Annotated in this window: 210 protein-coding genes, 5 tRNA genes, 2 pseudogenes, 1 riboswitch and 1 other annotated feature (2 of these 219 only partly in view); of the genes and pseudogenes, 117 read left to right on the top strand and 100 right to left on the bottom strand. The window is 61.9% G+C overall.

Annotation, left to right across the window (positions count from 1 at the left end; genetic code table 11):
- Both ettA and OC537_RS12155 read right to left on the bottom strand, forming a co-directional pair.
- Positions 1-603 carry the start of an energy-dependent translational throttle protein EttA gene (gene ettA / locus OC537_RS12160; protein WP_106885939.1) on the bottom strand. Its footprint begins 1065 nt before the window's first position, so only the first 603 of its 1668 coding nucleotides appear in the window; its start codon is at positions 601-603; its stop codon lies beyond the left edge, outside the window.
- A 319-nt stretch (positions 604-922) separates the two neighbouring features.
- Positions 923-1765, bottom strand: a complete 843-nt coding sequence (locus OC537_RS12155) for a lytic transglycosylase domain-containing protein (RefSeq protein ID WP_267965447.1) — start codon at positions 1763-1765, stop codon at positions 923-925.
- 359 nt (positions 1766-2124) lie between these two features.
- On the opposite strand from OC537_RS12155, the gene OC537_RS12150 reads away from it, so the two are divergent.
- From OC537_RS12150 to OC537_RS12140, 3 genes are all read left to right on the top strand, one after another.
- Entirely contained in the window at positions 2125-2865 is a 741-nt protein-coding gene (locus OC537_RS12150) for a glycosyltransferase family 2 protein (RefSeq protein ID WP_262111572.1), read from the top strand.
- The gene (locus tag OC537_RS12145) at positions 2862-3227 is read left to right on the top strand and encodes a lipid-A-disaccharide synthase N-terminal domain-containing protein (protein ID WP_262111570.1); all 366 of its coding nucleotides are present in this window, start codon (positions 2862-2864) and stop codon (positions 3225-3227) included. The genes OC537_RS12150 and OC537_RS12145 overlap by 4 nt, the downstream gene beginning before the upstream one ends.
- Before the next feature lie 86 nt (positions 3228-3313).
- Entirely contained in the window at positions 3314-5002 is a 1689-nt protein-coding gene (locus tag OC537_RS12140; RefSeq protein ID WP_262111567.1) for an ArnT family glycosyltransferase, read from the top strand.
- Positions 5003-5062: 60 nt separating this feature from the next.
- On the opposite strand, the gene OC537_RS12135 is transcribed toward OC537_RS12140, so the two are convergent.
- Both OC537_RS12135 and OC537_RS12130 read right to left on the bottom strand, forming a co-directional pair.
- The gene (locus tag OC537_RS12135) at positions 5063-6061 is read right to left on the bottom strand and encodes an NAD-dependent epimerase (protein ID WP_262111565.1); all 999 of its coding nucleotides are present in this window, start codon (positions 6059-6061) and stop codon (positions 5063-5065) included.
- A complete protein-coding gene (locus OC537_RS12130) occupies positions 6058-7419 on the bottom strand; it encodes a UDP-glucose dehydrogenase family protein (protein ID WP_262111563.1) in 1362 nt (453 codons plus the stop codon). Before OC537_RS12130 ends, OC537_RS12135 begins: the two co-directional genes overlap by 4 nt.
- 313 nt (positions 7420-7732) lie before the next feature.
- Between OC537_RS12130 and OC537_RS12125 the strand changes: the two genes are divergently transcribed.
- The gene (locus OC537_RS12125; RefSeq protein WP_163155752.1) at positions 7733-8341 is read left to right on the top strand and encodes a YitT family protein; all 609 of its coding nucleotides are present in this window, start codon (positions 7733-7735) and stop codon (positions 8339-8341) included.
- A 241-nt stretch (positions 8342-8582) separates the two neighbouring features.
- Here OC537_RS12125 and OC537_RS12120 read toward each other — a convergent pair whose 3' ends face one another.
- From OC537_RS12120 to OC537_RS12110, 3 genes are read right to left on the bottom strand one after another with little or no spacing between them, the layout of a single operon-like run.
- A complete protein-coding gene (locus OC537_RS12120; RefSeq protein ID WP_262111560.1) occupies positions 8583-9389 on the bottom strand; it encodes a heme ABC transporter ATP-binding protein in 807 nt (268 codons plus the stop codon).
- 15 nt (positions 9390-9404) lie between these two features.
- The gene (locus OC537_RS12115; protein WP_262111558.1) at positions 9405-10436 is read right to left on the bottom strand and encodes a FecCD family ABC transporter permease; all 1032 of its coding nucleotides are present in this window, start codon (positions 10434-10436) and stop codon (positions 9405-9407) included.
- Complete coding sequence (locus OC537_RS12110) at positions 10433-11272, bottom strand: hemin ABC transporter substrate-binding protein (protein ID WP_262111556.1); 840 nt, start codon at positions 11270-11272, stop codon at positions 10433-10435. Before OC537_RS12110 ends, OC537_RS12115 begins: the two co-directional genes overlap by 4 nt.
- Before the next feature lie 168 nt (positions 11273-11440).
- On the opposite strand from OC537_RS12110, the gene hutX reads away from it, so the two are divergent.
- Both hutX and hutZ read left to right on the top strand, forming a co-directional pair.
- Entirely contained in the window at positions 11441-11953 is a 513-nt protein-coding gene (gene hutX / locus OC537_RS12105) for a heme utilization cystosolic carrier protein HutX (protein WP_262111554.1), read from the top strand.
- Complete coding sequence (hutZ, locus tag OC537_RS12100) at positions 11950-12507, top strand: heme utilization protein HutZ (protein ID WP_005329149.1); 558 nt, start codon at positions 11950-11952, stop codon at positions 12505-12507. The genes hutX and hutZ overlap by 4 nt, the downstream gene beginning before the upstream one ends.
- A gap of 70 nt (positions 12508-12577) precedes the next feature.
- On the opposite strand, the gene OC537_RS12095 is transcribed toward hutZ, so the two are convergent.
- Genes OC537_RS12095 through OC537_RS12085 form a run of 3 tightly spaced genes read right to left on the bottom strand, consistent with a single transcriptional unit; the run spans position 12578 to position 14576 of the window.
- A complete protein-coding gene (locus tag OC537_RS12095) occupies positions 12578-12982 on the bottom strand; it encodes a hypothetical protein (protein WP_025328092.1) in 405 nt (134 codons plus the stop codon).
- 39 nt (positions 12983-13021) lie between these two features.
- On the bottom strand, positions 13022-13576 hold the full coding sequence (locus tag OC537_RS12090; protein WP_106885948.1) for a cysteine hydrolase family protein: 555 nt from the start codon (positions 13574-13576) through the stop codon (positions 13022-13024).
- 25 nt (positions 13577-13601) lie between these two features.
- Positions 13602-14576 (bottom strand): ChaN family lipoprotein, encoded by a 975-nt coding sequence (locus OC537_RS12085; protein ID WP_262111547.1) that lies wholly within the window; start codon positions 14574-14576, stop codon positions 13602-13604.
- 201 nt (positions 14577-14777) lie between these two features.
- Between OC537_RS12085 and OC537_RS12080 the strand changes: the two genes are divergently transcribed.
- The 5 genes from OC537_RS12080 to OC537_RS12060 all read left to right on the top strand — a co-directional run bounded on the left by OC537_RS12080 (position 14778) and on the right by OC537_RS12060 (position 27395).
- Complete coding sequence (locus OC537_RS12080; RefSeq protein WP_106885950.1) at positions 14778-16871, top strand: TonB-dependent hemoglobin/transferrin/lactoferrin family receptor; 2094 nt, start codon at positions 14778-14780, stop codon at positions 16869-16871.
- A 265-nt stretch (positions 16872-17136) separates the two neighbouring features.
- Positions 17137-18279, top strand: a complete 1143-nt coding sequence (locus OC537_RS12075; protein ID WP_262111545.1) for a 3-phenylpropionate MFS transporter — start codon at positions 17137-17139, stop codon at positions 18277-18279.
- Between the two features lie 82 nt (positions 18280-18361).
- The gene (locus OC537_RS12070; protein ID WP_213345142.1) at positions 18362-21847 is read left to right on the top strand and encodes a PAS domain-containing hybrid sensor histidine kinase/response regulator; all 3486 of its coding nucleotides are present in this window, start codon (positions 18362-18364) and stop codon (positions 21845-21847) included.
- A gap of 200 nt (positions 21848-22047) precedes the next feature.
- Positions 22048-22134, top strand: a riboswitch (cyclic di-GMP riboswitch).
- A 111-nt stretch (positions 22135-22245) separates the two neighbouring features.
- Positions 22246-24843 (top strand): glycosyl hydrolase family 18 protein, encoded by a 2598-nt coding sequence (locus tag OC537_RS12065; RefSeq protein WP_262111538.1) that lies wholly within the window; start codon positions 22246-22248, stop codon positions 24841-24843.
- 185 nt (positions 24844-25028) lie between these two features.
- A complete protein-coding gene (locus OC537_RS12060; RefSeq protein WP_410050476.1) occupies positions 25029-27395 on the top strand; it encodes a M66 family metalloprotease in 2367 nt (788 codons plus the stop codon).
- 93 nt (positions 27396-27488) lie between these two features.
- On the opposite strand, the gene OC537_RS12055 is transcribed toward OC537_RS12060, so the two are convergent.
- Both OC537_RS12055 and crp read right to left on the bottom strand, forming a co-directional pair.
- Positions 27489-28289, bottom strand: a complete 801-nt coding sequence (locus OC537_RS12055) for a putative RNA methyltransferase (RefSeq protein WP_262111536.1) — start codon at positions 28287-28289, stop codon at positions 27489-27491.
- Between the two features lie 122 nt (positions 28290-28411).
- Positions 28412-29050 carry a cAMP-activated global transcriptional regulator CRP gene (crp, locus tag OC537_RS12050; RefSeq protein WP_025328082.1) on the bottom strand — a complete coding sequence of 213 codons (639 nt, stop codon included), beginning with the start codon at positions 29048-29050 and terminating at the stop codon, positions 28412-28414.
- 373 nt (positions 29051-29423) lie between these two features.
- Between crp and OC537_RS12045 the strand changes: the two genes are divergently transcribed.
- Both OC537_RS12045 and OC537_RS12040 read left to right on the top strand, forming a co-directional pair.
- Positions 29424-29828, top strand: a complete 405-nt coding sequence (locus OC537_RS12045) for an OsmC family protein (RefSeq protein ID WP_106885955.1) — start codon at positions 29424-29426, stop codon at positions 29826-29828.
- 48 nt (positions 29829-29876) lie between these two features.
- Positions 29877-30176, top strand: coding sequence for a hypothetical protein (locus OC537_RS12040; RefSeq protein ID WP_025328080.1), 300 nt, complete (start codon positions 29877-29879; stop codon positions 30174-30176).
- Between the two features lie 69 nt (positions 30177-30245).
- Here OC537_RS12040 and OC537_RS12035 read toward each other — a convergent pair whose 3' ends face one another.
- From OC537_RS12035 to OC537_RS12025, 3 genes are all read right to left on the bottom strand, one after another.
- On the bottom strand, positions 30246-30779 hold the full coding sequence (locus tag OC537_RS12035; RefSeq protein WP_106885956.1) for a DUF4136 domain-containing protein: 534 nt from the start codon (positions 30777-30779) through the stop codon (positions 30246-30248).
- A 15-nt stretch (positions 30780-30794) separates the two neighbouring features.
- Positions 30795-31664 (bottom strand): phosphoribulokinase, encoded by an 870-nt coding sequence (locus OC537_RS12030; RefSeq protein ID WP_005330514.1) that lies wholly within the window; start codon positions 31662-31664, stop codon positions 30795-30797.
- Between the two features lie 277 nt (positions 31665-31941).
- A complete protein-coding gene (locus OC537_RS12025; RefSeq protein ID WP_111909821.1) occupies positions 31942-32187 on the bottom strand; it encodes a YheU family protein in 246 nt (81 codons plus the stop codon).
- Positions 32188-32276: 89 nt separating this feature from the next.
- Here OC537_RS12025 and OC537_RS12020 point away from each other — a divergent pair, with 89 nt between their 5' ends.
- On the top strand, positions 32277-33428 hold the full coding sequence (locus tag OC537_RS12020; RefSeq protein ID WP_139745962.1) for a diguanylate cyclase: 1152 nt from the start codon (positions 32277-32279) through the stop codon (positions 33426-33428).
- On the opposite strand, the gene OC537_RS12015 is transcribed toward OC537_RS12020, so the two are convergent.
- The 3 genes from OC537_RS12015 to OC537_RS12005 form a co-directional block, all read right to left on the bottom strand.
- Complete coding sequence (locus tag OC537_RS12015; RefSeq protein WP_139745961.1) at positions 33410-34387, bottom strand: hydrolase; 978 nt, start codon at positions 34385-34387, stop codon at positions 33410-33412. The two genes, OC537_RS12020 and OC537_RS12015, sit on opposite strands and share 19 nt — an antisense overlap.
- 59 nt (positions 34388-34446) lie before the next feature.
- Positions 34447-35346 (bottom strand): chemotaxis protein CheV, encoded by a 900-nt coding sequence (locus OC537_RS12010; RefSeq protein WP_025328075.1) that lies wholly within the window; start codon positions 35344-35346, stop codon positions 34447-34449.
- Between the two features lie 142 nt (positions 35347-35488).
- Positions 35489-36178 (bottom strand): hypothetical protein, encoded by a 690-nt coding sequence (locus tag OC537_RS12005; protein ID WP_262111524.1) that lies wholly within the window; start codon positions 36176-36178, stop codon positions 35489-35491.
- Positions 36179-36217: 39 nt separating this feature from the next.
- Here OC537_RS12005 and OC537_RS12000 point away from each other — a divergent pair, with 39 nt between their 5' ends.
- Both OC537_RS12000 and slyD read left to right on the top strand, forming a co-directional pair.
- Positions 36218-36424, top strand: a complete 207-nt coding sequence (locus OC537_RS12000) for a YheV family putative zinc ribbon protein (RefSeq protein ID WP_033130616.1) — start codon at positions 36218-36220, stop codon at positions 36422-36424.
- A gap of 223 nt (positions 36425-36647) precedes the next feature.
- Positions 36648-37280: a peptidylprolyl isomerase gene (slyD, locus tag OC537_RS11995; protein WP_139745959.1), complete on the top strand. Its 633-nt coding sequence runs from the start codon at positions 36648-36650 to the stop codon at positions 37278-37280.
- Between the two features lie 59 nt (positions 37281-37339).
- Here slyD and OC537_RS11990 read toward each other — a convergent pair whose 3' ends face one another.
- Positions 37340-37555 carry a SlyX family protein gene (locus OC537_RS11990; RefSeq protein ID WP_005330500.1) on the bottom strand — a complete coding sequence of 72 codons (216 nt, stop codon included), beginning with the start codon at positions 37553-37555 and terminating at the stop codon, positions 37340-37342.
- A gap of 14 nt (positions 37556-37569) precedes the next feature.
- A complete protein-coding gene (locus OC537_RS11985; protein ID WP_262111518.1) occupies positions 37570-38538 on the bottom strand; it encodes a WD40 repeat domain-containing protein in 969 nt (322 codons plus the stop codon).
- 119 nt (positions 38539-38657) lie between these two features.
- On the opposite strand from OC537_RS11985, the gene fkpA reads away from it, so the two are divergent.
- Positions 38658-39464: an FKBP-type peptidyl-prolyl cis-trans isomerase gene (fkpA, locus tag OC537_RS11980; RefSeq protein ID WP_106885964.1), complete on the top strand. Its 807-nt coding sequence runs from the start codon at positions 38658-38660 to the stop codon at positions 39462-39464.
- A 147-nt stretch (positions 39465-39611) separates the two neighbouring features.
- On the top strand, positions 39612-41018 hold the full coding sequence (locus OC537_RS11975) for a sigma-54-dependent transcriptional regulator (protein ID WP_139745957.1): 1407 nt from the start codon (positions 39612-39614) through the stop codon (positions 41016-41018).
- A 226-nt stretch (positions 41019-41244) separates the two neighbouring features.
- On the opposite strand, the gene OC537_RS11970 is transcribed toward OC537_RS11975, so the two are convergent.
- From OC537_RS11970 to OC537_RS11960, 3 genes are all read right to left on the bottom strand, one after another.
- Positions 41245-42108 (bottom strand): tetratricopeptide repeat protein, encoded by an 864-nt coding sequence (locus OC537_RS11970; RefSeq protein ID WP_262111512.1) that lies wholly within the window; start codon positions 42106-42108, stop codon positions 41245-41247.
- 113 nt (positions 42109-42221) lie between these two features.
- The gene (locus tag OC537_RS11965; RefSeq protein ID WP_025328067.1) at positions 42222-42557 is read right to left on the bottom strand and encodes a hypothetical protein; all 336 of its coding nucleotides are present in this window, start codon (positions 42555-42557) and stop codon (positions 42222-42224) included.
- A gap of 117 nt (positions 42558-42674) precedes the next feature.
- Entirely contained in the window at positions 42675-43016 is a 342-nt protein-coding gene (locus tag OC537_RS11960; RefSeq protein ID WP_139745955.1) for a DUF2956 domain-containing protein, read from the bottom strand.
- Positions 43017-43270: 254 nt separating this feature from the next.
- Here OC537_RS11960 and ushA point away from each other — a divergent pair, with 254 nt between their 5' ends.
- Positions 43271-44941, top strand: a complete 1671-nt coding sequence (gene ushA / locus OC537_RS11955; protein ID WP_262111508.1) for a bifunctional UDP-sugar hydrolase/5'-nucleotidase UshA — start codon at positions 43271-43273, stop codon at positions 44939-44941.
- Positions 44942-45149: 208 nt separating this feature from the next.
- Here ushA and OC537_RS11950 read toward each other — a convergent pair whose 3' ends face one another.
- Positions 45150-46001: a Tim44 domain-containing protein gene (locus OC537_RS11950; RefSeq protein ID WP_106885968.1), complete on the bottom strand. Its 852-nt coding sequence runs from the start codon at positions 45999-46001 to the stop codon at positions 45150-45152.
- Between the two features lie 426 nt (positions 46002-46427).
- On the opposite strand from OC537_RS11950, the gene dnaB reads away from it, so the two are divergent.
- Positions 46428-47822, top strand: coding sequence for a replicative DNA helicase (dnaB, locus tag OC537_RS11945; protein WP_262111505.1), 1395 nt, complete (start codon positions 46428-46430; stop codon positions 47820-47822).
- 200 nt (positions 47823-48022) lie between these two features.
- Positions 48023-49096, top strand: coding sequence for an alanine racemase (alr, locus tag OC537_RS11940; protein WP_106885970.1), 1074 nt, complete (start codon positions 48023-48025; stop codon positions 49094-49096).
- Positions 49097-49348: 252 nt separating this feature from the next.
- On the opposite strand, the gene putA is transcribed toward alr, so the two are convergent.
- Complete coding sequence (gene putA, locus OC537_RS11935; RefSeq protein WP_262111503.1) at positions 49349-53302, bottom strand: trifunctional transcriptional regulator/proline dehydrogenase/L-glutamate gamma-semialdehyde dehydrogenase; 3954 nt, start codon at positions 53300-53302, stop codon at positions 49349-49351.
- A 408-nt stretch (positions 53303-53710) separates the two neighbouring features.
- On the opposite strand from putA, the gene OC537_RS11930 reads away from it, so the two are divergent.
- Positions 53711-54148 (top strand): VOC family protein, encoded by a 438-nt coding sequence (locus OC537_RS11930; protein WP_111909834.1) that lies wholly within the window; start codon positions 53711-53713, stop codon positions 54146-54148.
- Between the two features lie 64 nt (positions 54149-54212).
- On the opposite strand, the gene fumC is transcribed toward OC537_RS11930, so the two are convergent.
- Positions 54213-55604 carry a class II fumarate hydratase gene (fumC, locus tag OC537_RS11925; RefSeq protein ID WP_262111499.1) on the bottom strand — a complete coding sequence of 464 codons (1392 nt, stop codon included), beginning with the start codon at positions 55602-55604 and terminating at the stop codon, positions 54213-54215.
- 122 nt (positions 55605-55726) lie between these two features.
- On the opposite strand from fumC, the gene OC537_RS11920 reads away from it, so the two are divergent.
- Genes OC537_RS11920 through OC537_RS11910 form a run of 3 tightly spaced genes read left to right on the top strand, consistent with a single transcriptional unit; the run spans position 55727 to position 58800 of the window.
- Positions 55727-56155: a MarR family winged helix-turn-helix transcriptional regulator gene (locus tag OC537_RS11920; protein ID WP_106885974.1), complete on the top strand. Its 429-nt coding sequence runs from the start codon at positions 55727-55729 to the stop codon at positions 56153-56155.
- A 37-nt stretch (positions 56156-56192) separates the two neighbouring features.
- Positions 56193-57260: an HlyD family secretion protein gene (locus OC537_RS11915; RefSeq protein ID WP_262111495.1), complete on the top strand. Its 1068-nt coding sequence runs from the start codon at positions 56193-56195 to the stop codon at positions 57258-57260.
- Position 57261: 1 nt separating this feature from the next.
- On the top strand, positions 57262-58800 hold the full coding sequence (locus OC537_RS11910; protein ID WP_262111493.1) for a DHA2 family efflux MFS transporter permease subunit: 1539 nt from the start codon (positions 57262-57264) through the stop codon (positions 58798-58800).
- A gap of 90 nt (positions 58801-58890) precedes the next feature.
- Here OC537_RS11910 and pepE read toward each other — a convergent pair whose 3' ends face one another.
- The 3 genes from pepE to OC537_RS11895 form a co-directional block, all read right to left on the bottom strand.
- On the bottom strand, positions 58891-59631 hold the full coding sequence (gene pepE, locus OC537_RS11905) for a dipeptidase PepE (RefSeq protein ID WP_106885977.1): 741 nt from the start codon (positions 59629-59631) through the stop codon (positions 58891-58893).
- Positions 59632-59773: 142 nt separating this feature from the next.
- Positions 59774-60385, bottom strand: coding sequence for a response regulator transcription factor (locus tag OC537_RS11900; RefSeq protein ID WP_106885978.1), 612 nt, complete (start codon positions 60383-60385; stop codon positions 59774-59776).
- Between the two features lies 1 nt (position 60386).
- On the bottom strand, positions 60387-62315 hold the full coding sequence (locus OC537_RS11895) for a PhnD/SsuA/transferrin family substrate-binding protein (RefSeq protein WP_410050478.1): 1929 nt from the start codon (positions 62313-62315) through the stop codon (positions 60387-60389).
- Positions 62316-62574: 259 nt separating this feature from the next.
- Here OC537_RS11895 and dsrO point away from each other — a divergent pair, with 259 nt between their 5' ends.
- Genes dsrO through OC537_RS11880 form a run of 3 tightly spaced genes read left to right on the top strand, consistent with a single transcriptional unit; the run spans position 62575 to position 67593 of the window.
- Positions 62575-63369 (top strand): sulfate reduction electron transfer complex DsrMKJOP subunit DsrO, encoded by a 795-nt coding sequence (dsrO, locus tag OC537_RS11890; RefSeq protein WP_262111488.1) that lies wholly within the window; start codon positions 62575-62577, stop codon positions 63367-63369.
- The gene (gene nrfD, locus OC537_RS11885) at positions 63359-64486 is read left to right on the top strand and encodes an NrfD/PsrC family molybdoenzyme membrane anchor subunit (RefSeq protein WP_262111486.1); all 1128 of its coding nucleotides are present in this window, start codon (positions 63359-63361) and stop codon (positions 64484-64486) included. Before dsrO ends, nrfD begins: the two co-directional genes overlap by 11 nt.
- Positions 64486-67593: a tetrathionate reductase subunit A gene (locus OC537_RS11880; protein WP_262111484.1), complete on the top strand. Its 3108-nt coding sequence runs from the start codon at positions 64486-64488 to the stop codon at positions 67591-67593. Before nrfD ends, OC537_RS11880 begins: the two co-directional genes overlap by 1 nt.
- Positions 67594-67654: 61 nt before the next feature.
- Here OC537_RS11880 and OC537_RS11875 read toward each other — a convergent pair whose 3' ends face one another.
- A complete protein-coding gene (locus tag OC537_RS11875; protein WP_262111482.1) occupies positions 67655-69028 on the bottom strand; it encodes an endonuclease/exonuclease/phosphatase family protein in 1374 nt (457 codons plus the stop codon).
- Between the two features lie 229 nt (positions 69029-69257).
- Positions 69258-69995, bottom strand: a complete 738-nt coding sequence (locus OC537_RS11870) for an EAL domain-containing protein (RefSeq protein WP_262111479.1) — start codon at positions 69993-69995, stop codon at positions 69258-69260.
- A 213-nt stretch (positions 69996-70208) separates the two neighbouring features.
- Here OC537_RS11870 and OC537_RS11865 point away from each other — a divergent pair, with 213 nt between their 5' ends.
- The 4 genes from OC537_RS11865 (at position 70209) to OC537_RS11850 (ending at position 75158) form a co-directional block, all read left to right on the top strand.
- Positions 70209-70928 (top strand): hypothetical protein, encoded by a 720-nt coding sequence (locus OC537_RS11865; protein ID WP_262111477.1) that lies wholly within the window; start codon positions 70209-70211, stop codon positions 70926-70928.
- Between the two features lie 30 nt (positions 70929-70958).
- Complete coding sequence (locus OC537_RS11860) at positions 70959-71447, top strand: CS1 type fimbrial major subunit (RefSeq protein WP_111909846.1); 489 nt, start codon at positions 70959-70961, stop codon at positions 71445-71447.
- A gap of 81 nt (positions 71448-71528) precedes the next feature.
- Positions 71529-73967 (top strand): CS1-pili formation C-terminal domain-containing protein, encoded by a 2439-nt coding sequence (locus tag OC537_RS11855; RefSeq protein ID WP_262111475.1) that lies wholly within the window; start codon positions 71529-71531, stop codon positions 73965-73967.
- 21 nt (positions 73968-73988) lie between these two features.
- Positions 73989-75158: a hypothetical protein gene (locus OC537_RS11850; RefSeq protein ID WP_262111474.1), complete on the top strand. Its 1170-nt coding sequence runs from the start codon at positions 73989-73991 to the stop codon at positions 75156-75158.
- A 6-nt stretch (positions 75159-75164) separates the two neighbouring features.
- Here the strand turns inward: OC537_RS11850 and OC537_RS11845 are convergent, their stop codons facing one another.
- Positions 75165-75800, bottom strand: a complete 636-nt coding sequence (locus OC537_RS11845) for a response regulator (protein WP_262111473.1) — start codon at positions 75798-75800, stop codon at positions 75165-75167.
- Positions 75801-75894: 94 nt separating this feature from the next.
- Here OC537_RS11845 and OC537_RS11840 point away from each other — a divergent pair, with 94 nt between their 5' ends.
- On the top strand, positions 75895-79344 hold the full coding sequence (locus OC537_RS11840) for a transporter substrate-binding domain-containing protein (protein WP_262111471.1): 3450 nt from the start codon (positions 75895-75897) through the stop codon (positions 79342-79344).
- Between the two features lie 7 nt (positions 79345-79351).
- On the opposite strand, the gene OC537_RS11835 is transcribed toward OC537_RS11840, so the two are convergent.
- From OC537_RS11835 to OC537_RS11815, 5 genes are all read right to left on the bottom strand, one after another.
- Complete coding sequence (locus OC537_RS11835) at positions 79352-79618, bottom strand: hypothetical protein (protein ID WP_262111469.1); 267 nt, start codon at positions 79616-79618, stop codon at positions 79352-79354.
- 137 nt (positions 79619-79755) lie between these two features.
- A tRNA-Tyr gene (locus OC537_RS11830) sits at positions 79756-79840 on the bottom strand.
- A gap of 45 nt (positions 79841-79885) precedes the next feature.
- A tRNA-Tyr gene (locus tag OC537_RS11825) sits at positions 79886-79970 on the bottom strand.
- A 32-nt stretch (positions 79971-80002) separates the two neighbouring features.
- Positions 80003-80087: transfer RNA gene (locus OC537_RS11820), tRNA-Tyr, on the bottom strand.
- A gap of 230 nt (positions 80088-80317) precedes the next feature.
- Positions 80318-81406, bottom strand: coding sequence for a ketoacyl-ACP synthase III (locus tag OC537_RS11815; RefSeq protein WP_262111466.1), 1089 nt, complete (start codon positions 81404-81406; stop codon positions 80318-80320).
- A gap of 202 nt (positions 81407-81608) precedes the next feature.
- Between OC537_RS11815 and OC537_RS11810 the strand changes: the two genes are divergently transcribed.
- From OC537_RS11810 to OC537_RS11775, 8 genes are all read left to right on the top strand, one after another.
- Positions 81609-82568: a LysR family transcriptional regulator gene (locus OC537_RS11810; RefSeq protein ID WP_025328044.1), complete on the top strand. Its 960-nt coding sequence runs from the start codon at positions 81609-81611 to the stop codon at positions 82566-82568.
- 123 nt (positions 82569-82691) lie between these two features.
- Positions 82692-83303, top strand: coding sequence for a LysE family translocator (locus tag OC537_RS11805; protein ID WP_262111461.1), 612 nt, complete (start codon positions 82692-82694; stop codon positions 83301-83303).
- A 19-nt stretch (positions 83304-83322) separates the two neighbouring features.
- A complete protein-coding gene (locus tag OC537_RS20680; RefSeq protein ID WP_410050475.1) occupies positions 83323-83523 on the top strand; it encodes a hypothetical protein in 201 nt (66 codons plus the stop codon).
- Positions 83524-83769: 246 nt separating this feature from the next.
- The gene (locus OC537_RS11795; RefSeq protein ID WP_262111459.1) at positions 83770-85617 is read left to right on the top strand and encodes a peptidase U32 family protein; all 1848 of its coding nucleotides are present in this window, start codon (positions 83770-83772) and stop codon (positions 85615-85617) included.
- A gap of 164 nt (positions 85618-85781) precedes the next feature.
- Positions 85782-86201 carry a hypothetical protein gene (locus OC537_RS11790; RefSeq protein WP_262111457.1) on the top strand — a complete coding sequence of 140 codons (420 nt, stop codon included), beginning with the start codon at positions 85782-85784 and terminating at the stop codon, positions 86199-86201.
- Positions 86202-86245: 44 nt separating this feature from the next.
- Positions 86246-86416: a hypothetical protein gene (locus tag OC537_RS11785; RefSeq protein ID WP_262111455.1), complete on the top strand. Its 171-nt coding sequence runs from the start codon at positions 86246-86248 to the stop codon at positions 86414-86416.
- A gap of 123 nt (positions 86417-86539) precedes the next feature.
- A complete protein-coding gene (locus OC537_RS11780) occupies positions 86540-86869 on the top strand; it encodes a DHCW motif cupin fold protein (protein WP_234676906.1) in 330 nt (109 codons plus the stop codon).
- A gap of 44 nt (positions 86870-86913) precedes the next feature.
- The gene (locus tag OC537_RS11775) at positions 86914-87171 is read left to right on the top strand and encodes a DUF1272 domain-containing protein (protein ID WP_262111452.1); all 258 of its coding nucleotides are present in this window, start codon (positions 86914-86916) and stop codon (positions 87169-87171) included.
- A gap of 159 nt (positions 87172-87330) precedes the next feature.
- Here OC537_RS11775 and OC537_RS11770 read toward each other — a convergent pair whose 3' ends face one another.
- The 7 genes from OC537_RS11770 to OC537_RS11740 form a co-directional block, all read right to left on the bottom strand.
- Positions 87331-87747 carry a cupin domain-containing protein gene (locus OC537_RS11770; RefSeq protein ID WP_262111450.1) on the bottom strand — a complete coding sequence of 139 codons (417 nt, stop codon included), beginning with the start codon at positions 87745-87747 and terminating at the stop codon, positions 87331-87333.
- 117 nt (positions 87748-87864) lie between these two features.
- Positions 87865-88341 carry a methylated-DNA--[protein]-cysteine S-methyltransferase gene (locus OC537_RS11765; RefSeq protein WP_262111448.1) on the bottom strand — a complete coding sequence of 159 codons (477 nt, stop codon included), beginning with the start codon at positions 88339-88341 and terminating at the stop codon, positions 87865-87867.
- The gene (locus OC537_RS11760; RefSeq protein WP_262111446.1) at positions 88338-89858 is read right to left on the bottom strand and encodes a DNA-3-methyladenine glycosylase 2; all 1521 of its coding nucleotides are present in this window, start codon (positions 89856-89858) and stop codon (positions 88338-88340) included. The genes OC537_RS11765 and OC537_RS11760 overlap by 4 nt, the downstream gene beginning before the upstream one ends.
- 152 nt (positions 89859-90010) lie before the next feature.
- Entirely contained in the window at positions 90011-91489 is a 1479-nt protein-coding gene (locus OC537_RS11755; RefSeq protein WP_262111444.1) for a carboxypeptidase M32, read from the bottom strand.
- A gap of 106 nt (positions 91490-91595) precedes the next feature.
- A complete protein-coding gene (gene smrA, locus OC537_RS11750) occupies positions 91596-92177 on the bottom strand; it encodes a DNA endonuclease SmrA (protein ID WP_262111442.1) in 582 nt (193 codons plus the stop codon).
- A 109-nt stretch (positions 92178-92286) separates the two neighbouring features.
- On the bottom strand, positions 92287-92436 hold the full coding sequence (locus tag OC537_RS11745) for a DUF3149 domain-containing protein (protein ID WP_081805766.1): 150 nt from the start codon (positions 92434-92436) through the stop codon (positions 92287-92289).
- A gap of 167 nt (positions 92437-92603) precedes the next feature.
- Positions 92604-93485 carry a TraB/GumN family protein gene (locus tag OC537_RS11740; protein ID WP_262111437.1) on the bottom strand — a complete coding sequence of 294 codons (882 nt, stop codon included), beginning with the start codon at positions 93483-93485 and terminating at the stop codon, positions 92604-92606.
- A gap of 70 nt (positions 93486-93555) precedes the next feature.
- On the opposite strand from OC537_RS11740, the gene OC537_RS11735 reads away from it, so the two are divergent.
- Positions 93556-93888, top strand: coding sequence for a DUF1904 domain-containing protein (locus OC537_RS11735; RefSeq protein WP_262111435.1), 333 nt, complete (start codon positions 93556-93558; stop codon positions 93886-93888).
- Between the two features lie 117 nt (positions 93889-94005).
- Here the strand turns inward: OC537_RS11735 and OC537_RS11730 are convergent, their stop codons facing one another.
- The 10 genes from OC537_RS11730 to ltnD all read right to left on the bottom strand — a co-directional run bounded on the left by OC537_RS11730 (position 94006) and on the right by ltnD (position 106057).
- Positions 94006-94836 carry an SDR family oxidoreductase gene (locus OC537_RS11730; protein ID WP_262111434.1) on the bottom strand — a complete coding sequence of 277 codons (831 nt, stop codon included), beginning with the start codon at positions 94834-94836 and terminating at the stop codon, positions 94006-94008.
- A gap of 115 nt (positions 94837-94951) precedes the next feature.
- On the bottom strand, positions 94952-96352 hold the full coding sequence (locus tag OC537_RS11725) for an OprD family outer membrane porin (RefSeq protein ID WP_106885999.1): 1401 nt from the start codon (positions 96350-96352) through the stop codon (positions 94952-94954).
- Positions 96353-96975: 623 nt separating this feature from the next.
- Complete coding sequence (locus OC537_RS11720) at positions 96976-98907, bottom strand: methyl-accepting chemotaxis protein (RefSeq protein ID WP_262111432.1); 1932 nt, start codon at positions 98905-98907, stop codon at positions 96976-96978.
- 59 nt (positions 98908-98966) lie between these two features.
- Positions 98967-99857, bottom strand: coding sequence for a DMT family transporter (locus tag OC537_RS11715; protein WP_234570823.1), 891 nt, complete (start codon positions 99855-99857; stop codon positions 98967-98969).
- An 83-nt stretch (positions 99858-99940) separates the two neighbouring features.
- Positions 99941-101446, bottom strand: coding sequence for a GntP family permease (locus OC537_RS11710; RefSeq protein ID WP_106886001.1), 1506 nt, complete (start codon positions 101444-101446; stop codon positions 99941-99943).
- Positions 101443-102393, bottom strand: coding sequence for a D-erythronate dehydrogenase (denD, locus tag OC537_RS11705; RefSeq protein ID WP_262111427.1), 951 nt, complete (start codon positions 102391-102393; stop codon positions 101443-101445). The genes OC537_RS11710 and denD overlap by 4 nt, the downstream gene beginning before the upstream one ends.
- Before the next feature lie 45 nt (positions 102394-102438).
- Entirely contained in the window at positions 102439-103212 is a 774-nt protein-coding gene (gene otnI, locus OC537_RS11700) for a 2-oxo-tetronate isomerase (RefSeq protein WP_262111426.1), read from the bottom strand.
- A 61-nt stretch (positions 103213-103273) separates the two neighbouring features.
- On the bottom strand, positions 103274-103906 hold the full coding sequence (locus OC537_RS11695) for an aldolase (RefSeq protein WP_111909869.1): 633 nt from the start codon (positions 103904-103906) through the stop codon (positions 103274-103276).
- A complete protein-coding gene (otnK, locus tag OC537_RS11690; RefSeq protein WP_262111423.1) occupies positions 103899-105152 on the bottom strand; it encodes a 3-oxo-tetronate kinase in 1254 nt (417 codons plus the stop codon). Before otnK ends, OC537_RS11695 begins: the two co-directional genes overlap by 8 nt.
- The gene (gene ltnD, locus OC537_RS11685) at positions 105149-106057 is read right to left on the bottom strand and encodes an L-threonate dehydrogenase (protein ID WP_262111421.1); all 909 of its coding nucleotides are present in this window, start codon (positions 106055-106057) and stop codon (positions 105149-105151) included. Before ltnD ends, otnK begins: the two co-directional genes overlap by 4 nt.
- Positions 106058-106312: 255 nt before the next feature.
- Between ltnD and OC537_RS11680 the strand changes: the two genes are divergently transcribed.
- On the top strand, positions 106313-107101 hold the full coding sequence (locus OC537_RS11680) for a DeoR/GlpR family DNA-binding transcription regulator (RefSeq protein ID WP_106886006.1): 789 nt from the start codon (positions 106313-106315) through the stop codon (positions 107099-107101).
- A gap of 19 nt (positions 107102-107120) precedes the next feature.
- On the opposite strand, the gene OC537_RS11675 is transcribed toward OC537_RS11680, so the two are convergent.
- Together OC537_RS11675 and OC537_RS11670 are read right to left on the bottom strand one after the other, a co-directional pair.
- Positions 107121-107276 carry an entericidin A/B family lipoprotein gene (locus OC537_RS11675; RefSeq protein WP_106886007.1) on the bottom strand — a complete coding sequence of 52 codons (156 nt, stop codon included), beginning with the start codon at positions 107274-107276 and terminating at the stop codon, positions 107121-107123.
- A gap of 42 nt (positions 107277-107318) precedes the next feature.
- Positions 107319-108380, bottom strand: a complete 1062-nt coding sequence (locus OC537_RS11670; RefSeq protein WP_262111418.1) for a PQQ-dependent sugar dehydrogenase — start codon at positions 108378-108380, stop codon at positions 107319-107321.
- Positions 108381-108659: 279 nt separating this feature from the next.
- Between OC537_RS11670 and OC537_RS11665 the strand changes: the two genes are divergently transcribed.
- Complete coding sequence (locus tag OC537_RS11665) at positions 108660-110300, top strand: SulP family inorganic anion transporter (RefSeq protein WP_262111417.1); 1641 nt, start codon at positions 108660-108662, stop codon at positions 110298-110300.
- 376 nt (positions 110301-110676) lie between these two features.
- Here OC537_RS11665 and ppk2 read toward each other — a convergent pair whose 3' ends face one another.
- Positions 110677-111501: a polyphosphate kinase 2 gene (gene ppk2 / locus OC537_RS11660; protein WP_106887873.1), complete on the bottom strand. Its 825-nt coding sequence runs from the start codon at positions 111499-111501 to the stop codon at positions 110677-110679.
- A gap of 313 nt (positions 111502-111814) precedes the next feature.
- Between ppk2 and OC537_RS11655 the strand changes: the two genes are divergently transcribed.
- On the top strand, positions 111815-112054 hold the full coding sequence (locus OC537_RS11655; RefSeq protein ID WP_262111414.1) for a hypothetical protein: 240 nt from the start codon (positions 111815-111817) through the stop codon (positions 112052-112054).
- A 344-nt stretch (positions 112055-112398) separates the two neighbouring features.
- Here the strand turns inward: OC537_RS11655 and OC537_RS11650 are convergent.
- Together OC537_RS11650 and OC537_RS11645 are read right to left on the bottom strand one after the other, a co-directional pair.
- A pseudogene (locus OC537_RS11650) lies at positions 112399-112713 on the bottom strand (transposase); the annotation flags it as partial.
- Positions 112714-113078: 365 nt separating this feature from the next.
- A complete protein-coding gene (locus tag OC537_RS11645; RefSeq protein ID WP_262111412.1) occupies positions 113079-114005 on the bottom strand; it encodes a WYL domain-containing protein in 927 nt (308 codons plus the stop codon).
- A 399-nt stretch (positions 114006-114404) separates the two neighbouring features.
- Between OC537_RS11645 and OC537_RS11640 the strand changes: the two genes are divergently transcribed.
- Entirely contained in the window at positions 114405-115073 is a 669-nt protein-coding gene (locus OC537_RS11640) for an ADP-ribosylglycohydrolase (protein WP_226043849.1), read from the top strand.
- A gap of 155 nt (positions 115074-115228) precedes the next feature.
- On the opposite strand, the gene OC537_RS11635 is transcribed toward OC537_RS11640, so the two are convergent.
- The 5 genes from OC537_RS11635 to OC537_RS11615 all read right to left on the bottom strand — a co-directional run bounded on the left by OC537_RS11635 (position 115229) and on the right by OC537_RS11615 (position 120334).
- Positions 115229-116974 (bottom strand): LeoA/HP0731 family dynamin-like GTPase, encoded by a 1746-nt coding sequence (locus tag OC537_RS11635; RefSeq protein ID WP_039040968.1) that lies wholly within the window; start codon positions 116972-116974, stop codon positions 115229-115231.
- Complete coding sequence (locus OC537_RS11630; RefSeq protein WP_262111409.1) at positions 116946-118694, bottom strand: hypothetical protein; 1749 nt, start codon at positions 118692-118694, stop codon at positions 116946-116948. Before OC537_RS11630 ends, OC537_RS11635 begins: the two co-directional genes overlap by 29 nt.
- 1 nt (position 118695) lies before the next feature.
- On the bottom strand, positions 118696-119301 hold the full coding sequence (locus OC537_RS11625) for a hypothetical protein (protein WP_052258890.1): 606 nt from the start codon (positions 119299-119301) through the stop codon (positions 118696-118698).
- A gap of 82 nt (positions 119302-119383) precedes the next feature.
- The gene (locus OC537_RS11620) at positions 119384-120040 is read right to left on the bottom strand and encodes a HEPN domain-containing protein (RefSeq protein ID WP_262111407.1); all 657 of its coding nucleotides are present in this window, start codon (positions 120038-120040) and stop codon (positions 119384-119386) included.
- 90 nt (positions 120041-120130) lie between these two features.
- Positions 120131-120334 carry a hypothetical protein gene (locus tag OC537_RS11615; protein WP_080770084.1) on the bottom strand — a complete coding sequence of 68 codons (204 nt, stop codon included), beginning with the start codon at positions 120332-120334 and terminating at the stop codon, positions 120131-120133.
- 238 nt (positions 120335-120572) lie between these two features.
- On the opposite strand from OC537_RS11615, the gene OC537_RS11610 reads away from it, so the two are divergent.
- The 6 genes and pseudogenes from OC537_RS11610 to OC537_RS11585 form a co-directional block, all read left to right on the top strand.
- Complete coding sequence (locus tag OC537_RS11610) at positions 120573-120971, top strand: hypothetical protein (RefSeq protein ID WP_226043853.1); 399 nt, start codon at positions 120573-120575, stop codon at positions 120969-120971.
- 94 nt (positions 120972-121065) lie between these two features.
- The gene (locus tag OC537_RS11605) at positions 121066-122235 is read left to right on the top strand and encodes a hypothetical protein (protein WP_039040970.1); all 1170 of its coding nucleotides are present in this window, start codon (positions 121066-121068) and stop codon (positions 122233-122235) included.
- Positions 122236-122575: 340 nt separating this feature from the next.
- Positions 122576-124501 (top strand): AAA family ATPase, encoded by a 1926-nt coding sequence (locus OC537_RS11600; RefSeq protein WP_262111404.1) that lies wholly within the window; start codon positions 122576-122578, stop codon positions 124499-124501.
- A gap of 99 nt (positions 124502-124600) precedes the next feature.
- Positions 124601-124903 (top strand): hypothetical protein, encoded by a 303-nt coding sequence (locus OC537_RS11595; protein WP_139127859.1) that lies wholly within the window; start codon positions 124601-124603, stop codon positions 124901-124903.
- A gap of 449 nt (positions 124904-125352) precedes the next feature.
- Positions 125353-126426 (top strand): hypothetical protein, encoded by a 1074-nt coding sequence (locus OC537_RS11590; RefSeq protein WP_262111401.1) that lies wholly within the window; start codon positions 125353-125355, stop codon positions 126424-126426.
- A gap of 328 nt (positions 126427-126754) precedes the next feature.
- Positions 126755-126939, top strand: a pseudogene (locus tag OC537_RS11585) (integrase core domain-containing protein); the annotation flags it as partial.
- Between the two features lie 102 nt (positions 126940-127041).
- Here the strand turns inward: OC537_RS11585 and OC537_RS11580 are convergent.
- The gene (locus tag OC537_RS11580) at positions 127042-128145 is read right to left on the bottom strand and encodes a hypothetical protein (protein ID WP_262111399.1); all 1104 of its coding nucleotides are present in this window, start codon (positions 128143-128145) and stop codon (positions 127042-127044) included.
- Positions 128146-128604: 459 nt separating this feature from the next.
- Here OC537_RS11580 and OC537_RS11575 point away from each other — a divergent pair, with 459 nt between their 5' ends.
- On the top strand, positions 128605-128733 hold the full coding sequence (locus OC537_RS11575; RefSeq protein WP_316044154.1) for an AlpA family phage regulatory protein: 129 nt from the start codon (positions 128605-128607) through the stop codon (positions 128731-128733).
- Here the strand turns inward: OC537_RS11575 and OC537_RS11570 are convergent.
- The 3 genes from OC537_RS11570 to OC537_RS11560 all read right to left on the bottom strand — a co-directional run bounded on the left by OC537_RS11570 (position 128726) and on the right by OC537_RS11560 (position 131967).
- Positions 128726-129888, bottom strand: a protein-coding gene (locus OC537_RS11570; RefSeq protein ID WP_262110434.1) for an IS3 family transposase whose coding sequence is annotated in 2 segments (ribosomal slippage) — positions 128726-129633 and positions 129633-129888 — 1164 coding nt in all. Because the reading frame shifts where the segments join, the coding sequence is not laid out codon by codon here. The genes OC537_RS11575 and OC537_RS11570 overlap by 8 nt on opposite strands.
- Before the next feature lie 797 nt (positions 129889-130685).
- A tRNA-Arg gene (locus tag OC537_RS11565) sits at positions 130686-130762 on the bottom strand.
- Between the two features lie 50 nt (positions 130763-130812).
- Positions 130813-131967 (bottom strand): flagellar assembly protein FlgT, encoded by a 1155-nt coding sequence (locus OC537_RS11560; protein WP_106886010.1) that lies wholly within the window; start codon positions 131965-131967, stop codon positions 130813-130815.
- A 285-nt stretch (positions 131968-132252) separates the two neighbouring features.
- On the opposite strand from OC537_RS11560, the gene OC537_RS11555 reads away from it, so the two are divergent.
- Together OC537_RS11555 and OC537_RS11550 are read left to right on the top strand one after the other, a co-directional pair.
- Positions 132253-132873 carry a FlgO family outer membrane protein gene (locus OC537_RS11555; RefSeq protein WP_106886012.1) on the top strand — a complete coding sequence of 207 codons (621 nt, stop codon included), beginning with the start codon at positions 132253-132255 and terminating at the stop codon, positions 132871-132873.
- Positions 132874-132886: 13 nt separating this feature from the next.
- Positions 132887-133312: an LPP20 family lipoprotein gene (locus OC537_RS11550; RefSeq protein WP_163137166.1), complete on the top strand. Its 426-nt coding sequence runs from the start codon at positions 132887-132889 to the stop codon at positions 133310-133312.
- 337 nt (positions 133313-133649) lie between these two features.
- Here the strand turns inward: OC537_RS11550 and pheA are convergent, their stop codons facing one another.
- A complete protein-coding gene (gene pheA / locus OC537_RS11545; RefSeq protein ID WP_234567745.1) occupies positions 133650-134822 on the bottom strand; it encodes a prephenate dehydratase in 1173 nt (390 codons plus the stop codon).
- Between the two features lie 38 nt (positions 134823-134860).
- Positions 134861-134983: a sequence feature (Phe leader region), on the bottom strand.
- A gap of 164 nt (positions 134984-135147) precedes the next feature.
- On the opposite strand from pheA, the gene OC537_RS11540 reads away from it, so the two are divergent.
- From OC537_RS11540 to galE, 20 genes are all read left to right on the top strand, one after another.
- Positions 135148-135744, top strand: a complete 597-nt coding sequence (locus OC537_RS11540; RefSeq protein WP_139745390.1) for an HAD family hydrolase — start codon at positions 135148-135150, stop codon at positions 135742-135744.
- 151 nt (positions 135745-135895) lie between these two features.
- Positions 135896-136726, top strand: a complete 831-nt coding sequence (locus OC537_RS11535; RefSeq protein WP_262111387.1) for a hypothetical protein — start codon at positions 135896-135898, stop codon at positions 136724-136726.
- A gap of 95 nt (positions 136727-136821) precedes the next feature.
- Complete coding sequence (locus OC537_RS11530; RefSeq protein WP_262111384.1) at positions 136822-137376, top strand: DUF3157 family protein; 555 nt, start codon at positions 136822-136824, stop codon at positions 137374-137376.
- A 182-nt stretch (positions 137377-137558) separates the two neighbouring features.
- Complete coding sequence (locus OC537_RS11525; protein WP_106886018.1) at positions 137559-138188, top strand: autotransporter; 630 nt, start codon at positions 137559-137561, stop codon at positions 138186-138188.
- A 173-nt stretch (positions 138189-138361) separates the two neighbouring features.
- The gene (locus OC537_RS11520; RefSeq protein WP_262111382.1) at positions 138362-139306 is read left to right on the top strand and encodes a YbgA family protein; all 945 of its coding nucleotides are present in this window, start codon (positions 138362-138364) and stop codon (positions 139304-139306) included.
- Between the two features lie 67 nt (positions 139307-139373).
- The gene (locus tag OC537_RS11515) at positions 139374-140261 is read left to right on the top strand and encodes a MerR family transcriptional regulator (RefSeq protein ID WP_262111380.1); all 888 of its coding nucleotides are present in this window, start codon (positions 139374-139376) and stop codon (positions 140259-140261) included.
- Complete coding sequence (phrB, locus tag OC537_RS11510; protein WP_262111378.1) at positions 140258-141694, top strand: deoxyribodipyrimidine photo-lyase; 1437 nt, start codon at positions 140258-140260, stop codon at positions 141692-141694. Before OC537_RS11515 ends, phrB begins: the two co-directional genes overlap by 4 nt.
- A gap of 1 nt (position 141695) precedes the next feature.
- Positions 141696-142124: a nuclear transport factor 2 family protein gene (locus OC537_RS11505; RefSeq protein ID WP_111909883.1), complete on the top strand. Its 429-nt coding sequence runs from the start codon at positions 141696-141698 to the stop codon at positions 142122-142124.
- Positions 142121-142855, top strand: a complete 735-nt coding sequence (locus OC537_RS11500; RefSeq protein WP_262111374.1) for an SDR family NAD(P)-dependent oxidoreductase — start codon at positions 142121-142123, stop codon at positions 142853-142855. The genes OC537_RS11505 and OC537_RS11500 overlap by 4 nt, the downstream gene beginning before the upstream one ends.
- Entirely contained in the window at positions 142852-144111 is a 1260-nt protein-coding gene (locus OC537_RS11495) for an NAD(P)/FAD-dependent oxidoreductase (RefSeq protein ID WP_262111372.1), read from the top strand. The genes OC537_RS11500 and OC537_RS11495 overlap by 4 nt, the downstream gene beginning before the upstream one ends.
- A 17-nt stretch (positions 144112-144128) precedes the next feature.
- On the top strand, positions 144129-144863 hold the full coding sequence (locus OC537_RS11490) for a DUF1365 domain-containing protein (RefSeq protein WP_262112212.1): 735 nt from the start codon (positions 144129-144131) through the stop codon (positions 144861-144863).
- Positions 144863-146119 carry an SAM-dependent methyltransferase gene (locus tag OC537_RS11485; RefSeq protein ID WP_262111371.1) on the top strand — a complete coding sequence of 419 codons (1257 nt, stop codon included), beginning with the start codon at positions 144863-144865 and terminating at the stop codon, positions 146117-146119. The genes OC537_RS11490 and OC537_RS11485 overlap by 1 nt, the downstream gene beginning before the upstream one ends.
- A gap of 2 nt (positions 146120-146121) precedes the next feature.
- Positions 146122-146601, top strand: a complete 480-nt coding sequence (locus OC537_RS11480; RefSeq protein ID WP_262111370.1) for a DUF2878 domain-containing protein — start codon at positions 146122-146124, stop codon at positions 146599-146601.
- Entirely contained in the window at positions 146598-146816 is a 219-nt protein-coding gene (locus OC537_RS11475) for a TIGR02450 family Trp-rich protein (protein WP_025327995.1), read from the top strand. Before OC537_RS11480 ends, OC537_RS11475 begins: the two co-directional genes overlap by 4 nt.
- Complete coding sequence (locus OC537_RS11470) at positions 146773-147315, top strand: chalcone isomerase family protein (RefSeq protein WP_262111367.1); 543 nt, start codon at positions 146773-146775, stop codon at positions 147313-147315. The genes OC537_RS11475 and OC537_RS11470 overlap by 44 nt, the downstream gene beginning before the upstream one ends.
- A 14-nt stretch (positions 147316-147329) precedes the next feature.
- Entirely contained in the window at positions 147330-147872 is a 543-nt protein-coding gene (locus OC537_RS11465; protein WP_262111365.1) for a DUF3833 domain-containing protein, read from the top strand.
- A 130-nt stretch (positions 147873-148002) separates the two neighbouring features.
- Positions 148003-148470, top strand: a complete 468-nt coding sequence (locus tag OC537_RS11460) for a Dps family protein (protein WP_106886029.1) — start codon at positions 148003-148005, stop codon at positions 148468-148470.
- A 244-nt stretch (positions 148471-148714) separates the two neighbouring features.
- Positions 148715-150364 (top strand): hydroxylamine reductase, encoded by a 1650-nt coding sequence (gene hcp, locus OC537_RS11455; protein ID WP_262112210.1) that lies wholly within the window; start codon positions 148715-148717, stop codon positions 150362-150364.
- A 172-nt stretch (positions 150365-150536) separates the two neighbouring features.
- Positions 150537-151556: a hybrid-cluster NAD(P)-dependent oxidoreductase gene (locus tag OC537_RS11450; RefSeq protein WP_262111363.1), complete on the top strand. Its 1020-nt coding sequence runs from the start codon at positions 150537-150539 to the stop codon at positions 151554-151556.
- 84 nt (positions 151557-151640) lie between these two features.
- Positions 151641-152666, top strand: coding sequence for a UDP-glucose 4-epimerase GalE (gene galE, locus OC537_RS11445; protein WP_262111361.1), 1026 nt, complete (start codon positions 151641-151643; stop codon positions 152664-152666).
- Between the two features lie 181 nt (positions 152667-152847).
- Here galE and OC537_RS11440 read toward each other — a convergent pair whose 3' ends face one another.
- Positions 152848-153597: a DsbA family protein gene (locus OC537_RS11440; protein WP_106886032.1), complete on the bottom strand. Its 750-nt coding sequence runs from the start codon at positions 153595-153597 to the stop codon at positions 152848-152850.
- A 198-nt stretch (positions 153598-153795) separates the two neighbouring features.
- On the opposite strand from OC537_RS11440, the gene OC537_RS11435 reads away from it, so the two are divergent.
- Positions 153796-153883, top strand: a tRNA-Ser gene (locus OC537_RS11435).
- 15 nt (positions 153884-153898) lie between these two features.
- On the opposite strand, the gene OC537_RS11430 is transcribed toward OC537_RS11435, so the two are convergent.
- From OC537_RS11430 to OC537_RS11420, 3 genes are all read right to left on the bottom strand, one after another.
- Entirely contained in the window at positions 153899-154357 is a 459-nt protein-coding gene (locus OC537_RS11430; protein WP_262111359.1) for an MFS transporter, read from the bottom strand.
- Between the two features lie 117 nt (positions 154358-154474).
- Positions 154475-157600 carry a multidrug efflux RND transporter permease subunit gene (locus OC537_RS11425; protein WP_262111357.1) on the bottom strand — a complete coding sequence of 1042 codons (3126 nt, stop codon included), beginning with the start codon at positions 157598-157600 and terminating at the stop codon, positions 154475-154477.
- A gap of 15 nt (positions 157601-157615) precedes the next feature.
- Positions 157616-158773 carry an efflux RND transporter periplasmic adaptor subunit gene (locus tag OC537_RS11420; protein ID WP_262111355.1) on the bottom strand — a complete coding sequence of 386 codons (1158 nt, stop codon included), beginning with the start codon at positions 158771-158773 and terminating at the stop codon, positions 157616-157618.
- A 155-nt stretch (positions 158774-158928) separates the two neighbouring features.
- Here OC537_RS11420 and OC537_RS11415 point away from each other — a divergent pair, with 155 nt between their 5' ends.
- On the top strand, positions 158929-159657 hold the full coding sequence (locus OC537_RS11415) for a response regulator (protein WP_262111353.1): 729 nt from the start codon (positions 158929-158931) through the stop codon (positions 159655-159657).
- On the top strand, positions 159654-160733 hold the full coding sequence (locus OC537_RS11410) for an ATP-binding protein (RefSeq protein WP_262111351.1): 1080 nt from the start codon (positions 159654-159656) through the stop codon (positions 160731-160733). The genes OC537_RS11415 and OC537_RS11410 overlap by 4 nt, the downstream gene beginning before the upstream one ends.
- A 208-nt stretch (positions 160734-160941) precedes the next feature.
- On the opposite strand, the gene OC537_RS11405 is transcribed toward OC537_RS11410, so the two are convergent.
- Positions 160942-162024: a permease gene (locus OC537_RS11405; RefSeq protein WP_262111348.1), complete on the bottom strand. Its 1083-nt coding sequence runs from the start codon at positions 162022-162024 to the stop codon at positions 160942-160944.
- 107 nt (positions 162025-162131) lie between these two features.
- On the opposite strand from OC537_RS11405, the gene OC537_RS11400 reads away from it, so the two are divergent.
- The 9 genes from OC537_RS11400 (at position 162132) to arsC (ending at position 169558) form a co-directional block, all read left to right on the top strand.
- Positions 162132-162428, top strand: a complete 297-nt coding sequence (locus OC537_RS11400; RefSeq protein WP_025327982.1) for an ArsR/SmtB family transcription factor — start codon at positions 162132-162134, stop codon at positions 162426-162428.
- Positions 162429-162515: 87 nt separating this feature from the next.
- The gene (locus OC537_RS11395) at positions 162516-162884 is read left to right on the top strand and encodes an ArsR/SmtB family transcription factor (RefSeq protein WP_025327981.1); all 369 of its coding nucleotides are present in this window, start codon (positions 162516-162518) and stop codon (positions 162882-162884) included.
- A 3-nt stretch (positions 162885-162887) separates the two neighbouring features.
- Complete coding sequence (gene arsD / locus OC537_RS11390) at positions 162888-163316, top strand: arsenite efflux transporter metallochaperone ArsD (protein WP_262111344.1); 429 nt, start codon at positions 162888-162890, stop codon at positions 163314-163316.
- Between the two features lie 68 nt (positions 163317-163384).
- The gene (arsA, locus tag OC537_RS11385; protein WP_262111342.1) at positions 163385-165172 is read left to right on the top strand and encodes an arsenical pump-driving ATPase; all 1788 of its coding nucleotides are present in this window, start codon (positions 163385-163387) and stop codon (positions 165170-165172) included.
- A 108-nt stretch (positions 165173-165280) separates the two neighbouring features.
- Positions 165281-165778, top strand: a complete 498-nt coding sequence (locus tag OC537_RS11380; RefSeq protein WP_262111340.1) for a protein phosphatase — start codon at positions 165281-165283, stop codon at positions 165776-165778.
- Between the two features lie 10 nt (positions 165779-165788).
- Entirely contained in the window at positions 165789-166805 is a 1017-nt protein-coding gene (locus tag OC537_RS11375) for an ArsJ-associated glyceraldehyde-3-phosphate dehydrogenase (protein ID WP_262111337.1), read from the top strand.
- A 7-nt stretch (positions 166806-166812) separates the two neighbouring features.
- Positions 166813-168054, top strand: coding sequence for an organoarsenical effux MFS transporter ArsJ (arsJ, locus tag OC537_RS11370; RefSeq protein ID WP_262111335.1), 1242 nt, complete (start codon positions 166813-166815; stop codon positions 168052-168054).
- Positions 168054-169130, top strand: coding sequence for an ACR3 family arsenite efflux transporter (gene arsB, locus OC537_RS11365; RefSeq protein WP_262111331.1), 1077 nt, complete (start codon positions 168054-168056; stop codon positions 169128-169130). The genes arsJ and arsB overlap by 1 nt, the downstream gene beginning before the upstream one ends.
- Positions 169127-169558, top strand: coding sequence for a glutaredoxin-dependent arsenate reductase (arsC, locus tag OC537_RS11360; RefSeq protein ID WP_262111329.1), 432 nt, complete (start codon positions 169127-169129; stop codon positions 169556-169558). Before arsB ends, arsC begins: the two co-directional genes overlap by 4 nt.
- Before the next feature lie 173 nt (positions 169559-169731).
- Here the strand turns inward: arsC and OC537_RS11355 are convergent, their stop codons facing one another.
- From OC537_RS11355 to OC537_RS11345, 3 genes are all read right to left on the bottom strand, one after another.
- Complete coding sequence (locus OC537_RS11355) at positions 169732-171222, bottom strand: SulP family inorganic anion transporter (protein ID WP_262111327.1); 1491 nt, start codon at positions 171220-171222, stop codon at positions 169732-169734.
- Positions 171223-171569: 347 nt separating this feature from the next.
- Positions 171570-172130, bottom strand: a complete 561-nt coding sequence (locus OC537_RS11350) for a DJ-1 family glyoxalase III (RefSeq protein ID WP_262111326.1) — start codon at positions 172128-172130, stop codon at positions 171570-171572.
- Positions 172131-172165: 35 nt separating this feature from the next.
- Entirely contained in the window at positions 172166-173113 is a 948-nt protein-coding gene (locus OC537_RS11345) for a ketopantoate reductase family protein (protein WP_163136486.1), read from the bottom strand.
- A 214-nt stretch (positions 173114-173327) separates the two neighbouring features.
- On the opposite strand from OC537_RS11345, the gene OC537_RS11340 reads away from it, so the two are divergent.
- Complete coding sequence (locus tag OC537_RS11340; RefSeq protein WP_106886048.1) at positions 173328-173810, top strand: YajQ family cyclic di-GMP-binding protein; 483 nt, start codon at positions 173328-173330, stop codon at positions 173808-173810.
- A gap of 101 nt (positions 173811-173911) precedes the next feature.
- Here OC537_RS11340 and OC537_RS11335 read toward each other — a convergent pair whose 3' ends face one another.
- The 6 genes from OC537_RS11335 to OC537_RS11310 form a co-directional block, all read right to left on the bottom strand.
- Positions 173912-174718, bottom strand: a complete 807-nt coding sequence (locus OC537_RS11335) for an outer membrane protein OmpK (RefSeq protein ID WP_025327958.1) — start codon at positions 174716-174718, stop codon at positions 173912-173914.
- A gap of 156 nt (positions 174719-174874) precedes the next feature.
- A complete protein-coding gene (locus OC537_RS11330) occupies positions 174875-176278 on the bottom strand; it encodes an AmpG family muropeptide MFS transporter (RefSeq protein WP_111909906.1) in 1404 nt (467 codons plus the stop codon).
- An 85-nt stretch (positions 176279-176363) separates the two neighbouring features.
- The gene (locus OC537_RS11325; protein WP_106886049.1) at positions 176364-176693 is read right to left on the bottom strand and encodes a hypothetical protein; all 330 of its coding nucleotides are present in this window, start codon (positions 176691-176693) and stop codon (positions 176364-176366) included.
- 114 nt (positions 176694-176807) lie between these two features.
- Positions 176808-177359: a peptidylprolyl isomerase gene (locus tag OC537_RS11320; RefSeq protein WP_262111320.1), complete on the bottom strand. Its 552-nt coding sequence runs from the start codon at positions 177357-177359 to the stop codon at positions 176808-176810.
- A 15-nt stretch (positions 177360-177374) separates the two neighbouring features.
- A complete protein-coding gene (locus tag OC537_RS11315; protein WP_106886051.1) occupies positions 177375-177947 on the bottom strand; it encodes a YajG family lipoprotein in 573 nt (190 codons plus the stop codon).
- Between the two features lie 24 nt (positions 177948-177971).
- Positions 177972-179105 carry a methyltransferase gene (locus OC537_RS11310; RefSeq protein ID WP_262111313.1) on the bottom strand — a complete coding sequence of 378 codons (1134 nt, stop codon included), beginning with the start codon at positions 179103-179105 and terminating at the stop codon, positions 177972-177974.
- A 218-nt stretch (positions 179106-179323) separates the two neighbouring features.
- On the opposite strand from OC537_RS11310, the gene OC537_RS11305 reads away from it, so the two are divergent.
- The 9 genes from OC537_RS11305 (at position 179324) to nqrM (ending at position 187265) form a co-directional block, all read left to right on the top strand.
- Positions 179324-179632: a BolA family protein gene (locus tag OC537_RS11305; RefSeq protein WP_041204526.1), complete on the top strand. Its 309-nt coding sequence runs from the start codon at positions 179324-179326 to the stop codon at positions 179630-179632.
- Between the two features lie 438 nt (positions 179633-180070).
- Positions 180071-181414, top strand: coding sequence for a Na(+)-translocating NADH-quinone reductase subunit A (locus tag OC537_RS11300; protein ID WP_262111312.1), 1344 nt, complete (start codon positions 180071-180073; stop codon positions 181412-181414).
- 3 nt (positions 181415-181417) lie between these two features.
- A complete protein-coding gene (locus OC537_RS11295) occupies positions 181418-182647 on the top strand; it encodes an NADH:ubiquinone reductase (Na(+)-transporting) subunit B (protein ID WP_042649549.1) in 1230 nt (409 codons plus the stop codon).
- Positions 182637-183425, top strand: a complete 789-nt coding sequence (locus tag OC537_RS11290; protein WP_106886054.1) for a Na(+)-translocating NADH-quinone reductase subunit C — start codon at positions 182637-182639, stop codon at positions 183423-183425. Before OC537_RS11295 ends, OC537_RS11290 begins: the two co-directional genes overlap by 11 nt.
- Entirely contained in the window at positions 183418-184050 is a 633-nt protein-coding gene (locus tag OC537_RS11285) for an NADH:ubiquinone reductase (Na(+)-transporting) subunit D (protein WP_042654098.1), read from the top strand. Before OC537_RS11290 ends, OC537_RS11285 begins: the two co-directional genes overlap by 8 nt.
- Positions 184051-184053: 3 nt before the next feature.
- Complete coding sequence (gene nqrE, locus OC537_RS11280) at positions 184054-184650, top strand: NADH:ubiquinone reductase (Na(+)-transporting) subunit E (protein ID WP_005330713.1); 597 nt, start codon at positions 184054-184056, stop codon at positions 184648-184650.
- Between the two features lie 17 nt (positions 184651-184667).
- Entirely contained in the window at positions 184668-185891 is a 1224-nt protein-coding gene (nqrF, locus tag OC537_RS11275; protein WP_103244418.1) for an NADH:ubiquinone reductase (Na(+)-transporting) subunit F, read from the top strand.
- A 3-nt stretch (positions 185892-185894) separates the two neighbouring features.
- Complete coding sequence (locus tag OC537_RS11270) at positions 185895-186938, top strand: FAD:protein FMN transferase (RefSeq protein WP_262111303.1); 1044 nt, start codon at positions 185895-185897, stop codon at positions 186936-186938.
- A gap of 102 nt (positions 186939-187040) precedes the next feature.
- Complete coding sequence (gene nqrM, locus OC537_RS11265; protein WP_005330718.1) at positions 187041-187265, top strand: (Na+)-NQR maturation NqrM; 225 nt, start codon at positions 187041-187043, stop codon at positions 187263-187265.
- A gap of 73 nt (positions 187266-187338) precedes the next feature.
- On the opposite strand, the gene OC537_RS11260 is transcribed toward nqrM, so the two are convergent.
- A complete protein-coding gene (locus OC537_RS11260; RefSeq protein WP_005330720.1) occupies positions 187339-187551 on the bottom strand; it encodes a hypothetical protein in 213 nt (70 codons plus the stop codon).
- Positions 187552-187752: 201 nt separating this feature from the next.
- Between OC537_RS11260 and dinB the strand changes: the two genes are divergently transcribed.
- The 6 genes from dinB to rlmM all read left to right on the top strand — a co-directional run bounded on the left by dinB (position 187753) and on the right by rlmM (position 194362).
- Entirely contained in the window at positions 187753-188805 is a 1053-nt protein-coding gene (dinB, locus tag OC537_RS11255; RefSeq protein WP_106886056.1) for a DNA polymerase IV, read from the top strand.
- A gap of 67 nt (positions 188806-188872) precedes the next feature.
- Complete coding sequence (locus OC537_RS11250) at positions 188873-191008, top strand: methyl-accepting chemotaxis protein (RefSeq protein WP_262111296.1); 2136 nt, start codon at positions 188873-188875, stop codon at positions 191006-191008.
- A gap of 282 nt (positions 191009-191290) precedes the next feature.
- Positions 191291-192211, top strand: coding sequence for a transcriptional regulator GcvA (locus OC537_RS11245; RefSeq protein ID WP_262111294.1), 921 nt, complete (start codon positions 191291-191293; stop codon positions 192209-192211).
- Between the two features lie 4 nt (positions 192212-192215).
- Positions 192216-192854: an alpha/beta family hydrolase gene (locus tag OC537_RS11240; protein ID WP_262111291.1), complete on the top strand. Its 639-nt coding sequence runs from the start codon at positions 192216-192218 to the stop codon at positions 192852-192854.
- Between the two features lie 34 nt (positions 192855-192888).
- Entirely contained in the window at positions 192889-193275 is a 387-nt protein-coding gene (locus OC537_RS11235; protein ID WP_043130931.1) for a DUF423 domain-containing protein, read from the top strand.
- Complete coding sequence (gene rlmM, locus OC537_RS11230) at positions 193268-194362, top strand: 23S rRNA (cytidine(2498)-2'-O)-methyltransferase RlmM (RefSeq protein ID WP_041206267.1); 1095 nt, start codon at positions 193268-193270, stop codon at positions 194360-194362. The genes OC537_RS11235 and rlmM overlap by 8 nt, the downstream gene beginning before the upstream one ends.
- 82 nt (positions 194363-194444) lie before the next feature.
- On the opposite strand, the gene OC537_RS11225 is transcribed toward rlmM, so the two are convergent.
- The 7 genes from OC537_RS11225 to queF form a co-directional block, all read right to left on the bottom strand.
- A complete protein-coding gene (locus OC537_RS11225; protein WP_005330733.1) occupies positions 194445-194888 on the bottom strand; it encodes a hypothetical protein in 444 nt (147 codons plus the stop codon).
- A 119-nt stretch (positions 194889-195007) separates the two neighbouring features.
- Positions 195008-196015 (bottom strand): isocitrate dehydrogenase, encoded by a 1008-nt coding sequence (locus OC537_RS11220; RefSeq protein ID WP_025327939.1) that lies wholly within the window; start codon positions 196013-196015, stop codon positions 195008-195010.
- A 142-nt stretch (positions 196016-196157) separates the two neighbouring features.
- Positions 196158-196967 carry a flap endonuclease Xni gene (gene xni / locus OC537_RS11215; RefSeq protein WP_262111284.1) on the bottom strand — a complete coding sequence of 270 codons (810 nt, stop codon included), beginning with the start codon at positions 196965-196967 and terminating at the stop codon, positions 196158-196160.
- Between the two features lie 132 nt (positions 196968-197099).
- On the bottom strand, positions 197100-198455 hold the full coding sequence (gene ppnN / locus OC537_RS11210) for a nucleotide 5'-monophosphate nucleosidase PpnN (protein WP_106886059.1): 1356 nt from the start codon (positions 198453-198455) through the stop codon (positions 197100-197102).
- Between the two features lie 158 nt (positions 198456-198613).
- On the bottom strand, positions 198614-200209 hold the full coding sequence (locus tag OC537_RS11205) for a sensor domain-containing diguanylate cyclase (protein ID WP_262111281.1): 1596 nt from the start codon (positions 200207-200209) through the stop codon (positions 198614-198616).
- An 85-nt stretch (positions 200210-200294) separates the two neighbouring features.
- Positions 200295-202565: a hypothetical protein gene (locus OC537_RS11200; protein ID WP_262111279.1), complete on the bottom strand. Its 2271-nt coding sequence runs from the start codon at positions 202563-202565 to the stop codon at positions 200295-200297.
- Between the two features lie 114 nt (positions 202566-202679).
- Complete coding sequence (queF, locus tag OC537_RS11195; RefSeq protein ID WP_262111277.1) at positions 202680-203528, bottom strand: NADPH-dependent 7-cyano-7-deazaguanine reductase QueF; 849 nt, start codon at positions 203526-203528, stop codon at positions 202680-202682.
- A gap of 105 nt (positions 203529-203633) precedes the next feature.
- On the opposite strand from queF, the gene syd reads away from it, so the two are divergent.
- A complete protein-coding gene (gene syd, locus OC537_RS11190; RefSeq protein ID WP_262111274.1) occupies positions 203634-204182 on the top strand; it encodes a SecY-interacting protein in 549 nt (182 codons plus the stop codon).
- A gap of 87 nt (positions 204183-204269) precedes the next feature.
- Here syd and OC537_RS11185 read toward each other — a convergent pair whose 3' ends face one another.
- The 5 genes from OC537_RS11185 to OC537_RS11165 all read right to left on the bottom strand — a co-directional run bounded on the left by OC537_RS11185 (position 204270) and on the right by OC537_RS11165 (position 207254).
- On the bottom strand, positions 204270-205055 hold the full coding sequence (locus tag OC537_RS11185; protein WP_234677239.1) for a Zn-ribbon-containing protein: 786 nt from the start codon (positions 205053-205055) through the stop codon (positions 204270-204272).
- Between the two features lie 9 nt (positions 205056-205064).
- A complete protein-coding gene (locus OC537_RS11180) occupies positions 205065-205361 on the bottom strand; it encodes a hypothetical protein (RefSeq protein ID WP_262111270.1) in 297 nt (98 codons plus the stop codon).
- Between the two features lie 193 nt (positions 205362-205554).
- Positions 205555-205791 carry a DUF2789 domain-containing protein gene (locus OC537_RS11175; RefSeq protein WP_025327930.1) on the bottom strand — a complete coding sequence of 79 codons (237 nt, stop codon included), beginning with the start codon at positions 205789-205791 and terminating at the stop codon, positions 205555-205557.
- A gap of 66 nt (positions 205792-205857) precedes the next feature.
- The gene (locus OC537_RS11170) at positions 205858-206154 is read right to left on the bottom strand and encodes a DUF3301 domain-containing protein (RefSeq protein WP_025327929.1); all 297 of its coding nucleotides are present in this window, start codon (positions 206152-206154) and stop codon (positions 205858-205860) included.
- A gap of 71 nt (positions 206155-206225) precedes the next feature.
- The gene (locus OC537_RS11165; RefSeq protein WP_163147691.1) at positions 206226-207254 is read right to left on the bottom strand and encodes a DUF3549 family protein; all 1029 of its coding nucleotides are present in this window, start codon (positions 207252-207254) and stop codon (positions 206226-206228) included.
- A gap of 212 nt (positions 207255-207466) precedes the next feature.
- On the opposite strand from OC537_RS11165, the gene OC537_RS11160 reads away from it, so the two are divergent.
- The 6 genes from OC537_RS11160 (at position 207467) to ptsG (ending at position 213996) form a co-directional block, all read left to right on the top strand.
- Positions 207467-207802, top strand: a complete 336-nt coding sequence (locus tag OC537_RS11160) for a YqcC family protein (RefSeq protein WP_025327927.1) — start codon at positions 207467-207469, stop codon at positions 207800-207802.
- Between the two features lie 58 nt (positions 207803-207860).
- Complete coding sequence (truC, locus tag OC537_RS11155) at positions 207861-208607, top strand: tRNA pseudouridine(65) synthase TruC (RefSeq protein WP_262111264.1); 747 nt, start codon at positions 207861-207863, stop codon at positions 208605-208607.
- Positions 208608-208774: 167 nt separating this feature from the next.
- Positions 208775-209215: a flavodoxin gene (locus OC537_RS11150; RefSeq protein WP_262111262.1), complete on the top strand. Its 441-nt coding sequence runs from the start codon at positions 208775-208777 to the stop codon at positions 209213-209215.
- A 519-nt stretch (positions 209216-209734) separates the two neighbouring features.
- Positions 209735-211072 carry a maltoporin gene (locus OC537_RS11145; RefSeq protein WP_025327924.1) on the top strand — a complete coding sequence of 446 codons (1338 nt, stop codon included), beginning with the start codon at positions 209735-209737 and terminating at the stop codon, positions 211070-211072.
- 90 nt (positions 211073-211162) lie between these two features.
- On the top strand, positions 211163-212137 hold the full coding sequence (locus OC537_RS11140; RefSeq protein ID WP_162627145.1) for a MalM family protein: 975 nt from the start codon (positions 211163-211165) through the stop codon (positions 212135-212137).
- 428 nt (positions 212138-212565) lie between these two features.
- Entirely contained in the window at positions 212566-213996 is a 1431-nt protein-coding gene (gene ptsG / locus OC537_RS11135) for a PTS glucose transporter subunit IIBC (RefSeq protein WP_005330791.1), read from the top strand.
- A 179-nt stretch (positions 213997-214175) separates the two neighbouring features.
- Here ptsG and OC537_RS11130 read toward each other — a convergent pair whose 3' ends face one another.
- The 4 genes from OC537_RS11130 to map form a co-directional block, all read right to left on the bottom strand.
- Positions 214176-214559, bottom strand: coding sequence for a DUF3461 family protein (locus OC537_RS11130; RefSeq protein WP_005330793.1), 384 nt, complete (start codon positions 214557-214559; stop codon positions 214176-214178).
- Between the two features lie 127 nt (positions 214560-214686).
- Positions 214687-215514, bottom strand: a complete 828-nt coding sequence (gene dapD, locus OC537_RS11125) for a 2,3,4,5-tetrahydropyridine-2,6-dicarboxylate N-succinyltransferase (protein ID WP_163136506.1) — start codon at positions 215512-215514, stop codon at positions 214687-214689.
- 176 nt (positions 215515-215690) lie between these two features.
- A complete protein-coding gene (gene glnD / locus OC537_RS11120; protein WP_234677241.1) occupies positions 215691-218348 on the bottom strand; it encodes a bifunctional uridylyltransferase/uridylyl-removing protein GlnD in 2658 nt (885 codons plus the stop codon).
- Between the two features lie 85 nt (positions 218349-218433).
- Positions 218434-219222, bottom strand: a complete 789-nt coding sequence (gene map / locus OC537_RS11115) for a type I methionyl aminopeptidase (protein WP_262111247.1) — start codon at positions 219220-219222, stop codon at positions 218434-218436.
- 359 nt (positions 219223-219581) lie between these two features.
- Here map and rpsB point away from each other — a divergent pair, with 359 nt between their 5' ends.
- The 7 genes from rpsB to ispC form a co-directional block, all read left to right on the top strand.
- Positions 219582-220310, top strand: coding sequence for a 30S ribosomal protein S2 (rpsB, locus tag OC537_RS11110; RefSeq protein ID WP_025327917.1), 729 nt, complete (start codon positions 219582-219584; stop codon positions 220308-220310).
- A 104-nt stretch (positions 220311-220414) separates the two neighbouring features.
- A complete protein-coding gene (gene tsf / locus OC537_RS11105; RefSeq protein WP_025327916.1) occupies positions 220415-221296 on the top strand; it encodes a translation elongation factor Ts in 882 nt (293 codons plus the stop codon).
- Positions 221297-221367: 71 nt separating this feature from the next.
- Positions 221368-222102 carry a UMP kinase gene (gene pyrH / locus OC537_RS11100; protein ID WP_025327915.1) on the top strand — a complete coding sequence of 245 codons (735 nt, stop codon included), beginning with the start codon at positions 221368-221370 and terminating at the stop codon, positions 222100-222102.
- 96 nt (positions 222103-222198) lie between these two features.
- Complete coding sequence (gene frr / locus OC537_RS11095) at positions 222199-222756, top strand: ribosome recycling factor (RefSeq protein WP_106886072.1); 558 nt, start codon at positions 222199-222201, stop codon at positions 222754-222756.
- Between the two features lie 72 nt (positions 222757-222828).
- On the top strand, positions 222829-223605 hold the full coding sequence (gene uppS / locus OC537_RS11090) for a polyprenyl diphosphate synthase (protein WP_025327913.1): 777 nt from the start codon (positions 222829-222831) through the stop codon (positions 223603-223605).
- A 27-nt stretch (positions 223606-223632) separates the two neighbouring features.
- Entirely contained in the window at positions 223633-224490 is an 858-nt protein-coding gene (locus tag OC537_RS11085; protein WP_041206258.1) for a phosphatidate cytidylyltransferase, read from the top strand.
- Positions 224490-225563: the 5' portion of a 1-deoxy-D-xylulose-5-phosphate reductoisomerase gene (gene ispC / locus OC537_RS11080; protein WP_111909926.1), read on the top strand. The gene runs 123 nt beyond the window's last position; 1074 of the gene's 1197 nt are visible here — the first part of the coding sequence; its start codon is at positions 224490-224492; the stop codon falls past the right edge of the window. Before OC537_RS11085 ends, ispC begins: the two co-directional genes overlap by 1 nt.

Genomic DNA, 225563 nt, shown 5'->3' with positions numbered 1-225563 from the left:
CAGCCAGGCCACGGATTCCGCATCCAGGTGGTTGGTCGGCTCGTCCAGCAGCAGCATGTCCGGCTTTTCCAGCAGCAGACGGCACAGGGCTACCCGGCGGCGCTCACCCCCGGAGAGGTGCTTGATCTGGGCGTCCCAGGCCGGCAGGCGCAGGGCGTCGGCCGCGCGCTCCAGCTGGTTCTCCATGTTGTGACCACCCTGGGCGGCTATGATGGCTTCCAGCTCGCCCTGTTCGCGGGCCAGCTTGTCAAAATCCGCATCCGGGTCGGCATAGGCCGCATAGACCTCATCCAGGCGAGCCATGGCGCGTTTCACCTCGCCGACCGCCTCTTCCACCGCCTCGCGGACTGTCTGCTCCGGATCCAGCTTCGGCTCCTGGGGCAGGTAGCCGATCTTGATGCCGGGCTGCGGACGGGCTTCCCCTTCGATCTCGGTGTCTATTCCCGCCATGATGCGCAGCAGGGTGGATTTACCGGCGCCGTTCAGACCCAGCACACCGATCTTGGCACCCGGGAAGAAGGAGAGGGAGATGTTCTTGAGGATATGACGCTTGGGCGGCACTACCTTGCCGACCCTGTTCATGGTGTAAATAAATTGAGCCATTGGCTAATTCTCTTCCTTTTCAGCAGTTTAATGTCTTTGCATCAACAAACTGACGTCGTGGTGGGGCCTGGTCGGCAGGGGCCGACCCGGTTCCAAAAAACCCGTCGATTGTAAACCAATGGGAAGAGGGCGGCAAAGTGGACAACCGGGGGGCATTGAGTGTCGGGATCCTCTCCGGCAGAGGGAGGAAAAGAGGCGGGCATCTGGCTGGTGGCCGATCAAGGTTCCGGGTTGGGCTGGCTTAAGACTTCCTTAACTCTGGCTCGATAGGATTCATCAGCTGACCTTGAGAAGCCATGGGATCAGCTTATGCCTGGGGTCAGCGGGGCTGCCTGGTGCTCTTGGCCGGGTCCTGTCCCGAGTAGTAGAGCACCCGCTGCACATACTCCTGGGTCTCCTGGTAGGGCGGTACGCCGCCATGGCGGATCACGGCCTGTTCGCCGGCGTTGTAGGCGGCGCTGATCCTGACCCAGTCGGGGCCAAACTGCTTCTCCAGCCACTTCAGGTAGATCATGGCGCCGCGGATGTTCTGCTGGGCGTCGAAGGGGCGGGTCACGCCGAAGCGCACCTGGGTCTCGGGAATGAGCTGCATGACCCCTTGCGCCTGCTTGGGGGAGACGGCTGTGCTGTTGAGATTGGACTCGGCGATGGCGATGGCGAGCGCCAGCTGGGGGTCGACCTTGTGACGGTGGGCGGCCTGGCGGATCATGACGGCCAGCTTCTGTTTGGTGAGGGATTGCCGGGCCAGATAGCTATCCTGATCGAAGGGGGTGCTGGGGCGTACCCAGGGGGCGCCTCCTCCGCCCCCGCCGATACCGCAGGTGCCCAGGGGGGCATTGCCCACCCGCTCGTTGTAGTAACGAGCCGCTTGCTGATTGCCAAGGCGCATGGCCATGGCGAGGTAGGCGTTGGCGTGGCGGGGGCTGCGGATCCCCTGGGGCCCGCGAGCCAGCAGGCGGCCGATGCGATAGTAGGCCTCCGGGTTGCCCATGCTGGCCGCGGTGCAGTAGTGGGCTATGGCTCGCCGCGGGTTGCTCTGTTCCATGGCGGCGCCCTGGCGCAAGGCGCTCATCGCCTTGGGGGCCTGACGAAAGGCGTCGGCATGGGTGTAAGTGGCAAGCAGTAGCAGGACTCCCCAGCCCCAGGTGCAGAGTCTCTGCATGATGGATACCTCGAATTTCGTATCCGCAAGATATAGGCCCGATATGGGGGGGACGCCAGCCAGGGGATGGAACATCTGGTTATGTGTCAGGCCATCAGAGATGAAAACGGTCTGGAACTTTTGGCAGAGAAAAAAAGGCGCTCTTGGTGAGTGTGAAGGGGAGCCTGGGGCTTGTGCGACCAGGCCCTCTGAACGCGGCACAACTCAAATTGATAGATTTATTACTTTTGGGGCAATAAACTGCCGCGCTTGCTGTCTAACGCCTTGTATTTGCATGATGTTAGTCAGCTTGTCGAGAGAATGTTAATGAGGAAAGCGGTCGAGGCGACTGCGTTCCTCGTCATGGTCGGGAACTTCATATGCTTGATTCAATCGATGTCTCTGTCGTCGTGCCCGCCAAGGATGAGCGGGACAATCTGGCCCCCCTCATCGGCGAGATAGATGCCGCGCTGGCGGGGAAATACAGCTACGAGCTGATCTATGTGGACGATGGCAGCGAGGATGACAGCTATGCCATCCTGTGCGATCTGAAGAGGCGTTATGCCGGGCTGCGCGTGATCCGCCATGCCAGGGCCGTCGGCCAGAGCATGGCGGTGCTCAGTGGCGTGCGTCACGGTCGCGGCGACTGGCTGGTGGTGCTGGATGGTGACGGTCAGAACGATCCGGCCGACATTCCCGCCATGCTGGAGGAGGCCAAGCGCCGCTTCGCGCAGGATCCCGCGCAAGTGGGACTTATCGGTCACCGGGTCAACCGCCGGGATGATTGGGTCAAGCGACTCTCCTCCAGGCTGGCCAACGGTTTTCGCGATCTGCTGCTGCGGGACGGCATCCCGGATACCGGCTGCGGTCTCAAGGTGGTGCGGCGCGACTGGTATCTGCGCCTGCCCAGCTTCAACCACATGCACCGCTACATTCCGGCCCTGATCCAGGCCCAGGGGGGCCGCATGTCCCCCTGGCCGGTCAACCACAGGCCACGTCAGGCGGGTGTCTCCAAATACGGGGTCTGGAACCGGCTCTGGGTCGGGCTGGTGGACGTGGTCGGTGTCTGCTGGCTGCAACGCCGCTCCAAGGTGGTCGAAGTCAGGGAGACACTCGAGTGATCGACTCTCTGCTCTCCATGGAGCTGACCTGGTTCGACTGGACCGGCCTGCATGTCACCGGCTGGAAGCTTATCGGTTACACCGGGGCGTTGATGTTCGGCGGCCGCTGGCTGGTGCAGTTCCTGGCCTCCAAACGTGCCGGCAAACCCGTCATACCCCGGATGTTCTGGTACATGAGCGTGCTCGGCAGCCTGATGACCCTGAGCTATTTCGTCTTCTCCCCCAAGCAGGACTCCGTCGGCGTGCTGCAGAATCTCTTCCCCACCTTCACCGCCCTCTACAGCCTCTACCTGGATATCCAGCACAGAGGCTGGAAGCGGGACAAGCTCGTCGATGAGAACGAGATCCACCATGGCAAATGAGCATGTCCAGTTCAGCCGTTTCCCTCTGGTCATCCCGCTCCAAGGCTGGAGACGTGGCAAGTTCGTCGATATCAATGAGGTCCGCCATGGTAAATGACCGCTTCCTGCTCAATCAGAGCTCCCTCGGCTGGCTGCTGCTGATCGCCCTGATAGTGCTGGCTGCCGGCCTCGGGCTGCGGGATCCCTGGCCCGCCGACGAGCCGCGCTTCGCCCTGATCGCCAAGGAGATGGTGGAGAGCGGGCAATGGCTCTTCCCCATGCGTGGCGGCGAGATCTACCCGGACAAGCCCCCCCTGTTCATGTGGGGCATCGCCATCGGCTATCTGCTGACCGGCTCCATCAAGGTGGCGTTTTTGCTGCCCTCCCTGCTGGCGGGTCTGCTGACCATAGTGTTGGTGTGGGACCTGGGCCGCCGCCTGTGGAACCCGGCGACGGGCTTCATGGCCGGGCTGCTGCTGCTGTTCACCGTCCAGTTCACCCTGCAGGCCAAGACGGCCCAGATCGATGCGCTGGTGACCTGCTTCATCACCCTCGGGGTCTACGGTTTCATGCGCTTCCTGCTCTGCGGGGGAGGCTGGCGCTGGTACTGGCTCGGCTGGTTTGCCGCCGGGCTCGGCATCATCACCAAGGGGGTCGGGCTGCTGGCCCTGCTGATCCTGATCCCGGCAATCTGGACCCACAGGGAGCAGATCCGCGCCGCCTCCCGTGTCGACTGGTTGAAGGCGCTGGCGGGGCCGCTCTTCATGCTGCTGGCCATCGGCCTGTGGCTGGTGCCCATGCTGAGCGCCGTGGCCCAGAGCGGAGACCCAGTGCTGCAGGCCTATAGAGACAACATACTGCTGCGCCAGACGGTGACCCGCTATGCGAACGCCTGGCATCACGTCAAACCCTTCTGGTACTACCTCACTTCAGTGATCCCGCCGTTCTGGTTGCCGCTCTCCCTGTTGTTGCCCTGGCTGGTGCTGGCGTGGCGCAAGGCGGTGCTGGGGCAGGACAAGCGCGTCATACTGCTGCTCGGCTACCTGATGCTGGTGGTGCTCTTCTTCTCCCTGTCGCCGGGCAAACGCGGCGTCTATGTCACGCCGGGCACGCCGGCCCTGGCCCTGCTGACCGCTCCCTACATGGGGGCACTGTTGGCGCGGGTCTGGCCCGGCCGCCTGCTGGGGGGGCTCGGCTGGCTGCTGGGGATCCTCTGCGTGGGTGGCGCCGGTGCCCTGGCCGTCAGCGACAAGCTGGCGAACCGGTTGGGGGATCTGGGACCGGCCCCCTGGCTGCCCCTGCTGGTGCTGGGGGCGGCGCTGCTGCTGGTCAATGTGCTGCTGCGCCGGGCGCCGCTCAGCGCCATCCTCTGTTCGCTGGCGGTGGGTTGGCTGCTCTACTCCTGCTGGATCTGCGTGCGCCTCAACGACATGCGCACGCCGCAAGGGGTGATGGCGCGGGCACAGCAGCAGGTGCCCGCGGGGGAGGAACTGCTGCTTGCCGGTTTCAAGGAGCAGCACCTGCTGTTCGCCCGGCAACCCGTGCAACATTACCCCTACCTGCTGGGGGATGGGGAGCAGGCTCGCGAGGCGGCGGCCTGGGTGGCGGCCGCGCCGAATCGCCATGTGCTGGGCAGCGCGGATCTGATGGTGCTGTGTTTCGAGCCCGAGAAGACGGAAAACCTCGGCAACCGCCATCGCACCGACTGGCTGCTGGCGGGGGCTGAGGCTCTCAAGCCCGCATGCCAGGGGCTGACTCCCAGGCTCGAACCCTTCCGCTATACCCCGGGCCTCTGAGGCAGGGACCCAGCAAAAGGGGCTGCCACTGGCAACCCCTTTTCATCTCGGGCGATGGGGTCAGACCCCGTAGTAGGCCCTGTACCAGTCGACGAAGCTGGCAACTCCCTCTTCAAGCCCGACTCCGGCTCTGTAGCCGGTGGCATCGAACAGCGCCTGGGTATCGGCCCAGGTTGCCTGCACGTCTCCGGCCTGCATGGGCAGCAGGTTGCGGATGGCTCGTTTGCCGAGCGCCGCCTCTATGGCCTCCACGAAATCCATGAGTCGCACCGGGCTGCCATGGCCGATGTTGAAGAGGCGGTAGGGGGCCGGGCTGGCGTCGGCCGCCCCCTGCCAGGTCGGGTCGCCTTGCGGGGGCCTGTCTGCGACCCGGATCACCCCCTCCACTATGTCGTCTATGTGGGTGAAGTCCCGGCTGAGCTGGCCCTGGTTGTAGATGTCGATGGGCTCGTCGCTCAGGATGGCGCGCACGAACTTGAACAGCGCCATGTCCGGTCGCCCCCAGGGGCCGTAGACGGTGAAGAAGCGCAAGCCCGTGGTGGGCAACCCGTAGAGGTGGGAGTAGGAGTGGGCCATCAATTCGTTGGCCTTCTTGCTCGCGGCATAGAGGGAGACGGGGTGATCCACCCCGTCCGAGGTCTTGAACGGCATCTGCTCGTTGAGGCCGTACACCGAGCTGGAGGAGGCGTAGACCAGGTGCTGCACCCCGTGATGGCGGCAGCCCTCGAGGATGGTGAGGGTGCCGTTGAGATTGCTGTCGGCGTAGGCGAAGGGGTTGTCCAGCGAATAGCGTACCCCGGCCTGGGCCCCCAGGTGGATCACCCGATCGAACCGCTCGCGGGCAAAGAGCGCCGCCATGGTTGCGCGATCGGCGAGATCCATCCGCTCGAAACGAAAACCGGGCAGTGGCAGCAGCAAGGCCAGCCGCGCCTCCTTCAGGCTCACCTCGTAGTAGTCGTTGAGGTTGTCCAGGCCAACCACCTGATGGCCGTCGCGACAGAGCCTCTGCGCCACATGGAAGCCGATGAAGCCGGCGGCGCCGGTGACCAGATATTTCATTGTTGTTGCTCCTCGCACAGCCCCGCGGCCAGGCTGTCGCCCCGGCCTATGGCGTAGTAGGTGAAGCCGCGTTGGCGCAGGCGGGCCGGGTCATAGAGGTTGCGGCCATCGATGATGACGGCCTGCTTCAGGGTCTGCCGCACCAGATCGAAGTCCGGTGCGCGGAACTGCTGCCACTCGGTGCAGATGAGCAGGGCATCGGCCCCCTTGAGGGCGGCCTCCTGGGTACCGCACAGGGTCAGATCGTCCCGCAGGCCATAGAGGCGCTGGGCCTCGCTCATGGCCTCGGGATCGAACGCCTGCACCTTGCCACCGGCGGCCCAGATCGCCTCCATCAGCACCCGGCTCGGGGCTTCGCGCATGTCGTCGGTATTGGGCTTGAAGGCCAGGCCCCAGAGGGCGAAGGTCCGCCCTGTCAGATCGCTTCCGAAGTGCTGCCGCAGGCGGGCCATGAGCTTGTGCTTCTGGCCGTCGTTGACCCGCTCCACCGCGTGGAGCAAAGGGGCATCGCAGCCAATCTCGCCCGCGGTGTGGATCAGCGCCTTGACGTCCTTGGGGAAGCAGGAGCCGCCATAGCCGCAGCCGGGATAGATGAAGTGATGGCCGATGCGGGGGTCGGCACCTATGCCCTTGCGCACGGCTTCGATGTCGGCCCCGAGCTTCTCCGCCAGGGTGGCCATCTCGTTCATGAAGGAGATCTTGGTGGCCAGCATGGCGTTGGCGGCGTACTTGGTCAGCTCGGCGCTGCGGGTATCCATCTGTATGATGCGATCCCGATTGCGGTTGAAGGGGGCATAGAGCTCTTCGAGCAGGGAGAGGGCGTGGGCCGAGTCTGTGCCTATGATGATGCGATCCGGCCGCAGGCAGTCGGCCACCGCGGCCCCCTCCTTAAGAAACTCCGGGTTGGAGACCACCTCAAGGGGCAAGTCGACCCCGCGATCGCGCAGGATGGCGGCGATATGCTGGTGCACCCGGTTGGCGGTGCCGACCGGCACTGTGCTCTTGTTGACCACCACCTTGCCGCCCTGCATCAGCCGCCCTATGGTGCCGGCCACCGCCAGCACGTGCTGCAGATCGGCCGAGCCGTCTTCATCCGGCGGGGTGCCGACCGCGATGAAGATGAGCTCGGCGAACGCCACCCCCTGGGCGACATCTGTGGTGAATTGCAGGCGACCGGCTTGATGGTTGGCCTGCACCAGGGGGGCGAGACCGGGCTCGAAGATGGGGATCATGCCCTCTTTGAGGCGCTCGACCTTGGCGGCGTCCACGTCCACGCAGGTTACCCTGTGGCCCATCTCGGCGAGCACGGCGGCCTGAACCAGCCCCACATAACCTATTCCGAATACGCTGACTCTCATCTGCTGTTGCTCCGCAGCCTGTGGCAAGGGGTTCATTTTAGAACGATTCCCGCCTGCTGGCAGCGAGATAGCCCGGGTTTTTCAGGCGCGCTTCAGGCTGGCTTCAGCTTGAGAGGGGGAGGGCGTGACATATTTTGGTGCAAGGGTTGTAACGCGGCGCTGACGCGCACCATTTCGGCGCATTCGATCCCGTACTTGTGATCTGGGTCACTCAAAATGGACACTGTGACCATAACGAAGTCCCGACTCACGGGGCTCGCGCCCGTCACCGGGCCTCAGACACTCTTTTCACTTCGCTACTGGACATAAGGTTATGGACAACACCCCCCGTTCGGCCCATCCGCTCTATGAGGATGTGCTCGCCCTGCTGACCGCGGCAGGCTTCGTTTCCCTCGGCATCTTCCTGTTTCATCAGGTCGGTCTGCTCACCGGCGGCACCGCAGGCCTGGCGCTGCTGCTGCAGCAGGTCACTGGCCTGAGCTTCGGTCTGCTCTTCTTCGCCATGAACCTGCCCTTCTATGCCCTGGCCTGGCTCAGGATGGGGCCGCGCTTCACCCTCAACACCTTCGCCGCCGTGGCGACCGTCTCCTTCATGACGGATCACCTCAATGCCGTTCTGCAGATAGGCAAGATAGAGCCCGTCTATGCGGCCCTGATCGGCGGCACCCTGATCGGCATGGGGCTGCTCATCATGTTCCGCCACAAGGCAAGCCTGGGCGGTTTCAATATCCTGGCGCTCTTCATTCAGGACAAATGGGGGATACGGGCAGGAAAGCTGCAAATGGGGCTGGATTGCGCCATCGTCATCGCCTCCTTCTTTGTGGTCTCCCCCTGGCTGCTAGCGCTCTCAGTGGTCGCGGCCATCATCTGTAACCTGGTGTTGACACTCAATCACAAGCCGGGCCGCTATCAGATAGCCTGAGTCAGAACTTCTCTCATAATCAAAAAGAGCGCCTGATGGCGCTCTTTTGCTATCCAGGATCCCGAACCCTCTCACACCACCATGGGCTGCCCTGTCTCGGGGTGATGGATGTCTTGGACGGGGTAGTCGTGGACAGGGAGGGCGATGCGCCCGCCATCACACCACCATGGGCTGCCCCGTCTCTGGGTGGTGGATGTCTTGGACGGGGTAGTCGTGGACAGGGAGGGCGATGCGCCCGCCATCACACCACCATGGGTTGCCCCGTCTCGGGGTGGTGGATCACCTGGGCGGGATAATCGTAGAGGCGGGCGATCAGTTCGGGGGTGAGTACCTCTGCCGGGGAGCCGTCCGCCATCAGCCTGCCCTGCTCCAGCATCACCAGCCGGTCGGCGTAGCGCGCCGCCAGGTTGAGGTCGTGCAGCACCACCAGCACGGCGGTGTTGCGGGCGGCCAGGGCGCGGGCCATGGTGAGCAGCTGATGCTGGTACTTGAGATCGAGGGCCGAGGTGGGCTCGTCCAGCAGCAGCAGTCGCGGCTGCTCGGGATCCGACAGCCGTTTCGGTAATGGCTCCTGCCAGATCTGGGCCAGTACCCGGGCGAACTGCACCCGCTGGCGCTCCCCTCCGGAGAGACCGGGGTAGAGGCGGCCTGCCAGGTGCTCGACCCCGGCATGGATCATGGCGGCCTGCACTATCTCGTCGCGACGGGCGCCGGGTTCGGCGTGGGGCAGTCGCCCCATGGCCACCACCTCCTCGCACAGGAAGGGGAAGCTGAGGGACGAGCTCTGGGGCAGCACCCCGACTCTGTGGGCCAGGGCATCGCCGGCCCACTCTTGCCGCTCGCGACCGAACAGGGAGATGGTGCCCTCATAGGCCATCTCGCCGGTCAGGCACTTGAGCAGCGAGCTCTTGCCCGCCCCGTTCGGGCCGAGCAGGGCGGTCAGGCTGCCCCCATGCAGGTCGAGATCCAGGCTGTCCAGGATGAGGCGATTGCCCCGGGTGAGGCTGACGCTCTGGCAAGTGAGCAGGGGGGAGGGGGATCCGGGCAAGATGGCGTTCTCCTGTTATAGCGTCCGGCGACTCTTGACCAAGAGCCAGATGAAGAAGGGGGCTCCCAGCAGGGCCGTGATGATGCCCACCGGCATCTCGGCCGGCGCCAGCAGGGTGCGGGCCAGCATGTCGGCACCCAGCAGCAGGGCGGCGCCGAGCAGGGCGCTGAGCGGCAGTAGCCTGACGTGATTGGGGCCGGCCAGCAGCCGCACCAGGTGGGGCACCACCAGACCGACGAAGCCGATCATGCCGGCCACCGCCACCGCGACGCCGACACCGGCTGCGGTGAGCAGGATCAGGCGTCGCTTCAGAGCCTGCACATTCACTCCCAGATGCCGGGCCTCACCTTCCCCCAGCAGCAGGGCGTTGAGGGGATTGGCATCGCGCATGAAGAGCCACAGCAGGGCGACCAGGGTCGCCAGCGCCAGCCCCACATCCACCGGCTTGCCGGCGGCCAGGGAGCCCATCTGCCACAGGCTCAGGTTGCGCAGCATCTGGTCGTCCGCCAGGTAGGTGAGCAGCCCTATCACGGCCCCTGACAGCGCCGTGATGGCGACGCCCGCCAGCAGCATGACGGTGACCGAGGTGCCCCCCTCACGGGTGCCCAGCAAATACACAAGCGTGGTGGTGAGCGCCCCGCCGAGGAAGGCGAGCAGGGGCAGCAGACCGAGGCCGAGCAGGCTCTGCAACTGCTGGCCGAGGGGGGCCAGCAGCACTATGGCCAGGGCGGCGCCCAGCGCCGCGCCGCCGGAGACCCCTATGATGCCGGGGTCGGCGAGGGGGTTGCGAAACAGCCCCTGCATCACGGCGCCGCAGAGGCCGAGAATGCCTCCCACGGCGATGCAGAGCAGGGTACGTGGCAGGCGGATCTCCTGCACTATCAGCAGCTTGTGTGCCTCTATCCCGCTCTCTTTGCCGGCAAACAGGGCCTGCAGGCTCTCGGCCAAGGAGAGCGACATGGGGCCGGTGGCGAGGGAGCCGACCAGCAGCAGGGCGAGCGTGCAGCCGGTGAGCGCGAGCAGCCAGGGCAGCGGCAGACGCATCATGAACCCTGCTTGATCCACTGGGCTATCTGGTTGGCCTGCTGCAAGGATCTCAGGCTGAGACCCCCTTGCAGGGCGTGACCGTCGATAGCGTGGATGGCCCTGTTCTTGCCTGCCGGCGTGGCGGCCAGGGCCGGCACCTGGGCCAGCACGCTGTCGACGCTCTGGTATTGTTGCCAGTCACGGCCGCTCACCAGCACCAGATCCGGCTGCAGTTCGATCAGGGATTCGGTGGAGACGGGCTTGTAGTCGTGCAAGCGGGCGACCGGGTTGACGCCGCCGGCCAGGGTCACCAGGGCGCTGGCGGTGGTATTGCCACCGGCTATGCTGGTGGGCTGGCCCTTGTGCAGCAGCAGGAAGGCGACCTTGAGGGGTTTGTTCTGTTTCGCCTGGGCCGCCAGCTGGTCGCTCTGGACGGCGATCTCGGCCTTCAGCCTGGTGCCGGCAGCTTCATTTCCCAGCAAGCCTGCCAGGGCGTCGATCCGCTCGTTGAGGTTGGCCAGGGTGGGGGCCGTCGGCAGCACTGTCACCTCGACGCCAGCTCGGCGCAGCTGTTCCAGAGCCGGTGGCGGCCCCATCTCGTCGCTGCCGACCAGCCGGGTCGGGGCCAGACTCAATATCCCTTCGGCAGCCAGGGCGCGGTGGTAGCCGACTCTCGGCAGCCCCTTGGGTTCAGGGCTGCTGACGTCGGTGGCAATCAGGCTCTGCTCGCCCCCCAGGGCCATGATGAGCTCTGTGGTGGCCGGGCCTATGCTGACGATGCGTTCCTGCGCGACAGCAGGCAGAGAAAGGGCTGAACAGCCGAGCAGGCTGAGTGCGAGGGCAAAACGACGGCCCATGCGAACCTCCGAAGGGTGTATGAGAGTGGGATTGCCGCCGAGAATATCAAGCTCGTGAAAAAAATGCACTGATAATGAAAGCGATTATCAATTGCGTTAAGGGGGCCGCTTTATTACAGTATCCGCCGCGAGACCGAGTACCATCGCCAGATCATCCAGGGAGAACCGATGAGCATTGCACAACGCATTCATGCGCTGCTGGAACAAGATCCCAGCGCCCATCCTTCCAGCATCGCCACCGAGTTGGCCGTCAGCGAGTGGGAGGTGGTGCGCCACCTGCCCGCCGAGCTGATGACGCTGGTGCCGAGCGATCATGCCGAAGCCCTGCTGGCGGATCTGGCCAGTTGGGGTCAGGTGACCACCATTGTGGAGTCCGACGGCTCCATCTTCGAGGTGAAGGCTCCCTTCCCCAAGGGCAAGACGGCCCGTGGCTACTACAACCTGATGGGTCGGGACGGCGAGATGCATGGCCACCTCAAGCTCGACAACGTGGTCGGCATTGCCCTGGTCAGCAAGCTGTTCATGGGCAAGGAGGGGCACTCCTTCCAGTTCTTCGGCCACAGCGGTCGCTGCATTTTCAAGATCTACCTGGGCCGTGACGAGCAGCGTCAGCTGCTGCCTGACCAGGTGGAGCGTTTCAAGGCCCTGCGCCACCAGTATCAAGAGGAAGTGAAAGCATGAGTGAACGTCAGGAGCGTCTGCAGAACCGCCTGCAACCGGAGATCCGCGAATTTCGTGACGGTTGCCGCACCCTGCAGCTCGCGACCGTGGATGGCGAAGGGAACCCCAATGCCAGCTACGCCCCCTTCGTGCTGCAGGAAGATGGCTACTATGTGCTGATCTCCGAGATAGCCCGCCATGCCCGCAACCTGCAGCAGGTGCCCAAGGTCTCCCTGATGCTGATCGAGGACGAGACAGGCGCCCGCGAACTGTTCGCCCGCAAGCGGCTCACCTTTGACGCCGTGGCCGAGGTGGTGGCGCGGGATGACGAGCGCTGGGGCAAGGCAATAGCGGCGCTGGAAGGGCGTTTTGGCGACATCGTCAAAGGGCTCTCCAACCTCAAGGACTTCGTGCTGTTTCGTCTCAAGCCCGAGCAGGGGCTGTTCGTCAAGGGCTTCGGCCAGGCGTTCCGGGTCTCCGGTGACGAGCTGGTGGACTTCGTCCATCTGGTGGAGGGGCACAAGCGCGTCGACAACGGCGCCGAGTTGACCAGCGAGACGGATGCACCAGTCTGAGGATCGAAGTCATCAGATGAAAAACGGGCAGCCTGGGCTGCCCGTTTTGTTACCTGTCCCCAAATCGGGATCACTCCTGCCAGGAGGCCTTGTTGGGGAAGGCGTCGCGATCGGCCTGGGTGGCGGTCTCGTTGCACTCCCCCCGGATCTTCCAGGAGGTCTGGCTGAGGACTATGTAGCCGGTGCGGCAATAGTTGCGCGCCGCCAGCGTCTCGGTCAGTTGCTCGTCCTGCAGGGCCTCGCGGCGCTCCAGCAGGCTCTTGCTGTTGCGGCTCAGCCGACTGTCATCCTCCTGCAACCGACTCGGCAGGACGTCGAGGGGAGCGGCTTCGAAGGTGAAGCGCTTGCTCCCCTCTTCGTTGATGTTGGTATGAAACAGGGGGGCCGGGCCGTCGGGCGTGGTGCCCGGCATGCCGGAGCAGGCCGTGATCGCCGGTAACAACAGCACAAGGGCAACGGCAGAGAATAGACGCACGCAAGACTCCAATCAGGTGATCACTTCAAGGCGGGCAGATTAGCACGCCAGCGCGGGTTGAGCCGCCTCGAGCAGCTGATCCGTGGTGAGCAGGGTTATGCTTCTGCCCTCTGGCAGGCTCAGGTGCTGCCACATCCAGTTGTGGTGCTCGATGATCTTCTCGGCGCTCAGGTGGGGACGATCGGCTGTGGTGTGACCATCTTTCAACACCAGCACCTCAAAGCCATGAGCCGCGGCACTGCGTACCGTGGTATCGACGCAAAAATCGGTGTTGCTGCCACAGAGGATCAGCCTGTCGACGGATTGCTCGGCCAACAGGAAGGCCAACTCGGTCTCGAGGAAGCTGTCGCACGCCGTCTTGCGCACCCGGCTGTCCCCCTTGGCGGGTTGCAGCGCCGGGTGAAGTTGCCAGCCCGGGGTACCGGGCTCCAGCTCGTCCCCTGGCAGGTCGTCATGCTGGATGTAGATGACCCGGCCATGATGCTGTCTGACATGGGCCGCGGCCCGGTTGATGTTGGCCAGAACTTGTGGCTGTTGGTGATGGGTCGCTTTCATGACCCCTTGCTGCACATCGATGATCAGTAACACGTCCATATTTTACCCGCCGTATCCTGGAAGATTAGGGTTGCAGCCACTGGCTGCAGTCACGGCTGCGGGATTGATGCAGCGCGCCCATATCTTGCTTCATTTCCTCTGCATTTAGCCAGCGTTCCGGCAGGGGGGCTATGTGCAACCGCACGTCGGCGCTCCGTCCGAGAGCTGCCTTGCCATCCTGGGAGCCAGTCTCAGGCACCACAAGGGCGACTTTCAGCGCCGGATTGCGGCTGGCGATGCGGCTCGCGATACCCAGCCCCCCCTCCACGTGGAAGTTGCCGGCGATGTGCATGATGCGCCGGCCGGGATGCTGCTCGAGATAATCGACCATGCTCTCGGCCATGGTGTCGTCCCAGCTGGTCTGGGCGGCGAAGCGGCGGGCATTGCCGTCCGCATCCCCATGATGCATGGAGGCCATGAACTTCTGGCGATAGGGATCCTCTCCCAGGGTGAGTTCGCGGGCGAGTTGGTTGCGGCGGCTGGCGGGCAGTTTGTCGAGCCACTCGGGGCCTTCCTGACCGACACAGCTCACCAGCGGCTTGGGGGCATTGGCGGCGATCACTGTCAGCTGCTGCGCCTTGGCAAATTCCACCAGGGGGCGGTAGTCGCTCGGGTAGTTGGGCCAGGCATGGCCCTCGCGGATCAGCGTGGATTCGCCGATGCGACCGGCCAGGTAGGCATCCAGCACGGGTTGATCGGCGCGGGTGAACTGCTCCATGGAGAGCACCAGCCCCCGGCCATCGGCGCGCGACATGCTGGCAAGCTCTGCCAGCAGGTTTGCCTGCAACAGGTGCACGGCCGGGTGGCTGTGGAGCTCGCCCACCAGCACTATGTCGGCATCCCTGACCTTGTCCACCGCCTGGGCGAGGCTGAGGGGCCTGTCGTCCGCCCCCTCGCCAAGCTGGTAGTGATAGAGGGTCTGGGGAGGCTGGCTCTGCGGCGGGGTGGCGCAGGCGGCCAGCAGCAGGGGCAGGGCGAGCAGGGGGAGTCGTCGAGTCATGGCATCTCACTCACAGAGGCAGAGATTGGCAAAGGCACTGCACCATACGATGGCAGCATGGCGAGCAGGAAAAAAGAGGCGCTAGTGTAAAACCGTTTAGAAGCAAAAGAAAATGAGAATGATTCACTTTATTATTGATCTTTGTCGCGGGCTGGGTAAGATGCCGTTCGGTTGATAATGATTCTCAATAAGGACTTTGCAGTGGCGCACAACAACACCCCCTCTCTGATTGCCCTCGCCGTGGCGGCCGGGCTGGTATCCCCTGCTTTCGCCGCAGACAAGAAAACGGATGAAGTCATGGTCGTCAGCGGCTCCCGCATGGAGCAGAAGCTGGAAGACGTCTCCGGCCCCATCGCCGTCATCACCTCGGAGCAGATCGAGGAGCAGGTCGTCAGCAATGTCGCCGATCTGTTCCGTTATGAGCCGGGCGTGAGCGTGCAAGGGGGGGCGGGGGATGCCCAGACCTTCACCATTCGCGGCATGAGCGAGAACCGGGTCAAGGTGGTGCAGGACGGGGTGCGCCAGAACGACGCCTACAAGAACGGCGGTGTGGGCCAGACCTACTTCGACACCGACATGATCAAGCAGGTGGAAGTGGCCAAGGGGCCGGCGTCCGCGGCCTACGGCTCCGATGCCCTGGGGGGCGTCATCGCCATCACCACCAAGGATGCCGGCGACTTCCTCAAGGGGAAGGACAGCTACCTGGATGCGACCACTGGGTATGCCTCCAGCAGCCACCAGAAGATGGCCGGCATCACAGGCGCGCTGCGCACCGGCGAGTTCGAGAACCTGTTGCGCTACACCTGGCGTGACGGTGGGGTGACCCAGAACTACGACAGCGACAAGGACGAGTTCGACATCGTCAGCCAGGCGGTGCTGCTCAAGAGCAAGTGGAACCTCTCCGATGATCAGTTCCTGAAGCTGACGGTCGACTACTTCACCGAGGGGCAGGATCCGGATGCCATCGATCTGACCAAGGCGGGCTCCGTCTTCAATCAGCCGATCACCGACAAGGAGACCGACAACCTCTCCCTGGTGCTGGATCACGGCCTCGCCCTGAATGCCCCCTGGGCGGATCGGGTGGACAGCAAGATTTACTACACCCGCACCAAGCAGACCCTGGATCAGTACGCCTCCTCCAAGTATCCGGTCAATCCGGGCAACCCCTATGTGACCAAGAACTCCCTGGATCACAACGGCTTCGAGCAGGAGAGCCTGGGGGCCCAGGTGAAGTTCAGCAAGGCGCTCGCCAATCAGCGTCTGGCCTGGGGTGTCGAGTATGAACACACCGACAACGAGCGTACCCGCTTCAAGGGGCCGACCACTCCGGGTGACTTCGTCGGTTACAGCGAGCTGAGCTTCCCCTCCACCACCAGCGAGCGCAGCGCGCTCTGGGCCTTTGACGAGATCAAGTTTGGCGAGCGCTGGGTGCTGACCCCGGGTGCCCGTTACGACTACTACAAGATGACCCCGGACCAGGATCCCGCCTACACCGGCGAGAACATGCAGAAGATCTCCGAAGGGGAGTTCTCGCCCAAGCTGGGGCTGGTGTTCAAGGCACACGAGGCGGCCAACCTGTTCGCCCAGTACAGCCACGGCTTCAAGGCGCCCATGTATGACAACGCCTTCTCCACCCTGAACCATCAGGCCTACGGCTATCGCATCGAGCCGAACCCTAACCTCAAGCCCGAGAGCAGCGACGGCATCGATCTGGGGGTGCGCGGCAGCAGTGGCGGCTTCAGCTATGAAGTGGCGACCTTCTACAACCAGTTTGATGACTTCATCGAGCTGACGGCCGTGGGGACCGAAGGGCGCACCGCCATCTATCAGTACCAGAACCTGGACAAGGCGACCACCAAGGGGGCCGAGGTCAAGGCGGACTACTGGCTGAACGAGCTGGTGAACGTCTGGGGCAACCTGGCCTACATAGAGGGCAAGGACGGTGACGGCAACTACATCAACAGCCTGAGCCCGTTCAACGGCAGCCTGGGGGTGCGCCTGGAGCAGCCGAACTGGAACATCAACACCGCACTGCGCTTCGCCGACGACATGGACAAGGTGGGCAAGGATGCCAGAGGCAACGACAACATCAAGAGCGCCGGCTGGGGCGTGGTGGATATCTACGCCCAGTTCAAGCCGATGCAGGATCTGCAGCTCAACGTCGGTGTGTTCAACCTGTTTGACAAGGAGTACGTCAGCTACGAGAGCATCACGGGCCTCGCCGCCACCACGGACACCAGCAACCAGACCGAGCCGGGCCGCAACCTGAGCGCAAGGGTCAAGTACGTGTTCTGATATGTGCCAATGACGATGATGATGAAGGGGCCCCAGGGCCCCTTCTCTGTTTCTGGCGGCCCAAACCGGCCCCAAAAAGAAACCCGCCAGGGGCGGGTGTAAGGATTGCAACACTCATCAGGAAGCGGTGTTAACCAATAGACAGGGGGATGTGACAAAGGTTCAACTTTATTGATATTTATCGTTTTTATCTCTTCTTGCACCTGGGGATCCCCGCGCCAAAATCGGTTATCATTTGTGCCCCTTGTCCCGCTGCCGAGCCCCTATGCCCGCCTTCTCCTGGTTAGCCCTGTTCTTTGGCGCCTTCTACTTCGTCTACGGCGCCTATCTGCCGTTCTGGTCCCTGTGGCTCGAGGGCAAAGGGGTGAGCGCCGAGCAGATAGGCCTGCTGCTGGGGGTCGGCATGGCCATCCGCTTTGCCGGCAACCTGATGGTGATGGGACGGGTCAAGGGGGCCGGTCAGTTGCTGCCCGTCACCCGGCTGCTCTGCCTGCTGAGCCTGCTGGCGTTTCTGGGCTTCTACCTCAGCCACAGCCTCTGGTGGCTGGTGCTGCTGACCCTGGTGGCGAACTTCATCTACCCGACTCTGATGCCCATGGGGGAGGCGCTCGCCACCCGCATGGTGGTGCAGACGCACCTCGACTATGGCAAGGTGAGGCTGTGCGGCTCCTTCGCCTTTATCGTCGCCTCCACCCTGGTCGGCGCCCTGGTGAGCAACTTCGGCAGCGACTGGGTGCTGCACACCATGGTGGCGGGACTGCTGGCCATGCTGGCGCTGAGCGTGCTGCCGCTGCGGCCGGTGCCCCAGGAGCTCACAGGGGAGCGGGCCCGGGCCTCCCTGCTCGTTACTCTCAAGTCGGCGCCGGTGCGCCGCTTCCTGCTCATCACCGCCCTGTTGCAGGGCAGTCATGCCGCCTACTACGGCTTCAGCGCCATGTACTGGAAGGGGGCGGGCTACAGCGGCACCCTGATCGGCTACCTGTGGGCCCTGGGGGTGGTGGCGGAGATCGCCGTGTTTGCCGCGGACAAGCGCTTCTTCCACCGCTTCGGGGCCCAGACCCTGTTTCTGGTGGGGGCCGTCGGCTGCGTGGTGCGCTGGGTGTTGCTCGGCGCCTCCACCGAACTGGCGGTGCTGGTGCTGGGTCAGCTGCTGCACGGGGTCACCTTCTGCATCAGCCACCTCGGTGCCGTGCGCTTCATGACCCGGCAACTGCCTGCCGAGCAGCAGATCCCCACCCAGGCGCTCTATGCGGCGCTGGGCCTTGGCATGACGGTGGCGGCCCTGATGGCGATCTGCGGTGTGCTGTTCGAGCCGCTCGGTGGGGGCATCTTCTTCATCATGGTGCTGGTGGTGCTGCCGGTCTTCGTCCTGCGGTTGCGCGGGGAGCATGAGGGCGCCGCCGCCTGAGCGGGCACACTTAATGACAGTTGCCCGTCGGCACGCTGAGCCGGCGTGGCGCTCAACACATCTGAACAAGGGAAGAATGTAGATGCACCAAGGATGGCTGCTGATCGGGTTGTCGCTCGCCTATCTGGGCTTGCTGTTCCTCATCGCCTACGTGGCGGACAAGAGCAAGCGCCGCCGGCTCAAGGGCCAGCCCCTGCTCTACAGCCTGTCGCTCGCCGTCTATTGCACCTCCTGGACCTTCTTCGGCACAGTGGGCCAGGCCAGCGAATCCCCCTGGTCGCCTGTGCCCATCTATCTTGGCCCCATGCTGGTGTTCCTGTTTGGCTGGCGCCTGCTGGCCCGCCTCATCCTGGTGGCCAAGCGCGAGCACATCACCTCCATCGCCGACTTCATCGCCGCCCGCTATGGCAAGTCCCAGCGTCTGGCCATGGTGATCAGCCTGATCGCCGTCATGGGGATACTTCCCTACCTGGTGCTGCAGCTCAAGGCCATAGTCACAGGGCTGGATCTGCTGATGGCCAACTCGGTGCCGGCGGGGCCCACGGGCAACACGGCCGAACTGGCCCTCGGCGTCGCCCTGTTGCTGGCGCTGTTCAGCATACTGTTCGGCACCCGCAACCTGGATGCCACCGAGCACCATCGCGGCATGGTGGTGGCCATCGCCTTCGAGTCCGTGGTCAAGCTGCTCGCCTTCATGGCGGTGGGGGGCTTCGCGCTCTGGCTCATCATCGCCAGGCCGAGCGAGGCCCGCACCCTGGTGGCCACCGACTTTCTCGATGCGGTGGTGGCGGTGTCGCCGGGCAGCCTGCTGGAGCTCGCCATCTATACCCTGGTGGCCATGTGCGCCGTCATCTGCCTGCCGCGCCAGTTCCACGTGACTGTGGTGGAGAACAACCAGGGCCAGGATCTGCACTGGGCGCGCTGGCTGTTCCCGCTCTACCTGTTCCTGATGGGGCTCTTCATCTGGCCGCTGGCGCTGGCGGGCAAGCAGTGGGTGGGGGCCGACATGGCCTCGGATACCTATGTGATCAGCCTGCCCATGTCGCTCGGCTTCGACGGCATGGCGATGCTGGCGTTTCTCGGCGGCACCTCGGCGGCCACCGGCATGGTGATCGTCTGCACCATCGCCCTGGCCATCATGGTCAGCAACGATCTGGTGCTGCCCGTGCTGCTGCGCCGTTTCTGGCAGCAGGGGCGGGATGAGCGCCTGATGCGGCTGCTGCTGCAGGTGCGCCGGGGCGCCATTTTGCTGATCCTGCTGGCGGCCTGGGTGCTCTATCTCTGGCTCGGGGACCTCACCAGCCTGTCGCGTATCGGCTACCTGTCGTTCGGCGCCGTGGCCCAGTTCGCGCCTGCCCTGCTGCTCGGCCTCTACTGGCGGCACGGCAATCGCAAGGGGGTCTACCTCGGGCTGGCGCTGGGGGTCAGCCTCTGGTTCCTCACCCTGCTGGCTGAAAGCGGCCTGCTGGCGGGCTCGCCCCTGGAGGCGCTGCTGGCGCCCCCTGACTGGCCCGCATTCCGGGAGCTGAGCCTGGGGGCCTGGTGCATCTTCCTGAGCCTGTTGCTCAATCTGCTCGGCTACGTGGCGGGCTCCTTGCTGTCACGGGCGGCGGTGAGCGAGCGGTTGCAGGCCGCCAACTTCGTCGGCAAGCCGAGCCGGGACACCACGGCGCTCTACCAGGCGCGGGTCTCGGTCAAGGAGCTGGAGATGCTGGCGGCCCGCTTCGTCGGCTCGAGCCGGGTCAAGCGTGCCTTCGGCCGCTTCGCCGGCGAGCACGGCGGCACCCTTGCGCCCCAGATGCAGGCGTCGGCCGATCTGATTGCCCACACCGAGCGGTTGCTGGCCGGGGTGTTTGGCACCTCGTCTGCACGGCTGGTGCTGGCCTCTGCCCTGCAGGGGCGCAACATGCAGCTCGAGGAGATAGCCACCATAGTGGACGAGGCCTCGGACGTGTTCCGCTTCAACCGCGGCCTGCTGCAGGGGGCCATAGAGCACATGGGGCAGGGGATCTCTGTGGTGGACAGGGAGCTCAAGCTGGTGGCCTGGAACCGGCGCTACATAGAGCTGTTCCACTATCCGCACGGGCTCATCCAGGTGGGGCGCTCCATCGAGGAGATCATTCGCTACAACGCCGAGCAGGGGCTCTGCGGCCCGGGCGATATCGAGGCCCAGGTGGCGCGCCGGGTCGCCTTCATGAAGCGGGGCAGCCCACATGTCTCGGCGCGGGAGCGGCCGGACGGCCGGGTGATCGAGATGCAGGGCAATCCCATGCCGGCGGGGGGCTTCGTGATGACCTTCACCGACATCACCCCCTTCCGGGCGGCGGAGCGGGTGCTGCGCGAAGCCAACGAGCACCTGGAGGCGCGGGTGGCCGAGCGTACCCACGAACTCTCCGAGCTCAACCGCCAGCTGCTGCTGGTGAACCAGCAGGTGGAGCGGGCTAACCACTCCAAGAGCCGCTTCCTGGCGGCGGTGAGCCACGATCTGACCCAGCCGCTGAACGCCGCCAAGCTGTTTACCTCCTCCCTGCTGGAGATGCTGCCGCAGGGGGGAGGGCAAGGGGAGGAACAGCGAGCGGAGCAGGTCCGCATCGCCCGCCACATCGACGATGCCCTGGGGGCGACCGAGGATCTCATCACGGATCTGCTGGACATCTCACGACTCGAGGCGGGCAAGTTCAAGGCCAGGAAGCTCGACTTCGCCCTGAGCGACGTGCTGGGCAACCTCAAGGCGGAATTCGGGGTGCTGGCCCAGGCGGGGGAGATCCAGTTCTCCGTGGTGGAGAGCCGCCTCGCCGTTTACAGCGACGTGCGCCTGCTGCGCCGGGTGTTGCAGAACTTCCTCACCAATGCGTTTCGCTACAACCCGGGCGGCCGGGTGCTGCTCGGCTGCCGCCGACTGGGGGACAAGGTGCGCATCGAGGTGTGGGACAATGGCCCCGGCATACCGCTGGACAAGCAGGAGGCGATCTTTGACGAGTTCTCCCGCCTCGATCACTCCCGCACCGCCAGGGAGCAGGGGCTTGGCCTCGGGCTCGCCATCGCCCGCGGCATCTCTCAGGTGCTGGGCCATCAGCTCTCCCTGCGCAGCTGGCCCGGGGCGGGTTCCGTGTTTGCCATCACCCTCAACCTCGCGACCCGGCCCGTGATGCCGAGTCCGGTGGCGGCGCCCGCCGTGCGGGACAGCCAGCTGGAAGGGGTCAGGATCCTCTGCATCGACAACGAGGAGGAGATCCTCATCGCCATGGCCTCCCTGCTGGGACGCTGGGGCTGCGAGGTGCGCTGCGCCCAGAGCCTGGAGCAGGCAGAGGAGATCATAGGGGCTGGTTTCCTGCCCCGGCTGGTGCTCTCCGACTACCACCTGGATGACGGCAAGACGGGGCTGCAGGCGCTGCACATGATCCGGCTGGCCCATGGCAACGGCATAGGCGGCATCATCATCAGCGCGGATCGCAAGAGCGAGCTGCAGACCCAGATCCGCGAGCATGGGTTTGGCTACGTCAGCAAGCCGGTCAAACCCCTCAAGCTGCGAGCATTGATGAACAGCCTGCTGCTGCCAATAGAGTGAGGCAGTTCACAGAACCAGCAAGTGGAATGCAGATGGTGAATCTGGGTTTTAAGTAGCGTATCGCCACCAATGCCCTCGCATTCGCGTAATATGGCGGCAACTTGTATGAATCGCCGTCCATCGATGTCATTTCTGCCAGGTGGTGGTGCCCGAAGGCTCATCTATAGTCATTCGGCGATTATTTTTGTCGCAAATCAAGTTGTGCAAAAAGGCAAACCGGACGAAAGTCCGGGACGCAAAGCCTCCGGTCTAAGGGTCAAAGTACCTAGGATAGCGGGGTCACCACAGGTTGTATCGTCCATGGGCCAAGCCATGGTGGCGATGATGTCTGCGTTACCTGGCAGGTTGCGTTGCCTTTTTCGTTGTTAATTCCAATAACGAAATAAGGAAGTTCAAATATGTTAAGTCCAAAACTTTCCCTGCTGGCGCTCCTGGTCGGGGGACTCTGCGCTACCTCCGCCTTCGCCGCTGCCCCGGGCAAACCCACCATAGGTTCGGGCCCCACCAAGTTCGCCATCGTCGAAGTCAATCAGGCTGCCTCTGCCTACAACCAGCTGGTGACAGTCCACAAGGATGGCGCCCCCGTCAGCGTGACCTGGAACCTCTGGTCCGGTGATGTCGGCCAGATCGCCAAGGTGCTGCTCGATGGCCAGGAGGTATGGTCAGGCCCGGCTTCCGCCGCGGGCACCGCCAACTTCAAGGTGACCAAGGGGGGCCGCTATCAGATGCAGGTCGCCCTGTGCAACGCCGATGGCTGCACCCTCTCCGACAAGAAGGAGCTGATGGTCGCCGATACCGACGGCAGCCACCTGGCACCGCTCAATGCGCCCCTCAAGGAGAACAACAAGCCCTATGCCAACAAGTCCGGCAAGGTGGTGGGGGCCTATTACGTGGAGTGGGGCGTCTATGGCCGCAAGTTCACCGTGGACAAGATCCCGGCCCAGAACCTGACCCATATCCTCTACGGCTTCACCCCCATCTGCGGCGGCAATGGCATCAACGACAGCCTCAAAGAGATCTCCGGCAGCTTCGAGGCGCTGCAGCGCTCCTGTGCCGGTCGTGAGGACTTCAAGGTCTCCATCCACGATCCCTGGGCGGCTGTTCAGATGTCCCAGGGCAACCTCAGCGCCTGGGATGAACCCTACAAGGGCAACTTCGGCAACCTGATGGCCCTCAAGCAAGCCCATCCGGACCTCAAGATCCTGCCGTCGGTCGGGGGATGGACCCTCTCCGATCCCTTCTACTTCCTGGGGGACAAGACCAAGCGCGACACCTTCGTCGCCTCGGTCAAAGAGTTCCTGCAGACCTGGAAATTCTTCGACGGGGTGGACATCGACTGGGAATTCCCGGGCGGTCAGGGGGCCAACCCCAGCCTGGGCGGCCCGAGCGATGGCGCCACCTATGTGGTGCTGATGAAGGAGCTGCGGGCCATGCTCGACGAGCTGGAAGCCGAGACCGGCCGCCAGTATGAGCTCACTTCGGCCATCAGCGCCGGCGGTGACAAGATCGCCAAGGTCGATTATCAGGCGGCCCAGCAGTACATGGACCACATCTTCCTGATGAGCTACGACTTCAGCGGCGCCTTCGACCTGACGAATCTGGCCCATCAGACCAACCTCTTCGCCTCCAGTTGGGATCCGGCTACCAAGTACACCACCGACAAGGGCGTCAAGGCGCTGCTGGGTCAGGGGGTGACACCGGGCAAGATAGTGGTGGGGGCGGCCATGTATGGCCGTGGCTGGACCGGAGTGAAGAACTACCAGGCCGGCAATCCCTTCACAGGTACCGCCACGGGACCTGTGACCGGCACCTGGGAAAATGGTGTGGTGGATTACCGCGACATCGTCAACAACCGCATGGGCGCAGGCTGGGAGCAGGGCTATGACGAGTCGGCCGAAGCCCCTTATGTGTTCAAGGCCAGCAGCGGCGATCTCATCAGCTTCGACAACGATCGCTCGGTCAAGGCCAAGGGGCAGTACGTGCTGGCGAACCAGCTCGGTGGCCTGTTCGCCTGGGAGATAGATGCGGACAACGGCGACATCCTCAACGCCATGCACGAGGGGCTGGGCCACGGCGAGGGCACACTGCCGCCGGTCAACAAGCCGCCGGTAGCCAATGCCGGCAGCGATCTGAGCGTCACAGGCCCGGCCGAGGTGACCCTCAACGGCGCCGCCTCCCACGATCCGGAAAGCGGCGTGCTGACCTACAGCTGGAAGCAGGTCTCGGGTCCGCAGGCTGGCTTGCTCGATGCCACCCAGGCCAAGGCCCGGGTAGTGCTGGACGCCGTCAGTGCCGACGTCAATCTGGTGTTCGAGCTGACGGTGACAGACGATCAGGGGCTCTCGGCCAAGGATCAGGTGGTGGTGACCAACAAGGCGCCGCAGCCGAATCTGCCCCCGGTGGTCAGCGTACCGGCCAGTGCGACCGTCGAGTCCGGCAAGCAGGTGACCATCAAGGCCACGGCGTCCGATCCGAACGGTGATGCCCTGAGCTACCAGTGGAGCCTGCCAGCGGGTCTCACCGCCACCGGCCAGGACAGCGCCACCCTGGTGGTCACAGGCCCGAGCGTCACCAGCGACACTGTCTATGACCTGACCCTGATGGTGACTGACGGGGCACTGGACGCCAGCGCCGGCACCCGCCTGACCGTCAAGCCAGCGAGTACAGGTGGCGGCTGCGAGGCAACCGATCCGGATGCGGCCAACTGGCCGGCCTGGAGTGCCGGCACCGTCTACAACACCAATGACAAGGTGAGCCACCAGCAACTGGTGTGGCAGGCCAAGTACTGGACCCAGGGCAACGAGCCAAGCCAGAGCGCCGATCAGTGGAAGCTGGTGAGCCAGGTGCAGCTCGGCTGGAATGCCGCTGTGGCCTACAACGCCGGGGATCTCACCAACCACAACGGACGCAAGTGGAAGGCCCAGTACTGGACCAAGGGCGATGAGCCCGGCAAGGCCGCCGTCTGGGTAGATCAGGGTGCTGCCAGCTGCAACTGATAGTCATAAGGAATGGGGCCTGGGCCCCACTCCTTTATCCACGCCGGTGTCAGTCTGCGGTCATGGCGCCGCAGGGCAAGCTGAACCGAATTCGCCGGGTGCAGGACCCGGCAGCCGGCGTCCATGCTGTCACGCTTCCTGCAACAGGGCATGTGGACATGCCCATCACAATGAGAACCATAACAATGAAAAAAACACAGTTAGCCAGCCTCATCATGGCCGCCCTGGCGAGCGGCCCTCTGTTGGCTGCCGTTCAGGCTCCCACCTCCTTGCCCTTCAATACCCAGCCACCGACCAACGATCTGCAAGGATCCTTGGCGGCGCAGGTTCAATTCGCCCAGAGCCAGATCCTGCCGGCCCATGCCGCAGAAGGGGACAGCCAGCCCAGGCTGACCGCCCTGCGCAAGAGCCTGCTGCTGGTCAGGCCCTTGCAAGCCGAGACCGGCGTGCCTATGACGGTGACGGCGCGAGATGGCGCCGGACAGACCCTAGGGACGCTCAACCTCAACCCGCCCGAGCAGTTACCGAAGACGGCCTATTACCTCGATGGTTCGCCGGAAGAGGGGGTCGACTTCACCCCGGCGGCGGGGACCACCAATGTCATCAGCAGCAGTGCCGAGTTGGCCCGGCTGGGTGATGCCACTGCGACCTTGCTGCGGGATCGCCTGGGACAGCATGCCCTGGTGGAGGTGAAGACCGCCGATGGCCGATGGGTCAGGGATATCTATCTGCCAGAGGGGGCCGCCCTGGAAGGCAAGATGGTGCGGCTGGTCTCCAGCGCTGGCTACAATTCGACCGTTTATTACAGTGGTCGGCAGGTGATCCTCTCCCGCGGTCAGGTTCTGCAGCTCAAGTTCGTGGGCGGTCAGTGGATCCGTGACGGGGAGCTCGAGAACAATGGCATCCGCTATGCGACCGACACCTGGAGCGCCGTGCTGCCAGCGGACTGGATCCGCCCAGGCCTGAGCCTGCAGTTCAATCAGGGAAGCCTCGGCGGCGAGCTGACGGGTCTCGCCATCGGTGCCCCGAGCGAGCTGCTCATCCACACCATAGACCTTGGCATGCTGACTACTCCCCGAGATCAGTTTGCCTTCGCCAGGGATCCCGAAGCCCATCGCGAGTACTTCCAGACGGTGCCGACCAGCCGGCTGATTGTCAGCCAGTATGCTCCCCTGTCGCTGCCGGAGGTGATGCTGCCAAACGGCACCCTGCTCACCGACTTCGATCCCGGCCAGGGCGGCTGGCACGAGGGCACCATGCGCCAGCGCATCGGCAAGGAGCTGATCTCCCACGGGATAGACAATGCGAACTACGGTATCAACAGCACCGCCGGTGAGGGGGAGAGCAGCCATCCCTATGTGGTGGCCCAGCTGGCGGCCCATAACAGCCGTGGCAAGTACGCCAACGGCGTGCAGGTGCACGGTGGTTCGGGCGGAGGCGGCATAGTCACGCTCGACGCCTCTCTGGGCAACGAATTCAGCCATGAGGTGGGCCACAACTATGGCCTGGGCCACTATGTCGGCGGCTTCCAGGGCTCGGTGCACCGCAGCGCCGAGGCAGTCAATTCGAGCTGGGGCTGGGATGGGGATCGCAATCGCTTCATTCCCAACTTCGGCGTCGCCCGCAGCGGCCAGAGCGCCTGCCTCGACGGTCAGTGCCAGCCGCCTTTCGAGGGGCACTCGTTCGGTTTCGATGCCATGGCGGGTGGATCGCCCTTCTCCGGCTTCAACCGCTTTACCCTCTACACCCCGAATTCGGCCGCCATCATCCAGCGCTTCCTCGAGAGCAAGGCGGTGTTCGATGCCGCTTCCCCGACCGGATTTCGCAAGTGGGATGCTGCCACCGCCACCATGGTGCCCTATCAGCACAGGGTCGAGCAGCTGGAGCAGATCAGCGCACCTATCAAGGATCTGAGCGAGGTGAAGCTGGCGGCCCTGCTGGCGGAGTATGATCTGGTCAAGGTAGCCATGTGGGACGGCAACTGGACGCGCAACATCCAGGTGCCCCCTGCTGCTGCCGGGAATGCGGGGCGTATCCTGACCCTGGAGCACGGTGCCGGCTACAACAGCATCCTCTTCATCAACGGTCAGCAGATCACCCTCTCCCGCGGTTTCAAGAAGAGCTACACCTCGGACGGCAGCCGCTGGAACGAAGGGCCGGTGGCGGATGCACGGGTATCGCGTAAGCCACAGGCATTCGGGGTGCCGGTGACGACCCTGGTGGGCTACTACGATCCTCGCGGGCTCTTGCCGAGCTACCTCTATCCGGCCCTGCATGGCGCTTACGGCTTCAGCTATGGGGATGACGGCGAGCGGATCGGGGCGGGAGATTGCCAGCTGCAGGTGGAGACCCGGGAGGGCTTGCTGCACTTCCGGCTGGCCAATCACCGGCTAAATGCCAACCTGATGAACAAGTTCCATGTCAATGTGCCCACGGCCAGCGAGCCACGGGGCGCCGCCGTGATCTGCGCCGCCGGGACCCTGGATCAGAGGTCCATATCGGCGCCGGAAGTGGATCTCTCCTTCACCGTCAACGGGCGCCCGCTCGAGTAAGGGGGTCGCTCCTTCATTGCCGTGAGAGAACGCATTGCCACTGGCTGAGACGCCAAATAAAAAAAGGCCCGTACGGGCCTTTTTTCATGGGATTCAGAGCGGTTTTTGCCACAGGCTCAGCAGCAGATCCTGTTCAAGCTCGTCCGGCCCTTGCTGGGTGAAGGCGTGACGCTGTTCACCGCCAGCACGCCAGCCAAGGCGGCTGGTTTCCAGCACATGGGCGCGCAGACTCTGATCCATGGTCATGGAGAACTGGCAGCGTTGCCGCTCAACGGGGACTAGCCCGGCCAGGGCTGGCCAGCTGAGGGGGTGCTCCATGCTCACCGGGTTGAGGCTGACCCTCAGCTGCCACTGGTGGCGCGGGCCGGGTTGCAGGTGAAGCAGGTAGCCGCCCGGGGTCAGCAGGCTGACCAGCAGCTCTGTCTTGATCTTGAGGTCGTTGACCAGCAGCACCTGGGCTGAGCCAGCCAGCAGCGGCGCCTTGGCCGGATCGGCGATGACGAAATGGCCGTCGGGTTGCGCCTTGTTGGCGGCGAAGATGGCGTTCTTGGCCAGATCGAGGCCGCCAAATTGCCAGCCCGGCAGGCGCTCAGCCAGGGCGCGGCAGTAGTACCCCTCACCACAGCCGAGATGGATCAGTTCGCGCTCGCCGAGCGGAGCCAGCAGGGCCGCCATGGCCTCCACCAGGGGCAACTGGTGTCCCTGCTCCAGGAAGCGGCGCTTGGCGCGCAGCAGGGCACGGCTGTCGCTGTCCTTGGGATCCTTCTTGCCCGGGATGAGATCCAGATAACCTTCCGGGGCCGGATCGAAATGGTGCTTGTTGTCGCAATAGACCCCGCGGGAGGCTTCATGAAGATGCAGGGGGCTGCGGCACAGGGGACATTGAAGATGCATACACACTCGCTTGGTTGAGGCCGGGGAAGGGCGTGCGGGATTATAGGGGAGGAGATCAGAAAAGGCTGCCGTGGCAGCCTTTTTTATCCAACGGCCCTATGCTGAGCCGTCGGGGAACCCGGTCAGCGGGTGCCAAACACCACTATGGTCTTGCCGTGGGCCGAGATGAGCTCCTGCTCTTCCAGCATCTTGAGGATGCGGCCGACGGTTTCGCGAGAGCAGCCGACGATCTGGCCTATCTCCTGGCGGGTGATCTTGATCTGCATGCCATCCGGGTGGGTCATGGCGTCCGGCTGCTTGGCCAGGTTCAGCAGGGTCTGGGCAATCCGGCCGGTCACGTCCAGGAAGGCGAGGTTGCCGACCTTCTGGCTGGTGTGCTGCAGGCGCTTGGCCATCTGGCCGGAGAGGCGCAACAGGATGTCCGGGTTGACCTGGATCAGCTGGCGGAACTTCTTGTAGGAGATCTCGGCGACTTCACAGGCGCCTTTGGCACGTACCCAGGCGGAACGCTCCGGATTCTCGTTCTCTTCGAACATCCCCATCTCGCCCAGGAAATCCCCCTGATTCAGGTAGGAGAGGATCATCTCCTTGCCCTCGTCATCCTTGATCAGGACGGCGACTGTACCCTTGACGATGTAGTAGAGGGTTTCCGCTTTTTCACCGGCGTGAATAAGGGTGCTCTTGGCGGGATACTTATGAATGTGGCAATGCGACAAGAACCACTCGAGGGTGGGATCGCTTTGCGGTTTGCCAATGATCATGAGACTTCCTCTGTAGTGTCATTTTTATGGACTGTGCGTCCAGGCAAGTTGCCAAGCTTGCCATTCCTTAGTCTTTGGTCGCAGTAGAATAAGAGCCTTTGTCTGTGCTGACAAGGCTTTGGGACTTTGGTGTCCATCTGTGTGCATCGATCTGCTGCGCCGTCCGGGCCATTCTAGGCAAGAAGGGGGGGAGATATGTTGATTTCGATCTATTTCCTTCAGGGTCTGCCGCGGTTTCGGAACAAGTCGCGGCGCCGGGACTCGGCGGTCATGAAACCGGGAGTGGCGCAACGTGACGGGGCATGTGCCACTCGACCCCTGCTTGAGGTATGCTATGGGCGTCAGAACCGTCGTCATTGAGAGGAAATGTGAGATGAAAGCCAAGGTCAGCTGGGTGGAAGGCATGAAGTTTGTGGGCGAGAGCGAGTCCGGTCATCAGGTGACGCTGGACGGCGCCAACCCGGGCGAAGGTGCCAGCCCGATGGAGATGATCCTGCTGGCTGTCGGTGGCTGCAGCTCCATCGACGTGGTCTCCATTCTGGAGAAGGCGCGCCAGAGCGTGACCGCCTGTCATGTGGAGCTGGAAGGGGCCCGTGCTGACTCAGTGCCCCGGGTGTTCGAGAAGATCCACCTCAAGTTCGTCGTGACCGGCAAGGGGCTGGCCGAGAAACAGGTTGCCCGCGCGGTCGACTTGTCGATGGAGAAGTATTGTTCCGTTTCCCTGATGTTGGAAAAAGCGGTAGAAATTACCCATAGTTATCAAATCGTTGAAGCTTGATAGTTGTAGTTTGTCCCGTCGATAACGCCATGACATAAGGAAAGTGCGATGAAAAAGATAATGATGTTGCTTCCCCTGTTCGGGCTGGCTGCCTGCAGCATGCCGCAGCCCACCCAGTATCAATACAGCCAGTATCAGTGCGGGGAAGAGTTGTTGGCCATCACCTATGATGCCCAGGCCGACATGGTGCAGTTCCCTTATGCCGGGGTCTATCACAAGCTGGGTCGCATCGAGTCACCCAAAGAGACCGCCAGCTATTCCGATGGGGTGACCACCTTCTCCCATCAGGAAAAACAGGCCACTCTGGTCAAGAACGGCGTGACTCTGCTGACCTGCGAACTGAAGTAATCGTCATGCCGTGCAACGGCGTGTATCCACAACGGCCTGCTTGAAGCAGGCCGTTGTGTTATGGGGCGCTCATTGAGCGGGCAGGGAGTCCAGGAGTTGAGCGGCGAGCTGCTGGCTAAGCTGGCTGCGCTCGTCCTCGGCGACGGGCACGTCGCTGGCGAGCTGGATGGCGCTGCTCCAGACGCTTTGCTGGGTGCGCCTGTCGATCAGCAGTATGGCCAGGGTACCCTTGCGGGCATCGGCGGCGGCATTCAGGCCAGGGGTCATGCCGATTCGGGAGAATATCTCCCCATCGCTCATGTCCTGGCTACCCGCCACCCCGATGGCGACCCAGACGTCGGCCTCATCGAGGGGCACGCTGCGCCAGCCCTTGCCATCGAGCGCCTGGGTGACGGCCTGCTGCACCGGCTCCAGCCAGGGCGCGGCGCTGTTGCCCGCGTACTGGAACTGCTCCGCCAGCGCATAGCGTGGCGTCGCCCCGTAGGCCCAGTTTTCTGCCGGGCGGACCACCATGGTGCCCGTCTCGACCGTGGGGGCGGCGGGGCCAGTGCTGCAACCGCCCAGCAGGGCTGCCAGTGTGAATGAGAGAAGTGCACCGCGCATCATAAGCTCCTTGGCTCAGGTGATCTTGCCGGTTTCTAACAGTTGCTGGATCAGGGGGCGCAGGATCAGCTCCATCGCGAAACCCATCTTGCCCCCCGGCACCACTATGGTATTCATTCTGGACATGAAGGCCCCGTCTATCATCGACAGCAGGTAGGGGAAGTCCACCTGCTTGATGCCCCGAAACCGGATCACCAGCATACTCTCGTCCAGGCTGGGTATCACCTTGGCGCTGAAGGGGTTGGAGGTGTCCACCGTCGGCACCCGCTGGAAGTTGATGTGGGTGCGGGAGAACTGCGGCGTGATGAAGTTGATGTAGTCATCCATGGAGCGGACTATGGAGTCGGTCACCGCCTCGCGCGAATGCCCGCGCTCCGAGGTGTCGCGAATGAGCTTCTGGATCCACTCCAGGTTGACGATGGGCACCACGCCGATGAGAAAGTCCACGTGACGGGCCACATTGTGTTCGCCGGTCACCACGCCGCCATGCAGCCCTTCGTAGAACAGCAGATCCGTCTCCCCCGGCAACGCCTGCCAGGGGGTGAAGGTGCCAGGCATCTGGTTGAAGGGCACCGCCTCGTCGAAGCTGTGCAGGTAGCGTCTGTACTGGCCGCTGCCGCTCTGACCGTACTCCTGGAAAAAGGATTCCAGCAGGCCGAAGTCGTTGGCCTCGGGGCCGAAGTAGCTGATGTGGCGCCCTTGCTCGCGCGCCTTGCGGATCGCCACGTCCATCTCGGGCCGGGTATAGCGGTGAAAACTGTCCCCCTCGACCACGGCCGCCTTGTATCCGAGCTGATGGAACATGGAGCGGAAGGCGTTGGTGGAGGTGGAGGTGCCGGCACCGGACGAACCGGTAACCGCAATGATGGGATGCTTGGCCGACATAGAATTCTCTCTTCCTTGGGAGTTCCGTTATAAAGGCAGGTTCAAAGTGCGGTCAAGTGCAGCCTTGCTGCGTGGGCGCCATCATGAGCCCCCATGCCCCTCGGCGGCTGGTCTCCATCGGCGCCGAGACAGTCGGCGACGGAGGCAAAAAATAAGCCGATTTGAAACGCCAACCTCATCGGGCGAGCCGCCCCTCTTCCCCCTGAACTGAGCGCCGCACCGCCGTGCTTGGCGGGGCCAGTGCGGACGTTGTTCAGCTTGCGTTCCTTCTCTTGTGTCATTCTGCCGGAAAGTCGTCGCTCGGCGCATTGCTCAAATGCGTCTTGGGCACGACGTTGACACTCTCGTGCAACTCGCTGTAGACGAGCACGGCACTACCTTGTAGTAATTGTTGTCTGACCTCTTCAACCTTGTCGGCCAGGCTGACATCCTGTTCGCCGTATTCGGTGCCTTCTTGCAGGACGAAATGCTCGAGCAGGTTGTTGAGGGTATCTGGATCCAGTTCTTGCCAAGGGATAATCATGATTTCATCTTCAGTCATAGCGATACGGATATTGTCGGTGTCTGACCGGCAAGCGCAAGGAGTTTATCTGGACCTGAGCGAGGGTTCCCATGGCATCAGCTGAACAGCGCCGCCCCACCAGTCAGTTCGACCAGCACCTTAATGATACGCGTCGGCGTGCCCTGAGCGCGGGGCTGCGCTGGTTCTGGGTCATCAACCAGTTGGCGATCCTCTATCTGCTGGCTCGCTTCTATCTCTATCAGGATGCCCGGCTGGTGGCGATCGATGGGCTGCCCTGGCGCTATGAGTATCAGATTGCCCTGGTGCTGCTGGCGAGCGTGCTGCCGCCCCTGGGCTGGCGCTGGTTCTCTCGCCAGGGAACACAGAGATGGCAGCCCTGGCTCTGGGGCTGCGCCATGTTGTGGGGACTGGCCTGGGCGATGACGGCCTATGCCATTGCCACCATAGAGCTCAGAGGGGGGTTCAGCCTGGCATTCAACATGGTCAGCCTGTTGCTGCTGACGGCCCTGATCGCCTTCTATTACGAGTGGCGCGTCTTCTATAGCCTGAGTGCTCCGCCCCTGATCTTCCTGCTGTTCGAGGAGCACTGGGTGATGGTGCCGTCCGTCACTGTGCACTGGCTGGCGGCCGGTGGCTTGTTGATCATCCTGGAGACGGGGCGGCGGATGCTCAACGGCTGGTTCGAGCTGGCGGTGTCGCGCGAATATGACAACCTGATGCTGGCGCGCAAGATGAATGCCATGGCCCACAGGGATCCTTTGACCGGGCTCGCCAACCGCCGACACTTCGATCAGGTCTGCAAAAACGCCATCGCACAGGGCACGACGCTGGAGACACCCTTCACTGTGATCCTGCTGGATGTGGATTTCTTCAAGCGATACAACGACCACTACGGCCATCAGGCGGGAGATGAGTGCCTGATCCTGGTGGCAGAGTGCCTAGAGGAGAGCGTGCGGGAACCCGGCGATCTGGTGGCCCGTTACGGCGGGGAGGAGTTCGTGGTGTTGCTGCAGGAGACGGACCTGGCCGCCGGCGAGCGGGTCGCACAGCGGATCCGCGCCACCCTGGCCGCCCGGGCGCTGCCTCACGCAGCCTCAGAGGTGGATCCCCATCTCACCCTGAGCCAGGGGATAGCCCAGTGGCGTCAGGGGGAGAGCCTGGTCATGCTGCTCGAGCGGGTGGACGGCGCCCTCTATGAAGCCAAGGGCGCAGGGCGCAACTGCTACCGCCGGGCATCCTGAGTCTGTTCCCGCAGCCACTGGCTGATGCGCTCCTCCAGCCAGAAGCGGGGGCGCCAGGGGGTACCGTGCAGGAAGCCCACGTGGCCACCGCGCCGGCTCAGCTCGTAGCGCACCATTGGTGAGAGTTGCTCCGGTCTGGGGATCACGGCCCCTGTCATGAAGGGATCGTCGGCGGCGTGGATGATCAGGGTCGGGATGGTGATGCGTGCCAGGAGATCAAGGCCGGAGCAGGTCTGATAGTAGTGATCGGCGCTGTCGAAACCATGGAGCGGGGCCGTGACCTGCTCGTCGAAGTCGCGCAGGGTAGCGATGCGGCTCACCTGCTCCGGTTGCCAGCGAGCTGCGGCTTGTTGGCGGATCTTGCGCAGCAGATTGGCCCTCATGGTGCGCAGCAAGTAACTCTGATAGACCCGTGAGAACCCCTGATTGACCCTGTCGGCGCAGCTCGCCAGCTGCAGCGGCGCCGAGATCACCACGGCGGCGGTCAGTTCATCCGGACAGGCCCGCGCCAGCAGATTGACCAGCATGTTGCCCCCCAGGGAGTAGCCGATGGCGACCAGCGGCTTGCCGGGAAAACGGCGACCCAGCTCGGCGATCAGCGCCTCTGCATCCTCGATGGCGCCGGAGTGATAGGCCCGCAGCAGCCGGTTCGGCTCGCCGCTGCACCCCCGAAAATGCATCAGCACGGCGTCGTTCCCCTGCCGCTGCAGATGGGCAAACAGTCCCTTGGCATAGTGGGAGTGAATGCTGCCCTCCAGACCGTGAAACAGCACCAGCAGTGGCCGCTCATCCTGGCTGATGGCCCCGCTCCAGGCGAGGTCGACGAAGTCCCCATCCGCGAGTTCGAACCGTTCCGGGATGAAGCGGGCCGGCGTGCGGCGCAGCCACTTCGGCAATATGGTCTGCAGGTGGGCATTGCGGGCCCACCAGGGGGCGTGAAAGTGGCTTTCTGTCAGCATGCAACGACTCGGGGCAGCAGAAGAGGAAAGGGGCGGCGAGCCCATGGCCCGCCGCGGTATCAGGCGGGCAGGCGGTCGTGGTGTTCGGCGCCGCGCAGCATGGCCTGGATCAGCTCGTTGGCTTCAAACTTGGTCAGTGCCTCGTGGGCGCCGACCTGATGGGCCCGCTCCACGCTGATCTCGCTGGAGAGGGAGGTGTGCAGGATGATGTAAGCCTCCGCCAGCCTGGGGTCGCTCTGCACCTCGAAGGCCAGCTCGTAACCGTCCAGCCCCGGCATCTCTATGTCGCTCACCAGTATGTCGATCCGGCTGCCCTGGGCGACCCTGGCCTGCATCAGGCTGAGGGCGTCGCGCCCGTTGGTGCACACCTCGTAGGGAATGTTGATGTAATCGAGGGCCGCCATCAGCTGGCGGCGGGCGACGGAGGAGTCGTCCACCAGCAGGATCCGCATCGGCTTGAGCCGTTCGCGCTGCACATCGGTCAGCACGGGGTAGAGGTGGCTGGGATCGTCCGGATAGACCCGGGACAGGATCAACTCCACGTCCAGCAGCTGGATCAGCTGCTCGCCCACCTTGGTCACCCCGGTGACGAAGACGTTCTGACCGAGGGAAGGGGGCGGCGGCTCTATGTCACGCCAGTTGCACTCGGTGATCTTGTCGATGCCCCGCACCAGGAAGCCCACCAGGGTGCGGCGGCAATCCGTGATGATGATGAAGCAGTTGGGCATCTCCTCCCGGCTGATCGGGCGATAGCCCACCGCCATCGCCATGTCGATCACGGGGATGGTGGTGCCCCGCATGCTGGCCGCCCCGAGCACGGTCGGGTGCGAATGGGGCAGGGCGGTGAGCTGGGTGTAGGGGACTATCTCCTTCACCTTGAGGGTGCCGATGGCGAAGGATTGCCTGGCAGAGAGGTGAAACAGCAACATGCCCTGGGATTGGTTGGCCTTGCTCGTCATGGCGGATGTCCTGTTGATCTAATCGGTGACGGTCAATCTGGTGTTCAGCATAGAGGATGGTGACAAGGATGACTCCTTTGTTATTAGCGACCGCGAGCCGCAAAACTGGACCCTGTCACCACCATTTATTTTCTCGTCCGGCTCACTGGGCGGAGGCCACCGCCTCCAGCGTCAGCCCGAGCCAGTGCTGGCACGCCTGCGCCAAAGCCTGTTCATCCCGGTAACCGAGCTTTGCCACCACCTGGGCCGGCTTGCTGCCACTTCTGAGCAGGCGCACCCCCTGCAGCAACTGCCACTGGGCACCGAGCGCATCGGCCGCCAGGGCGGGATCCTCGATGCCGCGCTCGGCGAGGCAAGCCTGCCAGGCCGCGGCTTTGCCTTCAGACTGACCAGCCAGGGCGCGCCAGGCACCTTGCAGCGGCTGATCCGCCTGCGCCAGGATGGCGCACGCCTGCAGCTCGTCCCCTATGACCCGCAGACGGTGGCCATAGGCCTCCTGCCAGTCACGGGGCCGGGACCAGGCGGCCAGGCTGTCCAGCAGGGCGTCCATCAGCGGGGTGGGTTGCAACCAGCCTGCCTGGGCCGGTTGCGCCACCCGCACCGAGCAGGTCAGCCGATCATGCTGACAACCCGCCAGGGGAGTGAAGGCGGCGAGGGCATCGGCGCACAGCCAGAAGTGGCTGCCCGCCGTCAGCAACAGCTCATGGGAGCCGAGTCTCAGCAGTGCCGCACCCCGGGTGACGCGCAGCAGCTGACCCAGAGGGGAGCGTTTGCGGGGGCCGACCTGCAGGCAAGGAGTGGAAAAATGCTGATATTCGATGGCGTAATGCATGTAAAAACCCTGATATGATGCTGCCTGGAGGTAACAAAAATGGAAACCAGACGTAAAAAGCGCTTCATTGCCGGTGCGGTTTGCCCGGCGTGCGGCAAGATGGACACCATGATGCTGTATATGGAGCATGGAGTCGAGAAGGTGACCTGTGTCGACTGCGGGGATACCCAGGTGCAGACCCAGGCCGAGGTGGACAAGGCGACCCGGGAGGCCGAACAGGTCATAGGGGTGTTCCGCCCCGAGTAAGAGAGAGCCGAATGGCCGAGGTTGACAAGGTCATCCGTGAGGCCGAACGGGCAATCAGCGTGCTTAGCCCCGAGCGCGGGGCCTCTTGGTAATACCCGGGGTGGGACCAGGCTCGTTCTGGACTGCTGACTTTTTCAGCATGGCGGAGCGGGGCAGATCATATGCTTGGCCACCTTTTTAAGGTATTCTGGGCCCGTTTTTTTCTATCCGCAGGATCCCTGACATGAAAGTAGCTCCCCTGAGCGTGGTTACGCTGGAATACACGGTCACCGACGAACACGGTGAAGTCATCGACACCACTGTCGGTAAAGAGCCTCTGGTGTATCTGCACGGTACCCGTTATCTGGTCTCCGGCCTCGAAGCCGAGCTGGAAGGCCGCAGCGTGGGCGAGGCGTTCGACGTCACCCTGACGCCGAACCAGGCCTATGGCGAGTATGACGAAAACCTGGTGCAAGAAGTGCCCGGCGAGCTGTTCGATGGCATGGAAGTGTCTGAAGGGGATACTTTTGTGGCCGAGACCGACGATGGCCACCGTCCGGTGACCGTCATCGAAGTCTCCGAAGAGTTCATCAAGGTGGATGGCAACCATCCGCTGGCCGGTGTGACCCTGGGCTTCAAGGTCGAGATCAAGGACGTGCGTGCCGCCACTGCCGAAGAGCTGGCTCACGGCCACGTGCACGGTGCCGGTGGCTGCGGTCACGATCATGGCCATGACCACGGTCACGATCACGACCATGACCACGGCGGTTGCTGCGGCGGTCACGGCCACGATCACGGTCATGACCACGGCGACGAGCAAGGTCACGGCGGTTGCTGTGGCGGCGGTGGTTGCGGTGGCAAAGGTCATCAGCACTGATCTGCCGACTGGCAAGATGAAAAAACCCGCTGCGTGCGGGTTTTTTTATGGCGGCGCACTCAGTAGTGCGGTGGCGGCGTCTCTTCGGCCATGCTGGCGATCTGGCTCGGCTGCACGCTCTGCAGCTTGTCCACCAGCAGCTGGATCTGATGCTTGAGCCGGTCGAGTTCACGGCCCTGGGTGGTCACCTCTTCGTTGAGTTGCTCCACCGTGTATTCGGCATAGGCGAGACGGCTTTCCAGGGTCTCGAGACGATCGTTAACTTGCTGACTCATGGGCCTTTTGGTCCTTACTTGATAGTCCAGATTTCGGCCAGGCCACTGGAGCTGGCGCTGACGAGATGGCCATTGTCGCGCAAAGCCACGCCATAGACCACAGCGCTCGGTGGTTTCACCTTGGGATGGGGGGAGACGCGCCAGCTTTGCAGCAGGCTGCCATCGCTCACCCGCCACAGGGAGAGCTGGCGTGAGGGGGCGCCGGTGACGAGCCAGTCGCCATCCTTGACGAACCGGGCGCTGGTGTAGACCTCGAAGCGGTGATCGAACTGCAGCCGGCTCACCTCCTTGCCGGTCTTGAGATCCCAGATGCTGGCCTGACGGCTGTCGGCGGTGAAGGCGAAGCGCCCCGCCGGATCCAGCCTCGCCATCACCACCCGGCCACCATGATTGAAACGCCACACCACCTGGCCGCTGCGAGTATCCCACAGATAGGCGCTGTAGTCGTTGCCGCCGGTGAGGGCGTAGCGGCCATTGGCGGAGAGATCCACCGTATTGACCTGCTCGGTATGGCCGAGGAACTGCAGCCTGCGCCCGGTGCGGGTATCCACCAGCTCCGCCTTGCCATCTTCACGGCCGATCAGCACCAGACGACCATCGGCCGAGAGTGCCGCATCCCTCAGGCTGGATTCAGGAAGTGAATAGTAGCCTTGGGAGCGACCATCTTGCAGGCGCCAGATGGCAAAGGTGCGCTGGGTGGCCGTGATGGCGTGGCTGTCGCCCGGGGAGAAGCGGGTGAGGGTGACGAACTCTTCCTGGTCCTCGCTCTGGCGCCAGCGCCAGCGTTCCTTGCCCTGTTCCAGATCCCAGACCACTGTGCCCTGGGCCAGGCTGGAGACTATTGCCTGCTTGCCGGAGCTCGCGAGATCCGCACTCAGCAAGCCCTGGTTGGCGAGGCGGATCTGCTGGCCGGGAAGTGAGCTCTGTTCGCACCCTGTCAGCATCAGGCAGATACCGATGAGATAAATGGCACTTTTGATCATTTTTCCTGTCTCATGCTTTCGTTACCTGCGATCACGGCGTTAGTATAAGGCGCTTATCACGATAAACCTCTCATTTCACGAAGGAACCGAGAGCGGTATTTAGAGTTTTGGAGAAACTGATGAACAATTTTCTGAAGGTGTCCCTGTTGGCTGCGGCCGTTGCCGTGAGTCTGACTGCTTGCCAAAAAGATGAGAAGCCTGCTGCCAATACCGCAGAGGTCAAGGCAGAAGCCAGCAAGCCGGCAGAGGCCCCCAAGGCAGCAGCCAAGAGCTTTGAAGAGCAATCCGGCTATGCGATCGGCCTCTCCATGGGTCGTTATATCGCCAATACCCTGGAACGTCAGCAGGAGCTCGGCATCAAGCTGGACAACAGCGTCATCCTCAAGGGGGTGACCGACGGTCTGGGCAAGGAAGCCAGCATGACTGACGAGGAGATCCAGAAGGTCCTGCAGGAATACGACGCCAAGATCAACGAGCTGACCAAGGCCAAGGCTGACAAGGATGCGGTGGACAACCTGAAGAAGGGTGAAGAGTACCTGGCCGCCAACGCCAAGAAAGAGGGCGTGAAGAGCACCGAATCCGGCCTGCAGTATCAGGTCGAGAAGATGGGTGACGGCGCCAAGCCCAAGGCTACCGACATCGTCAAGGTGCACTACACCGGTACCCTGACCGATGGCACCAAGTTCGACAGCTCCGTCGATCGCGGCGAGCCGGCTACCTTCCCGCTCAACCAGGTGATCCCGGGCTGGACCGAAGGCGTGCAGCTGATGCCGGTCGGTTCCAAGTTCAAGTTCTTCCTGCCGTCCAAGCTGGCCTATGGCGAGCACGGTGCAGGCTCCATCCCGGCCAATGCCGTGCTGGTATTTGACGTCGAGCTGCTGGCGATCGAAAAGCCGGCTGCCGATGGCGCCGATGCGAAGAAATAAGCAGTCAATGCGATAAAAACGGCTCCCCAGGGAGCCGTTTTTACTTGTGTCGCGCCAGGATAGGCCGGAGAAAGCAGGGACCCGTCTTGAGTGTGTGGCGGCTAGCCCCCAGAATAGACAACAAAATCAATCGCAAGGATGGATCTCGTGGCTGAAAGCAAACCCCGTGTCCTGCTGGTGGAAGATACCCGCAGTCTGGCCGTCGTCTATGAGCAGTACCTGGTTCAGGATGGCTATGAGGTGCTGCTGGCCGATTGCGGCCAGCAGGCACTGGCGCAGTTGCTGGCCAGCCCGCCCCCCGTGGTGCTGCTCGATCTCGAATTGCCCGACATGTCCGGCATGGCCATATTGCAGCAGATCACCGAGCAGCAACTGCCCTGCTCAGTGGTGGTGATCACCGCCCACGGCTCGGTGGACGTGGCGGTGGAGGCGATGCGCTGCGGTGCCTTCGACTTCCTGACCAAACCGTTCGACGGCAAGCGGCTGTGCGCCACCGCCCGCAACGCCTTCAAGCATCAGCAGCTCAGCTCGCTGGTGGCCCAGTACAGGGAGAACTTCGAGCGCAGCTCCTTTGCGGGCTTCATCGGCGCCTCCATGGCGATGCAGGCTGTCTATCGCATCATAGAGAGCGCGGCGCCGAGCAAGGCCACCGTCTTTATCACGGGGGAGAGCGGTACCGGCAAGGAGGTCTGTGCCGAGGCCATCCACCAGTGCAGCCCGCGCCGGGATCAGCCCTTCATCGCGCTCAACTGTGCCGCTATTCCCCACGATCTGATGGAGAGCGAGATCTTCGGCCATGTGAAGGGATCCTTTACCGGTGCCCAGGGGGATCGCAAGGGGGCGGCCAGCCTGGCGGACGGCGGCACCCTCTTCCTCGACGAGATCTGCGAGATGGATCTCGACCTGCAGAGCAAGCTGCTGCGCTTCATCCAAACCGGCACCCTGCAGCGGGTCGGCAGTGGCAAGGTGGAGACGGTGGACGTGCGTTTCGTCTGCGCCACCAACCGGGATCCCCTGGTGGAGGTCAAAGCGGGGCGCTTTCGTGAGGACCTTTACTACCGGCTGCACGTGATCCCGCTCTCTCTGCCACCCCTGCGCGAGCGCGGCGAAGACATACTGCTGCTGGCCCGCGACCTCCTGCTGCGATATGCCAAGGAGGAGCACAAGCGCTTCCGGGATTTCGATGCAGACGCCGTGCGGGTGCTGCTCGATTACCCCTGGCCCGGCAACGTGCGCGAGCTGCAGAACGTGGTGCGCAACATAGTGGTGCTCAACGATCGCGAGCTGGTGAGCAAGGAGATACTGCCACCGCCGCTCAACGGCGGCCGTGCACTCGCGGTGCCTGCCCCCGCCGAGGAAACCCCCGAGACTCTGGCCGAGCCCATGTCGGCCCCGCTGCCGGTGCGCCCGCTCTGGCTGGTGGAGAAGGAGGCCATAGAGCAGGCCATCGCCAGCTGTGACGGTAACATCCCCAAGGCGGCGGCGCTGCTGGAGATCAGCCCCTCGACCATTTATCGCAAGAAGCAGGGCTGGGAAGAGACGAGCCTGGCTTAGGGCTTAGGGCTTAGGGCTTAGGGCTTAAGGCCGCGAGGTTGGAGATCTACCCTTCACTCCCTCATTTACCGCAAGAAGCAGGGCTGGGAAGAGGCGAGCCTGGCTTGAGGCCTAAGTACGGCTGGGCTCAGCCCTACCTTTATCTATCGCAAGAGGCCGAGTCGGGAAGGGGGTCTGGCCTGAGTGACGGGCGGCATTAGCCGCCCGCTCTTTTTGTGGCGCGCAGTCAGAGCTTGGCGAGGCGCTTGAGCCTGGCCAGCCGCTCCGCCTCGTTGGCCTGCAGCCAGCCATCCCGCGAGAGCAGGAACCAGGCGCGGGCGAAGTATTCGGGGGCGGCCGGATCGTCCAGCATAAGGCCGTTCTCCCCCAGCTCCTCGAACAGGTAACCATCTTCCGGCGCACTGGCCTCGGCCATGTCGGTTTTCAGCTGGCTCAGCTCGGCCATCGCCTGTTCGTGCAATCCCTGCGCCCGGCTCAGCCGTGCCAGGCTCCAGCGGGCGATAAAGGCCTTGCCCTGATTGCTGTGTTGCTGGTGCCAGGCCAGGCACTTCTGCTGGCAGGCCCTGGCCTCCTCAAAGCGACCCAGCTCGAACAGGGTCCAGCCCTGATTGTTGTAGAGGCTGGGCAGCCAGCCGCGCACCTTATCGTCGGCACTGCGCTCGGCCAGGGTCATCGCCAGTTGATGCCAGCGGCTCTGCTCTTCCAACGGGGCGGCGATGGCCACCATGTGGGCCGCGTCTATGGCGAGCCCTGTCTCCCCCAGCTTGAGCCCGAGTTGCCACCCCTGCTCGAACAGCGTCCTGGCGCTGGCCTTGTCGCCGGCCGAGTTGAACGTCCGCCCCCGTTCCAGCAAGGTGCGCAGCCGTGCTCGCGGGGTGGCGTCGGTGAGGCGGGGCTCTATCTCGTCGAGCAGTTGGTGGGCCTGTGCAAACTGGCGTTGCAGCGAATGGGTACGGGCCAGCTGGGTCAGCAGCTCCAGCTCGTATTGCAAGTCGTGGTGCGCCTCTTCGAGCAGGCGTCGAAAACGCAGGGCAGTGGCGGCGGGATCCTGATAATCCCACTGCGCCATGAAATCGGGCGGATTGTCCATCTGGCCTCCTGGCTGGTTACCCTCTCACCAAGATGCCTATCGCCCATTGTTTGTACAAGGGGCGCCCGTCACAGGGCGCCCCTCAGGTCATGAAAAAGCTCGTGCAATCGAAATCAATAGACCATGGCCAGGCTCATCAGCATCAGGCCCAGGGCGGCGAAGGCCCCCTCCTTGATGGCCAGGCGCGGCACCAGCGCCTTGGGCAGCGCCGGGAACAGGCAGAGCGCGAAGCCAAGCCCCGGCATCAGCCAGTGAAAGCCGGGACTGCGCAGGCTAGGGTCTGCCGCCCCGTTGATGATGATCAGCAGGATGAAGAGGGTGAAGGCGGGCAGGATAAACCAGCGGGCGTTGCCGGCGGCGACCGCTCGCAGGGGGGAGATGCGATAGAGCACCAGGGTCACGATAAAGAGTACGAGGGGAGCCAGCAGATAGAGGGGGGCCGGATTCATGATGGGGGTCTCCAGACAACGGGGGGAAGAGTGTAAGCAGCCGGGGCTAGGGATGACCAGCGCGCCAGCCCCGGGCTGTGAGGCCGATCCCAGGGCAAAGGTTTGCCAAGCAAGGGATCAGCGCAGCCAGATCCAGGCACAGCCAAATGCCAGCCAGCTCAGCACCAGCAATACCCATGGCAACGGGTGCTGGCGGCTGATCTCGACAAGCTCTATCTCCTGGGCCTCTTCCTCATGCTCGCCCTGCTGTGGCTGCTTCGTCCTGGCTTGCTGCTTCTTCTGGCGGCTCGCCTCCCTGGCCCGCGCCTTCATCTGTTTCTTGTATTCGTCTATGCCCTTCTGGATCCCCTGGGCGATCAGCTGGGTCTGCTCCTTGGTCTGCCCCGGCTTCTGGTTGGCGCGGGCTACCTTCATCGCCTCCTGCTGGGTCTCGGGGGAAATCTTGTCGTACTTTGCCATTCACGGCTCTCCTTGGCATCGATTGGCGGGAAGTATGCCATAACTGTTTCCGGCAGGCTGCCATCCCTGCGGGGGAAATCAGGCGGCAGGAGATTGGCTAGTGATGGAAATATGAGGAGACAGGTTGCGTTGGTGATCACATTTGGCGGAATTTGTGAGTCACCGATGAAAAAGCGTCACATGTTGTTTGTTATATTAGCGCCCGACCTAATGGCTTGGGTCGTCCAATAACAAAATAACAAGGTGATATGGAAATGAATTATAAATTTGTCAAAGGAACTGTCGCGCTGGCTGTGCTAGCCGCGCTGAGTGGCTGTAATACCTCACAAAATGAAAGTGTCGCTCCCTGCAGCGAAAATGTCTGCAAGCTGACCATTTTGCACACCAATGATACCCACGGTCGTTTCTGGCACAACGACAAGGGTGAATATGGCATGGCAGCCCAGAAGACCCTGGTTGAACGCCTGCGTGGGGAGGCCAAGGCGGCAGGCAGCGAGGTGCTGGTGCTCTCCGGTGGCGACGTGAACACAGGGGTGCCGGAGTCGGATCTGCAGGATGCCGAGCCGGACTTCATGGCCATGAACAGCATCCGCTACGATGCCATGGCGGTGGGCAACCACGAGTTCGACAACCCCCTGAGCATCCTCGAGAAACAGCGTGAGTGGGCCAAGTTCCCCATGATCTCCGCCAACATCTACGACAAGGCCAGCGGCAAGCGCTACTTCGACCCCTACAAGGTGTTCAAGCTGGAGAACGGCCTCAAGGTCGCCGTGCTGGGCCTGACCACGGAAGACACCGCCCAGCTGGTGGATCCCAACAACGTCCAGACCCTGGAGTTCCGCGATCCGACCACGGAAGCGGCCAAGCTCGGCAAGCAGATCCGCGACAGCAAAGAGGCGAACCTGGTCCTGGCCATCACCCACATGGGTCACTACGAGAATGGCCAGCACGGCAGCAATGCCCCGGGGGATGTGGAGATGGCGCGCGCGCTGCCGGCCGGCACCCTGGACGCCATCATTGGCGGTCACTCCCAGAACCCGGTCTGCATGGAGCCGGGCACGCCCGACAAATACGCCGACTTCAAGCCGGGTGACGACTGCCTGCCGGATCAGCAGAACGGCACCTGGATCATGCAGGCCCACGAGTGGGGCAAGTATGTGGGCCGCGCCCAGTTTGACTACCAGAATGGCAAGCTGACCCTGACCCAGTACGACCTGATCCCGGTCAACCTGAAAGACAGCAAGGGAGCCTTCATTCAGGAAGAGATCACCAAGGATCCCGAGCTCTACAATACCCTGCTCACCTATCAGGAGAAGGGGCAGCAGGAGCTGGGCGTAGTGATAGGCTCCACCGACGGCGTGCTGGACGGCGAGCGTGCCAACGTGCGCAACAAGCAGACCAACCTGGGTCGCCTGATCACCACGGCCACCGCCGAGAAGCTGAGCACCGACTTCGGCATCGTCAACTCCGGCGGTGTGCGTGCCTCCATCGCGGCTGGCGACATCAGCTATCGCGACGTGCTGACCGTGCATCCGTTCGGCAACACCGTCAACAAGGCGACCATGAGCGGCAGCGAGCTGGCGACCTATCTGGGCCAGGTAGCGACCAAGACGGTCAACACCGGCGGCTATGCCCAGTTTGGTGGCATCAACATGGCGGTGGACTGCCAGGCCAAGAGCGTGACCATCACCAGCGTGGGCGGCAAGGCCTTCGATCCGGCGGCCAGCTACAGCTTCTCCATCCCGAGCTTCAGCGCGGCCGGTGGCGACGGCTATCCGAAGATCAATACCATCAACGCCGGTCTGGTGGATGCCGGGGTGTTGAAGGATTATATCGCGGCGAAGAAGACCATACAGGTGGCCGATTATCAGCCGGCCGGCGAGGTCAGCTATGTGAATTCCGCCTCGACTGATGGCTGCAAATAATAGAGTGGCCTTGGGCCAATAACAAAAGAGAGGCAGCCATGGCTGCCTCTCTTTTTTATTTTCAAGGTCATCAGCATGGGCTGAAGGCGATTATTCTCGGCCTCCTCACAGGGAGGGGGGAATATTCCATGAGCAGCAGTGATGAGTGCGATGGCAATAAAAAGGCGACCCTGAGGTCGCCTTTATCATGCTTGCCGGACGGGCGTGCTTAGAGCTGCTCGATACCGACGATGTGCCAGGGGGCATTGTCCTTGGCCAGGTTGCGCTCGAGGTGCCACACCTCCTTGATGTCCTCCTCGACCTGCTCCTGACGGTCCATGTAGCGGCCGCTGAAGCGCACGCTGACCTGGGCCCAGTCGCTGCCGTAGTCGGCACGCACCAGCTGGGTGTCCACATACATCACTTCGGTATGCTGCTCGCCGGTCAGTTCGGCGCGCTCGGCCTGGAGGTGCTGGAACAGCTCCGGGCTCACGTACTCGCGTACCTTCTCCAGATCGTTCTTGTTCCAGGCCTCTTGTAGGGTGCGATAGTGATCGCGGGCACCGGACAGGAAACCGTTCATGTCAAAGCCTGGCGGCAGGCGGAAGGGGACGTCGCTGTCGGCAAAGCCGGTCGCCTGCGGGGCGCCGTTGCTCTGCTCGAACTGCTGCGGCGCCGACGGTGGCTGATAGCCCGCATAGGCCGCCTGTGGTGGGGTCGCAGCCGCCTTGTTCTTGCGCAGGGCGCGGATCAGGAACACGGCACCGAGCGCCAGCAGGGCGATCAGCAGGAAGTCCATGCCCTGCAGGCCTTCGAAGGCGCCGCTGCCCAGCAGGTAGGCGAACAGGCCACCGGCCAGCAGGCCGCCCAGCAGGCCACCCATCATGCCGCTCTTCTTGGGCGCCGCAGCCAGGGTCGGGTTCTTGCCATTCACGGGAGCTGCAGTCGGAGCCGGTTGGGCCGGTGCCGTCTTGTAGCTCTTGCCAAAGGATTTGCCGCCACCAAATTTCTTGGCCTCGGCTATGGGTGCCCCAAGGCCAATGGCCAGGATCACGGCAAACAGGGTCAGCATCTTTTTCATTTTGACTCTTTCACTCTCATGTAGGTGGGGGCATGCTCTGCTTGTGCAAGCTCAGCGAGGCGCATGGCAGGCTGCCGGTCCCTTTTTGTGTTGCAGCTTGCGGGTATGATTAACATGTCTGGCATGAATTATTCATGAACAGATTGCCCCTCCCGGGGGCGCCAAGGAGGATGCCCATGAGAAACAGACGACCGAGTCGTTCGGTGCGCAGACTGCGCAACAAGCTCAAATCCAAGGCGAAGGATCAGACCCTGGTCTGGCCCTTCCTCGTGCTGTGAGGGGCAAGGAGGTCCCCAAGACCCGATGAGCAGGCCACCTGGGAGGAGGCAGGCCAACGGATGAGGTGAATAGCGCGCATTAGCGCTCGCGATGGCGGGGTTTCTTTTGTAAAATTCCCGTCCCCTTCCCGCTGCGGTTTTTATGTGTATGGCAGAGCAAGTGACGGCGAAAAAAGACGCCAAGACACAACAGCTGAAAGTTCCCCCCCACTCTTTTGAGGCCGAGCAGTCCGTACTGGGCGGCCTGATGCTGGATAACGAGGCCTGGGATCGGGTGGCCGAGCGGGTGATCGACAAGGATTTCTACAGCCGTCCCCACCGCCTGATCTTCCAGGCCATGACCCGCCTCACCAACGCGGGCAACCCCATCGATCTCATCACACTGCAGGAGGAGCTGGAGCGCTCCGAGCAGCTGGAAGAGTCCGGTGGCTTCGCCTATCTGGTGGAGATCGCCAAGAACACCCCGAGCGCCGCCAACATCAATGCCTACGCCGAGATAGTGCGTGAGCGGGCCGTGGTGCGGGAGATGATCGCGGTCGCCAACGAGATAGTCGAAGCGGGTTACGAGCCCCAGGGCCGCACCTCAGGCGATCTGCTGGATCTTGCCGAGAGCAAGGTGTTCCAGATTGCCGAGCAGCGCTCCAGCGCCAACGAGGGCCCGCAGCCCCTGAAGCTCATTCTGGAGCAGACGGTCGACAAGATTGAGGAGCTGTTCAAGACCCCCCACAACGGGGTGACCGGGGTCTCCAGCGGTTATGGCGATCTCGACAAGATGACCGCCGGCCTGCAGCGCTCGGATCTGATTATCGTGGCGGCCCGTCCCTCCATGGGCAAGACCACCTTTGCCATGAACCTGTGCGAGCACGCGGCCCTCACCGCCGACAAGCCGGTGCTGATCTTCTCTCTGGAGATGCCCTCCGAGCAGATCATCATGCGTATGCTCGCCTCGGTCGGTCGCATCGACCAGACCAAGGTGCGGACCGGCCAGCTCGACGACGAAGATTGGGCGCGCCTCTCCTCCACCATGGGGCTGCTGCTCGAGAAGGGCAAGATGTACATAGATGACGCCTCCGGCCTGACCCCGACCGACGTGCGCTCCCGTGCCCGTCGCATCGCCCGCGAGCACGGCGGCCTCTCGATGATCATGATCGACTACCTGCAGCTGATGCGGGTGCCGGCGCTGTCTGACAACAGAACCCTGGAGATAGGTGAAATCTCCCGCTCCCTCAAGGCCTTGGCGAAGGAGCTGCAATGCCCTGTGGTGGCGCTCTCCCAGCTGAACCGAAGCCTGGAGCAGCGGGCCGACAAGCGCCCGGTCAACTCGGATCTTCGTGAATCCGGCTCCATCGAGCAGGACGCGGATTTGATCATGTTCATCTACCGCGACGAGGTGTATCACGACGACAGTCCCGACAAGGGGATTGCCGAGATCATCATCGGCAAGCAGCGTAACGGCCCTATCGGAAGAGTACGCCTCACCTTCCAGGGTCAGTTCTCCCGGTTCGACAACTATGCCGGTCCGGCGTTTGATGATGACTATTGATGTAAACCCAAGGTGAGGGCTGCGTAGCCATCACTACAACTGCCCTGACCGATAGCCAACTCAGATAGTGGCCGACCGTCAGGGCTTGTTTTCCCGGTTCGACAATTCTGCCGGTCCGGCCTTAGACGATGACTATCAAGGGATGACACCACTCGGTGCCTGGCGCAGGTGCGCCATCATGCCCTCGTAAGGGAAAACAGATGAAAGCGGCTATTGCCCAAATCGATACCTCGGCCCTGCGCCACAACCTCGCCGTGGTCAAGCGCCACGCCCCTTCCTGCAAGATCATCGCCGTGGTCAAGGCCAACGCCTATGGCCATGGCCTGCTGCCGGTGGCACGCACCCTGGTGGATGCGGACGCCTACGCGGTGGCCCGCATCGAGGAGGCGCTGATGCTGCGCTCCTGCGCCGTGGTCAAACCCATAGTGCTGCTGGAGGGCTTCTTCTCGAGCGCCGATCTGCCGGTGCTGGCGGCCAACAACCTGCAGACCGCGGTACACACCTGGGAGCAGCTCGAGGCCCTGGAGCAGGCCGAGCTGCCGGCCCCCGTGGTGGCCTGGCTCAAGCTCGACACCGGCATGCACCGGCTCGGGGTGCGGGCCGAGGAGATGCCCGCCTTTATCGAGCGGCTGGCCCGCTGCAAGAACGTGGTGCAGCCGTTCAACATCATGACCCACTTCAGCCGCTCCGATGAGCTCGAGCAGCCCACTACCCGCGAGCAGATCGATCTCTTCAGCCGCCTGACCGCGCCGCTCAAAGGCGAGCGCGCTATGGCGAACTCGGCGGGCATCCTGGCCTGGCCAGACTCCCACTGCGACTGGGTGCGCCCCGGCGTCATCCTCTACGGCGTCTCCCCCTTCCCGAACACTGTAGCGGCGGATTATGACCTCAAGCCGGTGATGACCCTCAAGACCCAGCTCATCGCGGTGCGGGATCACAAGGCGGGCGAGCCTGTGGGCTATGGCGCGAACTGGGTGTCGAGCCGGGATACCCGGCTCGGCGTCATCGCCATCGGCTATGGCGACGGCTATCCCCGCATGGCACCCAACGGCACCTCGGTGCTGGTAAATGGCCGCATAGTGCCGCTGGTGGGCCGGGTCTCTATGGACATGACCACTGTGGATCTCGGCCCAGGCGCCACCGACAAGGCTGGCGACGAGGCCGTGCTCTGGGGCGAGGGCCTGCCGGTGGAGCGGGTCGCCGAGGAGATTGGCACCATTCCCTATGAGCTGATCACCAAGCTGACGTCCAGGGTCTTTATGGAGTACGTCTAACCCTTTGACTTGGGATGGCGGCCGAGGAGATAGGCACAACCTTCTCCCTACGAGCCGATCACCAAGCTCACCTCCCGGGTGTTTATGGAGTACGTTTAATCTCCGTCCTCCCCGACCCTTCTCCCGCAAGGGGATAAGGGGGAACAAGAAGGCCGCCCCGATAAGGGCGGCCTTCTTTTTGCTCGTTTATCCCATGGCAGAAAGAACAAGCCCCGCGTCTGCGGGGCTTGGGTCTCTGTCGGTACTTGGCGCTTAGCCTATGGTCATCAGGCTGGCGTTGCCACCGGCGGCGGCTGTGTTGACCGAGAGGGCGTGCTCGATCAGCAGGCGTTCCAGGGGGATGTCGGTCTCGCCACGGTGCAGGCCGTGTACGCCGACGATGGCGCCAGCACGGGCGGCGGCAAGCTTGGCCACTTCCCGTAACTGATCCGAGTCACCGTGGTGCAGCAGGGCATCGAAGCCGATGTCGCTGTTGGCCCAGTCCGCCACCAGCTGGATACGCCCTTGTACCTCGCTGGGCAGGCTGGCCAGCAGGGTGCGGTTCTGGGCATTGTCCTGCCACAGCACTTGCGTCCCGACCGCCAGACAGGCTGCCAGCTGGGCAAGCAGATCCGCCCTGGCTTCTTGATCGTCGGCGGCCAGACAGAGCACCCGCTCCCGGGGCAGCAGGCTGTAGCTGTTGCGCTCGCCGGTGGGGCCGACCAGCAGCTGGGTCAGGCCGCTCAGCGCCAGCTCGCCGTAGCGATCGCACAGGGCCACCAGTGCCGGGGCCTGCTTGCTCGCCCAGCCACGCAAGGCCAGCAGTGCCGGTTTGGCGGCCTCGGCTTGCGGGGTTGCCCCCTGCTCCTGGCGAAGCTGGCTGGTCACCGCCTCCTGAGGACGCGCCCCGAGCAGACGGTACATGTAGAGCGGGCCACCGGCCTTGGGACCTGTGCCTGAGAGCCCCTCGCCGCCGAACGGCTGCACCCCGACCACGGCGCCCACTATGTTGCGGTTGACGTAGAGGTTGCCGACTTTGGCGGTGTTGACCACCTGGGCTATGGTCTCGTCGATGCGGGTATGGACTCCCAGGGTCAGGCCGTAGCCGCTGTCGTTGATCTGCGCGAGCAGCTCGCCGAGCTTGGCGCGGGGGTAGCGCACCAGGTGCAGCACCGGGCCGAACACCTCTGGGCCCAGCTCATCCAGGCTGTCGAGTTCGATCAGGGTCGGCAGCACGAAGGTGCCGCGGTTGCAGGCGCCCTCCTGCGTGCGGGCAATCTGGTGGACCCGGCGACCCTTGTCCCCCATCGCCTTGATATGGCGCTCTATGTTGGCCTTGGCCTCGGCGTCGATGACAGGGCCTATGTCGGTGGAGAGGTGCTCCGGGCTGCCGACCTTGTACTCTGCCATGGCGCCCTTGAGCATGCGGATCACCCGCTCGGCCACGTCGTCCTGCACGCACAGCACCCGCAGGGCGGAGCAGCGCTGGCCGGCACTGTCGAACGCCGAGGAGATGACGTCCATCACCACCTGTTCGGTCAGGGCGGAGGAGTCGACGATCATGGCGTTCTGGCCGCCGGTCTCGGCGATGAGCGGTATGGTGCGGCCCTGGGCGTCGAGGCGACCGGCCAGGTTGCGGGAGATGATGCCCGCCACCTCGGTGGAGCCGGTGAACATGACGCCACGCACCCGCTCGTCCGCGATAAGGGCTGCGCCCACGGTTTCACCGCGGCCCGGCAGCAGTTGCACCGCACCGGCGGGGACGCCCGCCTCACGCAGGATGCGCACCGCCTGGGCGGCGATGAGGGGGGTCTGCTCCGCCGGTTTGGCGAGCACAGTATTGCCGGCCGCCAGGGCCGCGCAGACCTGGCCGCTGAAGATGGCCAGCGGGAAGTTCCAGGGGCTGATGCAGACCACGGGGCCGAGCGGTCTGTGGCTCTCGTTGGCGAAGTGGTTGCGCGCCTGGGCGGCGTAGTAGCGCAGGAAGTCCACCGCCTCGCGCACCTCGGCGATGGCGTTGGCGAAGGTCTTGCCGGATTCGCGCACCAGCAGGCCCATCAGGGGTTGCAGCTCGGATTCCATCAGATCGGCGGCGCGCTCCAGTACGGCGGCACGCTCGGCCGGCGGAGTCGATTGCCAGATCTGGCCGCTGGAGAGAGCACAGGCCAGCGCGCTGTCCACCAGCTCTACCGTGGCTTCGCTCACCTGACCGACGACGTCGCGGTGATCCGCCGGGTTGACGACGTGCTGGAACTGGGTCGGCGCCTCGGTGTCGCAGCCCAGCATGGGCACGGCCTGATAGGCGGTGTTGGTGCTGGCGAGCAGGGCGGCGGACAGCGATCCCAGACGGTGCTCGTTGGCGAGATCCAGACCGGCGGAGTTCGGGCGGGCTTCGCCGTACAGCTCACGGGGCAGGGGAATACGCGGGTGGGGCAGACCCAGGCTGCCTTCACGGGCGGCCATCTGCTCGATCTGCTGTACCGGATCCTGCACCAGATCCTGCAGGGAGATGCTGTTGTCCGCGATGCGGTTGACGAAGGAGGTGTTGGCCCCGTTCTCCAGCAGGCGGCGCACCAGGTAGGCGAGCAGGGTCTCGTGGCTGCCGACCGGCGCATAGATGCGGCAGGGGCGACCCAGCTTGCCGTCGGCGACCTTGCCGACCACCTGTTCGTAGAGCGGCTCACCCATGCCGTGCAGGCACTGGAACTCGTACTGGCCCGGGTAGTAGTTCTGCCCCGCCAGCTGGTAGATGGCCGACAGTGAATGGGCGTTGTGGGTGGCGAACTGGGGATAGATGGACTCGGGCACCGCCAGCAGCTTGCGGGCGCAGGCGAGATAGGAGACATCGGTGTAGGGCTTGCGGGTATAGACGGGGTAACCCTCCAGGCCATCCTGCTGGGCGCGCTTGATCTCGCTGTCCCAGTAGGCGCCCTTCACCAGCCGGATCATCAGGCGGTGACGGCTGCGCTTGGCGAGATCGATCACATAGTCGATCACATAGGGGCAGCGCTTCTGATAGGCCTGGATGACGAAGCCGATGCCGTTCCAGTCCGCGAGAGACGGGTCGAAGCAGAGCTTCTCCAGCAGGTCGAGGGAGATCTCCAGCCGATCGGCCTCCTCGGCGTCTATGTTGATGCCGATGTCATACTGCCTGGCGAGCTGGGTCAGGCCCAGCAGGGTGGGGTAGAGCTCTTCCATGACGCGATCGTACTGGGCGCGGCTGTAGCGCGGGTGCAGGGCGGAGAGCTTGATGGAGATGCCCGGGCCCTCGTAGATGCCGCGGCCGTGGGAGGCCTTGCCGATGGCGTGGATGGCCTGCTCGTAGGAGGCGAGATAGCGCTTGGCATCCTCCTCGGTGAGGGCCGCTTCCCCCAGCATGTCGTAGGAGTAGCGGAAGCCCCGGTTTTCCATGTTGCCCGCGTTCGCCAGCGCCTCGGCTATGGTCTCGCCGGTGACGAACTGCTCGCCCATCAGGCGCATCGCCATGTCCACCCCCTTGCGGATCAGCGGCTCGCCGCCCTTGCCGATCAGCCCCTTGAGGGAGCTGTTGAGGCCAGCCTCGTTGTGGGTGGCCACCAGTTTGCCGGTGATGAGCAGGCCCCAGGAGGCGGCGTTGACGAACAGGGAGGCGCTCTGGCCCAGGTGCTGGCTCCAGTTGCCACCGCTTATCTTGTCGCGGATCAGGGCATCGCGGGTCGCCTTGTCGGGGATGCGCAGCAGCGCCTCCGCCAGACACATCAATGCCACCCCTTCCTGGGAGGAGAGGGAGAACTCCTGCAGCAGACCCTGCACCAGGCCCTGACGGCCGCTGGCGCTCTTCTGGTTGCGCAGCTTCTCGGCGATGCCGAGGGCCAGCTTCTGGGTGGCCTCGGCCTTCTCCTTGGGCAGGCGGGCCTGCTCCAGCAGCATGGGCACGGCCTCGGTCTCTGGGCGGCGATAGGCGGAGGTGATGGCGGCACGCAGCACGGACTGCGGCAAGATGCTCTCGGCAAACTCGAGGAAGACCTGGATCCCCTGCTCGGTGAGGGTCTCGATGGCCTCTTCCCCGGCGGCAGCGGCCAGACCGGACTGCTCGGGCGGGGTCAGGCCACGCTCCAACTGCTCCAGATAGGTGAAGATCGCCTGCTTGATCAGCCAGTGGGGGGTGCGATCCAGAGTCTGAGCGGCCTGCTTGAGACGGTCGCGGGTCGCTTCATCGAGTTTAACGCCGAGGGTGGTAGTGGCCATGGGACTTCCTGTGTCTAGAAGGTAACAATATTACCGGACGGTTAAATTTTGCCGAGAATGGCGCAACCAGGTGCAACCTTCAAGCAAGAAATTTTAATGTCCTGGCTACATTGTTGAATTTTCCTATGGCAAATGACTCGGTGGATTGAGCCTATGAATAGGACTCGATACAGGTTTTCACCGAAATATTAATGGGTTGTATACATGTTTTCGGGATGGGTAACTAGGTGCAACCCTCGGCGGGGTCGGGTTGCTCTTTTTTCATGAAATATCAGCCAGGTACTCATGAGGAAACGAGGGAAACCACCACTCAGGACTCACTGGTGTAGTGAACGACAGGGGGGGCGTTGGCTCTTCTATGCTGATAGCTGGCCTCGAAATCCGCTATCAATGACCAAGGAGATCATCATGGCGCGTGTCAGTACCTATCTCAATTTTGCCCGGGAGACGGAGGCGGCCTTCCTCTTCTACCGGGAGGTGTTTGGCGGCGAGTTCAACGGCCCCATCCACAGATTCAAGGAGTCCCCCGGCTGCCCGGGTCAGCCGCCCCTGTCACAGGAAGATGGCGATCTGGTGATGCATGTGGAGCTGGCCATCCTCGGCGGCCATGTGCTGATGGGCACGGACGCCCCCGCCAGCATGGGATTCACCCTGGTGCAGGGCAACAACAGCTACCTCAACCTGGAGCCGGACAGCCGGGCCGAGACCGACCGCCTGTTTGCGGCCCTGGGGGAGGGCGGCCAGGTGGAGATGGCGCTGCAGGAGATGTTCTGGGGTGACTATTTCGGTTCTCTGGTGGACAAGTTCGGCACCCGCTGGATGTTCAACTGCCAGAGCAAGAGCTGACGGCAGATCTGCAATAAAAAGGGCGCCATGGCGCCCTTTTTGTCTACTTGTCCGGCCCAAAGCCTTATTTGCTGCGCCCCACCATATCAGCGGGCACCACCCAGGCATCGAACTGCTGGGCGCTGAGGTGACCGGAGGCGATGGCCGCCTCCCGCAGCGTCAGCCCCTGGTGGTGGGCCAGTTTGGCGATCTCGGCGGCCTTGTCATAGCCGATGTGGGGGTTGAGCGCCGTCACCAGCATCAGGGAGCGGGCCAGCAGCTCGTCGATGCGCGCCCGGTTCGCCGCTATGCCGACGGCGCAGTGATCGTGGAAGCTCTGCATGCCGTCCGCCAAGAGCCGCACGCTCTGCAGGAAGTTGTAGGCGATCATGGGCCTGAACACGTTCAGCTCGAAGTTGCCGCTGGCGCCGCCGATGTTGATGGCCACGTCGTTGCCCATCACCTGGGCACAGAGCATGGTGAGCGCCTCGCTCTGGGTCGGGTTGACCTTGCCCGGCATGATGGAGGAGCCGGGTTCGTTCTCCGGGATGCTGAGCTCGCCGAGCCCGCTGCGGGGGCCGCTCGCCAGCCAGCGCACGTCGTTGGCGATCTTCATGAGAGAAGCCGCGAGTGTCTTGAGGGCGCCATGGGCATGAACCTGGGCATCGCTTGCCGCCAGGGCCTCGAACTTGTTGGGGGCGCTCACCAGAGGCAGGCCGGTCTGCTCGGCCAGGGTTTTGGCCACCGCCTCGGCAAAGCCGGGCGGGCAGTTGAGACCGGTGCCGACCGCGGTGCCGCCGAGGGCCAGCTCACACAGATGGGGCAGGGCGGCACTCAGGTGGCGCTCCCCCTGAGCGAGCTGGGCGACCCAGCCGGAGATCTCCTGACCCAGGGTGAGGGGGGTGGCGTCCTGCAGGTGGGTGCGGCCAATCTTGATGATGTCGTCGAAAGCGGCGGCCTTGCTGGCCAGGGTCTGTTTGAGGGTGATGAGAGCCGGCAGCAGCTGGCCGGTGATGGCGGTGACGGCCGCCAGGTTCATGGCGCTGGGGAAGACATCGTTGCTGGACTGGCTCTTGTTCACCTCGTCGTTGGGGTGCACCAGCCGCGCCTCTCCCCGTGCGCCGCCGAGCAGCTCGCTGGCCCGGTTCGCCAGCACCTCGTTGAGGTTCATGTTGGTCTGGGTGCCTGAGCCGGTCTGCCACACCATCAGGGGAAACTCGGCGTCGTGCAGGCCGCACAGCACCTCGTCGGCGGCGGCCATGATGGCCTGGGCCTTGCGGGCGGGCAGCAGCCCCAGGGCGTGGTTCACCCTGGCGCAGGCGGACTTGATGCGGGCGAGGGCATGGATGATCTCCATGGGCTGGCGCTCCCCCGAGATGTTGAAGTGGTGCAGGGAGCGCTGGGTCTGGGCGCCCCACAGTCTGTCCGCCGGGACGGCTATCTCCCCCAGACTGTCCCGCTCCATCCTGATATCCATGATGTTTCTCCTGCCGTTGAGGTGGTGGTCCCCAGCATGAACCCAAACGGCGGCCGGGGCCAGTTTGCATATATCTGTTCATGGCTTATAATAAGCAAAGCTTACTATATAGGTTGCATGCTATGAACAAACAACCCGACTCCCTCGGATTCCTGATCGGCGACGTACAGCGTCTGATGCGCCGCCAGTTCCAGCAGCAGCTGGAAGGCAGCTGTCTGACCCTGGCCCAGGCCCGCGCCCTGGTGCACATAGCGCGCCGCGAGGGGATCCGTCAGGTGGAGCTGGCCGACGGTCTGGATATCCAGCCCATCACCCTGGCCCGCCAGCTGGATCAGCTGGCCGAGAACGGTCTGGTGGAGCGGCGCAGCGATCCCGGCGACCGCCGGGCCTATCAGCTCTACCTGACCGAGGCCGCAACCCCCTATCTGGCGATGATCAAGCAGGCGTCCGATCTGGTGCACCAGCGCGCCATCGGCGAGCTGGGGGAGGAGGCGACGGATGCGCTCTGTCACTCCCTCAAGATACTGCGCGCCAACCTCTCTCATCCCTGATTTCTCACTTTGACGCAACACACAGCGGAGCGATTTTATGACCACTGACTCACCCTCCTCCCCCCGTCCCAAGATGAACCGGCGCCGTACCCGCCTGCTGCTGCTGGTGGTGGTACCGGCACTGGTCCTGGTCGGGGCGGGCGCCATTTACCTCCACGGCGGACGCTATGTGGAGACCGACAATGCCTATGTGAAGGCGGACAAGGTGCCCATCAGTACCGAGGTGCTGGGCCGGGTGGCCAAGGTGTTCGTCGCCGAAAACCAGCAGGTCAAGGCCGGTCAGCCGCTGTTCGAGCTGGACCCCGAGTCCTTCCGGGTCGCCGTGACCAAGGCCGAGGCCGAACTCGCCAAGGTGCGCACCGATCTGGTGGCGCTGCAGACCAGCTATCGCGGTCAGCAGGCGGAAATAGACGTGGCCCGTACGCGCCATGCCTATGCCCTGAAGGAGGAGCGTCGCCAGGCGGATCTGGTGGCCAGGCACTTCACCTCCACCGCCAACTACGATGACGCCCGCCAGCTCACCATACAGACAGCCCAGCAGCAGGTGGCGCTGGAGGAGGGGCTCAAGAAGATCGAAGCCTCCCTGAACGGTGACGTGAACCTGCCGGTGGAGCAGCAGCCCGCCTATCAGGAAGCCGCCGCCGGTCTGGCCAAGGCCAAGCTGGATCTGGCCCGCACCACCATCTATGCCCCCGCCAACGGCATCGCCAGCCAGCTGCCCAAGCCCGGCCAGTACAGCCTGGTGGGCATGACAGCCATGATGCTGGTGGAGACCGACAGCCCCTGGGTGGAGGCGAACTTCACCGAGACAGAGCTGACCCATGTGCAGCCGGGCCAGCAGGTCGACATCAGCGTGGACACCTACCCGGACGCCCGCTGGCACGGGGTGGTGGAGAGCCTGAGCCCGGCCACCGGCTCCGAGTTCTCGGTGATCCCGGCCCAGAACGCCACCGGCAACTGGGTCAAGATAGCCCAGCGCGTCGCGGTGCGGATCAAGCTGGAGGACGGGGCGGATCTGCCCACCCTGCGCGCTGGCCTGAGCGCCACCGCCGAAATCGATACCGGCCACCAGCGCACTCTGCCCGGCTTGTCAGGTCGAGGTTGATATGACGACAACAGATACGGAGGGCACAGACCAAGTCTCCCGCCGCACCTTCATCACACTGTCGGTGATGCTGGCCACCATAATGCAGGCGCTGGACACCACCATAGCCAACGTGGCCCTGCCCCACATGCAGGGGGCCATGGGCGCGACCCAGGATCAGATCTCCTGGGTGCTCACCTCCTACATAGTGGCGGCCGCCATCTTCATGCCACTGACCGGCTTTATCTCGGCAAGAATTGGTCGGAAAAGACTGTTTATGTGGTCGGTGGCGGGCTTTACCGTCGCCTCCATGCTGTGTGGCGCGGCCCAGAGCCTGGATCAGATAGTGCTGTTCCGGCTGCTGCAGGGGATCTTCGGCGCCAGCCTGGTGCCCCTCTCCCAGGCGGTGCTGCTCGATACCTATCCTCCCGAGAAGCACGGCTCCGCCATGGCGATGTGGGGCATAGGTGTCATGGTGGGCCCCATCCTCGGGCCGTCGCTGGGGGGCTGGCTCACCGAGTACTACAACTGGCGCTGGGTGTTCTACATCAACCTGCCGTTCGGCCTGCTGGCCTGGTTCGGGCTCGCCGCCTTCATCGAGGAGACCAGACTCGATGCCAGCCGCCGCTTCGATCTGCTGGGCTTTGCCCTGCTGAGCCTGGGGATAGGGGCGCTGCAGATGGCGCTGGACAGGGGGGAGTCCCAGAACTGGTTCGCCAGCCGGGAGATAGTGATCGAGACCGTCATGATGGTGATGGCCTTCTATCTCTTCGTGGTGCACATCTTCACCCACCCCCATCCCTACATAGAGCCGGCCCTGTTCAAGGATCGCAACTTCAGCGTCGGTCTGGTGTTCATCTTCATCGTCGGCATCATCTTGCTGGCGACCATGACGCTCTTGCCCCCCTTCATGCAGGGGCTGATGGGCTACCCGGTGATCGACGTCGGCTACCTGCTGGCACCGCGCGGGGTCGGCACCATGTTCGCCATGATGCTGGTGGGCAGGCTGTCGGGCCGGGTGGACGTGCGCATCCTGATCCTGCTGGGGTTGCTGCTCACCAGCTTCTCCATGTGGGAGATGACGCTGTTCAACACCGACATCAGCAGCTGGGACATAGTGCGCACCGGCATAGTCCAGGGGTTGGGGCTCGGCTTCATCTTCGTGCCGCTCTCCACCATCACCTTCGCGACCCTGGCCCCGCGCTATCGCAACGAAGGGACGGCACTGTTCAGCCTGGTGCGCAACATCGGCAGCAGCATCGGCATCTCTGTGGTCATCACCTACCTGGCCCAGCGCACCCAGATGAACCACGAGGTGTTCGCCTCCTACATCACTCCCTTCAATGCCGGTCTGCAGCAGGGGATGGGGACGGCGGCGCTGGTCACCCCCAAGGGGCTCGCCATGCTCAACGGCGAGGTGACCCGCCAGGCCAGCCTGCTCGCCTATTTGCAGGACTTCCGCCTGATGATGTGGGTCAGCCTGTGCGCCATTCCGCTGGTGTTGCTGCTAAAGGCCCCCAGGCGTGGCGGCGGCAAGGAGGCGCTGGCGATCCTGGAGTGAGGGCCCTTGCGGGACCTCACCCCGGCGCGAGCGGGCAAACGAAAGAGGGATGGCCTTGGCCATCCCTCTTTTCATTGCAGCGCCCCAGACTCAGATCTTGGGGATGAAGGGGGTGAGGGCGGCCAGGGGAGCGGCGTCCTCATACTCCTGGGTCGTCTCGCCGTGCTTGAAGATCTTGAAGCCTTCGCCGCGCACGCTCCAGTACTCGACTGTCTCGCCGTTGCTCTCGCCGCTGATCTGCAACAGGCTGGCCTCGCGCAGGGCCACCACGGATTCGCTCGGGTTGATGGCGCAAAACTCGGCGAGCCGCTCGTCCCGGGTCTCCCCCATGTGGCCGCTGATGCTGGCGTCCAGATAGTGGGGATTGATCTGCAGCGGGAACAGGCCCAGGGCCGGCAGCACGGCGGCACTGCACACCGGCATGTCGTTGGTGGTGCGGATGCTCGGGGTCGCCACGTTGCAACCTGCGCTCCAGCCCACATAGGGCACACCCCGTTCACGCACGGCGCGCTGTATGGGCACCACCAGACCGTATTCGTGCAGCAGCTGGTTCAGGCGCCAGGTGTTGCCGCCGCTGATGAAGATAGCGTCTGCCTGGTTGATGGCCGCCACGGGATCGTCGAACTGGTGGATGCTGATGGTCTCCACTCCCAGGCTCTCGGCGAGATCCTGGGCGCGGGCATCCCAGTCGCTGCGGATCACCGCATAGGGGATGAGCAGGATGCGCTTGACCTGTTTGCGGGCGAGCAGGGTCTGCACCCGGTCGCGGGCCCAGCCGAGCAGGCCTGGGTGTTCGGTGGTTTTGCCATTGCTAAGCAGAAGCAGTTCCATGATGTCTCCTCGAAATAATGCGCAGGACCTAGGTCGGCCCTGATAAAGGGAAGGGGCTACTCTACCCCCAAGGCGGCGCCAAGTGTGTGATCTCGCCACGTTTTATGTCCCGGGGTTGGGGTTTGCCCATAGCGTGAGCGATTCAGGGCCGCCCATTGACCGCCGCATAGCGCAGCATCAGCTCGGCCAGGGAATCGACCTCGAGCCGCCTCATCAGGCTGGCGCGGCACACCTCTACGGTGCGCACCGAGATGCAGAGCGTGCTCGCTATCTGCTGGTTCTTGTGGCCCTGGGCGATGAGCTGCAACAGCTGGTGCTCGCGGGGGGTGAGCCGCTCGAAGGCGTGCCTATGGGCAAGGCGCGCCGCCGCGGCCAGGGTTGCCTGCTCGGCCCGCGCTATGGCGGCGAGCAGAGGGGCCAGCTGCACCGGCTTTTGCAAGAAATCCACCGCCCCCTGCTTGAGGGACTCCACCGCCAGGGGCACCTCCCCGTGACCGGTGAGAAACAGTATGGCGATGGGGCTCTGGGCCGCCTTCAGCCGCTGCTGCACCTCGGGGCCGGAGAGGCCCGGCATGCGGCAATCCAGGATGAGACAGGCGGGCAGGCGCAGATCGACCTCTTCCAGGAAGCGCTCGCCGTCGGCAAAGCAGCGCAGCTGCCGCTCGTCGCAGCTCTCCAGCATGAAGCGCAGGGAGTCGAGCACGGCCTGATCGTCATCGACCAGATAGAGGGGAGGGCGGTCAACGGACTGCATGTCAGCTCCTTGGATTGGGATGGGAAGCGGCCTCAAGCCGCTGCTGAGGGGCGGGCAGGGTCACCCGGGCCAGGCAGCCATGGGGGCTCAGGTTGCTCAAGACGAGCTGGCCGCGATGACACTCGACCACGTCCCGGCAGATGGCAAGCCCCAGCCCCATGCCGTCGTCCTTGTCGCTGTGAAACGCCTGCTGCAGCCAGGCCTGTGGCATCCTCAGGCCGGGGCCGTTGTCGCGGATCTCCAGGATCAAGAGCGCCGCCTCGAAGCAGACAAGCAGCTCGACCCGGCCCGGCTCAGCCCTTTGCGCCGCTGGGCCGTCCGTTCGAGCCGCGCTCTCGGCGCCATTCTTGATGAGGTTCATCAGCAACTGCTCCACCCCTATGCCATCCAGGGGGAGCAGGCGCGGCTGCCCCTGCCAGCGCAGGGTGAAGGTGACGCCGAGGGGGGCCAGCATCTGACCGAGCAGGGGTTGCAGGCCCTCCACCAGGGCGACCAGGTCCGTGGGTTCGGGCTGGCGCGGGCGTTTCTGCAGCCGGGATCTCAGCCGGTTGACTGTCTGGGTGATGCGCTGGACCTGCAGGCCAATCTGCTCCAGGGCCTGGCGCAGGGGCTCCTGTGATGCGGTCGTGGCCGGATCCTGCCCCTGCCTCGCGAGGCGCAGCAGGGCACCCTGGCTGTAGTTGGCGATGGCGGTGAGGGGCTGGTTGATCTCGTGGGCCACGTTGGCGCCGAGTTCGCCTAGCTCGGCGAGGCGCCTGGCCTGCTCTAGCTGGCGCCCCTTGCGCTCGAGCTGACGGGCCTGATCGTCGAGCTGGCGGCGGCTGGCGAGCAGTCGGCGCTGGCTGCGGTTGAACAGCCGTTGCAGCAGCAGGTGGTGGCCGCCTAGCAGCAGCACCAGCGCCAGGGCGCCCCAGCCCCACTGCTGATGCTGGCGCAGCCAGTGCCAGGCCGATTGCCACCAGGGGCCTTGCAGGGGGTGGCGATCCAGCGCCTTGAGCAGGCGGTCGATGCCAAGCTGGCTGGTGGGCACTGTCCAGCCCGCCGAATCGGCGGCCATGGCCGCCTCGCTGTCTGCTGGCAGGTCGAACAGGGCTCGCGTCACCGCCAGGGCAAGCGCAGGGGAGGCCTGCTCCGTCTGGGCGAAGGCCCAGTTCGGGTAGAGCCGGGTCGAGCTCTGGCAGCCAAAGCCCGCCGGTGCCTGGTTGTCCAGCACCCGAAAATCCGAGTCGGCGACCTTGCCCTCCCGCACCATGCGCTCCAGCTGGCACACCGGCACTATGGCGGCGGCGACCTCGTCTGCCGCCAGCTGCTCGATGAGCCTGTCCAGGGGAAAGCCGGTGAAGCGCACGGCGGAGAAGAAGCGCTCCAGCCTGACCCCCTGCTCGTCCGCCTCGAAGCGGTAGGCGAGGTAGCCACCAAAGGCGTTTTCCGACACGGCGGCGACCGGCCGCCCCTCGAGATCCTGCCAGTGCCGGTAAGGGGCATGGGCGCGCACCACCAGGGCGGCGCCTATGGCGAGGTTGTCACCCCCCGCCGGGCTCTTGAGGGTGGCGAGCCAGGCCAGTGGATACTGGCGCGCCAGACTCACCGACTGGCCCGGGTTGGTGATGACAAAGTCGAGCCGGCTTTGCGCGACGGCCTCGGCCAGGGCATCGAGCTCCAGGGGCACCAGCGCGAAGCGCCGCTCTGGCACGCGCTCATCCAGCCAGCCCATCAGCGGCTGCCACTGGGCCTTCGCAAGCGCCGGGCCTCGGGTCGCCAGCACCCCTATTCGCACCGGCTCTGCCAAGGCCTGCACCGGCTCGCTCTGGGCCAGCGCCGACTCTGTCTGGGGCGGCACAGGCCCGGCCAGGGCAGGGACGACCCAGATCCAGAGCAACAGGGCCAGCAGGGGCTGGCGGGCGAGCGATGAGGGGGCGTGACGGAACAGGGCGCTCTCCTTGGGCGGCTGATGGGGGTGGGGAAGCCAGTCTATCACCGGGGCGGTGCGCTGGGTCGCCCAGGCGCCGTGATGGGGCGGCGAATGGGGCTTTGGTCACAGTTTGGCGGTTATGGGGCCGGTTTTATTGCGCTGGATCAACCCGGCTCCCGGTATGTGGAAAACCACAATAGAGGCGACTTGCTGCGTTGCGGACAATCGGCCCAACCCCCCTCTTGGGGGAAGCCAGCTCAGCAGAAGGAAAGAAGCCATGGAGCTCAGCAAGCGCCGATTGTTATCCGGGATCGCCGCCCTCACCGCAGGGGCGGCCTTGATCCCCGTGACCCAGGCTCAAGTTCAGGCCCAGTCCGTCCCCGTTCCCCGCAATGGGCGGGCGGCCATCAGCCGGGGGGATGGCCGCAAGCGCTACGGCATGCTGATTGACTTGCGCCGCTGCGTCGGGTGTCAGGCCTGCACAGTGGCCTGCACCATAGAGAACCAGCCCCCTCTCGGCCAGTTTCGCACCACTGTCAGCCAGTACGAGGTGAGCGACGTGGCGGCACTCGATGCCCCCGCCTCCCTCTTGATGCTGCCGAGGCTCTGCAACCACTGCGCCGAGCCCGCCTGCCTCGACGTCTGCCCCACGGGCGCCACCTTCCAGCGCGATGACGGCATAGTGGTGGTCAACAACGACTGGTGCGTCGCCTGCGGCTACTGCGTGCAGGCCTGCCCCTATGACGCCCGCTTCATCAACCACGAGACCAACACCGCCGACAAGTGCACCTTCTGCGCCCACCGGCTGGAGGCGGGACTGCTGCCCGCCTGTGTGGAGAGCTGCGTCGGCGAGGCGCGCATCATAGGGGACTTGAACGATCCCAAGAGCCAGATCAGCCGGTTGCTGCGTGAGCATGAGTCCGCCCTCAAGGTGCTCAAGCCGGAGGCCCATACCCAGCCGCGGGTCTTCTATCTGGGCATGGATGAGGCCTTCGTCAGCAAGATCGACGGCCATCCGGCGCAGCGCACCCTGCTCGGCGACGACGGCAAGGAGATAGCCCATGACCATTAACGAACTGCTGGCCCCGGATCAACCCATCACCTGGCTGCCCTGGGCGGTGCAATATTTCTTCCTCATAGGCCTCGCCTATGGGGCCCTCTGGCTGGGCGCGGCCGATCTGTGGCGCAAGGCGCCGGATCGGCGGCTGCAGACCCTGGCCGCCGTGCTGATGATGGGGGCAGGGGTGGTGGCGCCCATAGCCCTGACCGCGGATCTGCACCAGCCGGCCCGGGCCTGGCACTTCTACGCCCAGACCCGCTTCACCTCCATCATGTGGTATGGCGCCTACCTGCTGCCCCTGTTCAGCCTGCTATCCATGCTGTTTGGCTGGCTGCTGCTAAGGCCGAACCTGGCCAGGCGTGGGGAGGAGCGGGACAGGGTCGCCGCCCTGGCGCGGCTGCTCTGCCTGGGGAACTGGTCCGGCGAGCCCTGGCTCAAACCGCTTGCCCTGATGGCTATTTTAAGCGGGCTCAGCATAGCCCTCTACACCGGGCTCGAGACCATGGCGGTGCAGGCGCGCCCGCTCTGGCATACCCCCTGGTTGCCCTGGCTGCTGGCGTTGAGCGCCCTGCTGGCGGCCCAGAGCGCCCTGCTGCTGCTCAACCGCCTGCTGACCGGCTGGCAGCAGGGCACGGAGGCGGGGCTGCTGCGCCAGATCCGCCCGACCCTGGCGCTGCTCGCCTTCTCCCTGCTGGGCTGGGCCCTGTTTGGCGGCGCCTCGGCGGCTGAGGCGAGTGCCCTCTATCGGCTGGATCCTAGCTGGCGGCTGGCGGCCCACTGGTTGCTGCTGACCCTGGCCCTGCTCGGCCTGTTGCTGCTGGCGGGGCACCGATTCTCCCCCCGCCTGCAAGCCTGGGGCCTGGGGCTGCTGGCACTGCACCTGGTGTGGGGCCTGCGCTGGCTGGTGCTTATTCAGGGGCAGTTGGCGCCGAAATACGGGGCCGGTGTCTATGTCTACCAGATAGCCTGGGGGCCGGCCGGGGTGCTCGGCATCCTCGGCACCTTCGGCCTGCTGCTGGCCCTGCTGGTGGCGCTCTCCGAGCTGGTGCGCGCCCCGGCTCTGCCATCCGTCACAACGTCATCTGCCACCCAGGCAGCCACTACCCATAGCGCTCGCGAGGCACTCTGATGGATCACAGCAAACGCAAGTTTCTCAAAGGGGCCGCCATCGCCGGGGGCACGGGGCTCTTCGTGGCCGGTTACAGCGACACCCTCAAGCAGGTGGTGAGCGGGCTGGCCACCGGCAGCTCGGGCAAGCCGACCCGGGATCCCATCCACGGCAACTCCCTGGCGGTGGAGTACAGGGTCGACGGGCAGGGGGAGCTTCACCCCAACCCGGACCAGCACCTCGCCAACACCATGTGCCTCGGCTGCTGGACCCTGTGCGGGGTGCGGGCCCGCATCGACAACGAGAGCGACCAGATAGTGCGCATCCTGGGCAACCCCTATCACCCCCTCTCCGCCCTGCATCACATCGACTTCAAGACGCCGATCAAGCAGGCGCTGCTCGCTACCAGCGGTTATCAGGAAGGGGGGCTGGATGGCCGCTCCACCGCCTGCGCCCGTGGCAACGCCATGCTGGAGCAGCTCGACAGCCCCCACAGGGTCACCCGTTGCCTCAAGCGTGTCGGCCCCCGCGGCAGCGGCCGCTGGCAGAGCATCCCGTTCGAGCAGTTGATCGAGGAGGTGGTGGAGGGGGGCGATCTGTTCGGGGAGGGCAGCGTCGAGGGGCTCAGGGCCATCCGCAACCTCGCCGAGCCGCTCGATCCCGCCAACCCGGAATACGGCCCCAGGGCCAACCAGCTGCTGGTGAGCAACGCCTCGGACGAGGGGCGCGATGCCTTCATCAAGCGCTTCACCTTCAACGGCTTCGGCACCCGCAACTTCGCCAACCACGGCGCCTACTGCGGCCTGTCGTTCCGGGTGGGGGCCGGCGCCCTGCTGGACGATCTGGAGAAGAACGCCCACCTCAAGCCCGACTGGGACGAGAGCAACTTCCTGCTGTTCATGGGCACCTCTCCCCAGCAGTCCGGCAACCCCTTCAAACGCCAGTCCCGCCAGCTGGCGGCGGGGCGGGCACGGCAGGGCAAGCCCTTCTCCTACGTGGTGGTGGCGCCCGGCCTGCCGAACACGGTGAACCTGCCCTCCGCCCCCGCCAACCGCTGGCTGCCCATCAGGCCCGCCACCGACTCGGCCCTGGCCCTGGCCATGCTGCGCTGGATCATCGACAACGATCGTTACGCCGAGCCCTTCCTGGCGGCACCCAACGCAGAAGCGGCCGAGCGGGCCGGCTATCGCGGTTTCAGCAACGCCAGCCATCTGGTGATCTGCGACGAGTCGCACCCCCGCTTCGGCCAGATGCTGCACGTCAGCGATCTGGGGCTGCCCTTTGAGGGCGAAGCCTATGGCGAGGGGGACGCCATGCTGGTGGTCGAAGAGGGGAGTGACGAGCTGACACCGGCCGGCCGTTGCGAGCGGGCCCGACTCTGGGTGGCGCGCAGCATTTCGACCCCAGGCGGGGAGTTGGCGGTCAAGAGCAGCTTCCAGCTGCTGGCCGAGGCGAGCCGGGAGCACAGCCTCGAGCAATACAGTGCCGAGTGCGCCGTGCCGGTGGTCGACATCGAGGAGCTGGCGCGGGAGTTCACCAGCCACGGCACCCGGGCGGCGGTGATCACCCACGGCGGCACCATGAGCGCCAACGGATTCTACACGGCCTGGGCCATCATGATGCTCAACGCCATGATAGGAAACCTCAACGCCAAGGGCGGCGCCGTGGCGAGCGGCGGCAAGTTTGACCCCTTCGGCGCAGGGCCGCGCTACGATCTGGCGAGCTTCCCCGGCATGGTGAAACCCGCCGGCGTCTTCCTCTCCCGCTCCAAGTTCCCCTACGAGAAGACCTCCGAATATCGCCGCAAGAAAGAGGCGGGGCAGAACCCCTATCCGGCTCACGAGCCCTGGTTCCCCATCTCGGGCCCGCTGCTCGGCGAACACCTGACCGCGGCGGTGAGCGGTTATCCCTACCGTGCCAAGGCCTGGCTCAACCACATGGGCAACCCCCTCTACGGTCAGGCGGGGCTGCACCAGGCCATAGGTGAACAGCTCAAGGACCCCAAGGTGCTGCCGCTCTTTGTCAGCATCGACAGCTTCATCAACGAATCCTCGGCGCTGTCGGACTACATAGTGCCGGACACCCTGACCTACGAGTCCTGGGGCTGGGCCACCGCCTGGCACGGGGTCATGACCAAGGTCTCGACCGGCCGCTGGCCCGTGGTGGAGCCTCGCGTCGCCAAGACAGCCTCGGGGGATCCCGTCTGCATGGAGTCTTTCCTTATCGCCGTGGCGAAACGCCTGGGGTTGCCGGGCTTTGGCGAGGGGGCCCTGAAAGGGGCGGATGGCAAGCTGCACGGTCTCCACAAGGCGGCGGACTTCTCCCTCTATGGTGCGGCCAACGTCGCCTACCTGGGTGAACCGGTTCCTCCCATAGGGCCTGAGGACCTCGCCTGGTCCGGGGTGGAGCGGATCCTGCCCACCCTCAACGCCACCCTGAGCGCGGAGGAGGCGAGCCGCGCCGCCTATCTCTACGCCCGGGGCGGGCGCTTCGAGCCGGTCGCCAAGGGGCGCGATGAATCGGGTCAGCCGAGCAAGCGCTGGCCCAAGCCGCTGATGTTGTGGAACCCGGCGGTGGGCAGCCGCCGTCACAGCCAGAGCGGCCAGTTCCTGAGCGGCACCCCGCGCTTCTTCCGGGCCCAGCTCGCCGACGGCACGCCGCTCAATGAGGCGTTCAAGCCCGCCCAGTGGCCCCTGCTGCTCACCAGCTACAAGTCCCACACCATGAGCTCCATGAGCATAAGCTCGGATCGCCTGCGCCAGGTGCACCCCAGCAACGGGGTGCGACTCAACGCCCAGACGGCGGCCCGCCTCGGCATAGTGAGTGGGGACAGGGTGCGGGTCAGCACCCCTAATGGCAGCGTGATCGGGCTGGCCGAGTGCGTGGCCGGGGTGCAGGAAGATGCCATCGCCATCGAGCACGGCTTCGGCCACAAGGAGCTGGGGGCGCGGGAGCACTGGATAGACGGCCAGCCGGTGGCGGCCAGTGCCCTGCGCGGTGCCGGGGTCAACCTCAACGATCTGGCGGTGCTGGATCCCAGTCGCCACGGCCGTTATCCCCTGGTGGACTGGGCCATCGGATCCTCGGCGCGCCAGGGGCTGCCGGCCCGGGTAGAGAAGCTGGTCTAGCGCCAGATGCAAAAAAGCGGGGCCATCATGGCCCCGCTTTTCATTGAGTGGATCCCTTGAATCACTGGTCCAGTTCGAAGTCCACCCACACCAGGCGGTGATCCGAGCTCACTCCCTTGGCGATGCCGAGCTGTGCGTCATACACCAGGTGGTAACCCGGCTCGAAGCTGGCGGGCCAGAACACCCCCGAGGCCACCGCATTGAGGTTGGCGGAGGGGATCAGGTGATCGAGCTGCAGGCCGCTGCTGCTGGTGATGCGCTCCGGGGTCGGCCTGTTGTTGTTGCGCTTGCACTGATCCGGCTGGCTGGCGAGGCACTCGGGGCCACCCTGGCTGACCGGGATCAGGGCGCCATTGGTGACCGACTGGTTGACCAGCACATGGTTGTGCAGGTTCTGGATGGCACTGAGATCCCCGTCACCCGCTTGCGGATCGGCGTTGAGATCCCCGGCGATGACGAAGCGGGCACCCGCCGGCAGACCGCCGGCCTTGCCCCCATCGTCCACCATGTAGCTGGCGCTTTCCACATAGTCCTGCCAGAAGGCGACCTCGGCCCTGTTGTGCTTGACGTTGTGGCGCGCCGCATTGCCGAAGATGGGGGGCGTCGGGTGGGAGATGAGGAAGTGGATCACCACCTCCTTGTTACCCTGCTTGATGCGCACCGGCACGTCCGCGTGGTTCTTGGAGGAGAGCGGGAACTGCTCCCAGGTCGCGGCGTCATACCAGGGCTCGCCGCACTGGCGGCCGGCCGGGATCGGCGCCCTGGGGTTGTTGCAGTCGTCGATGACGGGGTTGGTTTCGCCGGGCATATCCTTCCACTTGAAGTGCTGGAAGGTGCGGATCCCCTTGGTGTCGATGGGATACTGGGACATCACCGCGAAGGCGTACTGGCCGTGGTAGTTGCCAAAGCCCCAGGCGTCGTCCGGCCCGCGGCTCACTTTGCCGTCCAGGTTGAGATCATGACCGCTCATCAGCCCTGTGTTGGTGGCGAAATTCTGCAGCACCGGGTAGCTGATGGCTTGAACCTGTGCATGTTGCGGGTGGGCCAGGTAGTTGTCGTTGAACGCCTTGAGATCCGTTGTGCTCTCGCCCTTGCCGTCGTTGTCGAATTCGTTCAGCAGGAACACATCCGGCCGGGTGCGCTGCACTATCTCGGCGATATTGCGGATCTGCTGCACGTTTTTGGCCTGGGTTATCTCGGCCTTGCCGAGGCTGGCGTCGCCCTCCTGGTAGCGGGCCAGCAGGGCGTCCTGGGCGGCGCGGTCCAGGGCCAGTTCGCCGGAGAGCATGCCGGGGGCGGTGCGATCGAAGGAGAGGTTGAAGGTAGCGAAGCGAACCATGGGATCTGGGGCCTTGGAGTCATTGTTGCTGTGACAGCCTGCCATCAATCCGAGGGAAATGGCAGCGGCGAGCAGGGTCTTGTGGCTATTTTTCATTGTAATATTCCGTAGCATCAATAGGTTATGCCAGGACACCGAAGAGGCCCAGGCGGGCCCATTATAGAGATGCTGATCTGAAACGGGCTCTGAATGAGCCAAAGTGTGAGTCCATTCACAGCCTGAAGAAGAGGAAGGGGCAGCCAGGCCCTGTGGTGGTACGGGCCTGGCCGTTCTGAATAAGCGCGAGGGCAAGAGGAGCCCCGGCTGACCCTCTGGTCCCGGGTGCCTAGGACCAGCGGGAGAGGGGGGAGGGCATGGCGTAGGCGTAGCCCTGCTGATAGTCGCAGCCGAGGCGGTTCGCTATCTCGATATGGGTCTGGGTCTCCACCCCCTCGCACACCACGGCCATGCCGAGGCGCTGCAGGTAGGCCACCAGGCCCACCAGCATCTTGAAGGCGTGTGAGGTGCGTGCCGCCTGCAGCAGCAGGGAGCGGTCCAGCTTGACTACCTCGTAGGGCAGGGCCATCAGGCGCTGAAAGTTGCACTCCCGGGAGCCGAAGTCATCGCAGGCGATGTGGGCGCCATGGGCGCGCAGCACCTCTATCAGCTCCCTGTATTGGCTCTCCAGCCGGGCGTATTCCAGCACCTCGAACCAGATGTCGATCCCCACCTTGCGTGCCTGCACCAGCACCAGCAGCAACAGGTTCTGATAGGTCGGGCTGGAGAGCGCCGGGTTGAGGTTGATGGAGAGGGTATAGGGCCCCCCCTTCGCCAGGACAGGCAGATCCCTCATGATGGCCCTGAGCATGACGATATCCAGATGCAGGGATTCGTCCTGGCTGAGGGAGGCAAAATCGATGCCTTTGTAACACTGGGCCACCGGATCCCAGCGCCTGGCCAGCGCCTCATAGCCCTTGACCTGACGGTCCCGACCTATAATCGGCTGGTAAAAGGGAACGGCGACATCCGCCATGGCCATCGTGGCCATGGCACTCATCGGATACTCTTCTTTGAACGCAAACATGGCTCTCACCTGATGGCGATGGATGGCTGCGCATAATACAGGGTGCAGCCACCCGGCAGCTGTAGGAATTATCTGATAATGAGCCTGCCGCCTGAAATTCAATATAGGATTATTCCGATTAACATCCCCCGGCATGCTGCATAAACTGGCCCCAGTGATATTCGAACGGCTCATTAATAGCTTGTTCAAGAATAAATTCAGTCTGGAATGAAGATGAGAAACCTATTTTTTATTTTGTTGCTGATGCTCAGCGGCAACGTATCGGCATCGGCCGAAATCAGCATAGGCACCCTTTTTGACTATATGGCAGGTCAGCAGGGAACTTATTTAAAGCGGATCCGAAATCAGGGCGATACCACCGCCTTCGTCAAGGTGGCCATTCACGAAATAACCTATGACGGCGCCGGCCAGCCCCGTGAGTCGGCGGAGCTGACCGAAGGCAACCGGGCCCTGATCGCCAGCCCGTCGCGCCTGATCATCCCGGCCAAAGGGGTGCAGGCTACCCGCTTGCTCTATATGGGGGCGCGGGACAAGGAGCGCTATTTCAGAGTTCGCTTTATTCCCGTGCTGCCCAGGAAAGAGGATGGATTCGATATGGATGGCCAGAGTATTGATGCTCAGCAACAAGTCTCTGCCGGCGTAAATATATTGACCGGATTCGGCGCCATTATTTTTGTCATGCCAAAAGAGACCCGTTTTGATACGAAATTGATAGAGACCGACACCATGACCACAGTCGTGAATAACGGCAATGCCACCATAGTGCTGGACTTTTTCGAGGAGTGTGATGGACGTGCAAAAAACTGTTCAACACCAGGAAAAATTCATCTGTTGCCGAGCATGAAGAAGCAACTTGTGAAACAGAAAGATCACCTCTATCGCTTTGCGCTGATTGAGGGTGACCAGAGTAGAAACATGGTGATTGGACACTGATGTTTCTTGTTTATGACCGAGGAGAGAGTAATGAAAGTATGGATTGTTGCGCCCCTGGCGATGCTGGTATCGGCCCATCTGATGGCGGCAGAACGCATTGAACATCAGGTCACAGTGACCGCCCAGATCCCGAGCGAGGCCTTCTATGTGCAGCCGACCGGTGGCGACAACTGGATGAGCACGCCGCAGAAGCTGGCCTACAACCCCTACACCAAGAAGCTGGACACGCTGAGCAAGCAGCTGGATGCCAAGAGCACCATAGGCGCCATCACCGGCTACCTGACCAACCCGGCCGTGATGGCCAGCGGCAACGACAACATTCCCCTGACCATCAAGGTGGGTGGTGTCGCCCTGTCGACCACCTCAGTCGAGGTGATGAAGGCAGAGGATGCCAAGACCGGCAAGTTGCTGGGACTGGAAGTGATCCCCGCCGACGCCCCTGTGGCCGGCTATCAGCCCGGCAACTATCAGGGTGTGGTGAACATGATGTTTGAATCGGAAGCGCCCAAAAAGCCCTAAGCAAATGACGGCGAGTAAGTTCGGCTCCCTGTATCGGGGGAGCCTTTTTTGTTTGCGCTGATGCCAAGAGTGAGATGACCCGTGCCCTATTTCTCTTTCCTGCTGGCGCTGGCCCTGCTGGGCCAGCCTGTCTGGGCGACTGAGGGTCGTGCCACCCAGCCCCTCGATGTGTTGCAACAAGCCCAAGACTTGCCTGATGGCTTTGCCGATCACTTCTTCGACGTCCCGCTGGCGGTGCGCATCCTGGTGGATGGGCAACTGCTGGGGGAGGGCGAGATAGTGCTGGGCAAAGACACCAGCGTACAACTGCTGACCCTGACCGACGGCCACGAGAGTGAGCTGGACGAGCGCACACGCCAGCGCTGGGTCGAGGTGCTGGCCGTGCCCCACCGTCTGGGTCCGTGCCAGGGCGAGTGTGCCAATGGCGTGCTGGCCCTGGAGTACAGCCTGGAGAACTCCCAGCTCTCGGTGCTGACCACCCGGGTGGAGAGCGGATCACAGCAGGCCCGCTACCACCCGTTGCCCGCCGCGGGCAGCTATGGCGCCCTGATGCGCCATCAGCTGAACCTGACCCTGGGGGAGGAAGAGCAGCGCAGCGGCCGCTACAACCTGACGGCCCAGGGCAGCCTCGGCCAGTGGACCCCCTTGCTGGAAGGGGAGCTGAGCCAGTTTTCCGGCCAGCCTGCCCAGCACCATGTGCAGCAGCTCTATGCCGAGCATGAGGGAGAGGGGCGCTTCTACCGGCTGGGCTATTTCTCCCCCTATGCCCAGGGGCTGGTGCGCCAGCCTGCCCAGTTTGGCGGAGGCACGCCGACCGTGCTCGGGGTCATGCTGGGGGATTCGGACACCCTGCTGGTGGAGCAGGGCAAGGCCAGCACTGTCCCGCTCTATGTCACCCCGAGTCGGCCAGGCATGGTCGAGATCTACAAGGATGGCTTGCTCATCAACTCCCAGCAGGTGGGTTCGGGGCTGCAGGCCCTGGATACCCGGGTGCTGCCCACCGGTATCTACGAGGTGGAGCTGCGGGTGCTGGAAGATGGCCAGGTGACCGAGCGGCGGCGGGAGATGATCTACAAGCCGGGCAACTGGCAAAACCCGGAGGAGCTCTGGCGCTTCAACCTGTTTCTGGGCCAGCAGACCCGGCTGCTCAGCGACCGGGAAGAGAAGCGCCCCGAGAGCACCAGCGGCGGCGTCATGCTCAACCACCTGCTCACCCCCTCGGTGATCCTGGGGGCGTCCAGCCAGTACATTGACCAGCGCTGGCAGCATGGTCTCTCGGCGGACTGGAGCCCGGGCAACCAGTGGCGGCTGTTTGGCAACCTGATGGCGACCCAGGGGGTGGGCACCGGCTTCGATCTGCAGGCGCTGTATCACTATGGGGATGGCAGCCTGGTGCTCAGTCATCAGCAGCAGCGCTATCAGGAGCTGCGGGAGGGGGAGGCGCGTGACCTTGCCCAGAGCAACCTGTCGTTGCAGCAGCGACTCGATGAGCATCACTCCGCCAACCTCTATCTGGCGCACCGGGAGGGGCAGGGGCTGGGGGCCGACCTGGGCTGGCGTTACAACGGCGAGCTGCTTGGCCAGGGGGTGAGCTGGAACCTGACGGTGTTCGACCGCCCCGGCAGCATCAGTACCGACAATGCGCGGGACAGGGGAAGCATGCTCTCCCTGAGCATGAACCTGGGGGGAGAGCGCAGCCAGCTTGCCATTGGCCTTGGCAGCCGGACCTCCCGCTCCGGCGGGCAGGAACGCAACGCCTCCCTCGGTTACCAGCAGTGGCTGGAGTGGGGCGCCTTGCAGAGCGTCGGGGCCAACCTGACCACAGACAGCTATGGGGTCGGGATGGCGGGCCATGCCCGCTTTCAGGGGGCACTCGCCAGTGGCGACGCCCACCTGCTCTCTTCTTCCTACAACCGGGCCTTGAGTGGCGGACTCAACCTCGACAGCACCCTGGCCTTTGGCGATGAGGGCAGTCTGACCCTGACCGGTCAACCCCAGGGGTATGAGGCGGGCATGATAGTGGATCTGGAGTCCGACCTTCCCGAGCTGGCCCTGCGCGCCTATGACGATCAGGGAGGGAATGTGGTGCTGCGCCCCGGCCGCAACCTGGTGCCCGTCACCGCCTATCGCGGCGGTGCCGTACAGCTGGACATGGCGGGCGCCGAGTCGCCGTCGGTGACCATTCGCCCCAACCTGCTGCCCTATCACCTCAACAAGGGGGGGGTGGCCTATCACAGGGTGCGGGTGATGAAGACAGTGACAGTGATAGGTCGCCTGCTCAATGGGCAGGGGACACCGCTCAAGGGGGCCATGGTGGTCAACCACGCGGGACGTACCGTCAGCGAGGCCGATGGCTTCTTTGCGGTGGAGATGAGCGAGCGAAACCCCAGCCTGCAGGTGGAATTCCATGGTGCACAGCAGTGCGATCTGGCGCTGGATACGGCCCGTACCGAGCGTCAGCAGGATCTGTTGTTGCTGGGTGATCTGGTGTGCAGCCCCGAAATTTGGGCCAGCCAATAGGCCCTCGAACAGGAGTCGAAGATGAGAATGGAGATGAGGCGTTGTGGTTGGTGGCTGGCCCTGTTGATCGGGGGGGCCGCCCAGGGCGCCACCCTGAATGTGACGGCGGAATATAACCCGGCGACCTATGAGGCGGGGGGAGCCAAGTTCATCAACACCACCCCCTGCACCCAGTTTCCGGACGCGACCGGCTTCTGGTGCAGCACCACGGCCACAGTGGAGACGCCCCAGGCCGTTCGGTTCGATGCCAATATCAAGCGAAAGGTGAAGGAGAGCAGCGACAGCCGGGAGGGAGTGCACTATCTCGGTTTTCCGGGCGCCCGTGACGTGACCCTGGTCAAGCAGGGTGGGGGAGCCTCCTACACCCTCAAATTTATCGTGACGTCGGTCGGCTCCGAGATGAATGTGGGCTCGGTGCCCGCAGACACCACTATCATCTCGGAAAATGGGGATTGTGCTTACGCCAGTGCATGGAAGAACAGCTCGTCTCTGTTCGTCTATCGCAACGTCATAGAGTCCGCCAGCGCATCCGGTGGCCGCTGCCATGGACAAAACATGGGCTCGGTGGGCAAGGATCTCAATATCAGTTCGATTTACCTGGGGTATAAATTGAAAGCCCCCAATCCACTGGCGATGGAAAATGGCACCTATACCGGCAAGCTGACATTATCCATGGGGCATAACCTGGACTTCGATTTCGGCGCTGGCACTTATACGGACACTCAGCTGACCGTGAATTTCACCATCAAGGTTCGCCATCAAATCAAGATTGATTTTCCGGCCGGCGGGAATCGCGTCGTCTTGCAGCCCCCTGGGGGATGGTTCCACTGGATTTATCGTACCCCGGATTATCTGGATGCGGTGTTGCCGGCGCGCTTCTGGGTCGCAGTGCCTTATCATGCCAGCCTGAGCTGCCAATATCTGAATGCACAGGGGGATGGTTGTCAGATAAAGAACGACAAGAATGGCCATAAAGTACCAGTCAAGGTGTATGGCACCGGCATCCGAAATCAGGAATGGCCTATCTATGCAGGAAAGAAAGACCTGTATGCATATCATAAAATATTGGCTGATAGTAATAGGCCATTCAGATTCGTCGTGGAAAAGAAATCTGTGCAAGAGATGATGAAATATTTTGGCAGCACTTATAAAGGTGATATCACCATCATCATCGATGTGGCCATCAATTAACCCTTATTACAGTCCCATCTCTTTTGCATAGTGAAACAGGGCGCTGTCGCTTTGCAGGCCGAGCCGCAGCATGGCGCTCTTTTTCTGGGTGCTGATGGTCTTGACGCTGCGATTGAGGTACTCCGCCACCTGGGTGACCGACATGCCGCTGGCCAGCAGGCGTACCACCTCGTTCTCCCTGGGGGTGAGCTGCACCGCGGGGGGCTGGTGCAGCAACCCGGCCTCTGCCAGCACGGCGTTGACCGAGTTGCCTATATAGTGCTGACCTGCCTTTATCTGGCGAATGGCCTCCGTCAATTCATTGAGCACGGCCTTCTTGAGAATGATGCCGCGCACCCCCGACTGGGCAAGTGATTGCAAGATACCGGCGTTGTGTATCTGGGTCAGCACTATGATGGGCAGCTCGGGATATTCCCGTCGCAATTGCTGGATCATGGCCAGACCATCGCAGCGTTCATCCCCCGGCATGCTGAAATCGGTGATCAGCAGGTCGCAGCTATGTTGTTGCAATGTTTTCAATAATTCAGAAACCTGATGGGCTTCGGCAACAATATCGCAACCGATGTGACTCTGGGTAATGAGGCTGCGGATCCCGGCCAGTATCAACGGATGATCATCGGCGAGAATGATTTTGAAAGACATGATTGAGCCTCATATAAATCAACGAATAATATTCGGGGTGTTAAACATGTGAATTATATAATACTTTATGCGCCGATTTTTTCCGAGCAATAAAATGAAACATGTTTCCCAGCTTGCTGACAGGGTGAGGTGTTACCCATCGATATTATTTAGACTTGCCACCTTAGTGCTGCTATTTAATTTCGTCCTATATTGCCACTCTGCCATCGCTGCCAGCAAGCCCCCTTTGCAAGTGATAAAAGTGGGGGTGCTGAAAGGCGGCTGGGGGCCATTTCAGCAATGGGATGGAAATAATGGCAGCGGCTTCAGTGTGGAGCTGATGGCCTTATTGGCCAAGAATCTTGACTATCGCATCGAATGGAAAGCCTATACGGACTGGCGTCATCTATATAAGGCGAGCTGTCGCGGTGACGTCGATATTTTGCTGGATGCCTTTCGCGCCGACGAGCGCAAGTGTATCTCCTACAGCCGTCCCTATTATTCATCCCCGACCGTGGTGGTGGTGCGCCACGACAGCCCCCTGTTTCGGGATGTCAGCGGCCTGAGTCAGGCCAGGATCGCCGTCGAGATCGGGTTTCTGACGGACAAGCTGATCCGGCTGCACTATCCGTCGGTCTCCCGCATCCTGTTTTCCGATTCGAGCTCGGCCCTGCGCGCCGTGCTGGAGGGAAAGGCCGATGCCTACATTGGCAACCTGCATGTCACCAACGAGTTCATCGGGCAGCACCCTGAGCTGGCCGTGGTGGCCCAGTCCCCCCTCTTGATGGAGAGCCTACATCTGGGAGTCAGCAGGCATAAACCCAGTCTGGGGGTGCGGCTCGACACCGCCATCCAGGCCCTGACGGTGGAGGAGCGCACCGAGCTTGAACGGCGCTGGCTGGGGGATAGCCGCCTGAGCTTTCAAGGCCATAGCGGCTTCTTGCTGCGACCGGATGAGCGGGAGTGGCTCGCTCAGTTGCCCCCGCTCAGAGTCGGCCTGCTCGAGGGCTGGGCACCCTTCTCGTTTTTGGATAGTCAGGGGCGGGTGAGCGGGCTCATCGACGACTACCTCGGCCTGTTCAAGGAGAAGCTGGGTCTGGCCTATCGCCATCGAACGGACCCAAGCCGCTCGGCCCTGTTGCAGGCGCAGATCCACCAGGAGGTGGATCTGATAGTGCTGCCCCTTCGCGTCAGCCAGCGGCTCACCGGCTGGCAGGTGAGCCGGCCTATTGCGTCCTTCCCCGTGGTCATCGCCACTGCCCGTGGCAGCAACAGCATTGGGGGCTTTGCCGAGCTGGCGGGCAAGCAGCTGATCGTGACCGATCGCATGCTGGTGAGCGAGCTGAAGGCACGTATCCCCCATGTCATCGTTACTGTGGTGTCCGGCCCTGAGGAGGGGTTGGCCATGGTGGCCGCCGGTCGTGGGGATGCCTATGTGGGCAACCTGGCCGTGCTCTCCCGGGTGATTGATGAGCGCTTCGGCGACAACCTGCACATAGTCGCACCCACCCCGTTTCGGGACGAGCTGGTGGTGGCGGTGCGCGAGTCCTATGCCCCCCTGCTGCCGCTGATCAACCGGGTGCTGGTGAGCATGAGCGACAAGGAGAAACAGCAGATCCGCAATACCTGGCTGGCCTTGAACTACAGCGAAGGTATCCCGTGGCAGAAGCTGCTGCGCACCCTGGTCCCCCTAGGGGCCGGTGTCCTGCTCTTCATCCTCATCCTCAGCATCGCCTACTGGCGCCTGCACCGGGAGATAAGGCGCCGCCGCGAGGTGGAGGCGGCACTCGCCCATGCCAAGGAGCTGGCGGAGCGGGCCGCCAGCAAGAAGGCCGAGTTTCTGGCGACCATGAGCCACGAGATCCGCACCCCCATGAACGGCATCCTCGGCATGGCGGAGCAGTTGAGCTTTACCCCGCTGGATCTCGAGCAGCGCCAGATGGTCGCCATCATCAACCAGGGGGCTGAGGGGCTGCTGCAGCTCATCGGCAATGTGCTGGATTACGCCAAGCTGGATGCAGGCAAGATGCAGCTGGCGCCCACCTCCTTCCTGCTGCGGGAGCTGGCCGACAATGTGCTCACCATGATCAGCAGCGAGGTGGAGCGCAAGGGGCTGCAGATCTATCTGCGGGTGGACGATGAGGTGGGGGCGCGCTTCAACGGGGATGTACTCAGGCTCAAGCAAATCTTGTTCAATCTGGTGAGCAATGCGGTCAAATTCACCGAGCGTGGTTTTATCGAGCTGTCGATAAGCCAGGAGTGGCAGAGTGCCGGTGAACAGCGGCTGCTGTTCGGAGTGCAGGACACCGGCATCGGCATGAGCGCCGAGGTGCAGGCCCGTATCTTCAATGCGTTTGAACAGGCCGACGGCGCCACCACCCGCAACCATGGCGGCACCGGGCTTGGGCTCAGCATCAGCCACACCCTGGCGGAGTTGATGGGGGGAACGCTCAGGCTGGAGAGTGCCCCCGGGGTGGGGACCTTCATCGGCCTCTCCGTCACTCTGGGGCTCGAGCGGCAGGAGGAGTGTGATCCTCTCCTGGCCGGATTGCGGGCCTTCCTGGCCGTGGATGATGACAGGTTGCGTCATACCCTGCGCCAGCACCTGTTGTCACTGGGGGTGCAGATGTGGGAGGAACCGGGAGGGGCCGATCTCATCTTCGGCGAGGCGCGTGATCTGCCACACAACGGCATCTGCATCGCCCCCCTTGGCAATGTGCTGGGCTATCAGCGGCGAGACGGAGCCTACTGGCTCAACAGCAATCCCCTGACCTGGCAGGCGGTGCGGGAGGTCTGTCATCGTCAGCTCGGCCTGGGTGAGGTGACCCCCTTGCCTGCGGTTTCGCCCCTGACAGAGGCCTCTCTGCCGCTGCCCGCTCGCGTGCTGGTGGTGGAAGACAATCCCCTCAACCAGACCCTGATCCGGCGTCAGCTCAGGCAGCTGGATCTGGGGTGCGATCTGGCTGAGCATGGCGGGCAGGCGCTCCTCATGCTGGAGCAGCAGCCATATGAGCTCATCCTGTGCGACTGCCAGATGCCGGTGATGGATGGCTACGACTTTACCCGCAGGGTGCGCGCCACCCGGGACCTGGCCTCCCTTCCCATCATCGCCATGACCGCCAATGTGATGCCGGAGCAGGGGCAGCGTTGTCTGGCTGCCGGGATGAACGATGTGCTGGGCAAGCCGGTGCTGTTGGAGGGGCTGCGCGGCATGCTGATGAAATGGCACCTGCTGCCGTCCCCCGGCCTGCTTGACCTGGCCGCGTTGCAGCGCCTGTTCGGGACGGGTGAGCCCTTCGCGCAGATGCTGGGCCAGTTTTGCGAGGAGCTGGTGCAATCCCTGGCACAGGTGCAGGAGAACGACAAGGCGCTGGCAGACTGGGTGCATCGCCAGGCGGGCACCATCTCCATGATGATGATCGAGGATCTGGCGCAGCAGGCCTGGCATCTGGAGGAGAAGATCCGCCAGCAGGGGGCGAGGGCGTGCGAAGCCGAATTGAGGGAATTCAGGGCACTGCTTGGACGTATAGTCGAGGAGCTGAGGGGGCTTCTCCCTCGTGCCTGAGGCGGCCTCAGCGGGCCGCCATGGCCTGCTGGGTGTGCTGGCTTGGAACCGCGTGCATGGCCTGGGCCAGCCACTCCCAGTCGAGTTTGGGGGATCCTGCCTTGAAGCGCTGGTAGGCCTGACCCTGTGCAACGGTCAGGAACAGGGTGCTCGGCAGGCCGAGGCGGTTGAGATAGCGCACCATGACATCACCCTGATAATGGCGCAGCCGTTGTTGCAGCTCGGGCAGCGTCAACCCTTGCTCCCGGCCCTTTTCATCCCAGATTTCAAACATATGAGGGCGCTCCTTGCGATTCTAGGCATTCACTGTTTCGAAAAAGCGGGGGCAGGGCAATTGTCAGATCTGACAGTGTCAAATGACCACTGGCCATAAATGCGAAAACCCGGCGCCAGGCCGGGTTTTCTGAAGGATGGTGGAGGGAGAAGGATTCGAACCTTCGAAGGCAGAGCCGTCAGATTTACAGTCTGATCCCTTTGGCCGCTCGGGAACCCCTCCACAGGGGTACTACTTTTTACAGGCCTTTCACGCAATTCAGGAAGATGGTGGAGGGAGAAGGATTCGAACCTTCGAAGGCAGAGCCGTCAGATTTACAGTCTGATCCCTTTGGCCGCTCGGGAACCCCTCCACGGGGTATTTTCCTGATTGTTCGCACTTGAATGGTGGAGGGAGAAGGATTCGAACCTTCGAAGGCAGAGCCGTCAGATTTACAGTCTGATCCCTTTGGCCGCTCGGGAACCCCTCCCCAAGTGCGAGGCCGCATACTACCAGATCCGGCAAGGTTGTGAACCCCTTGGCCGCATTCTGACGACAAAAAAATATCGTTTGGTTATTTTTTGATATGTTTCGCTCAAAATTCACGCTTTTCAATGACTTTTATGTCGATATCCTGGGGGGGCCGGCAGGGAGGGCATGCACAGAGGAGCCACGATGGGCTCCTCTTTTTTATGCGGGAAAGGGTGGCCGTGGCGAGGATCAGGCTTCTACGGTGCGCGCCTGCTGGCAGCCCTGAACCGCGTGGGCGATGAGCTCGAGGGCGCTCTGCTCGCAGGGGGGCAACTCCTCGTCGCATTGGCCGAGCGGGGTGACGCGAGGGCCCCATTTGATGAGGGCGGCGCCCCAGGTCAGACCGGCCCCGAAGGCGGCGGTGAGCAGATGGCTGCCTGGCTTGACCCGGCCCTGTTCCAGCGCCTCGCACAGGGCGATGGGCACAGTCGCAGCCGAGGTGTTGCCGTACTGCTCTATGTTGACCATCACCTTCTCCATGGGGGCGTTCATCCGCTTGGCCAGGGTCTCTATGATGCGCACGTTGGCCTGGTGCGGGACTATGAGGTCGACTTGCTCGGGGGCTATGCCGGCCTGGGCCAGTACGGCACCTGTGGCCTCGCCCATGCCGCGCACGGCGCGCTTGAAGATCTCCTGCCCCTCGAAGTTGAAGGTGAAGAGGCCGTCGATGTCGGCGAAACGCACCCGATCCGTCCCGAAGTTCGGCACGTGCAGTATCTCCCGCGCCTCGCTGTCACAGCCGAGCTTGCTGGCAATCAGGCCGCTCTTCTGCTCGCTCGCCTCTATCACCACGGCGCCCGCGCCGTCGCCAAACAGCACTGCGGTGTCGCGCTTGGCCCAGTCCAGCAACTGGGTGAGGCGCTCTGCGCCTATCACCAGCACCTTCTGCATCATGCCGGTCTGCACCAGGGAGGTGGCGACCGAGAGCGCATAGACGAAGCCGGTACAGGCGGCATTGAGGTCGAACACCGCCGCCTTGTGGGCGCCCAGGGCCTGCTGTACGGCAGAGGCGCAGTTCGGGACCAGCGTGCCCGGGGTGGCGGTGGCCAGTATGATGCCATCGAGTTCACCGGCGTCCAGACCGGCGCAGGCCAGGGCGCGGCGGGCGGCCAGGGTGGCGAGCGCCTGGGTGCTGACGTGGGAGACCCGACGGGCCTTGATGCCGGTACGCGGATAGATCCACTCATCCGAGGTATCCATGATGGTGCTGAGGTCATCGTTGGTCAGCACTGCGGGGGGCAGGCATTTGCCCCAGCCGGTGATATTGGCGTATTTCATCTTGTTATCGCTTCTTGTTGTAGATCGCCCGCGGGCGGAAAAGTGCGCAATTATGTCGTACAGGCTTTCCAGTGTCATCCCGCGGGGAGGGGAGCGCAAGGGGGCGCAGGGAGAACAAGGTGGTGATTTTGCTTAAATTCCCGCTTCTCCATGTCTTAAGATGAGAGTCCGACCCAGGCTCTCCCTTCCCGAGGTGTTGTCAGTGCACAAAGCGAATCTCAACCTGTTGCCCACCCTCAAGGTGTTGCTGGAGACCCGCAACATCAGCCGGGCGGCGGAGCTGCTGCACCTGAGCCAGCCCTCCATCAGCAAGCAGCTCGGCCAGCTTCGCAGCGAGTTTGGCGACGAGCTGCTGGTGCGGGAGGGGCAGCGCTGGCTGCTGACTCCGCGGGCCGAGAGCCTGGCGGCGGCGCTTGCCGACTCGCTCGGTGCCCTGGAGCGGCTCTATGCGGCGCCCGAGTTCGCCCCAGAGCGCTGCGAGCGGGTGTTCCGGCTCGCCTCCTCCGACTACGTGGCCCAACACATCTTGCCCGACATCTGTGCGGCCCTGGCCAGAGCCGCCCCCCTGGCGGCGCTGGAGTACAGCCTGTGGGACAAGCGCCAGCTGCCGCAGCTGTGGCAGTCCGAGCTGGATCTGGTCTCCACCATCACTGATCTGGTGCCGGATCAGATCCGGGGGCTGCACCAGGGGGAGGACAGGCTGGTGATGCTGATGGGGCGCCACCACCCGCTCTCGGGCACGGTGCCCAGCCTGGATGACTATCTCGCCTGGCCCCATCTGCAGGTGAGCGGTGGCGGCGACAAGGACAGTCCGGTGGAGCAGGTGCTGGCGCCCCTGGGGCTCTCCCGCCGCTGGTTTGCCCGGGTGCCCTTCTTCCAGGCGGCGGTGGAGGTGCTGCTGCGCACCGACTGCCTGATGACCACCCCGGCCCACATCGCCTGGCAGCTCTCCCGGGAGCACGCCCTGAGTTTTTGCGATCTGCCCTTCGCCACCCGGGTGCAGCAGTATCATCTGCTGTGGCACCAGCGCCACCACCTGGATCCGGCCCACCGCTGGTTTCGTGAGCTGGCCTACCCCTTCCTGCGGGATCACCTGCAGCGCACCCTGGGGGAGAGCCGCAAACAGCTGGATCTGAAGGCAGACCACCTCAGCCAGGGGTAGTCGGTTCTGCCAGCCTATAGCCGTTGGCTATGGACTCTATTCATAACTTTCACTTCTGGCATAGCTGGCCGCCTCCTACCCTGATCACAGTGAGATACATTCAACTTGAGAGAAGGAAAGGGTATGGAAATGACGAGTTGGCTGGCGCTCGCCGCCATTTGCGTGATGGGGGCCATCAGTCCGGGGCCCAGCCTGGCGCTGATCATCCGCAATACGGTGCAGGGGGGACAGGGCCACGGGGTGGCCACGGCGCTCGGCCACGGCCTGGGGGTGGGGATCTACGCCCTCATCACGGCGCTGGGTCTCTCTGTGCTGATCACCCAGACCCCGCTGCTGTTTGATCTGATCCGCTACGGCGGCGCCGCCTTCCTCGCCTGGCTCGGGATCAAGGCGCTCTTGGCCAAGCCCGCCAGTGGCGACGCTGCCGACGAGACGGTGCACGGTGCCCGTGGCCGCCAGGGGGCGTTCGAGGGCTTCATGGTGGCCTTCTTGAACCCCCAGCTCGCCATCTTCTTCATCGCCCTGTTCAGCCAGTTCGTGCACGCCGATACCGGCTGGCGCGAGGGGAGCATAATGATGCTGACCGCTGGCGGCATAGACGCGCTCTGGTACGTGCTGGTGGCCCTGGTGCTCTCCCGGGGGCCTGTGCTGACCTGGCTCAAGGCCAAGTCCTTCGTGATCGACAAGATAAGCGGCCTGGTGTTGCTGGGATTGGCGATCAAGGTGGTGATCTGAGCTCTCCCGCGGTCTGTCCATGGCTCGCCTGGCTCAAGGCCAAGTCCTTCGTGATCGACAAGATAAGCGGCCTGGTGCTGCTGGGATTGGCGCTCAAGGTGGTGATCTGAGCCCTCCCGCGGTCTGTTCATGGCTCGCCTGGCTCAAGGCCAAGTCCTTCGTGATCGACAAGGTCAGCGGCCTGGTGCTGCTGGGATTGGCGCTCAAGGTGGTGATCTAGACCAGCGTCTGGTGCCAGTGTCGCCAGCGTAATCTCTCTGCTCCCTTCTCCCCTTGCGGGAGAAGGGTTGGGGATGAGGGGCGACCACATAGGCTTGTCTCGGCCCGGCGAGAGCCGCATCTCCTGCTTAGGGATGTCGACCTGTCCAATCCTGCATTCTGCGGTGATCTTAAGCGGGATCAAGGCGGGGGGCGCCGGGGCTCGCTAGAGTGACGGGCATTTCTCGTCCGCCTTCAGACCAGACCCATGCAGGATCACACCCAGACTAACCGCCTCGAGCTGCTGGCTCCGGCCAAGAACCTCGCCTATGGCATCGAAGCCATCAACCATGGCGCCGATGCCGTCTACATGGGCGGCCCCGCCTTCGGTGCCCGCAGCGCGGCAGGCAACTCCCTCGACGATATCGAAGCGCTGGCGCGCCACGCCCACCGCTTCGGCGCCCAGGTGTTCGTCGCTTTCAACACCCTGCTGCACGACCACGAGCTGGAGCAGGCCCGGCGCCTGACCCACCAGATCTACGAGGCCGGGGCCGATGCGCTCATAGTGCAGGACATGGGGCTGCTGGCGCTCGACCTTCCTCCCATAGCGCTCCACGCCAGCACCCAGACCGACAACCGCACGCCGGAAAAGGTGAAGTTCCTGCAGGATGTGGGCTTCTCCCAGGTAGTGCTGGCCCGCGAACTCTCGCTCGAGCAGATCCGTGCCATCAGCGCCCAGACCCAGGTGCAGCTGGAGTTCTTTATCCACGGGGCCCTCTGCGTCTCCTACAGCGGCCAGTGCAACATCAGCTATGCCCGCACCGGCCGCAGCGCGAACCGCGGCGAGTGCGCCCAGCTCTGCCGGCTGCCCTGCTCGCTGCAGAAGCCGGATGGGGAGGTGCTGGTGGCGGACAGTCACCTGCTCTCCCTCAAAGACATGGATCAGACCACGAACCTGGAGGCGCTGATCGCCGCGGGTATCCGCTCCTTCAAGATTGAGGGGCGCCTCAAGGGGCTGGATTACGTCAAGAACGTCACCGCCTGGTATCGCCAGAAGCTGGACGCCATTCTCGAGCGCCGCCCCGATCTGGTGGCGGCGTCGGCCGGTCGCTGTAGCTACGGTTTCACACCGGATCCCAAAAAGAGCTTCAACCGGGGCAGCACCGACTACTTCCTCCATGGCCGCCAGCCGGGGATAGACTCCACCAGGAGCCCGAAATATGTGGGTGAACCCCTGGGCCGCGTCAGCAGGGTGACCCGCGACGGCATAGAGATAGACGGCAAACCCGTGAGCCTCAACAACGGCGACGGCCTCGGCTTCTTCAAGCCGGGGGGCGAACTGGTGGGGATGCGCCTGAACAAGGTGGAAGGTAAGCAGTTACTGCTGTCGGAGCGCATGTCGGGTCTGAAGGTGGGCACCGAGATCTTCCGCAATCACGATCAGGCATTCAGCAAGTTGCTCTCAAGCGCGAGCGCGGATCGCCGCATCCGGGTCGATATGCGGCTCTCTGAATGCGACCAAGGCGTCCGGCTCGTGCTCACCGACGAGCAGGGCATCGGCGCCTCCGTCACGCTCCCCTGCGACAAGCAGCCGGCCGACAACCCGGCGCGGGCGCTGCAACAGGCGCGGGACCAGCTTGGCAAACTGGGTAACACCCTGTTTGTGGCGCGCCAGATTGAGTTGGTATTCACTTCTCCCCTGTTCATTGCCGCATCCATGCTCAACGGTCTGCGCCGGGACGGCATAGCCGCCCTGGAGGCGGCCCGTCTGGTCGCCTACCGGCGACCCGAGCGGCGCATTCCCTTGCGAGGCGCCACCTATCCCCAGCACCGGCTCTCCTACCTCGGCAACGTGCTGAACAGTGCCGCCGAGCAGTTCTTCCGCGAGCACGGGGTGGGGCGCATAGCCCCCGCTTTTGAGGCGAACAAGGAGCAGGGGGAAGTGGTGCTGATGACAACGAAGCACTGCATCCGCTACAGCCAGCACCTCTGCCCGAAAGAGGTGCCCGGCCTCAAGGCCGAACCGCTGGAATTGAAGATGGGTAAAGACAGTTTCCGTCTGCGCTTTGACTGCCATCGCTGCGAGATGCAGGTGATGGGGAGTTTGAAACTGTAATCAGGAAAACCGCCAGCTCATCTACGGCCTCCACCCTCTCCCAATGGGGGCGGAGATAAACCCGATCCGGCCCACTCCAACATGGCGTTGAATGTAGTAAAAACCAGCTAGTCATTGGTCAGTGTGCGCGTTACGAAAATATTGTCTGCAGGAGATCTACCGATATGACCCGAATACAATTTTTCTCTCTTGTCTTAACGTCCGCAGCCACTGTGTCGTTTGCACATGCCGGAACCGACTATCGTTGCACCGTCGAGCGGATTTTCGATGCTGATGGCGATAATTCTCAACTGATAGATGGTCAGCGAAAGCTATATATCGGAAAAGAGTTCACTGTCGACCGTAGATCGGGCGTCATGATGGGAGCACTGAAAAATTCGTACATGACCAAACCTGTGGTGGTCGATAGAGGGTCAAAAGACAATTCATTCAAAGCGGTGACTACCATGCGCCGCGACCAAGGTGTTGGAGCTGGCTCAACTGTTTTTGCCCTCGTAGTTAAGGAGTATGCGGAGTCCCCTCAAAAACCGTTCGCGTTTATGTCGGACGACACGGTTTATTTCGGTAGCTGTGTGCAGTTTTGATATGTGGCCGATCAAGCGATGATAGTGCTTGATGAGTTGCGAGGTTGTCCCGATACACCAAACACTGCATCCGCTACAGCCAGCACCTCTGCCCGAAAGAGGTGCCCGGCCTCAAGGCCGAGCCGCTGGAGTTGAAGATGGGTAAAGACAGTTTCCGTCTGCGCTTTGACTGCCATCGCTGCGAGATGCAGGTGATGGGCAGCCTCAAGGGCTGATGGCTGCCCGTGTGGGCATAGGGCGGGAGCGGATTTTATGGCAGTATGGGGTGCTGCCTTGTCACGGATACCCCCTGGTGAGCAGCCTTCCCCAAGCCTTCTTCTGCTGACAAAGGATCTGTCATGAACATCAATGAGTTGCCATTTTGCACGACCCGTTGGGCCGACATAGCGCCGACCGAGCACAAGGGGGAACGCGGCGTCGCCCGCTGGCACACCCAGCAGTTTGGGGATCTTCGGGTGCGGATGGTGGAGTATTCCCCCGGCTATCTGGCGGATCACTGGTGCAGCAAGGGCCACGTCCTGTTCTGCATCGAGGGGGAGCTGCACACCGAGCTGCAGGATGGCCGCGTCTTCACCCTGACCGCGGGTATGAGCTATCAGGTGGCGGACAATGCCGAGCCCCATAGATCCTACACAGAACAGGGCGCCCGGCTCTTTATCGTCGATTGAGCCGCGCCTTTTCCTGTTTCCCCTTATCTTCCAGGATCTTGCCCATGCTTGAGCTCAGACCCAACTGTGAATGCTGTGACCAGGATCTGCCCGCCGACACTGCGGTCGCCTATATCTGCTCCTTCGAGTGCACCTTCTGCGCCCAGTGCAACGATCAGTATCTGCACCTGATCTGCCCCAACTGCGGCGGCGAGCTGGTCAGGCGCCCGCGCCGCCCGGCGGCCAAGCTGGCGGCCAATCCCGGTTCCATCAAGCGGGTCTTCAATCCGGCCCTGAAAGCGGCCTTGAGCAAGGGGCGCTAGGGCCGCCAGCCCCCTCAGGGGCCATGTCTGCCAACGGCGTCTCCTCAGGCCCTTGACCTTCTCCTGGCGGCCATGCTGGCCAGGGGGCCAGGTTTGAGCCGGCTGGGTCGTCCTTTCTCCTGAAGCGGGGCCACGGGGCCCCGCACGGGATCACACCGCTTATTTCTCCATCACCACGTTCCAGGGGCCATCGGCCTGGATAAAGAAGACCGCCTCCTCGCTGCCTTCCACCTTGGCCACATGGGGCTGCTTGTCGGTCAGGGCGAAGTAATCGCCGGGGCCGAGGGGGTACTCCTTGCCTGCGACCGTCAGGGTGACGGCACCCGACACCAGGGTCACATAGTGATCCGCGTCGTGATGATGATTCGGCGTCACCAGCCCCGCCGGGTATTTCAGGAAGAACCGGCTCCCCCCTTTGGCCATGTCACCGGAGACCGGTGCTGCGGCGATGCCGTTGCCCATGTCCTTCCACTTGAGATCGGCCTTGGTCATCACCATTGTCGACTCGGCCTGGGCGGGGACGGCGACCAGCAGCAGCGCCGACAGCGAGAGGACGACGGCATACATGAATTTCATCTGCTCTCTCCTTTGCGAGTTGAACAACCCGTTCAATGGGGCGAGGCCGTCAGGGTCTCGCCTCTCCAAGCATAGGGTCTGGGCCGCCTGCCCGCGGTGCCTGGCCGATGTGGCGCTTTAGGTGGTGATGCCCTCGAGTTTCAGCAATGCCTGCTTGATGGGCAGGCCCCCCGCATAGCCGGTCAGACTGCCGCTTTGGCCTATCACTCTATGGCAGGGCACTATGATCGACAGCGGGTTGCGGCCGTTCGCGGCCCCGACGGCGCGGCTCGCACTCGGCTTGCCGATGGCGCGGGCTATGTCGCCGTAGCTGCGGGTCTCGCCATAGGGGATGTCGCACAGCGCCTGCCACACCGCTTGCTGAAACGCCGTGCCCCGCGCCGCGAGCGGCAGAGTGAAGCGCTGCAACCGGCCCGCGAAGTAGTCTCGAAACTCGGTGAGGAAGGGGGCGAGCGCCTCGCCGTCCTGCCGCCAGTCGCTCATGTCGGGCAGTGGCCGCAGCCCTGCCACAAAGTCCACGTGCACCAGACCGCGCTCATCGATGGCGACCAGCAGATCGCCGCAGCGGGTGGGCATAATATCGTAGCGGATCATGGGGTTGTCTCCTTGGGGTCGTTGTCTGGGTGCTCCCGGGCCGGGTCTGTCAGCAGCGCGGGCTGCTCGCTCATGGCGTGCCACAGCCAGCTTGCGGCGTAGGCGCGCCACGGCTGCCATGGGGCGCTTCGCGCCTCCACCTCCTTCACCGGCAGCTTGGTGCCGCCCCCGAGCGCCTTTTGCAGCACGAGATCCGAGGCGGGGAAGGCGTCCGTGTCCAGCCCGCAGCGCAGCCGCCAGTAAGCGACAGTCCAGGGACCTATGCCCGGCAGCGCGAGCAGTTGTTCGTCACTCGCGCTGCCCAGGGTGAGGGCGCCGCTCGCGAGCGCCGAGGCCAGCCCCTGCAGCGTGCGGATGCGGCTGCCCGGCATGCCGATGCCGTCCAGATCCAGCTCGCACAGCTGGGCAGGCGTGGGCAGTTGTGCCACCCCGAACTGCGCCAGGGTGCGCGCCACCAGGCGCCCCATGATGGTGATGGCGCCCTTGACCGACACCTGCTGGCCGACGATGGCGCGCAACATCACCTCGTATTCGTCCCAGCCCCCAGGCAGCCGCACCCCGGGCCAGCACCCCTGTATCCGCGCCAGCAGCGGATCCTGCCCGAGCAGCTCGCCGATGCGCCCCATGTCCGCGTCCAGATCCCACATGCGGCGCACGCGATACAGTATGTCCGGCAGCGCACTCGGCGGCAGATCCTGCACCGTCAGCCTGAGCCTGTCCCCCTCGAGGGGCACGATGCGAACTAGCCCCTCCTGCTCGCCGACCCTGTGGCGGCGCTCGTAACCGTGCTCATCCACCCGCTCCAGCCCCGGAATGGCGCGCAGCCGGTAGAACGCGAGCATGGCTTGGGCATCGAATGGCGGGCGATATTGCAGGTGCAGTTGCAGGCTCGTCTGCGGCGTCTCGGCTGGCGCAGCGCCCTCCCGTTTGCGCAAGGCGCCCGGCGTCAGCCCGTAGGCCTGTTGCCAGGCGTCGTTGAAGCGGCGAATGCTCGCAAAGCCAGACGCGAACGCGACGTCCGTGATGGGCAGATGTGTCTCCGTCAGCAGCCGTTTTGCGAGCAGCAGGCGGCGCGTCTGCTCCACCTGCTTTGGCGAGGCGCCGAGGTGTTGCTCGAACTGGCGCCGCAGCGTGCGCTCAGTGATCCCGGCCTGCGCCGCGAGCGCGCCCAGGCTGCTTTCCCCGAGTTCACCGCGCTCTATGCGTGCCAGCACCTGGGCGACCAGGGGCGGCAGATCCCCGCTCTGGGGCGGTGCCAGCTCGGGGCGGCAGCGCAGGCAGGGGCGCAGCCCGTGCTGCTCCGCCGCCGCCGCGAAGCGAAAATATTGCACGTTGTGCTCGTGCGGCGCCCGCGCAGGGCAGATGGGGCGGCAATAGATGCCGGTGGACAGCACGCCGGTGAAGAAGCGGCCGTCGAAACGCGCGTCTCGTGCGAGCCGCGCGGCATGGCACTGCTCGCGGGTGAGGCCGGGGATGATCTCGTCCTGGGGCGATGAAACGGGGGGCGCTGTGTTCATGACATGACTCGGCTGAGGGTGTGCATGTCCCAGAGACTAAGCGGGTGCAAGGGGAGTGACTAGCCAAAAACGGACAGAGATAGCAAAAAAAGTCGGGCGCTCGGGGAGGGGATGAGAGGGCGCAGCGCTGGGCCGCGCCCCGGGGAAGGCGCCTATTTCAGGTAGCGTTGTTCCAGGTGCTTGCGCAGCCACTGCGGATTGAGCGCCTCGCCGGTCGCGCGGCGAATGAGCTCGTCCGTGCCGTGCAGGCTGCCCTGGGACCAGATGTGGCGGCCGAGCCAGCCAAAAATCTCCGGCAGGCGGCCCGCTTCGATGAGCTGGCCCATGTCGCCGAGTTCTCGCTCCAGTGCGAAGCGCAGCTGCGCCGCGTACATGGCGCCGAGCGTGTAACTCGGGAAGTAGCCAAACGAGCCGTCCGTCCAGTGAATGTCCTGCATGCAGCCATTCTGGTAGTTGCCCTGGGTGGAGAGCCCGAGCCACTGCTGCATCTTGCCGTCCCACAGCGTCGGTATGTCCGCGACCTCGATGCGCCCCTCGATGAGATCGCGCTCAAGCTCGTAGCGCAGTATGACGTGCGCCGGGTAGGTCACCTCGTCCGCATCGACGCGGATGAAGCCGGGCTCGACCCTGTTGTACAGCTTCTCGAGGTTCGCCGGTGCGAGTGCGGCCTGCTCGCCGAAGTGCGCGCGGATGCGTGGCGCTAGCAGCGAAAGGAACGCGGGCGCATGGCCGAGCTGCATCTCGCAGAACAGGCTCTGGCTCTCGTGAATGCCCATGGATCGCGCCTCGGCGACCGGCTGACCAAGCAGATGGCGCGGCAGCCCCTGCTCGTAGCGTGCGTGGCCCGTCTCGTGGACTATGCCCATCAGGCTGGAGACGAATTCGTCCTCGTTGTAGCGCGTGGTGATGCGCACGTCCGTCGGCACGCCGCCGCAGAACGGGTGGCTGCTCACGTCGAGCCGGCCGTGGGCAAAATCAAAGCCGAGCAGCCCCATTACCTCCTGGCCGAGCGCCTGCTGGGTCGCGATCTGGAAAGGGCCCTGCGGGATCAAAATGGTGTCGCGTTTTTGCTGCTCGCTCACCTGCTGGATGAGGCCGGGCAGCCAGCTCGTCAGATCGCCGAAGATCTGGTCCAGTCTCTCGCTCGTCATGCCGGGCTCGTACAGCGCCAGCATGGCGTCATAGGGGCGCACCCCGAGCGCCTCGGCGCGCAAGCTAGCCACCTCCCGCGACAGGCGCACCACCTCCTCGAGGTTAGGGGCAAAGCCTGCCCAGTCGTTCTCCTTGCGCTGGCGGCGCCAGGCGTGCTCGCACTTGCTGCCGGCCAAGGAGAGCGCCTCCACCAGCTCGCTTGGCAGCAGGCTCGCATCCTGCCAGTGGCGCTTGATCTCCGCGAGGTTGGCGCGCTGGATCGCGTCCAGCGGTTCGCTCTCGGCCTTGGCAATCCAGTCGCCCAGCTCGGGGGCGGTGCGCTTGCCGTGGATCAGCACGCCGAGCTCCGCCATCGCCTCGGCGCGGGCCTCGTTGCCCCCCTCCGGCATCATGGCGGCCTGATCCCAGCCGCAGATGGCGGACAGGTGGGAGAGGCGGTGCAGTTGTTGCTGATGTTGTTCGAGTTTCTGGTATGACATGGGATTGTCCTTGTTATCGTCCCTGATGGTATGCACCCCGTACCTGGCATGATCGGGGCAGCCCGATGCTAGCACTGTGCCGCGGGCGAGGGCCACCCTCAGGCGGTCAGCCGAGGCGCTTCTGGTGACGTTCGCGGTTCTCGGCCTTCTTGCGCTCGCTCTTTCGCAGCAGCACATAGAGGGCGCCGCTGCCGCCGTGGCGACGCTCGGCACTGTGGATGGCCATCACCGCAGGCAGTTGCGGCAACCAGGCACTGACATGGCTCTTGAGCAGGGCGCGCGGGGTGCTGCGCTCCCCCTTGCCGTGCAGGATCAGCAGGCAGCGGATATCCCGCACCTCGCAGTCCCCAATGAACTGCACCAGGGCGGTTCGTGCCTCCTTGATGGTCTTGTGGTGCAGGTCGAGGGAGCCTTGCAGCTCGTACTTGCCGAGCCGCAGCTTCTTGTAGACCCCCTCCTGCACGCCGTCGCGCTTGAAGCCGACGATGTCGTGGGGATCCAGCATGGGGACAGCCTCCATGCTGAGGTGATCCAGGGTGAGCCGTTCGGCGGTGGCGGCCTCCCGGCGCGCAAGTTGCGCCTCGGTCGGCAGGCTGTTGCCCGCGCCGGGGGCTATGTGGTCGCTGCGCAGCGGCCGCACGTCGGCCACTTCCTGCAGGAACAGTGAGAGTTCGTCGTTATGAGACACGGCAGGCTCCCCGCATGAGAATGAGGGGGCATTATAGCGGGCCTGGCCTGTGCTTAGAATGGCGGGGGCGCGGCGGGCTCAGGGGCCCGCACCTGGTGTCGCCGTCGGGTTATTGACCCTCTTTCGGCGGCTCGGCGTGCATCACCTTGTAGATGAAATAGACCGCATAGGCGCTGATCAGCAGGAAGGTGCCGATAATCACCAGCATGGACATCAGCCCCACGCTGTTGCCGAACATCAGGTTCATCCAGAATTCCATCTCGTCCACTCCTGTCATTGCGCGATGACAGGCATGATAGATACCTCTTTGGGTGGGAGGAGATGATCTCGATCAAGTCCCTTCGTGGTTATTTAATCGGCAACCCATTCTGTGAGCGGCCTCGCACCCGGCGCCCCGCACGGCGGCAGGGCGCCGGTCTGGCGGCCTTAGTTTGCCGCTGCGGGCTCGGTGAGCGGCGTGATGCGCCAGCCTTGTTGCTCCAGCAGCGCGAGCAGGCCTTGCTCGCCGTAAAGGTGCAGGGCCCCTACCACGATAAAGCTCTCGTTTGGCAGGCCGGGCCACTTCTTGACCCAGTTGCGGTTGCGTTCCGCCAGCAGAGTCTGCTCCAACCAGGCTTGCAGCTTGGGCGGCGCCATCTCCTCTTTGAGCAGGTTGATCAGGGTGGCCTGATCCCCGTTCTGCCAGGCCGCCATGACCTCGGCGAACCCCTTCTCGAGCTCAGGCAGCTCATCCAGGGTGCTCTCCAGCATCAGGGTCTGGTTGTCACCGACGCTCGCCAGATAGCCGAGCTGCTCCAGCAGGGTTTCCAGCCCGACTATGGGTTTGCCGCCGTCGTTTGCCCGCTTGGCGAAGTGCTGATCCACCCCGAATTCACCGCGATAGCCGGTGCGCTCCAGCGCCGCCTGGGTCAGGGTGATGGCGGCAAACCAGGGGCGCAGCGGTGCCAGCATGGCCTCGGTCAGGCCGTTCTGGCCGGCGGCGATCAGGGTGCGCCGGTAGAGATCCATGGGCAGGTGATCCTTGAGGGTCTTGCCATCCACCAGCCGGGTGATGGCCCCCATCTCCTGCCACTGCGCCTGGCTGATGTGGGTCATGTCGACCTCCATCACCAGGGCGCGACTCTGCTGCCAGGCGCGCTCGACGGGATCCGGCAGGGGATAGAGGGAGGGCTTGCCCGCGTGGATGGACCCCAGCAACCAGTGCTGCTCATTGCCCTTGCTGATGCGATAGAAGGCCGGATCGGCAAAGGCGTTCAGCGGCAGCAGCAGCCAAAGCAGTAAGGGAAGCAGCGTGCGATGGAATCTCATGAGGCACCTTATGTGAGCGGGATGAGTGCTCTATGATAAGTCCTCATTTGTCACAGCCAAGAGGTTTCCCATGCCCCACCTTCGCTTTCGGGCAGTTTCTGTCGACACCCTGCAGCAGATAAGCACGCCCCTGCTGGCGGATCTCTGTGCCCTGACTGGCGGCAAGCCGGAGTTCGTCACCCTGGAGTGCATCGACAGCATCCAGGTGAGAAATGGCGAGCGAGAAGCCGGATTCGCCTTCGTGGAGCTGGTCTGGTTCGAGCGCCCGCAGGAGGTGCAGGATGCCGCCGCCGCCCTCATCACCCGCCACCTCAAGGCGGTGCTGGGGGAGCAGACCTATGTGGTGGTGCAGGTGTTGCCCATCGTCAAGAGCGCCTACTACAGCAACGGCCAGCACTATTGAGCGGATGTCACTGCGGACAGAGGTGCTGTCCAGACAGTCAAATCCCGGTACGACAGCAAGGGCCAGCACTATTGATCAGATGCTGGCGCTCGGGCGGGGATCAGTCACCGCCGTGGATCACACCGACTTGCCGAGGATCCGGTCAAGCCAGCGGCTCGGCAACAGGCGGCGCAATATGCTGAACAGCCTGGTGGGCAGGGTGACAGGGTAGCGGTGCTTGGGACGCTTGCTCTGCAGCGCGTGCAGCAGCGGCGGTATGCAGGCCTCGCTCGGCAGGGTGAAGCCGCTGGTGGACCCCTCTTTCTCCAGCCGGGTCAGGGTCTGGCGATAGGCCCCCTGATGGCGGCTCTGGGCCGGATCTATGTGGCGCACGAAGGCGTCACGGGCATTGGCGCGAAACCGGGTGTCGATGGGGCCTGGCTCTATCAGGCTGATGTGCACGCCGCTGCCCTCGAGCTCGAGGCGCAGGGTGTCGGTGTAGCCTTCCAGTGCGAACTTGCTGGCGTTGTAGGCGCCGCGATACTTCATGGCCACCAGGCCAAGCACTGAGCTGTTCTGCACTATCCGCCCCTCGCCCACGGCCAGCATGGCCGGCAGCACCTGACGAATGAGATGGTGCCAGCCAAACAGATTGGTGTTGAACTGCGCCTTGAGCGCCTCCGTCGGCAAGTCTTCCAGCGCGCCGGGTTGGCCGTAGGCGCCGTTGTTGAAGAGCCCGAACAGGCGTCCCCCGGCCAGCGCCAGCGCCTCTGCCGCTCCCCGCTCTATGCTGGCGGTGTCTGCCAGATCCAGCTGCACAGCCAAGAGACCCTGCTGTTGCAACTGGGCGACATCCTCGACCTTGCGGGCGGAGGCGATCACGGTGAAGCCGTGGGCGCCGAGCGCATTGGCGGCGGCGAGGCCGATGCCGCTGGAGCAGCCGGTGATAAGCACGAAGGGGTGGGGCATGAAGATCATCCTGATTGGCGGCCAGCATAGGGCCGAAGTGGGCATGGTAGCCCGAGCGCCACCAAAAACAAAACCGGGCCACGTGGCCCGGTTTTCGGTCAGAACAGATGCCTGATTACATGATGGTGAACGGCATGATGATGTGGAACTTGACGTCATGCTCGGAGCTGAACATGTTCGGGTAGTACCAGCTGCCCTTGTCGTCCTGCTCGTTGTTGTAATCGGTGTAGTGCAGCTTGAACAGAGTGCCCTTCAGCTTGCCATCTTGCACCGTGTACATGACGTCGAAGTTGACGGCCCACTCTTTGCCCGGCTCCAGGGTGCCGTCGCCATTGTTGGCATCCCAACCGTAGGCACCGGAGACACCCGCGGCCCAGCCCGGAGCACCGACCAGATCATCCAGGGTACGAGTGGTACCGAAGAAGACGGCCTTCTCTTCGTTGTGGTTCCAGTCTGAGCGGGAATCCCACCAGATCTCGTTCGCACCCTGGGAGTTGCCGTAGCCACGGGTCAGACGGGGCAGGTAGTTGCCCAGATCCCCTTCGGCCTTGGTGTACATACCTTCCAGGCGGAAGGAGTAGGGACCGGCTGCCCAGCTTGCGGTCAGGGCTTGTTGCCATGCCAGACCGTCATAGTCTTCGTTCTCGGTGTCGGAACCGTAGAACTGGTAGCTGGTGTTCAGGCCACCCAGCACGTCAAACTTGTGAGCCAGCTTGAAGTGGTAGCTGTCCATGTAGCCTTCGGCCTGACCGAAGCCACCTGTGATGGCGGTGCCATCTTCGAAGGTGTAACGGGCGGCCAGACCGTGGATGTAGTCGATCTTGTTCGCATCGGTGAAGGGATCGCTGGCATAGGGGCTGCTCTTGGAGAAGCCGGCGGTGTTCTTGAACCAGGGCGCCTTGTACTCATCGGCGATGGCGTAGGTCAGGTAGAGGCCACCGAAGTTGCCCTCGATCTGGCCACCACGGTAGGTACCGGGTTGATAGGACCAGTTGACGCCTATGATGCCGGGTACATACAGCTGGGTGTAACCACCCTTGGCGGTGACAGAGTCACCGAACTTGAGCTTCAGGGCGGCGGTGGAGAGGCTGAAGCCATTCTCGGGAACACCGTCACCACCTGAACCCCACTGGTCGCCCCAGAAGGAGAATTCGTTCTCTTCGTTGACCCCATTGCTCTCGTCAACGGCCAGGTCATAGGCGCCAAAGCCGCCGACATCCAGCCCGACCATGCCCCAGGCATAACCGGAGTTGTAGTTCAGGGCTGCCTGGGTGGTGGCATGGCTCAGGTTGGAGTGGTACTTGCCATCCTGACCCGGACCGGCCTGGACGCGATCACGCTCACGCTGGAAGTAGAACAGGCCGCCTGTCAGCTTGCCTTCGTCGATGAAGGCTTCATAGGACTTGCCATATTCCGGGCTCATCATGTCTTGAGCCGCGGATGCCATGCCGGGGGCGAGCAGCGCCGCAACCACGGCGGCACTCAAAGAGGCGCGCTTGAAGATCACTTTTTCCATTTGTTATTGCTCCTGATTTTATGGACTTAGCTTTTTTTTTCCGGCAGTCAGGCAGAGGCCCGCCGCTCGGTATTGGCATTGCAATCAACACCCCGCAGGGCAAAAAGAAACTGTTCTGTGTTGTGCCCGTCTGCCCGGACGCCTTGGCGCATCACTGAAGGGCAATCTGCATCTTTACAGTCATTATTTTTTAGGTCTCGATCCTTGGCGATCTGACACCACCAAGAGTACGTTCGCGGTGCGAAATATCAACCGGAAGTTCCCGCCAAGTTTCAAAAATATGACCGAGTGCAAATAATCATGATTCTTGATGTGGGCACTCTCAGCCCGCTCATGTCGGTAATGAGAGCGTTTTCAGGTGGTTTTTTCCGTTTAGCTGGGGGGATCTTGGCGCGGAAGCAGAACTTTCTTTGTTAACCCGACGGCAACATATAATTTTGTGTCACAAAAAAAGATATCCGCCCTGCCGGTGCGGCGCCCCCTGGCCGGGCGGCGTCGAGCCGACTCCCCGGCAGGGGGCCACTGCATCCGGCAGGGCAGCGCGGGGGCGGACTTGAATGAGGGCATATGAAGGGGTTGGCCCGGCGTGCACAGGGCGCCGGGCCTGATGAGGGGCGGGTGACTCAGGCCTGGCTCAGGATCCGGGGGATCTGCTGGGCCTGGTGGTGGATGTGCTCCGACACCTGTACCGAGAGGCGGCTGCCCTGGCGGGCGTGCTGGCTGATGCGGCCGATGAGGGCGGCGAAGCTGGCCAGCCTGTGCTCCTGGCTCCTGGCGTTGTCGGCCCCCTGCAGGGCGATGACGGCGGTGCTGCGCGCCATCTCCCGCACCGTCTGGGTGGTCTGGCGCAACTGCTCCGCCTGCTGGCGCTGCCCGGCGGCTTCTGTCGTGATGCGGGTCAGCACTGTGGCGAGCTGATCCCCCGCCTGGGTGAGGCTGGCCAGGATCTCGGTGATCTGGCCGAGGGAGCGCTGGGTGTCGGCGGAGAGGTGGCGCACCTCGTCGGCCACGACCGCGAAGCCGCGTCCCTGCTCACCGGCACGGGCCGCCTCGATGGCGGCGTTGAGCGCCAGCAGGTTGGTCTGCTGGGAGATGTGGCCGATGACATCGACGATGGCGGTCACATCCTCCACCGAGCGGGTCAGCTGGGCCAGGGCGCCGCTGCTCTCGTCGATGGCGAGGCCGGTCTGGGCGGTGGCCGCCAGCATACCCCCCACCAGCAGCTCGCTCTGGCTCATGGAGTGCTCGTTGTGCTGGGCGTGCTCCGCTATCTCGGCGGCGACCTGGTGCACCTCGCTGGCGAGCTGATTGAGCTCCTGCATCATGGTGTCGCTCTCATCCACCGCCTGCTCTGTGGTACGGGTGCTGTGATGGATCTCCTGCACCTGCTCCACCATCTCCTGCAGGCTGGAGGAGACGCTGGAGAGCTGGCCCGCCTTCTGCTGCTGATCCTGCTGCAGGCGCTGGATCAGGCGGTTGTAGCTCGCGACTATGTCGGCCAGCTCGTTGCGCTCGCGCCCCGTTGCCAGCAACTGCGCCTGCCCTGTGGCATCGAGCTGCAGGAAGGCCGCCCGCAGTCGCAGTAGGGGCCTGACCAGCCAGCGGCGCTGCACCAGGGCAAACAGCAGGGCGACCACCACCAGGCAGAGCGCCAGGGAGCCGAGTATGGTGGCGAGCTCCCGGTTCATGGTCTGGCGGGCGGCGGCGAGCCGCTCCCCCAGCTGCTCACCGGCCTGCAGCAGCTGCGTGATGTCCTGCTGCACCATCTGGCGCGCCAGCTGCTGCTGTTGCAGCGCCTTGCTGCTGTTCTCGAGCTCCTGGGGATAGCGTTTGAGCAAGGAGACCAGCTCTGCTTTGGGCTGCTCCCCCAGCTCCTTGCGCACCGGCTCTCCCAGGGTGAACTCATCGGCGGCGGCCTCCTCGAAGAGGTTCAGACTCGGCAGGGCCGCCAGCGCGTCCGCCTGTTTTTGCAGGGCGGCGAGTTCGAACTGCAATCCTTCGAGGCGCTTGGCGCTGGCCTGCTCCATGTAGTTCTGGCGCTGGTGGGCGAGGGCAGGCAGGGTCGCCAGTATGTCGGCTGCCCCCTGGCGATAGGCCTCGGCGCTGGCCGGATCCTGATCTGCCCCCTGCTGGCCGTAACGCAGCAGCGCCCGGGCCTGGGTGGTCAGTTCGTTCTCGGCGTTTTGCAGCAGCCACTGGCTGTTGCCGGAGAGCTTGCCCGCCGCCAGGTAGTCCCCCTCGATGCGCGCTCCCATCTGCTCGAGCCGGGCGTGCAGCGGACCGGCTTGCTGCCCGTCCAGCTGCGCCAGCAGCGCGAGCGCCTGCTGGCGCACACCCTGGGCCTCGGCCAGGCGCAGGGGATCGCCGCTGCCAAGGTAGTCGCGAAGGGCCCCCTGCAGGGGGCCGCTCAGTTGTTGTTGCAGGCGCTCCTGCTGGCGCTGGGCCTGTTCGGCCCGATTGAACTGCTGCCAGCCGTGAAACAGGGCGGCGGCCTGAACGCCGGCCACCAGCAGCAGTACCAGGGAGGAGAGGGAGGCATAATGGGCAATTTTCACATCTGAGTCCTGCTTGAAGCACGCAATGGGCGTGAGCTTAAGCAGGGGAGATGGCGTTTTTATGACAGCGGTTGCGCCGCTTTGCGGCCCCCAGGCGTCTTCACCAGCAAACCGAGCAGGGCACCACCCATGATGAGGGCCCCCGCCAGCAGGTGGCGCGGGGTGAGCTGCTCACCGTTGAGCCAGACCAGCAGCAGGGTGCTCAGCAAGGGGGTGAGGTAGGCGAGCGCCCCGATGCGGCGCGGATCCCCGTCCCGCAGCGCCAGATACCAGGTGACGAAGGCGGCCCCCATGGGACCGAGGGCCAGCCCGGCGATGAGCAGCCAGTCCCCCTGGGGGATACGGGCGAGGGGCAGCGGCCCCTCCAGCCCCCAGGCGAGCAGCAGGGCCAGGAGCCCCGCGGGCAGGCAGGCGGCCGCCGTGACCACGGCGGGGGCGGGGGGCAGGCGGCGGGAGAGCACTGAATAGGCGCCCCAGACGATGGCGGCGCCGAGCGCCAGCAGGTAGCCCGGCAGATGGGCCTGCTGCAGTTGCAGACTGCCGTCCACCATCACCAGCACCGAGCCGGCGAGGCCCAGGGCCCCGGCCAGCAGGTGGTGCAGGCGCAAGGGGTGGCCCGGCAGCAGCAATGGGGTGAACAAGATGATGCACAGGGGCCAGAGGTAGTTGATGAGGTTCGCCTCCAGCACGGGGGCGTGGCGAAAGCTCATGAACAGCAGCAGGTGATAGAGCAAGAGGGCTGTGATGGTCACCAGCCAGGTGACGGGCCTCGCCCGCCACTGGCGCCAGAACGGCAGTGTGCCCGCGCCGCAGAAGAAGAGCACCAGCCCTACCAGCACCAGGGGCGAGACGCTGGTGATCCGGGAGGTGAGGGCCGCGAGCGAGGCCCACAGCAAGATGGTGAGCAGCGCAAAACCGGTGGACTTGTCCCACCAGGAAGAAGCAGACATCCAACACTCCTTTGCAAGATGAATAAAAAAAGAGGGCCAGTCTAGCAGACTGGCCCTGGTCACACAGCGTTGCCGTGCCGCCGTTATGACTCCCGGCTCGGCACTACGCTGGCCGCCGGGGTCAGGGACTGGCCCCTGACGTACCAGACGATGAGCGCCAGCACCAGCAGCGGCAGGACGGGGTCGAACCAGGTGCCGCCGGAGCCGAACACCAGGTTCAGCAGGGCGACGCCGGTGCCGCCTATGGCCCAGGCTATGGTGGTGGGGATGGACCAGACGATCATCTGCTGCTTGACGTCCGAGATCCCCATCATGCGGTTGACCACCCAGAACAGGCTGTCGTTGAAGTAGCCGAAGAACAGCGACCCCATGGTGGCAGCCTGGGCGGCCAGCAACATGTTGACCCCGGGGATCTGCGCCAGTATGGGGGCGGAGATGGAGGCCGCCGTCACCATGGCCACAGTGCCTGAGCCCTGGATGAGGCGCACCAGGGTCGCCACTATGAAGGGGATCAGTATGGGGGAGATGGGCAGCTGGGCTATCTGCTCGGCGAGCTGCTGGCCCGCGCCGCTGTCACGGAGCACGGCACCCAGAGCGCCGCCAGCCCCTGTCACCAGCAGTATGATGCCGGCCGATTGCAGCCCCTCTTCTAGCCGGGCGGCGGTGGCCTGTCTGTCCATGTGCGGCACCAGCGTATAGACCGCCAGCAGCACGCTGATGGCGAGCGCTATGATGGGGGTGCCGATGAAGTTGACGCCCTGCACCAGGGGGTTCTCCATCAGGCCGCCCATGCCCTCCAGGGTGGCGAGGGTGGTGAAGATGGCCTTGACGAAGATCAGCACTATGGGCACCAGGATCGGCAGCAGCGACAGGGTCAGGCTCGGCAGACTCTTGCCCTCCTTCTCCTTGATGTACTGCTCGTAGGTGGACTGCAGCTCATCCGGGGTCTGGGCGGCCTTGGCGCCGAACTCGGGGTACTTCTTGTCGAGCCACTGGGCGTAGAAGACGATGCCGAGCACGCAGGGGATGGCCAGGGCCATGCCCATCAGCAGCATGGCGCCTATGTCCACGCCAAACAGACCGGCGACGCCGAGGGGCCCCGGGGTCGGCGGCACCGTGTGGTGGGTCACCACCAGGCCTCCCGCCAGGGCGACCCCCAGGGTCAGGATGGAGCGCTTGCCGCTTTTTGCCAGCGCCTTGGCCACCGGATAGAGGATGACGAAGGCGGAATCCACGAAGATGGGGATGCTGACGATGTAGCCGGTGATGGCCAGGGCCCACTCTTCACGGCGCTTGCCGAGCCACTTGATGAAGCTGTAGGCGATCTGCTCTGCGGCCCCCGACACCTCCAGCAGGCGGCCCATCATGACCCCGAGGCCGATGACGATGCCGATGCTGCCGAGGGTGGAGCCAAAGCCCTGGGTGATGACGGTGAGGGTCTTGTCTATGGTCATGCCGCCAGTGATGCCGGCGATGCAGGCCGCCGCCAGCATGGCGATCAGGGCGTGCACCCGGGTGCGGACCACCAGGAATACCAGTACGAAGACGGCGATGACCAGGCCGATGATGGGGGTAGGGATGTCGCTCATGATGCCTCCTGCATGTCATGGGTGATGAAACTGTCGATGATGTCGGCAAAGGTCCTGTCTGCCACGAAGCCGAGGGCGCAGGCGCGCTGGTTGTCGATGCGCCCCGGCCAGCTCGCGACTATGCGCTCGACGGCCGGATCGGCGGCAAACTGCACCCGATCCCGGGCCTCCTGACCACCGGCCTTGGCGAGGGTCTCCAGCATCTCGCCGACGGTGACGCTGATGCCGGGCAGGTTGACGCTGCGCCAGTCGCCGGTGGCGGGTAGCCTGGCGGCCAGCAGGAAGTTCGCGACCACTGTGGCGGGGCTCGAGAGCCAGAGGCGCAGATCCGGGCTCACCGGGCAGATGGCGCTCTCACCCTGCAGCGGCTCGCGGATGATGCTGCTGACGAACGACGAGGCCGCCCGGTTCGGTTTGCCCGGCCGTACGCAGATGGTGGGCAGGCGCAGCACCAGGCCATCCACATAACCCTTGCGGCTGTAGTCGTTGACCAAGAGCTCCCCCATGGCCTTCTGGGCGCCATAGGAGGAGGTCGGGGTCAGCGCAGTGCCGTCGTCCACCAGGGCGGGCAGTGAGCCGCCGTAGACCGCCAGCGAGCTGGTGAGGATGAAACGGATGCCGGGTCTGGTGTGGCGGCAGGCCTCCAGCAGGGTGCGGGTGGTGTCCAGGTTGACCTTCCAGCCGAGATCGAAGTCCTGCTCCGCATGGCTGCTGACGATGGCCGCCAGGTGGTAGACCACGGCGGTCCGCTCTGTGATCAGGGACTCGGCGACCCCGGCCTCGGTGAGGTCGGCCTGGAGGCAACGTACCCTGGGGTCCGCCATGGGGGCCTGCGGCTGCTGTATGTCCACCAGCAGCAGCTCGGTGAAGGGTTGGGGGCCTTGCAGCAGGGCCCGGGCCAGTTTCTGGCCCAGGAAGCCACCGCCACCGGTGATGATGATCTGCATCTCGTTATCCTCAGACTCGTTCATGTGTGTAGGGTGTCGTCGTTGTTATTGTTGTGTGAGCCAGCCCAGCCCTTCCCGGGTACCGGCTCTGGGGTTGTATTCGCAGCCTATCCAGTCGTGGTAGCCCGCCTGCGCCAACACCTTGAACAGGTGGGGATAGGCAAGCTCCCCCTCGTCCGGCTCGTGGCGATCCGGCACCGAGGCTATCTGGACGTGGCTTATGGCCTGGCCCAGCTTGCCGATGAGGCGGGTGAGATCCCCGTCCATGATCTGGGCGTGGTAGAGATCGAGCTGCACCCCCACGTTGGGCCTGTCTATCTCCTGCACCAGAGCCAGGGCGTCGAGCTGATGGGCCAGAAAATAGCCGGGCACATCTCTATCGTTGAGGGGCTCCAGCAATACTCGGATACCGTCCGCTGCCAGAAAATCGGCGGCGAAGCGGATGTTATCGACCAGGGTCTGGCGGTGGGCCGAGAGGCTGCAAGCGGGGTCCACTATGCCGCTCATGGCGTGCACCTTGGTGCAGCCGAGCGCCAGGGCGTAGTCCCGCACGCATGGCAGGTGGGCGCGAAACTCTGCTTCCCGCCCCGGGATGGCGGCCATGCCGCGCTCCCCCGCCCCCCAGTTGCCCGGCGGCATGTTGAACAGGGCCTGGGAGAGCCCCTGCTCGCGCAAGCGGCGGCCCAGCTCGGCGGCCGGCCACTCGTAGGGGAAGAGGAACTCCACCGCGGCGAAGCCTGCCTCGCGGGCGGCGGCGAAGCGCTCCAGGAACGGCAGCTCGGTAAACAGCATGGTGAGATTGGCGGCAAACTTGCTCATGGCGTGATGCTCCTCAATGCGTTGTGCTTGTATCGGGTTAGAAGGGCGGACCAGAGTTGGCTCATGGTTTCATCCTCCTCAATTCATCAATTTCGGGTTCGCTCAGGTAGCGGATGGACTGGCCATGGAGCATCAGCGCCAGGCGCGCCGTCTCCTCCAGCTCCTCCATGTTGTTGACCGCATCCACCAGATCCTTGCCCGTCACCACGGGGCCGTGGTTGGCCAGCAGGAAGGCGTTGCCCTCGGGGGCGCGGCGCCCCAGCTCCTCGGCGATGCGGGCATCCCCCGGCTTGTAGTAGGGGATGAGCGGCAACTGGCCGACCCGCATCACGTAGTAGGGGGTGAAGGGGCGGATGACGTTGGCCGGATCCAGCCCCTCCAGGCAGGAGAGGGCGGTCAGGTGGGTGCAGTGCAGGTGCACCACGGCCCGGCAGTTTGGATTGTTGTGGTAGATGGCGAGGTGGAAGGCCACCTCCTTGGAGGGGCGATCCCCCCCCAGGTGCTCCCCCTGCAGGTTGACATGAGAGAGCCTGTCGGCGCTCAGACGCCCCAGGCAGGAGCCGGTGGGGGTGGCGATCAGGGTGCCATCCGGCAGCAGGGCCGAGAGGTTGCCGGCGCCCCCGGTGGCATAGCCACGCTGGAAGAGGGACGCCCCCAGCATCACCATGGTGTCGCGCAATGCCTGTTCAGTCATGGAAATACTCCTGAGCCTTGTCGAAGAAATCCTCATCCCCGAAGTTCCCCGACTTGAGCGCCAGGGAGAGGGGGGCGTCTATGGCCCGCACCCAGGGCACACCGGGGGCGATTTGCGGGCCTATGTGGAACGCCTTGACCCCGAGGGCCTGGGTGATCCGGCTGGAGGTCTCGCCGCCGGCGATGATGAAGCCGTCCACACCGGCGCCTTGCAGCAGTTGGGCGAGGCGGGCAAAGCAGTGCTCCACGGCGTCGCTGGCCGCCTGCTGGCCGTGGCTCTCCTGAATGCGGGCCAGCTCCCTCGGGCTGGTGGTGGCGTACACCAGCGGCGCCGGGGCCAGGGGCTGGGCCAGTACCCACTGGGCCAGCTCGGCCGGGTAGTCGGCATCCTCGAGGCAGCGTGCCACGTCCAGCGCAAGCGCAGGGGCGTGCTGGCGATAGCGGGCCACCTGGCGGTTGGTCATCTCGGAGCAGGAGCCCGACAGCACCACGGCGCGCGAGCCTCTGGGCCAACCCGCCTCGCGGGCACCCTGCAGATCACCGCTCCCAAGCTGGCGGGCCAGACCGATGGCGAGGCCGGAGCCGCCGGTCACCAGGGGCAGGTGGAGGGCGGCGGTGGCGATGTCCAGCAGGTGCTGCTCGGTCAGGGTGTCGACCACGGCGTAGCGCACACCGTCCTCTGCCAGCTGCTCAAAGGCCCCTGCAATGGCGGCGGCCCCCTTGTTTATGGTGGCAAACGGCACCAGACCGGCGCGGCCTTGGGCCTGCCCCTCCATCAGCCTGAGCAGGTTGCTGTCCTGCATGGGGGTGATGGGGTGGTGGCGCATGCCGGACTCGGCGAGCGGCAGGGCACCCACGAAGAGGTTGCCCTGATAGACGGTGCGACCGTTGACCGGCAGGGCCGGGCAGATCAGGGTGAAGTCCTGGCCAAGCGCCGCCAGCAGGGCGTCGGTCACCGGCCCTATGTTGCCTGCCGCCGTGCTGTCGAAGGTGGAGCAGTACTTCTGGTAGATGCGCGGGCAGCCGCGGGCCTGGAACCAGGCCAGGGCCGCCAGGGAGTCGCGCACCGCTTCGCCCGCCGGGCAGGAGCGGCTCTTGAGACTGATCACCACGGCGTCGACCTGGGGCAGATCGCCGTCGTGCTGCGGCACGCCGGAGAGTTGCAGGGTGGAGAGGCCGTTCTCCACCAGGAAGCCGGCGATATCGGTGGCGCCGGTGAAGTCGTCTGCGATGACACCGAGTTTCATGGCCGCTCCTCCTGACCCGGTAGGGTGATGCCGGAGAACGTCTTGATGACGGCGCAGTCATCTTCCTGGCCGTGCCCCGCGTTGCTGGCGCTGAGGAACATGTTGAGGGCGGTGCTCGCGAGCGGCAGCGGGAAGCGCAGCGCCTTGGCGGTGTCCGCCACCAGGGTGAGATCCTTGACGAAGATGTCCACCGCGGAGCGGGCCTGGTAGTCGCCGGTCAGTACCCGGGGCATGCGGTTCTCAAACATCCAGGAGTTGCCGGCGGCATGGGTGACCACGTCATACATGAGATCCAGCGGCACGCCGGCCTTGCTGGCGAGCGCCATGGCCTCGGCGGCGACGGCGATATGCACCCCGGCCAGCAGCTGGTGGATGATCTTGACGGTGCTGCCCTGGCCCGGCTCGCTGCCGACCCGATACAGCTTGCCGGCCACCGCATCCAGCACAGGGGCCAGCTTGTCGAAGGCGGCGTCTGCGCCTGCGGCCATCACAGTCATCTCGCCTGCATCGGCCTTGATGGCGCCACCGGAGACAGGGGCATCCAGCATCGGCAGCCCGAGCTGTGCCAGCTCGGCGGCCAGGGAACTCGCCTCCTCGGCCGCTATGGTGGAGGAGACCATGATGGCGGTGCCCGGTTTGAGGTGGCGGGCCAACCCCTCTTCGCCGAGCAGGATGCGGCGCACCTGGGTGGCGTTGACCACCAGCAGCAGCACGGCGTCCAGGGTCTCGGCCAGGGGGCGGGCATCGGCCATGACGGCGGCGGCACCGGCCTGTTGCAGCTGGCTGCGGGCCTGCTCGCTGAGATCTATGCCGTAGGTGGTGAGTCCGGCCCGCAGGCAGGAGCGGGCGGCGCCCATGCCCATGGCGCCAAGGCCGATGACGGCGACATGATAGGAAGTGTTCATCTCGTGATTCCTCGATAACGACTGATGAGCCGATAGTAGAGGCTTGTGGCGGTGAAATATCAGGCAAGCATCACAAAAAATAACTTAAGTGGTGTTAATTTTTGTTATTTAAGCAGGTTGAGATTCTTTTGAATCAATTTTCGATGCTTTTTATGTGAATAAATGTGATTTGTGAGCCCCTTCGAGGTTATTTATCATTTTTTACCAGATCACTGGGGTAGAATGGCGCCTCTTTTCCCCGAGGGGTGAACCAGGATGATTCCCGTAGAGCGACAGCAACGTATCCTGCAACTGCTGGCAGAGCGCGGCGTGGTCAGCATAGTGGAGCTGACCGAGTGGTTGCAGGTCTCCCACATGACCATCAGACGCGACATCCAGAAACTGGAGGAGCAGGGGCGGGTGCTATCCGTCTCGGGCGGGGTCAGTCTCTCCCAGCGGATCAAGAGCGAGCCCTCCCACGCCACCAAGCGCAGCCTGATGCAGGGGGCCAAGCTGGCCATAGCCCGGCTGGCCGCCGACCAGGTGGCCGAGGGCAGCACAGTCTACCTGGACGCCGGCACCACCTCCCTGGAGCTGGCCCGCGAGCTGGCGCTGCGGGAAGACCTGATGATAGTGACCAACGACTTCATGGTCTGTGCCTACCTCATCGAGCACGGCCGCTGCCGTCTCTATCACACCGGTGGCCAGGTCATTCGCGAGAACCAGTCCTGCGCCGGGGAGGCCACAGCCCACTTCCTGCGCAACTTGCACCTGGACGTTGCCTTCCTGTCCGCCTCCTCCTGGGACGGGCAGGGGATCTCGACCCCGAGCGAGCAGAAGGTGCCGGTGAAGCGGGCCGTGGTGGAGTCGGCGGCGAGCCGCATCCTCATCTGCGACTCGTCCAAATATGGCAAGGTCGGCACCTTCAACGTGGTGGGCTGGGATGCGATCGATCAGGTGATCACCGACGAGCAGTTGCCACAGAGCGCCCGGGAGGCGCTGGCCCAGCACGGGGTCAGGGTGACCATGGCGCCGCTGGCCAGCCTGGCGTCCGGCGTCGAGTGACTGTGCCAGCCTGCGGTTGTCACTCTTTGCCGGCCTGAGGCTCGCTCGTCAGGTTGGCGGATCCCTGGATCACCTCGCCCGCCTTCTCTATGTCCCGTCCCACACCGTGTATGGTGTTGCAGCCCAGCAACCAGAGGCTGGCACAGAGCACCAGCAGGGTTCGATTCATGTTCATGCTTCCTCCTCGCCGGCGCCTGGTCCAGGGCCGGCCTCAATGTCATGGGGTCAGTTTGAGCAGGCGCCCCTTGCCTGAGTCCGTCAGCAGATAGAGGGCGCCATCCATGCCTTCCCGTATGGTACGGATCCGCTCCCCCAGATCGGTCAGCAGCCGCTCCTCCGAGATGATCTTGTCCCCCGCGAGGCGAAGACGCAGCAAGGCCTGACCGCGCAGGGCACCGACCAGCAGATCTCCCTGCCACTCCTTGAACAGGGCGCCCTGATAAAACGTCATGCCCGAGGGGGCTATGGAGGGCACCCAGACCCAGAGCGGCGGCGTCATGCCGGGTGCGCTCTGGCCCATGCCAATCTTGCCGCCCCCGTACTCCTCGCCGAAGGTCACTTTGGGCCAGCCGTAGTTGTGCCCTGGCAGTATGAGGTTGACCTCGTCCCCGCCCTGGGGGCCGTGCTCGTGAGCCCAGAATTGCTGGCTAACCGGGCGCAGGGCTGCGCCCTGCATGTTGCGATGGCCCAGGCTCCAGATCTCCGGCAGGGCCCCCGCCGTCTTGACGAAGGGGTTGTCGGCGGGCACCCGGCCATCCTTGTGCAGGCGCACCGTCTTGCCGAGGTGGTTGTCGAGGGTCTGGGCCCGCGCCCGCTCGCTGTAACGATCCCCCAGGGTGATGAAGAGATAGCCGTCGTCGGTCAGCACCAGGCGCGACCCGAAGTGGGCGCCGCCGGCCACCTTGGGCTGCTGGCGAAACAGCAGTTGCCAGTCGACGAGGGCGTCCTTTTGCAACCGGGCCCGGGCCACTGCGGTACCGGCCCCGCCGTCGCCGGGTTCGCTGTAGCTGAGATACACCCAGCCCTCGTCGTCCAGGGCGAGATCGAGCAGGCCCCCCTGACCCTGATTGGCGATGGGGGGCAGACCCGAGATGAGATGGCGCTCGCCCCCGGCGTCGATGCGCAGCAGGCGGCCCGGGCGCTCGCCAATCAGATAGCCACCTTCCGGCAGCAGGGCCAGCCCCCAGGGATGGTTGAGCCCCTCCACCAGGGGGGTCAGTGTCAGCGCCCGGAGCGGGCTCACCAGGCAGATCAGCAGCAGTACAAGCAGTCGCAACAAGGGGGATCTCCTCTTGGAAATGGGGAAGGCCAGCGGCGCAACGTCGCTGAAGTATAGGGGGTTGCCAACAGGCCAAGAGAGATGGCCCTGTCTGCGGGCCTTCCCTGTCGCGACGCTCAAGGCATTCAGCCCGACGCAAGGCGGTGCGCGTACACTTGATGGTGTGATGAGACATGGTCCGCACGCCCAGGCGAGCGGCCATGGTCATAGGTTGGCAGCGGTCTCTTGAGCGCCGGTGCAGCATCAGGGCCCATGGGGCCTGTGTTCATGGAGGATAAGATGTCATCACCCGCGTCGGCGCCAAGGCGCTCCCTGTCCGATCTGCTGGCCGGTGTCACAGCCGCAGCCGTCGTGCTGCCCAAGGCCATGGCCTATGCCAGCGTGGCCGGTCTGCCGGTGGCCGTCGGTCTCTACACCGCCTTGGTGCCCATGTTGCTCTACGCCCTGCTGGGCTCCTCCCGGGTGCTCAGCGTCAGCTCCACCAGCACGCTGGCTATCCTGACCGCAACCCAACTCGGGCTGGTGGTGCCGGATGGGGATCCCGGTCGGCTGCTCACCGTGACCGCCACCCTGACCCTGCTGGTGGGGGCCATGCTGATGCTGGCGGCGGTGCTGCGGCTCGGCTTCGTGGCCAACTTCATCTCCCTGCCGGTGCTGGTGGGATTCAAGAGCGGCATAGGGCTGGTGATCATCCTCGATCAGCTGCCCAAGCTGTTCGGGGTGCACATCCAGAAGGAGAACTTCTTCCTGGATCTCTACCACCTGGGTCAGGCCCTGCCCCAGAGCTCCTGGCTGACCCTGGTGGTCGCCCTCGTCACCCTGGTGGTGCTGGTGTTCATGGAGTGGCGTTTCCCGCACTCCCCGGCCCCCTTGCTGGGGGTGGGCATAGGCATCGCCCTGGTGTGGGGTTTTGGCCTGAACGAGGCGGGTGTCGCCATCGTCGGCAGCATCCCCACCGGCTTGCCCGCCCTGACGATGCCGGACCTGACCCTGGTGTTGCAGCTGCTGCCGGGGGCGGCGGGCATAGCGCTGATGAGCTTCACCGAGACCATAGCCGCAGGGCGGGCCTTCGTGGGCAAGGGAGAGCCCGAAATCAACCCGAACCGCGAGCTGGTGGCCACCGGGCTGGCCAACCTGGGGGGCGCCTTCTGCGGCAGCATGCCAGCGGGGGGCGGCACCTCCCAGACCGCCGTGGTGCGCTCCGTCGGGGGCCTGAGCCAGTGGGCCTCCGCCGTCACCGCCGCTATGGCGCTGGCCACCATGATCTTCCTCGCCCCGCTGCTCTCCTGGCTGCCGAGCGCCACCCTGGCGGTGGTGGTCATCGTCTATTCGGTGGGGCTCATCCAGCCGGGGGAGTTTCGCAAGATAGGGCAGATCCGCATGATGGAGTTTCGCTGGGCCGCCATCGCCTGCCTGGGGGTGCTGCTGTTTGGCACCCTGGAGGGGATAGTGGTCGCCATCCTGGCCTCCCTGCTGGGGCTCGCCAGCCAGACGGCGCAGCCGCCCGTCTATGTGATTGGCCGAAAACCCGGAGAAGATGTGCTGAGGCCGCTGGCCGCCCGCCATCCCGATGACGAGACGATCCCGGGCCTGCTTATTCTGCGGCCTGAGGGGCGCCTCTTCTTCATCAATGTGCAGCATGTGGCGGCCCGGATCCACGAACTGATCGAGACTCACCAGCCCGAGGTGGTGGTGCTGGACATGAGTCGGGTACAGGACGTGGAGTACTCGGCGCTGATGATGCTGATGGAGGGGGAGCAGCAGGCGCGCGCCAGGGGCGTCACCCTCTGGCTGGCCGGGCTCAATCCCGGGGTGCTCGAGAACGTGCGCCGCAGCGGGCTGGCCGACCAGCTGGGGGAGAGCCGCATGCTGTTCAATGCCAGAGCGGCCATCCGCCAGTATCAACAGAGCAGGGAGTGAGGGAGCAGGGCAAGAGGCTCCCCAATGCCCTGTTCAATCTCAGGGCGGCGATCCGCCAGTATCAGCAGAGCAGGGGGCGAGCCAGAGGTTCCCCAATGCCCTGTTCAATGTCAGGCCGGTGATTTGCCAGTATCAGCAGAGCAGGGAGTGAGGGAGCAGAGCCAAGGGGCGAGCCAGAGCTTCCCCAATGCCCTGTTCAATGTCAGGCCGGCCATCCGCCAGTATCAGCAGAGCAGGGGGTGAGAGAGAGCAAGGAGCGAGCCAGAGCTTCCCCAATGCCCTGTTCAATGTCAGGCCGGTGATTCGCCACTGTCAGCAGAGCAGGGAGTGAGGGAGCAGAGCAAGGGGCGAGCCAGAGGCTCCCCCTTGACGGTGATCAGAAGAGTTCCGGGATCACCCGGAACGGGTGCTCCGAGGCCTTGACCTTGCCAATCTTGCGCTTGGGCAGCTTGACCGGCTCGGCTGGCAGCTCCTCGTAAGGGATGTGGCTCAGCAGGTGGGAGATGATGTTGAGCCGCACCCGCTTCTTGTCCTCGGAGCGGGCCAGGAACCAGGGGGCCCAGGCGGTATCGGTGGCGGTGAACATGGCATCCCGTGCCCGGGTGTAGTCATCCCAGCGATCGAAGGACTTGATGTCCATGGGGGATAGCTTCCAGATCTTGCGCCCATCGTCGATGCGATCCCGCAGCCGTCGCTCCTGCTCCTCCGGCGTCACCTCCAGCCAGTACTTCAGCAATATGATGCCAGAGTCGACCATGGCCTGTTCCACCATGGGGGCCCCTGCCAGGAATTTGTCGCTCGCCTCCTGGCTGCAAAAGCCCATGACGCGCTCCACCCCAGCCCTGTTGTACCAGCTGCGATCGAAGATGATGATCTCGCCCGCCGCCGGCAGGTGCGGAATATAGCGCTGGAAATAGAGCTGGCTCTTCTCCCGCTCTGTGGGGGCCGGCAGCGCTATGACCCTGAATACCCGTGGGCTGACCCGCTCGGTGATCGCCTTGATGGTGCCCCCCTTGCCGGCGCCGTCGCGCCCCTCGAAGACGATGCAGACCTTGAGCCCCTTGTGCACCACCCATTGCTGCAGCTTCACCAGTTCCACGTGCAGGCGACGCAGCTCCTTCTCGTATGCCTTGTTGCCAAGGGGCTTGGGCTCGGCGACTGGTACCGGCTGTTCAGCTTTGGATTTTTTTTTGCTAGCCATGATGTCCTTCTTGTTTCTCAAACGGATGAGGAGTGGCCGTCATCCTGAACGGCGCACTTCAAGCGTAGATGACGGCGCCGGTTCGCCGTTGGCGGCGAGGGCAGAGGGTGATCGGGATCATGGATGGGCAGGGGGAGAGCGGCCCTTGCCCCGGTTGTCGCCGGATCGCAGGACAGTTTTGTGGGGGGGGGGGGGCCGGTGCTAATTAAAACTTTAAATTTTTTAAAGTAATTATTAGAGTGTTGTTGTTTTAGTTCAAGGGTTGTGTAAGTATTGTTTAAAGTGGTTTTTAACACTCTATAAGGATCTTTAAATGCCCAATACACCACTAACTATTGCATCTGAAATAGATGAAATAATGAGAAAAAATGGTAACGAAGGTATAACTTTGAAGTGGGAGCAATTCTATAAAATTTGCGATAGAGAAAAGCTTGCTGAGGTGATCTTGGAGAAGATCAGAGCGCAACTTAAAAAGAGAGATATTCATATCGTCTATGCGGGGAGCAACGTAATCGTTGTTAGGGATTTCTGCTGGAAGCCTGTCACCATTTGAATGATGCAGTTGCGCTGCCTCTTTAACGAACACTAGATAGACATTTTCGGAAATGTCCCTGGGGGATGATTGCAGCAGGTGGTATGGCAGGGGCTGTTCTCCTCGCTCACGGCCTACTGATATCCAAGGCTACTGACCAAGAAGCCTTCTTGGCGCGAGTTATGTTGGGGATATAATGTCAACACCAATTAGAAATGTCTCAAAACCAGCTACATAGAAATGTCATAGAGAGTGGCTTTAGAGAGTCGAGAGTCAATGCAAAGATAAGGGGATGATAGACATCCCCTTTATCAGGCAGCTCTTATTTTGAGCCTGTAAATAATTCTGTGTAACTGCCCACTTCATTACAGGTGACCGTTCAGGCGATCACCGAATTCGATAATAAAGCGATTTAGGGCAAGCGTCCAATTCTGGATCGGCATGGTCCATTTCTTGGAGGCCTGCTGTATAGCGAGGAACGCCACTTTTAGCGCCGAGTCATCGGTCGGGAAGAGCTTCCTTTGCTTGGTCGCTTTACGCAGCACGCTGTTCAGTGACTCGATCGCATTGGTGGTGTAAATCACCTTCCGGATGGCGGGGGGATAATCGAACAGCGTGATCAGATTGGCCCAGTTACCCTGCCAGGAGCGCGCTATCTGCGGGTACTGGTCTCGCTGCGTACCATCGAGGAGCCCTCCGAGTTGTTCAAATAACAACCGCTTCAGCACACGAACCCGATGTGACATTTCAATTTGGCTCGAATGCGACATTACAACTCAGCCCTTACAATAAAACTACGCAAAGGGGAGCTTATGGTAAATCCAAGCCCCTTTTTACTGCCCATCGTCTTCCACAACTCTCGTTCATTAGTGTTCACGGTGGTTATTCTCTTACCCAGAGGAAGGGTATGATGGGCCCCAAAGAAGTCTAACAAAACGTTATGCGAGCAGGTTAACACCATCACCTCGCATGGTTATTGCCACGACTCACATTTTGCTAGCTTCCTCCTGTTCTAATGCTGAGGGAATCCTTGGCTTAAACCCGTTTATAATCCTTGCTGCGCCAGCAAATCCGCACTCTTGAGCTTGAAGGTACAGCCGTGCTTAATCAGCTCTTCCCGATTGGCTAGCACCAGCGGGTAGAGCAGGGGATGGCTCTCATGCTCCCCGTTATAGCTGACCTGCATCCGCTCTAGGGCGTAGTGCATCAGCGGTATCCGTTGGGTGATCGGAAGCCGGCCATTGGTCATGGCGTAGTCGTTGGCGATGATGGCCTGTTGTCCCGGGCTCAGGCTGGGATTGGGGGTCACCAGGGCAGTCACCTGAGTGTTCCACTCCAGATCCTGATCCCGGCCATGGGTTGAGACATCGAGCAGATCGGGTTCACCCCGAAAGCGGCTCATCACGAAGTCCAGATATTCTCCTTTCTTCTCGCAATAGGCTCGCACATGCCAGCGGATCCCGTCATAGACCAGGGTGTGGGGCACGATATTGCGGCCACTCCTCTCTTCCGAACTAAGCGACACATAATCCACATCTACCCGGAGCTGGCCCCGGGCGGCCTGCACCAGACCGCGTACGATTTTCGGATCGATATGACGGTTGGGCACATCCAGGATCTCGATATGGCCGTAGCGCAGATCCATCAAGGGCAGGGTCAGTATCCCGGCCTCGTGTTGGCGTTGGTGCTGCTTCTCCCGGTGCAACAGCATCAGGTACTCATCCACCTTGCCTTCGCTAAAGCGGGGCTGGAACTGGGCGGTGGGTTTGTATCCCTTCAGGCTTTTGTCATATAGCAGCCCCTCTGGTGAAAAGGTGCTGATATAGAGGTTGATATCCCTCGATGCCTGTTGGCGCCCGATATTGAAGGCGGTACAGAGGTGGTTGGTGGTCAGGCGCCCCTCCCACTGCAACACGATTTCCAGCAGGCGAAAGCGTAGGGTCTGATCCCATGTGTGATTCTTGGGCTTCATATGTGCTCCAAAATGCGACATGTGTATGTAGACAGTATCGGCATGAGTATACAAGCTACATATACTGACTGCATCGGAAATCAGTTCCAAAGGAAAATGCACCAATGTCGCAACTTATGTGCCGCAACTAGGATATCGCCTATAGCCCGGATGCAGCAGCGGAGTATTGCCGCCGCTGCTGTTGACACCCTGCTCACCTTTGACCGCTCCAGCTATCACAGGGGGCGGGAAGTGGTTTACTTCGATCTCACCGCGTTCAGGTAACTGCAAGCAGGGGGGGAGCTGACATCCCAAGCGTGCGAACGCCTGCGTCGCCACTATCTGGTGTCGCAGGATGGCGACATCGTCACCATCGGCCACCGCACCACTCATTTCAAACGCGATCGTCACTGAGGCTCTATGGATCAATGTCTGGTATTGGGTCAGGCGGCAATGCCCCTGATCAAGGGGATCTGTTGCCTGCTGTCTGCCGAGCAGACCCATGAGCTGCTCGCCGTGCTGGCTAGGGAGGAGGCGCGGTTGGCCGCCGGGCTGCCCATGACCGAGGTGGCAAGCGATGAATTGGAGCTGTGCAGATTGGTGTGCTTGGCGGTGCATATCGAACAGAACCGGCTGGATCGCACTGCATTGCCTATCTATCAGGGGCGGGAGCAGCTAATGGCCGGTGCCGCCGCGCTGTTGGATGAGGATGCCAGCCTTGAATGCCAGGATGCCATGCGGCTATTGGCACTGTTGCTCGACAAGCTGCTGCGGGGCAATCGTGGGGACTACCGTGGCAGCTATCAGGCCAAGCTAGATGGACTCACACTCGGCGCCATGGAGCAGCGCGCGCTGGCGGCCCAATCCCCCAACACCGGCGCTGTGGTGCGGGGAAGCTGGCTGCGCAAGGAGCGTAACCAGCTTGGTCACGCCAGCTGGCTTGATGTGGTCGAAGCGGCGCTCTGGTGCTTTTGGCATGGCGACGATCTGCATGGCGGTAAGGCCCTGCTCGGTGTGCTGTTGGGCGCAGATATTCGGGTGCGTATGGTCTACGGCATGCTGGCGGGGGCCTTCTACCTTGCCGATTGAGATCATGCAGCGTTGGCGGTCCACGCCTTGTTGATTGGCTGACTAGCCTGCCATCTCCACCACCGGGTAACAGGCGTCCCCCCACAGGGTATCCGGATGCGCCATCATCAGAAAGCCGCTCTTAAACGAGCGGCTTCGCACAGGGGACAGTTGACTCAGGCAGACCTAGCTATAGCACTATTTTTAGTGGAACCAGGCAGAGTCAGTTGCTCGAGCTGGGCGCTGATGGTGACCAGCTTCCCCTGGTTGTCACGAATGGTTGCGGCTTGTTCGCTCATCTCAGCCACGACCTTCTCCACCTCCTTGATCTGCGGCGCAAAGAACTCAAATGTCTTAGCGTCGTCACTGAGCAAGTCGTAGATATCCTTGAAGGCCCCCTTGATCAGGTTGGTTATGGAGTCCTTGACCTGCTTGAGCTCCTGCTCCAGCTCATGCGCCTTATAGGCACTATAGAGGTCAGAGCCTAGCGTGACGGCTGCACCAGCAGGCCCGGCCCACCTGGAGATATTTCCGGCAAGCTTGGTGGCTTCCCACGGCTTGAACTTGTAGACATAGCCCGTCAGCTTGCCCAGGGTGTCGCGAGCGACAAAGATGGTCGACTTGATTGCGTCCGGACTGATGCTAGCGATGCCCTTGAAAGCCCCCCCCAAGGAGTTCAGCGCGCCTTCACCCATGGCACTGATAAAGCTTTCGCTGGAATTGAGCTGTCGGGATATGTCATCGGACAGGCGCTGGGTAACAGCGGAGGAGTGATCGAAGAAGCGATCGACGGCACTCTTGATGCTGAGATGCAGCTTGTAGCCAACCCCCTCTTCCGTATAGCCGAGTTCATCGTCCAGAAATCCACGGATATCTTCGAGTGAAAGCGGGCGCAGGCGACCAAGCAGTTGCGCCTCCATCGACCGAAGCTCACTATACAATTCGCCTGCCAGGCGTTTCACCTCGCGCCGTCCCTGTTGAATATCCTGCTCAAACCGCTTTGACTCTTCTGAATTCTGCTGAGCGAACAGCTCCAGACTGTGTAAGTTCTCTTTCGCGGAGGCGACGCGCTGTCTAACGATGTCCCGCACCACATCCAAGCCAGTCTTAGCTATCAGCACTTCTGGCACATTCGCCTGCAGAATGCGCCCGGTCATGTTCTTCAATTCATTAATACGCGAACGACTTTCGTAGTGCACTGGCTTGCCGAACCAGAACTCAAGCCCACGACCATTAGGGTTGGAGGCAATGCACACGATGTTCAATTGAGTCAGCTCGTCCGAGTTCAGATTGGCGGCCCGCTGCAGCTTGGACTTGAGGTTGTCCTTCTTGATCGTTGCCTGCTCTTCGAACAGCACCTGTTCGGTCAGGTCCGTCACTTCGTCCATCTTGTTGATGACGAATACCGTGGACGACAGTTTGTTCAGATCGCGAAGGACCCATTTGGCAATTTCTCTATGACTATCCTTCAGCGGGTTGGTGGCGTCAACCACATAAAGAATAAGATGTGCCTCCGAAATGTAGCGTTTTGTGAGGTCTTCATACATTACCTGCTCACCATTCACCTCCCTCTCCTTGTCACCAAACAGGCCGGGGGTGTCGACGATTTCGCACTGCCCCGGGAGCCCCTCGGGCTTGTAGATGGCAAGGCGATCCGACGACTCGTCCATGGAGATTTTCATATCCTCCATCACCTTACCCAGCCAGGCCGCGATTACACTGGTCTTTCCATCGGAGAATGCCCCCAGCAGGGCGATGCGTAGTACATCGGACTCCACGGCTTGCATGGCCGAGGCGATCTTCTGCAGGTCGCTGTCCACGTCCACGCCCATCCCACGCAGCGCATCAAGAACACCGTGCAGCTTGCCCAGCGTGTCGATCGCAGCCTGCTTCTCAATACTGAACTGCTTGAATTGTTCCATAAGGCATTTTCTCCAACTGGTCTCTCAGTTTGTTCATCAGCGCAATCTGTGGTTCCAGGATGCTCAGCGGCCGCAGTAGACTGTCGTGCAGCTTGTTCACCTGAGTCAGTACGCCTTCATTAATTTCCTTCTCCACCGACGCCACCAGAATCCTAATTTCCCCCGGCAGATCGTCGAGCACCTTATCTCTGACATCTTCGATACTCTTCCGGACTTGCCCTTGGGCCTTGCGGATGCGCCTATCCTTACCGAGAAGCAGGTTGACGAAGCTCATCAGCAAACCTATGGCAGCGCCTACCGCGGCGCCGATGGCGGTACCGATGCCTGGGAAGGCACTGCCAATGGTCCCGCCCGTGAGGGCGTAGGTGCCGATCTGAAAGGCCATTGAGCCGAAGTCACCCAGACCAAGCCCGTGGCTGAGATCGATCCCATCATGCAGATTCCACTGCCGGCCATGGTTAAAGACCACGCGTTGCTGGAACTCCACACTCTGCACGTCCTCGACCAAGCGGGTCATTGCCTGCTTGAGCAGCTCCATCAGCTCTTTGATACTTTTATTGAAGTGCTCCTGCAAACGCTCACCAGTGACTTGTTGGCAGGTTTTGAACGCTTGGTTTATATCCGAAGTGATACGGTCCGCATCGCCGAAGTGTTCGGCGACGATGTCGTCAGCCTTGTCGAGCAATTTATTGAAAAATTCATTCCAGTTATTCTTGCGGCCGGTAAGTGTCATCCGCTCGAATGCCTTCACTGACTCCTTGAAGGCCGAGCGGCATTTGTCGAACTCCGGCTCCACCCTGGTCAGGAAATCCCGGTGTTCCTGCTGTTGCTCATGCAGTACGCTCAGGTACTCGGCAAGCAACTCGCGCACCTTGGTCTTGTTGCTTTCAACAATGTCTTGCTGAAAAGTCGCCAGCTTACCATGCAGCACTTGCGCCACTGCTTTGATCCGGCTGAACTCATACATCTCTTTCGCTGACTCGAAGTGCTTCAGGTAGTTGCGCTGCTGAATGACCAGATCGCGGTCTCTTTTGGGGTGGATACTGGTTTTGCCACTTGCTGAGTGGAATGAGAGAGAGGAGAACGCTAACAGGCCCTGGACGCATTGTCCTGGCAGAAGCACTTCGCGGCCCAGCACCGGCTCCAACACCTTGACAGTCTGCTGCAATGCAGAACCGGCGCCACTGTGGCGCTCCAGCGCTTCGCGATCCTCTTCGAATTCATACGAATCAGCACTACCGCGCACGTTGATCAACGGACAAACCTGAGTGCCGCGCCGCAAGTAGGAACGAATCTTCTTCGCAGTGGCCTTCTCCGGTTTCTTGTTCGTGCCGTTCACATAGAACACAAGATGCGCCTTGGCCACTGCTTTGCGCACCTCTCCGACGTACTGGATCTCATCGCCCTCGATGCCAGGCACATCGAGCAATTGGAAGGTCTTGTCCTTGTAGTTCAGTGTGTAGGTGGTATTGCCCTTGGTGAAGTCTGCTTCACCCGTACCTATGATCAGGCCATCGACCCGGCGCGCAAGTGCCTTACGTCGCTCCAGCTCGGTCAGGGCCGTCACCAATGCGGGCAGACTGTCGTTCAGCAACGGGCGCAACGTCGGTGCCACTGTCGGTAGTGCTGCCAGTTCCGGAGCGGAGGGCTTCGTCTTGGCTCCACGCGCATCACGGGTCACTTCTTCGAACAGATTATCCAGCTCTTCCGCGCACCCCATGTCAGCCCCCCACCAACATGTTGACTAAAGCCATAGCCCCGGTCCCAACAACAACGCCGGCAATGGCTGCCGCAATCAGCTTTCGCATGGTGCGTGCGGAGGCTTCATCTCGAGCGATCTGTAGGCGAGCGCAGCCCTCTGTTTCAAGCGTCTTGGCCAATTGGCCAGCACATTGGCGTATCGCCGCAACCTGTGTAGCATGCTCGGCATACACCCGCTCAAGATCGGTGCGCAACTGTTCCGCCAGTTCAGTCAGCGACCGTTCGAATTTCGCCAGATCCTGCTGATTCTGCAGCAGCAGTTGCTGGCGGGACTCTTCCTTGAACAAGATCCGTAACGACTCGATGATGGTGCTTTTACCAGCATTGGTCTCGCCAAAGAACGCTATGGTGAACTTGTCCCACTCGGCGTTCTCCTTCAGGTAATCGAGTTCCTCATTGAAACACCCTTGGATATCCCGCAGCCTGCGAGTCATCTCACTCAATTGCTGCTGGCCATCTTTATGCTCAATTTTCAGCTCAGTGATATCAGCCAGAGCCTGAGATATGTTCTCAGACACATCAAAGTACAAACGATTAAAGTCCTGAGCCGTGTTCATCCTAGACATTATTCTCCTTGATACTTCACAAAATTCAGCAGACACCTGACGGAATTTAATGAAGATTGCTATACGCCTTGTTAAAAGCCAGTTATCCAGCCATCTCCACCACCGGGTAACAGGCGTCTCCCCACAGGGTATCCGGATGCGCCATCATCAGCTCGATGATCACGGGCACCAGTTTGCCGAGCAGGTTGGCGCAATCCTTGAGCTGCTTGCGATTGACCGAGCTATTCCAGGTGGCGCCGCCATGCATCAGCTGATTGCGCAGGGTATAGAGACGATTAAACACCACTCCCAACAGTATGGGGGTGTTGCCGCTGGCGAGCGCTTGGCTTGCCATTGTCTTGCCCTGTGCCAGCCGCTCTTGCCACTGCGTCTCGCTGATCTTGCCGCTGTGAAAATCCCAGAAGCTCTGCAGCACAAAGGGGGTATCGAGCAGGATCCGAATACTGCCTGAAAACTCCTGCCACACTAGGTTGTCGATATGCTTGTGTTCGTCCAGTTCGCACAGTTTCTCCAGAAATCCCCTGAAGGTCGCCTGCTCCGACAGCCGATAATCTTCGTCGATCTCGGTGGCATAGGCCGCATTGAAGGCAATCCAGAGAAAGATGAAGCGGCCATCTTCGTCCTCGGCCCGCTCGGCCCGTTGCAACCAGCTTAAGGAGCGATGCACCCGCAGGTTGAGGTTGGCCAGGGAGTGCTCACGCGCCATACGGTGGCGGGCTTTAAGTTCTTCAAAATTCAAAATGACCTCCATTTCAATCAAGTGGATAGCCGGATCCCGCGTCGAAGATGTTCAGCCGTCCGGGAAAGGGCTAAGCAGGGGGTATAGCGCTCAATTTTCCATCAGATCCCGCAGTTTGGCCACTGCCAGCTCCACCAGGGTGGCCGGTGCTCGTTCAAGTGGTTCATGGTGGCACTCGGGGCATGCTTCGAACCAGCTATGGCCGCGCACCAGCACGTCGCTCTTGGGGGCAACCGTCTTGTGCCAGCCGCATTTGGGGCAGCGAAATGTAGTCGGGGGAGGGGGGATAGGCATGGCATTCCTCAAACAAGTTCCATTTTGGTCCAGCGTACCATGCCTGAATCTTGATGAGTGCCGTTGTTCTCACAGATCTTAATGATGTACAGCGCCTGCCTGAAAACACGACATGTGCAAAACCCCAGTATCGAAGTGGCCAAAGGGGATGGGTATAGTCAAGCTGACTCCAACCTTAGGGGGGTGGATTGTGGCCGGTCAAAATCGCTTACCGGGAGCGGATCACCGGGCGTTGCTGGTGGCGCTGCTGCTTGGGCTATTACTTCAAACAGTAACGGCTACCAACTGCACTTATCGGGAAGATAGCCTCGGCAACACCCGCTACCGGTGTGCCGATGGCAAGAGCGGCACCCTGCGCGAGGATGCACTCGGCAATATCAAAGATTCGGGCACCGGCATCACCTGGCGCAAGGATGCCCTGGGCAACCTCAAGGGCAGTGACGGCACCCTCTATCGTGAAGATAGCCTGGGCAATGTGCGCGGCAGCAATAGCAAGAGTGGCAAGCGGGTCACCTGGCGCAAAGACAGCCTCGGTAACCTGCGTGCCTCTGATGGCACCATTTGCCGTAGCAACTCCCTGGGTTATCTCAGGTGCGATGGGCAGAGCACGCCGCCAACTTTGTTTGAGGGAGAGTGAGATCATTATTGGCAATCGCACAGCCTCCAAAGGCCGGATATGAGTGGATACGCGACAGGGTGGTTGTTTCGAGTGAGGGAATGGAGGGGCTCGCATGACGCTTCGCTATGAAATTCAGGAAATTGATACCAGCTTGCTGGTCGAAAACTGGCAGGCGGGGCTGCGCTGCCTCAGCCAGAGTGCAGGAAGTGCGCAATATCAGGATGCCCATCTACCGCTGCCACTTTCCCATCTACCGGATCACTTTCTGGCCGGCATACCCGATGAGCTAAAGGATGCGGCGGCCCCTTATGGGGAGCTGGCCTTGCGGCTCTTGTCGTTGGCACGCCAGCATTCGGCTTGTGCCGAGTTGCTCCAACTCAGGCCCATCTTGCTGCTGTTGGCGGCGCTACATTGGCCGCAAGATAATTTGCCCATCCTGAAACACGCAGCCCAGGGGCAGCGTGCGTTGTTGCTCGCCATGGGGTTGGTGCCGCGCCGCAGTTTGCTGCGTTTTCTTGACCGTCTGCGCCTCAATCTGGCCATCGAATGGCAACGTGATTATCTACGGCGCTTTCTATATCAGGATCCTGAGGCCTACCTGGCCCTGCGTCATGAGCAGAAAATTGGCCCCGTTCAGCTGTTCTTGCTGTTTCATGCCCCCGAGCTGACCGGCAGCGTACTGATTCGGTCGTTGCGTCATCATGATGGCGATGGGTTATGGCTCGGTCGGGTACTCGACCCGCTCAACCCTGCCCTGGCGCTGGCTCGAGCGGGGCGCTTCCCAGGCGGCTGGCAGTCGTTGCGGAATATGGCGGAGCTGACAGAGGTTGCAGATATGGTCCTGAAGGTGGAGGAGGCAGATGACAGGGCCTACCAGTTTCAGTATCTGTGTGAGCGACTCAAGCTGGACGAACGGCACCCTTTGCCGGACTCAGCCCAGCGACTACGCCATCTGCAAACGCCCTGGTTACAGCAGGTGGCGAGTTGGCCAGAGCTGGATGCTGCCTGCGCACGGATGAACCCGCGCAGATGCGAACTTTGGTCACTGACCATGTTGAATGACATCTTGCGTGGACGGCAGGCGCTGTTTCGGCTCTGCTCGCCTCGGCGGAAGAAAACGCTTTGTTGGGTACGGATGTCGCTTGCGCAATCCGCCCCCGATCAACCTGCGTTCACTGCCTTGATTGAGGTCACAGGCCCCAAGGTGGGGCGGGTGTCCCGCTACTGGGTGCGCCGCTTGTATCGCCATCTTTCGACTCACCCCTTAAGCCTGCGGGCTTGATACCCGCCCCCTGAATAGGTCAAGGCCCCGATTGCAGATGCAAACGAGGGATGTGCCTGTTTTTGTTACATGTCTATACGTTCAGTATCGTCCATTGCCCTGGTGCGCGCTTTAATGGGCACCAGAGCGGTCATCTGGCAGCGTCGGTTGGTGAGAGAGGCATATCATGACAGCAATCAAAAAAAGTTCGGCCCTCAATGGGGTTGCGTGCGGGTATCTGTGGCAACTGCTGCGCACCATTCCCTCAGTGTATCCGCAGTTGCGCGAGATGGAGCCCCGCCAACTTGAGCAGTTTGAGCTGAGCCCCCAGGATCTCGCCAGCCGGCAGGCACTGCTGAAGTTGCTCAAGACCCGTGCCGCCGCTCCCAAACCCGTCTGTCTCTGGCACAACTGTGAGTTGCTCGATCGGCAGGTCGGTGAAGACTCGCCACTCAGCCTGGCCCTCTTGCGCTTTATCACTATCTACACCTTGCATCCTGGTCTGCAGCAGATGATTGAAGAGGCCGGTGATGCCGACAGACAGGGTAGCCGCTTGCCGCTGCTGGCGGCGATGATAGGCTATCCGCTAGAGGCACTGCGTCACTACCTCAGCGGTGCTAACTGGATGCGAGAGGTCGCCTTTCTCCATCGTGAGGCGGACTCTTTGTTGGGGGTGAGTATCAACATGGATCTGCTGTTGGCCGAAAAGCTGCTGACCCAGACGCTGGAAAAACCGGTTGAGTTGATCTCCGATGTGCTCGAGGAGATGCCCCCCAGCCAGCTGACGCTGGACGATTACGGCCATATGCAGCTGGGTGCCCTGGTTGAGCATGCTGGCATGCTGGATCAGCAGATGCCGTCAGGCTGGAATGCCCTGCTATGGGGAAAACCGGGCACCGGCAAGACGCAGCTTGCCTGTCTGCTGGCTGGGCTGGCCAACCTGACACTCTACACCTTGCGCAGCGAAGAGGATGCCAACGCCTTTCGCCGAAACGGTATGCAGAGCCGGGTGAGTGAACTGTTGCTGGCCCAGCGCCTGCTTGGACGCAATGGTAGCTGCATGTTGCTGGTCGATGAGGGGGACGATCTCCTGATGAGCGGCACCATCGCCAAAAACAGGCGCCACCAATTGCTGGAAGATAACCCAGTCCCGGTTATCTGGACCACCAATGATGTGGCGAGTATTGATGCCGCCTGTCTGCGCCGCTTCAACTGGTTGCAGCAATTCGAGTTTCCCAATCCCGACACCCGCATCCGCCTGTTTACCAAGGCAGTGCGGGGCCTCGGGATCACCCGGCAGCAGATCGCGCACTGGGCTGAGCGTACCTGGTTGTCACAGGCCGATATCCAGAGAGTGGCCAGTCTGATACGTAGTCTCGGGCTCAAGCGCAAGGATGCCGCAGATGCCATTGAGCACTGGCTGGATCAGCGTGAGCGGGCCTTTAACATCGAGTCGGATGAGTGCCCTGGCAATCCGATTGGCAAAAGGGCAGGGGGAAAATCTCAGACAAAAGAGGCGGCTTGCGCTTACCGGATGGAGGGCGAATTTGACGCAGGACTGCTCAACCTGCGAGGGCGTGACGGCCAGCTCCAGCAGGATATCGATATCGCCGAGCTGATGGTATCACTCAAACAGGCAAGAGAGGGCAGGATCTTGTTGCACGGCCTGCCGGGCACCGGCAAAACGGCGCTGGTTCATCACCTGGGCAAGCAGCTTGGCTGCGAGGTGGTACAGAGGCTGGGGTCGGAACTGCTACACAAATATGTGGGTGAATCCGAACAGGCGATGGCGCAGGCATTTGTCGAGGCCAGAGAGCGTAACGCCATCTTGTTTCTCGATGAGGTAGACAGCCTGTTGACGGACCGCCGCAGCCATCACCAGGGCTGGGAAACCAGTCAGGTCAACGAGCTGTTGCAGCAGATTGAGCACTTCGACGGCATGCTGGTGGTGGCAACTAACTTTCTCGATCGTCTCGATACGGCGGTTGCCCGGCGTTTTGACTACCAGCTTGAACTCTGTCCGCTGCTGCCGGCCCAACTCCATGGCGCCCTGGAAGGCTGTGTCGATAAAGCGACCCTGCGCGAGATCGGATCATCCCTGCCCGGTCTGGGGGGCGTGACCCTCGGCGATATCGCGGTTCTCAAGCGCCGCCAGCGCCTGCAAAGGCGCAAGCTTGGAGCTGTCGAGATTCTGGGGATCTTGAAGAAGCTGATCGCAGGCCGTGAGCGCGGTAATGCCAGGCCGATAGGCTTTTTGCAGGGCAGCCCGATGGTTTGCCAAGGTTAGCAAATCGCCACCCATGAAAATTAATTATAAATAACAATGGCTTACTGTTGTGCCAATGATCGGTGTGATATAGTCCACCATATTTCAAATGGAGGTTGTATGGATAGGGCCTTTGCGAAGAAAATATTGCTCGAAATTGGTGATGAGTGTGGTTACACCGTGCACGATGGTGGCTCTGAAATACAGATCTATTTTGATCGAGAAAAGCACGGCATTGCTTTTAAGATCAAAGATTCCACTCATAAAACTGCCAAGAATGCAGGATGGTTACAGGTCCATCATTGGGAAGGTGACGACTGGGGGCCGGCGCTCCATTCATTACGTAGCCTCGCAGATGTTTTGGCATTTTCACAAACGCTGATCACATTTTCATCAATTAAATCGAAAGTTAAATCGAAATAGGAATAAAGTGATTAATGTGAAGTGCGTTATATAAAATGGGGCCCCTACGTGCTATTAGTCATGAGACTGTAGCCCCTAGGCGGCACCTCGTTACATGTCCCTGAATATGCGATGAGCTGAGCCAATCAAGATCAGTGTACCGATGACACAGAAACACTGCATGATCAAAACCAGACTTTCTGGAGCGCGTCGTGATGGTTGTAACTTTACCGGTGGTTGATGAATGAGGATTTATGTGGTTTCTCAGTGGGCATATTCAATGCACTCGCAGTGGCCCGATCACCTTTACACTTCTTGGCTAATGTTGATTGGCCCATAGCAGGATCCAAAACCCACACGAATAGAGCCCAGGTCACACTTGTTGATGATAACTGGTAATAAGTTAATTGACAGGTAGGGGTACGTTAATGAAAAATTGAATTCATCATTTGACATGGATTGGGCGATATATGAATGATTTTCTGGATTTGATGCCAACTAAGCAAGCAATTTTATCCTCTAGAGAGCTGAATCAAGTCGTCATCGATTTTTTTTCAGGTGAACCTGTTTCTCAAGATGGTCATTGTGAATTATTTAGTTTATTAAGTGGTAAACATGCAGTATCTACACCAATAGTTCAAAGCTTGTTATGGTTTATTTCTTATCAACAAGATTTTATTGATAACGCAAAAAATGCAGAGATTCATTATCAGAAGGAAATAGATGATGAAAAAAACCAAATCAACTCCTTACTCAATATTTTATTAAAGATTGTTGACAGTTCGCTGTCATCAAAAAATAACAAATTGCAATTTGATTTTAAATTTGACGATGATTTATTAAGCGATAATAGCAACGTCGTGGTCTCTATCGATAACATCAAGTACTTGTTGGGTAACGATAAATGTACCACGCCTCCCTTTTTATTGGATTCAACAAGAAAAGAAGAATTTTTGAATGATATAGAACGTCTAGGTTGGGAGATAGAAGAGAATCTTGATGACCTCGAGTCAATAAATGAAAAACATATTAATAACTCAAGCCTGGAAAATAGTATAAAGTGTTGTAAGGAATCCTTAAGCTCTATTCTTGGTGGGCTTTGGCATGCTTCTGAAGTTGCAAGCCTGGATGAAGGATTTTACGGTGGAAAATATGGCCAAATAGTCTTGTGGGATGAAATAATCAATAACAAAAACACATTTTCATGCTCTGATGTTGACCATGGCCCACTTTCTAAAATAATTGGTGGTGGCGTCGATTTTAGAGATGCACTGAAACGCGAATTTAAGGCATGGATGAATGAATATGAGGGCAAAATAATAGATTCGAGTGATTATTTTTCAGAGAAGGAAATTGTAAGAGAACTCATGGATATATATGAGGACATTTTATGGCAAATTGATGAGAATACATCAGGCGAGGACCCTGAAAATTTTCATAACATATACCGCATCAAAATAAACAATATTGAAAATTGTTTTGACAGTATACACAGATTGCTTGTAAGTGAAGGGAAAATAATTTCAAAGCACCAAGTGATTTGAAATTTACTATGCTGAATAGTTTTTCGTCACTCTATGCAAGGCTTATTCTGTATCCGCCGGCGGCGACAATGTTGCTTTACATCGGGATATTCCACACCGGATTCAGGAATAAATCTGACGATAGCGGTCATCAAGGACGTCGATGATGGCGTGGGGGATCGCGTTCAGACCCAACCACTTGCGGCGGTGCATCGCCCAGACGGAATTTCTGGATTTCCCCCAGAAATATCCAGCGGGCAGTCGGTTTGCGCGTCAGTTTTTCTTTATGTCCGGTTCGCCACGCCCCTCATCGGCTTGCGGAGCCAGTGCTTCAGGCGGTATTGGTCATGCGGTGAGGTATATCCAGCCAGGCAACCCGCAGCAGAATGTCTACATCGAGCGATTTAACCGCACGGAGCGTTACGACTGGCTGGGCCATTACCTGTTTGAGTCACTGAATGAGTTACAGGAATTTGCCACGAACTGGCTGTGGGCGGCTACACGCCGAAACAGCGTTTGGCACAGGCCGCATGACCTCTACTTTTGAGTGCCCCTAAATATGGGGAGATTACCCATGCACTAATAAAAGCTTCCTAGGCCTTACTTTAACAGTGACAGACATCGATTGGGATTACTTTATTCTAGTTGGTTTGAATAGCGATGCAGATACTCTTTTTCAATCATATCCTCTACTACCTGATAGATCCTGAGGTTAGAGTCCTTCGCCATTTTCTTGAGCATTCCTTTATGTTCTTCAGAAAGCGGAATGCCCATGGCTTTGCGATCGCTAGAGTTTTTTCGATATTTTTGTTGGGCGCCGCTCTTGTTTAAAGAGGCCATCCATATTGCTCGGTGTTCGACTGAGAGTAGATCGTACAGCGTAATCAGAGCCTCTTTTTCATCCTTTTTAGAGTTTGACAAATCTACCCAGGCTGGGATTTTGAGACTTAAATATGTCTTTGCGGTATAGTTCCACGCCCATCCAGCCATGTCATCATTTTTTTTTAACCAGTCAACCATCTTGGACTTGTTTTTTATTTTGTTCCAAGCATGCGAGAATGCTTCCATTTGTTTTTCTTTTTTCTCTCTGGATGAATTCCATAAGTCAAAGAAGCGAACAATACAATTTTTCTTCGTATGACTGTCGCTCGCAAATTTAGGTAGCCCAAGCTGATCATAAAGGTAATATCGATGATTTGATTTTGTACCCAAAAGGTCAATCACCGGTCGTTGATCTTGCGCCTCCTCATCAGACTCATCGGGTATTTTCAATGCTTGCTTGTATGTCAATATACCAGAGAGGCTTGAATGAGATATTCTTAAACATGCCCATAAAAAATTACATAGGCGTTGATTTTCGGGTGAAATCCAATCAAAAGCTTCTGAGCTTAAATTGCAGCAGTCAAAAATTTCTTTCATCAAACTCTTTATTTGAGAAGGCTCTTCGGAGTGAGCGCCTCTTGTGCATAGTTTCATATCTCTTAGCTTGCTAATCAAGAAACGCCTTTCATCTCTGTCGTTAAGAACACCTAATATGAATGAATCGAGTTTTTTAGCAGCAACTTCAATCGCAGGCATCGATACATCTCTGTTTCGCCGCCCTCGCCACCCAGCATCATCAGCGAAAAGATCATAAAGAAACATAATTTCTCTTTCTTCTTTTTTCGTATTCCACGTCACTTCAGCCATCTCAACCTCACCACCATCGATATCTACCACGCCCTCGGGAGCCAAAAGCAAGGGCGCCTCTAGCGAGTCCCATCCATGCTTGCGCCGATAGCAAAAGGCTCTGCACCAAACCAAGCGAAATGGATGTTACTATGTAGATTTTAAGGTGTAAATGGTCGATTTTTGATGGCTTTTAAGTTGAAATTCAGACTGTTTTAGGTTGATCTTTAGTTGATTATGTGCGTGCAGGAGTGAGTGAATTATGTCCCCGCCCCCCTCCCATAGGCTTCCCTCTCACTTCCTCTATGTGGGGGGGCTGGATGGCCTGCTCGGGGGCAGTCTAGCCACTCCTCACTAAACGATCCATTCCAGAACCGAGCACCTGAGGAAATAGAAATCTGCAGCCCTTTGGTGCGCATATAGCTATATCCGTAATGTCTGTCGCTGATTATACCTCGTACCTGAGCAGAGCTGTTTTTTTTCACTGGCCCGCCCTTCTGATGACGCAATCCACATCATCAGGAGTACGCAATGAACAACACCATAAAAGTCCTGCGCATCAAGGACCTCACCAACAAGATTGGTATGGCCAGGTCTACTATCTATGACTGGCTTAATCCCAAGTCTCCTCGTTTTGACGAGACTATAGTGGTCAACTAAATCCGGACACTTGGTTAGGCCGATCCTCGGCTTTTGCTGGCGCGATCCCGTCATTGTGTTGATGTGGACGCCGCCAGTTGTAGTAATCCATCAGGTAATAGCTGATATCCCGCTTCGCCTCCCGCAGGTTCATATATCCCGTTGTCGGGAGCCACTCTGTCTTCAGACTCCTGAACAACCGCTCCATCGGTGCATTATCCCAACAGTTGCCACGCCGACTCATGCTCTGGGTCATGCGATGGCGCCACAGCCGCTGCCGAAATGCCCGGCTGCCATATTGGCTGCCTTGGTCGGAGTGAAACAGCACACCTGATGGGCAACCCCGCTGCTGATAGGCCATCTCGAGCGCTTTTATTACCAGCTCTGCATCAGGCTTGTCAGACATCGCCCAGCCCACGACTCGGCGGGCATAAAGGTCGAGCACCACCGCCAGATAATTCCAACGACCACCTGCCCAGACGTAGGTGATATCGCCACACCACACCTGATTGGGCTGCTGGACATCAAATTCACGGGCCAGCAGATTGGGAATATCCGGTCGTTCAGACCGGGCGACCTGATAGCGATGAGCGCCCGGTTGCTTGGATACCAGACCGACCTCCTTCATCAGACTGCGCACTTTGAATCGGCCAATCTGATGCCCCAGCGCTCGCATCATCGACATCAAGGCGCGGCTGCCCGCTGAGTTCCGGCTCTCTTTGAACAAACGGCGCAACTCGCTGCGTTGCTGCATCCGCTCACGGTTAATCGTCAGCTTGCGGGCCAGATAGTCGTAAAAACAGGATGTTGGAACATCGAAAGCGCAGCAGACCAGAGTGATAGGGGCTTGCTCCCTTAATCGGTCTATCAGCGCGTACGTTTGAACTCGTCCGTCATCAAGAGAGCCGTAGCCTTTTTTAGAATGTCCTTTTCGCGCTCGAGCCGGTTGATGCGGGCTTCCAGCTCCTGGATTTTCTGCTGCTCCGGGGTCAGCGCTTTGCCGATTGGGGTGGTGCCGGTTCGTTCGGATTGGAGCTGCTGAACCCATCGGCGAAGTATGGTTTCACCGACATCCAGTGAACGGCTGGCTTCGGGGACAGAGTATCCCTGGTCGAGTACCAGGGATGCGGCTTCGAGTTTGAATTCAGCAGTAAATGAGCGACGTAATCTTGTCATTGAACACCTCAAGTCATGGTGGCGACTGTACCACCTAAAATGGTGTCCGGGATGATTAGACTACTACAACCTATCCCTAGTAATGGTTTGTAGCCGCTCACTTTTATGCAATACGGGACAACTGGCAGCGAACAATGGCATGGAAGAGGGGATTAAGATGCGCGATGAGCTTAGATTCAAGGATGAAGCACGATGAGGTGAAGCTGGCCCGGAAACTATCAAAAAGGAGGCGGCCTATCGAGGCCGCTTCCTACTTATTCGGTCTGTAAATCACCAACACCAAATTTCGCCCAGGCATCCATCATGGCTCGACGCTGATCCAGTAAGCCAGTGCGATGGTATGCCGCTTCGACCTTATTCTGAACCGTATGGATTAGCGCTCGTTCGGCACAAATCCTGTGCATTAACCTTGTTCACTACACCAATCCCGGAAGCTGGAACGAAAACCGTGTGCTGTTGCTATGCTGGCCTAGGGTACAGCTTTGTGCCTTGGCTCTTCTCAGGAACATCGTCAGCACAGTGTCACAGAGCGGTACTTGATCTCTGGGAGAAGGGAATACCAGTTCATCATGCAATCCCCTTAACCCCATCAGGATATCGAGGGTCCGAGGGGATAACGGAGCACTCCATTTACGTATCATCTCTGTGGTTGGGTTTGTTGTGGATCATGGCTCTGCATTGGGTGGTGCAAGTACGCTAAAAAGCATGGCTAGTTAAACAAGTACGCCAACAAGTACGCCAGAGCCAAGAACGACCAAGGGGTTGGCACCATGATGATGCCAACCCCTTGTTTTATATGGCGTTCCCGACTGGAGTCGAACCAGTGGCCTGTCCCTTAGGAGGGGACCGCTCTATCCTGCTGAGCTACGGGAACCTTGTGGCGGGCATTATACAAGAAGCATTGTGCTTTTAAACCCTTGATTCCTATTCCAATACGGCCAGATCGCCGATTTGGACATTAAACGGCGAATATTTGTTCTGACTGCTGATGATGGCGCCATCCTCGAACACCTGCACCACCTCGAACAGGCCGTCGGCGGGGTTGCGCATCACCCTGGACTTGCCGTAGGGATCGATGAAGTCGGCGCTGTGCTGGACCCGGAACTGATCCCCGAGCTTGACCCCGTTGCGACGGCCCAGGCTGATGTGGGGGCCCCGTTCGTGCTGGGCGACGATGCGGGCGGTGACGGGGGCGCAGGCGAGCTCGGCGATGATGTCCTGGGCCGCCTCCTTCAGCTGGTAGCTCACCTCCTGGCCGTAGCTGGACTGCCAGAACTGGCCGCTGTTGCTGCCCACCAGCTCCCGCTTGGAGAAGGTCCAGTTGGCGCGGCCCTGATACTCCTTGCGCCCGAGCAGGCTGCCGTTGATGCCGTCGAACAGGTAGAGCTGCATGCGGAAGTTGCGGATCGGATCCTTATACCAGCTGGTCAGCTGGTTGCCCTGGGGCTCGAGGGAGAGATCGTCGATGCTGCCGAGCACCAGATACTGGCTGTCGGTGCGCAGGCTCAGGGCCTTGATCTCCTCAAGGGCGCTGCGATCCCCCTGCTGCAGGTGGAGCGGATCTATTCGCAGGTTCTCGTCCAGCCACTGGCGGGCGACCACCCCCTGGGGCGCCGCCGCCAGGGTCTCGAACAGGCGGCGGGAGAGATCCGCCGGCATGTCGTCGAGGGCGCCGGTGCTCGCCTGATCCGGGTAGCGCATGCGCAGGCGCACCAGCGTCAAATCCTTGGCGTAGTGCTGGGTCTGGCAGATCTGGCGTTCGGCCTGGATGTCGGCCACCAGCGTGATGTACATGCGGCCGTTGCGCACCTCCTCGCGCTTGAGGCGGTACTGGCGAATGTCGCCGCCGGAGCGGATCTGGATCTGCTCCGAGCGCAGGCTGCCGTTTTCCAGGCGCTGGATGCTGGAGACGGACGCGCCGCTGGCCAGCAGGGCCTGGCGCAGCGCATCCCGGGTCGCCTGCTCGCGGGCATAGACCTCGTCGCCTCCCAGAATGGCGGCACTGCCCTGGGCCTCGATGAGCTCGGCGCGGGCCGACAGACTGGCCAGCAACAGGGTTGACAGCAGCACAACTTTCATAACGTACACCTTGAATAGACGAACCCCTCTTGCGCCCGAGGGGGCGGGTGAGCGGCTTCATGGACACTGGCCTGGTTTGCACCGGGTGCGCAAATAAAAGCAAGATCCATGCCTTGTTCCGGTGAAAGAGTGCGCGGGTCGCCGCATTGCCCGGTCCCAGCCTCTTTATTGGCGCCGCCCAGGGCCCTCTGGCGGATCATCGGGTGATCCTTCGCGCATTCCCGTCTCAAGTGTTGGCCGCTGCGACCGATAACAAGTCAGGTGTAGATACAGGAACAGGTATCCATGAACAGAATTATCACGGCGCTGGCGGTTGCGCTGGCGCTGGCCGGCTGCGGCTCGGCCGACCCCATCAACCGGGATCAAGGGGATCCCCGGCAGGCGGCCAAGGGGATGGAGCTCAACTGGCTGGTGGCCCGCATGACGGATCAGCTGATGGAGCGCAAGTCGCTCACCACCCTGAGCGAGCCCATCGCCGTCGCCTCCTTCGTCGATCTCGACACCCTGAAAGACACCAACTGGATGGGTCTGCAGATCGAGGAGAGCTTCATCTACGAGCTGAACAGGCGCGGGGAAGTGGTGGTGGACTTCAAGACCACGGGCAGCATTCAAGTGACCCCCAGTGGCGACTTCGTGATGAGCCGCAACTACCGGGATCTCTCCGCCCGCCTGCCCATCTCCCGGATCCTGACCGGCACCTTCAGCCGCAATCAGCAGGGGATCCTGGTCAATGCCCGTATCATCGATCTGCGTACCAAGATGGTGGAGACCACGGCCCAGAGCCTGATCCCGCAACAATATCTGTCCGGCGCCAGCAACTCCTTTGGCCGGGCATCGGTCAACCGGGGTTATCTGATGCGTGGCGGCCAGAGCGCGTCCGGCCATCTGGTCAACCTGACCCCCTGAGGAGTAGACAGCCATGAGAATCGTGTTTGGCCTGATGATGGCCCTCTTGCTGACGGCGTGCAGCGGCAACCGGGTGGTGAACTATGACGTGGCCGAGAAGCCAGATGACTTCCCTGTGCTCAAGGCGGTGGGCTACGCGGTGATCGACATCCAGCCAGGCCCCTCCCAGTCGGAGAAGATGTTGCAGGCGATCCGGGCGTCCAAGATGGATGCCTACCGGGAGCTGGCGGAGCAGCTCAACGGCCAGCAGGTGCGCGGCCAGAGCAGCTACAAGGACCTGACCCAGACCTCCAACTCCCTGGATGTGTCTGTGGCCGGTATGGTGCGCGGTGCCCGTGTGGTGGCGACCTATCCCCGTGGCAACACCTATGCCACCGAGCTGGAGCTCGATACCCGCAACCTCTATCACCTGAACCAGCTGATGGCAGGTCAGTTCTAGGGCGGGTCCGAGCGGACGCCGGCATGAGCCCGGCGGTCATCACAGCACAGACAAAGGCGAGCCATGGGCTCGCCTTTTTGTTGTCCGGGGGCCGGGTCGGTTGGGGGCAGGACCAGGGGTGGCTCCCCGTCAGCTTGAGTCTGGGGCCCGGTTGGCGGCCTGAGTCGTATAATTAGAGTGAATGATGGAAGTATATCGTTCAGTTTTATCAAACGATTAGTCGGGGGGACTGGGGTGGCCGATGGCGGTAAATGTGGCTGTGGCGCCTCCCGCGGGGGTGGGGCGGCAGAAAAGAGAGAGGCGAGCCTGATGCTCGCCTCTTGCCGTTCGGGGTGGCTTAGCTGCCCATCAGTACCGGCGGCACTGCGGTCGGCTTGACGTCTTCGCTTGGGTAGCAGCCCAGCACCTTGACGTAGCGGGTGATCTTGGTCAGCTCCAGCAGGGCGGCCTGCATGGCCGGGGTCTGCAGGTTGGCGGAGACATCCAGATAGAACATCTCTTCCCAGGGATTGCCCTGCACCGGACGGGATTCCAGCTTGGTCATGTTGATCTCGTGGCTGCGCAGCACCAGCAGCGCCTCCACCAGGGAACCCGGCTTCTGGGAGGTGGACATGATGAGGGTGGTCTTGGCCGGGATCTGCGGTGCCACGTCGATGGGCTTGCGTGCCACTACGATGAAGCGGCTGTAGTTCTCCTTCTGGTTGGCGAGCTGCTCGGCCAGCACGTCCAGGCCGTAGAGTTCGCCGCCGGCGGCGCTGCCGATGGCGGCCGCATCCGGGCTCCCCAGCTCCTTGACCTTCATCATGGCGCTGGAGGAGGAGTCGCAGATCTCGTGGCGCGCCCCTTCCAGCTTGCTCAGATAGTGGGAGCACTGCTGGAACACCTGGGGGTGGGCGTAGAAGGTCTTGATCCGGGACAGCTCGGTGGGCACTGCGGTGAGGATGCAGTGCTCTATGGGGTAGGTCAGCTCACCGACGATGGAGAGGGTGGTGTGCTGCATCACGTCATACACCTCGTTGATGGAGCCCGAGCTGGTGTTCTCTATGGGCAGCACCCCGAAGGCGGCGCGCCCCGACTCCACGGTGTCCAGCACCTCGCGGAAGTTCTGGCAGTTCACCTCTATCACCTGATCCTTGTAGCGCGCCAGGTACTTGCGGGCGGCCAGGCTGGAGTAAGAGCCGCGCGGGCCCAGGTAGGCGACGCTGGTCATGGGCTCCTGCTGCTGGGGGTTGAGCAGGCTCTGCAGATAGGCCTGCTGGGAGAGCACGGAATCTTCGATGATGGTGTGGTAGATGCGGGTGATGTACTGGGCATCCAGCCCGAGGGCACGCCCTTTCTGGATCAGGGCAACCAGCAGGTCCTGTTCCCGTTGGGTGTCGCGGATGGGACGGGGATTGGCCTGCTTGGCGCGGGCAACCTCGATGCTGAGGGTCTTGCGCTTGGCCAGCAGGGCGAGCAGCTCCTGATCCAACTGGGTGATGTCTTGTCTGATCTCGTCGAGCGTAGCCATTGTGGTTCCCTATCCAAATCTTCTGTGGTGGTTGCTGCAAAAAAAAGCCTCCGCTGGGGGAGGCTCGATTCGTCTTTGCTTTCTGTTGATGCGACGACAGGGCCTTCCCTTATGAGGGCCGGATAAACGAGAAAGCAAAGAAGAATGGTGTGTGCATGATGTTGTCCTGAAGGTAACGTCATAACCATTAAGGGATTTGGCACGCCGATGCAAGTAAAACTTGCCCGGGGGCGTTGAACGGGGCAGGGTAGGTGGTCGGGATCCATGGCCTAATGAGTGCCACACCGGTCCCGTTTTTCTGGTCAATGAGAGGGGAGGCGAGAGGATGGCGATTATCTTCGATCTGGGACGGGTGGTGGTGAGCTGGGACCCGGTTGGCATAGTGCGCTCGGTGCGGGGACCGGATGGCGCCGAGGCCCTGGCGGAGCTGCTGTTCAACCACCCCGACTGGCTGGAGGTGGACAGGGGCACCCTCTCCCTGCACGCCATGGCCCGCCAGGCAGAGGAGCGCACCGGCTTGCCTATGGCACAGAACCTCGCCATCTTGCAGGCGGTGCCCGCTTCTTTATTGCCGGATCCCGCCATGGTGGCGCTTATCGAGGCGCTGCACAGTGCCGGTCACCGGCTCTACGCCCTCTCCAACATGGGCCATGCCAGCATCGACTGGCTGGAGCAGCAGGAGTTCTGGCGCTTTTTCAGCGGCAAGGTGGTGTCGGCCCGGGTGCGGATGCTCAAGCCCGAGCCCGACATCTACCGCTATCTGCTGGTGTCGTTCGACCTCAAGGCTGGGGAGTGCTTCTTCATCGACGACAGCCCGGCCAATGTGGCGGCGGCCCGGGCGCTCGGCCTGCAGGGCATGGTGTTCACCGACGCCCCCGGATGCCGTCGGCAGCTGGTCGAGCAAGGATACTTGCCCGCCTGAGGGGGATGGGGCCCTGCGCCGGGCCCGGAGAATTAAGGGGGCTGATTTGCATCTTGAGCGAATAAAGAACAACTTTGTCCCCATTCTTTAAGTGTCTATTCAGCTTTGTCATCGCAAAATAACATCCTATTCATCATCCGGAGCCGTTGTTATGGATGCCAATGTAGTCGCGCTGAATCGGGGATACGATCAGCTATTTCAGGCCAGGGAACAGAGGCTCATCAATACCCTGGCCGGTTACGGCGAACTGCTTGTCTCCTTCTCCGGCCGACTGGAGTCCTGCTACAGCATGGATCTGTGCCGGGCCAGCGGGGTCCGCTTTCGGGCCATCACCCTGGACAACCCGACCCTCAGCCGCAAGGCGGTGGCCCGGGCCAAGCGCTACTGCAAGCACTACGGCATAGCCCATCAGCTGATCAAGACCGACGAGATGATCTTCAGCGTGCACCTCGGCCACCTCGCCGAGGTGACGGATCCGGTGCGCTACCTCTGTCAGCAGCTCGAACACGATGACGGCCCCCCTATCCTGATGTCGGCCTCGGCGGAGGAGATGCGGGAGTATCTGCGGCGTTTTGACAGCGTGCCGGCCAATACCCTCTGGATCTTTGCCGAGCAGGGCATGACCAACCGGGACTTTCGCTATGGCTTCCACAAGCGCCAGCTGGCCCTGTGGGGGGCGGGGGGAGAGGCTTGCCTGAGCCAGCGCTTCTCCGATATCGAATCCCTGGACCGGCGTCACCTGCGCATGGTCGACATGGCCGAGCAGATGCTGTTCGACATGGGACTGGACGGAGCCCAGGTCTTCTTCCATACCCTGGCGGACAGGGTCACCACCCTGGCCAGGGTCAGGGTGCCCCAGCGCATGCGGGCCCTGGTGTTCGACATGCAGCCGAGCATCCAGAAGGCGCTGCAGAGCGCCCAGTTCGATCTGGTGACCCTGGACATGGTATCGGGGGAAGATCCCCAGCTGCTGGTCATCTGATCCCGGGCCCGGCCCGTAACGTGAGTCGGGTCATAGGCAAGGGCAGCCCGACTCTTTATACTGCTCCCTCTGCATCCCTATCGAGTCATCTGCCCATGAAACCCTTGTCCAGACTGCTGCTTGCCCTCTGCCTCTCCCCCATGCTGGCCCAGGCCGCGCCCCTGACCCAGGTCACCCTGGCCGATGGCCGTCAGGTGCAGCTCAACGATGATTTCACCTGGGAATACCTGCTGGTCAAGCCCGCCGAGGCGAGCCCAGGCAAGACGGTGACGGCCAGCGTGGCGGCGCCCGTGCTGACCGAGCAGGCTCTGGCCAATCCCGACCTGCTCGCCCAGGCGACCCGGGACGGCATCACTGTGACCCTGAACCAGGTGGAGGGCGAGGATCCGCTGCGCCTGCAATTCATGGTGAGCAACACCGGCAGCCGCAACGTGGTGCGGGTCAACGGCAGCCTGACCCTGTTCAGCGCCGAGGGCGTGCAGCTCTCGACCCAGCCGGTGCGCTTCTGGGTCGGGGAGAACCGTCTGCCGGAATCCTATCTGCGCAAGGGCGAGCAGCGTCCGTCGCGAGCCATCGAGCTGGCCCGTCCGGCCAATCTGACCGGCAAGCCGCTGGTGCGGGTGAAGATCGACGAAGTGGAATTCCGCTAGAATCGCGGCGGGGACGGGCAGGCCCGTCCCCCATGGAGTGTTGCTCCGGTAACCGCCAGCAATATCTGCTTACATCTGACATGGTTTGGCAACAGCTTGCCGCTCGGCACCTCCCCCCTTGCCCGTCACAATGACTCCATTCCAGTTAGGTTCCGCCTAACTCAACAATCGGAGTCAACAAAATGCAAAAGCTCGCACTGTCTGTTCTGGTTCTGGCCGGCCTCTCTTCCACCTCTGTTCTGGCGCAAGATGCGTTCAGCTACGCCAAGGGTGCTGCCACCTGGGCACACACCAAGTCCGACTACGTTGGCGGCAAGGACAGCAACAACCGCGATTTCGGTGGTCTGAGCCTGGATCTCTCCAAGAGCTTCGGCTCCAACTTCTACGGCCGTTTCGGTTCCGAATACAGCTCCCGCAACAGCGGCAATGACAGCATGGCCATCTCCAATCTGGGGATGGGGGTCTTCACTCCCCTCAGCACCGGCCTGAACCTGTATGGTGAAGCGGGTCTGATGGGCTACAGCATGGAGCGTGAGCTCGCCTCCAACGTGAACGACAGCGGCTGGGACAACATCACCCGCAAGAGCAGCGGCAGCCTCTACGGCGAAGTGGGTCTGCGCTACGACATCGGCGCCGTCGAGCTCTCCACCGGTTATCGCTACGCCAACATGACCGACGACATGCACGACTTCAAGGCGGGTGCCGCCTACAAGGTGAGCCAGAACCTGGCCCTCACCGCCGATTACACCTATCGCAACTGGGATCTGCAGAAAGGATCCATCACCAGCCTGGGTGTGAAATACAGCTTCTGATTTCCCTGTCTGTCGTGACCTCCATCTTGCCCATGACCCCGGTCATGGGCTTTTTTATTTTCCGGTGATCCTGTTTCCCCCCTTGTGTCGTATCGGTCCTCAATAGTTATACAACTTTCATTTCTTTGTATAACTGCTATAACTGGTTCAATGCTTATACAAGGGGCGTCATCATGTACAAGATCAAGGTCGGTATCAGTGCCTGTCTGCTGGGGCAGGAAGTGCGGTTCGACGGGGGCCACAAGCGCTCCAGTTTCTGCGAACGGGATCTTGGCGCTCACTTCGAGTATCACCCCGTCTGCCCCGAGATGGCCATCGGCCTCGGCGCCCCCCGCGCCGCCATCCGCCTGGTCAAGCGCCATGGGGAGGTGCGGGCCGAGGCGAGCAACGGCAGCTTCGACGTCACCGACAAGCTTATCGCCTTCAGTGAGCAAAAAGCCCGTCAGCTCGACTTCCTCTCCGGCTACATCCTTTGCGCCAAGTCTCCCAGCTGCGGCATGGAGCGGGTGCGCATCTATGGCGCCAACAACGAAGGGAGCGCCAAGGAGGGAATTGGTCTCTTTGCCAAGGCCTTGATGGAGGCCAACCCATTGCTGCCGGTGGAGGAGGACGGGCGTCTCTGCGACCCCATACTGCGGGAGAACTTCGTGCTGCGGGTCTTTGCCTATCACGACTGGCAGCAGCTCTGCGCCAGCGGGATCACCGCCGCCGCCCTCATTCGCTTTCATTCGCGCTACAAGTATCTGGTGCTCTCACACGCCACCACCCACTACCGCACCCTCGGCAAGCTGCTCGGCAACCTCGGCAAGGCCAACCTGCAGGAGGTGGCCGACAGCTACATCAAGGGCCTGATGGCGGCGCTGACCCTGCGGGCAAACCGCCGCAGCCACACCAATGTGCTGATGCACCTGCAGGGCTATTTCAAGCGGGTGCTGACCCCGGCCCAGAAGCAGGAGCTTGCCGACACAATAGACAAGTACCGCACCGGCATCTTCCCGCTGCTGGTGCCGCTCCCCCTGATCCGCCACTACCTGCGGGAATACCCCAATACCTATCTCGCGGAGCAGGTCTATCTCAATCCCCATCCCGATACGCTCAAGCTGCGTTACGGGCTATGAATTCGCTTGTGCCCCGACGCAAGCCCTGCGTCGGGGAGCCTCATACCTCTGTTTGATGGACGTTGTCATGTCTGATTTGCCACAAGAAGTTGCTCCTCTGCCGGACGAGGGGATCTACCCCATCCGCGAGGTCTCCCGCCTCACCGGGGTCAATGCCGTCACCCTGCGTGCCTGGCAGCGCCGCTACGGCCTGGTGCAGCCCGCTCGCACCGACAAGGGGCACCGCCTCTACAGCGAGCAGGATATCCGCCAGATAGGCGAAATCCTGAGCTGGTTGGAGCGGGGGGTGAGCATAGGCCAGGTCAAGGGGCTCTTGAGCGAGCCCCAGTTCCAGCCGGTGAGCGATCACTGGCAGCAGACCCTGGAGCAATTTAGCCAGGCGTTGCTCGCCTTCAACCAGCGCAAGGCGGAGGCCGAGCTTAACGACCTGCTGGCGAGCTACCCCTTCGAGCTGGTGCGCAGCCGGGTGCTGCAGCCGCTGGTGGAGCGGCTGCTGGGCCTGTGGCGCGAGCGACCGGATGGCGAACTGCTGCAACAGGTGTGGCTGGGCTGGCTTCACACCCGCTTCGCCCGCCACCTCATCGAGCAGGAGAAAGGCGTGCCGGTCACCCTGGCAAGCTGGGGCCAGGTAGGCCCGCTCGATCTGGTCTGGTGCGCCTACGAGCTGATAGGTCAGGGCTATGAGGTGCAACTGCTGGGGGCGGTGGAGCCGCGCCACGTCGCCCTGCTGGAGGGGCGGGCCGCCACCCCCTGGCGGGTGCTGCTGGGGGCCGGGCTGGGCAAGCCGGCGCTGGCCGCCGACTGGCCTGCCGGTACCCGGCTCTTTGGCGAGCTGGGGCGACTCTATGACGCTGAGTGGCTGGCCGCCCACGGCTGGCGGGCGACCCTGGCCGAGGTGATGGCAGACAAGCCTGCCGCGCGCGGCTTGAGCGGGCGCGGGAGCAAGAAATCATGAGGCTGGTCTGGTTTCGCAATGACTTGCGCCTGGCCGACAACCCGGCGCTGCGCTCTTGCTGCGGGAATGCCAGCGCCGATGAGGAGCCGGTAGCTGCCCTCTTCGTCATCTCGCCGACCCAGTGGCGGCAGCACAAGATGGCCCCCATACGTCAGCGCTTCATCCTGGCCCAGGTCGATGCGCTGGGCCTCGAACTGGCGGCCCTCGGCATAGAGCTTCATCTGCTGCGGGTCGAGACCTTTGCCGAGGTGCCTGCCGCGCTTGCGAGCCTCTGCCGCGAGCTCGGCGTCACCCGGCTCTACGCCAATCAGGCCATCGAGCTTGACGAACAGCGCCGGGACCATGGCGTCACCGCAGCGCTGGCAGAGCAGGAGGTGAGTTGCCACTGGCTCAACGGCTGCTGCGTGCTGCCACCGGGGCGGGTGCTGACCGGTTCGAGGGAGATGTTCAAGGTCTTCACCCCCTTCAGTCGCGCCTGGCTCAAGGCCCTTGATGAGGATGGCTTCGTCATCCACAGAGCCCCGGCGCCGCGGGGCGACTCCCTGCCCTGGCAGCCGCTCGCCGAGAGGGCCTTTATCGATGAGGCGCTTGGGGAGACGACCCCGGATCCCCGCTGGCTCGTGGGGGAGGCCGAGGCCCTGCGGCGACTGCATGCCTTCCTGGATCAGGGGGTGCTGGACTACGGCGAGACCCGGGATTTTCCGGCTATGGCGGGCACTTCCGTTCTCTCTCCCTATCTGGCGGCGGGCATCATAAGCCCCCGTCAGTGCGTGGCAGCCTTGCAGCAGCGGCTCGGCGGCCGGCCCCAGTCCAAGGCGCAGCCCGGTTTCGTCTGGCTCAACGAGCTCATCTGGCGCGAGTTCTATCGCCACCTGCTGGTGCTGGTGCCAAGCCTCTCCATGAACCGGCCCTTCAAGCCCGAGACGGCGGCCCTGCCCTGGAGCTGGGATCCGGATGCCTTCGCCGCCTGGTGCGAGGGGCGTACCGGTTACCCCATAGTCGACGCCGCCATGCGCTGCCTCAACGCCACCGGCTGGATGCACAACCGGCTGAGGATGATAGTGGCGAGCTTCCTCACCAAGGATCTGCATATCCACTGGCGGCTCGGGGAGGATTACTTCATGAGCCGGCTGATTGACGGGGATCTGGCAGCCAACAATGGCGGCTGGCAGTGGGCGGCGGGCACAGGCGCCGATGCGGCCCCCTATTTTCGGGTGTTCAACCCGACGACTCAGGGGCAACGATTTGATCCACAAGGGGACTTTATCCGTACCTGGGTATCTGAGCTTGCCGATCTGCCAGCCACCTATGTGCACCAGCCCCACGACTGGTTGCGGCTCAAGGGGCGGCAGGACTACCCGGCGCCCATGGTGGATCATGCCGTTGCACGGGTGAGGGCCATCGAGATGTTCCGTGACCTGGAGAAGAAATAACATGAACGACGCGCTGGCCCACTTCATCGTCCTCTATCTGCAACTGGACAAGCATCAGTTGCACCGCCTGCCGGAGATCTATGCCGATCAGGTGGTGTTCATCGATCCGGCCCACCGCATCGAGGGGCTGGCCGCGCTCACCCGCTATTTCTCCTCCCTCTACGGGCGCCTCAAGGAGTGCCGTTTCGAGATCACCAGCCGGCAGCAGCAGGGCAATGAGGCCTGGCTCAGCTGGGTCATGATCTTCGCCCATCCCAGGATCGCCGGCGGGCGACCCGTGCGGGTGGAGGGGGCTACCCGGCTGCAGTTCGATGCCTGGGGCAAGGTCTGCCTGCATCGGGACTACTTCGATCTCGGCGCCATGCTCTACGAGCAGTTGCCGCTGCTCGGGCCCGTGGTGCGTGCCATCAAGGGGAGGCTGGGGACATGAGCGGACGTGTGCTGATCACCGGCGCCACCTCCGGCATAGGTCGCCAGCTGGCGCTTGACTACCGACGCTCTGGCTGGCAGGTGTGGGGCTGTGGCCGCGACGGCGAGCGGCTGCAGGCATTGGCGCATGAGGGGATCACCCCCCTGCAGTTCGATGCACGGGACAGCGCCGCCTTGGCAGAGGTTGCCGCCGGCCTGCCCAGGCTGGATCTGCTGATCCTTAACGCCGGCAACTGTGAGTACATGGATGTAGCCGAGGGATTTGATAGCGCGCTGTTTGCCCGGGTGATAGAGACCAACCTCGTCGCCACCGGTCACACCCTGGCCGCCTTCCTGCCGCGGCTGGCGGCAGGGTCACGGCTCGCCATCGTCAGCTCCTCTGTCAGTTGGCTGCCCCTGCCAAGGGCCGAGGCCTATGGCGCCTCCAAGGCCGCCCTCGACTATCTGGCCGCCACCCTGCGTCTGGATCTCGCGGCTCTGGGCATAGGGGTGACCTTGATCCGCCCGGGCTTCGTGCAAACGCCACTCACCGCGAAGAATGATTTTCCCATGCCCTGTCTGGTGACGGTGGAGGAGGCTTCCCGCGCCATCATGGGCGGGCTGGCCGCCGGTCGTCACCAGATCCACTTCCCCCGTCGCTTCATCTGGCTGCTGCGCCTGCTGGGGGCATTGCCGACCGGGCTCTGGCTGCGGCTGGGGCGCACTCTCATCTCGAAAGGATCCCCTTCATGAAGAAAAAGATCGCCATCATAGGTTCCGGGATCTCGGGTCTCAGCGCCGGTTTTCTGCTCCACAAGCTGCACGACATCACCCTGTTCGAGGCGGCCCCCCTGCTCGGCGGCCATACCGCCACAGTGGATGTCAGCCTGGCCGGTCGCAGCTATGCCATCGACACCGGCTTTATCGTCTTCAACGATCGCACCTACCCGAATTTCCTGAAATTGCTGGAGCGGATCGGGGTGGCGCGCCAGCCCACCGAAATGAGCTTCTCGGTCAAGAGCCCCCAGGGGCTGGAGTACAACGGCCACAACCTGGATACCCTGTTTGCCCAGCGCAGCAACCTGTTGAGCCCGCGCTTTTACCGCTTCGTCGCGGAGATACTGCGCTTCAACCGGGAGGCTCGCGCCTGGCTGGCGGAGCTTGGGCGCCACGGCGGTGGCAGCGAACCTACCCTAGGGGATTTCCTGCAGCTGGGGGAGTTCAGCGACTACTTCGCCCGTCACTACATACTGCCCATGGGGGCGGCCATCTGGTCCTCCACCCTGGCGGACATGCGCGCCTTTCCGCTGGGCTTCTTCCTGCGTTTCTTTGCCAACCACGGCCTGCTCGATGTGGCCAACCGCCCCCAGTGGTACGTCATTCCGGGAGGCTCGCGGGAATACATAGGCCCGCTCACCGCAGGCTGGCTGCCGCGGATCCGGCTGGCCTGCCCGGTGCAGGGGATAAGGCGTACGGCCGAGGGGGTACTGGTCCAGAGCGGCTACGGGGAGGAGCAGTTTGACGAGGTGATCCTCGCCTGTCACAGCGATCAGGCGCTGGCCCTGCTGACGGATGCGAGCGAAGGGGAGCAGGCCATTCTCGGGGACATGGCCTATCAGGCCAACGACGTTTGGCTTCACACCGATGTGAGCTGCCTGCCTGCGCGGCAAAAGGCCTGGGCCAGCTGGAACTATCAGCTTGGGGATGACGACGAGGCACGCCCCCTGGTGAGCTACAACATGAACATCCTGCAGGGGATAAGCTCGCCGCAACCCTTCTGCGTCAGCCTCAACCCCCAGGGCCGGGTGGACGAGAGCAAGGTGCTGCGCCGCTTCGTCTATCACCATCCGGTGTTCAATCAGGCCTCCATCGCCGCCCAGCAGCGGCGGGCCGAGATCTGCGGCCGGCAGCACACCCATTTCTGTGGCGCCTACTGGTACAACGGCTTTCACGAGGACGGGGTGCGCAGCGCCCTGGACGTGGCCAGTCGCTTCGGAGCCAGCCTGTGAAGGCCGCCGGCGACACCATGGACACCATCAGCGCCATCTGGCAGGGCTCGGTGCGCCACCGTCGCTTCGCGCCGCGCAGCCACGCCTTCTCTTACGGCCTCTTCATGCTGGGGCTGGATCTGGACGAACTGCCGGGGCTCAGCCAGGGGCGCTGGTTTGGCGTGGAGCGGGCGGGGCTGCTCTCCTTTCGCCGAAGCGACTATCTGAGTGGCAGCGAGGGCAGCCTCAAGCAGGCGGTGTGGGACAAGGTGGCCGCCCTTGGCGGCAGTGCCGAGCCGGACGGTCGGGTGCTGCTGCTTGGCAACGTGCGATGCCTGGGCTTCTACTTCAGCCCGGTCAACTTCTACTTCTGCTACCGGGAGGGGGAGGCGCGCTATCTGCTGGCGGAAGTGTCGAACACCCCCTGGAACGAGCGCCACTACTATCTGCTGGATCTGGCGGCCCTGGCGCCCCATGACAAGGATTTTCACGTCTCCCCCTTCATGGGGCTGGCCATGCGCTACCACTGGCGCATCCGGGCGCCGGCGCAGGAGACGCTGATCCATATCGAGAGTCATCCGACGTCCGGCGAGGCCAAGCTGTTCGACGCCACCCTGGCGCTGCGCCGCGAGCCGCTGTCGCGCCAGGGGCTGGTGGCCCTGCTCGCCCGCTGGCCCTGGATGACCCTCAAGGTGCTGCTCGGTATCTACTGGCAGGCCCTGCGTCTTTTTATCAAACGAACACCTATCTTCAGCCATCCGGAGACTCGCTAATGGAACTGGTGCAATCAACAAGTTCAGCCTCTTTCATCGACAAGGGGGCCAGGCAACTGCTGCTCAGCCTGCTGGGACGCCTCGAACAGGGGCAACTGCTGCTGCGGGACGGCAACGAGCGCCACAGCTTCGGGGTGGCGGGCACAGATCTCCATGCCGAGGTGATAGTGCAGGATCCGGCCTTCTATCGCCGCCTGTTGCTGGGGGGCAGCATTGCCGCCGGTGAGACCTGGGTGGAGGGACTCTGGACCAGCCCGGATCCTGTGGCCCTGGTGCGGCTGCTGGCGCGCAACCTGACGCTGCTCGACACCCTGGAGCGGCGGCTCGGCTGGCTCAGCTTCCCCTTCAACAAGGTGCGCCACTGGCTCAATCGAAACACTCTTACCGGCTCGCGATCCAACATCGCCGCTCACTATGATCTCGGCAATACCCTCTATCAGGGTTTCCTCGACAGCCACATGCAGTATTCGAGCGCCATCTACCCGAGCGCCGAGGCCAGCCTGGAGCAGGGGCAGCAGGCCAAGCTGCGCACCATCTGCGAGCGGCTTGAGCTTAGGCCGGAGGATCACCTGCTGGAGATAGGTACCGGCTGGGGTGGCCTGGCTGTCTATGCCGCCCGCCATTACGGTTGCCGGGTGACCACCACCACCATCTCCCAGGCCCAGCATGATTACGCAAAAGAGTGGATTGCCCGGGAGGGGCTGGGGGATCGCATCACCCTGCTGCTGGAGGATTACCGCAAGCTGGAGGGGAGCTTCGACAAGCTGGTCTCCATCGAGATGATAGAGGCGGTGGGGCACGCCTTCCTGCCGGACTACTTCCGCCAGCTGTCGCGTCTGCTCAGACCCGGCGGCCGCCTGCTCATTCAAGCCATCACCATAGCCGATCAGCGCCACGCCCAGTATGTGCGCGGTGTCGACTTCATCCAGCGCTACATCTTCCCCGGCGGCTGCCTGCCGAGCGTCTCCCAGATGGCGGGGTTGCTGGCGCGGGAGACCGACATGCAACTGGTGCGGTTGCACGATCACGGCCACCACTATGCCCGCACCCTGGCCCACTGGTGCGAGCGCTTTCTGGCGCTGGCCCCGGAGTTGCCAAGGCTCGGTTACAGCCAGGACTTCATCCGGCTGTGGCACTTCTATTTCGCCTACTGCGAGGGGGGCTTCTGGGAGCGGGCCATCAGCCTGGTGCAGTTGGAGGCGGCCAAGCCGGGCCCGCTCGGCTGGTCCGGTGATCTGCCAGTGAGCAGTCACTGACCATGTGGCAGTGGGCCCACCTGCTGGGGTTCAACCTCTACTGGTTGCTGGCGGTGAAATGGCAGCAACCAGGCCCGCTGCTGCTGATGTTGTTGCTTCATTTCCTCTTCTCTCCTCGTCGCCGGCAAGACTGGCGGCTCATTCCCGTTGCCCTGGCAGGTTGTCTGCTCGACATCCTGCTCTGGCAGCTGGGCCTGTTCAAGTTTCCGTCCGGCTTCCCCCTCTGGCTGTTGCTGCTCTGGTGCGGTTTTGCCCTGACCCTCTCCCACGGTCTGCGCTGGCTTCGGCCCTTGCCCCGCTGGCAGCAGGCGCTCTTTGGCATGGCGGGGGGCGCGAGCTCCTATGTGGCGGGGGCTGCCATGGGGGCCGTACACTTACCCTGGGGCATCTGGATCAGCACGGCGCTGCTGGCGGTGATCTGGATGTGGTGGTTACCCGTACTGCTGTGGGTAACGGTGACGCTGGAGGGTGAGCCGAGATGAACACCTTTTCGACCGACGCCTTGTTGTTTTCCAAATGGACCAAGGAGAGCCAGTACGAGCTGGCCGACCGTTTCTACCTGGTGGTGGCCTGCCAGCGGGATGCGCGAGGTCAACTGGCGAGCGTGGTGATGCAGGATATCAATACCCTGCAGGAACAGGAGATGGACTGGCATGAACTGGAAGATCCCGCCCATTGGCACATGGGGTGGAATTAGCACCTTGCTGGCGGCGCTGACGCTGCTTGTGGCCACTGCCGTGCAGGGCTCTGCCGCCCCCTGGCAACAGCTGCGCCCGGTCGGGCAGGGGGAGATGAGCTGGCTCTGGTTCAAGCTCTATGACGCCACCCTCTACAGCGAGAGCGGCCGCTACGAGCTTGGCCGCTATCCGCAGGCCCTCACCCTGACCTATGCCAGAGCCATAGAACGGGAAGATCTGCTGAGCGCCACCGCCGCCGAATGGCAGCGACTCGGGCTCGGCAGCGAGACGGATCGCCAGCGCTGGCTCGGCCGGCTCGCCGCCCTCTGGCCCGATGTCGGGGCGGGGGACAGACTCACCTTCTATGTGGACAGCGCGGGAGCAGGTCACTTCTGGTGGCAGGACAAGCCCCTGGGTTCCCTTGCCGATCCGCAGTTTTCCGCTGCCTTTCTGGCCATCTGGCTCGCCGACAACAGTCGCGATCCCGCCCTTACCCGCCGCCTGCGCGGCCAACCCTGACACTGGAGTCCCTCATGCCTATCTACCGCACATGGCGCATGTTGCTGCTGTGGCCACTTCTGCTGCTGGCTGGTTGTGGCACCAGCCTAGATGACTACAGAGGGCAGGGCCCGAACTGGGATCTCGCCCGTTTCTTCAATGGCAAGCTGGTGGCCCATGGCCTGGTGACAGACCGTAGCGGCGAAGTGACCAGTCGCTTTCGGGTCGAGATGCAGGGGCGCTGGCGAGAGGGCAAAGGGGAGCTGTTCGAGCAGTTCTATTTCGATGATGGTCGAAAGCAGACACGCACCTGGTTTCTGAGCAAGGGGGCGGATGGCCACTGGCGCGGCACCGCCTCGGACGTGGTGGGGGAAGCGGTGGGCAAGACGGCAGGCTTTGCCCTGAACTGGCGCTATCAACTCGATCTGGCCCTGCCGGACGGAGAGGTGGTGCGGGTGAGCTTCGATGACTGGATGTATCTGCTGGATCAAGATCGCCTGATCAATCGCGCCGAGATCAGCAAGTTCGGCATTCATCTGGGGGAGGTGATCCTCTATATCGAGCGGCTTGAGCGATGAAAGCTGGTATTTTTCCCGCTGACGATAGCCAGTCGCTATCAATGGACAAGGTATAAGCAATTGTCCTTTGAGTCTGTGCGGGGATATGCTGACTCCGTTCCCAATAATGTTTACCACCTGGAGGTGAATGATGAAGAGCCCCATTGGTCTTGATACCGTTCAATCACAAGCCCTGGCCGCCGAGCTGAACAACTTGCTGGCCAGCTACCAGATCCTCTACATGAACGTCCGTGGCTTCCACTGGAACATCCGCGGCAACCAGTTCTTCGAGCTGCACCTGAAATTCGAAGAGATCTACAACGATCTGCTGCTGAAAGTCGATGCCCTGGCCGAGCGCATCCTCACCCTGGATGGGGTGCCCCTGCACAGTTTCAGCGACTACATCAAAGTCTCCGCCATCCCGGAGCAGAAGGGGTTGCACGACGGCCGCGCCTGTGTCGAATCCCTGCTGGAGAGTTTCCGCGAGTTGCTGGTAGCCCAGCGCCGCATCCTGGCGCAGGCTGCCGAAGCCGGTGACGAGGGTACCGCCTCTATCCTCTCCGACTATGTGCAGCAGCAGGAAAAGCTGGTCTGGATGCTGCGGGCCTACCTGGACTGATGACATGCAGGGCCGGATGCCACGAGTGGCGCCGGCCCAGCCGTTCCCTTATCCCTTGTTGCTGCAATCCTGAATTGTCTTTGATGTTATCCACCCGCTTGCCGCCCTGTCTGGGCGGCTTTTTTGTTTTTGATCTGCATCAATGAAAACTTAATTGGTAAATTGAATGCCTATTAAGTTTTTCGCGAGGGGCATAGAATCGGCACAAAACAAGTAACTGAAATGTCCAATTAGGAGAGGCATGATGTTTTGTGTGCAATGTGAACAGACAATTCGTACCCCGGCAGGCAACGGCTGCGCTTACGCACAGGGCATGTGCGGCAAGACGGCTGAAACCTCGGATCTGCAGGATGTGCTGATCTATGCCCTGCAGGGGCTCAGCGCCTGGGCGCTGGCCGCTCGCGAGCACGGCGTCATCGATGACGAGATCGATGCCTTCGTGCCCAAGGCCTTCTTCGCCACCCTCACCAACGTCAACTTCGACTCCATCCGCATCGTTGGCTATGTGAACCAGGCGATCGCTTATCGTCAGCAACTGGCCGACCGTCTGACCGCGCTGGCGGTGCAGGTCAGCGAGCTGCCCGCCGCCGCCCGTTTCGAGCCGGGCGCCGAACTGCTGGAACAGCTGGCCCATGCGCCCCAGACCGCGGTCAATCGCGGCAAGAGCGAGGTCAACGAAGACATCATGGGGCTGCGTCTGCTCTGCCTCTACGGCCTCAAAGGCGCCGCTGCCTACATGGAGCACGCCCGGGTGCTGGGTCAGCAAGACAGTGCCGTGGCGGCCGAATTCCACCGCATCATGAGCTGGCTCAGCACGGATCCGAGCGATCTGGATCCCCTGTTCAAGTGCGCCATGGAGATAGGCCTGCTCAACTTCCGCATCATGGAGATGCTGGATCTCGGCGAAACCACGGCGTTTGGCCACCCGGAACCGACCCAGGTACGTGTTACTCCGGTGCCGGGCAAGTGCATCCTGGTCTCAGGCCACGACATGATGGATCTCAAGCTCATCCTGGAGCAGACCGCTGGTACCGGCATCCATGTCTACACCCACGGCGAGATGCTGCCGGCGCTGGCCTATCCCTTCTTCAAGCAGTACCCCCATCTGGTGGGCAACTACGGCTCCGCCTGGCAGAACCAGCAAAAAGAGTTTGCCAACTTCCCCGGCGCCGTGGTGATGACCTCCAACTGCATCATAGATCCCAACGTGGGCGACTACAGCGATCGCATCTTCACCCGCTCCATCGTCGGCTGGCCGGGGGTGACTCACCTGGAAGGGGACGATTTCTCCGCCGTGGTGGCGAAGGCACTGGCGCTGGACGGTTTCAAGCACACAGAGCTCGAGCACTTCATCACCATAGGCTTTGCCCGCAACGCCCTGATGCAGGCTGCACCTGCGGTGATCGACAAGGTGAAAGCAGGTGAAATCAGCCACTTCTTCCTGGTGGGCGGTTGTGACGGCGACAAGGCCGAGCGCGCCTACTTCACCGAATTTGCCAAGGCCGCCCCCCAAGACAGCCTGTTGCTCACCCTGGGCTGCGGCAAGTACAAGTTCAACAAGCTCGATTTCGGCGACATCGGCGGCATTCCCCGTCTGCTGGACGTGGGCCAGTGCAACGATGCCTACTCCGCCATCCAGCTCGCCCTGGCGCTCTCCGAGGCGTTCGAGTGCGGCGTCAACGATCTGCCGCTGACCCTGGTGCTCTCCTGGTTCGAGCAGAAAGCCATCGTCATTCTGCTCACCCTGCTGGCACTCGGGGTGAAAGACATTCGCACCGGCCCGACCGCCCCGGCCTTCCTCACCCCGGCCCTGCTCAAGGTACTGGAGGAGCAGTTCGGTCTCAAGGGAACCACCACGGCCGAAGCAGATCTGGCCGAGATACTGGCGGCCTGATCAAGGTGCTGGAGACATAGTCCGGTCTCAAGGGAACCACTACGGCCGAAGCGGATCTGGCCGAGATACTGGCGGCCTGATCCGGGCTTGGCCCACCATGTTGTAAGCCTTTGGCGAGCCTCCGGCTCGCCTTTTTTCACTGAGATGCCTTTTATAAAAGAGGAGCCTTGCGATGACCTCCACCTCTATTTCCCTGCGCTGCATTGGCCGTCGTGCGGACACCCACGACGTGACAAGCTGGCAGTTTGTCGCCGCCGAGGGCACGCTGCCCCCCGTGCTGGCCGGCCAGTGCGTGACCCTGCACACAGAGATAGACGGCCAGCCCCTGTGCCGCGCCTACACCCTCTCCTCCAGCCCGCAGGATGCCTGCTGGCAGGTCACCATCAAGGATGTGGGCCTGGTCTCCCACCATCTGCACCAGAGCATGCAGGTAGGGGACGAGATCCGGGCCGACGGCCCCTTCGGTGATTTCAATCTGACTGCGCTGCCCTGCGAGCGGCCGCTGCTGCTGAGCGCGGGCTCCGGCATCACCCCCATGTGGGCCATGCTGCGAGACGAGCTCGCCAAGCGACCCTATGTGGACATTCGCTTCATTCACAGCGCCCGCTCTCCCGAGGACGTGATCTTCGCGGATGAATTGGCCGCGCTGGCCGAGGCTCATGCCGGGCTGCGCCATGCCCTAGTACTGGAGAGAGTGCTGGAAGAGGCCCCGGCGGCTCATCCTTGGCTGGGGCGTCTCACACCCTCCATGCTGAAGGAACTGGCGCCGGATTTGCTCGACCGCCACGTCTATCTCTGTGGGCCCGCGCCCTATATGGCGGCGGTGAGCACCATGCTGGCAGAGCTGGGGCTGCCGGCCACTCAACTGCATCAGGAGTCCTTCGGCCTGCCTGTTGTTACATCGGACGCAGCGCCAGTTGCCGCCGGGGGTGACCATTTCTGGCTGACCCTGAAAAAGAGCGGCAAGAAGGTGAAGATACTGCCGGGCCAGACCCTGCTGGCCGCGCTCGAGGGTGCCGGCGAGACCATGATGGCCGCCTGCCGCGCCGGGGTGTGCGGGGCCTGCCGCTGCACCACGACCGGCGAGATCGAGCGCCAGAGCGTGGTGACTCTCAGCCCCCAGGATCTGGAGAGCGGGGTGGCGCTCGCCTGCTCCTGCACCGCCAAGGGGGATGTCGGCCTCGACTACTGAGGGCGTCATAGGTATCCCGAGCTTTTCCCGCGCGGGCAGGGCGGGTAGACTCAGCTTCAGTTTCAGCAAAGCACGGGATAAAAAATGACAATTCTGGTCACGGGGGGTGCCGGTTATATCGGCTCCCACACCTTGGTTGAGCTGCTGGGCGCCGGCCAGCAGGTGGTGGTACTGGACAATCTCTCCAACTCCTCCCCCGAATCCCTCAGGCGGGTCGAGCGGATCACCGGCAAGGCCGTCACCTTCGTCGAGGGGGACATCCTGGACAGGGACTGCCTGCAACGGCTGTTCGCCGCCCACAAGATTGAGTCTGTGATCCACTTCGCCGGCCTCAAGGCGGTGGGGGAGTCCAGCCAGATCCCGCTCACCTACTACCAGAACAACGTGACCGGCACTCTGGTGCTGTGTGAGGAGATGGCCAAGGCCGGCGTGTTCCGCCTGGTGTTCAGCTCCTCTGCCACCGTCTATGGCGATCCCGCCTCTGTGCCTCTGCGGGAAGATTTCCCCACCAGCGCCACCAACCCTTACGGCCGCTCCAAGCTGATGGTGGAGGAGATACTGCGGGATCTCTCCCAATCCGATCCCCGCTGGGCCATAGTGCTGCTGCGCTACTTCAACCCGGTCGGTGCCCACGAGAGCGGCCTCATCGGCGAAGATCCCAACGGCATTCCCAACAACCTGCTGCCCTATATCAGCCAGGTCGGTGTCGGCAAGCTCAAGGAGCTGGGGGTCTTTGGCAACGACTACCCGACGCCGGACGGCACCGGGGTGCGCGACTACATCCACGTGGTGGATCTCGCCATCGGTCACCTCAAGGCGCTGGCCCGCATCGGGAGCGACACCGGGGTCTTCACCTACAACCTGGGCACAGGTCAGGGTTACTCAGTGCTGGAGATGGTCAAGGCGTTCGAAACCGCAAGTGGTCGCCCCATTCCCTACCAGATCAAGCCCCGCCGCCCCGGCGACATCGCCGAATGCTGGGCCGAGCCTACCCTGGCCCGGGATGAGCTGGGCTGGCAGGCGGAGCGCGGACTCGAGCAGATGATGGTGGACACCTGGCGCTGGCAAAGCCAGAACCCGAACGGCTATGGTCCTGCTACGAAGCCGTGATCAAGGATCATGCGCTGCTCGGGAGCCTCATTTATTCATATAAACTCCGGTCCCTGCGCAGCTCCTCGCCTTGCTGACAGCTGCTCGCGACGGCCCATCAGTCCTGAGGGACTGGAGCCTGAATGGCAAAACGCCCCGGCATCGAGATGCCGGGGCGTTTTTTTTACGAGCGAAGAGCGGGTTACTGAATGCTCTTGCCGGCTCGCACGTCCTTGATGAAGCCTTTCAGGCTCGCCAGATCGCGGGGGGCACCGCGCAGGATCTGATCGCCGATGATGAAGGCCGGGGTGCCGGAGATGCTCATGGCCTCGGCCAGCGCACGGTTGGTACCCAGGTTCTGATCTATGCTGCCGTCCTTGATCTTCGCCTCGACCTTGCTCCAGTTGACGCCAGCCGCCTCCGCAAGCTGCTTCACCTGGGCTTCGTCGGAGAGCGGGCCCTGATGGGCATAGAGCTTGTCGTGGAAGGCCTGGTACTTATCGGGCTGGCCGAGCTTCACCGCCAGCGCCGCGCGGGCGGCATAGTAGGAGGTCTCGCTCAGTATGGGGAACTGCTTGTAGATGTAGCGGATGTCCTTGTCTTCAGCGAGCAGTTGCTGGATGAGGGGGTGGGCCCGCTTGCAGTAGCCGCAGTTGTAGTCGAAGAACTCGACCACGGTCAGGCTGCCTTTGGGGTTGCCGGTCTCGGGATCCTGGTTGGCGAAGAGCTGCTTGGCATGGGCCTCGATCAGCGTCTTGTCATTCTCGGCCTGCTGGCTCTCCTGCTTGGCGCGCAGGGCATTGGACATCTCGACCAGTATTTCCGGATTCTTGACCAGATAGTCGCGCACGATCTGCTCGACGTCGCTCTTGGTCAGCTCGCTCGCCTGCACCGGCGCCGCAAGCAGGGTCGCGCCGGTCAGGGCGGCGAACAGGGCATGTTTGATTCTCATAAGTCCATCTTGCTGGGAATATCGTGGAGGCCACTATAGTGGGTGAGTCTGTTTTCAAGTCAAGCCATCCGGTTGAAAAAGCACGGTTTGGGGCGAGTCTGCGGGTTTTGTTGGCCATTTAGCCCAATAAATCGGCAAACGAACAGAGCGGGGATTTACAAGGGGGATCGTCATGGGTAATATGCGTCGCACTGCTGCGGAGGGGTGGCAGAGCGGCTGAATGCACCGGTCTTGAAAACCGGCGATGGGCGACCATCCGTGGGTTCAAATCCCACCTCCTCCGCCATTTATACGGCCCATCTCAATCATTGATTGAGATGGGATTTTTCGTATTCGCGTGCCACAGACCCAGCGCCATGGCGCGCTCATCCTGGTCTTCGAAGGTGCGACGTATGGTGCCAAGCACGCAGGGCATGATCATCGCGCCTCCCAGGGCCAGCAGCACCCGTGCGCCTATGAGCATGGCGGGCGTCGGCGCAAAGGCTGCCAGCAGGGAAGAGACCCCGAAGATGACCAGCCCGGTGAGCAGCAGACGCCGGTTGCCGATGCGGTCCGCCAGTGTGCCCATGGGCACCAGCAGCCCCGCCATCAGCAGCGGATAGATGTCGATGATCCACAGTACCTCGGTCGCGGATGCGCCCAGGGCCTGGGTCAGGGAAGGCACGGCTATGTGCAATATGGTCATGTCGATGACCACCGGCAGGAAGGCCAGTATGACAGCCAGCAGCACCAGCCAGCGGCGTTGGATGTCAGAGAACATGAATTGACTCCTCCGTAATGATGAATGAATGGGGGCTGGCTGCGCTGACCTCAACCCCCGCTGTCTGGCTGCCCTCGTTCAGGCCGCAGGGCAGGAAGAGGGGCTGCAACACTGGCATCATTGCTCCCCCCTGTGCACTCGCCGGGCCCGCCAGAGCTGAAAGCGCTCCTGGGTGCCGATGACGAAGACAAAGAAGACCGGCACGAAGAAGATGGCCAGCAGGGTGCCGCTGATCATGCCGCCGAATACGCCGGTGCCGATGGCATGCTGGGTCTCCGCGCTGGCGCCGCTGGCGAGCATCAGCGGCATCACGCCCAGAGTGAAGGCGAGCGAGGTCATCAGAATGGGGCGAAGACGCAGGCGTGCGGCAGTCACAGCCGCGTCTATCAGCGTGCGCCCCTCGCCGTGCAACTGGCGCGCAAACTCGACGATGAGGATGGCGTTCTTGGCCGACAGACCGATGATGGTGATCATGCCCACCTTGAAGAAGACGTCGTTGGGCATATCGCGCAGCATCACGGCGGCGACGGTGCCGAGTAACCCCAGGGGTACCACCAGCATCACCGACAGCGGGATCGACCAGCTCTCGTAGAGCGCCGCCAGCACCAGGAAGACCACCAGTGCCGACAGCAGCATCAGCATGGGGGCCTGGGCCGCCGACTGACGCTCCTGCAACGACTGCCCCGTCCAGGCCAGGGCGAAGCCTTGCGGCAATTGCGCCACCAGGCGCTCCATCTCCTCCATGGCAGCGCCGCTGGATATCCCGGGTGCGGCATTCCCGGAGAGACGCACGGCGGGGAAGCCCTCGAAGCGCATCATCTGCTGCGGGGATTCGCTCCATACCGGTGTCACCACCTCCCGCAGGGGCACCATGCCACCGCTGGCATTGCGCACCCGCAGACCGAGCACGTCGTCGAGCTGCATGCGTGCCGGGGCGTCGGCCTGCAGTATGACCTGCTGCATGTGCCCGCCGTTGGGGAAGTCGTTGACGTAGAGCGACCCCATCGCGGTCGACAGTGTGCTGCTCACATTGGTGAACGAGAGCCCCATGGCCTCGGCTTTCTGCCGGTTGATCTCGAGGTGAATGCTCTCGCCGGGGGGCAGGCTGTCAGGGTAGACATCGCTCACCACCTCGCTTTGGGCAGCCAGCGCCAGCAGTTGCGCCTGGGCGGCCAGCAGTGCGGCTTCCCCCCGATTGGCCCTGTCCTGAAGGAAGAGAGTGAAACCCGAAGAAGTGCCCAACTCGTCGATGGCCGGCGGTAACAGGCTCATCACAGTACCCTCCTTGCTGTTGGCCATGGCCGCCTGAGCAAGCTCTGCTTCTTCGGCGGCTGTGGCGCCATGGCGCTGATCCCAGCCTTTGAGCATGGTGAAGGCCATGGCGGCATTGGGGCCTGCGCCTGAGAAGCTGAAGCCCTGCACCACCAGGTTGGTGTCCAGCGCCTCTCGAGAGGCGACGTGGGCCTCGAACTCCTTGATCACCGCCAGGGTGCGCTCGGTGGTGGCGCCGGTCGGCAACTGGATGGAGGTCATGAAGTAGCCCTGATCCTCGTCCGGCAGGAAAGAGGAGGGCAGCTGGGCGGCGGCGATGGCCAGCACGGCGCAGAGGGCGACGAAGGCCGCCATCATGCGTCCGCTGCGCCCGACCAGCCGGGTTACCCGGGCGCCGTAACCCGCGGTGAGCCGCTCGAACCCCCGGTTGAAGGCACCGAAGAAGCCGCGCTTCTCATGATGGCTCGGGCTGACCGGACGCAACAGGGTGGCGCAGAGTGCTGGCGTCAGGGTCAGGGCGAGGAAGGCCGAGATGAGGATAGACACCGCCATCGACAGGGTGAACTGCTGGTAGATGACCCCCACCGAGCCGCTGCCGAATGCCATGGGGATGAACACAGCCGTGAGCACCAGGGTGATGCCGATCACCGCCCCGGTGATCTCCTTCATGGCCCGCGATGTTGCCTCCCTGGGCGATAGCCCCTGGGTGGCCATCAGGCGCTCGACGTTCTCCACCACCACTATGGCGTCGTCGACTATGATGCCGATGGCCAGCACCATGCCAAACATGGTCAGGGAGTTGATCGAAAAGCCGGCAAGCAGCATCACCGCGAAGGTGCCGAGCAGCGCTATGGGGGCGACTATGGCCGGGATCAGGGTGTAGCGCAGGTTCTGCAGGAAGAGGAACATCACCAGGAACACCAGCACCATGGCCTCCAGCAGGGTGTGGATCACCTTGTCGATGGAGACCTTGACGAAGGGGGCCGAGTCGAACGGGATCGAGTAGACCATGCCCGCCGGCAGGGTAGGGGCTAGCTGGGCGAGACGGGTGCGCACAGCATCGGCGGTGCGCACGGCGTTGGCGCCAGGGGAGAGCTGGATGGCGGCGCTGGTGGCGGCCACCCCGTTCTCCCGGTTGGAAAAGGTGTAAGATTGCGCCCCCAGCTCGACCCTGGCGACATCACCCAGCACCAGCTTGGCGCCATCGGCGCCGGCCCGCAGCACTATGGCGGCGAACTCCTCCGGCGCCGTCAGCTGCCCTTGAACCGTGAGGGGAACCGTCAGCCGTTGCCCCGGCAGGGCTGGTTCGTCGCCGATGCGCCCCGGCGCTATCTGGATATTCTGCTGCTCGATGGCCTGTGCCACTTCGCCTATGGTCAGCCCATAGGCGGCGAGCTTGCCCGGATCCACCCAGATGCGCATGGCCTGCTCGGCGCCAAACAGCTGCACCCGTCCCACGCCCTCGATGCGGCGCAGCTCCTGAACGATATTGCGCGCCATGTAGTCGTTGAGGGCGACCTCATCGAAGCGGCCATCCGGTGAGGTCATGCCGACCATCATCAGAAAACCCGACGAGGCGGACTCCACCTGCAGACCGTTCTGCCGCACCGCTTGCGGCAGGCGAGGCTCGACCGCCTTGATGCGGTTTTGCACGTCCATCTGGGCCAGCTCCGGGTCTGTGCCCGGCTTGAAGGTGGCGGTGATCTGCGCGCTGCCCGAGGCATCCACAGAAGACTCGAAGTAGAGCAGGTTCTTCACCCCAGACAGCTCGCGCTCGATAAGGCTCACCACCGCATCGTTCAGGGTCTGCGGCGTGGCGCCCGCATAGGTGGCATAGAGGGTCACCGACACCGGCGCCACCGAGGGGTAGCGGGAGATGGGCAGCTTGGGGATGGCGATGACCCCCGCCAGCACGATGAAGAGGGCGATCACCCAGGCAAATACCGGGCGATGAATAAAAAACTGCGGCATGGAAAACTCTCCGATTCAGCGGATGTCTGCGTCAGCCTGCTGGCTGACGGCGGGTGGTTGCCAGGGATGGGCAATGACCTGAACCCCCTGGGTCAGGCGGTCGATCCCTTCGATCACCACCCGTTGCCCGGCGTTGAGTCCGGACGCGATGCGGTACTGGCGATCCACCAGTTCAGCGGTGTTGACCGGCACCTGCTGTGCCTGCCCCTGGCCATCCACCACCCACACGTAGGCCTGACCCGATGTGCGCACCAGGGCCTGCTGGGGCACGCTCAGGGCGCTGGCGTAGTGAGCCCGGGGAATGCGGGCCTGCACGTAGAGGCCGGGCAAGAGCCGCCGCTCCGGGTTATCCACCAGTACTCGCAGCAGCACGTCGCCGGTTCCGGCATCCACCTCGATGCCGGAGAAGAGGATGTGCCCCTGCATGCCGAGCGGCTTGCCATCGCTGCCGAGGATCTCCACCGCCAGTTCAGGTGCCGTCGACCCTGCCTGCTGGCGCAGGGTTTCCAGCACAGAGGCCGGTTGGCGGACATCGACATAGACCTGATCGATCTGCTGGATCCTGGCCATGGGGGTGGTATCGGTGGGCGACACCAGGGCCCCTTCGCTCACCAGCGCCTGATCGATGCGCCCGGCGATGGGAGCCTCCACGCTGGCAAATTGCAGGTTCAGCTGGTGCCGGGCCAGGGTCGCCCTGGCCTGAGCCACGTCGGCGGCAGCCTGATCCCGCAGGGAGAGGGCATCGTCATAGGTCTGGCGGCTGATGGCGTCGGTGCGCAGCAGCGGCACCAGGCGGTCAACCTGGATGCGCGCGCGCGCCAGCACGGCCTCGGCCCGCTGCAATGCCGCGGCGGCGCTGTCGACGTCTGTCTTGAAGGGGGCCGGGTTTATCTGGAACAGCACTGTACCCGCGCTGATCTCGGCGCCCTGCTCGAACAGGCGACGCTGCACTATGCCGCTGATCTGGGCGCGAATTTCGGCGCTGCGCAGTGCCGCCACCCGAGCGGGCAGATCCTCGCTGATGACAAGATCTTCTCCTGCCAGCGTCATCACCGACACCTGAAGGGGGGCCGGCGCATCTTGCGCTTGCGGCGCCCCATCGCAACCCGCCAACCCGAATGCGGCAATGACTGCAAGCAGGGTGCCCGCATACCGCTGTCTGACAAACATCATACTCACCTCGTTAAACCGTCTCCCCGGAATGGTGTTGCCGCGAGAGCACATCGAGCGGGTATTATGGAGAGGGGCTATTGCGAATGATTCGAGGCTTTGTGGAGAATCCATGGAGGCGGTGATAAAGTTCAAGCCCACCATTTTCGAGTCCGACCATGTCGTATCTTCATGCTTCCGCCAGCCCGGCGGCCCAGTCACTGGTACTGATTGCAGAGGATGAAGCCGAGATCGCCGACATCCTCGCCGCTTACCTGCAACGTCACGGATTGCGCACCCTGCATGCCGCCGATGGCCGCGAAGCCCTGGCCATGCACCAGGCATTCAAGCCCGATCTCCTGCTGCTGGATGTACAGATGCCGCGGCTCGATGGCTGGCAGGTGCTCAGCGAGATCCGGGCCCGTGGCGACACGCCGGTGATCATGCTGACCGCCCTGGATCAGGATCTCGACAAATTGATGGGGCTTCGCATGGGGGCGGATGACTATGTGGTCAAACCCTTCAACCCGGCCGAAGTGGTGGCCCGGGTTCAGGCGGTGCTCAGGCGCACCAAGGCCGCAACCCCCGCCACTGCACGGGTGCTGCGGGTCGGCCCCTTCCAGATCGATCTGGAGAGTCACGAAGCCAGCATTTTCCGCGATGACGGACAACAGCGGCTGGAGCTGACCCTGACCGAGTTCAAGTTGCTCGCCTCCCTGATGCGGGCGCCGAAGCGGGTGTTCAGCCGCGCCGAACTGCTGACCCACTGCCTGCCCGAAGGGGATACCCAGGAACGCACTGTGGACAGCCACATCAGCAAGCTGCGCAAGAAATTCGAGGCCCACGGCATCCAGGGGGTACCTGCCAGTGTTTGGGGGGTCGGTTATCGCTTCGGTGGCGACGCATGAAACCGGCACCAGGCCTGCGCAGGCAGATCATCCACGCCCTGGGCCTGATGGCGCTCGGCATCATCTCCCTCGCGGTGATCGGCACCTATGTGTTCTATGCCATCGCCGTGACCTACCTGCCCGGCAGCATCTCCGAGAGCTGGATACCCTCGAGGGTGGAGATGATCTGGGTCGGCTCTACCATTCTCATCGCATTGGGGATGGCGCTGTACGTGGCGGCGCGCCTCTCTCGCCGCATCCTGACCCCCCTCAACTCGGTGGCAAACAGCCTGCGAGAGGTGGCAGAGGGCAGGCTCGACGCCCGCGTGCCGATCGATGAACAGGCAATAGGGGAGACGGCGCAACTGGTGCGCGACTTCAACACCATGGCCGAGCGGCTGCAGAGCATGACCCGCGAGCGGGAGTTCTGGAATGCCGCCATCGCCCACGAATTGCGCACCCCGGTGACCATTTTGCGCGGCCGCCTGCAGGGGCTGGCCGAAGGGGTATTTTTGCCAGAGCGCGAGCTCTTCGAAAGCTTGCTGCGTCAGGTGGAGGGCCTCACCCACCTGATCGAAGACTTGCGGGTATTGAGCCTCAACGACAGCGGCCACCTGGAGCTGCAACGCTCAGAGGTCAGGCTGGCAGACGAGCTCAGTGTGGTGCTTGACGCCTTTGCCAGCCCCCTGGCCGCGAGCGGTTTCATGCTGAAGCGGGAGCTCGATGCCGAACTCCCTGTCTGCTGCGATGCTCTTCGCATCCGTCAGGCCCTGATGGCGCTGCTGGAAAATGCCCAGAAGCACGCCGTGCCTGGCATGCTGACAGTGCGCCTGCAACGCTCGGGTGCCCTGTGCGCTCTGAGCGTGGAAGACGAGGGGCCAGGGATCGGCGAGGAGGTTGCTGCCTATATCTTCGATGCGTTTCGCCGGGGGGATCCGTCGCGCTCGCGCAAGAGCGGCGGCAGCGGGCTCGGGCTCGCCGTGGTCAAGGCCATTGCCGAGGCCCACGGCGGCAATGCCCTCTGCCAGCCCAACGGGCGGGGCGGCACCACATTCCTGCTTTCCTGGCCCATCCTGGCCGCTGACGACAGGCCATGACTCCTGCCAGCCTCCTCCTTTATCTGTTGCGGGTGTGGTGCAGGAAGCCTGATCCGCAGCGATGAATGATCGAGGTTATGCCCTTCTCCACATATCCAAGTTCATCCGATTGATTGGGATGGCTTTTTCTGGTCTGTGAGTTTTCAGCTCCCGTCCCTTCGCCCACGCCATTCTCTTGCTCCATCTCACAGCGTCGGTGCGGCCGATCTCAGGCCAGGGCCGCAGACAGTCCTTGTGCCAGGTAACCCATCAGGATGGCCATTCCCAGGATAACGGTGAGGAATGCCACCATCATGGGGGTTCTGAACATCGACTTGAGCAGGATCAGCTCGGTCAGGCTGGCCCCCGCACTGCCGATGATGAGTGCCATCACAGCCCCCATGCCCATCCCTTTGCCCAGCAGCACAGATGCCAGAGGGATCACGGCCTCTGCCCGGATATAGAGCGGAATGCCCACAACGGCGCTGAATGGGATCGCCAGCGGGTTGTCAGCCCCGGCGTGGGCGGCTATCCACTCTGCCGGAATAAAGCCGTAGATAAATGACCCGACGAGTACCCCCAGCAGCAGGTAGGGCAGCACCTCCCTGAATTGTTGCCAGGCATCCGCCCGCGCCTTGGCGAAGGCCGTGGATCTCACCGGCGCCTGAGTCAGGGCCCCAGTGCCGTCTGCGCAGCAAGAGATGGCTGGCGTGGCCTCGGGTTGTGAGGGCCGGCAAGATACCTGAGCCTTTAGCGGTGTGACTGACTTGATAGCCTTGTTTGAGCAGCAAGCTGTTGCGCTCACGCTGGCAGGTTCACTCGTCGTGGTGCCACAACCTTTGCCACAGCTGCTTTGCTTGGCCTCTTTGGGGTCAATCACATGACGCTCGAATCCCAGCATGTCCAGCAGCATGCTCGCCAGTACAGAGACGCCGGCGGCGATAACGGCATACAGGACCGTCAGTTTCCAGCCGAAGGTGACCCACATCAGGCCGACGATGATCGGGTTGAGCAGCGGCGAGACAAACAGGAAAGTCAGGGTTGGCCCGAAACCGGCTTTGGCGGACAGGAGTCCGCGCAGCATGGGGATGGTCGAGCAACTGCAAAAGGGGGTCAGGGCACCCAGTAGAGCCGAAATCAAATAACCTCTGCCTTTTCTAGCCCCCAGCATGGCCTGGATCTTGGCATCGGGGATCTTCTGGCGGATCAGGCTGACGGCGGCACTGATCACCAGGAACAGCACCGAGAGTTCGACGGCCAGGAACACAAACATCCGAGATGCATCCGTCAACATGGTTAACCAGTCATTCATCTTCATATCCTCTTGGGTTTGACTATATTTCTAAAATAATCGAAGTGTATGGGTGGTCAAGATATTTCTGGTAGTATCGAAATGTCATCTATGAAGAGGGTTGGAGCATGGAGTTGGAAGCGGTCGCCAAGGCATTGAAAGAGTTGGGTCACCCGACTCGCTTGTTTATTTTCAAGCACCTGGTCAAGGCCGGGGAGCAAGGCTTGCCCGTGGGAGACTTGCAAAAGCAGCTCGCCATTCCCGCCTCGACCCTGAGCCATCATATTGCGGCCCTGGTCTCGGTTGGCCTGGTCAAGCAGAACCGGGAGAGCCGCACCCTGCTGTGCGTCTCTCAATACGAGGTGCTGGAAGAGATCATCGCGTTTTTCCGCGAGGAGTGCTGTGTGAACGACAAGAGGGAGTGAGGAGATCGACGATAGGCTCTGGCCATGTTGATCATTTCAATAATTCTTGTATAGTTGAAATCATGAAGTGAATGAAGGGGAAGTTCCATGAACAAAGAGATCGCCACCAAGGTATTCGAGTCCCTCGCATCCGGCATTCGCCTCGATGTGTGGCGTCTGCTGGTCAAGGCCGGGTTGGAAGGTCAGGTTGCCGGCCAGCTGGCCAGCGAGCTCGACATAGCCCCCAACACCCTCTCGTTTCACCTGAAAGCCATGCTGCACGCGGGTCTGCTCTCGGTGGAGCAGGAGGGGCGCTTTTTGCGCTATCGCGCCAACATTCCCCTGATGCTGAGTCTTATCGGCTACCTCACCGAGGAGTGCTGCGCCGGCCATCCGGAAGCCTGCGGGGTGATGAGGGCCGAATCCGGCTGCTCGCCCCATGTGTTGCCTGCGCAGCCTTGCTGCAATGAGGAGTAGATCATGAGACTGATACAAGTATTCGACCCGGCCCTGTGCTGCTCCAGCGGGGTATGTGGCGCAGAGGTTGACCAAAACCTGGTGACCTTTGCCGGCGATGCCGAGTGGATCAAGCAGCAGGGTGGCTCTCTATACCGATTCAACCTGGCACAACAGCCCCTGGTCTTCGCCGAGACCCCGGCAGTGGCCTCCTTTCTGGAACTGACCGGGGAAGAAGGACTGCCTGTGACCCTGGTGGATGGCCAAGTGGTGCTCACCGGTCGTTATCCCAGCCGCGCTGAACTGGCGCGCTATGCGGGACTGGCATTACCTAAAGCCCCGGGAAGTGATGGTACAGAAGTCGAACCGTCAAATGTCGAGCCAAGCAAAGCGGGCGCCATCAAGGGGATCGTCAAGAGTGGCTGCTGCTCCGGCAGCAGTGGTTGCTGCTAAGCGTCATCGCCTGGCTGGCAAGTTCTCTGTTCGGTCAATTGCCTCGTTATTCCTGATAGGAGTCTCTCATGTCCCCGTTTCTGAACTACTCGTTTCTCCATGATGCGCCGCCGTTTCTCTTCTTCACCGGCAAGGGCGGGGTGGGCAAGACCTCTCTGGCCTGTGCCAGTGCGGTTGCCTTGTGTGACAGTGGTAAACGGGTACTGCTGGTCAGCACGGATCCGGCCTCAAACGTCGGCCAGGTGTTCGATACCCGGATAGGCAACAAGATAACCGCCATAGCGGCAGTCAGTGGGTTGTCAGCACTGGAGATAGACCCGCAAGCCGCTGCACAAGCCTATCGGGAGCGGATCGTTGGCCCGGTGCGCGGCAAGTTGCCCGAGAGCGTGGTGCGCAGCATCGAGGAGCAACTCTCAGGTGCCTGCACCACAGAGATCGCCGCCTTTGACGAGTTCACTGCCCTCTTGACCGACAGCAAGCTGGTCGGGGAATACGACCATATCGTGTTCGATACAGCACCGACCGGCCACACCATCCGTCTGTTGCAACTGCCGGGGGCATGGAGCGAGTTTCTGGAGCAGGGCAAGGGCGATGCTTCCTGTCTGGGGCCATTGGCTGGGCTGGAAAAACAGCGCAGCCAATACGCAGAGGCCGTTGCAGCCCTGTCAGATGCAAAGAAAACCCGGCTTGTTCTGGTTGCCCGAGCGCAAGCCTCAACCCTGCGGGAAGTGGCGCGTACCCATGATGAGCTGGCGACCATCGGCCTTGCCAACCAGCAACTGGTTATCAATGGCATCTTCCCCCAAAGCGAGCTGGCGGATGACCCCCTGGCGACAGCCGTATGGCAACGTGAACAACAGGCAATGGCTGATATGCCAGCACTGCTGGCAAGGCTGCCACAAGACAGAGTGCCGCTGTTGGCGACCAACCTGGTGGGCGTGGAGAGCCTGCGCCAGCTACTCGGTGCAAGCCCCGTCAGTGGGGTGAATGAGATCAAATGCGCTGCTACTGAACAACACCTCGGATTGCAGCAACTGGTCGATGAATTGGCCAGCGATGGCCACGGGCTCATCATGCTGATGGGCAAGGGCGGTGTGGGTAAAACCACCCTGGCAGCAGCAGTGGCCGTTGAGCTCGCCAGCCGTGGGCTGCCGGTTCACCTGACCACCTCGGATCCCGCAGCCCATCTAGGAGAGACCCTGGCTGGCGCCTTGCCCAGCCTGGAGGTCAGCCGTATCGATCCCCACGCCGAGACTGAGCGTTACCGTGCTCAGGTGCTGGCCACCAAGGGGGCGAGTCTGGATGCCCAGGGTCGCGCCCTGCTGGAAGAAGATTTGCGTTCCCCCTGTACCGAAGAGATTGCCGTGTTTCAGGCCTTCTCGCGGATCATTCGTGAGGCGGGCAAGCGCTTCGTGGTGATGGATACCGCGCCGACTGGCCATACTCTGCTGCTGCTCGATGCGACCGGTGCCTATCACCGGGAGATTGCCCGTCAGATGGGGGGCAAGGGGATGCACTTCACCACCCCCATGATGCAACTGCAAGACCCGAAACAGACCAAGGTGATGATAGTCACCCTGCCGGAGCCCACTCCGGTACAGGAGGCGGCCAACTTGCAAGCCGACCTGCGCCGTGCCGGTATCGAGCCCTGGGCCTGGGTAGTCAATCACATGCTGTCCCCGGCCAGCGTCACTTCCCCCCTGCTTGCCCAGCGAGCCTATCGCCAGCAGCCCCATATCGAGGCGATCAAGGGGGAGCATGGAAAGCGTTATGCCGTGGTGCCCCTGCTGGCGGTCGAGCCGGTCGGCGTCAAGGCTCTGCAAGACTTATGTCACCCTGCCCACAAGGAGGGGTGAGACGATGCTTGCGTGGTCGCGGCTTGCGGCCACCAGCACTGGGTACCAACAACCTGTTTTCATCAACCAATCTGATGTTCTCAATGAGACATGGAGCCGCTGCTTATCATGCACCCCTTTGACATCCTGAACCTGGATAATGGCGCCCGCCTTATCTTCACCCCCTGCCCCGGCACTAGGGAGGCTTCCCTGCAAGCCTCCCTCAAGACATTGCAAGCCGCCGGGGCGGATGCCGTGATCACCCTGATGCCGAATGCCGAGCTGACGCAGTTCAAGGCCGATGCCTTGCCCGCCGAGTGCGCCGCCTTGGGGCTGGCCTGGTTCCAGCTGCCGGTGGAGGACGATTGCGCCCCCGAGGCGCCCTTTGCCGCCGCCTTTGCCAACCACAAGACGGCGCTGCTGGCTCGCCTGGCGGCGGGCCAGACCCTGGCCATTCATTGCCGTGGCGGCTCGGGTCGTACCGGGCTGATGGCGGCCATATTGCTGCTGGAATCGGGCTATGCCCCCACACAGGTCAAGTCGCTGGTGCAAGGGCTGCGTCCCAAGGCGCTGACCCTGGCGCCCCACGTTCACTACCTCAACAGCCACTATTCATTCGCCGGTTAAGGAAAACAGCATGACTATCAAAGTGGGTATCAACGGTTTTGGCCGCATGGGCCGTCTCTCATTTCGCGCCGCCTTCGACTGGGCGGATGTGGAGTTTGTGCGCATCAATGACCCGGCTGGCGATGCCGCCTCTCTGGCACACCTCATCACCTTCGATTCAGTCCATGGCCGCTGGCATCATGAAGCCAGCGCCGATGGGGACCAGATGGTGATCGGTAACCATCGCATCCTCTGCACTCGCAACAAAGAGATCGGTCAGACAGACTGGTCTGGTTGTGATGTGGTGATCGAGGCCTCTGGCAAGATGAAAACCAAGGCGCTGCTCAATGCTTATCTGGAGCAAGGGGTGAAGCGTGTTGTGGTGACAGCTCCGGTCAAGGAAGAGGGTGTCCTGAACGTCGTCATGGGGGTCAACCACCACCTCTACGACAAGGCGCAGCACCCTATAGTGACGGCGGCCTCCTGTACCACCAACTGTCTGGCGCCCGTGGTGAAGGTGATCCACGAACAACTGGGCATCAAGCACGGTTCCATGACCACCATTCACGACATCACCAACACCCAGACCATTCTGGATGCCCCCCATAGCGATCTGCGTCGTGCCCGCGCCTGCGGCCTGAGCCTGATCCCCACCACCACGGGTTCTGCCACCGCCATCACCCACATCTTCCCCGAGCTCAAGGGCAAGCTGAACGGTCACGCGGTGCGGGTTCCGCTCGCCAACGCCTCCCTCACCGATTGCGTGTTCGAGGTGAACCGTCCCACCACTGAGGCCGAGGTCAACGGCCTGCTCAAGGCGGCAGCGATGAGTGAGCTCGAGGGGATCATGGGCTATGAGGAGCGCCCCCTGGTGTCGGTGGATTACAAGACGGATCCGCGCTCCTGCACCATAGATGCGCTCTCCACCATGGTGATCAATGGCACCCAGGTGAAGATCTACGCCTGGTATGACAACGAGTGGGGCTATGCCAACCGCACCGCCGAGCTGATGCGCATGGTCGGCCAGATGGACAAGGCGCAAGGATAACCCGGCCATGGCACTGACCCGACTCTCCCCCGAGGCTCGCCAGTATCTGCTGGTGACCGGCAACTACTGGGCCTTCACCCTGACCGATGGCGCTCTGCGCATGTTGGTCGTGCTCTACTTCCATGGGCTGGGTTACAGCCCCTTGGCCATCGCCTCCCTGTTTATCTTCTACGAGATCTTCGGGGTGGTGACCAATCTGGTGGGGGGCTGGCTCGGGGCTCGCCTCGGGCTTAACCGCACCATGAACATCGGCCTGGCCCTCCAGGTACTGGCACTGGGCATGTTGCTGGTGCCGCCGCTCTGGCTGACGGTGCCCTGGGTGATGGGGGCGCAGGCGCTCTCGGGGATAGCCAAAGACCTCAACAAGATGAGCGCCAAAAGCTCCATCAAGTTGCTGGTGCCGGGAGAGGCGCAGGGTCAGCTCTACCAGTGGGTGGCACTCTTGACGGGTTCGAAGAATGCTCTGAAAGGGATGGGCTTTTTCCTCGGTGGCGCCCTGCTGACCCTGCTCGGGTTTCAGGGGGCCGTGCTGGTCATGGCCCTGGCGTTGGCGCTGGTGTGGTGCGTCAGCCTGCTGACCCTGAAACGGGATCTCGGCAAGGCCAAGAACAAGCCCAAGTTCAGCGAAATTTTCTCCAAGAGCCGCGCCATCAATTACCTGTCGGCGGCCCGTCTCTTCCTGTTCGGGGCCCGGGATGTCTGGTTTGTGGTGGCGCTGCCTGTCTACCTCGCATCCAGCTTTGGCTGGGATCATTGGTATGTGGGGGGCTTCCTGGCGCTCTGGATTATTGCTTATGGCGTGGTTCAGACCCAGGCGCCCCGCTTTACCGGCAAGCGGGAGGGGCGGGTACCCGATGGCAAGGCGGCAATGCGCTGGGCATTGGTGCTGGCACTGACCCCAGCCCTGATTGCCCTGGCGCTCCACTATGAGGTGCATCCGGCCATCAGCCTGGTGGGGGGACTTATGGTGTTCGGCGCCCTGTTTGCCATCAACTCCTCCCTGCACAGCTACCTCATCGTCAGCTACGCCGGCTCTGACGGGGTATCGTTGGATGTGGGCTTCTACTACATGGCCAATGCCCTGGGGCGTCTGCTCGGCACCCTGCTCTCTGGGCTGGTGTTCCAGCTCTATGGTCTCGAGGCCTGCCTCTGGATCTCCACCCTCTTTATCCTGTTGGCGGCGTTGATTTCAATCGGTTTGCCCCGCCATCAGCCGCCCGTTTCATCCAATCCTCATGGAGTCTCGTGATGAGTACAACAGCCTGCGGCGATCTGTCCGTCAGCAAAAAAATGAGTTTTCTCGACCGCAATCTCACCCTCTGGATCTTCGTCGCCATGGCGATTGGGGTGGGGATTGGTTATCTGTTCCCCCAGGTGGCCCAGTGGAACGAGGCGATGTCGGTCGGCACCACCAATGTGCCGCTGGCCATAGGACTCATCCTGATGATGTACCCGCCGCTCGCCAAGGTGAATTACGGCACCATGGGCGCCATGACCCGGGATCGCCGCGCCATCACCCTCTCCCTGGTGATGAACTGGCTGGTGGGCCCTATATTGATGTTCGTCATCGCCCTGGTGTTTTTGCATGATCAGCCGGGCTACATGGTGGGCCTCATCCTGATCGGCCTGGCGCGCTGCATCGCCATGGTGCTGGTGTGGAACGATCTCGGCGGCGGCAGCAAGGAGTACGGTGCGGGTCTGGTGGCCCTCAACAGCGGTTTCCAGATCCTAACCTACAGCTTCATGGCCTGGCTGTTCATTACAGTGCTGCCGCCCCTGTTCGGGCTGCAGGGCTTCGCAGTGGATATCACCATGCTGGATATCGCCGAGAGCGTGCTCATCTATCTCGGCATCCCCTTCCTGGCAGGCTTTCTGAGCCGTCATTATCTGGTCAAGGCCAAGGGGGAGAAGTGGTACAGCGAGCGCTTCATCCCAGCTATTTCACCCATCACGCTTATCGCCCTGCTGGCCACCATAGTGCTGATGTTCAGCCTCAAGGGGGAGATGATAGTCGAGCTGCCCATGGATGTGCTGCGGGTCGCCGTGCCCTTGGTGATCTACTTTGTGCTGATGTTCTTCACCAGCTTCCTGGTGGGCAAGAAGCTGGGCATTCCCTATGACAAGAACGCCTCCATCGCCTTTACCGCCACCGGCAACAACTTCGAGCTGGCCATCGCTGTCTCCATCGCCGTGTTCGGGCTGAGCTCGGATCAGGCCTTCGCCGGTGTAATCGGCCCCTTGGTAGAGGTGCCCGTGCTGATCGCCCTGGTCAACGTGGCCCTGCGCATGAAGCGAAACTATGGCAAAGCGGAGGCGCAAGCATGAGTGACACCGCTATCACCATCTACCACAACCCGGCCTGTGGCACCTCGCGCAATACGCTGGCACTTGTCCGCAACTCAGGTGTGGATCCGACCGTCATCCACTATCTGGAGACACCGCCGAGCCGCGAGACCCTGGTCGCACTGATTGCTGCCATGGGGATGCCGGTTCGCGGGCTGCTGCGCAAAAACGTGCCCCCCTACGAGGCGCTTGGGCTGGCCGAGGAGAGATTCAGCGACGACCAGCTGATCGATGCCATGCTGGCTCATCCCATCCTGATCAACCGCCCCATAGTGGTGACCCCGCTTGGTACCAGGCTGTGCCGTCCGTCAGAGGTGGTGCTGGATATACTGCCGAGCCCTCAGCAAGGGGCCTTCACCAAGGAAGACGGGGTGCGGGTGGTGGATGCGCAAGGCAGGCGCATCGAGTGAGGGGGCATGAGCCCTGTATAAGGAAAGAGGGGGTGGCCATGGCCACCCCCTCGCTCTTTATCTCAGCAGGAGCACGGCAGCGCCGTGCCGGTCGAGGCCCAGGCGGCGCCGCCTGGGCAGGTGAGCCGTCGATCCCGGCAACAATGCTTGTCATGATGGATCCCGTCTTGTGATCAGTGGCCAGCCAGCAGCTTTTCCACTTCTTCCGGTTTGTCGTGTACCCCGAAGCGGTCAACGATAGTGGCACTTGCCTCGTTCAGGCCGATGATCTCCACCTCGGTGCCCTCGCGGCGGAACTTGAGGACCACCTTGTCCAGCGCAGTGACGGCGGTGATGTCCCAGAAGTGGGCATGGGTGAGGTCGATCACCACCTTCTCCACCACCTCCTTGAAGTCGAAGCCGGCGAAGAACTGCTCGGCGCTGGCGAAGAACACCTGGCCCCGTACCAGATAGGTGCGTACTTCTCCTTTTCGCTCGCTGTCGCTCTTGACCAGCATGAAGCGGGCGACCTTGCTGGCGAAGAACAGGGAGGCGAGCAGTACCCCGACAAATACTCCGAGCGCCAGGTTATGGGTAGCCACTACCACGGCGACTGTGGCCACCATCACGATACTGGTGGAGAGCGGGTGCTTTTTGAGGTTGCGCACCGACTCCCAGGAAAATGTCCCGATAGAGACCATGATCATCACGGCCACCAGGGCCGCCATGGGGATCTGGCGGATCCACTCATCCATAAAGACCACCATCAGGATCAGCAGGGTGCCCGCCACAAAGGTGGAGAGGCGACCACGGCCACCGGATTTGATGTTGATGATGGACTGGCCAATCATGGCGCAACCCGCCATGCCCCCCATCAGGCCGGCGCCTAGGTTGGCGATCCCCTGGCCCTTGCATTCGCGATTGCGATCGCTTGGGGTATCGGTCAGGTCATCGACGATGGCCGCCGTCATCATGGATTCGAGCAGACCCACCACGGCCAGACCCGCAGAGTAGGGGAAGATGATGACCAAGGTCTCGAGATTGAGCGGCACCTCGGGCCACAGGAAGATGGGCAGGGTATCGGGCAGCTCGCCCATGTCGCCCACGGTGCGAATATCTATCCCCATGGTGATGGCCACCGCCGTCAGTATGACGATGCAGAGCAGCGGGGAGGGCACCAGCTTGCCCACCACGGGGATGAGCGGGAACAGATAGATGATGCCAAGGCCGGCCGCCGTCATGGCGTAGACCTGCCAGGTGACGTTGGTGAGCTCAGGCAACTGGGCCATAAAGATGAGGATGGCCAGCGCATTGACGAAGCCGGTGACCACGGAGCGGGAGACAAACCGCATCAGGCTGCCCAATTTCAGGTAACCCGCCGCTATCTGGAAGAGGCCGGTGAGCAGGGTCGCCGCCAACAGATATTGCAGGCCATGCTCTTTGACCAGGGTCACCATCAGCAGCGCCATAGCGCCGGTGGCGGCGGAGATCATGCCGGGGCGACCGCCGACGAAGGCGATGACCACGGCGATACAGAAGGAGGCATAGAGGCCGACCTTGGGGTCGACGCCCGCGATGATGGAGAAGGCGATGGCTTCCGGGATCAGCGCCAGGGCAACCACGATTCCGGCTAACAGATCACCACGGATGTTGGAGAACCACTCTTGTCTTGCACGTTCCAGCATGGGGGGATTTTCTCGCTTGTTGAGGATCCATGGTCGCAAGTCGCCACAGACCCGGGGTCAGGTGGCATTCTGGCAGGATCACATTGTTGTATTGGTATATGACAGATGAACAAAAAGGCTCCGGTTGTGACAACCAGAGTCAGGCGGCAGGTGCCGCAAAGGGCGGGGTTAGGGCGGCGTGACGGTCACGCCAGTGCGCAAAACAGGCATAGGGGGCGCATGTTAGCAGTCAAGGTGGGGGCAGGAAAGCCCGGACCTTTCTTCAGTGTGTATGGGGAGGGGCTACATACATGAAAACAAGAATACCCCTTGCAACGCATGGGGCATTCTTGATTATCCAGCATGGGTTATGGCAGCACCATGGGCCCGGCTACCGCGCGGGCGGCTTCATCACCGCGCAGCACCCGCACTATCTCGAGGGCGAACTCGATGGCGGTGCCGGGGCCCTGGCTGGTGATGAGACGATGGGCATCATCCCGCACCACCCGGGCCGTGCTCAGTTGCGCGGCGGGCAGGCGGGCCTGAAAGCCCGGGTGACAGGTGACGCTGGCATCCCCCAGCAAGCCGTGATGGTGCAGTACCACGGTGGGGGCGGCGCAGATGGCCGCGCGCCAGCGGCCGAGGGCCGCCTGTTCTCTCAGCAGGTCGATGGCGAGGGGAGTGTCGCGGATAGCTTCGCTGCCGGGCAGGCCGCCCGGCACGACCATGGCATCGAAGTCACGGCTGGTCAGCTCATCGAGATGGCAGTCGGCGACGATCTGCACCCCGCGGGAGGCGCGGATCTGGCGCGCTCCCGTGGGGCAGCAGGAGGCCAGCACCACCTCTATGCCGCCGCGCACCAGGGTGTCGACGATGGCGACCGTCTCTATCTCTTCCGACCCCGGGGCTACCAATACCAGTACTGTCATCCTGTGCTCCTTAGTCGCCGGCAGTGCCGCTCTGCTCAGCGCTTCTCTTTGACGGCCTGATAGAGGCCCTGATTGACCGGCACCGCTATGCCGTGGGCGGCGGCCTTGCCGAGCAGGAAGCCGGTGATGGCCTCGATCTCGGTCTCACGCCCCTGCTCCATGTCCTGATACATGGAAGAGTAATTGTCGGCGGTGAGTTCCACCACAGTCATGACGCGGCGCAGCAGCTCGTCGCTGCCGGTCGGCTGGCCTTCGGCCTGCATCACGTCAGCCACTTCCACGCAGATCTGTTGCAGCACATCGGCGAAGCGCGGGCCGGCCAGCTCGCCATTCTTGAGCTTGTAAAGCGCAGTGAGCGGATTGATGGCGCAGTTGATGGCGAGCTTCTGCCACTGGCGGGTCAGGATCTGCTCATCCCAGCCGGCTTGACCGAGAGCGGTGGCGAGCTGGTCTGCCAGGGCGGAATGGGCCTTGGCGGCCTCATTGATCGGGCCGAGCCAGGTTTCGCCCTTGCCAGTATGGCGGAACACGAAGTGGCCATTTTGCATGGCGCCGTGGCTGGTGACACCGGCAATGACGGGGTTATGCGGAAACAGCTGCACCACCTGTTCGGCTATGCCCATGCCATTGTGCAGCAGCACTATGGGAACCCCTGCCGCCAGCTTGCCTACCAGGGGCGTCAGGGCCGACACCACCTGACCCGCCTTGGTCATCACCAGCAGTCGCTGGATGGTGCCGGGCTTGTCGATGAAACCCCGCTCGATGGCGAGCAACTGGGTGTGGCCCTCGAGGGAAGTGAAATCGATGCCGGGGTGCAGGGTGGCGCGGTGCCGCTCGCTCAGCAAGACACGGGTCGGCTGGCCACTTTGGGTCAGCAAGGAGGCGAAGACGCCGCCCAGGGCACCGCAGCCCAGCAATGACCAGTGAGGGGAGGAGGGGTGTCGGCTGTTTTTCAGGTTGTTGTCGCGTAATCCGCTTGGCATGGAGAGGCTCAATCAGGGTAGTGGCTGCGTTCCGAGCAACTCGCTACCGGGGATAAGTGAAGATGTCGCTCGGCGGACACTAACGGGTCTCGCCATTCCTGTGCGCAGGGGATTCTAGCAGAGCAATCCCATTGAAATCAGCAAATTTGCCGGTTTTCTGGTAGATTTGCCCCTTTGTCAGCACAACCTGAAGTACAGCATGAGGAGCCCGGCTATGCCGTCATTCGATATTGTCTCTGAAGTCAAAATGAACGAGGTGTTGAACGCCGTCGATAACGCCAATCGTGAACTGGCGACCCGTTTCGATTTTCGTGGTGTGGAAGCCAGCTTCGAATTGAACAAGGAAGAGGTCAAGCTGGAAGCCGACGCCGATTTCCAGCTCAAGCAGATGGTCGAGATCCTGCGCGCAGCCCTGCTCAAGCGCAACATCGAGAACAGCTCAATGGACGTGGGTGACAGCGTTCACTCCGGCAAGCGTTTCCACCTAAACGTCAAGTTCAAGCAGGGGATCGAGAAAGAGATCGCCAAGAAGCTGGTGAAGCTCATCAAGGATTCCAAGATCAAGGTGCAGGTCGCCATCCAGGGTGACGAAGTGCGCGTCACCGGCAAGAAGCGTGACGATCTGCAGGAGACCATGGCACTGGTGCGTGGCGCCGAGCTGGGTCAGCCGATGCAGTTCCAGAACTTCCGCGATTGATGATGAAGGGGGAGTGCCTTGGCCACTCCCCTCATCGAGGAAGCGCCATAAAAAAACCGGAGCAGCTGCTCCGGTTTTTTGTGTCCGTGTGACGAGTTCGATTAGAACTTGTAGGTCACGGAGAAGTAGTGGCCGAAACCAGTGGTCTTCAGACCGTAGGAACCGTTCTGGATGCCATAGATGTCGTTGAAGTACTTCAGACCGTAACCGACGGCGTAGCGGTCGGAGTGCCAGTACAGGCCGTTGAACATGGCGGTACCGTCGGTGGAAGTGTCCTTGGCATCAAACAGGTGATCCAGGTAACCCTGATAGGCTACGAAGCTGCCGTTGGAGAAGGTGTAGAAAGGCTTGAACCAGTTCATGGAGAACTGATAGCCGTTCCAGCCCTGCTCGCCGCCGCCTTCGTTGACGTGACGGGCATACAGGTTCATGCCAACCTTGCCGAACCAGGGCACCTGTACGTCTGCACCCAGACCGGTCATGGCTTCAAACAGACCATCCGGACCACCCACGTTGATCAGGTTGGCGATGTAGACTTCCTGCACCGGGCCGAAGGAGAGATCTTTGCCGGTCATGGCATCAATGGAGATACGCGGTGCGAACTTGATGAACAGGTTGTCTTGGTTGTGCTTGTCGTCGTGACGGTTCTGGAAGATGTCGAAGACGTCGACGTAACCGTACAGATCGAAGATACCAGAGCGGCCACCAAACTCCATTTCGAAGTAGGTATCGTTGTAACCACCTTCAGATTCGCTGTAGGGCAGCTGATCGATGGTGTGCATCACGTTGAACTGGAACCACTTGTAGTCGTTCTTGTGGATGTCGCCGCTGTAATCGGCAGCAAGGGCCGGAGTGGCGGATGCAGCCAGCAGACCGGCAGCGATCAGAGTCTTGGTAAATTTGGCCATTTTATTGGTCTCTTGTGCGTTAGTTGAGGTTTTCCGTAGCCTGCCCACAAGGAGCGGAAGGGATTCTAGCCAAATAAATTCATCGGATAAACAAGAGCCAGGGAACTTTGTCCGGTTTTGTGAATCTAATCACCCCCAAAATGGCGCAAACGCTTGCTATTTGTCCGCTTGTGGTAACAAGGCATCGCCTCGTTTGGCAACCATGATGATCAGTATCATGACAGGGATGCCGAGCAGACTGGTGCCGACGAAGAAGCTGCTGTAGCCGATCTGCTCGACCACCTGACCGGAAAAACCCGCCAGCAGCTTGGGCATCAGCAACATGATGGAGCTGAACAGGGCGTACTGGGTCGCCGAGAAGGCGACGTTGGTCAGGCTCGACAGATAGGTCACGAAGGCCGCCGTCGCAATGCCGGCGCTGAGGTTGTCCAGGGAGATGATCAGGGTCAGCAGCTCCAGATCGTGACCCACTTCGTTGAGCAGGGCGAACAGCAGATTGGTGCTGGCGGTGAGCACGGCGCCGAGAAACAGGATGCGCAGGGTGCCGAAGCGCATCACCAATACGCCCCCCAGGGCCGCCCCCACCAGCGTCATGATGACGCCATACACCTTGGTGATGGTGGCCACCTCCGTCTTGCTGAACTGCAGGTCCACATAGAAGCTGTTGGACATCACCCCCATCACCACATCCGAGATGCGATAACAGGCGATGAGCCCGAGGATCAGCAGGGCCGAGCCGCCGTAACGGCGGAAGAAATCGGCAAAGGGGCACCAGATGGCTTCATAAGTCCAGGCGCCCAGCCCGGCCAGGGTCTTGGGCCAGCCCCGCTCGAGCAGCAGCGCCTTGCGCTCCATCTGTTGCTCGTTCTGGCGATGGAGGTCGATATCCGGCTCGTGGCTGAGCAGTGTGGTGATGACGCCGAGGGACATGAGTCCCGCCATCAGCAGGTAGGTGAGCTGCCAGCCGCGGTAGTCGTAGCTGTCGTTGCTGCCAAGCCAGGCCGCCAGCGCCAGCGCGCCCGCCCCTGCCATTATCATGGCGAGTCGGTAACCCGTCATGTAGGAGGCCGCCATGGCCGCCTGCAGGCGCTCAGGTGCCGACTCGATGCGGTAGGCATCGATGACGATATCCTGGGTCGCGGAGCAAAACGCCACCAGCAGGGCGAACAGGGCGAGCTGGGCGAGCTGGGTCTTGGGATCGCAATAGGCCATGCCCACCAGGGAGAGGGCGATCAGCACCTGGGAGAGCAGCATCCAGCTGCGTCGCCGTCCCAGCAGCCGGGAGAGCAGCGGCAGCGGCAGTCGATCCACCAGGGGGGACCACAGCCACTTGAAGCCATAGGCCAGCGCCACCCAGCTCATGTAGCCGATGTCGGTCAGGCTGACATCGGCTTCGCGCAGCCAGAACGAGAGGGTGCCGAAGACCAGCAGCAAGGGCAGGCCGGAGGAGAAGCCCATGGCAAACAGAGTGAGTACCCGCGCTTCCAGATAGACGGCGAGGGCGTCTCGCCAGCTTGTGGCGCGGTCCGGGGTTTGGCTGGGCGGGCGGAGATTGTTCAACTGCCTGACTCCTCAGAGAAAAGGGGGTCATTTTGTCAGGTTCGAGGGGGATAGCCAAGGCAAGCCGAACGGGGCGGCCCGGGATTCAGGGTCGTGAGCCGATGCAGTGACGCGGACAGGGCCCTTCGGCCACGAGGAAGCTGGCGCAGGCCATCAGTTGCTGACGCAGCCAGGTGTCTGTGATGAGCTGATGCTCGTCCCACAGGTGCAGGCTGTGGAGCAGGTGCCAGAACACCCCCTCCTGCTCGGTGGCGGGTACTTTGTCAATGGGGATGGCGGGCAGCGCCTGCCAGCGGGAGAGGAGTTGCCAGCTCAGATCCTCGAGCTGCCGATAGGGCATTTCTCGTGCCAGAAAGTGACGAACCGCCTGAGCCAGCTCAATGGCGTGTTGGGCAATGTAATCGTGACAAGTCACCGGAACCTCCTCTCTCTGCCTGGCCATGTCCCGCGCACATCGGACAAGGCCAGAGTATAGAAAGGGGCGCCGGTGACCCGGGCAACGCAGTGGTGGAATGTGATCCGTCCCGCGTTATTTGTCCGCCAGCAGCACCACTTTTTTCAGGATGATGGGGCTGGTCGGCACGTCATTGGCGCGCAGTATGGAGCTGTAGCCGGTCTGGACCTGCGCCAGCTTGTCCAGCACCTCCATGCCCTGCACCACCTGGCCGAACACCGTATAACCGGCGCCGGCATTGGCGTTGAGGTTGTCGTTGTCCACCAGGTTGAAGTAGAACTGGCGGGTGGCGCTGTCGACTGCCTGGGTGCGGGCCATGGCGATGCTGCCACGCTTGTTGGGCAGGCCGCCCCTGGACTCGTTGACCACGGGGTCGAAGGTCGGCAGCGGCTGGAATTGCTGATTGTAGCCCCCGCCCTGCACCACGAAGTTCTGGATCACCCGGTGGAACAGGCTGCCGTCATAGCTGCCATCCGCCACGTAGCGCAGGAAGTTCTTCACCGTCTGCGGCGCCTGCTTGGGGGCCAGCTCCACCACTATGTTGCCGTGGTTGGTCTCCATCTGGACTTTTTGTCCGGCGAACGCCAGGGGGGCGATCAGGGTGACCAGTAACCAGAGTTTCTTCATTTATATGCTCCTTGCTCAGCTAGGCTGGCCTTTGAGATAACCGCGCAGTGCCTCGTCGGCCATGATCTGTTGCAGTACGCTGCCCAGTTGCTGGTTCAAGGTGGACTCCAGATCGGCCATGGTCGGCTCACCCGGCTCTTCCTTGCTGGAAGACATGTTGAACTGCTTGGTCAGCTTGTTGCCCTGGAAGTCGGCGATCACCTGCAGGCTGACCTTGGACTTGGTGACATAGGTGAAGGTCTTCTCTTCGACCGTGACCGCGGCGGTGGAGATGGCCAGGGTCAGGTTGGTGGTGCCGCTGTTGCCCACTTCGAGGCCCTGGCTGCGCAACCCTTCCGCCAGTTTTTCCGCCAGCAGATTGTTGAGGGGCTGGCTGCTGTTGACCAGCACGGGAGCCTTCTCTTTCTTCTTGATGGAGAAGACATAGGCGGCCTCGCGCTTGTCCACTCCTTCCATGGTGATGCGGTTGCCAGAGTAGTACTGCTGGTTGGAGGGGATGACTTGCGGATTGAGCAACGCCGTCTCTGGCCAGTGGGTGGCACAACCACCCAGTATCAGGGCGGCCAGCAGCAAGAGTGACTTTTTCATCATGGGTTTCCTTTAGCTTTATCTTTAGCGTTTGATGGCTTTCAAAATAACGAATTTGCTGTTCGACGCAACGACTTGTGCGTTGGCAAACAAGCGCTTGAGTTTGTTGTGATAGTCCAGATGACGGTTGCCTACTATCCAGAGTTCACCCCCCTGAGGCAACACCCGGTGTGCGTCGGTGAACATCTGCCAGGCAATGTGATCGGTGATCGCCTGCAACTGATGGAAGGGAGGATTGCAGAGGATCCGATCCGCTGCCCCGACCGCCACGCCGTCGAGGCAGTTGTTGACCATGAAGTGGGCCCGCGGCAGAGCGTCCGGCAGGTTGTGCTCGACGTTGAGCCGCGCCGAGGCGACAGCCATATAGGATTCGTCGATGAAGGTCACCTCCACCTCGCTGTCTTTTGCCAGCAGCGAGAGACCCAGCACCCCGTTGCCGCAGCCAAGGTCTATCACCTTGCGGGCGCTGTGGATCGGCAAATTGTCCAGCATGAAGCGGGCGCCTATATCCAGGCTGGTGCGCGAGAAGACATTGGCATGGTTGTGGATGAGCATGTCGCTGCCCTCCAGTGGCCAGACGGTCGGGAAGGGGTTGGTCAGGGCAGGGCGATCGGCCTGCGGCTCGCAGTGAATGAGGCGCGCCTTCTTCCAGGCCAGCGAGGTGCGAGTCTCCCCCAGGTATTTCTCGAACAGCTTGAGGGTGGAGCTGTGAATGTCTTTGGCCTTGCCGGCGGCCAGTATGCGGGTGGCCGGGGTGACCACCGCACGCAGGGCCAGCAGTTGCTGCTCCAGCAGCGCCTGATATTTGGAGACCTTGATCACCACCAGCGCAGGGGCAGCAGGCAGCGGGGCCAGGGCATCCTGCAGGGTGATCCCGCTCGCCTCAAGCCCGTTCTCCGCCAGATTGGCCAGGGTGGCTTGCTCGCTGATATAGGAGTCGCTCACGCAGACCGGGCCATGGCCGTGCAGATAAGCGGCCAGGGCGCCGAAGCCGTCGTTCATGATGATGACGGGGCCATCCTGCTCGAGCGGATCCTCGGCCAGGGTGTTGATCAGGTACTCGTCCGCCGCATCCCAGGCCTGCAGGGGATCCTGGTTCTGCCGTGGGTAGCGATACAGGGTCAGACGACAATGGGCAGTGTCGAGCAGGGTTTGCATAAGAGAGAGTCCAACGTGTTGCTGATAGATGACGCCCGCCCGCACCGTGTTACCCGGCAGGCAGGGAAAGTGGCGCTATTCTAGCGGCGACGGAGAATTTCACCAGCCCGCAGCGAGGAGGTGCCGGCCTGCCTCTATTTAAAGCGGGCCTGATGCATCCGGCATGCAACCCTGGCTACAATGGCCGGATATCCAACGAGGGAGTCTTGCCCGTGAGCATGCAACAACAGATAGAGGCCAAACTGGCCGCCGCCTTGTCCCCCAGTCATCTGGAAGTGATCAACGAGAGCTACATGCACAGGGTGGAGCCGGGATCCGAGAGCCACTTCAAGGTCATAGTGGTGAGTCAGGCCTTCGAGGGGCAGCGCCTGCTGGGGCGCCATCGTCAGGTCAACGGCGTGTTGGCAGAGGAGCTGGCAGGGGCCATCCATGCGCTGGCGCTGCATACCTATACCGAGGCGGAGTGGCAGGCCCGGGAGCAGGCCCCCAAGACTCCGGGCTGTGTCAGCAAGTCCCCCTTTGCCTGAGCCATTGACCTTTTCATTACCCAATTGTCGATTAATTAACAAAATTATCACGACAGGGCCGGGGCGCTAGCCCCCGGCCCCGAGCGCATTGGATCGGGATAATGATTACTTTTTCTAATCAACCTTTGGGGCAAGTGAAATTACCTCCATATGGGTAGTAAAACAAAGAATCCTTTAAAACCACGGGTTGCAGGGATGGAAGGGAAATATTCATTGGAGGTTAATTTTGTGATAGGACGGGGATTTTCCCCATTTGGCGTGGCGACCGACTTGTCTAAGGTGGTAAACTCAGTCGCTTTTGAATGATCCTGTATGTTGCTGATTTGTTTGTTTTATCGACATTTTACCGCGATGTTGACGGGCTCATTCAACAACTCGTCGTGATGTATTTCTCGGCGCTAACCAACCTGTCTTCCCTTAACGGTAGTGCAAGTGAGTATGATTACAATTAAAAGAGGACTGGACATCCCCGTGCTGGGTGCTCCGGAGCAAGTAATCTACGATGGCCCGGCCATCACCCGTGTTGCTACACTCGGCGAAGAGTTCGTGGGGATGCGTCCTACTATGTTCGTCAAAGTAGGTGATCGCGTCATTAAAGGTCAGGAGCTCTTCGAAGATAAGAAGAATCCCGGCGTTAAATTCACGGCCCCTGCCACCGGTGTGGTTTCTGAGATCAACCGTGGTGCCAAGCGTGTTCTGCAATCCGTTGTCATCGACATCGATGGTTCTGACGAACAGGTGACCTTTGAACACTTTGCGTCTGCCGAGCTGGCACAGCTCGAGCGCAGCAAGGTGCAGGAGATCCTGGTCGCATCAGGCCAATGGACCGCATTGCGTACCCGTCCATTCAGCAAGGTGCCGGCAGTGGGCTCTGCCCCGCGTGCCATCTTCGTCACCGCCATGGACACCAACCCGCTGGCCGCCAACGCCGAGATCATCATCAAGGAACAGGCCCAGGCCTTCCTCGACGGTCTGGCCGTGCTGAGCCGCCTGACCGATGGCACAGTCCACGTCTGCAAGGGCGAAGCCAGCCTGCCGCACGCCTCCCTGGCCCAGGTCAAGGAAGCCGTGTTTGTCGGCCCGCACCCTGCCGGCCTGCCCGGTACCCACATCCACTTCCTGGACCCGGTCGGTGCCAAGAAAGTGCAGTGGCACATCAACTATCAGGATGTGATCGCCTACGGCAAGCTGTTCACCACGGGTCAGATCTTCACCGACAAGGTGATCGCCCTGGCCGGCCCGAACGTGATCAAGCCGCGCCTGCTGCGCACCCGTCTGGGCGCCTGCATCAGCCAGCTGACCAACAACGAGCTGCGTGCGGATGAAAACCGTGTCATCTCCGGTTCCCTGCTCAGCGGTGCCAAGGCCGAAGGGGTTCATGACTACCTGGGTCGCTACCACAATCAGGTGAGCGTACTGGGTGAAGGTCGTGAGAAAGAGTTCCTCGGCTGGGTCAAACCCAGTGCCGACAAGTTCTCCATCACCCGTACCACCCTCTCTCATCTGATGAAGGGCAAACTCATCAACTTCACTACCACCACCAACGGTAGTGATCGCTCCATGGTGCCTATCGGCAACTATGAGCGCGTGATGCCGCTCGACATCCTGCCGACCCTGCTGCTGCGGGATCTGGTCTCCGGCGACACCGACAGCGCACAAGCGCTCGGCTGCCTGGAGCTGGATGAGGAAGATCTGGCGCTCTGTACCTTCGTCTGCCCAGGCAAGACAGAGTACGGCCCAGTCTTGCGTGAGTGCCTGACCAAGATAGAACTGGAAGGTTAAGCGATGAGTTTCAAGCAACTTCTTGAAAATATGGAACATCACTTCGAGCCGGGTGGCAAGTACGCCAAGTACTATGCCCTGTTCGAGGCGGCGTATACCCTGTTTTATACCCCCGGGTCAGTGACCCGCAATGCCGCCCACGTCCGTGATGCGATCGATCTGAAGCGCATGATGATCATGGTGTGGCTGGCCGTGTTCCCGGCCATGTTCTGGGGCATGTACAACGTCGGCAACCAGTCCATCGCCGCCATCGCCCATCTGGGCAGCGCGGCCGGTGCCGATACCTGGCAATACACCATAGCGACCCTGCTGGGTGCCTCGCTGGATCCGGCCGTGGCCGGCATCGGCAGCAAGATGCTGATCGGTGCGGCCCACTTCCTGCCCATCTACCTGACCGTGTTCCTGGTCGGTGGCTTCTGGGAAGTGCTGTTCGCCATGGTGCGCAAGCACGAGATCAACGAAGGCTTCTTCGTGACCTCCATCCTGTTCGCCCTGATAGTGCCGCCCGAGCTGCCCCTGTGGCAAGCCGCGCTCGGCATCACCTTCGGCGTGGTGCTGGCCAAGGAAGTGTTCGGCGGTACCGGCAAGAACTTCCTGAACCCGGCCCTGGCGGGTCGTGCGTTCCTGTTCTTCGCCTACCCGGGCCAGATCTCCGGCGATGCCGTCTGGGTGGCCGTTGACGGCTATTCAGGCGCGACTGCCCTGAGCCAGTGGGCCCAGGGCGGCCAGATGGCGCTGATCAACGGTGCCACCGGCGAAGCCATCAGCTGGATGGATGCCTTCCTCGGCAACCTGCCGGGTTCCATCGGTGAAGTCTCCACCCTGATGATCCTCATCGGTGCGGCCATGATCGTCTACATGCGGATCGCCTCCTGGCGCATCATCGCCGGCGTCATGATCGGCATGGTGGCGACCTCCCTGCTGTTCAACGTCATAGGTTCAGATACCAACCCCATGTTCAGCATGCCGTGGCACTGGCATCTGGTGCTGGGCGGCTTCGCCTTTGGCATGGCCTTCATGGCGACCGATCCTGTCTCCGCCGCCTTTACCAACAAGGGCAAGTGGTGGTACGGCGCCCTCATCGGCGTCATGGTCGTGCTGATCCGTGTCGTGAACCCCGCGTTCCCGGAAGGCATGATGCTGGCCATTCTGTTTGCCAACCTGTTTGCCCCCTTGTTTGACCATTTCGTGGCGCAGGCGAACATCAAGCGGAGGATCGCACGTGGCGTTTAATAAAGACTCTACCATCGGCACTCTCGCCGTAGTGACCGGTCTGTGTCTGGTCTGCTCCATCGTGGTCTCCGTGGCCGCCGTGGGTCTGCGTCCGGCTCAGCTGGAAAACAAGGCGCTGGACAAGCAAAGCAACATACTGTCCGTTGCCGGTGTCGATGTCAGCTCTGTGGCCAAGCGTGACCTGGCCCAGCTGTATGGCGACAAGATTGAAGCGCGTCTGGTGGATCTGGCCACCGGTGAGTTCGTTGACGGCGATGCCGACAACTTCGACACCAAGCTGGCGGCCAAAGATCCGGCCAAGAGTGTTCGTCTGGCACCTGCCGACGACAAGGCCGGTCTGCGTCAGATCTCCAAGCTGATCCCGGTGTTCTTCGCGAAGGATGCAGAAGGCAAGGTCGACAACATCATTCTGCCGATCTACGGCCAGGGTCTGTGGTCCACCATGTATGCCTTCGTGGCGGTCGCGGCCGATGGTCAGACCATCAAGGGCATCACCTACTATGACCACGGTGAAACCCCGGGTCTGGGCGGCGAGATCGAGAACCCGGCCTGGCGCGAGCTGTTCGTCGGCAAGAAGCTGTTCGATCAGGACGGTCAGCCTGCGCTGCGGGTGATCAAGGGCCATGCTCCGGCTGGTTCCGAGCATGAAATCGACGGCCTGTCTGGCGCAACCCTGACCGGTAATGGCGTACAGCACACCTTCGACTTCTGGATGGGCCCCAAGGGCTTCGGTCCCTTCCTGGCCAAGGTACGTGCAGGAGAAATCAACAATGGCTGACAAGAGCGAAATGAAAAAATTGCTGTTGACGCCTGTGCTCGGCAACAACCCCATCGCACTGCAGGTGCTGGGTGTCTGTTCCGCGCTGGCCGTTACCAGCCAGATGAAGACGGCGTTCGTGATGACGCTGGCCGTTACCGCGGTCACCGCCTTCTCCAACCTGTTCATCTCCCTGATCCGCAACCAGATCCCGAACAGCGTGCGGATCATCGCCCAGATGGCGGTGATTGCCTCGCTGGTTATCGTGGTTGACCAGGTGCTCAAGGCCTATGCCTATGACATCTCCAAGCAGCTGTCGGTGTTCGTCGGCCTCATCATCACCAACTGTATCGTGATGGGTCGTGCCGAAGCCTATGCCATGAAGAGCGCCCCGCTGCCCTCCTTCCTGGACGGCATCGGCAACGGTCTGGGGTATGGTGCCGTGCTGCTGGCCGTGGCCACAGTGCGCGAGATCCTGGGGTCAGGCACCTGGTTCGGCATCGAGCTGCTGCCGCTGGTGAACAATGGTGGCTGGTATGTGCCTAACGGCCTGCTGCTGCTGCCGCCGAGTGCATTCTTCATCATTGGTCTGATCATCTGGGGCGTACGCACCAAGGATCCCAAGCAGGTGGAGGCAAAGGATTAAGGTATGGAACACTATCTGAGTCTGTTGATTCGTTCGATCTTCATCGAAAACCTGGCGCTATCCTTCTTCCTGGGGATGTGTACCTTCCTGGCGGTGTCCAAGAAGGTCAAGACAGCCATGGGCCTAGGGATTGCCGTTATCGTGGTTCAGACCGTTGCCGTTCCGGCCAACAACCTGATCTACAACTACGTGCTCAAAGACGGTGCCCTGGTCTCCGGCCTGGATCTCAGCTTCCTGAGCTTCATCACCTTCATCGGGGTGATTGCGGCCCTGGTGCAGATCCTTGAGATGGCGCTGGACAAGTACTTCCCGGCGCTCTACAACGCCCTGGGCATCTTCCTGCCGCTCATCACGGTGAACTGCGCCATCTTCGGTGGCGTCTCCTTCATGGTGCAGCGTGACTACAACTTCGTGGAGTCTGTGGTCTATGGCGTGGGGTCGGGTGCAGGCTGGATGCTGGCCATAGTCGCGATGGCAGGGATCCGCGAGAAGATGAAGTACTCCGATGTTCCGGAAGGCCTGCGTGGCCTCGGCATCACCTTCATCACCGCGGGTCTGATGGCGCTGGGCTTCATGTCCTTCTCTGGTATTTCCCTGTAATCGGAAAGGAAATATAGATGGAAATTATTCTGGGTGTGGTCATGTTCACCGTGATCCTGCTGGCCTTGGTGGCAGTCATTCTGTTCGCCAAGTCCAAGCTGGTGACCGCAGGTGACGTGACAATCAGCATCAACGGCGACCCGGCCAAGGCTGTGACCAGCCCGGCGGGTGGCAAGCTGCTAGGCGTGTTGGCCGGCAGCGGTATCTTCGTCTCCTCCGCCTGTGGCGGCGGTGGCTCCTGTGGTCAGTGCAAGGTGCGGGTGAAAGCCGGCGGCGGCGACATACTGCCGACCGAGCTGGATCACATCAGCAAGGGCGAAGCCCGTCATGGCGAGCGTCTGGCCTGTCAGGTCACCGTTCGTTCCGACATGGACATCGAGCTGCCGGAAGAGATCTTCGGCGTGAAGAAGTGGGACTGTACCGTCATCTCCAATGACAACAAGGCCACCTTCATCAAGGAACTCAAGCTGCAGATCCCCGATGGGGAGAGCGTGCCGTTCCGCGCCGGTGGTTATATCCAGATCGAAGCCCCTGCTCACCACGTGCAGTACAAGAACTTCGATATTCCCGAGGAGTATCGCGGGGACTGGGATCGCTTCAAGATCTTCGAGCTGGAGTCCAAGGTCGACGAGCCGATCATTCGTGCCTACTCCATGGCCAACTATCCGGAAGAGTTCGGCATCATCATGCTGAACGTGCGGATCGCGACTCCGCCGCCCAGCAACTGGACCGCGCCTCCCGGCCAGATGTCCTCCTACATCTTCAGCCTGAAAGCTGGGGACAAGGTGACCATCTCGGGTCCGTTCGGCGAGTTCTTCGCCAAGGACACCGACGCCGAAATGGTGTTCGTCGGTGGTGGTGCCGGCATGGCGCCGATGCGTTCCCACATCTTCGATCAGCTGCGTCGCCTGAAGACCAAGCGCAAGATGAGCTTCTGGTACGGTGCCCGTTCCAAGCGCGAGATGTTCTATGTCGAGGACTTCGACATGCTGGCCGCCGAGAACGACAACTTCCAGTGGCACGTCGCCCTGTCGGATCCGCAACCGGAAGACAACTGGGATGGCTACACCGGCTTCATCCACAACGTCTTGTTCGAGAACTACCTCAAGAACCACGAGGCACCGGAAGATTGCGAGTTCTACATGTGTGGACCTCCCGTGATGAACGCTGCCGTCATCAACATGCTGAAAAACCTCGGCGTTGAAGACGAGAACATCCTCCTGGATGACTTTGGTGGTTAATCCATGCACAGTGTTGTAAAGACCTGGCTAGCCTTAGGGCTAGCCTTTTTCTTGACTGGGTGCGGTCAGGAATCGGTCCAATCCAAGCCGGAGATCCACATCACCGGCAGCACCATGGGCACCTACTACTCCATCAAGGTGGCGGATGCCGCCGTCACGGATGCCGCCAAGCTTCAGGCCGAGGTGGATGTCCTGCTGGAGCGGGTCAACGATCAGATGTCCACCTACCGCCCGGATTCCGAGTTGTCGCGCTTCAACCAGCACAAGGGCAATACCCCGCTGGTTGTTTCCCGTGACACGGCCCGGGTGGTGACCGAGGCCATTCACATTGGCCGCGAGAGCCGCGGGGCGCTGGACGTCACCGTGGGCCCCCTGGTCAATCTGTGGGGCTTTGGACCGGATGCCAAACCGACCAAGGTGCCATCCGACGAGCTGATCACCCAGACCCGGCAGAAGACGGGCCTCGGCAATCTGCATGTGGTAACCTCGGTCGACGCCGACACCCTGCAAAAGGACATTCCGGATCTCTACGTGGATCTCTCCGCCATCGCCAAGGGCTTCGGGGTGGACAAGGTGGCCGAGTACCTGGAATCCCTGGGGGCGCGCAACTACCTGGTGGAGATCGGCGGCGAGCTGCGGATCAATGGCGTCAACGGCAAGGGTTACCCCTGGCGCGTCGCCATCGAGAAGCCGACCGCCAATGCCGGCTCGGTGCAGGAAGTGATAGTGCCAGGGGATAACGGCGTCGCCACCTCGGGGGACTATCGCAACTACTACGAGCTGGATGGCAAGCGCTTCTCCCACACCATAGATCCGCTGACGGGCAAGCCCATTACCCATCGCATGGTGTCGGTCACCGTGATCCACCCCTCCTGCATGACGGCAGACGGGCTGGCCACGGCGCTGACCGTCATGGGAACGCAGAAGAGTCTGGCCTATGCCAAGGAGCGGGGTCTGGCCATCTTCGTCATCACCAAGACGGACCAGGGTTTCGAGGAGGCTTACTCGGATGCCTTCAAGCCCTACCTGGCCAAGCAGCCCGGTTAACAGTGCAGGCGCCGCCATCACTCACCGGGGTGGCGGTGCCTGAGAATCTTGTCGCCGGATGCCGTTGAGCCGTATCTGGTTAAACAGTAAAGGGGTAATACCATGCAGATCTTTCTGATCACCTTCGGGGTGTTTCTGGTGGTGGTGGTGGCCATGGCCATCGGCTACATCTTCCAGAAGAAGACCATCTCCGGCTCCTGTGGCGGCCTTGGCACCATAGGGATCGAGAAGGAGTGTGACTGCCCGGAGCCCTGCGACAACCGCAAGAAGAAGATGGCCAAGGAAGAGGCCCGTCGCAAGATGCTGGTGGACAACCGCATCCTCTGAGGGCGAGCACCCGAGTGCGGGTGCATCGAATGCACGCGAGCCGACCCTGGGTCGGCTCGCGTTTTCATGGCACTCAGTAATCGTATTTGTGGCAGGATTTCTTGCTAAATTCCGCTTTCCTCTGCGCCAGCTCCTCCCGGGTGCCCAGCTCGTCCCCCTGCTTGATGGCCTTCTCCAGTATCTCTATGCGCTCAAACAGCCAGCTGCACTCGGCGGTCGGATGGTCCTTGGTCATGCCCGTCAGCGGCAACAGCAGCAGGCAGAGTCCCGGCCAGATTGCTCTCATCTCTCTCCTCCTTGAGTCTCATGTGGATGGTGCCTTGAGAGTCTATCCGCCCGTCTCCTCCCGTGCGCTGGCAGAAATGACAGGGCTGGGGTAGCATGGGGTCCTGACTGGTTATTCATACAGTAGTGTTGCCGCGTCGTCATGACAGCGGCGGGTGCACCCAACCACGCGGCAGGCGCCGACAGCTCAACAGACTCTGGCATGCGCAAGATCATTCACATCGACATGGACTGCTTCTTCGCCGCGGTGGAGATGCGGGACAACCCGGCCCTGCGGGAGGTGCCGCTGGCCATCGGCGGCTCGGCCGACAGGCGCGGCGTCATCTCCACCTGCAACTATGTGGCGCGCCGTTTCGGGGTGCGCTCCGCCATGCCGAGCGCCCTGGCCAGGAAGCTCTGCCCGCCGCTGGTGCTGCTGCCGGGGCGGATGGCCGTCTACAAGGAGACCTCCCGCCAGTTGCAGGCCATCTTCCTGCGCTACACCGACAGGGTGGAGCCGCTTTCACTCGATGAGGCCTACCTCGATGTCACGGACAGCCCCCACTGCGGCGGCAGCGCCACCCTGATGGCGGCCGAGATCCGCGCCGCCATCGCCCTCGAGCTGGGACTGACCGCCTCGGCCGGGGTGGCGCCGAACAAGTTTCTGGCCAAGCTCGCCTCCGAACAGCGCAAGCCGGACGGCCTCTTCGTGATAAGGCCCCGGGAGGTGGACGAGTTCGTGCGCCAGCTGCCGCTCGGCAAACTACCCGGCATAGGCCGCAAGACGGCCCAGCGGCTGGAGTCCCTCGGGCTCTACTCCTGCGAGGATGCGCGCCAGCTCGGCAACGAGGAGCTGGTGAGCCGCTTCGGCAAGCTGGGGGAGATGCTCGCCGGTCGCATCTGGGGGCACGATGAGCAGCCGGTGCAGGCCCAGCGGACCCGCAAGACCATAGGGGTGGAGACGACCCTGGCCAGCGACGTGCTGGATGAAGCCGCCTGCTGGGAGGTGCTCAGCCGGCTCATCCCCGAGCTGGAGCTGCGCTTTGCCAGGGCCTGCCCTGCGGAGGCGCTGATGGGGCAGGGGATCAAGCTGAAATTCGCCGATTTTCAGCAGACCACAGTCTATCGCAAGGGCAGTTATCAGGCCGCCCGCTTCCACGATCTGCTGCACGAGGGGTTGCTGCGGGCTCAAGGAAAACCCATTCGCCTGCTCGGTCTGGTGGTAGGACTGCCCGGGGCCGGGGAAATCAATCAACTGAGCCTGGATCTCAGCTGATTTAGTTAAGTTTTTGTGTCCAAAACCGATACAGTGTTCACATCTGTAGACGTTAGGAAATCGTGGCATGAGTTCTCTTTCTGTTCAGGGACGGATCACCCTGATTGCCGGTTGTTGCCTGTTGGCCAGTGCCGCCGCACTGGTCGCTTCTTCCCTCTTCAATGCGGCCCGTATGCAGGAGCAGGTGCTCACCTCCACCACCCTGGAGGGGCAGCACGCGGCAGAAAACTGGATGAAGGCCATGGGGTCCACCCAGGCGGCCAGAGTGACCAGCTACCTCGACGAGGCCTATTTCAGAGCCACTCTGCTGGCGGAGGGCATTTTGTTCCAGCGCAAGAACGCGGCCGACAACTTCGTTCACTCCGAGGCGCTGCGCAATGCCGTGAACCAGCAGTTGCAGGACGCGGCGGAGTCATCGGCCAATCTGCTCGGGGTCTATGCGGTATTCGAACCCAATCAGCTCGACGGCGAAGACGACAACTATCAGGGCTCGACCGCGCTCGGGGCCAACGACAAGGGGCGCTTCTCCAGCTACTGGGCCAGGGTCGACGGCAAGGTGACCCTGGAGGTGATGGACGAGGCGCTGCTGGCCAACGACAAGCCGTCCGAGCACGGTGGCCTGGAGAATGACTGGTACAGCTGCAGCATTCGCAGCCGTGCCCTCTGCTTGCTCGATCCCTATGTGGACGAGGTGGGCACCCGGCAGGTGCTGATGACCTCGGTAACGGCCCCCTTGCTGGATCAGGGGACCCTGCTCGGCATGGTCGGGGTCGACATCTCGCTGGCCACCTTGCAAAGCCTGGTGGAGGAGATGGACAAGACGCTCTATGACGGTCAGGGCAAGGTGCTGCTGCTCAGTCACGAGGGCCGGGTGGCCGGGGTCGAAGGGTTCAAGGTCGCTCTTGGGGATACCCTGGATCAGCAGGGGCTGTCGACGGATCTCAACGGCTGGCTCGCCAAGGGGGAGGTGGTCACGCGCTGGAGCCCGGATGGCGCCCTGCTGCAGACCTTCGTGCCGGTCAGCATGCGCGGGACGGATCGCCAGTGGGGCATCTACATCGAACTGCCCCGCGCCGTGGTGCTCGCCTCTGCCCTGCAACTGCAGGATGAGCTCGAGACCCAGTCCCAGCGCAGCGTCGCCACCCAGCTGCTGATCGGCGGGGCCATCTCGGCCCTGGCCCTGCTCTGCATCTGGCTGATGGCTCAGCGCATCGTCGCCCCCATTCGCACCGTGGTGGCCCGCCTCAAGGACATCGCCAGCGGCGAGGGGGATCTGACCCAGCGCATCGACCTGCACCGTGATGACGAGATCGGCGAGCTGGCGAAGTGGTTCAACAACTTCCTGGACAAGCTGCAATCCACCATCAGCCAGGTGATCGATACGGTCGCCGGTACCCGGGCCAGCGCGTCGCTGGCGGCGCAGGGGGCCGAGCGCACCAGCGCCGGCATGCAGTCCCAGTATCAGGAGGTGGATCTGGTGGCGACGGCGTTCGAGGAGCTGAGCGCCACCGCCCTGCAGGTCGCGGGCAATGCCAGCTCGGCGGTGAGCGCGGCCAACCAAGCGGACATGGCGGCGCAGGAGGGCAAGTCCGTGGTCGCCGATACCCAGCAGGCCATGTCCAGGCTGATGGCGGTGATCAGCGACGCCAAGCCGGTGGTGGAGCGGCTGGCCGCCAACAGCGACAACATCAACGACATCCTCATCGTGATCCAGGGGATAGCCGAGCAGACCAACCTGCTGGCGCTCAATGCCGCCATAGAGGCGGCGCGGGCCGGTGAACAGGGCCGCGGCTTCGCCGTGGTGGCCGACGAGGTGCGCAACCTGGCCGGTCGAACCCAGAATGCCATCGTCGAGATCCAGACGCTGATCACCGAGCTGCAGTCGGGCACAGAGGCCGTGGTCAAGGCGATCATGACGGGCCACAGCCAGGCGGATCTGACCCTTGGCAAGGTGGAGCTGTCGGTCAGCGTGCTTGAGCAGATCATCCATGCGGTGGCCACCATCCATCAGATGAACGAGCAGATTGCCCGTGCGGCGCAGGAGCAGAGCGGGGTGGCGGACGAGATCAACCGCAACGTCAGCAACATCCGCGACGTGAGCCACACCATCAGGGCCGAGGCGGCCACCTCGGCCGACAACGGACGCGAGTTGTCGCAACTGGCAGACAAGCAGCAGCAACTGGTGGGGCAGTTCAGGGTATAGAGATAAGAAAAAAGGCGCCATCCAACCGGAGGCGCCAAACACATTCAGATGACAGACTGGGTTAAATCGCATCGATTTAGCCCTTCTTCCCGCAGAGGAAGAAACACAACACCACAATCGCTGTCGGCCCACTCACAAAAACCACATGTAAACCAACATGGAAGAGAAGGTGTGAGCCATATGGCAACGGATTGCGTGGCGAATTATGTTTATTCACTGGTCGACCCGCAACCGACAATTTATAATGCGCCCCATTAGAAAAACTCATCGTCGGCTGGTGTCATGTCTCGTCGTTTACCCCCGCTCAATGCCCTGAAAGCATTCGAAGCAGCGGCTCGCCACTTAAGCTTTACCCGCGCAGCAGAAGAGTTGTTTGTGACTCAGGCCGCCATCAGCCACCAGATCAAGGCGCTGGAGGAGTACCTCGGCATCAAGCTGTTCCGTCGCAAGAACCGCTCCCTGCTGCTGACCGAGGAGGGGCAGAGCTACTTCCTCGACATCAAGGACATCTTCGCCTCCATCTCAGAGGCCACCGACAAGCTGCTGGCCCGCAGCGCCAAGGGGGCGCTCACCGTCTCCCTGCAGCCGAGTTTCGCCATCCAGTGGCTGGTGCCCAGGCTGGTGAAGTTCAGCGAGCGCCACCCCGACATCGATGTGCGGATCAAGGCGGTGGACATGGACGAGGGATCCCTGACCGACGACGTGGACGTGGCCATCTACTACGGCCGTGGCAACTGGCCAGGGCTGCGCTGTGACAAGCTGCACACCGAGTACCTGATCCCGGTCTGCTCCCCCCTGTTGCTGACCGGCCCCAAGCCCCTGCGCACCCCGGAGGATCTGACCAGGCACACCCTGCTGCACGACACCTCCCGGCGCGACTGGAAGGCCTGGTTCCGCCAGCTCGACATCGACGCACCGAACGTCAACCAGGGGCCCATCTTCAGCCACTCCACCATGGTGATCCAGGCGGCTATCCACGGTCAGGGGGTGGCGCTCGGTCACAGCGTGCTGGCCCAGCCCGAGATCGAGGCGGGTCGCCTCATCTGCCCGTTCGAGCAGGTGCTGGTGAGCAAGAACGCCTTCTACCTGGTGTGCCAGGAGCAGCAGTCCGATCAGGGCAAGATAGTGGCCTTCCGCGACTGGATGCTGGAGCTGGTGGAGCAGGAGGAGGCCCGTCGCCGGGCCCGTCTCGCCGATGGTTGAGGGGATGGATGTGACAAGAGAGGGGGCGAGCGACGCCCCCGTTCGCATTCTGCTGGCCCACGGCGCGGGCGCCGGCATGGATCATGGGTTTCTCGCCGAGCTGTCGCGGCTGCTGGCGGGGCCGGATATCGAGGTGGTGCGCTTCAACTTCCCCTACATGAGCAAGCGGGCCCAGGATGGCAAGCGCAGGCCGCCGGACAGGCAACCCGTGCTGCTCGCCCACTGGCGCGAGATGGTGCGCGCGTTTGCCCATCCCCGCTTGTTCCTGGCGGGCAAGTCCATGGGGGGGCGGATGGCGGCCGAGCTATATCATGACGGGGGCGACGAGATGAATGCTGCAGGATTGCTCATTCTCGGGTATCCTTTCCACCCCCCGGCCAGCCCCGACCGCTGGCGGGGTGACGTGCTCAAGCAGATCACGACGCCGACCCTGCTGCTGCAGGGGGAGCGCGACACCTTTGGCTCTCGCGCCGAGCTGGCCGATTTCCCCTTCTCCCCCGCCGTATCGGTCCACTGGCTGACCGATGGGGATCATGGCTTCAAGCCGAGGAAGGCCAGCGGCGTGAGCGAGCAGGAGAACCTGCGACAGGCTGCGGAGCGGATCAAGGGGTTTATCGCGGCGACCCCGTCCCGGTGTGCCTGAAGGGATGGCCGCGCGCAGAGAACGAGGAGAGAGGATGCAAGTCCATCGACATTGGCTGGTGCTGGCGGGTTGTTTCGGCCTGACGGCCACCATGCTGGGAGCCTATGGGGCTCACGGGTTGGCGGCGACAGGCATAGCCCCTTCACTGCTGGCGGCGTTCAACACAGCGGTGCAGTATCAGTTTTTTCACGCCCTGGCCCTGCTGGTGCTGGGGTGGTGCGGCGTGCGCAGCAAGGTGATTACCTTCGCGGGCACCGCCTTTGTGCTGGGGATCCTGGGATTCTCCGGCAGTATTTACGCCATGGTGCTGCTTGGCAGCAAGGGGCTGGGGCTCATCACTCCGGCCGGTGGCCTCTGTTTTATGTTGGGATGGGCGGCTCTGATATGGGCCGGCTGTCGTCTTGGAGGAAAAAATGAATAATCTGCTGCTTTATTGCCGCCCGGGTTTTGAGAAAGAGGCGGCGGCAGAGATCACCGAACGAGCCAGCAACATGCAGTGCTACGGCTTCGCCCGGGTCAAGGACGACAGCGGTTACGTGATTTTCGAACTGTATGACGAGGAGCAGGCGGATCTGCTGGCCCGCAAGCTGCCGTTCCGTGAGCTCATCTTCATCCGCCAGATGCTGGTGGTGACCCATGAGCTGAAGGATCTGGACCTCTCCGATCGGGTTTCCCCCATCATAGAGGCGACCCGTGACTATGCCATCTGTGGCGATCTGCGGGTGGAGACGGCCGACACCAACGAGGCGAAGGAGCTCTCTGCCTTCTGCCGTAAGTTCACGGTGCCGCTGCGTCAGGCGCTGCGCAGCAACGAGATCCTGACCAAGAAGGAGACGCCGCACCGTCCGGTGTTCCACGCCTTCTTCATGGCCAATGATCACCTGCTGCTGGGGTACTCCTACTCCTTCAACAACTCCGAATTCCACATGGGCATTCCGCGCCTGCGCTGCCCGCCGGACGCCCCGAGTCGCTCCAGCCTCAAGTTGGAAGAGGCCTTCTATGTGTTCGTGCCGCGGGAAGAGTGGGAACTGCGCCTCACCTCCGGCATGAAGGCCGTGGATCTGGGCGCCTGCCCGGGTGGCTGGACCTATCAGCTGGTGCGCCGTGGCATGATGGTGACAGCGGTGGACAACGGCTCCATGGCCCAGTCCCTGATGGATACCGGCCAGGTCAAGCACATTCGCGACGACGGCTTCGTCTGGCGGCCAGGCAAGAAGAACACCTACTGGCTGGTGTGCGACATGGTGGACAAGCCGGCGCGGGTGGTCCACATGATTGCCGACTGGTTCCGCGAGAACGACTGCCAGGAGGCCATGTTCAACCTCAAGCTGCCGATGAAGAAGCGTTATGCCGAGGCGGTGCACAACATAGAGGTGCTGCGGGAGATGCTCAAGGAGATCGACAATGCGTTCGTGATCCAGGCCAAGCAGCTCTACCACGATCGCGAAGAGATCACCGTGCACGTCTACAACAAGTTCTGGGTCTCCAAGCTCGAACCCAAGTCCTAAGCAGGGCACCCGCGTCACCTGGTGTGACGCCAAATAAAAACCGGACGGCTAGCCCCGTCCGGTTTTTTGCTTTCTGGCGCCATCAGAAGCGGTAGTCGAAGCGCATCATGGACTCGTCATCGGTGATCTTGAGCTCGATCTGGAGCGGAATTGTCTTGTCGGTGGGGTTGAACTGCATCTTGACGCCGTCCCCCCTGAGCTTGACCGAGGTATGGATGCCACCGGCGTTGAACTTGATCCTGGGTTTGTGCTTCTCGAAGGAGAGGCTCACGCTCTTCTCGGCCGTCAGGTTCAGTTTCTGGTAGGGGGTGACCCGCTGGGTGCCATTGCTGTCGGTCATGATGTCCACGCCGAGGGAGAGCGGCTTGGGGCTCTTGAGCAGGTCGTTGGTATCGATATTGGACTGCCAGGTCTGCTTGGCCGGCGGCTCGTACTGAGGGGGCGGTGTCAACCAGGCGTTGTCGATGGGCCTGTCTAATGCCATGGTACTGCTGCTGAAGATCAGCACGATGAAAGTAGCACGCATGATGGATCTCCTTATCCCTCATATGAACATAGTATTCATCTGACAAGGGAGATAGGGGGATCCGGTATAAAACGAAGGGAGCCGAAGCTCCCTTTTTAAATCAATCAGTTAGATATGATTTATAGACGGTCTATGATGGCCTGGGTGAATTCGCTGGTGGAGGCAGTGCCCCCCAGATCCCGGGTCACCCGATCGCCGGACTCGATGGTCGCCCGTACTGCCTCGCGGATGCGCTCGGCCTTGTCCTGCATGCCCAGGTACTCCAGCATCTGGATGGAGGCGAGGATCACCGAGGTCGGGTTGGCGATGTTCTTGCCAGCGATGTCCGGCGCCGAGCCGTGCACCGCTTCGAAGATGGCGGCGCCCTCACCTATGTTGGCACCTGGGGCCATGCCTAAGCCCCCCACCAGACCGGCGCAGAGATCCGAGAGGATGTCGCCGAACAGGTTGGTGGTAACCATGACATCGAACCGCTCCGGGTACATCACCAGATTCATGCAGGCGGCGTCGACTATCATCTCTTCGTTCTGGATATCCGGATAGCGGGCGGCCACCTCGCGCGCCACTTCCAGGAACAGGCCCGAGGTGGACTTGAGGATGTTGGCCTTGTGGATGATGGTGACCTTCTTGCGCCCTTCCTGGCGCGCCAGCTCGAAGGCGAAGGTGACGATGCGTTCAGCCCCGTCGCGGGTGATGATGCTCATCGCCTCGGCGCTCTGGTTGTCATCGCTGCGCTTCTGGCCGGCGCCCGAGTACATGCCCTCGGTGTTTTCACGCACAGTGATGATGTCGATGTTGTCGTAACGGCTCCTGGTGCCCTTGAAGGAGATCACCGGGCGCACGTTGGCGTAGAGGTTGAACTTCTTGCGCAGGGAGACGTTGATGGAGGTGAAGCCGCCACCGACCGGGGTGGTGAGGGGGCCCTTCAGGCTGACCTTGTTCTTCTCAATCAAATCGAGGGTGGACTGGGGCAGCAGCTCGCCGTGCTTCTCCAGCGCGACCAGACCGGCATCGGCATAATCATAGTCAAAATCACAGCCGGCGTGGGTCAGGATCTGAATGGCGGATTCGATGATGCTGGGGCCTATGCCGTCGCCCGGAATGACGGTAATTTTTCTTTTTGACATGAGACGTATCCACTTCTAGGGAACAGAGGGGGAGGATTCGGCGGTTTTATACCATTTTTGCACCACTTCCTCCATGTTTCTTTACATTTTTCCCATTTATGTCAACAGGTACGGCCTGTTTCGGGGAATAGTGTGCCGGGGATCACGCCCCCGAGTCGGGCTCGGGCGGGTAGCGTATCTCTCTCAGGTTGAAGCCCAAGGGGATGTCTTGCTGCAACCGCACCAGCCGCTGGGCCAGCAGGGCCTCATCCTTGTGCTGGCGCAGCTTGAGCAGAGGCTTGCCCGCGTCTTCCTGCTGGCAGGCATCCAGCATGGCGGCCAGATCGCCATATTGCAGCAGCAGCTGGGTCGCCGTCTTTGGCCCTATGCCCGGCACTCCCTTGATGTTGGAGCCGCCGATGCCGGTCAGGGCCCAGAAGTCCACCAGCTGCGCCGGGACGACGCCATATTGCTGCTGCACGAAGGCCTCATCCAGCCAGCGCTTGTTGAAGTAGTCGCGGACCCGGATCTGCGGGCAGATGAGCTGGCAGAAGCCCTTGTCGGTGGAGATGATGGTGGCCCTGGCGCCGTGCTGGGCAATTCCACTGGCTAACGTGGCGATAAGATCGTCCGCCTCGTCGGTCTGGGAGAGCAGGGCATCCACACCGCACTCCCAGAAGGCGTCCTGCAGGTCGGCCAGTCCCTCCCTCAGCTCCTGTGGCATGGGAGTGCGCCCCTCCTTGTAGGCCGGATAGATCTCCTTGCGCCAACTGTGCACCTCGCCGTCAAACACGGCGATGACGTGGGTCGGCTCGCTGCCGGCCAGCAGTTTCTTGCAGGTGTTGATGAGGTTGGCGCGGGTGGCGATCAGGGCCTGGGCCGGGGTCAGCGCCTGCTGGGCCTGCACCGCGTGCAGTCGGCGGATGAGGTTGAGGGCATCGATGATGAGCAGGTGTGGCCTGGGGTGTGGCATGGCAGGGAGCACTCTTGGCGGTCGGGACGGCCCATTGTAACAAGGGATGGGCGCCGTGCTAACCCCGGCCGACAGGGCCGGGAAGTGAAAGAGGGGCCTGGGGCCCCTCCTGTCATAACGGGCGCAGCGCCCTTATTTCACTATTTCGTAGCAGGGAATGTACTGGCTGCCAGGCAGCTTCATCCGCTGCTGCCTGACGAAGCTCTCCAGCAGCCTGTCCATCAGGTGCATCAGCTCCTTGTCGCCGTGCAGCTTGAAGGGGCCCTTCTTCTCGATGGCGCGAATGCCCCCTTCCTTGACGTTGCCGGCCACTATGCCGGAGAAGGCGCGCCTCAGGTTCGCCGCCAGCAGCTGAGGCGGCTGGTTGCGGTGCAGATCCAGGCTCGCCATGCTGGCGTGATCCGGCTCGAACGGCAGCTGGAACTCCGGCTCTATGCGCAAGGACCAGTTGAAGGAGTAGGCATCTCCTACCGATTTGCGGTATTCGCGGATCTTCGGCATCGCCTCCTTCATCACCCGCGCCACTTCCGGGGCATCCCCGACGATGATGCGGTAGAGGCTGGTGGCCGGCTCACCCAGGGTGGCCTTGACGAAGTCGTCGATGGCGCGGAAGTAGTCGGCGCTCTCCTTCGGACCGGTCAGTATGATGGGCATGGGCTGCCGCTCGTTGGCCGGGTGCATCATGATGCCGAGCAGATAGAGCAGCTCCTCGGCGGTACCGACCCCGCCCGGGAAGATGATGATGCCGTGGCCCAGGCGCACGAAGGCCTCCAGCCGCTTCTCGATGTCCGGCAGTATCACCAGCTCGTTGACTATGGGGTTGGGGGGCTCGGCGGCGATGATGGAGGGCTCGGTGAGGCCTATGTAGCGGCCGTTGCGCACCCGCTGCTTGGCGTGGCCGACGGCGGCCCCCTTCATGGGGCCTTCCATGGCACCCGGGCCGCAGCCGGTACAGATGTTGAGCTCCCGCAGGCCCAGCTCGCTGCCCACGGCACGGGTGTACTGGTACTCCACCTCGTTGATGGAGTGACCGCCCCAGCAGACCACCAGGTTGGGATCGGCGCCGGGCAGGATCGCCTTGGCGTTGCGCAGTATGGCGAACACCACGTTGGATATATGGGTGGAGCTGGTGAGGTTGACCAGGCGATTGGACTCCAGCTGGGTCGAGACATAGAGGATGTCGCGCAGCACGGAGAACAGGTGCTCCTGAATGCCGCGGATGATCTCGCCATCGACGAAGGCGTGCTCGGGGGCATTGAACAGCTCGAGTTTGACCCCGCGCTCGCGCCGGATCACATGAATATCGAAGGACTTGAAGCGCTCCAGTATCTCTTTGGAGCTGTCGGTGTGGCTGCCGGAGTTGAGCACCGCCAGCGAGCAGTTGCGAAACAGTTGATAGATATCGCTGGAGGCGGTCTGCTTGAGGCGATCCACCTCAAGTTGGGACAGCAGGTCCATGCTGCCCACGGGATTGATGTGTGTAATCATAATTTCCCCTTTCACTCGCTTGTTATCGTTGTGCTTTCCCTGGGGAGAAAACGGGATGCCATGGCATCCCTCGATTTCGATAGTAGAGGCAAGGAGTGGGGCAGGGGAATAGGGGGGCGGTGCGTTTGCCTGTTTTTTAGCCGCAGTTCAACCCGGGTTCAGGCCAGATTGACCTGATCCCGGCCCAGATTCTTGGAGCTGTAGAGCGCCTTGTCGGCGCGCTCGAATGCGTCCGTGGTGTGGTCCCCTTCGCGAAACAGGGTGGCGCCGATGGAGATGGTGATCTCGACCCTGGCGTCTCTGAACCGGAACGGAATGCTCTTGACCGTCTGGCGCAGGTTCTCCAGGGGTTTCTGGTACTTGTCCGGATTGATGTTCGGCAGCAGCACCACGAACTCCTCCCCACCGAAGCGGGCGATGAAATCTGTGTCACGCAGCGCGCTCTGCAGCGCCTTGGCGACCACTTTCAACGCCTTGTCACCCGCCATATGGCCGTAGTTGTCATTGATGTTCTTGAAGTGGTCTATGTCGATGATGGCCAGGCACAGCGGGGTGCCGTAGCGCAGCCAGCGCTTGTACTCGAGCTCGAGCCGCTCGTCGAGGGCCGCCCTGTTGTGCACCTGGGTCAGGCTGTCGAGGAACAGCTTGTGCTTCTGGATGGTGAGCCGCTTCTTGTACTCGGCCGTCTCCTCCTTCATCAGTCGCAGCTTGGCTTCCATGTTGGAGAGGTGGGTGAGCAGGTGACGCTCGCGGCTGGCCATGGCCTCCCGCTCCTGCTGCAGGCGGCGTATGGTGTCCAGATGGCTGGAGATGGCCCCCTTGAGGGACAGCGGGGAATTGTGGGTCGCCATGGTGTGATCGATGGCGGCGAGTTCCCGCTCCAGCGCCTGGCCGCTGAGGTGGGTGGCATTTTGCAGCGCCCGCCCCTCGTCCAGGGACTCGGTAAAGTTGAAATGTACCGCGGAGAGGCTCTCGTTGAGGGAGCTGAGGAAGGCCTGGGAGGATTTACGCTCCTCCCGGGTCCCCTCAATGATGAGCTCGATGATTTGCAGGCAGATCTCCGCCAGCAGGGGCGGGGTGATGCCCCCCAGCAGCTGGCGGCGGATGTCCGCCAGGCTCTCCCCCACGGCGCCGGCAAAGTCGAGCTCGGTGATTAGCCGCTGCAGCTCATCGGAGATCTGGGCGTGGGCCTTGATATCGAAGGAGTCGGTGGGCGCCGGGTTGGAGAGCTCGGTGGCCATCTCGGGGGCGAGCAGCGGCTGGCGTGGCAGCAGCTGGATCTTGATGGCCTGCTGGTAGAACTCCAGCAAGCGGATCACCTTCTTCTGGTGATCGCCTATGCCGTAGCCCTCGGGGCTCGCGAGAAACTCCTTGAGGGAGCGACGGGTATCTTCCGGAAAGCCCTTCAATGACTTGAGCTGCTTGCTGCCGAGATCGATGGCGGCCCGGGTCAGACTGATGGACTCCTCCATGGCGTGGCCATGTTGCTGCAACAGCTTCTCGATGACGGCGAGATCGGCATCGAGCGAGGAGAGGGGAGGATTGCCATCGAGCTTCTGCTTGAGCTTGGCGAGCCGGCTGTCCAGTTCACGATCGTGACCACGGCAGGCCTGCATCAGCTTGCCGATAAACTGGATGCTGCGGGTGCGTTCGGCATCGGAGAACGTGGCCATGCCATCGAGCTCCTGCTGTTTTTGCTGAAGGGATTCCCTGAGTCTTGCCAGTTGTCCTGTTACGGCAGCGATATCATTCATTGTGCAGGTCGCCCTGTTGTCATTATCGTTTTTGTGTCGTCCAGCAACAGTAAGCCAATGAAAGACCCCGTTGAGTACCTTTTTGTTATGGGTTATCCGGCACTTTCGTCCGTGAAAGCAAAAGCCAATTAACCCATTGCTTTTCATGAGAAGAATTTACTTTTACCAGTCCCTTGTCAATTGCCATCAAGCAGCATTGCCACACATCGCCATTAAAAAATGCGGCCTGTTGGCAATCGATGGCCGCCAGCTCCAGCCAGACGCTCTGCTGGTATTTGTCGCTGAGTTGCATGGCCCCCGAGAGCGCCAGATAACAGAGGTCGAAGAGGCCGTGATGATCGAGGGCCATGGCCGCCTTGGGCAGGAAGGGATGGCTGACGATGCCGAGGCTGATGTGCCTGTCCAGCGGGTATTCGCAGGGGAAGGCGGCCAGGGTCTCCAGCAGCTCCTGTGCCAGCTGGTGCAGCTGGGCCACGTGGCGCTGAGGCACCACATAGAGCAGGTGTCCCTCGCGCAGGTCGTAGATGCGGCCATCCTGAGGGGTCAGCTGATTGACGTAGCGGCCGAAGGCCTGCTCAATCTCGCGGCTGACCTGATATCCATGCTGCTCCAGGCTGTTGACCAGGAAGGGCACCCGGAACAGCAGGTAGTGGAGCTTGTCGTCAAACTCGCTGGTGGGGCGTTCGCTCAGGTACCAGCGATCGGATTTTTGCTGGCGTTTGGCCATCTCGCGAGGCCAGCGGCTCATCAGTCGCTGCCAGTTGGCCAGGCCGCTGCGCGGCTCGATGAGCAGGGCTTCGCCCAGCTGTCTGGCATTGAGGCGGGCGACCCGCAGCTTGAGCCAGAGGGTGAAGAAGAGGTAGATGAACAGGACCAGCAGCAGGCCAGTGCTGACGCTGGTCCAGAGATAGCGCTCCTGCTGATGCTGGCTCTGGTCGAGGCGCTGCTCCAGCTCCTTGACCTGCTGGACCCGCTCCACCTGGGCGTAGTTGTCGCGGACCGCCTCCTGCTCCAGATCGAGCTGCTGCTGGCGGACCAGCTCGCTGCGCTGGTGATAATTCTTGTAGCTTTCGAGGGCCTGCTGGAGGTAGCCCTTCTGCTCGTAGGCGATGGCGAGCAACCGGAAGATTTCAAACTGGCGGCGGATGTCGCCAATCCGGTTGGCCAGGGTCAGGGCATTCTCCAGCTGCAGGATGGCGATGCCCGCCTCCTGCTGCTTGAGGTGCAGCTCTCCCAGCAGCAACAGGGTATCGATCAGCGACTCCTTGTCGTCCCCCAGCTCGTGGGACTGGCGCGCCGCATTGAGGTAGTTGCGGGCCAGGGTCAGGTTGCCGGTCTGCAGATAGGTCTTGCCTATCTCGAACTTGAGGTGGGCGATGCGGGTGCGGTTGTTGCTTTCGTCCAGCAGATCCAGGGCGTTGAAGAAGTAGACCAGCGCCATGTTCATCTCCCCCTGATCCCGGTTGAGCCGGGCGAGCACTATCAGGGCGTCGCTCAGCAGGGAGGGGTTGCCGAGGGCATGGAAGTAGTTGGCCGCCTCGTTGGCATACTGCAGCGCTTTTTGCGGCTCCTGCTCCGCCTCATAGAGGCTGATCATCTGGTTCGACAGCAGGCCGAGGAAGAGGGGATCCTGCAGATTCTTGGCCTGCTGCTGGGCGTCGATATACTCCCCGAGGGCGAGCTGGGGCTGTCCGAGCGCCTGATAGAGATCCCCTCCCACGGCGCTGACCCAGGCCCTGGCCAGGGGGTTCTTGGCCTGTTCCGCCCATTGGCGCGCTTCGGTCAGCTGGCGCTTGGCCAGATCGAACTGGCGCCCCTCCATGCTGGCATTGACGTGCAACAGGCGACTGTAGACCTGCAGCTGACTCTCTTTGAGACCGGGGTTGGTCAGCAGCTTGTCCAGCTGTTCGAGCGCCATAGTGCTGGCACCAGGGGCATGCTCCTGCATCTCCCGGCTGCGGATCTTGAGGTAGAGACCATGGGCCTGCAGCTCGAACTGCTGCTCCTTCTCGGCCATGGCGATGCCCTTGTCGAAGGAGTCCTGGGCCGGCTGGCTCTGTCCCAGCTGTTGCAGGCACTCGCCCTGAAGCAGATAGGCACCCGTGGTCTGGGTCGCAGTGCCATAGCTCAGGATCGGCTCCCGATAGCCGTATTCCTGACGGTTGCTGATGATTTGCTTGGGGTTATTGGCCGTGCGTTCGAGGAAGGAGGTGGCAATCTGGACACATCTGGCGGGATCGGTCAGCACCAGGGTCTGTGCCTGCTGCAGATCGATAGACAACTGCTCCTTGGCCAGATCCAGATCCGGAGCCGACAGGGAGGACATCATCATTGCCAGAAAAAACAGTTGATTCATTGGATTAAGAACGGCACCGAGGTGCAGGCATGTTATCCAAGCCCACCCCCGCCCGTCCAGAGTTCATTGATGACATGGGTGATGGGCCTGATCCCCCGGGTTGTGGCGCCGGGCTTACTGGCGGATGAGGCGCAGGTTGGCGGGCACCGGCTCCCAGTCGCTGCGGAAGGGGTTGATGTCCAGACCCCCGCGGCGGGTGTAGCGGGCATAGACGGTCAGCTGCTGCGGGGCGCAGAAGTGCTTGAGATCGATGAAGATGCGCTCTATGCACTGCTCATGGAACTCGTTGTGCTGGCGGAAGGAGATGAGATAGCGCAGCAGCTTCTCCCGATTGAGGCGCGGGCCGCAGTAGTGGATCACCAGGGATCCCCAGTCCGGCTGGCTGGTGACCAGGCAGTTGGACTTGAGCAGATGGCTGTGCAGTGTCTCTTCCACTATGTCCGCCTCTGCGGCCCCTTGCAGCAGGGTCTGGTCAAACTCGTAGCCGTCGATCTCGATGTCCTGTTCGTCGATGCATTCACCCGGCAGCAGCGCTATCTGGTGGGGAGCCTGATCGAGAGGGAAGAGGGTGACGCTCACATCCGCCCCGGCACAGGCGCTCAGATCTTGTACCAGCAAGGCCTGCACCGCCGCCAGGGAGTCGCAGCGGGTCTGGTTGAAGGAGTTGAGGTAGAGCTTGAACGACTTGGATTCGATGAGGTTCGGGCTGGTGGCGGGTACGGCCACTTCGCCGAGCGCGACCACGGGCTTGCCCTTGGCGTTGAGCCAGGAGAGTTCGTACAGGGTCCAGACGTCGCAGCCCTGGAAGGGCAGCGTTTCGCCAAGGCCGAGATCATCGCGGTTCAGACTGCGTGGCACGGGTTGCAGCAGGGACGGGGTGTACTGGCTGATGTAGGCAGACTGCTGCCCCAGGCTCAGGCCCTGCAACGCGCTGGCGCCTGCGTATCTCTCTTGTTTGCTCATGCTTGTTTGCTCACGCTTGTCTGATAAAGGGTTTGATGGTGCAATGCCCGGATTTTTCGGTCAGGTTCTTGCGGCGATCAGAGGCCGCTATTGTGGGGAATATCGATGTCGGATCAAGTCCTGTCTGCCCTGGAGCAGTTCTTTTTACGCTGGCAGCGCGATGGCGAGGCGAGGCGAGGGCTGCCTCTGTGTGAGTGGGAGGCCGACTGGCGCTCCCCTTGCGAGCTGGATGAGCCCAGAGAGGGGCGGGTAGCCTGGCGCCCGCACCGGCGCCCTGTGCCCGCCGACTTTGCGGCCATGGCCGATGCCCTGGAGCTGACCCTGCACCCGAGCGCCCTTGCCCTGTTTGGCCACTGGTTCAGCCGCCCGCTCCCCTGCTCCTACAAGGGGCTGCGCATCGAACTCATACTGCCGTGGAACGAGGCGGATCTGGACTTGCTCAGGGAGAACCTCATCGGCCACCTGCTGATGTTGCGCAAGTTGAAGCGCACCCCTTCGCTCTTCATCGCCACCACCCGCAACGAGATGACGCTGGTGTCGCTCGATAACGAGAGCGGCCAGGTGTGGCTGGAGTGGCTGGACTCCGGTCGCCGTCTGGTGCTGGCCCCCTCGCTGCCCGATTTTCTCGCGCGGCTGGAAACCTTGCCGCAATAAGCGGACCCGTTTTCCCTCTTCCTGTATGAACGAGAAGGGCCTTGCCAGATGGCAAGGCCCTTCTTTCATGGGGGGGCGGCGCAGGAACTAGTCCTTGAAGTCCCAGGAGAGGTTGGAGACCAGCCGGCAGGGATCGCACTTGAAGTCGAAGATCTCGTGCAATGGCGCTGCCAGTGCCCAGTCGCCGCCACAGCCTGGGCAGGGGCGTGCCAACTCCGCCGCCTTGCTCAGGCCGCCGACCCTATAGAGGTAGTAGTAAGTCGGGATCCCGCAGAGCCCCTCCAGCCGTCTGGCCAGATCGCTGCCCCGGCGCTGCAGGCGGCTGCCCACCTCGCTGATTTCGTGCAGCACAGCGTGCTCGGCGATGGAGCCGTTCATCTGCAACTGATCGCAGGCTTCCCAATCCTCCTGCCACTTGATGATCTGTTTGTGGTCGCCGTTGGCGATGGCGGGCAGGCGGTAGAGCGGAATGGGGGCGAAATGATCGCCGCAGCGCAGGGGGGAGCAAGTGTGCACAAAGCTGGTGTAGAGCAGCATCCAGCTCGGCCGCTCGCCCTCCTGGCCGCAAGGATCCGTGCTGTCGGAGAGCAGATCCATGCCGAGCAGATGGGGCTTGGGGGCCAGCAGCCCCGCCTGGTGCAGGCCCTGTTCGGCCAGCGCAACCTGTTCGCTCTGGTTGTCCGGGTGCAGGCTGTCCTGCTCCGGGCAGACCACCCGGCTGACGAAGCCACCATCCTGCATGCTGGTGGGAAACTCCCGTCCCAGGATCTGCCCCTGGTAGCGCAGCATGTCGAGGTAGTTGACTATGGCCGGCTCGGCCTCGCCGAGGGAGGTGTCACGGTAACATTCAAAGTTGAGTTCGAGGATATACATGGGGAGGCATCAATCCGGCTGCTGTTTGAGCAGCAGGGCGGTCAGGCGATCGACCTTCTGCTCGAGACGGTTGAGCTGCTCGCTCAGCTGTTGCAGATCGATGGCCTGGGCCGGGGCGGCAGCGGCGGGGGCGCTGGCCGGGACAGGGTCTGCCGATTGGGGCTGTTGCTTCCATTGGCTCAACACCTTGAGCAACTCCGCCATGGGCACTGGGTGACTGAGGCGGGCCTTGACCATGGCGGTGGAGGGGGTGATCCCCCTGGCACTCAGTTCGTTGGCTATCTGGATGATCTCTTGGGCTGACATCTTGGCTCCTGCGCTGCTGTCTTGCTGCTTGCGGATGGTGGCACAGAGCTTAATCAAAGCCTGCCCATCAGGAAAGCGGCGCCAAGGGGGGTGGCTCAGTTTGTTGAGGTGGGGGAAGCCAGGGCGGTTGAGATCTGATAAGTGGCACAAAGCTCAAACCCCGGCCCTCGGGAAAGCGGGGGACGCGGGCCGCTCAGTTTGCCTGGCGCAGCATCACGTCCAGTTGATCGATGGCTTCGGACCAGTCGGAGTCGTTCCAGAGTGCGTCGCGCAGGAACACTGCCTGGGAGGGGCTCCAGAAGCTGGCCTCTGGCAACAGGGTCTGATTGTCCAGATGGTGCTCGCGGATGAAGCGGTGCAGGCTTATCTCGTCATTGGCCAGGCCCAGCTGGGCGAAGAGGGCAGGCATGTCATGGGTCAGCAATTCCATCTCGTGTCTCCTTGAAGGGCGATTGTCGAGAATTATAGCCAGCCGCCACGGCCTTGCCCTTATGGGCTAGGAGGGGAGGCGATGGGGCGGCAGCTCGACCCCGGCGACATGCAAGCCCTGCATGCAGAGCTGACCCTGGTAATGACTCTCCCCGTCGCTTGAAAACTCGAACTGGTAATAGGTCAGCAGGCGCAGGGGCTTGTGCCCCAGGGCGCGATGGGTGCGAGCCAGCGACAGCAGTTGCAGATCGTGATGCTGGCAGTAGCGCCGCATATATTGCCAGGCCAGCTCCGCCTGGCGGCGCTGTTGCCAGAAGGCCCAGCCGATGGCTCCCAGCAGCAAGATTCCAAGCATTTCTCCCATCAGCGGGTTCCTTCTGTGATGTATGGCCTGGGCCGTGCTTCCCCGGGAAAGCACGGCCGCACCTAGAGTGGTTATACCGAGGCGAACAGCCGGCCTATGGCCTGGCCGAGGGCCTCGCTGCGCTCGGGGTCACGCAGTCTTGCCAGCATATCATTGCGCAGGGCGGGCAGTGTCACCAGCTCGGCAAAGACCTGATTGAAGAACTGGGTGGGCTGCAGGGCGAGCTGCTCCAGAAACAGTCCGAGCAGTTCGGGGTTTTTCAGATCGGGCCAGAGACGGCCTGCGATGGCGAGCAGCAGGGCCGGGCTCGGCCGGGTGTGCAGCAGGGTCAGCAGCTTGTTGCTGCGCAAGGCATTGCCTGAGCAGGAGGCCAGTGCCCGGCACAGGTAGGCCAGGGTCTCGGCACTGGGGTCGGCGCACTCCTGCTCCTTGCCGATGCGCTCGAGCAGGGCACCTTGCAGCGCCGGGGGCAGGGGGGCGTTTTCCAGGCTCTGGCACAGGGCGTAGAGCGGCTCCTGAGGCAGCCTTGGCAGCGCCTTGCACACCAGGGCCAGATTGCGTTCATCTTGCAGCCGCTCCGCCAGATCGGCGAAGCCTTGCAGCCCCAGGGCCTGCCACCCCTCTTCCCCCGGTGCCGCCAGGTAGTGGCAGAGGGCCTCGTAGTAGGCGGAAGGCGCCTGCTCCAGCTGACGGGCCAGCTTGGCATGCAGGCTGGCCATCTTGGCCTCGGCCGGCCGGAAGGTGTAGGGATTGTCGGCCAGTCGCTGCGCCTTCTCCTCATCCAGATCGCCGGTGAGCTTGTAGCCCAGGGTCTCGACCACCTGATCCATGAAGTGCTTGGGGCCGCTGGCGATGAGCAGGCCATGCTCGTCGAGGGCAAACTTGAGGAACCAGAGGTAGTGCCTGGATTCGGCTGGCTGGAAGAAGTGCACGCCGAGCCAGGCATGCTGTTGCAGTGGCCAGGGGTAGGGCTCCTGCTGCTGTTCGATGCGAACGAAGAGATCGCTCGCCAGCGGGCGCACCTGGCGGCCCATGTCGAACAGCTGGAACTGGGTCTCGGCCTGGGTCAGAAATTCGGTCAGGGTATTGATGGCAGACATGAAGGCATCCGGCTGAATGTGATGCGGGCGATTATAAGGAGGCCGCATCAGATAGCCAGTGGTGCAGGTGCGGGCCATGAAAGTGATGGCAGCATGGCAGCCACCCCGGGGGCGGTGTATAGTAACGCCCCTTTTTGGCACGCGTGTTTGAAGAAGACGGGATCCCTGCCCTCTGGCAGCGGGATGATCGTCGAGACGAGGAAGAGGACGAGATGAATCAATATTTGCTGGTCGCCGGTCTGCTGGGTGAACTCACCGCCGAGTTGCAACGCCTCGAACGCTGGCAAGCCGAGCATCCGGGGGCCGAGGCGCTGGCGAGCGAGCTGCCGTTTTGCGTCGATACCCTGAGCTTCGATCAATGGTTGCAGTTCGTGCTGATCCCGCGCATGGAGCAACTGGTGCTGCTGCAGGCGCCGCTGCCCACCAGCGTATCCCTCTATCCCATGGCGAGCGAAGCCTACAAGGACGAGCTGGCCGAGGTGGCCGGGTTGCTGCGCCTCATCGGTCGTTTCGATCTGCTGCTGACCGGAAAAGTGGTGGAGCAATGATTAATCCCCTGCCTGCCCTGGCCGCGGCGTATTTCATTGGCGATACCCGGGTGGCGGCATGAAACTGACCCTGCTCTATCAGGATGAGTGGCTGGTGGCGGTCAACAAGCCGTCGGGCCTGCTGGTGCATCGCAGCTGGCTCGACAAGGCCGAGACCCGTTTCGCCATGCAGATGACCCGGGATCTTATCGGGGGGCGTCATGTCTACCCCGTGCACCGGCTCGACAGGCCCACCTCAGGGGTGTTGCTGTTTGCGCTGGATCCCGCCGTGGCCCGGACCCTGACCGAGGCCTTTGCCGCCCGTCGGGTACACAAGGAGTACCTGGCGCTGGTGCGGGGCTGGGCCCCCGAGCAGGGGCTGATCGACTATCCCCTCAAGGAGCAGCTGGACAAGATAGCCGATGCCATGAGCAGCCCCGATCGCCCCGCCCAGGAGGCGGTGACGGCGTTTCGTCGTCTGCATCAGGTCGAGCTGCCCCACGCCGTCTCCAAGAAGCACCCCACCAGCCGCTACAGCCTGGTTCGGCTCTTCCCCAAGACGGGCCGCAAGCATCAGCTGCGTCGTCATCTGGATCACCTGTTCCACCCCATAGTCGGTGACACTACCCATGGTGATGGCCGGCATAATCGCTTCTTTCGCGAGCACTATGGCTGCGAGCGGCTGCTGCTGGTCGCCCACCGCTTGAGCTTCGAGCATCCTGTGCTCAAGGTGCCGATGCGGATCCAGGCGCCACTCGGCCCGGAAGTGCTGGGCTTGTTCGCCAGGCTGGGATGGCCCGCCAGCGAGAGCGACTACGGCGCCTGATACCCGTCATCATTTGTGGCCTCTGACCGGGCTGTGGCATGCTGTAGGCAACGCCCGTCAGAGGAACCACTTATGACTCAACGAGATACCCCGCCAGCAACCCCGCGCGCCCAGACTCAGAGCTCTGTGCCAGAGTCGGGCCCTCTCCCTCGTTCGAGGAGTCGCTGATGGCCGACATCGATATCCTGGTCGGCACCGTCTACGGCTCGGCTATGCTGGTGGCCGAGACACTGCGGGATCACCTGCAAGCCCAGGGGCATGTCTGCCAGCTCTTCGACGAAGCCGAGCTGACCGACATAGACCCATCCCGCTTCTTGCTGATCGTCAGCGCCACCACGGGGCAGGGGGATATTCCTCCCAATCTGCAACCCTTCGCCACGGCCCTGGCCGATCGCGCTCCTTATATGAAGGGATGGCGTTATGCCCTCATCGCCATGGGGGACAGCAGCTATGAACACTTCTGCGGGGCCGGACGCAGGCTCGATGAGCTGCTGCAGGAGCTGGCCGCCGACGCCCTGGTACCGCGCCTTGAGATAGACGCGACACTGGAGGATGAGCCTGAGGTCGCGGCGCTGGTCTGGTTGAAAAGCTGGGAAAATAGGCTCTAGCCGGATTGCCTTCGTATTTTAAATTTCTCCCCCGTGAGCGTGCTGACGGGGGAGTGTTATTTTGGGACTCACTTAACCTTCCTTGAAATATATCCCGCACTTTATCCGGTTATTTTCCCCCGCCAGATCGGATTCCTCAGACCCATATTCATCAGAACGGCGACACATCAGAAAATTAAAAGTTCCGCACTGAAAGCGATTTCAATCATGTTTTCGTCACGGCGCGACTGATTAATCACTTAATCTTCATCGCAAATTAATAGTTGAAAGCGCTTTCTTTGGTGTTGTTTTTCTTTTCTATGGTGATTATTGGTGTTTTGTTGCTTGTTTTTGCTTTATTTGCCTTGATGTACGTCCTCTGGGGTGGGGGCGCGCGATTTGTCACCGTTTTGTGAATCAGCTCATGTTTGTCGCGAAATTGGCTACATATAATCGACCCCGGTTATCGCTGAAACGTTTTTCAGTGATAAGAACTTGAATATCAGGATCACACTCCCAGCGGGAATAAGGAAAATGAAAATGAAAGCAAAGTGGCTCCCGATTGCAGCAGCAGTAACCGCTGCCCTGGCTTCTCAAGCCGCCTTCGCCGTTGATTTCCACGGCTACTTCCGTTCAGGTGTTGGTGTTTCCGGTGACGGGGACATGGTTAAATACAACGTCAACAAGGTTGGCCGTCTGGGTAACGAAAATGATACCTACGGCGAAGTGCAACTGGGTCAGGAAGTCTTCAACAAAGATGGCAAGACTTTCTATGTAGATTCCATGTTTGCCATGGCATCCAACGGTTCCAATGACTGGGAAGGCACCGGTACCGTCTGTAACTTCGATGCCAAACAGTGCAACGGCGACTCCGATTTCGCACTGCGTCAGTTCAACGTACAAGCCAAGGGCCTGCTGGGCTTTGCACCGGAAGCCACCCTCTGGGCCGGTAAGCGTTACTACCAACGTCACGACATCCACATCTCTGACTTCTACTACTGGAACATCTCCGGTGCCGGCGCCGGTATCGAAGGCATCCAGGCTGGTCCTGGCAAGGTCTCCTTCGCCTGGGTTCGCAACGACCGCAGCGCGGCCGATGTGTTCGGTCAGTACACCCAGACCGGTGTAGATGCCAACGGTGATCCGACTTATCAGAAGAACGAAGATCTGAACGTCAATACTCTGGACCTGCGTTATGCCGGTATCCCGCTGTGGCAAGACGGCTCTCTGGAACTGGGCGTTGACTATGCCATCGTCAACGAGACCGAAGCCCAGAAAGATCTGAAAAACGACAACATGAAAGACGGCGTCATGCTGACTGCCGAACTGACCCAGGGCATCTTTGGCGGCTTCAACAAGACTGTGCTGCAGTACGGTACCGAAGGCTACTCCAAGACCATGGCCTACTACGGTGACGGCTCCTGGTACGGTGCCGAAGCCAAGGGCGGTGCCGATGGCTACCGTATCATCAACTGGGGCGTCATCCCGATGGGCAACTCCTGGGAAATGGGTCACCAGCTGGTCTACGGTGTAGGCAACGAGATGTGGAGTGGTCACGACGAGACTCAAACCTTCTCCGCCGTTGTCCGTCCTATGTACAAGTGGGATGACTTCAACAAGACCATCTTTGAAGGCGGTATCTTCAAGGACAAGACCAGCTACACCAGTGGTGGCAGCGACAAGGATGGCGGTTACAAGCTGACCCTGGCGCAGGCCTGGTCTGCCGGCTCCAGCTTCTGGGCCCGTCCGGAAATCCGTGTGTTCGCTTCCTATCTGGCTGATACCGAAGCCGATGGCTCCGGTAGCAAGAACAGCTTCGAAAGTGGCACCTCCGATGACACCTGGCAAGTTGGCGTCCAGGCAGAAGCCTGGTGGTAAGCAATATCTTCAGTTAAGTTAGTCACTGCCCCCTGATGGGGGCAGTTTTGTTTAGCAGGATTTGGCAACCGGGTTATGGAGATAAGAAGAATGAAACTGGTAAAGATGTCTATCGCGGCCGTGGTTACCGCGCTGTTGGCCGGTTGTTCCGGTAGCATGGTAGTGCCCGTGCAAGAGCACGCCTCCATCCTGAGCAATGCCGACCAAGCCAAGCAGGCGCTCGCTCAGACGACGAGCTGCTGCAAGGCATTCAACGAATTCAATTATGTCTCCCTGCCGGAGGGGGACACGCTGCTGACCCTGGATGGCAAGCAACCCAGCTATCAGTTTGACGAGGGGATGAGCTATTTTGCCGCCTATCGTCTGCCGGCCAATACCGGCAATCTGGCCATCACCCTGGCCTCCCAGGTGAGCAAGACGGTACTCGTGCCCAAGGTGATCATGCTGGATGCCCAGTTCAAGGTAACCCGCGTGCTGGGTGAATCTGTCTTCACGTATCAGCCAGCCCACCTGCTCGACAATGACAGGATCGAAGGCAAGGTGTTCGTGGACCGCAGCATGCCGGGCAATCCCGCGACCGAAACCTACATGGTGATCTATGCCCCGGCCGACGAGCTGTCCGGCAGCACCACCATATTGCATCCCGCCAAGGCGTTTGCCCGTGCCAATGGCACTGTCGAGCCGGATATCAAGGATCCCGTCATCCCACATTCCCCCTGGGGCCTGCTGCAACTCGAGGTTGTCGATATGGCCAAGGGGCAGGGCCTGGAAGCCGTGTTCAAGCCCGAGTATTCGGACAAGGTCGCGATGAGTCAGGCCAAGCCGGCCACGACGGCCGTGGCTGCGACGGCGGCGACCACTGCCGCTGTTGCCGCGACCCCCAGCACACCGGCCCCCGCCATGCTGAGCGAGACCGAGACCTTCTACAACAGCCAGATCGAGAAAGCGGTCAAGGCCGGGGACATCGACAAGGCGATGCAGCTCGTGAGTGAAGCCGAGCGTGCCGGTTCAACCAAGGCGAAATCTGTCTTTATTGACGCGGTGAAGCGTTCACAAAAAAACTGAATGACTGAATATATGTAGACTAATATTTATTTCAGGCCTCCCTTGTTGGAGGCCTTTTTAATCGGTAGACTGGATAATATAAAACATCAATGCGTTACATTGAGTTACAATAAGTTTCCTTTAGCATTATATAGTTTCTCTGTGATTTATTTTGAAGTGATTCTTTTCTTTTTGCCGCGTGACTATAACAATACGAAATAATATTCAAGATTCCCTCCCTTCCCCTTATTTAATTATCTTGTGATCTCTCCTCCAAATTTATTATTCCCTTGGGTGCGGTGCAGGCATTTTAAAAGCTGCTGGGTTATATTCTGTTGGTCAAAATAAGCAACCCGGGAAACGCATCCAGTACAACGTCAGATGAAGAAGGTCGTCATCTATAGCTGCACTGAGTCGTTGACGGAAAAAATCCATTCAGGAGCGCACACATGCTAAAAAATGCTTTCTCTAATCTGCAAAAGGTCGGTAAGGCGCTGATGCTGCCCGTATCGGTCTTGCCCGTTGCAGGTATTCTGCTGGGGGTGGGCGCTGCTCACTTCAGCTGGTTGCCGGAAATTGTCTCCCAGCTGATGGAGCAGGCCGGTGGTTCAGTGTTTGGCCAGATGGCCCTGCTGTTCGCCGTCGGCGTGGCACTTGGCTTTACCAATAACGACGGTGTATCCGGTCTGTCTGCCATCGTCGGCTACGGCATCATGGTCGCGACCCTGAAGGTCATGGCACCTGTGATGGGCGTCGAGAGCATAGATACCGGTGTGCTGGGGGGTATCCTCGCCGGTGGTGTCGCTGCCTGGGCGTTCAACCGTTTCTACAAGATCCAGCTGCCCGAGTACCTTGGCTTCTTCGCCGGTAAGCGTGCCGTGCCCATCATCACCGGCTTCGTTTCCATCGGCCTGGGTGTTGTGCTCTCCTTCATCTGGCCGCCGATCGGTGGTGCCATTGGTGCCTTCTCCGACTGGGCTGCCAACCAGAACCCGGTACTGGCCTTCGGTATCTACGGCGTGGTCGAGCGCTCCCTGATCCCGTTCGGTCTGCACCACATCTGGAACGTCCCCTTCTTCTATCAGGCGGGTACCTGTGTCAACGCCGCTGGCGAAACCGTACACGGCATCATGACCTGCTTCCTGACTGCTGATGACGCTTCCCGCGCTGCCGGTAACGGCTTCGGTCAACTGGCCGGTGGTTACCTGTTCAAGATGTTCGGTCTGCCTGCTGCTGCGTTTGCCATCGCTCACGCTGCCAAGCCGGAAAACCGCGCCAAGATTGTTGGTATCATGGCCTCCGCTGCCCTGACCTCCTTCCTGACCGGTATCACCGAGCCTATCGAATTCTCCTTCCTGTTCGTGGCACCTGTACTGTATGCGATTCATGCCTTGCTGGCCGGTCTGGCTTACGTCCTGACCAACTCCCTGGGTGTCGTACACGGTCACACTTTCTCTAACGGCTTCATCGACTTCGTGGTGCAATCGCCCCGTGCCGACAACATGCTGCTGCTGGTCGGTCTGGGTCTGGTCTACGCCGTCATCTACTACGTGGTCTTCACCGTGGTGATCCGTGCCATGAACCTGAAAACCCCGGGTCGCGAAGACGAAGCTGCCGAAGAGACAGTTGGTCAAAGCAAAGACGAGATGTCTGCAGCCCTGGTGTCTGCCTTCGGTGGTAAAGAGAACATCGCCTCCCTGGATGCCTGCATCACCCGTCTGCGTGTCGGCGTGAAGGATGTGGCCAAGGTTGACCAGGCTGGTCTGAAGAAGCTGGGCGCCGCCGGTGTGGTGGTTGCTGGCTCCGGTGTACAGGCCATCTTCGGTACCAAGTCCGACAACCTGAAAACCGACATGGACATTTGGATGAAGAGCAACTAATCCTGTTGCCTGAATATCAGAGTTCTTGAAAAGGGAGGCGCAAGCCTCCCTTTTTGCTGGGCGCTTGTCAGCCCGCTGGGCGGGGCTGAGCAGATCCGGGGGGAGGGTGTTGGTAGCTTCCCTGTGGACCGGCATTAAAAAAGGCGCCTGATGGCGCCTTGTACAGGGTGGGAAACTGCCTAGAGTTTTTCCAGGTCCCGCTCTATCTCGCTTATCTTGTTCTGCACCACTTTTTCCAGATGACGCAGGTCACGCAGGATTTTCTGCTTGATGTCCTGATCGATCTCGACGTGTACGCCCTGGGTCAGGTTATCCAGTTCATCCACCACGTACTTGAGGTTGGCGTTGATCTCGGTGACATCCTTGTACTCATGGGTGCCCGAGTCTATCAGCATGGTCTTGCGCTGACGGGGATACTTGAATTTGACGCTCTTGGCGAAGAACTCTCCCTTCTGCTTCTTGAAATAGATCTTGAGGATGTCGTGGTTGGCTTCCTGGCGCAGGGTATAGCTGTCCACTGAGGTGGGCTCCTGGATCCCCAGGCTCTTCAGATTCTCGTACATCGGGCTTCCTCGGTTTGAAACGATCCTGACCCATCTATCTTAACCGAGTCACAGTGGCTTGCCTGTGACAGGAGCGCCAAAATCAAAAGGGGCCCAAAAGGCCCCTTTTACCATGATGGCTGGTCGATCACTCGTCGATGGAACGCAGCAGGGCGTTGATGCCGACCTTGGCACGGGTCTTGGCATCCACCTTCTTGACGATGACGGCGGCATACAGACTGTACTTGCCGCACTTGGAGGGCAGGGAGCCGGAGACCACCACTGAACCGGCTGGCACGCGACCATAGTGGATCTCGCCGGTTTCGCGGTCATAGATGCGGGTGGACTGACCGATGAAGACGCCCATGGAGATGACGGAACCTTCCTCGATTATCACCCCTTCAACCACTTCTGAACGGGCACCGATGAAGCAGTTGTCCTCGATGATGGTCGGATTGGCCTGCAGCGGCTCCAGTACGCCGCCGATGCCGACGCCGCCGGAGAGGTGCACGTTCTTGCCGATCTGGGCGCAGGAGCCCACTGTGGCCCAGGTATCGACCATGGTGCCTTCATCGACGAAGGCGCCGATGTTGACATAGGAGGGCATCAGCACTGTATTGGGGGCGATGAAGGAGCCCTTGCGAGCGGTGGCCGGCGGCACCACGCGCACGCCCGCCGCCTTGAACTGCTCGGCGGTGTAGTCGGAGAACTTGAGGGGAACCTTGTCGTAGTACTGGGCGTCGTCACCCTTGATGATGCCGTTGTCATTGATGCGGAAGTAGAGCAGCACGGCCTTCTTCAGCCACTGGTGGACGACCCACTCACCGGCAATCTTCTCGGCGACCCGGGCCTTGCCGGAGTCCAGCAGATCGATGGCCTCCAGGATGGCGGCCTTGGTGGCGGCATCGACGGAGCCGGGGGTGATGGAATCACGGCGCTCGAAGGCCGCTTCGATGGTCTGTTGCAACTGGGTCATGACAGGTTTCCTTTAAAAAATTCTGTTTGTTGTATCACACTTTTCCAATCGTTTTTAAGGGCTCTGGCCGATTTCTTCAAAAGAAAGGCGGTTTATTGTACTTGAGTGGCCCAACCACTTGTTCTGATTGATAAATCAAAACAATAAACGGCGTCTTGTGAAGCCTTTCCCGGGCCTTATCGCCCCTCCTCGTCCCCCTGCTCCTGCGGGTTGAGCTGATTGACCAGTCGCTCCTCCAGCGCCTGCTGTTCGGCCTGGTTCAGCGGCTCGCCTTCGAGGGTAGTGAGGCTGAAGAAGTCTTCTACCCGCTCGCCTATGGTGGTGATCTTGGCGGCATGTAATTCGATGCCGCACTGCTGGAAGACGGCACCGATGCGGGCCAGCAGGCCCGGGGTATCCAGGGCGGTCAGCTCCAGCAGGGTGTGGCGGCTCTCCCCCTTCGTGGGTGAAGTGCGGGGCAGGAAGACCACCCGGGTCGGCACGCTGAACTGGCGGTGGCGCCGTGACAGGGGCTTGTTGCGCAGCACCAGCTTGCCCGGCTCCTGCAGCGCCTTCTCCAGCGCCTTCTTGATGGTGGCGGTGCGGTTGGGGCTGATGGGCTCGCCATTGGGCTCGAGCACGATGAAGGTGTCCAGCACATAGTCGTTGCGGGAATTCATGATCTGGGCGTCGTGGATGTTGAGGTTCTTCTGATCCAGCGCCGAGGCCACGGTAGCGAACAGATTCGGGGTGTCGCGGCAATAGATGAACACCTCGCTGCCGCCCCGGATGGGGTGCTTGCCGATGAGCACCAGGGGGGCCGGGTTGTCGCCGTGCGCGATGATCTTGCGGCAGTGCCAGGCGATCTGCTCCGGGCTGTGGCGCAGGAAATAGTCGGCCTTGAAGTCGTTCCAGAGGGCGTTGACTGCCTCCTCTGGCACCTCGCGCTGGGCCAGGATCTGCCTGGCCTGACGCTGGTTCTCGCGGATCTTGAGGCGCATGTCCGGCGGGTTTTCCAGCCCCTGACGCAGCGCCTTCTGGGTGGCGAAGTAGAGCTCCCGCAGCAGGGTACCTTTCCAGTCGTTCCACAGGGTGTCGTTGGTGGCGCAGATATCGGCCACGGTCAGGCAATAGAGCAGATCCAGGTGCAGTTCGTCTCGCACCTTGTGGGCGAAGTCGGTAACCACCTCGGGATCGTAGATGTCGCGGCGCTGGGCGGTGACCGACATCAGCAGGTGATGGCGCACCAGCCAGGCCACCAGGCGGCTCTCGTAGCGATCCAGCCCGTGCAACTGGCAGAACTCCAGCGCATCGACGGCGCCGAGCTCGGAGTGATCCCCCCGCCGCCCCTTGGCGATGTCGTGGAACAGGGCGGCGATGCTGAGCAACTCCGGTTTGCGCAACTGGGTGAACACCTCGTGGCAGAGCGGGTGGGTCTGGCGGCTGGCCGTGTTGGGGAAGCGATGGATGTTCTGGAGCAGGCGATGGGTGTGCTCATCGACCGTGTAGGCGTGGAACATGTCGAACTGCATCTGGCCGACGATGAGGTTCCACTGGGGCAGATAGGCCGCGAGGATCCCGTACTTATGCATAAGAGTGAGGGGCTGGCCGATGCCGTTGGGGTGGCGCAGCAGCGCCATGAACAGACGACGGCATTCGGGCAAGTCCTGCAGCCAGCAACTGAGGGTGCGTCTGGCCTCCCGCAGCTGGCGCAGGGTGGCGGAGTGGATGCCGGCGATGTCCGGGTGCTGGGCTATCTGGTAGAAGAGCCGCAGTATGGCGGCGGGGTCGCGGCCAAACAGCTCGGAATCCACCGCATCGATGAGGCGGCCACGGAGCTGGAACTCGTCGCTGATGCGGCGCACATCCATGGCGGTGTTGCCGAGGATGGCCTCGTCAAACAACTGCAGCAGCATCTCGTTGAGCTCGGCCACCCGTCTGACCGTCTGATAGAAGCGCTTCATCATCTGCTCGACCGGGCCGTTGCCTTCCCCCTCGAACCCCAGCATCTGGGCCACGGTGCGCTGGCGATCGAACAAGAGGCGGTTGTCCCCCTTGTTGATGGCCATGTGCAGGGCGAAACGCACCTTCCACAGGAAGTTCTGGCAGTCGAGCAGCTCGCGGTACTCGGCCCGGTTGAGAAAACCGTGGCTGGTCATCTCGAACAGTGTGGTAGCGCCGAAGTGGCGGCGGGCGACCCAGGCCAGGGTCTGGATGTCCCGAAGGCCGCCGGGATTGCTCTTGAGATCGGGTTCCAGCTTGTAGGCGGTGCCGAGAAACTGCTGGTGGCGCAGGCTCTGCTCTTCGCGCTTGGCACGAAAGAAGGCCTCGCTCGGCCAGAAGTGCTGGGGCTGGGTGGCGGCCTGCAACTGCTCGAACCCCGCCTGGCGCCCGGTGATGTAGCGCGCCTCAATGAGGTTGGTGGCGACAGTGATATCGTTGCGGCCTTGCTCGATGCACTCGCTCACGTTGCGCACCGATTGCCCGACCTCGAGCTTGAGATCCCACAGCAAGGTGATGAACTCGCCGATGCGCAGCCCCAGCACCTCGTCCAGCTCGTCCCCTTCATAGAGGATGAGCAGGTCGATGTCGGAGTGGGGGTGCAGTTCGCCCCGGCCATAGCCGCCCACCGCGATCAGGGTCAGGCTGGTCTTGTCGAAGCCGAACTTGTGCCAGAGCCTTGTCAGCAGCGCATCCATGTATTCGGAGCGGGTGGCCACCAGTTCGATGATGTTGTCGCCGGCATCGAAGCGCTCGTGCAGCCAGACAAGGAAGCGGCTCAGATACTCCTTGCAGTTGTCACGGGTGAGCTGGTCGTCGGGTAACAGGTGGGGGGAAAGCAGACTGGCATCCATGGCATCTCACACACAAGTGGCAGGCAAACGGCTGGAACGGACAGTAAAAACCCCGGCGCTTTGAGGTCAGGGCCGGGGTTCGATGTTAGCTGTGTTTGATGACGCGGTCGATAGTGTCGTCGGGGCGCAGGGTGAGCACCTCGCAGCCATCCTCGGTGACCAGCAGGGTGTGTTCCCACTGGGCGGAGTCGCCGCCGTCCTTGGTGGTGACGGTCCAGCCATCCTTGGGATTGATGCGGCAGTGGTACTTCTTGCTGTTGACCATGGGCTCTATGGTGAAGCACATGCCCGGTTTGAGTTCCAGCTTGCCACCATTGCGGTAGTGCAGGATCTGCGGCTCTTCGTGGAACTCGCTGCCGATGCCGTGGCCGCAGTAGTCACGTACCACAGAGAAACCGGCCTGCTCGACGATGGGCTGGATCACGGCGCCTATCTCTGTGATGCACATGCCGGGACGCACCTGCTTGATGGCGGCGTACAGGCTATCTTGCGCCACCTTGCACAGCTGGCGACGCAGGGGGGTGGTCTGGCCCACGATGAACATGGCGGAGGTATCGCCGTGGTAGCCATCCTTGATGACGGTGATGTCCAGGTTGATGATGTCCCCTTCCCGCAGCTTCTTGTGATTGGGGATGCCGTGGCAGATCACATCATTGACCGAGGTGCAGATGGACTTGGGGAAGCCGTGATAGTTGAGCGGCGCGGGAATGGCCTGCTGTACCTCGATGATATGGTTGTGGCAGAGGGTGTTCAGCTCGTCTGTGGTGACGCCAGCCTTGACATGGGGGGCGATCATGACCAGCACATCGGCGGCCAGCTGGCCGGCAATGCGCATCTTTTCAATCTCTTCCGGTGTCTTGATTTTAATGGACATGGGATCTCTCTTGGGGCCCGACTGCGCATCCTGCCGATGCCCAACAATCAGGTAATGAAAAATAGATGCGTTTGCAATCAGGGCAAAATTTTATCCCCAACCCCCGTTTACTTCCAGTGTGATCGTCATCGCAACGTCATCCAGCGGTCGCAGCCCTCGCCGGGATCCATTTTTAGCGGTCCATCTGGTGGTGTCCTGACCAAAGTTATGGTATAAAGCGCGCCGGAATGGGGAACTTGTGTCCTCATGCCATCACCCTTAATCAATAACACACACACATCGACACCTGTACCGGGGTGCCCCTTTGGGGTCGGTTACATGGGATGTGTGGAGGCCTAACCCCAATACAGAGGTATAAAATGGCTAAAGTTTCTATGCGCGACATGCTGCAAGCCGGCGTTCACTTCGGTCACCAGACTCGTTACTGGAACCCGAAAATGAAGTCCTACATCTTCGGCGCCCGCAGCAAGGTTCACATCATCAACTTGGAAAAAACCGTTCCGATGTTTGACGATGCCATGAACTTCATCAGCTCCGTAGCTGCCAAGAAGGGCAAGGTCCTGTTTGTAGGTACCAAGCGTGCCGCGTCTGAAGCCGTAAAAGAAGCCGCTGAGCGTTGCGACCAGTTCTATGTTAACCACCGCTGGCTGGGCGGCATGCTGACCAACTGGAAAACCGTTCGTCAGTCCATCAAGCGCCTGAAAGATCTGGAAACCCAGAGCCAAGACGGTACCTTCGACAAGCTGACCAAGAAAGAGGCGCTGATGCGTACTCGCGAAATGGACAAGCTGGAGAAGAGCCTGGGTGGTATCAAGAACATGGGCGGCCTGCCTGACGTTCTGTTCGTTGTCGATGCCGACCACGAGCACATCGCTATCAAAGAAGCCAATAACCTGGGTATCCCGGTAGTTTCCATCGTTGATACCAACTCCAACCCGGACGGCGTTGACTATGTCATCCCGGGTAACGACGACGCTATCCGTGCCGTACAGCTGTACCTGAATGCTGCTGCTGACACCGTACTGGAAGCTCGCGCTCAGGACATCGTTGTTCAAGCCGAACAAGATGGCTTCGTTGAAGCTGAGTAATTGATAAGGACTGTAAAGCCCTTATTAACCAAGCTGATGTAATTGGTTAGCAGGGGCCCTTGTGGCCCCTGTTTCTTGTCAATTCAAGACCGAGGATACTGGACATGGCTAACGTTACTGCCGCCCTGGTAAAAGAACTGCGCGAGCGCACCGCCGCTGGCATGATGGATTGCAAAAAAGCGCTGGAAGAAGCCGCTGGTGACATCGAGCTGGCAATCGAGAACATGCGCAAATCCGGTCAGGCCAAGGCCGCCAAGAAAGCGGGCCGTATCGCCGCTGAAGGCGTGATCTTCGCCCGTACCGAAGGCAACATTGCCGCCATGATCGAGCTGAACAGCGAAACCGACTTCGTCGCCAAAGACGCCAGCTTCATGGCCATGGGCCAGAAGATCGCCGACATCGCCGCGACCCAGAAAATTGCTGACATCGACGCCCTGAAGGCCGCCGATTTCGGTAACGGTGAGTCCGTCGAGCTGACCATCACCAACCTGATCGCCAAGATCGGTGAGAACATGAACCTGCGTCGCGTGATGCTGGTTGAAGGTGACAACCTGGGTACCTACGTACACGGTTCCCGTATCGGTGTTATCACCAAGCTGACCGGCGGTACTGCCGACCTGGCCAAAGATCTGGCCATGCACGTCGCTGCCAACAGCCCGCAGTTCGTCAAGCCTGAAGACGTGTCTGCTGAAGTCGTTGCCAAAGAGCGCGAAATTCAGATCGACATCGCCATCAACTCCGGCAAGCCGAAAGACATCGCCGAGAAGATGGTTGAAGGCCGCATGAAGAAGTTCACCGGTGAGGTTTCCCTGACTGGTCAACCCTTCGTGAAGGACCCGTCCATCACTGTGGCTGAGCTGCTGAAGAAAGAAGGCGCTGACGTTGTTTCCTTCACCCGTTTCGAAGTGGGCGAAGGCATCGAGAAGCAAGAGACCGATTTCGCGGCTGAAGTTGCAGCCCAGATCGCGGCCGCTCAGAAGGCTTAATCGAACCGGTTTTTCCGTTTCCCCAGACCGCGACTTATGTCGCGGTCTTTATATGACCAGGAATCAGTGACATGAGTACCAATCCCAAGCCTGCATACAGACGTGTTCTTCTGAAGTTGAGTGGTGAAGCCCTGCAAGGATCCGAGGGTTTTGGCATTGATCCAGCGGTGCTGGAGCGGATGGCCCAAGAGATCAAAGAGCTGGTTGAGCTGGGTGTTCAGGTCGGTCTGGTCATTGGCGGCGGCAACCTGTTCCGTGGTGCCGGTCTTGCCAAGGCGGGCATGAACCGCGTGGTGGGTGACCACATGGGCATGCTGGCGACCGTCATGAACGGCCTGGCCATGCGTGATGCCCTGCATCGTGCTTATGTGAATGCCCGTCTGATGTCTGCCATCTCCCTGCAGGGTGTCTGCGATTCCTACAGCTGGGCCGAGGCCATCAGCCAGCTGCGTGCCGGCAAGGTGGTGATCTTCTCCGCCGGTACCGGTAACCCCTTCTTCACCACCGACTCCGCAGCCTGCCTGCGCGGCATCGAGATCGAAGCCGACGTGGTGCTCAAGGCCACCAAGGTCGATGGTGTGTTCACCGATGATCCGGTCAAGAACCCGGATGCAGTGCTCTATCAAGAACTGAGTTATGATGAAGTTCTTGAAAAAGAACTCAAAGTGATGGATCTTGCTGCTTTTACCCTGGCCCGCGACCACGATCTGCCGATCCGGGTGTTCAACATGAACAAACCGGGTGCATTGCGTAGGGTTATCATGGGTGAGCCGGAAGGTACCCTGATCCACCACGTCAGCAAGTAAGACAAGCCTGAGCCGCCTGGCGCGCTTGTCCATTACGCCAGTAAACAAGATAGATACGGGCCGCATGCCGGCTCGTTCGCCAAAAGGAAAACCACTGTGATCAACGAGATTAAAAACGACGCCAAGGACCGCATGGCCAAGAGCGTAGAATCGCTCAAGACCCAGATGTCCAAGATCCGTACCGGCCGTGCTCATCCGAGCCTGCTCGACGGTATCCAGGTGGAGTATTACGGTGCCGCCACTCCTCTGAAACAGTTGGCTAACGTAGTGGCAGAAGATGCCCGCACCCTGTCCATCTCCATCTTCGATCGCTCCATGATCCAGGCGGTGGAAAAAGCCATCCTGACCTCAGATCTGGGCCTGAACCCGTCCAGCAATGGCCAGACTCTGCGCGTCCCCTTGCCTGCGCTGACCGAAGAGCGTCGCCGCGATCTGACCAAGATAGTCCGTGCCGAGGCCGAAGGTGCCCGGGTTGCCGTGCGCAACATCCGTCGCGATGCCAACGCCGACCTGAAGGCGCTGCTGAAGGACAAGGAGATCTCCGAGGACGACGACCGTCGCGCCCAGGAAGAGATCCAGAAACTGACCGACGCCTTCGTCAAGCTGGTGGATGACGCCCTGGCCGCGAAGGAAAAGGAGCTAATGGAAATCTAAGCCTCCGACAGGTATATTACGAGCGCCGTGTAGTGCCCCTGCACGGCGCTTTTGTCTTTGTGGGAGAAATGAATGTCGCTTTTGGCAGCGCTAGGCGATAGCGCCAGCTCGTCCTTGCCTCGTCACGTCGCCATCATCATGGATGGCAATGGTCGCTGGGCTCAGAACCGTGGCAAGATGCGGGTCTCTGGCCACAAGGCGGGCGTGAAATCCGTGCGTGAGGCCGTGGCCTTTGCCGCCCGTGCCAAGATGGAGGCGCTGACCCTGTTCGCGTTCTCCAGTGAGAACTGGCGCCGCCCGGAAGGGGAGGTCAATGCCCTGATGGAGCTGTTCATGACGGTGCTTGGCCGCGAGGTGAACAAGTTGCACAGCAATGGCATCCGGCTCAAGGTGATCGGCGATACCGCCCGTTTCAGTGAACGGCTGCAGGCCAAGATCGCCAAGGCCGAGGCCCTGACCGCCGGCAACCAGGGACTCACCCTCAACATCGCCGCCAATTATGGCGGTCAATGGGACATAGCCCAGGCGGCCCGCAGGCTGGCTCGCGCCGTGGCAGCGGGCGAGCTGGATGCAGAGGCGGTCGATGAAGAGGCTCTGGCACGTCAGGTCTGCATGGCCGATCTGCCTCCGGTGGATCTGCTGATCCGTACCGGCGGGGATCATCGCATCAGCAATTTTGTGTTATGGCAGCTTGCTTATGCCGAGCTCTATTTTACCCCGGTCTTGTGGCCCGACTTTGACGAGGCCGAGTTCAGCGGGGCAGTTGCCTCCTTCGTTGCTCGCGAGCGTCGCTTCGGGTGTACGGGTGAACAGATACGGGAATTGATCGCCGCGCAACAGACCGGCTAAACCCCGCTCCCAAGAGAGAGGTTTCTTTTGCTAAAACAACGAATTATTACCGCATTACTGTTAGTACCCCTGGTGTTGGGGGCACTGTTTTTCCTGCCATTGAAATTCTTTGCCCTGCTCGCTGCCCTGGTCTTTCTGCTGGCCAGCCGTGAGTGGAGCGCCTTCGTCTCTGCCCAGCCGCAACAATGGTTGCCGCTGGTGTTCTGCCTGTTGCTCGGTGCCAGCCTGTTCTGGGTGCCGGTAGAGCAACTCTGGATCCCCCAGCTGCATCCGCTGGTGATGGGCGTGCTCTGGACCGCCATCAGCTGGTGGCTGCTCGGGCTGCTGCTGGTGCTGCGCTACCCCCGCAGCGCCAGGTTGTGGAAAGAGTCCGTCTGGCTCAAGTCCCTGTTCGGTCTGGTGACCCTGGTGCCCTTCTTCTGGTCTCTGGTGGCCATCCGTGGGTACAACTTCTATCACGACCCCATGATGGGGGCCTGGATCCTGCTGTTCGTGATGGGCCTGGTCTGGGCGGCAGATTCTGGCGCGTATTTTTTCGGCAAGGCGTTCGGCAAGCACAAGCTGGCCCCGGCCGTCAGCCCGGGTAAAACCATAGAGGGCATGCTGGGCGGCCTCTTTACCGCCAGCGTGCTGGCCATAGGCGTGACCTGGTTCATGGGCTTCGTGCCGGCCAAGATGGGGGTGGTGCTGCTCTGCTCCCTGCTGGCGGTGCTGGCGTCCGTGCTCGGCGATTTGACCGAGAGCATGTTCAAGCGGGAGGCCGGCATCAAGGATTCCGGCACCCTGCTGCCGGGTCACGGCGGCATCCTCGATCGCATCGACAGCCTGACGGCGGCGCTGCCCGTCTTCCTGCTCAGCTATCTGCTACTCGGTCAGGAGTTCTGATGCGCAATCTGGTCATTCTGGGAGCCTCCGGCTCCATCGGTCAGAGCACCCTCAAGGTGCTGCGGCAGAATCCGGGGCGCTGGCAGGTGCTGGCGCTGACCGCGGCTCGCAGCGTGGATGCCATGGTGCGGGACTGTCTCGAATTCTCCCCCCGTTTCGCCGTCATGGTGGATGAGAGCGCCGCCAGCGATCTGGCCGGTCGCCTCAAGACCCATGGCTGCGCCACCCGAGTGCTCTGTGGTCAGGCTGCCCTGTGCGAAGTGGCCGCTCACCCTGACGCCCACAGCGTCATGGCGGCCATCGTCGGTGCGGCGGGTCTGGCACCCACCATGGCCGCCGTGCGTGCCGGCAAGCGGATCCTGCTGGCCAACAAGGAGGCCCTGGTGATGTCCGGCGCCTTCTTTATGGAGGCGGTGCGCCACCATGGGGCCGAGCTGCTGCCCATCGACAGCGAACACAATGCGATCTTCCAGTGCCTGCCCGAGGCTATTCAGCGCGAGCCTGGCTTCTGCGATCTGGCCGGGGCGGGCATCAGCAAGATACTGCTGACCGGCTCAGGCGGCCCCTTCCGCTATACCGACATCGACGAGCTGGCCAGGGTCACACCGGCCCAGGCGGTGGCGCACCCCAACTGGTCCATGGGGGCCAAGATCTCGGTGGACTCCGCCACCATGATCAACAAGGGATTGGAATACATAGAGGCGCGCTGGCTGTTCAACGCCCTCCCGGAGCAGATCCAGGTGGTGATCCACCCCCAGTCGGTGATCCACTCCATGGTGCAGTACAAGGACGGGTCAGTGCTGGCCCAGCTCGGCAACCCGGACATGTGTACCCCCATAGCCCACGCCCTGGCCTACCCGGCCAGGATTGAGTCCGGTGTGGAACCTTTGGATTTCTTCAGTGTCGGAGAGTTCAGCTTTATCCGCCCCGACTACGCCCGTTATCCCTGCCTGGCACTGGCCATGGCGGCCTGCCAGCAAGGACAGGCGGCGACCACCTCTCTCAATGCCGCCAATGAAGAGGCCGTCGCGGCTTTTCTTGCAGAGCGCATTGGATTTATGGATATTGCCAGA

It is taken from the genome of Aeromonas sp. Marseille-Q5825, assembly GCF_946892685.1.
Lineage (GTDB): Bacteria > Pseudomonadota > Gammaproteobacteria > Enterobacterales > Aeromonadaceae > Aeromonas > Aeromonas rivipollensis.
This window is presented reverse-complemented; position numbering and strand designations above follow the sequence as displayed.

What these genes read in the sequence shown, in the direction of transcription:
- OC537_RS12155 (WP_267965447.1), bottom strand. Translation starts at nt 1,765, where the DNA reads ATGCAGAGACTCTGCACCTGGGGCTGGGGAGTCCTGCTACTGCTTGCC.
- OC537_RS12150 (WP_262111572.1), top strand. Translation starts at nt 2,125, where the DNA reads ATGCTTGATTCAATCGATGTCTCTGTCGTCGTGCCCGCCAAGGATGAG.
- OC537_RS12140 (WP_262111567.1), top strand. Translation starts at nt 3,314, where the DNA reads ATGGTAAATGACCGCTTCCTGCTCAATCAGAGCTCCCTCGGCTGGCTG.
- OC537_RS12135 (WP_262111565.1), bottom strand. Translation starts at nt 6,061, where the DNA reads ATGAAATATCTGGTCACCGGCGCCGCCGGCTTCATCGGCTTCCATGTG.
- OC537_RS12130 (WP_262111563.1), bottom strand. Translation starts at nt 7,419, where the DNA reads ATGAGAGTCAGCGTATTCGGAATAGGTTATGTGGGGCTGGTTCAGGCC.
- OC537_RS12125 (WP_163155752.1), top strand. Translation starts at nt 7,733, where the DNA reads ATGGACAACACCCCCCGTTCGGCCCATCCGCTCTATGAGGATGTGCTC.
- OC537_RS12115 (WP_262111558.1), bottom strand. Translation starts at nt 10,436, where the DNA reads ATGATGCGTCTGCCGCTGCCCTGGCTGCTCGCGCTCACCGGCTGCACG.
- OC537_RS12110 (WP_262111556.1), bottom strand. Translation starts at nt 11,272, where the DNA reads ATGGGCCGTCGTTTTGCCCTCGCACTCAGCCTGCTCGGCTGTTCAGCC.
- hutX (WP_262111554.1), top strand. Translation starts at nt 11,441, where the DNA reads ATGAGCATTGCACAACGCATTCATGCGCTGCTGGAACAAGATCCCAGC.
- hutZ (WP_005329149.1), top strand. Translation starts at nt 11,950, where the DNA reads ATGAGTGAACGTCAGGAGCGTCTGCAGAACCGCCTGCAACCGGAGATC.
- OC537_RS12090 (WP_106885948.1), bottom strand. Translation starts at nt 13,576, where the DNA reads ATGGACGTGTTACTGATCATCGATGTGCAGCAAGGGGTCATGAAAGCG.
- OC537_RS12085 (WP_262111547.1), bottom strand. Translation starts at nt 14,576, where the DNA reads ATGACTCGACGACTCCCCCTGCTCGCCCTGCCCCTGCTGCTGGCCGCC.
- OC537_RS12075 (WP_262111545.1), top strand. Translation starts at nt 17,137, where the DNA reads ATGCCCGCCTTCTCCTGGTTAGCCCTGTTCTTTGGCGCCTTCTACTTC.
- OC537_RS12070 (WP_213345142.1), top strand. Translation starts at nt 18,362, where the DNA reads ATGCACCAAGGATGGCTGCTGATCGGGTTGTCGCTCGCCTATCTGGGC.
- OC537_RS12065 (WP_262111538.1), top strand. Translation starts at nt 22,246, where the DNA reads ATGTTAAGTCCAAAACTTTCCCTGCTGGCGCTCCTGGTCGGGGGACTC.
- OC537_RS12060 (WP_410050476.1), top strand. Translation starts at nt 25,029, where the DNA reads ATGAAAAAAACACAGTTAGCCAGCCTCATCATGGCCGCCCTGGCGAGC.
- OC537_RS12055 (WP_262111536.1), bottom strand. Translation starts at nt 28,289, where the DNA reads ATGCATCTTCAATGTCCCCTGTGCCGCAGCCCCCTGCATCTTCATGAA.
- crp (WP_025328082.1), bottom strand. Translation starts at nt 29,050, where the DNA reads ATGATCATTGGCAAACCGCAAAGCGATCCCACCCTCGAGTGGTTCTTG.
- OC537_RS12045 (WP_106885955.1), top strand. Translation starts at nt 29,424, where the DNA reads ATGAAAGCCAAGGTCAGCTGGGTGGAAGGCATGAAGTTTGTGGGCGAG.
- OC537_RS12040 (WP_025328080.1), top strand. Translation starts at nt 29,877, where the DNA reads ATGAAAAAGATAATGATGTTGCTTCCCCTGTTCGGGCTGGCTGCCTGC.
- OC537_RS12035 (WP_106885956.1), bottom strand. Translation starts at nt 30,779, where the DNA reads ATGCGCGGTGCACTTCTCTCATTCACACTGGCAGCCCTGCTGGGCGGT.
- OC537_RS12030 (WP_005330514.1), bottom strand. Translation starts at nt 31,664, where the DNA reads ATGTCGGCCAAGCATCCCATCATTGCGGTTACCGGTTCGTCCGGTGCC.
- OC537_RS12025 (WP_111909821.1), bottom strand. Translation starts at nt 32,187, where the DNA reads ATGATTATCCCTTGGCAAGAACTGGATCCAGATACCCTCAACAACCTG.
- OC537_RS12020 (WP_139745962.1), top strand. Translation starts at nt 32,277, where the DNA reads ATGGCATCAGCTGAACAGCGCCGCCCCACCAGTCAGTTCGACCAGCAC.
- OC537_RS12015 (WP_139745961.1), bottom strand. Translation starts at nt 34,387, where the DNA reads ATGCTGACAGAAAGCCACTTTCACGCCCCCTGGTGGGCCCGCAATGCC.
- OC537_RS12010 (WP_025328075.1), bottom strand. Translation starts at nt 35,346, where the DNA reads ATGACGAGCAAGGCCAACCAATCCCAGGGCATGTTGCTGTTTCACCTC.
- OC537_RS12005 (WP_262111524.1), bottom strand. Translation starts at nt 36,178, where the DNA reads ATGCATTACGCCATCGAATATCAGCATTTTTCCACTCCTTGCCTGCAG.
- OC537_RS12000 (WP_033130616.1), top strand. Translation starts at nt 36,218, where the DNA reads ATGGAAACCAGACGTAAAAAGCGCTTCATTGCCGGTGCGGTTTGCCCG.
- slyD (WP_139745959.1), top strand. Translation starts at nt 36,648, where the DNA reads ATGAAAGTAGCTCCCCTGAGCGTGGTTACGCTGGAATACACGGTCACC.
- OC537_RS11990 (WP_005330500.1), bottom strand. Translation starts at nt 37,555, where the DNA reads ATGAGTCAGCAAGTTAACGATCGTCTCGAGACCCTGGAAAGCCGTCTC.
- OC537_RS11985 (WP_262111518.1), bottom strand. Translation starts at nt 38,538, where the DNA reads ATGATCAAAAGTGCCATTTATCTCATCGGTATCTGCCTGATGCTGACA.
- fkpA (WP_106885964.1), top strand. Translation starts at nt 38,658, where the DNA reads ATGAACAATTTTCTGAAGGTGTCCCTGTTGGCTGCGGCCGTTGCCGTG.
- OC537_RS11970 (WP_262111512.1), bottom strand. Translation starts at nt 42,108, where the DNA reads ATGGACAATCCGCCCGATTTCATGGCGCAGTGGGATTATCAGGATCCC.
- OC537_RS11965 (WP_025328067.1), bottom strand. Translation starts at nt 42,557, where the DNA reads ATGAATCCGGCCCCCCTCTATCTGCTGGCTCCCCTCGTACTCTTTATC.
- OC537_RS11960 (WP_139745955.1), bottom strand. Translation starts at nt 43,016, where the DNA reads ATGGCAAAGTACGACAAGATTTCCCCCGAGACCCAGCAGGAGGCGATG.
- ushA (WP_262111508.1), top strand. Translation starts at nt 43,271, where the DNA reads ATGAATTATAAATTTGTCAAAGGAACTGTCGCGCTGGCTGTGCTAGCC.
- OC537_RS11950 (WP_106885968.1), bottom strand. Translation starts at nt 46,001, where the DNA reads ATGAAAAAGATGCTGACCCTGTTTGCCGTGATCCTGGCCATTGGCCTT.
- dnaB (WP_262111505.1), top strand. Translation starts at nt 46,428, where the DNA reads ATGGCAGAGCAAGTGACGGCGAAAAAAGACGCCAAGACACAACAGCTG.
- alr (WP_106885970.1), top strand. Translation starts at nt 48,023, where the DNA reads ATGAAAGCGGCTATTGCCCAAATCGATACCTCGGCCCTGCGCCACAAC.
- putA (WP_262111503.1), bottom strand. Translation starts at nt 53,302, where the DNA reads ATGGCCACTACCACCCTCGGCGTTAAACTCGATGAAGCGACCCGCGAC.
- OC537_RS11930 (WP_111909834.1), top strand. Translation starts at nt 53,711, where the DNA reads ATGGCGCGTGTCAGTACCTATCTCAATTTTGCCCGGGAGACGGAGGCG.
- fumC (WP_262111499.1), bottom strand. Translation starts at nt 55,604, where the DNA reads ATGGATATCAGGATGGAGCGGGACAGTCTGGGGGAGATAGCCGTCCCG.
- OC537_RS11920 (WP_106885974.1), top strand. Translation starts at nt 55,727, where the DNA reads ATGAACAAACAACCCGACTCCCTCGGATTCCTGATCGGCGACGTACAG.
- OC537_RS11915 (WP_262111495.1), top strand. Translation starts at nt 56,193, where the DNA reads ATGACCACTGACTCACCCTCCTCCCCCCGTCCCAAGATGAACCGGCGC.
- OC537_RS11910 (WP_262111493.1), top strand. Translation starts at nt 57,262, where the DNA reads ATGACGACAACAGATACGGAGGGCACAGACCAAGTCTCCCGCCGCACC.
- pepE (WP_106885977.1), bottom strand. Translation starts at nt 59,631, where the DNA reads ATGGAACTGCTTCTGCTTAGCAATGGCAAAACCACCGAACACCCAGGC.
- OC537_RS11900 (WP_106885978.1), bottom strand. Translation starts at nt 60,385, where the DNA reads ATGCAGTCCGTTGACCGCCCTCCCCTCTATCTGGTCGATGACGATCAG.
- dsrO (WP_262111488.1), top strand. Translation starts at nt 62,575, where the DNA reads ATGGAGCTCAGCAAGCGCCGATTGTTATCCGGGATCGCCGCCCTCACC.
- nrfD (WP_262111486.1), top strand. Translation starts at nt 63,359, where the DNA reads ATGACCATTAACGAACTGCTGGCCCCGGATCAACCCATCACCTGGCTG.
- OC537_RS11880 (WP_262111484.1), top strand. Translation starts at nt 64,486, where the DNA reads ATGGATCACAGCAAACGCAAGTTTCTCAAAGGGGCCGCCATCGCCGGG.
- OC537_RS11875 (WP_262111482.1), bottom strand. Translation starts at nt 69,028, where the DNA reads ATGAAAAATAGCCACAAGACCCTGCTCGCCGCTGCCATTTCCCTCGGA.
- OC537_RS11870 (WP_262111479.1), bottom strand. Translation starts at nt 69,995, where the DNA reads ATGTTTGCGTTCAAAGAAGAGTATCCGATGAGTGCCATGGCCACGATG.
- OC537_RS11865 (WP_262111477.1), top strand. Translation starts at nt 70,209, where the DNA reads ATGAGAAACCTATTTTTTATTTTGTTGCTGATGCTCAGCGGCAACGTA.
- OC537_RS11860 (WP_111909846.1), top strand. Translation starts at nt 70,959, where the DNA reads ATGAAAGTATGGATTGTTGCGCCCCTGGCGATGCTGGTATCGGCCCAT.
- OC537_RS11850 (WP_262111474.1), top strand. Translation starts at nt 73,989, where the DNA reads ATGAGAATGGAGATGAGGCGTTGTGGTTGGTGGCTGGCCCTGTTGATC.
- OC537_RS11845 (WP_262111473.1), bottom strand. Translation starts at nt 75,800, where the DNA reads ATGTCTTTCAAAATCATTCTCGCCGATGATCATCCGTTGATACTGGCC.
- OC537_RS11840 (WP_262111471.1), top strand. Translation starts at nt 75,895, where the DNA reads ATGAAACATGTTTCCCAGCTTGCTGACAGGGTGAGGTGTTACCCATCG.
- OC537_RS11835 (WP_262111469.1), bottom strand. Translation starts at nt 79,618, where the DNA reads ATGTTTGAAATCTGGGATGAAAAGGGCCGGGAGCAAGGGTTGACGCTG.
- OC537_RS11815 (WP_262111466.1), bottom strand. Translation starts at nt 81,406, where the DNA reads ATGAAATACGCCAATATCACCGGCTGGGGCAAATGCCTGCCCCCCGCA.
- OC537_RS11805 (WP_262111461.1), top strand. Translation starts at nt 82,692, where the DNA reads ATGGAAATGACGAGTTGGCTGGCGCTCGCCGCCATTTGCGTGATGGGG.
- OC537_RS20680 (WP_410050475.1), top strand. Translation starts at nt 83,323, where the DNA reads ATGGCTCGCCTGGCTCAAGGCCAAGTCCTTCGTGATCGACAAGATAAG.
- OC537_RS11795 (WP_262111459.1), top strand. Translation starts at nt 83,770, where the DNA reads ATGCAGGATCACACCCAGACTAACCGCCTCGAGCTGCTGGCTCCGGCC.
- OC537_RS11790 (WP_262111457.1), top strand. Translation starts at nt 85,782, where the DNA reads ATGACCCGAATACAATTTTTCTCTCTTGTCTTAACGTCCGCAGCCACT.
- OC537_RS11780 (WP_234676906.1), top strand. Translation starts at nt 86,540, where the DNA reads ATGAACATCAATGAGTTGCCATTTTGCACGACCCGTTGGGCCGACATA.
- OC537_RS11775 (WP_262111452.1), top strand. Translation starts at nt 86,914, where the DNA reads ATGCTTGAGCTCAGACCCAACTGTGAATGCTGTGACCAGGATCTGCCC.
- OC537_RS11770 (WP_262111450.1), bottom strand. Translation starts at nt 87,747, where the DNA reads ATGAAATTCATGTATGCCGTCGTCCTCTCGCTGTCGGCGCTGCTGCTG.
- OC537_RS11765 (WP_262111448.1), bottom strand. Translation starts at nt 88,341, where the DNA reads ATGATCCGCTACGATATTATGCCCACCCGCTGCGGCGATCTGCTGGTC.
- OC537_RS11760 (WP_262111446.1), bottom strand. Translation starts at nt 89,858, where the DNA reads ATGAACACAGCGCCCCCCGTTTCATCGCCCCAGGACGAGATCATCCCC.
- OC537_RS11755 (WP_262111444.1), bottom strand. Translation starts at nt 91,489, where the DNA reads ATGTCATACCAGAAACTCGAACAACATCAGCAACAACTGCACCGCCTC.
- OC537_RS11745 (WP_081805766.1), bottom strand. Translation starts at nt 92,436, where the DNA reads ATGGAATTCTGGATGAACCTGATGTTCGGCAACAGCGTGGGGCTGATG.
- OC537_RS11740 (WP_262111437.1), bottom strand. Translation starts at nt 93,485, where the DNA reads ATGAGATTCCATCGCACGCTGCTTCCCTTACTGCTTTGGCTGCTGCTG.
- OC537_RS11735 (WP_262111435.1), top strand. Translation starts at nt 93,556, where the DNA reads ATGCCCCACCTTCGCTTTCGGGCAGTTTCTGTCGACACCCTGCAGCAG.
- OC537_RS11730 (WP_262111434.1), bottom strand. Translation starts at nt 94,836, where the DNA reads ATGCCCCACCCCTTCGTGCTTATCACCGGCTGCTCCAGCGGCATCGGC.
- OC537_RS11725 (WP_106885999.1), bottom strand. Translation starts at nt 96,352, where the DNA reads ATGGAAAAAGTGATCTTCAAGCGCGCCTCTTTGAGTGCCGCCGTGGTT.
- OC537_RS11715 (WP_234570823.1), bottom strand. Translation starts at nt 99,857, where the DNA reads ATGTCTGCTTCTTCCTGGTGGGACAAGTCCACCGGTTTTGCGCTGCTC.
- OC537_RS11710 (WP_106886001.1), bottom strand. Translation starts at nt 101,446, where the DNA reads ATGAGCGACATCCCTACCCCCATCATCGGCCTGGTCATCGCCGTCTTC.
- denD (WP_262111427.1), bottom strand. Translation starts at nt 102,393, where the DNA reads ATGCAGATCATCATCACCGGTGGCGGTGGCTTCCTGGGCCAGAAACTG.
- otnI (WP_262111426.1), bottom strand. Translation starts at nt 103,212, where the DNA reads ATGAGCAAGTTTGCCGCCAATCTCACCATGCTGTTTACCGAGCTGCCG.
- OC537_RS11695 (WP_111909869.1), bottom strand. Translation starts at nt 103,906, where the DNA reads ATGACTGAACAGGCATTGCGCGACACCATGGTGATGCTGGGGGCGTCC.
- otnK (WP_262111423.1), bottom strand. Translation starts at nt 105,152, where the DNA reads ATGAAACTCGGTGTCATCGCAGACGACTTCACCGGCGCCACCGATATC.
- ltnD (WP_262111421.1), bottom strand. Translation starts at nt 106,057, where the DNA reads ATGAACACTTCCTATCATGTCGCCGTCATCGGCCTTGGCGCCATGGGC.
- OC537_RS11680 (WP_106886006.1), top strand. Translation starts at nt 106,313, where the DNA reads ATGATTCCCGTAGAGCGACAGCAACGTATCCTGCAACTGCTGGCAGAG.
- OC537_RS11675 (WP_106886007.1), bottom strand. Translation starts at nt 107,276, where the DNA reads ATGAACATGAATCGAACCCTGCTGGTGCTCTGTGCCAGCCTCTGGTTG.
- OC537_RS11665 (WP_262111417.1), top strand. Translation starts at nt 108,660, where the DNA reads ATGTCATCACCCGCGTCGGCGCCAAGGCGCTCCCTGTCCGATCTGCTG.
- ppk2 (WP_106887873.1), bottom strand. Translation starts at nt 111,501, where the DNA reads ATGGCTAGCAAAAAAAAATCCAAAGCTGAACAGCCGGTACCAGTCGCC.
- OC537_RS11655 (WP_262111414.1), top strand. Translation starts at nt 111,815, where the DNA reads ATGCCCAATACACCACTAACTATTGCATCTGAAATAGATGAAATAATG.
- OC537_RS11645 (WP_262111412.1), bottom strand. Translation starts at nt 114,005, where the DNA reads ATGAAGCCCAAGAATCACACATGGGATCAGACCCTACGCTTTCGCCTG.
- OC537_RS11640 (WP_226043849.1), top strand. Translation starts at nt 114,405, where the DNA reads ATGGATCAATGTCTGGTATTGGGTCAGGCGGCAATGCCCCTGATCAAG.
- OC537_RS11635 (WP_039040968.1), bottom strand. Translation starts at nt 116,974, where the DNA reads ATGGAACAATTCAAGCAGTTCAGTATTGAGAAGCAGGCTGCGATCGAC.
- OC537_RS11630 (WP_262111409.1), bottom strand. Translation starts at nt 118,694, where the DNA reads ATGGGGTGCGCGGAAGAGCTGGATAATCTGTTCGAAGAAGTGACCCGT.
- OC537_RS11625 (WP_052258890.1), bottom strand. Translation starts at nt 119,301, where the DNA reads ATGTCTAGGATGAACACGGCTCAGGACTTTAATCGTTTGTACTTTGAT.
- OC537_RS11615 (WP_080770084.1), bottom strand. Translation starts at nt 120,334, where the DNA reads ATGCCTATCCCCCCTCCCCCGACTACATTTCGCTGCCCCAAATGCGGC.
- OC537_RS11605 (WP_039040970.1), top strand. Translation starts at nt 121,066, where the DNA reads ATGACGCTTCGCTATGAAATTCAGGAAATTGATACCAGCTTGCTGGTC.
- OC537_RS11595 (WP_139127859.1), top strand. Translation starts at nt 124,601, where the DNA reads ATGGATAGGGCCTTTGCGAAGAAAATATTGCTCGAAATTGGTGATGAG.
- OC537_RS11590 (WP_262111401.1), top strand. Translation starts at nt 125,353, where the DNA reads ATGAATGATTTTCTGGATTTGATGCCAACTAAGCAAGCAATTTTATCC.
- OC537_RS11575 (WP_316044154.1), top strand. Translation starts at nt 128,605, where the DNA reads ATGAACAACACCATAAAAGTCCTGCGCATCAAGGACCTCACCAACAAG.
- OC537_RS11560 (WP_106886010.1), bottom strand. Translation starts at nt 131,967, where the DNA reads ATGAAAGTTGTGCTGCTGTCAACCCTGTTGCTGGCCAGTCTGTCGGCC.
- OC537_RS11555 (WP_106886012.1), top strand. Translation starts at nt 132,253, where the DNA reads ATGAACAGAATTATCACGGCGCTGGCGGTTGCGCTGGCGCTGGCCGGC.
- OC537_RS11550 (WP_163137166.1), top strand. Translation starts at nt 132,887, where the DNA reads ATGAGAATCGTGTTTGGCCTGATGATGGCCCTCTTGCTGACGGCGTGC.
- pheA (WP_234567745.1), bottom strand. Translation starts at nt 134,822, where the DNA reads ATGGCTACGCTCGACGAGATCAGACAAGACATCACCCAGTTGGATCAG.
- OC537_RS11540 (WP_139745390.1), top strand. Translation starts at nt 135,148, where the DNA reads ATGGCGATTATCTTCGATCTGGGACGGGTGGTGGTGAGCTGGGACCCG.
- OC537_RS11535 (WP_262111387.1), top strand. Translation starts at nt 135,896, where the DNA reads ATGGATGCCAATGTAGTCGCGCTGAATCGGGGATACGATCAGCTATTT.
- OC537_RS11530 (WP_262111384.1), top strand. Translation starts at nt 136,822, where the DNA reads ATGAAACCCTTGTCCAGACTGCTGCTTGCCCTCTGCCTCTCCCCCATG.
- OC537_RS11525 (WP_106886018.1), top strand. Translation starts at nt 137,559, where the DNA reads ATGCAAAAGCTCGCACTGTCTGTTCTGGTTCTGGCCGGCCTCTCTTCC.
- OC537_RS11520 (WP_262111382.1), top strand. Translation starts at nt 138,362, where the DNA reads ATGTACAAGATCAAGGTCGGTATCAGTGCCTGTCTGCTGGGGCAGGAA.
- OC537_RS11515 (WP_262111380.1), top strand. Translation starts at nt 139,374, where the DNA reads ATGTCTGATTTGCCACAAGAAGTTGCTCCTCTGCCGGACGAGGGGATC.
- phrB (WP_262111378.1), top strand. Translation starts at nt 140,258, where the DNA reads ATGAGGCTGGTCTGGTTTCGCAATGACTTGCGCCTGGCCGACAACCCG.
- OC537_RS11505 (WP_111909883.1), top strand. Translation starts at nt 141,696, where the DNA reads ATGAACGACGCGCTGGCCCACTTCATCGTCCTCTATCTGCAACTGGAC.
- OC537_RS11500 (WP_262111374.1), top strand. Translation starts at nt 142,121, where the DNA reads ATGAGCGGACGTGTGCTGATCACCGGCGCCACCTCCGGCATAGGTCGC.
- OC537_RS11495 (WP_262111372.1), top strand. Translation starts at nt 142,852, where the DNA reads ATGAAGAAAAAGATCGCCATCATAGGTTCCGGGATCTCGGGTCTCAGC.
- OC537_RS11490 (WP_262112212.1), top strand. Translation starts at nt 144,129, where the DNA reads ATGGACACCATCAGCGCCATCTGGCAGGGCTCGGTGCGCCACCGTCGC.
- OC537_RS11485 (WP_262111371.1), top strand. Translation starts at nt 144,863, where the DNA reads ATGGAACTGGTGCAATCAACAAGTTCAGCCTCTTTCATCGACAAGGGG.
- OC537_RS11480 (WP_262111370.1), top strand. Translation starts at nt 146,122, where the DNA reads ATGTGGCAGTGGGCCCACCTGCTGGGGTTCAACCTCTACTGGTTGCTG.
- OC537_RS11475 (WP_025327995.1), top strand. Translation starts at nt 146,598, where the DNA reads ATGAACACCTTTTCGACCGACGCCTTGTTGTTTTCCAAATGGACCAAG.
- OC537_RS11470 (WP_262111367.1), top strand. Translation starts at nt 146,773, where the DNA reads ATGAACTGGAAGATCCCGCCCATTGGCACATGGGGTGGAATTAGCACC.
- OC537_RS11465 (WP_262111365.1), top strand. Translation starts at nt 147,330, where the DNA reads ATGCCTATCTACCGCACATGGCGCATGTTGCTGCTGTGGCCACTTCTG.
- OC537_RS11460 (WP_106886029.1), top strand. Translation starts at nt 148,003, where the DNA reads ATGAAGAGCCCCATTGGTCTTGATACCGTTCAATCACAAGCCCTGGCC.
- hcp (WP_262112210.1), top strand. Translation starts at nt 148,715, where the DNA reads ATGTTTTGTGTGCAATGTGAACAGACAATTCGTACCCCGGCAGGCAAC.
- OC537_RS11450 (WP_262111363.1), top strand. Translation starts at nt 150,537, where the DNA reads ATGACCTCCACCTCTATTTCCCTGCGCTGCATTGGCCGTCGTGCGGAC.
- galE (WP_262111361.1), top strand. Translation starts at nt 151,641, where the DNA reads ATGACAATTCTGGTCACGGGGGGTGCCGGTTATATCGGCTCCCACACC.
- OC537_RS11440 (WP_106886032.1), bottom strand. Translation starts at nt 153,597, where the DNA reads ATGAGAATCAAACATGCCCTGTTCGCCGCCCTGACCGGCGCGACCCTG.
- OC537_RS11430 (WP_262111359.1), bottom strand. Translation starts at nt 154,357, where the DNA reads ATGTTCTCTGACATCCAACGCCGCTGGCTGGTGCTGCTGGCTGTCATA.
- OC537_RS11425 (WP_262111357.1), bottom strand. Translation starts at nt 157,600, where the DNA reads ATGCCGCAGTTTTTTATTCATCGCCCGGTATTTGCCTGGGTGATCGCC.
- OC537_RS11420 (WP_262111355.1), bottom strand. Translation starts at nt 158,773, where the DNA reads ATGATGTTTGTCAGACAGCGGTATGCGGGCACCCTGCTTGCAGTCATT.
- OC537_RS11415 (WP_262111353.1), top strand. Translation starts at nt 158,929, where the DNA reads ATGTCGTATCTTCATGCTTCCGCCAGCCCGGCGGCCCAGTCACTGGTA.
- OC537_RS11410 (WP_262111351.1), top strand. Translation starts at nt 159,654, where the DNA reads ATGAAACCGGCACCAGGCCTGCGCAGGCAGATCATCCACGCCCTGGGC.
- OC537_RS11405 (WP_262111348.1), bottom strand. Translation starts at nt 162,024, where the DNA reads ATGAATGACTGGTTAACCATGTTGACGGATGCATCTCGGATGTTTGTG.
- OC537_RS11400 (WP_025327982.1), top strand. Translation starts at nt 162,132, where the DNA reads ATGGAGTTGGAAGCGGTCGCCAAGGCATTGAAAGAGTTGGGTCACCCG.
- OC537_RS11395 (WP_025327981.1), top strand. Translation starts at nt 162,516, where the DNA reads ATGAACAAAGAGATCGCCACCAAGGTATTCGAGTCCCTCGCATCCGGC.
- arsD (WP_262111344.1), top strand. Translation starts at nt 162,888, where the DNA reads ATGAGACTGATACAAGTATTCGACCCGGCCCTGTGCTGCTCCAGCGGG.
- arsA (WP_262111342.1), top strand. Translation starts at nt 163,385, where the DNA reads ATGTCCCCGTTTCTGAACTACTCGTTTCTCCATGATGCGCCGCCGTTT.
- OC537_RS11380 (WP_262111340.1), top strand. Translation starts at nt 165,281, where the DNA reads ATGCACCCCTTTGACATCCTGAACCTGGATAATGGCGCCCGCCTTATC.
- OC537_RS11375 (WP_262111337.1), top strand. Translation starts at nt 165,789, where the DNA reads ATGACTATCAAAGTGGGTATCAACGGTTTTGGCCGCATGGGCCGTCTC.
- arsJ (WP_262111335.1), top strand. Translation starts at nt 166,813, where the DNA reads ATGGCACTGACCCGACTCTCCCCCGAGGCTCGCCAGTATCTGCTGGTG.
- arsB (WP_262111331.1), top strand. Translation starts at nt 168,054, where the DNA reads ATGAGTACAACAGCCTGCGGCGATCTGTCCGTCAGCAAAAAAATGAGT.
- arsC (WP_262111329.1), top strand. Translation starts at nt 169,127, where the DNA reads ATGAGTGACACCGCTATCACCATCTACCACAACCCGGCCTGTGGCACC.
- OC537_RS11355 (WP_262111327.1), bottom strand. Translation starts at nt 171,222, where the DNA reads ATGCTGGAACGTGCAAGACAAGAGTGGTTCTCCAACATCCGTGGTGAT.
- OC537_RS11350 (WP_262111326.1), bottom strand. Translation starts at nt 172,130, where the DNA reads ATGACAGTACTGGTATTGGTAGCCCCGGGGTCGGAAGAGATAGAGACG.
- OC537_RS11345 (WP_163136486.1), bottom strand. Translation starts at nt 173,113, where the DNA reads ATGCCAAGCGGATTACGCGACAACAACCTGAAAAACAGCCGACACCCC.
- OC537_RS11340 (WP_106886048.1), top strand. Translation starts at nt 173,328, where the DNA reads ATGCCGTCATTCGATATTGTCTCTGAAGTCAAAATGAACGAGGTGTTG.
- OC537_RS11335 (WP_025327958.1), bottom strand. Translation starts at nt 174,718, where the DNA reads ATGGCCAAATTTACCAAGACTCTGATCGCTGCCGGTCTGCTGGCTGCA.
- OC537_RS11320 (WP_262111320.1), bottom strand. Translation starts at nt 177,359, where the DNA reads ATGAAGAAACTCTGGTTACTGGTCACCCTGATCGCCCCCCTGGCGTTC.
- OC537_RS11315 (WP_106886051.1), bottom strand. Translation starts at nt 177,947, where the DNA reads ATGAAAAAGTCACTCTTGCTGCTGGCCGCCCTGATACTGGGTGGTTGT.
- OC537_RS11310 (WP_262111313.1), bottom strand. Translation starts at nt 179,105, where the DNA reads ATGCAAACCCTGCTCGACACTGCCCATTGTCGTCTGACCCTGTATCGC.
- OC537_RS11305 (WP_041204526.1), top strand. Translation starts at nt 179,324, where the DNA reads ATGCAACAACAGATAGAGGCCAAACTGGCCGCCGCCTTGTCCCCCAGT.
- OC537_RS11300 (WP_262111312.1), top strand. Translation starts at nt 180,071, where the DNA reads ATGATTACAATTAAAAGAGGACTGGACATCCCCGTGCTGGGTGCTCCG.
- OC537_RS11295 (WP_042649549.1), top strand. Translation starts at nt 181,418, where the DNA reads ATGAGTTTCAAGCAACTTCTTGAAAATATGGAACATCACTTCGAGCCG.
- OC537_RS11285 (WP_042654098.1), top strand. Translation starts at nt 183,418, where the DNA reads ATGGCTGACAAGAGCGAAATGAAAAAATTGCTGTTGACGCCTGTGCTC.
- nqrE (WP_005330713.1), top strand. Translation starts at nt 184,054, where the DNA reads ATGGAACACTATCTGAGTCTGTTGATTCGTTCGATCTTCATCGAAAAC.
- nqrF (WP_103244418.1), top strand. Translation starts at nt 184,668, where the DNA reads ATGGAAATTATTCTGGGTGTGGTCATGTTCACCGTGATCCTGCTGGCC.
- OC537_RS11270 (WP_262111303.1), top strand. Translation starts at nt 185,895, where the DNA reads ATGCACAGTGTTGTAAAGACCTGGCTAGCCTTAGGGCTAGCCTTTTTC.
- nqrM (WP_005330718.1), top strand. Translation starts at nt 187,041, where the DNA reads ATGCAGATCTTTCTGATCACCTTCGGGGTGTTTCTGGTGGTGGTGGTG.
- OC537_RS11260 (WP_005330720.1), bottom strand. Translation starts at nt 187,551, where the DNA reads ATGAGAGCAATCTGGCCGGGACTCTGCCTGCTGCTGTTGCCGCTGACG.
- dinB (WP_106886056.1), top strand. Translation starts at nt 187,753, where the DNA reads ATGCGCAAGATCATTCACATCGACATGGACTGCTTCTTCGCCGCGGTG.
- OC537_RS11250 (WP_262111296.1), top strand. Translation starts at nt 188,873, where the DNA reads ATGAGTTCTCTTTCTGTTCAGGGACGGATCACCCTGATTGCCGGTTGT.
- OC537_RS11245 (WP_262111294.1), top strand. Translation starts at nt 191,291, where the DNA reads ATGTCTCGTCGTTTACCCCCGCTCAATGCCCTGAAAGCATTCGAAGCA.
- OC537_RS11240 (WP_262111291.1), top strand. Translation starts at nt 192,216, where the DNA reads ATGGATGTGACAAGAGAGGGGGCGAGCGACGCCCCCGTTCGCATTCTG.
- OC537_RS11235 (WP_043130931.1), top strand. Translation starts at nt 192,889, where the DNA reads ATGCAAGTCCATCGACATTGGCTGGTGCTGGCGGGTTGTTTCGGCCTG.
- rlmM (WP_041206267.1), top strand. Translation starts at nt 193,268, where the DNA reads ATGAATAATCTGCTGCTTTATTGCCGCCCGGGTTTTGAGAAAGAGGCG.
- OC537_RS11225 (WP_005330733.1), bottom strand. Translation starts at nt 194,888, where the DNA reads ATGCGTGCTACTTTCATCGTGCTGATCTTCAGCAGCAGTACCATGGCA.
- OC537_RS11220 (WP_025327939.1), bottom strand. Translation starts at nt 196,015, where the DNA reads ATGTCAAAAAGAAAAATTACCGTCATTCCGGGCGACGGCATAGGCCCC.
- xni (WP_262111284.1), bottom strand. Translation starts at nt 196,967, where the DNA reads ATGCCACACCCCAGGCCACACCTGCTCATCATCGATGCCCTCAACCTC.
- ppnN (WP_106886059.1), bottom strand. Translation starts at nt 198,455, where the DNA reads ATGATTACACACATCAATCCCGTGGGCAGCATGGACCTGCTGTCCCAA.
- OC537_RS11205 (WP_262111281.1), bottom strand. Translation starts at nt 200,209, where the DNA reads ATGAATGATATCGCTGCCGTAACAGGACAACTGGCAAGACTCAGGGAA.
- OC537_RS11200 (WP_262111279.1), bottom strand. Translation starts at nt 202,565, where the DNA reads ATGAATCAACTGTTTTTTCTGGCAATGATGATGTCCTCCCTGTCGGCT.
- queF (WP_262111277.1), bottom strand. Translation starts at nt 203,528, where the DNA reads ATGAGCAAACAAGAGAGATACGCAGGCGCCAGCGCGTTGCAGGGCCTG.
- syd (WP_262111274.1), top strand. Translation starts at nt 203,634, where the DNA reads ATGTCGGATCAAGTCCTGTCTGCCCTGGAGCAGTTCTTTTTACGCTGG.
- OC537_RS11185 (WP_234677239.1), bottom strand. Translation starts at nt 205,055, where the DNA reads ATGTATATCCTCGAACTCAACTTTGAATGTTACCGTGACACCTCCCTC.
- OC537_RS11180 (WP_262111270.1), bottom strand. Translation starts at nt 205,361, where the DNA reads ATGTCAGCCCAAGAGATCATCCAGATAGCCAACGAACTGAGTGCCAGG.
- OC537_RS11175 (WP_025327930.1), bottom strand. Translation starts at nt 205,791, where the DNA reads ATGGAATTGCTGACCCATGACATGCCTGCCCTCTTCGCCCAGCTGGGC.
- OC537_RS11170 (WP_025327929.1), bottom strand. Translation starts at nt 206,154, where the DNA reads ATGGGAGAAATGCTTGGAATCTTGCTGCTGGGAGCCATCGGCTGGGCC.
- OC537_RS11165 (WP_163147691.1), bottom strand. Translation starts at nt 207,254, where the DNA reads ATGTCTGCCATCAATACCCTGACCGAATTTCTGACCCAGGCCGAGACC.
- OC537_RS11160 (WP_025327927.1), top strand. Translation starts at nt 207,467, where the DNA reads ATGAATCAATATTTGCTGGTCGCCGGTCTGCTGGGTGAACTCACCGCC.
- truC (WP_262111264.1), top strand. Translation starts at nt 207,861, where the DNA reads ATGAAACTGACCCTGCTCTATCAGGATGAGTGGCTGGTGGCGGTCAAC.
- OC537_RS11150 (WP_262111262.1), top strand. Translation starts at nt 208,775, where the DNA reads ATGGCCGACATCGATATCCTGGTCGGCACCGTCTACGGCTCGGCTATG.
- OC537_RS11145 (WP_025327924.1), top strand. Translation starts at nt 209,735, where the DNA reads ATGAAAGCAAAGTGGCTCCCGATTGCAGCAGCAGTAACCGCTGCCCTG.
- OC537_RS11140 (WP_162627145.1), top strand. Translation starts at nt 211,163, where the DNA reads ATGAAACTGGTAAAGATGTCTATCGCGGCCGTGGTTACCGCGCTGTTG.
- ptsG (WP_005330791.1), top strand. Translation starts at nt 212,566, where the DNA reads ATGCTAAAAAATGCTTTCTCTAATCTGCAAAAGGTCGGTAAGGCGCTG.
- OC537_RS11130 (WP_005330793.1), bottom strand. Translation starts at nt 214,559, where the DNA reads ATGTACGAGAATCTGAAGAGCCTGGGGATCCAGGAGCCCACCTCAGTG.
- dapD (WP_163136506.1), bottom strand. Translation starts at nt 215,514, where the DNA reads ATGACCCAGTTGCAACAGACCATCGAAGCGGCCTTCGAGCGCCGTGAT.
- glnD (WP_234677241.1), bottom strand. Translation starts at nt 218,348, where the DNA reads ATGGATGCCAGTCTGCTTTCCCCCCACCTGTTACCCGACGACCAGCTC.
- map (WP_262111247.1), bottom strand. Translation starts at nt 219,222, where the DNA reads ATGTCCATTAAAATCAAGACACCGGAAGAGATTGAAAAGATGCGCATT.
- rpsB (WP_025327917.1), top strand. Translation starts at nt 219,582, where the DNA reads ATGGCTAAAGTTTCTATGCGCGACATGCTGCAAGCCGGCGTTCACTTC.
- tsf (WP_025327916.1), top strand. Translation starts at nt 220,415, where the DNA reads ATGGCTAACGTTACTGCCGCCCTGGTAAAAGAACTGCGCGAGCGCACC.
- pyrH (WP_025327915.1), top strand. Translation starts at nt 221,368, where the DNA reads ATGAGTACCAATCCCAAGCCTGCATACAGACGTGTTCTTCTGAAGTTG.
- uppS (WP_025327913.1), top strand. Translation starts at nt 222,829, where the DNA reads ATGTCGCTTTTGGCAGCGCTAGGCGATAGCGCCAGCTCGTCCTTGCCT.